This is a genomic window from Fibrobacter sp. UWH5 (assembly GCF_900142505.1).
Taxonomy (GTDB): domain Bacteria; phylum Fibrobacterota; class Fibrobacteria; order Fibrobacterales; family Fibrobacteraceae; genus Fibrobacter.
Map to the genome: position 1 here is coordinate 1 of NZ_FRBB01000002.1, position 230686 is coordinate 230686.

Genomic DNA, 230686 nt, shown 5'->3' on the forward strand with positions numbered 1-230686 from the left:
CGTCGTATGCGAGAACCGACTTTGTGACCTGTTTTGTCTCCATTTGCACTATACCTGCCTTTTTGTATAGTGTCAACTTTTTTCAGGATAAGACAAAAACTTGATGAGAAACACAATCGGTTCCATCCGTATACATAAATCACTTACAATTAATCGCAAATTAAACTTTTGAATTTATTTTAGTACAAAAAAAAGGTGTGCTATATGAAGATGTTTTCTATTCCCGCTCTCGCCTGCGCCATGACCCTGGGTTTTGGCCTGGCATCCGCTCAGACAATCACCCCCACCCGCGTGGGTCCCGTTAGTCAGTACGGCCAGCTCATCACCGGTAAGAATTCTGCTGGACAGGGCCGCATTTACGGATCCTGCGAAGGCGTCAAGGACGGTGCCGAAGTACAGGTTCGCGGCATGAGCCTTTACTGGAGTATGGTCGCGAAGTCTACCGAATTCTGGACTCCCGAAGGTATCGCCACTATGGTCAACGACATGAACGTCCAGATTGTCCGTGCCGCCATGGGTACAACCAACGAAGACTGGTGGGGATGTAAGGACGGAACGGAAAGTTGCGGCAACGACAAGTCCAAGCACATTACCGGCTATGCAACCGATGCCGAATTCCAGACCAATCTTATGAACACCGTGGTAGAAGCAGCCATCAAGAACGACATCTATGTCGTTATCGACTGGCATTCCCATCAGGCTCACGAAGAAGTGGACAACGCAACAAAATTCTTCACAGAAATGGCCCAGAAGTGGGGTCAGTATGACCACGTCATTTTCGAACTTTACAACGAGCCCAAGGAAACATCCTGGGGCGTGATCAAGGACTACGCAGACAAGGTCGTTTCCGCCATCCGTCAACATTCCGACAACCTGATTCTTGTGGGCAACAGAAAGTATGACCAAAACCCGCAGGAAGCCATCAATAACGAAGTAACCGGCGAAAACATCGCCTACACCTTCCACTATTACGCCAATTCCCATTGTTGGGAAGGTCAGACAAGCTGGGGTGACCCCTGCGAAGGCGCCAATGCCCAGCAGGCAATCAACGCCGGTCTGTCCGTATTCGTGTCTGAATGGGGAACCGCCGACGCAAACGGCGGCGGCAATCCCGATACCGGCCGCAACACCAGCTGGCAGAATTGGATGAATCAGAATAAACTTTCCTGGGCAAACTGGAGTGCCTCCAAGGTTGAAGAAGGTACCGCCGCATTCAGCAGCGGATCCAACAGGAACAGCCTGCAGTACACCACCTCCGGCCAAATGGTCAAGGAATATCTGTCAACCAATCCCACCACTTACACCAGGTGCGCCACCGCCCCCATTCCGGAACCCAATCCGGAAGAAGCAATCCATGGTTTGCACAGCGCAAACTTTGACGTAACCTTCTCGGGCAAGGCATTGAACGTTTCCGGTGCTACCGCCAACGTTGAAATCTTTACCGCAAAGGGTGACAAGCTGATGGACATCAACAACGTGCAGGGCGAACTTTCCCTTGCCGCATTCCCTGCAGGTAAGTACCTGGTTCGCGTAAAGTCTGGATCCGTTTCCAAGATGAAGGCAATCAGCATCAAGTAACTCAAATTTTCTATGAGAGAGAAGAGGTCGCCGGCCGTGGGTCAAACCATAACGCTGGCGGCCATTTTCGCATCCAGGAATGCATACAGATAAAAGAACGTAACCTGGAATCCGTTTAGTTGACGCGATCTAGTACTGCAAAGTACTCATCGTTATAAACGCAAGTCCACCGACCCGACTGAATCAAGGAATTAATCAGCTTTTCCCAACGGGCGTAATATCGCAAGGGAAGAACGGCCCTATCTATATTATGAATTTGCGCATGAGTTACAAACTCCTGGGGATTTTCGGCAAAGTTTAGATACTGCCGAAAAAAATCCGCTGACTTTAAAATAAAGCGTCCGTCGATGTACGTTGAATCCGCAGGATTTATAAAGGCTAGATACCCTCCAGCACGGTCATCATTAAACAATCTTCCCGAATGAGGATGCATCGACATCCACTGTGCCGCCAACACAGGCACACGCTGATACGAAATCATCGAGCAATCGTACGTTGTTAGAGAACGGCACCAAAGCCCTGCGACAAACATCAATGCCGCACACAGAATGCCCAATACGACTTGCCGCCCACGGGCGGTCATTCTCTTTATCCACAGATTCACTCCGGCAGTCACCACAACCACACTGTAGATGAACACGGGCAGGAACAGCACGAAATTCCGTTCAGCGGTCAAAGCGAGAACCGAAACCACAAGCAGGCAAAAGCGATACTTAAAAGAACTCCGTAGGCTAATCGCAATTCCCGCCAGCGACATCAAGATTACAAGTGCAGAAGTTCCCACAGATTCTCCGGCAAGAAGAATCTTGAAGGGTGACCTATTCTCGGCAATTTCACTTGCAAAAATAGAGGCGGATTCCGTAAGCCCTAAAAGCCGGTCAAGAAGTCCAAACGGATACAGGAAAAGCCGGAGTCCTTCAGCATGAAGAAGTGGCATCAAGAACATTGCTATTACAAAGGCAATCCATGGAGAACGCCACCAGCATTTAACCCTGGAAACAAGAACATAGAATGCAAAGAGAGGGCCGAGAATGTACAATCCCTGGCATTTGCACCATAGCCACTGTACCAAGAGAACCAGCAGCGACACCATCATTTTCTTTTTCAAGGCCCAGGCAGAATCAAAAACTTTTTCAAGGAGATTCCAATACAGTCCTAGAAATACAAGACTGAATACAACAGGACGGATTTCAAACTGATAACGGAAAACAAAAAGTAAAATGGCGAAGCACACCGTCACCAGCCAACTTAAGGTTTTATAGCAAGGGCGGAGGAAAAGCCAAAATACCAAGCCCCAAAGCAAGGACTTTGCAAATACAAGCAAGGGGGCTCCACCTAGACCATAGACAAAACCCGTAACGGCCTGAAAGTATTCATGTACATTTACGACAGGTTCACGAACAGGAGTCCACGTAACCACCCATTCTCGCGAACAGGCCAGGTGCCACCAGATATCAGTATCCGTTAACGGGAATAGTGCAACCAGAATTGCCGTCAAACAGATAAATGAAAGCATCCTAGGCAAGACTACTCCAAGGTCTTAAGCAAGGAATCAATACGGCTAGTAATCCGCATAGCCCCATAATAGCAGAGGTGGTCTGCATCAGAAGCCATGTCATCATCGTAGTCGTGGTTTCCCATCTTATTTTCATCCATCATCACGAAATTCGGGTACTTTTCGCTCAGCGCCTCAATCTTCTTGATAAGGCTCTTGGCCTTACTGCGACGCAAGCCGTAGCGTCCGTAAGCGCCTGTTTTCTTGTATGCCGGATTCTGCGGGAACAAAACGCCAACCACATAGATATCACGTTTCTTAGCTTCCTTGATAATGGAAACTAACGTATTAAAGCTACTGTCGAGCAATGCGGGATGATCATCTAAATATGTGGAGTCAAACAGGACCTCGGGATTCTTGCCCCAGGATTTGCATTTCGCCTTGCAGTAACGTCCATAATCCACCTTATAATCTGAACCGGACAACACACCAGGTCCGTCTTCAGTATATTCCGCAAGACCTTCAGGATATCCATCCTTCCAATAATCGTGATTTTCATCGTACACATAACCAGGATAGTTCTTGTAATAAGAGTCAAAGAAGTTATCACCGTCAGCACCATCGACCTTATGCCAGAAATCAATATCCAGCGACAGGACGATATATTTCATGTTCTTCACATGGTTGAACACATACTTGTGCAGCAAATCCCTAATGGTATAAATGGAGCTTGGCGTCTGCGCAATATTGATAGAAAAGAAATCATCTTTCATCTTGTTCGGAGACACACCATCCAAAGGTCTAGACGAGCCAACAATAACAACCTCGGCGGAATCCCTATATTTCCAGATCAGTTCCATCTTATAGCGCATCAGAAGCGCACTTTGACTGTCGCTAGGTTTCATATAGACACCCGCGCTATCGGGATCAAGGACAGATTCGTTTTCCAATTTTATCGGTTGCTGAATCCAGAAACTGGGATGCCACAACTCATCACTTTCGGCCACATCGATAACGCTACTGTCAGAAAGGTTTACCAGCACGATCTTAGGATGAGCATTGTTGGAATTGGTAACGGTAGCCACAATCAGGTTAGAACATTCATTAGGATTGCGATTCTGAACCCACTCGCTATGGTCAAAAGAAAATCCTTCGGGAGCCTTTACGGATTGAATGAGCTTGCCCGTACTATCGGCCACAAGAATACGTTCGTGGGTCTTGTAATCATCGCCAACAAATTCCTTGCCAGTCTTTCCACCGAAATCCAGGAACAAAGTCCTCTTGCAAACATCATGGGATAGCGACACGTTGCAGGCCTGTTCACCATTATACCAGACCGTATCCGCCCCACCCACACGAGCTCTAAGCAGGCGGGCCCCCGTCACAGCAAACTTATTGTTGTTGCTGACGCCCCCATGATAGGCTCCGTTAAAGAGTTTCTTCGGAGTTCCAAAACGGTTATTCGAGAAAGTTACCTGCCAAGTGCTTTTTTTCTCAAAGTCAGATTCGTTCTTATTATTACCAGCATCGGATACATAAACGATTACGGTATCTCCGTTATCCAGAACTCGCCATCTGGGAATTGCGGCATGATCGCTATCCAGCTTATAACGTTTATAAGTTTCAAGGTTTCTAACAAAAAGGTTAGACTTTCCACTTACGCCTTCCAATCCTGTACAATAGGCGACATATCGACCGTCAGGAGAAATTTCCGGATGATAGACCGAAACGGAATCATCAAACTCATAAGCATTCAAGAAGCCGTTAGAATAGTCCACATAGGCGAGATTTCCCGTCATATCGTCTCTAAAGGCAAGCTTTCCCTTATAACTTTTTGAAAGGCGGTATATGGTGTTATAGTCAATAACGGAACCTACGCGATTGCAACTAATGGTACCATCACTGCTCAACCATACCGCAGAAAGGAAGGGACCATAGACAAGTCGGAAGCCCACATAATCGGCCTTCGTTGAAGATGTTACGGTATAAACGTCACCCCTGCTGTAGACATGCATGGACTTGGGAGAATTCTGATAGCTCCCCCCCTTGATAATGCGTTCACCAAGAGAGCCGCCGTTCAGCGCCCCCACAAAGTTATACACTGTAGTATCGGCAAATTTTCCCAGCCAGTCGTTCACCCATTCCGCAACGTTACCGGCCAGATCACACACATTCAAATCATCGCCGGTAGTGCAGACTTCATGAACTTCATAATCAGAATTGTCGCTATTCCAGCTTTTCTTCGGGAGCCAATTTGTCTTTGCGGCAAAAGCCCATTCCGCTTCAGTGGGCAAACGGAAGCCCACATTTTCCATTTTATAGACGAAGCCTTCCAGGTTAGTGCAGTTTCCGTCGGAATCAAAAGTCATTCCCGTATAGGAATAAACCGTATCCAGCTTCTCTTGCTTACTCAAGGCATTCGCATATAGAACCGCATCATAGAAGGTCACGTTCGTCACAGGCAAATTTTCTTTTGAACAGGAAACGAACTTCCCCCACTTTTCGCCCTTGGCCAACTTCTTGTAATCGCCACAAGTAACCTCATGCTTATCCATGTAGAAACTGTAGTTGAAAAGGACCCGCATCTTGGTCTTTTCATTTTCCTTGGCATCTTCATCATCGGTTCCAAGGAAGTTGTCAAATTCTGCGGCAGGATCAAAATACACCATTCCCTTTGGCATATAGCCTTCTTCCGTAGAGCTGCTAGCAGAATCCGAACAGCCCCAGAAAAGCAAGACCATCATGCACAAGGCAAGGCTAAATACACGTTTCATTACTTAAGTCCTTTCAACACATCAACAAGGCGGGTTGTTATGTATTCGGCACCCACACTACTTAAATGGTCACGATTATAGGCCATTTCATCAGCGTAGTTATGGTAACCCATCTTGTATTCATCCATCAGGATAAAATGTTTCTTTCGCTTGGCCAAATCATTCAGCCACTGGATTTTTTCAACAGCGATACTGCGTTGTAGGCCATAAACACCAAAGCTACCGGTATTGGCATATTGGGGTGCCTGCGGGAAAATTATACCTATAAGATAAATGCCTTTTTCTGCAGCAATATCAGTCAGAGCTTCCACTTCCTGCAAGCAACTATCCAGGAATTCCAGCTGTTTATCGGTAAAGACAGAGTCAAACAGGACGTCAACCGGATCAGAATTCCAGCCGCGAGAAGCAGACCAAATATTTCCGCGTTCACTAAACTGTTCCACGAGTTCATCTTCTGCAGGATAGGCTTCACGAACCGCATCAACAAAGCCTTCGGGAATTCCATCTTCCCAATGATTGTGGTTTTCGTCATAAATATACCCAGGCACAAAATCTCTAATCAAAGCCCAGTGATCTTCGACACCACGCCAGTTATCCAAATCGACAGAGAATACAATAGCCTTCAAACGGTCTGCATGCTTCAAGGCGTAGTTTCGGATAAAATTCAAGTCTCGATGACCGTCAATACCCGACACAGCCACATTCAGCATATTCCATTCCGGATAGAGGTCGGGATTCAAGCCCATTTCACTGCGAGAACTTCCGACCATCAGGACTTCTGTACGGTCTAACTGTTCCCAAAACTTCTGAATCTTGATTCTATAGCGAGCCTGTTCAAGATTATGGCCATCTCCGAGGTAGACGCCAGCACTATCCCAATCAATCGTAGACTCTCCTCCTGCGTGACCGCTGTGCTTAATCCACAGACTAGGATGCCAAAGGTCATCACCTTCAATCAGTTCAACCACGCTACTGTCAGCAAGATTAATCAAGGCAATTCTAACATGAGAACCTTCCAAATCGGTAAGAGTAGCTACAGCAAAATTTTCCTTGTCGCTCCAATTGTTTCTTAGAGCCCATTCGCTATGATCAAAGGTATAGTTTTCGGGAGCGGCAACAGACTGTACCAGTTTGCCAGACTCATCGGCAATCAGCAGGCGCTGGTGAGTTCTGTATTTTTCGCCTACAAAGTCAGCACCAGTCTTTCCACCAAAATCAAGGAATAAGGTTCTTGCAGAGCCATCTTTAGACAAGGAAACGTTACAGGCCTGTTCACCATTGTACCATACTTCATCCTTTGCGGAAGAAGCCAGGGTTTCCCCCTTACGGGCAACTTTTGCACGGAGCAAACGAGCACCGGTTACAGCCAACTTTTCGTTAACACCGCCATGATAGGCTCCATCAAACAGTTTCTTGGGAGTACCGAACTTGCCGTTTGCAAAAGAAACCTGCCATGTAGAAGTTGCTTTAAAGGAATCATCATTTTTATTGTTGCCAGCATCCGTCACATATACAATCGTCGTATCCCCATCTTCGGTAACACGCCAGCGAGGTATAGCGGCACTTTCAACATCAAGTTTAACCAGACCGAAACCAGACACATCTAAATTACGCACATAAAGTTCAGAACGGCCGCTAACTCCTTCCGACTTGGTACAGAAGGCCACCTTGGAACCATCAGGGGAAATATCCGGATGATAAACCGACAGTGTATCATGGATTTCCCTAACGGTAGAACGGCCACTGGCATAATTCACAAAGCTCAAGTTTCCAGATACATTGTTTCGGAAAGCAAGCTTTGCAGAAAATGTTCCCACCAGGGACTGCATGGTAGACGAGCTAACTAGAGAAAGTACGCGGCTCCCGTTGGCGGAGCCATCAGAAGACAACCATGTTGCGTTGGCGATTTTACCATAAGCCAGCCTAAATCCCACATAGTCCGCCCTAGTCGAAGAAGTCACCGTATAGATATCGCCACGGGAATACACATTCAAGGATGTTAAATCATTACGATAGCTTCCACCCTTTACAACACGTTCACCAAGAGAGCCTCCATCAGGAGCTCCCGTATAATTTAAAATCGTAGTATCCTTGAAATAACCAAGCCAGTCATTCACCCACTCCATGGCATTACCTGCCATATCGCAAAGCATCAATTCTTCTTTAACGGCTTTCCTAGACAGGGTATTTCCTGTCTTTTTCACGGAACACACAGGATGCAGTACATAGTCAGAATTGCCGGCATTCCAAGACAAATCAGGATTCCAACCCGTAGAGGCCACCAGGACCCATTCCGCTTCCGTTGGCAAACGGTAGCCATCGGTTTCTGGCCTGAAGACAAAACCCTCTAAATCAGTGCAATGTCCTTCTGTGTCAAAAACAGCCTTCGTGTAGGAATAGGCTGTATCCCTATGATCCTTGACGCTTTTGCCATTGGCAAAGAGAACCGCATCATAGAAGGTAACATTGGTTGCAGGCAGACTATCGTTGTCGCAAGGAATCTGCAACAGTTTCAGTTCGTTAAATTCCTTACAGGTTACCTCATGTCGTCCCACAGAAAAATTGTAATCGAATTCCACCTTCATCACGGGGCGTTCATTGACCTTACCATATTCCGAGCCCAAGAAGGTTGAGTGCCCTGCGGCAAGAATCCGGAGCATACCTTCGACAGAATCCCTATCCATTACAGGCTGAAAATACTCCGGCATCACAATCTTCGCCTCCGGTTCAGAATCGGAGCACGAAAGAGAACAAAATACCATTCCCAAAGCAAAGAACGATGTCAAATATTTTTTGAGATGTTTAGGCATAAATAGTCCTGGTTAGACAACCAAATTTATAAAATTAAAGACTATTCTTTGCAACCTGCTGGTTTACCTTTATGCCTTCATAATCAGGAAAAAACTGTTCTGCAACCCGATACCAAATCAGAGCGTGATGTACATCATCTTTTAAATACAGATTGCCCATGTTAAAGGCGGCAAGCCCCATGAACTGGGAGGATGTCAACGGTTTAAATTCAAAACCCGTCCATGGTCCAGACTTGTATTTTTCACGGTATTCGTCATCCGTGTAGGAATACCCCTGGCGATTAGGTTCCAGGTTTACTGAGCCATAGCGTAAAAAAACATGCCCCGGCAAGAGAATTGCAGAAAGATTGATTTCACGAGCCTCAGCCACCATCATGGCAAGCCAGGCCAATCCCATACAACCCGAGGTTTTCGCATCAAGAACCTTCAACGGTAAAATGGAACCTTCCGATACCGCAGCCTCCCCCGCCCCGGCAAATTTTATATCCCAGAAATTCCAGAGCAATTTTTTTAGGGAACCTAAGGTATCACCCGAAGCTGCAAGGGAACTGTCGTAAAACGCAAGCCCCCTTCGCCAATCATCCGTAGAATCAGCGCAATCCACAGAGCGACCCTCAAAGCCACAAGCCATTTCCAAGTAGCTAGGATTTCCACCCTGACCACCCCAAAGCCAATACAACCCAATACCCCCCAGAACAAACAAAGTTCCAGGAACAAACAGCTTAAAGATGTATTTCGACTTTTTCATACGTTTTCACCCAACCGAAACGCATCGCCCGGAGCAAAACTAATCATCACCGAAGCGCGTCCCACTCCATGGGGGATTGCCAGAGGTCTCTTGCTGTCATCATGTAGACAACGAGTCTCTTGCTTTGCATATCCTTCTTCATCTTCATCATACGGCTGCGCACGCCAGGGCCACCGCCCCAACTGGTAAGCACCTGTACATCCAAACCTGTTGCATAAGCCAGCAAGGAACCCGGTCCACCACTCTTCTGATCCACACTTTCAAACACACCCGTAAAAGAATCCCCCATCAAAAGAATAGGAGCATTCTTACCACCCTTATAAGTTTCAGTTCCCTTATAAACCTTCATCACGTTCAAGGTATCCGCAGGATACTTTGCTTTTTCTGCATCCGGCAAATGAGCCACCAGATCACCTTCACGCAAGGTGGTCGTTTCCTGCAAATTCAGGGAACCAGGCTGAGCCCCCGTCTCTGCGTACCAGCTATACTGCGTCACGCGGCCGGCCAAAAGTTCCATGGCAGCAAGTTCACCCGGCAAGGCCCAGTGGGTATCGTAGCGCTGGTAGCTGAAATGAGGCGGTTCATCGCCTGCCTTTGCCGACATAAGTGCCGGATAAATATCCAGCACATCGATACCCGCTTCCAGAAGTTCCTGAGTAAAGGCTCGACCTTCAGGATTGACGCACAAGTCAGCAGCAGTCCCCGGCACAAGCTTTTCACCATAGATTTCTTCTTTCACCGGAACTGGAACAACCAACAATTGGATACCAAGAGAATCCAGATACTGCTTCAATTCTACCATTCGGGGCAGCGGATTATGGAGAGAATCCTGGGCACTAATCTTGTCAGCCAGCAGATAATTTGCATTGCGACGGAACCAGAGGAAACCTCCCTCCACCTTCTTGCCGTTAGCATCTACTTCGGCCCAGGCATTCTGTTCCTTGGGCAGTTTCGCCATCTGTTCTGCCAGAGCCTTGCGGAATGTTGCGGTAGCTTCGTTCGCCGGGCAGGAACCCTTCACTTCATTCAAAGTTTCAAGGCGGAATGCAGACGTTGTATCCAAGTGACGTTCCACCGGAATCACTTCGCCGGAATTGGCCAGAGAATCAGCCACCTGCTTAGCTCGAATCGCCTCATCACTCATACGGAACGCAGGAACTTCAAAGCCGATCCACATAGGCGTGCCCATTGGATTGCCACGCATCACGGCAAAGGGTTTACCATTTTCCCAGGGAGCACCTGCCGTATGCGGTTCCAAATCTGTATTCAAGGTCGGATACCAGTAAGAAGACAAAGTGCGAGCCCAGTTCATGGCATCATCCGCATTCATCTCACCAGTTAGATAGTAATTCAGGATTTCAGCAGCCTCTCCAGTAGACTTGTACTTCAGCTTACCATAGAAAACACTGCGACCCGTCCAGAAAGCTGGCATCACCTCGACCCACCATTCCACAGAACCGTCACTCATGGGAACACCCCACATGCGATTCACATTCTGGAAGGCACGGAACACTTCAGGTTCGTCCCACTTGACCGCTTCCACGGAATTCAAAATTACATTCAGGGAATCGTTACCCAACTGGGTATACATCAACTTGGCAAAAGGTTCCCAAGAAATGGGAGCACGTCCACCGACAACGGCCGGTTCATAAGCAGAAAGAGAATCCAGCATGGGGAACGGATAATCCTTCAGCTCGGCGGAAGCCATCTTACCAGTATAATTTTCAGGCTTTTCATCCTTACCGGCCCAACGGATAGGATTGTTAAAATAGGCGGCAAAATCAAGGGCAGCCATGGTGGGCTTTTCCACCACACGAATCTGCTTGTCTGCAGAAACCACTTTCATTTCGAAAACGGCAACCGGTGAAGAAGGAGGCGGCAGCGGAATGACAGGCGCAACCATTTCTGCAGAAGAATCAATTTCAGTCTTCTTATCGACCCCGGAATTACTTCCGGCACAAGACATCAAACCAAAAGAAAAAGCCGATGCAGCGAGAACGGCCCCGACCTTAAAACATTTAACGGTATAATTTTTCATATTCATTAGGGAATATAAAAAACTCCGCCCGACTTTATTTTTTTTGATTCTAAAAATTCATTTCCTCTGGGTAACACATCAAACATATCCAAGTGTTACAGGAAAGGAACAATTTCTATATTTAACTCGGTAAATAAAGGAATGCTTATGCCCGCACAAGGTGAACACAACAAGTGGATAGCTCTAGCCCTCTGTATCTTACTAGGCTATCTAGGACTGCACCGTTTTTACGAAGGAAAAATCTGGACGGGAATCCTCTGGCTTTGCACTGGAGGTCTTTGCGGCGTAGGTATCGTCGTCGACGCAATCCTCATCGTCCTTAAACCGGAACACTACTAATCTTCCCCATCAACCTTTAACCGAACCTCACCCATGAAAAGTCTTTTTGTTATCGCTACCGGCAGCGCAGGTAAAATTCGTGATTTCGCCCACATCCTGGGAACAGACCACTATGAATTCAAGACTCTCAAGGACATCGGTTTTGACGGGGATATCGTAGAAGACGGAAACTCCTTTGCCGCCAATGCCATCATCAAGTCTAGCGTTACCGCCCAGTGGCTCGCCGACCGCGGTATCGAAGCAACCGTTCTTGCCGACGATTCCGGTCTTGAAGTTTTTGCACTAAATGGCGAACCGGGAATTTACAGTGCTCGCTATGCCGGCGGTCACGGCGATGACAACGCCAACAATGACAAACTAATGGCAAAACTTGAGGGAATCAAAGATCGCGCCGCCCGCTATTTCTGCGCCCTCTCCTACCAGCAAGTCATCAAGGGCGAAGACGGAAAGTTCTCCGTGACCAAGCCTAAGATTTATGAAGGCGAATGCCGAGGCAACATCAATTATGCACCCGTAGGCGATATGGGTTTTGGATACGACCCTCTCTTCGTTCCCAATGGCGAAACCAGAACTTTCGCCCAGATGGAACTTGAAGAAAAGAAAGTCATCAGCCACCGCGGCAATGCCATCCGTGCCCTATATAAGGCACTCTCTTCCAAGTAAGACTTACTAGAACATTCCACATTAGGGTGTTTTCAGCAGAAAACACTTTTGTGCAATTATTTCAGCAAGACAATCCTCGCTCTGTTTAATTTTATAGTCAAACATGAGGATTGGTTTATGAATTTCAAAAAAGTATCGCAAGATTCCTGACTGTCGCTGCGTTCTCTACTATAGCAGCCCAAAGTGCTGTGGCAGCAACAGTTCACCAGAACCAGATTGGCTTCTTGACCAAGGGACTCAAGCAAATTGCAGTCGTTAGCGCAGAAGGCATGGAAGTTACCTTCAAGGACGCTTCCGGTTCAAAGGCTCTGTCCGTAAAGGTTCCTGCAGCGGCACCTTGGGCACCCGCAGGCGATACAGCAGCCTCCCTTGTAGATTTTTCCGAACTTTCCAAGGCTGGCACCTACCAGGCCTACATTGGCGATGAAGCCGTAGGCTACCCCATTATTGTCAGCGATAACGCCTATGAGGCAATCGGCAAGGCCGCCCTCAAGTTCTTCTACTTCCAGCGTTCATCCACCGAACTGACCGAAGAATTCGCCGGCAAGTACGCCCGCGCAGCAGGCCACCCGGACACAGCTGTTCGATACCACGAATCCACAGGAATCATCGACAACATCTCCACCTTTAATGGAGCCAAGGGATGGTATGACGCAGGTGACTACGGCAAATACATTGTCAACTCCGGCATCACAACCTACACCCTTCTTCAGCTTTACCGTCTGAACGAAGACTATTTCAAGTCCCTGAATTTGAACATTCCCGAAAGCAAGAACGACGTTCCCGACATTCTTGATGAAATCCGCTGGAACCTTGAATGGATGCTGACCATGCAGGATGTCGACGGCGGTATTTTCCACAAGTTGACCACCAAGAATTTCTGTGGTGAAATCATGCCCGAAAAAGACAAATCCGTCCGTTTCGCAATCGGCAAGAGCATCACCGCTACCTGGAACTTCGTAGCAGTCATGGCTCTCGCAGCAGACATCTACAAGCCTTATGACGAAGCTTTTGCAGAAAAGTGCGTTCGCGCCGCCGAAAAAGCTTACTACTGGGGTACACTGAATCCTAACGCAAAGTTTGTACAGCCCTCGGGCGTCGGCACCGGAACCTATTCCGACAACTCCGCTACAGACGAACGAATCTGGGCCGCCGCCGAACTTTTCCGAATCAGCAAGAACGAAACCATCAAGGCAAAGTTCCAGGAAGTCCCCCTGTTCCATTCCAGAACGTCTCTGCCCACCTGGTCTACCACCTTTATGCTGACTTCCTACACCGTATCCACCAACCCCACCATTTTTGACAAGGCAGATGTGGATTCTGCAAGAATTCAGGTTTTGGGTCTCGGAGACAAGATCGTTGACCTTTTGAATGATAACGGCTATGGCGTCGCCATGGACGGCAAGGATTTCAACTGGGGTTCCAATAGCTTCGCTGCCAACAAGGGCATGGCCCTGATCTACTCCTACATCCTGACCAAGGAACAGAAGTATCTGGATGCTGCAGTAGGTCTGTTGGATTACCTCATGGGAAGAAACCCCCTGGATATGTCTTACCTGACTGGCTATGGCGTGAACCAGGTTATGCACCCCCACCATCGTCCCAGCACAGCTGACACCGTTGAAGCCCCCGTCCCCGGCATGCTTTCTGGCGGTCCCAACCCCGCCGCCACCGACATCAAGTCCTGCGGCAACGTAGACTACCGCGATGAAAGCGCTCCCGCCAAATCCTTCTACGACAACAAGTGCAGCTACGCCAGTAACGAAGTGGCTATCAACTGGAATGCCCCCTTCGCCTTCCTGGCCAACGGTCTCCAGGCAATTTCCTCTACTGGCAAGGTATTCGACGTCGAAAAAGCCTCTGCCGCCAACTTTGAAGTGAGCAGTATCGCCAGGAAACGCGAAATTTCCCCGAAAAACACAGTTGGCAGCCAGCTGATTGTTCGCAAGGGAAGCATAAACATCAAAAAGACCGATGTTAACGGATCTACTCGCTACTTCAATCTCAAAGGACGTCAAATCCGTTAAAATCCACACCCCAGAAAAAATGTGATTAACACCACACATTTTTACAACGGAAAATGCGGCGGAACCATGCGTTCCGTCGTATTTTTATTTACCTTTTGCGGTATGAATAAGAAAATTTTTATCCCCGTCTTTTTTTCTCTTGCCGCATATATTTCCGCAGCAGAGCCTCTCTGCCTTTCTCCTGTAGAAGCCAGTGGCATTTCCGCCGAAACCCAGGCTAGTATTCCTTCCCTTTTCAAGAACTACGTTGACAGCCAGGGCAGCTACCAGATTGTTGCCGAAGGTTGCCAGAAGACAGCCTCCATCAACGTCAGCAAGTTGGGTCAGGCCACCATGGTCAGCGCCAAGATCCAGGATTCCGAAAACAAGCCTGTCTGGAATCACCAGGTCAAGATTCTCAAGGAAGAGAATATGGACAAGGCCCTTGCAAAACTGGCCGAAGTCATGAGTTCCGAAAATCAGGCTGCAGCACCTGCCGTTGAGCCCGCAGTTGAATCCGTCGCCAAGGCAGAACCTGCCGCCGAACCGGTTGCAGAGCCTGTCGCCGAGCCTACCCCCAAACCGGCAGCAGAACCAGTCGCAGCCGCTCCGGCTCCCATGCCCGTAGCAAAGGCCCCCGCAAAACAGCCCGCCGCACAGCCTGTTGCAGCACCGGCTCCCGCAGTTTATGAAGCAGCTCCGGCCGCAGAACCTGCACCCGCCAAAAAGCCTCGCATTCCCAATCTCTACTTCGGTGTCGGTCTCGGTCTGACCAAGTTCATCGGTGACGAAATCAACGCATTCACCGATTACGAACCCCTGACCTCCTACGATTTCTTCTTTGCGTACGATTCCAAGTACACAATCACCATGCTGACCCTCAACATCAGCCACAAGGTCAATACAGTCGACAGAAATAACAAGGTTAACAACGGCGATTACTACTACTATAATTACGATAAGTACGAAGACATCACTACAGACTATATCGCCTGGGGTTTCTCTTTCTACTACCCCATCCTCTCTGGTCCGATTGCCCCCTACATTGGCGTGGGTATGTCTGCAACAACCTTTGACATCGATTACGAATACAACAGCGATGAAATCCGCGACAACGGCCTCCAGGCTCACATTGGTGGCGGCATCCTACTGAATCGTAACAGACGTCTCAACACCTGGATTCATGGTGAATACTTCTTTAACACCTATGAACCCATTAACCACACTTTCCATGGTTTCAGCCTGCTCATGAGAGTTTCTCTGGGCGTCTAACCCACAAGGTCAAATTTTTATGGAAAAGGCTTGGCCCAGGGCCAGGCCTTTTTTTTGCGACAAGGAACTGCTCTTTTGAACAGTTTCCATTTCGTTTTTACTATATTGTCGACCGAAAAGTTCGCAGGGGCAGAACTATCTTGACACTAAAGTGTCAGCGAAAAAGTTTATCTTTGTGAAAAATTTTGAAATAGACATTTTGAAATAGACATTTTGAACTGATTTTTTAACCTTAAACGTTCTGATTTAAAGATTATGGCAGCAGCAAAGTATACAGACGACAGCATTAGAACACTGGAATGGAACGAACACATCCGCGAACGTCCGGGTATGTACATCGGCAAGCTGGGCGATGGCCAGAGCCCCGATGACGGTATCTACGTTCTCGTCAAGGAAATTATCGACAACTCCATCGACGAATTCGTCATGGGCGCCGGTAAAAAGATCATTATCGACATTGAAGATCACTCCGCCCACATCCGCGACTTCGGCCGCGGCATCCCCCTGGGCAAGGTCATCGACTGCGTCAGCAAGATCAATACCGGTGGTAAGTACGATTCCGACGCCTTCCAGAAGTCTGTAGGTATGAACGGCGTGGGTACCAAGGCTGTAAACGCCCTCTCTACCAAGTTCATCGTCAAGAGCTACCGCGATGGCCGCGTCAAGGAAGCAGAATTCAGCAAGGGTGTGCTTGTCCGCGAAGAAAAGGAAAAGGACACCACCGAAAAGAACGGTACCGAAATTTTCTTCGAACCGGACGCCAATATTTTCAAGAACTTCAGATTCCTTCCCGCCTACATGGAAGAAAAGGTCTGGAACTATGCCTACCTGAACAACGGTCTTTCCCTCATCATGAACGGCAAGACCTACGTCAGCCCCAACGGCCTCCTGGATTTGCTCCAGAAGCACGTAGACGATTCTATCCGTTATCCGGTGGCCCATTTCAAGCAGTCCGACATTGAGATCGCCTTTACCCATGGCAACCAGTATGGCGAACATTATTACAGTTTCGTGAACGGCCAGTATACCACCCAGGGCGGTACCCATCAGCAGGCTTTCCGCGAAGGTATCGTCAAGGGCGCCCGCGACTTCTTCAAGAAGGATCTGGATCCGTCTGACGTCCGCAACTGCATTATCGGCGCCATTTCTGTGCGTATCCAGGAACCGGTGTTCGAATCCCAGACCAAGACCAAACTGGGCAGCACCACCGTTTCTCCGGGAGGCGCTCAGCTCCGTACCTGGATCGTGGATTACGTTTCCAAGGAACTGGACAACTACCTCCATAAGAATCCCGAAACCGCAAAGGCCCTTCAGGATCGCATTACCCAGAACGAACGCGAACGCAAGGAAATTGCAGGTATCAAGAAATTGGCCAACGAACGCGCCAAGAAGGCAAGCCTGCACAACAAGAAGCTTCGCGACTGCAAGGTCCACCTGACCGACGTGAAGAACGCACTGAACAAGGAATCCATGATCTTTATCACCGAAGGTGACTCTGCATCCGGTTCCATCACCAAGGCTCGCAACGTGCAGACCCAGGCCGTGTTCAGTCTCCGCGGTAAGCCCTTGAACTGTTTCGGACTTACCAAGAAGGTGGTTTACGAAAACGAGGAATTCAACCTGCTCCAGAGCGCTCTGGATATCGAAAATGGCCTTGAAGACTTGCGTTACGACAAGGTGATTATCGCAACCGATGCCGATGTGGACGGTATGCATATCCGCCTGCTGCTCATGACCTTCTTCCTGCAGTTCTTCCCGGAACTGGTAGAACAGAAGCACCTGTTCATCTTGCAGACTCCGCTGTTCCGCGTGCGTAACAAGAACGTGACCAAGTACTGCTATGACGAAGCCGAACGCGACAAGGCCGCCAAGGAAATCGGCAAGACAGGTCTGGAAATCACCCGATTCAAAGGTCTGGGCGAAATCAGCCCCGAAGAATTCGGGCAGTTCATTGGCGACCAGATGCGTCTGGAAACCGTGATTCTCCCGCCGGACGCCAACTTCGGCAAGATGTTGGCCTATTACATGGGAAACAACACTCCCCAGCGCCAGGACCACATCGTGACGAACCTCCGTGCTGAAGCGGTTGACGAACTTTAACCTAGATCGTCAGACGAAACAGACCGCGAATTTAACGCAAGGAAGCCCGCTTCGGCGGGCTTCTTTTTTAGGTTTGCGGGACTCGATCTGCGTCCCCAAATCAAACAAAATCAAGTGACGCGGAAGGCCTGCGTACGGGGACCGGACTTGGGCTTGTTCTTGCCGGGCTGGATCATGAGAACCTTTTCCATGCGGTTGCCTTCCATCTTGAGCACACGGAAGGTGTAGCCCTTGATGACCACTTCGGCGCCAGGAGAGGGAATGATTCCGAGGGTTGCCTGGATCAGGCCGGAAAGGGTTTCCACATGGGAATTTTCCGGAGCTTCCAGTTCCACGCCCAGTTCGTATTCCAGGTCGGACAGGGTCATCAGCGGATCCAGGATGTAGCGGCCGTCCTTCAGTTTCTGGACGTCCTGTTCCTCATCCACGTCGTCTTCGTCGCGGATTTCGCCAACGATTTCTTCAAGGATGTCTTCCAGGGTTACAAGGCCCGCGGTTCCACCATATTCGTCGACCACAATGGCCAGCTGGTTACCGGTCTTTCGCAGGTCGGTCAGCATGTCGTCAATTTTCTTGTGGTAGGGCACGAATACCGGCGGCATCACCAACTTCATGATGTCGAAAGTTTCGGTTTCGTGATGTTCGGTGTACCACTGCAAAAAATCGCGGTTAGAAAGGATACCTACGATGTTGTCGACTGTTTCCTTATACACCGGCAAGCGGGAATGGCGTTCGGTGTTCAGCACCTTCACCAAATCTTCCAGGCTGGTATCGGCATCGATGGCGCACATGTCCACGCGGGGAGTCATGATTTCGCGAACCGGAGTTTCCACAAAGTCGAAGATGTTCAGAATCATCTGACGTTCTTCTTTTTCCAGACCTTCGCCATCGTCGCCCTGGACGTCAGACAAGTCGGCCTGAACAGCGTCGCGGCGTTCTTCGGGCAAGAAGCTGAGTTTGGAATCGTAACCCATGACCTTCAAGATCTTGACAAACATCCAGTGGCAGATTTTTGCGGGTACCGCAAAGGGCAGGCGGATCCACTTGAACAGAGGGATCAGCACAATGGCCAAGGTGTCGGGTTTCAGGTTTCCGAGAACGTTGGCGCAGAAAACCGTAAGGGTATAAATGCAGATGCAGGCCACCACCATATAGGCCAGGAACGCAAGAATCCAGAAGTCCTTTGCCCAGGGGAGCATCTCGAACAGATAGAATCCCAGGACACCGCTACCCACATTGCAGAAGATTCGGCCAATGGAAATGGTCTCGTTGAATCCGCCCAGTTCCACCAGGGCGGCCACCTTCTCTTCACGGCCTTCGCGGTCCTTGGCATCACGCTTGGCGTAAATGCCACTGAACACAGCCTTGATTAACGAGAAAGAGAAGGAAACAAAAAGGAAAAGGATTAAAAAAACAATCGCCCAACTTTCAGGAGATTCCATCAGTCCTTCTCCTTGTAGGGGTCAAGTCCAAGAAATTCGCACTCGCGGGCGCGCATCACCTTGCGGTCGGCAGCCTTGATGTGGTCGTAACCGGACAGGTGCAAAAGGCCGTGAACAATGACACGCTTCAGTTCGGCGTAGAAAGTGTTGCCGTACTCCGGAGCCTGTCTGCGGACCTGTTCCTGGGCGATGTAGATTTCACCCAGCATTTCGGGTTCACCGGGGAACTCGGCATGCCATTCAAAGGAGAGCACGTCGGTCACCTTGTCCAGACCGCGGTAATTCTTGTTCATTTCGCGGACGAATTCGTCGGAACACATGACGATATTGACGTCCTTCTCCTTGCCTTCTTCGGCCAGGAGTTTGCGAGCCATCTTTTCAAACTTGTCCTGATAAGGGAACTTCTCGATGTCGCCTTCGGTAAGAAAGTCGATGTTATAACTAGCAGGGTCCATTAGATGTTGTACCACTTCTTGAGAACTTCGATGATAGCTTCAGCCTGGGCCTTGCCGGTAATCTTGAACTTACCCTGGGCCTTGAAGTTTCCGTTCATCTTGCGATAACGACGGAGGCTAACCTTAGGTTCACCGAATTCACCGGTCTTGGGATCCTTTTCCTGATAGTGGAACATGACGGTCGGCCATGCGCCCTTGGAGAGGATCTCCTTGCCCAATTCCTTGATGACTTCTTCGCCAGAGTCTTCGTCGCTGAATGCAACGGTCAGTTCTTCAACTTCCATAGTGCTATCCTTTTATGAAATACTTCTATATATATAGCTTTTTTCGCCAAAAGAGCAAATCTCCAAGGGGTTTTAGTCCACGGAATACATCAAACTTTTATTTTTGATACAAAAAGGAATCTTCCCCTAAAGCTATATTTGCCCCAAAAGACATGAAGACCCCTTTGAACGAGAGGCAATATGTGTTCACGCTATTCTAGAGTTATCGCGATATTCCTGGCCCTTCTGGTAGCCAACTCCTTCGCCGCCAAGTCCGCCTCGGGCAAGGTCCGTTCCCGCATTGGCGAAGTAACGACCCAAAAGGAAGGCAAGGGAGACTGGAAAGACCTTAATGTTGGAAACAAGGTCAACCAGAGCGACTTGATCCGTACCCTGCTGGAATCCCAGGCAATCATCGCCCTCCCCGACGGAAGTAACTTTTCCATCGAAGAGAATTCCCTGGTGTCCATGACCGAAGTGATGACAGACGACGGGAAGAATTACATCACCGCCGAAATCAAGTCGGGCAAGATTAAGTTCGACGTCCAGAAACAGAATGGCGGAAGTCATTTCAAGTTCAAGACGGGCACTGCCACGGCAGCTATCCGAGGAACCTACGGTCTGACAGGACTTAGCGAACGCCAGACACCCATTGCAGCCCTGATTTTTGGTAAGATGGACATGTTCATGGGAACTCAGGCCGTATCCATCCACGAAAATCAAGCCATTGTCACCCACCGCGACAAGTTGGTCGTCATTGACCTGAGCGTAGGAGCCGACGCCGATTTCCTGGACAAGATTGACAGCCTGGCAGGCGACTCCACCATCACGGAAGAGGAACTGCTCAAGAAAGCCGGCGAACTGGACAAGCTCCGTGCAGAAGCCCTGAAAAAATTGAAGGATGGCGTGCGTTGCGAATTCGAGGCTCTGCCGGACACCATCCGCGAAAACTCCGTAAAAATCCAGGGCCAGTGCACCCAGGGCATCAAGGTCGGTATCGGCGGCGAAATGCAGAACTCCGACGAAGGCTCCGTCACCTTCACCCCGGAATGGTCTCCGAAACAGCAAGGTCCGAAGAAATTTACAGTCACCTGCCAAGTGGGAAAGACCAGCTTTGACTGCGGAAACTTGGCCACTTACTATGTCAGTTCCGCCCCCAGGGATTCTGTGGCAGGCCACGAGCCCTTGACTCTCATCACCAGTTCTCCCCTTACCGTTAGCGATCCGTCTGCGACCATCATCGAAGGAAGATTTGATCCGTCCGACCCCAATGCCACCCTTACGGTAACCCACGATGGCAAGGTTTCTGACAACCTGCTCCTGCGCAATCCCGATGGACACTTGCGTTACAACCTATCCATCAAGGACTCCTGGAAAAACTGGAACAGCGAACTGGTGGAAGTGGAATACAATTCTGAAAAATACGGAACCGAAAAGGCAACACTCAAGCTGGCCATCAAGAAGAACAGCAAGACCATCAATACAATTTCTCCAACCATCGGCATCACAAGGACCGATTCCCTCAAGTGCTTTATCAAGTTAAATATCAAGGATACTGAAGGTGACCAGGTCATACTGACCCCCTATGTAGATGGAGTCAAGGGCATCGACCAGATTTACGGAAACTCCGGTGAATACACCTTGAAGACCACCAAGGGCATCCACAACTACAGCTTTACTGCAGAAGACCTGGCAGGCAACACAAGCAAGGCTAGCAAGACCTTGGGATGTTTCCCCAAGACTAATGCCACCCTGGATGTCGAAGGACCGAAGAAGATCCGCCTCCGCGTTCCGCGCCCGCCCCAGAACCACACCAATCGTTTTTACCAGATGATCCGTTTCAAGGTTAACGGGCTGCCCGAAAACAATCCCCAGTTTATCAAGCGCATTGTCATTAGCCAGTCCGGCGAAAAGGATGACGTTCTCACCGAAACCGATTTTCATGGAACAGCTTTTGACAGGCAGGTAGGAATCATCCGAGGAAAGACTACCGAAATCAAGATCAAGGTATTCCTGAAGAGCGGAGAGACCTTGAACGCAACTAAGATTTACGAGGTTCGCTAATGAAACACGTTCTTATTACAGCAATCGCGTTAACAGCAAGCCTTTCCTCTGCACAAACTGAACTTCAGGCAGAAGCTCAAGCCGCAGCCCAGACAGAACAGACCCCAGCACAGAAGTCCCCCATTCTTCGGGGCACCGCCATTAGCGGAAACATCCGCGGTTTTCTGCGAGCAAGCGAATCCCCTTATCTTGTCACTGGAGACTTGCTTGTAGACAAGGCTTCGGCCCTGGTCATCGAACCCGGAGTCATCCTCCAGTTCACTCCCGGTTCCAAGCTGAAAGTCGAAGGTCAGATTGTGGCTGCAGGCATCAGCACCGAAGCAGTCGTTTTCAAATCCGCAGCCAGGACACCCAAGGCCGGCGATTGGAAGGGCATCACAATTTCTGGCGAAAACGGATCCGAGTTGCGTAACGCAGTCATTACCGATGCAGAAAACGGAGTCGTCATTGAAAACACAGGGCTGAACCTCCACGGAAGTTCTATCAAGAACAGTACAGGTCGCGGTCTTTATATCCGTAACGGCAAGGCAGAAATCACGGACTGCGAATTTACCGACAACCAGGGTGCAGCCCTCCATGTATCCAACTACGGCGAGGCCTCCCTGGACAACGTTGTCTTCAAGAAGAACACCGTAGCCATCTACAATTCCAATCTGGGATACATTGATGCTAGCGGAACCACCATCCAGGAAAACGGCTATGGTATTCTGGATATGGGCAACAGCCATCTGACCCTGAAAAATTCCGACATATCGAAAAATACCGTGGGAGCAAGCGCCGCTGACGTTCTCGACAATTCCGTTTCAGAAAGCATTTCCGGCAACGCCAACGATTTTACGGTAGATTCCAGAACTGTTGCAGGAGCCCTTTCCGAAGACCCCCAGATTTTCGGAATCAAGAAACGTATTACCGACCCCGACGAAAAGATCGGAAACCTGATCAAGTCCCGCGAAAAGGAATCCGCCCTGCAGGATTCTACCGCAAAGTCCTGGAACATCATCGGTAACGTCATGCTGGGCGGAAACTACCACCATGTCATCACCGGCAAGTCCTACGAAAATACATTCCAGGTTCCGGGATTCGGTGCTGAAGCCAGCGCCTACTTGCTGATGCAGTCTCCAGACGGTCGAACCATCGAATTTAACGCAGACCTCTCTGCAGACTCCTGGAGTCACTTCTCACCAAACCCGGTCACCCTCTCCTACACAGACCAAGTCAACCATTTAGTTCTAGGTGACTTCCAGAAAAGTCAGGGGGACATCTACATGTCAAACCTACCCATCTTCGGTGTAGGCTACACCATGTCGCTCCTCAGAAACAACGCAGACATGCCCCTCTTTGAACTGGGCGGTTTCTTTGGCGAAGCCCGCCGCCCTTACGCCTGGAATGACCGTCACCCCCTTATTTACAAAGAATACATTGAAGATGGAGAACTCCAGGCCCAGCGTCTTGCCTACGGAGCCTCCTTCAAGTGGGCGCCCGTACGCCGTTTCGACGCCACCGTGGGAATCATTTACGCCAACGACGAAATGGAAGACCCGCTGCTCCGCGACGGTTCCAGCAGAAGTACCGGCGAACCGATGCAGACTTCCTTCACCATGTACGCCGACGGAAACTGGCTATTCTATCCTGGAGACATTGAACTGAATGGCTCTGTGGCCGTAGGTCGCGCAGACACCGCCGACGTCGCCAAGGAACGCGCAGCAAACAAGGTATTTAGCGAAGCAGGACTGAACGTAAGTTCCATGGGAACTCTCCGTCAGCTTATGAACAACGAATCCCGAATTCGCACCCTCAGCGACCAGGAACTCTACAACATTTTCGGAGACAACACCACCCTCACCCGCAGCCAGATGCGCGACTCCTTGCGCACCCTCATTCGCGATGCGAAACTTGCCAAGCGTGAAGAAGACAGCGATATCGAAGACAGCCGCGTTATGGGCCTCAACTGGGGCAGTCAGAATTTCGCCATCGGCGCTTCTCTTGACTGGAGCATCTACAAGACAACTATCTCGGCTCACGTCAAGTATGTAGGCGAAGACTTCTACAGCGCAGGTTCCCCAGACCAGCTTTCCGACACCCGCGAATTCGGCGGCCGCATTGAACAGGAAATCCGAGATTACTGGACTCTTGGTTTCGCCTACCAGATTAACGTAGAGAACGCAGCCAACCACGGAAACACCAACCTATTCGGCCTTGGTGAAGGAACCCGTTGGGGATTCTTTGACGAGGCATCCGACAGTTGGCAGGAAGAACATGAACTGGATAACGACAGAACCAAGTACATCCAGAATTTCTCTCTAGAAAACACATTCAAGATCTCAAACAACATTTCTACAAGACTGAATTACAATCTTGAATACCGCACTCAATATCGTCCCTACCAGTTGCAGGTGAACCAGTTCTACAAGGACGGAGTTTTCCTAGACGATTGGTTTGCACCTCGCAAGGGAAAGAAAACTATTGAACTGACCGACAACGAAAATTCCACAACCGTAGACGCAGAACGTTGGGCTCAGTACACCGGCTATGCCATTGAAGACTACCTGGCCTCCAATTTCCAGGAAAGAATTTTCAGACATACCTGGGCAGCAGATGTATCCCTGAAACAGGGTAAATCCATTGTCAAGGTGGGTGGAGTCCTCTCTATCAGATCTGACTATTCCAAATTCTACAAGGATAGCCTTGCCAACTTGCTGGACCTCGCTGATTCTACCTGGGGCAAGATGGGTTATTACTTCGGCGGCGCCGATTATCTGGAACACACATATCCCCTTTCATGGACTCTGGAAACAGACCTTCTCCAGAACAGCCTAATTGTCCGCCCCCGCTTCAAGAACTATACTCGCGACGAAATGAAGGAATCCGAAATCAATGTCGACGAAGAAATGACGATTCCCCTCATGAACAAGTTCCTGACGCTTGGCATCAACGGAGAATTCCGCTACCTGCTTACCACCTGGGAAGACGATGGCGAACAGGATGAAACAGAAATGGATATTCTTGGTGGTCTGAACGTAAAGGTGAACCACACCAAGCACTGGAGCAGCGAATGGTTTGCCGGCACGGCCATGTATCTGCGTCCCGATAGCAAGCGCGATGAATACACCGACATCTACGGCGGTATCCGCGTGAACTACATTTTTTAATACGGTAAGCGTAAAAGTACCGCATACGGTAAAGAAAGAACATTGAGAGGCGAGGCTTATGCCCCGCCTTTTTCATACATTTTTAGTACGTTCACTTTTACCCTTTGGGAAGGTGTTAAAAATTTTTATCATTGGCGCCGAAAATTAATAGTTTGATTTCTGACGAAAAAAAAGAGGCGAAAAATGTTCACCCACAAGACGAAAATTGTATGCTCCATGGGCCCCACCACCAAGGATGACGAGGTTGTCTCCCGCCTGATTATCGCAGGCATGAACGTGGCCCGATTCAATTTCTCCCACGGCTCCCACGAATCCCACAAGGATGCCATGGACAGGGTGAAGCGCGTTTCTGCCAACCTCAAGCGACCCATCGCCTTGATGTTGGACACCAAGGGTCCCGAAATCCGCACCGGCAATACCGAGGGTGATGCCGTCATCCAGTTCAACAAGGGCGACAAAGTTTGGGTAACCGTCGACGACACCCTCACCAAGGGCGCCACAGAAAACGAACCGGCAAAGCTGAGCCTTTCCTGGAAGGAATTGCCCCAGAAGATTGAACCCGGCCACCGCATCCTTATTGCCGACGGCCTCCTGGAACTAGACGTAGAAGAAACGGACGGCTTTACCGTCAAGTGCGTCGCCAAGAATTCCGCAGCCATCGGAAGCAAGAAGAACGTGAACCTGATCGGTCTTCACGCCGGCCTTCCCATCATGAGCGAACAGGACAAGAACGACATCAAGTTCGGTGCCGAACAGGACGTAGACTTTATCGCCGCCTCTTTCGTAAGCTACGCCAGCGAAGTCCAGGAAATCCGTCGCTATCTGGATAGTCTCAATTCCAAGGCAAAGATTATCGCCAAGATTGAAAACGAAGAAGGTCTGAACAACATCCGCGAAATTGCCGCCACGGCTGACGGCATCATGATTGCCCGCGGTGACCTTGGCGTTCAGCTGCCCACCGAAAAAATTCCTCTGGCCCAGAAGCACATCATCCGCGTCTGCCGCCAGCTGGGCAAGCCCGTCATTACAGCCACCCAGATGCTGGACTCCATGATTCAGCACCCCCGCCCCACCCGTGCGGAATTGACCGACGTGGCTAACGCTATTTTCGACGGTACCGACGCCGTGATGCTCTCCGGCGAAACCGCCAACGGTCTCTACCCCATCGAAGCGGTAGAAACTCTGGTCCGCGTTGCAGTTACCGTAGAATATTCTCCCGAATACTACAAGAAGATGCGGGAATCCTTCGAAATGGATCTGCAGGGCGACATGAGCCGCATCGTTTCCCAGAACGCCTACCAGACCGCCCGCGAAGTGAACGCCGCTGCCCTCATCACGCCGACGCTTACCGGAAACACCGCCCGCATGATCAGCATGTTCCGTCCCAGTCAGCCGATCCTTGCTGTAACTCCCTTCGCACAGGTCAAGCGCCAGCTCCTCTTGAACTGGGGCGTATTCCCTCTGTTTGCCGAAGAAGTAAACGACTCCGATTCCATGGTGCAGAACGCTATCAAGAGCGCCTACGACGCAGGAGCCGTCCACATTTCCGACCGCATCGTCATGGCTTCCGGCTACCCCATTAGCGCACAAATTGTGAACACCATCCGAGTCCTCCACGTGGGTAACGAACTGGTGAAGGGCGAACAGGGCGGCTGCGCCTCTGCAGATATTGCCCGCGCCAACGGCCGTATCCTTCGCGCAAAGACCCCCACCGAAGCCTACATGCTTCTGCGTCGCGACAGCAACGAAATCTTGCTGTGCAACACTCTGACCGAAGAATACATTCCCGTACTCCGAGACGTTCGCGGCGTAATTGTAGACGGCGAAAGCAGAATTCCTGCAGAAACCTTGCCTCTGATCAACCCCCGCCTGGTATGGCTCGCCCTGGCCAAGGGTGCCTTCAACGCTCTGGAAAGCGGCATGGCCGTCACCATCGACGGAAAACGTCTTGTGGTTTACGAAGGTACGCTGTAAATTTCTACCTTTGGGTTGATGTATACCTACCGCTACAGAGAACTTTCCGTCGCCCTCGCCAAAAAGGGTGAGTACCGAGCCGCTTTGGCCCGGGAATTGCGAATCCATCCCGAAGAAATCTTCAATCTGGAAGTGGAACGTTTTTCTCTGGATAGCCGCCGTAAGGGAGACCCAAAGTGGTCTTACAATGTCATTTTTGAAGTAAAGCGCCAGTTGCGAGCCACGGGCAATCACGCCAAGGGTTTGGTGGCCGCCACACGAGAAACCGAATCCCTGGAAAATGATCCCCAACGCAACACCGTTCCCATGGCAGGCCATGTGGATGTGATCGGCGCAGGTCCCAGCGGATTGTGGGCAGCCCTACACTTGCTTCGCAAGGGTTTTTCTGTGGACCTCTACGAACAAGGCAAACTGGTAGAAGAACGTTTTAGGGATATCCGCCGTTTCTTTGTAGACCGAAAATTCAATGCATACAGCAACGTGCTCTATGGCGAAGGTGGCGCAGGTGCCTTCAGTGATGGAAAACTGAACACCCGCAGTCGCAACCTGTTTTCTGAAGCGGTACTAAAGGACATGGTATCCTTCGGCGTCGATGAATCCGTAGTCACCTTTGCAAAGCCCCACATCGGCACGGACCGACTGGTTTTGATGTTACGTCAGCTTCGCGCCGAAATCGCACGACTGGGCGGCAAGATTCATTACAGCACCACCCTGGAAGATATTGAAATCAAGGACGGACGGATTTGCAGCATCAAGCTGCGGGACGTGTCCCGCCGTAATTTGGGAGAAGTTCCTTCTGCAGACTTCGCAGAAATCTGCCCCAGCCATTGGCAGCCTTGCGAGGCACTGGTTCTCGCCGTAGGCCATTCTGCACGTCACATTTACGAGATGCTCCATGCTCGCGGAGTCTCTCTCGAAAGCAAGGCGTTCGCCATGGGCGTTCGCGTAGAACACCCGCAGATGCTTATCAACATGCGCCAGCTGGGTCGCGACATTGATACTAAACTTACCGGTTCCGCAGAATATTTTTTGGCAACGCCGACCTTGAACAAGACCAGTTCCGCCTACAGTTTCTGCATGTGCCCCGGTGGTGTCCTGGTGCCCTGCGCTTCAGAACCCGGCACTCTCGCCACCAACGGCATGAGCTACAGCCATCGAAACGGTCCTTTGGCCAACGGCGCCATCGCAGTTCCTATTACACCGGGTGCAGAAGGTTTCGATATCAAGACTGCCGGCACCCTCTTTGGCGGTCTTGACCTGCAGCGCAAAATTGAAGCCGACGCCTACGCAGTTGGCGGTAAGAACTACGCCGCTCCCGCCCAGACCATCAAGAACTTTTTGGCAAAACGCGTCGACAAGAATCTGCCCAAGACCACATACCCCTGCGGCCTGGTAAACAGCAATATGTGGGATTGGATGGACAAGACCATCTGCGCTTCCCTGGCAGAAGGCTTCCAGAATTTTGACAAGAAGATTCCAGGCTTTATTGAAGAAGGTTTGATTGTGGCGCCGGAAACTCGAACCAGTTCTCCCCTCCGCATCACCCGCAATAACGAAACTTTAGAAAGCGTCAACACCAAGGGTCTTTACGTTCTTGGTGAAGGTGCCGGCTACTCCGGTGGAATCGTCACCAGCGCCGCCGATGGCATCCGCCTAGCCCACTACGCAAAAAGAAGTAAACAGTAGACAGTGGTTAGTAGACAGTAGAAAGGAATTCACCATCCACTAATCACCAATCACTAACCACTAATCACTAACCACTAAAACATGATAACTCGCCAGATTGACCGCAACTTCGCAAATATGCGTCTCGACCGATTCCTCCGCAAGGCTTTCCCCGAGGAATCCCTCTCCGTATTCTTCTCCGTCATCCGCAAGAAGAAAGTCCGCGTCAATGGCGTGGTCGCCAAGGCAAACCAGATGCTCCAGGAAGGCGATCTGGTAAACATCTATGAAAACTTCAAGTCCGTTTCCGAAGAAGAAAAGGACATGAGCCGCGCCCAGTCCGCACAGATCAAGGCCGAAGTAGAAGCCGCCTACGAGGCAGGCGAATCCAACATCATTTCCTTCCCCGGTGCAGCGGGTTCCGCAGCAGGCGCAAACCGCGACAAATCTGCGGTCACAGGCTTCGCCAAGAACAAATCCACCTGGGGCAAGAACATGTCTGGCGCCGAGAAGCAGTCCAACTGGGGCGCTCAGGAACTGGACATCGTCATCCAGACCGAAGATTATCTGATCGTGAACAAGCCCTCGGGATTGGCAAGCCAGCCCGGTTCCGGCACCAAGCCCGGCGAAAGCCTGGTGGAATACCTGTGGGAATGGGGCCGCAAGGAAGATCTGGACTTCAAGCCCACCATCGCCCACCGACTGGACCAGGAAACTTCCGGCATGATCATGGTGGCCCTCCACGGCGACACCCTCCGCGAACTTACCCGCATGATCCGCGAACACGAAGTAGACAAGTATTACTTCGCCCTGGTCAAGGGCAACCTTTCCAAGGACCGCGGCACCATCAGCGAAAAACTGACCCGCACCGACGCCGCCAAGGGTAGCAAGATGAAAGTTGGCGAAGACTCCAAGGACGCCAAGGAGGCCGTCACCCATTACCGCGTCAAGCAGCATTACATCGGTTTCGACCTGGTTAAGATTAAATTGGAAACCGGTCGTATGCACCAGATTCGCGCCCATTTCGCAAGCATCGGTCACCCCCTGCTGGGCGACTCCCGCTACGGCGACTTCGCCCTGAATCGCGAAATCAAGAAGCAGCTGGGCCTGCACCGTCTATTCCTCCACAGTTGCCGTCTGGAATTCGACTGGCAGGGCGAAAAGAAAGTTTTCGATTGCCCCCTGCCCAAGGAACTGCAATCTGTTCTAGACCAGCTGAAGCGCAAGCCCTACGAACGCAAGGAAAACAACTTCCAGCAGAGCCGCCGCAGGTAATGTCAACCGCTCTTCTTCTGGTTCAATTAGGCTCCCCCGCCAATCTTGATGTCGATGACATCGAGACTTATCTCCATCAGTTTCTTGGAGACTGGCATACCATAGGCAAGAAGAGCTTATTTTGGAAGCTGCTATTAAAGTTCGTCATTTTGCCAAAGGGCAAATTTTCTAGTTACGACAAATACCTTCAGATGTTTAACAGCAACGATTTCAAGGAAATGCCGCTGGTAACGTACTCTGAAGAATTTCTGACGGCACTCCGCAGGAAATTCGTCGCATCGGACGCACTGGAACAGCACAAGGTTGAAGACTACGTCACAATCCGTCTCGCCTATCAATACGGCTGTACTCCATCCATTAGCGAAACCCTAAAGCAACTTGAAAAAGACGGTGTCGACACAGTTCACATGCTGCCTTTGTACCCGCAGCGATCTGGCGTTACCACACAGGCAGCCATCGACAACGTATTGGACTGTGCCAGGAAAATCAAGTTCAAGGGGAAGATTTTATCTGCCACAGGTTTCTGCCAAAACGAAGCCTGGGCCCGAGAAGTGGCAAAAACCATTAGCGAGCAAATCGAAGAGGAAGACACCCTTCTTGTGTCATTCCATTCGATCCAAAGTTGGCGTGTAGAAAACGCAAGCGACCCTTACCGCAGCGACTGCGAACAAAGTTTCAAGAGCATTTGCCAAAGCCTCGCAGAAATTGCAGGCGACAAATTCAGCGGAGAAGCCCACCTGGTTTATCAAAGTAAGTACAAGCCCGGCAAGCTCCCCTCTGGAAAGTGGTTGGGGCCATCACTGGCAGAGACTTTGCAGCAGCTGGGCGAACAAAACAAACCCGTCGTTGTGGTAAGCCCGGCCTTTACCGCCGACAACCTGGAAACCATCTACGAAATTGACGACGAGGCGTCTCAGATCTATTACAGTGCTGGCGGTCCTCGACTCAAGCGTATTCCTTGCCTAAATGCAAACCCCGACTGGATTACTGCATTCGTCGAAGAAATCCTGCCCGCATTAAAGTTCGCCTAGGTCCAGCCCCAAAGAGTCTCCAACGCTGTCAAAACGCATTTTAACACCCCGGTCCCAAGACCGAGGCTTTTATTATTTCTAAATTGTCCCGCGTAATTTATGGGCTGCACAAGAGCCTGCTGTCTTTAAAAAAGATTGCAGTACAGGATGCAGTTAAAAAAGGAATAAAAGATGAAAGTTTCTTTAAGTTGGCTGAAGCGTCACGTGGATCTGCCGGAATCTGTGGCAGAAATCGAAAAGGCATTGACTTCCATCGGTTTGGAAGTTGAAGGCATCGAAGAACCGGGTAAGGTTTACGACAAGCTGGTGGTGGCAAAGGTCCTCACCTGCGAAAACCATCCGGACAGCGATCACCTCCACATCACCACAGTCGACAACGGCAAGGAAGTTGTTCAGGTGGTTTGCGGCGCACCTAACGTTGCAGCAGGCCAGACCGTAGTTCTCGCTCCTATCGGTGCAGAACTTCCCATGAGCGACGGTTCCGTCCTCAAGATGAAGAAGTCCAAGATTCGCGGCGTAGAAAGCTTCGGCATGATTTGCGCTGAAGACGAAATCGGCCTTTCCGACGACCACGGTGGCATCATGGTTCTGGACGACTCCATCCCCGCCGGCACTCCTTTCGTAAGCCTGGGCATGTACGACGTCTGCTTCGAACTGAACGTCACCCCCAACCGCCCCGACGCACTTTGCCACCGCGGTGTCGCCCGCGAACTGGCAGCCAAGTTTAACCGCCCCCTGAAGCCCCTCTCCTACAACCTGGTAGAAGAAGCCGACGCAGCCTCCTCCGCTGTTTCCGTGGAAGTTATCCCCGGTTGCGGTTGCTCCCGCTATACCGCCCGCGTCATCAAGGGCGTTGAAGTCAAGCAGAGCCCCAGCTGGCTGGCTAAACTCCTCCACACCGTCGGCATGAACTCCATCAACAACGTTGTGGACGTTACCAACTTTATTCTCATGGACGTAGGTCAGCCCCTCCATAGCTTTGACATGGACCAGCTGAAGGGTTCCATGATCAAGGTCCGTCGCGCTGTGAAGGGCGAAAAGATCCAGACCATCGACCACACCGACCACGAACTGACCGAAGCTGAACTGGTCATTTGCGATGGCGACCGTCCCGTAGCCGTAGCCGGCACCATGGGCGGCGTAGAATCCGAAATTGTGGACACCACCAAGAACGTTCTCTTGGAAAGCGCCTACTTCAACCCCACCATCGTCCGTAAGCAGGCAAAGCGTCTGGGCATCGGCTCCGACTCCAGCTACCGCTTCGAACGTGGCATCGACACCACCACCCAGGACGAATACAGCAAGTACGCTTGCGCCATGATCCAGGAAGTGGCTGGCGGCAAGGTTCTGAAGGGTTGCGTGGAATACACCGGCGAAGACCACCAGAAGGAACTGACCAAGATCGACCTCCGTGTTTCCCGCGTTGCAAAGATCATCGGCATGGACATCGCTGCCGACGTGATCCGCAAGCACCTCACCAGCATCAACCTGAAGCTGGCTGCAGAGAACGGCGAAACCATGACCTTCGAAATTCCGGGTAACCGTCCGGACCTGGAACGCGAAGTTGACCTTATTGAAGAAGTGGCACGTCTCGTAGGCTTCGACAACATTCCTTACAGCCTGCCCAAGTTCACCATGCAGCCCAACGAACTGCCGGCTGTGGAACAGATGAACCGCAAGATCCGCAGAACTCTGAGTGCCATGGGTCTCCATGAATGCTTGAACTTGCGCTTTACCAGCAAGGCTCGTACCGAGGCTCTCTTCGGCACCGACGCTTCTGACCGTCGTGCAAACCCCGCAGCACTTCTGAACCCGCTGTCCGAAGAACTGGGCGTCGTTCCCACTTCTCTGTTGCCCAACCTGCTGAAGAACGTTGCAGAAAACGAAAAGAACCGTCCGGGCTCCGTTCGCTTATTCGAAGTGGCCAAGGGTCAGTTCAAGCGAGAACGTGCCGACGTCCGCGACAACGGCTTTGACGAATCCAACCTCATCGCCCTTACCGTTGCTGGTGCATTCGACGTGAACCCGCTGAACGACAAGCCCGCTCAGATTGACTTTGCCGCCTTCAAGGGTCTGGTCCAGTCTTTCTTCAAGCGCTGCGGTCTCGTTGTCGAATTCCGCGTTCCCGAAAAGTTGGAAGCCTTTATGCATCCGGGCAAGCAGACCGAAATCGTCTGCGGCAAGACCGTTCTCGGCACCATGGGCGCCCTGCATCCGTCTGTAGCCAAGTCCTTCGAAATCGGTTACGAAACCTATGTGATGGAAGCTAACCTGGACAAGATGATTGAAGAAAGCCACAAGAAGATTATCTTCCAGGCCTTCAGTCGTCAGGTTCCTTCTACCCGCGATATCTCCCTGGAAGTGGCAAAGAGCCTCACCCACGAAGAAATCGTCGCCCGCATCAAGGGTCTCAATCCCAAGAACCTTGCCAAGATTTCCCTCAAGAGTATCTACGAAGGTGAAAAGATTGAAGCCGGCAAGAAGAACATGGTCTATAGTCTGACCTACCAGACCATGGACCGCACCTTGACCGACGACGAAGTGAACAAGGCCCACAACAAGCTCCGCGACAAGCTGGTTGCTAACGGCGACATCGTTCTGAGATAGCGGAAAGCGAAAAGGTCAAAGCGTAAAGAGAAACTTTAACCTTTAGGCTTCAGGCTTCAAAAAAGATTGAACATCAAAAAATCCCCGCAGTCCAACTGCGAGGATTTTTCCTTTATACTTTAACCTTTAAACTATAAGCTCTAAGCTATCAAACTCCCAGGGCGTCCTTCACCTGGCCAATAAAGGCCTTTTCTTCGGGAGAAATGTTGCTTGCGTTTCCGTCTTCGTTAGAAGCTTCTGCCACGCGGATCATGGCGTTCAGCACAGCACGCTTAAATTCTTCGGACTCACCCTTGATGGCTGCCACACAGGCATCAATACGATCCTTGGCGTTGCGGAACTTGCCATAGGTGTTATTGAAATCGTCCCAACTTACGTTCGGAGTCAGTTCGTCATGAATCTTGTCCAGTTCATCGCTTTCGGCTTCAGTTGCAGAGGCGGAACCCGGCAAAAGTTTTTCGGTTTCAGTTTCATGAAAAAGGCAAGCCACCTGCCAGGAAAGGATCAAAAGAGCAAGATTCGGATTCATTAGTACCTCGTTTGTTTTTGCTAAAGATACAATAAAATAGTGAACAGCGAAGGGCGAACAGTGAATAGTGAAAAGGATTTATGAGATATGGCTTTGACGAGTGTTTGCGTTTGTCATTCCGAACTTGTTTCGGAATCTCATGAGTGCATAAGACCCTGAACGTCCTCAGGGTGACTCTAGGCGCCTCCGGCGCGATTATAATAACTCATAACTCGTATCTGATAACTCATATCTCACCCCTCACTTCTAGCACCTCATACCAGTTGTCTGAAACCTGGAGTCTGAAACCTAAAAAGCGAGCCCCGCGAGCGACCTAACAACCTCAAAGGAGCCGCAGGCTCCATCCTCCCCCCTTAATCTGTCCCCTTTAAACTTTACCCTTTAAACTATTTTACTATATTCCAGCCCATGGCATACGTAGCAATGGCCCGTAAGTGGCGTCCGCAATCTTTCTCCGACATGGTCGGTCAGGAACACATCGCAAAAACCCTTCAGAATGCAATTGAAGGGGGCCGTCTTCACCACGCCTTCCTGTTTACCGGAACCCGCGGCGTCGGTAAGACCACCAGTGCCCGTATCCTCGCCCGTACTCTGAACTGCACCGGCGGCGACCCGCTCCACCCCTGTGGCGAATGCCCCAGCTGTAAGGACTTTGCCGGCGGCAATCCCATGGATATTTTCGAAATCGACGCCGCTTCCAATACCGGTGTGGACAATATCCGCGACGTGATCGAACGTGTGCAGTACCCGCCTGTTATCGGCAAGTACAAGATTTTTATCATCGACGAAGTCCACATGCTTTCTACCGGTGCCTTCAACGCCTTGCTGAAGACTCTTGAAGAACCGCCTGAACATGTAATCTTTATCTTCGCCACCACCGAAGTCAACAAGGTGCCCCAGACTATTCTTAGCCGCGTGCAGCGTTTTGACTTCAAGCGCCTTTCTGTAGAACAGGTCCGCAGCCGTCTGCGCTACATTTGCGAACAGGAAAACATCAACGCCTCCGACGAAACTCTTGACGTGTTCGCCGAAAAGGCAGACGGTTCCATGCGTGACGGCCTCACCTATTTCGATCAGGCCTACGCCTTTACCGGCAGCGAAATGACCGCCGAAGCCGTACGCAGCGTTCTGGGCATTCCCCCTGTAGAACTGTTCTTCACGCTGATTAATGCCATCGAAAGCCACGACCTCAAGGCCTGCTTCCATATGGTCGATGACGCCTGCAAGCGCGGTATCGAATTTACTCCCCTGCTGGATGGTTTCGGCAAGTTCCTCCGTAACCTGCTGTACTCCCGTCTGGACGCCTTTACCGCCGACGCCCTGAACGTCTCCGACGAAATGTACTCCAAGTACAAGAGCGCCGTTCCCGGCCTTGGCAACGTAGACATCCTCCGCATTTCCAAGATGCTGATCGACCTCCAGGGTACACTGCGTTACAGCACCAACCCCCGCCTTCTGGTAGAAACAACATTCGCCCGAATGGCATGGCTCGACAGAATCGTCGACTTGAGGCGAGCTCTTGCCGCCATCAACGATCCCGCAAACGCCTCGGCCAGTGCTGACCAAGAGGCGCTAAAAAAAAAAGTAACTGATGTCCAGAATATGCTGGACGCCCAGGAAGAAGCCAAGGCACTCCAGCAAGCCGCAGAAAATCCCTTTGCCGCCATGGAAAGGGGCATCTCTGGAGGTTACTACGGCGACGTCTACAGCCGCTACGAAGTGGCTGCCGCCTGGGGTTCCATCAGAAACCGCATCAACGATGACGGAGACTTCGCCTTTTCTGTGGCCCTCAACGATTCCGTGCTTGAAACGGGCAACATCCAGGAAACCCCCTTCCCCATCGCCCTGACTTATGTAGGCGACGCCGGTAAAGACGCCTGGGGCCCCAAGCAGATGGAAGAACACCCGGAATACCTGGAACGTCTAAAGCAGATTCTGGAAAATTGCCTACAGACCCCGGTTGCACTCTCCGTGAAGACCCGTGCCCTCAACGCCCAGGAACTTCACCAACGAATGCAGGCCCAGATGTCCCCCTATGAACTGGATATCCAGAAGGAGCCGGGCCTCCAACGCCTCAAGGAACTTTTCAATGCGGAACTAATCTATTCCCGCAAGAGCAAGCGCCAGGTTACCGTGCAACAGACCGAAGAAGACCTCGAAATGGCGGAGCAGGACAACTAAAAAAAAACTATGTTTGCCCAAATTTTTCGTCTTTTTGTATAAAATCAGCATATTTTAACTGCGAACATTTATAAAAAAAAGAAAAAAGTCAATTTAGACACGCATTTTTGAACATAAGAAAGGAATAATACTATGGACATGAGCAAAATGTTGAGAGACCTTCAGAAGATGCAGAGCAAGATGATGAAGGCCCAGAGCGATCTTAAAGCCCAGAGTTTCGAAGCAGAAGCCGGTGGTGGTATGGTCAAGATCGCCATGAACGGTAAGGGCGTGGTCACCATGATCAAGATCAACCCGGATGCCGTAGACAAGGACGACGTGGAAGCCCTGGAAGACCTGCTCATGGCTGCCATCAACTCCGCTGTCAAGAAAAAAGATGAAGCCACCCAGTCCAGCATTTCCGACATTACAGGCGGCATGAAAATCCCCGGTTTGATGTAATTTTTCCATCTTTTTTACCTCATTTACAACCATTTTTGAGGAAAAAAGAGCCAAAAATATTTTACATTTTATGTAAAAGAACCCCCTAAAAAAGGGGGTTCTTTCATTTTTTTCTTCATTCATACGCCAAAATGGCCCGTTCATACAGACCCTAGGGAAAAAAGCCCTTGAATCACCCCCTCATTTTCCTAAATTTGGCACGTAAAAAAATTAAACAGGAGAATTATGTCTAAGCAACTTGCTATTTCGGCCACAATGGCTGTGACAATTGCCCTAAGCATGGCCGCTCAGACGTTCGCAGGACAGGTATATACCCGCGAAGAAGCTATCAAGGTGGCCCTTGAAAACTCATCCGATGTAAAATCTGCAGAAGAAAGCCTGAAAAAGACTCAGTCCGCAGTTAGCGAAGGCTACGGCAATGCATACCCCAGCATCGATCTCTCTGCCAAAGTGACCCGAATTTTCGGCCTGGATGACGTCAAGGCAAGTTCAGATATGTCCGATGCCATGAAGGGAATGGCACAAAACCCCGATTACGGCGCCCCCTCTGCCTATGATATGGCTGCCGCAGGCGGCATTGACGGACTTGTTTCCGCCATGAAAGCTCAAGGATACCGTTGGCAGTCCAGTTTGGGCATCACCGCCACCCAGATTCTTTACGCCGGCGGCAAGGTGGGTACCGGTATTGAAATTGCCAAGACAGCAAAGCTCGCCAGCGAAATCACCCTCGAAAAGACCAAGAATGACGTCCGCGCCCAGGTTGATGAAGCCTTCAACACCGTCATTTTCCTGGATAGTTCCGTTGCCGTCACCGAAGAGACCATGGAACTCCTCCAGAACGCCGTGGATTTGGCCACTCAGGCATACCAGAGCGGCCTCGGTACAGAACTGGACGTTGTCCGCGCCCAGCTGGAACTGGATGGCCTCAAGTCGGGTATCGAGGGCCTCAAGAAGACTCAGATCGTGGCACGCAACGGCATTCTCAACATCATGGGCCTCCCCTATGATCCCGAAGTAAAGTTCACTGGTGAATTCCGCGACCCCGAAAAGACCCCTATGCCGGACCTTTCCATGGAAGGTGTCAAGAAGCGCCGCAAGGAACTGGCTCAGCTTGCCGCCAAGGAAGAAATCGACACCAAGTTGGTTGACATCGAAGAAGGCAGTTTCAAGCCTACCGTTGTACTTGTGGGCGGTGTAGAATATTCAAACAAGCAGAATGAATTCTACAAGTGGGATGCACCTAACTGGGACAAGAACATCAACAAGTATATCGCTCTTGCCGTCACCATGAACCTCTTCAATGGTAAGCAGACCACCGAAAAGGTTGCCCAGGCAAAATCCGACTTGCGTTCCACCCAGATTCTCAAGGACCAGGCAGAACGCGGATTCCGCCTGCAGATTGAATCCTGCCTCAGCACCCTCGGAAACGCACGTCAGCAAATCGACATGAAGAAACGTTCCGTAGAGCTGGCACAAAAAAATTACGATCTAACCGACGCAGCTTTTAAAGTTGGCCGAGAAACCCAGATAAACCTGCTTACCGCATTGGTAAGCCTGCGTAAGGCAAAGCTGGAATACTTCGAAGCCCTCAAGAACTGGAACTCCGCATACGAAGCTCTGCTCCAGGCAACCGGTGAATATTAAGAGAAAAGAGGAAGAAAATGAACAAGACCGTTAAGACAATCGTAACTCTCATGGCAGCCTCCCTGCTTTTCGCCGGCTGCGACCTCAAAAAGGATGAAAAGGAAAACAAGCCCAAGGTTGCAACCATCGAAGAAATCCAGAAGCAGAATGGCAAGCCCGCTCGCGTCGTAAAGGCAACCAAGGCCAAGCTTACCGACGTGCGCAAGTTCAGTGGCACCATCGAAGGCATGCAGCAGACTTACGCCATTTCCAAGATGAACGATCCTCTCGCCGCAATCAACGTAAAGGTCGGCAGCAACGTCACAAAGGATCAGGTTCTCGCAGAATACGTACGTTCCGCAGACAACACCCAGTTGGAACAGACCAAGGAACAGATCGCCCTCCTGGAAAAGGCAACCGAACGTATGCGCGATCTCCACGCCAAGGGCGGCATCACTCAGCAGGATATGGATTCCCAGGAACTGCAGCTGAAGATCGCCAAGATGAACTTGGAAACTTTGGAACGTGCAAACAAGATTTTGGCACCTTCTTCCGGTGTCGTTACCGAAATGAAGTTCCAGGTGGGACAGGTTCCGGGACAGGGTACATTCTGCACCATCGCAAAGCTGGACCAGGTCATCCTGAAGCTGAACATTACCAGCCAGGACATCGGTCTTTTCAAGAAGGGCGCTGCAGCAACTGTCACCCTCGCCGACGGCAAGAAGGTGAAGGGTAAGGTGACCACTATTCCTCTGGCTGCCAATCCCCAGACCCGCTTCTTCCCTGTTGAAGTTACTTTCGATAACAAGAACAAGAAGCTCCTCCCCGGCATGTACATTACAGCGGACATGGACATGCAGCAGGTTAGCGGCGTAGTCGTTCCTGCCGAAGCAATCGTTTACCGCAACGGTCTTAACACAGTATGGACTGTTGATGGCGAAGGTAACGCCAAGCGCAAGATTGTGCAGGTTGGCGTTCAGGCAAACGGAGATGTCCAGATTGTAGATGGACTTAGCGATGGCGACGTCGTGATGGTCGAAGGTCAGTCCAAGATGAACGACGGCGACAAGGTTCTCATCGTAGAATAATCCCGGGAGACTTTTTGAATGATTAAGGCAAGTATTTACAAACCAATCACCATGCTCATGGTCATCTTGACCGTGGTGGTGTTCGGTATCTACACCTACCGTATGATGGTGGTGGACTTGATGCCGAAATTCGATATTCCCGTTGTAACCGCAGTGGTTGTCTACCCTGGTGCAAACCCGGAAGAAATCGAATCTACAATTATTAAGCCCGCCGAAGAACAGGTGGAACTGGTGGACGGTATCGACTACGTGCAGTCCATCTGTATGGAAAACTACGGCATTATCGTTGCCATGTTTAACATGGGCATCAACGTTGACGTGGCCGCAAACGACGTCCGCGCCAAGGTGGAACAGGCTGCAGCCGACTTCCCTGACGCAGCGGAAGCTCCGATCATTTCCAAGGTGGACATTAACGCTTCTGCAATTATGTCCATCTCCTTCACCGGTCCCGCAAACTCTACCGAACTCCGCCAGAAGGTGGAAGACGACATTCAGCCCCTCTTCACTTCCGTTCCCGGCGTTGCTAGCGTCGATATCTTCGGTGGTACCACCCGTCAGATTTCTGTGGAATTGGACAAGGACATGCTCAAGAACCGTGGCGTAGATATCGCTACCATGATGGGTATGTACGGAGCCTCTAACATCAACAACCCTGTGGGTGAAGTCATCGGTAAGCGCAAGAATACTTCTGTGCGTACTGCCGGTAAGTTCCGCAGCCTCGATGAAATCCGCAACCTGGACCTCCCCACCGCTTCTGGCGTTATCAAGCTGGGCGAAGTCGCAAAGGTGAAGGACACCGTCAAGACCATTACTTCTGCATCTCGTTTCAACGGCATCAACTCTGTTTCTCTGGATATCAAGAAGCGCTCTGACGCAAACGTGGTGGAAGTCGCCCAGGGTGTGATCAAGCGTCTGAATGAAGTCAACAAGACTCTGCCTCCTGGTTTCGAACTTCACCTGGTTTACGACAAGTCTGAAGCAGTTAGCGAATCTATCGACAACGTGATTCAGAACATTATCGTCGCAATTCTCTTGACCTCCGTCTTGTTGCTCCTGTTCCTGGGTAAGCTTTCAACCATGCTTATCGCAGCCCTGACCATGCCGATTTCCGTGGTGGGTTCCTTCACTCTCATGTACTTCGCCGGTTTCGGTATCAACATGATGAGTTTGATGGCACTTTCCTCTGCAGTGGGTCTGTTGGTGACCAACTCCATCGTGGTGCTTGAAAATATTAACGCCAAGTTGCAAGAAGGCCTTGATCCCAAGGAAGCTGCCTATAAGGGTACTTCTGAAATCATGGTGGCCATTATGGCTTCTACCCTCACCAACGTTTGCGTGTTCGTGCCTATCGCATTCATGAAGTCCATCGTGGGTATCTTCTTCAAGACCTACGGTATGACCATGGTGTTCGCAACGGTTGTGTCCCTCCTCATCACCTTCACTCTTACCCCGCTGATGGCAGCCTACCTGTTCAAGGGCAAGAAGCGTGACGAGAATGGCAACATCATTGAGGAAAAGCCGGGCATCATCGGCAGATTCTTTGGTGCCATCATGGGAATCTTCCCCGCCATCATGAACGGCGTACGCTTCATCTACCTCAAGACCCTTAGCTTTGCACTCTCCATTTTCGGTGTGATTTTCCAGGTTGGCGCCCTTGTCGCCATGGTGATGTTCGTGGGCTACATGGTAAAGAACCACATGACTGTGGAACTTTCTCCCCGTCAGGACCAGGGTATGATGGCAGTGACTTTGGAAATGCCTGTGGGTACCAATATCGAAACAACGGATAGCGTTACCAAGATCATTGAATCCCGCCTGAAGGGCATTCCCGAAATCAGCCAGTACAGTGTGACGGTGGGTGGCGAAAGCGGCTTTACCTCCGTAAACCAGGCCAAGATGCGTTACAAGATGATCAAGCGCTGGGAAGGCCGTACCCGCAGTACCGACGAAATCGTGGACTCCATCCGTCCTTACCTGGCCGACATTCCTGACGCTTACATTTCCGTCAAGAGCACCTCCGCTTCCGAAATGAGTAACAACTCCGCCGGTGACGTGGTGCTTGAAGTTAGCGGTCTTTACGCAGACTCCGTGATTAAGGCCGCCGACATTCTCAAGGCTGCCGTTGCCGAAAAGATTGAAGGTGTCGTTGAAATCAAGTCCAGCTACGAAGCTGGTAAGCCTGAAATCCGCATGATTCCGAATCGCCAGGCCATGGCAGACTATGGAACCACCGTCCAGCAGATGGCTACCTACAACTACATTGCAGTCAGCGGTTACGAAGCTGGTACCTACTCTGAAAACGGTGAAGAATACGACGTCTACTTCCGTATGCAGGAAAAGGACCGCGCAACTCACGCCGACATTGAAGATCTCCCCATGCTCACTCCGAAGGGCTACGTTTCTGCAAAGGAACTCTTCTTCATCGAAGACGGTGCAGGTCCTACCAAGATCGAACGTAAGCGTAAGCGCACCCGAATTGACGTTTCTATGAACTTGCTCCCGGGTCACACCACTGGTGAAATCATGGGTAAGGTTGGCGCTCTTGCTGCAGAAATGAAGGACCAGCTTCCTGATGGTGTTACCACGGGCTTCGGCGGTAACGCAGACATGCAGAACGACATGGTGGAAGAATTTATCGCAGCAATCATCATGGCTATCCTCATGACCTACATCTTGCTGGTGGCTTTGCTGGAAAGCTTCGCACAGCCCTTCATCATCATGACTACCATTCCTATGGGTGCAATCGGTGTGTTCCTGGGCCTCATCTTTACAGGCAAGGCTCTGTCCATGATTGCATTGATGGCTATCGTGATGCTTATCGGTGTGGTGGTGAACAACGCTATTCTATTGCTTGACGAAGCAAACCGACTGCTACGAAGCGGTGCCATGGGACGACGTTCCGCTGTGATGACCGCAGCAAAGTCCAAGTTCCAGGCCATCGTGCTTGCAACACTTGCTTCCGTTGTGGCTCAGCTTCCGCTGGCATTTGCAATGGGTGGTGATGTGGCAGCAATGACCCAGCCTATGGGTATCGCTTCTGTGGGTGGTTTGATTGTGTCTGCAATCCTTACCATGTACCTGATTCCTACCTTCTTCTGGTTGCCCAACGCCATCTTCGGCAAGGTCAAGAAGGGCGCCAAGGCTGTGGCAAACAAGGTAAAGCGCAACAAGAACGACTAACATTTTAGTACATTAGAGAGAGAAGGTCCCGCGAACTCGTTCGCGGGGCTTTTTATTTTGCAAACAATATGCGACACAAAACGTTATACTTTATTTGTATAATTCAGTAGATGAATAAGATAAGTGTCCAATGGTTAAGACGTATCGGAGTCTGCCCCATAGAAGGGGCGGTTGCCGTCCCCAACAAATACGATGAGTTCCTGCTAGAGAAACTCCGAAAGGAACTGAGTGTAAGCCACATAACGCCGCAGGAATTTTCGCCGGCTCAAATCCGCAGGATGATCAGCCAAAGTCCATACGCCAACCGCAACACCAGCCAGGAACTTACCGAAGATATTCTAAAGCAGTCCACCAACTCCTGGGAAGCGGAACCTATTATCAATCTCGTAGACAACTTGCTGGAGCAAGCCGTCGATTCAGGCGCCACAGACATCCACCTGGAACCATTAAAAGATGAACTGCGGATCCGTTTTCGCAGGGACGGACTTCTTGAAGATTTCAAGAGGTTGCCCCTCTGGACCGCCGACCCGATTCTTGTACGCCTGAAAATTCTTGCAGAAATCGACATTACCGACAGGCGGATTCCCCACGACGGGAGCTTTACCTACTGCGGGCTCCAGGGGACCGCAAATGTCCGAGTCAACACGCTCCCCGTTCAAGGTGGCGAAAAATGCGTTCTTCGCCTGCTGCCACAAAGGCAGGACCTAGGCGAGGCACCTCGGGGACTCGCCGCCCTTCATTTCTCTTTAAAAATTGAACGAACCCTCCAGCGGATATTCCAATCCCCTCAGGGGCTGTTCTTGGTTACGGGCCCAACGGGCAGCGGCAAGACCACAACGCTTCACGGAGGACTTCAGGAAATCATCCAAAGAAAAATCAACGTAGTCACTATCGAAGATCCGGTAGAATACACTCTGAACGGGGCCAATCAGGTTCAAGTCAACGAAAAATGCGGGCTTACCTTCGCCTCGGCACTACGGTCTATTTTACGTCAGGATCCCGACGTTATCCTTGTGGGAGAAATCCGCGATTCGGAAACAGCCAAGATTGCAATTCGCGCCGCCCAGACCGGGCACCTGGTCCTTTCTACCCTGCACACCAATAGCGCAAAGGCCGCTTTCACCCGATTGCAGGATTTGGGCATTCAGCGTAACCTCCTGGAAGAATCGCTTCTGGGCATTATGGCCCAGCGTCTTGTCAGATTGAAAAACGGAGGGCGACAGGCCATTGTAGAATTGCTCCTGCCCAACGGATCATTTGCCGACGGGGACCTGCAGGATTCAGCCCGTGGACTTGTGCAACAAGGGGCCGTAGACCAGGCCGAAGTCCATCGAGTCTTGGGAAATCTTTTCTATATTGGTAGCCATGAAGATTTCTGACCGCACATTGGGATACCTCAGCATAGTCGCACTGCTGTTGATATTCGTAGTTGTGGCCTACAGCATGTACAACGCCCACCACGAAGAAACCAAGACCGCCTTGGTGGACTTTCCTGAGTTGGGAACCCTGCAGCCCGAAGACCAGGTGGTTGTTCGTGGCTATACTGTCGGAACCATTGGCTCCGTCACCTGGCTTGGCGACCGCGCCCGCGTGCAAATCAAGTTTAACGAACCCATCATCCTCCGAGAAGGCTCCCAGTTCAACAACGTGAACTACGCCATCATGGGTCAGCGCCGTCTAGAAATTATTCCCTCCAAGACCGGAAATGTTCTTCCCGAAGATTATGTTCATACGGGAACATTCCAGCCGGGCATCGCCGAAGTCCTCCGTTACATTGAAAATGTGAACGAGCAGATGGATGTCATCCGCCACATGGTCCTTATGATTGTCGAAGGGGATTCCACCCACAAGTCCGCCATCCAGATGGTCGAAAACGCCATGACAACCATCGAGGGAATCGCCAAGAATGTGGAACGGCAGCTTTCAATCCTTCAGCCTGCACTCAAGGACGTATTCGCACAGATCGACAACGCCAGCGAAACTCTCATCGACGTAACCTTGCAGGCTGACACCGCCATTAAGGTAGCTGAGCAGACTGTCAACGAAAAAGTCCAGATGGCAGACAGCGCTATCAAGGTCATTTCTGAAGGGGTCGCCCACACCAACGAAATCATCCTCAGCATAGAACAGAACTCCCTGGCCAACCAGCTTATTACCTCCACCGAAACCGTGGATATGCTGAACGACTTGCTAGACAAGCTCAGCAGCCTGATCAAGGCTGTGGACACCAAGGGCATCAAGGTTCTTGACGATGACGGCAACCCGGTCAAGCTGTTTACCTGGAAGAATACCAACCTGATTGGAAAGACCGCCCGCGAAAAGGCTCGCGAACGCGCAGAAGAAGCCAAGAAGTCCAGCAAGTAAGGTGAGCCGATGGATTTGTCGCACCTTCCCAAGATGGGGCCTAAAAGTCTTGACGCGCTAAAGTCCGCAGGCATCAGCTCCCTTTCTGAATTTCTTTACAACATTCCCCGAACTTATCTGGACCAGACCAAGGTTTCTAAAATTGGCGACCTTCATGTAGGGGACCGAGTCGTGTTGATTGGAACCGTCACCAGGGCTGGTCTAATCCGCGGAAGGACTAGCCGCTTTGTGGCCACCCTTACCGACGGCACCGGCGAAATTTCGCTGACTTTTTTTCAAGGGGCTAGTTATCAGAGCAGGCGCGTACAGCCCGGCAGCCACTGGCTGGTAACAGGTGTTGTTGGCGAATACCGTGGGTTCCAGATGACCCACCCCGACATGCAGCCCTTCGATGCCGACGAGCAATTCAACGGCCAGATTTTACCAGTTTACCCCATGACCGAAGTCATGACCAAGAGTCGTATTACCCAGAAGGCCATGCGAAACTGGTACAGGTTTGTATTCAATTTTCCAAATCTAACCTTACCTAATGTCTGCCCCAAGGCGCTGACGGATTACCTCCATTACCGAACCGTGGTAGACAACCTGAAGGCACTGCACCTGCCCACAGATTTTAACGCCATTCGTCAGGCAAAGTTCCAGCTGAAAATTTTGGAACTGCTGCCCTTCTGCCTCCGTATGATCCGCCGTCGCGAAAATCAGAAATTGCGCGGGCACGAACGCCAGGTGGATTTGGGGCAGGTCATGAATGCGAAAACCAGGCTGCCCTTTAGCCTAACCGCCGGGCAGGATGCCGCCCTGAATACGATTGTCTCGGGGCTGAACGGCAAGAAGCAGTTCCATGCTTTGCTGCAAGGTGACGTGGGCTGCGGAAAGACTGTTGTGGCCATGTTGGCCATGCTGGCCGTATGCGGCGCTGGCGAACAGAGCGCCCTGATGGTCCCCACTGATATTCTGGCAAGACAGCACTACAAGCAGATGAAGCCTTTCTTTGAAGCCGCCGGCATGCGAGTGGAACTTCTGGTAGGCGCCACTCCTGCGGCAGAACGTAGGCAGATTCTGGGTGAACTGCGGATGGGACTTTGCCAGGCCGTCATCGGCACTCATGCGCTGTTTTCGAAGGACGTTGAATTTTCGAAGTTAGGTTTCGTCATCATCGACGAACAGCACCGCTTTGGCGTGGGGCAGCGCGAAGCGCTTCTCGCCAAGGGCGAGTATCCTGACCTGTTGGTCATGAGTGCCACGCCTATCCCCCGCAGTCTCGCCATGACTTTATACGGCGACCTGCAGGTCATCTCCATCAAGGAAAAGCCTGCAGGACGTAAGCCCATCAAGACCCGCCTGGTCTCCCCCGACAAGCGCAACGACATGAAGAAGTTCATCGTGAACGAAGCCAAGGGAGGCAATCTCTGCTACTGGATCGTCAGCCGCGTCAACGCCGACGACAACGGCAGTTCCGCCGGCGATAACGCAGCACCCGCCCGCAGCGTCGAGGATGTAGTCAACGAACTGCGCGCCTTCGACAAGACCGTCGTGATAGAGGGCATCCACGGCCAGATGGACGAATCCCAGCGGGATGAAATTCTCAAACGTTTCGCCGCAGGCGAAGTCCATGTGCTAGTTGCCACTACTGTCATCGAAGTGGGCGTCAACGTCCCTCAGGCAAACGTCATGGCCATCGATTCCCCCGAGCGTTTCGGACTGGCCCAGCTCCACCAGTTGCGAGGCCGCGTCGGTCGCGGAGACGTGCAAGCCTGGTGCTTCTTGATGATGCCCGAAGGTGCCGCCGCCGAAAACTCCGTCGAACGCCTCACCCAGTTCAGCCACACCGAAGACGGTTTCGAAATTGCGGAACTGGACCTGAATACCCGCGGTGCAGGTAACCTAGAAGGCAACGAACAGAGCGGCAGCTGGGTATTCCGCTGGTTCGACTGGATCCACGACCAGGAACTGATCAGTCAGACGTTACAGATGGCCGAAAACATATTGAAGGATGCCGCCTTCGACGAGGAAGCCCGTGAAAAAATCCAGACCTGGTACAGCGAGAAAAAGTCCGCCAACGAAGACGGAATCCATTAACAGTTCTCTTTATAGTTAGCGGAACCCTTTCTGCGGTCCCTATAATAAATTGGTCACCGTGCCCACCACTAGGGCACACAGTACCACATTCAAGAAAAAGAACGTCCGGCGCACCACGATATAAAAAAGCGGGAGCCACTGGAGCATATTGTCCACAGGCGCCACCAGTTCCTTGATTCCAAGAAAAACGCTGATCAGGCCAGTAATCACCATCATGAGGGCCCCAACAAAATAGCCTTCGCCCAAAAACAGGATGGTAAGCACCGCACCGAGAATCATGGCGATGACGCCGATAATGACCTCCACGCGTAAAACGATATTTTTCAGCTGTTTTCTATCAATCACACCCTAAATTTAGAAACCCAACCCAAATCGGACGTCCTCCGCATACAAAATTCAGCAGACGGAAATCACACTCTTTTCATTTTGTAATAAAAAAGTAATCTCTTCAGCACAATTTTTGATAATTAATGGTATATTTTGATAACAAAAGATTACCAAAGGACTTTTTATGGGAAAAACATGGGTTAAAACTGCAGCCGTTATTGGTCTGGCCACCTCTAGCCTGTTCGCAGGCGGCGCCACCACCAACAACAACCATTCCGCCGCCTTCCTCCGTAGCGTTGCCCGCAATGCCACTATCGAAAACGACGCTCCCTACTACAACCCGGCCGGAACCGCCTTCATGAAGGACGGCTTCCACCTGTCACTTTCCAACCAGACTTTCTGGCAGGGCCGTACCATTACCACCGAATCTCCCCTGTTCGAGGGTGGTAAAAAGGAATACGAAGGCAACACCTTTGCCCCCTCCATGCCCGGCTTCCACGCCACATGGCATCACGGCAACCTGGCCATTTCCTCTACCGTCGGCGTTATCGGTGGTGGTGGATCCCTGAACTTCAAGCACGGCATCCCCTCTTTCGACTCCCAGCTAGCCTCTCTCCCCATGGCACTCTCTATGGGTGGACTCTCAACTACCAAGTATGACGCCGACATCAAGCTGGAAGCATCGTCTTACCAGATCGGTATCGCCCTGGGTGCCGCCTACCAGTTCGCCAACATGTTCAGCATTTACGCCGGTGGCCGAGCAACCTACTCCTACAACAAGTACGAAGCGACCCTCTCCAACGTAAGAATCAATCCGGAAAACGAACAGTTGGGACTTGACGGCGAAATGGTCAACGCAGCCGCCACCTTCAGCCAGCTTTCCGAAACGTTTGACGAATACGCCACCGCCGCCAAGGAAGCTGCATCCCTCTTCGAAAAAATGGGCGACAAGGCCTCCGCAGCCGAATACGAGGCAACCGCCCAGCAGATGGCCGCACAGTCTGAAGCCATGGCCGGTTACGCACAGGAAGTCAGCGACAAGGGACTTGACGTAGAACAGGAAGGCTGGGGATTCGCCCCCATCTTCGGTGCCTCCTTCCAGTACAAGGGCCTTACCGTAGGCGTGAAGTACGAAATGAAGACCGACCTGGAAATGAAGAACAGCACCAAGAAGAACGAAGTGGGCATGTCCGACTTTGACGACGGCAAGACCGATCACGCCGACGTTCCCGCAGTTCTCGCCCTGGGCCTGTCTTACGCCATCCTCCCCAACACCCGAATTTCCTTCGGCTATAACCTGTGGTTCGATAGCGATGTCGACCTGACCGGAGACACCGAAAACTATCTGGAAAACAGCCAGGAATTCATGTACGGCGTAGAAATCGACCTGTCCAAGAGCTGGACGATCAGCGGCGGACTCGCCGTATTCCGCTGCGACCGCACCGACAACTACGTCAGCGACCTGAGCCAGCTGCTGAACACCTCAACCATCGGTCTTGGTTTCGCCTACCGTGTTACCGACTACCTCCGATTCGATGTGGGTTACTACCACACCATCTACAACAAGGATACGGATCAGGAAAAGTACGGTCTCAACACCTACGAACGCACCAGCCGCGGATTCGGTATCGGCATTGACCTGGATATTTAGTCGCATAAAAACAAAGCAGACTTAAAAAGAAGAAGGAGAAGCCCTCGACGCACCGTCGTGGGCTTTTTCCGTCTCCGCAACCGCCAGAGATTGCCAGCCTCCCGCCCTTGCAAGGCAAGGGCCTGGGTGTCCAGGGGGCAATGCCCCGCCAGAGATGGCCTGCCTCCCGCCCTTGCAAGGCAAGGACCTGGGGGTCCAGGGGGCAAAGCCCCGCCAGAGATGGCCTGCATCCCGCCCTTGCTAGGCAAGGGCCTGGGGGTCCAGGGGGCAAAGCCCCGTCAGAGATTGTCTGCATTCAGCCCTTGCTGGGCAAGGGCCTGGGGGTCCAGGGGGCAATGCCCCGCCAGAGATGGCCTGCATTCAACCCTTGCTGGGCAAGGGCCTGGGGGTCCAGGGGGCAATGCCCCGCCAGAGATGGCCTGCATCCCGCCCTTGCTGGGCAAGGGCCTGGGGGTCCAGGGGGCAATGCCCCGCCAGAGATGGCCTGCATCCAGCCCTTGCAAGGCAAGGGCCTGGGGGTCCAGGGGGCAAAGCCCCGTCAGAGATTGTCTGCATTCAGCCCTTGCTGGGCAAGAGCCTGGGGGTCCAGGGGGCAAAGCCCCGCCAAAGATTGCCTGCATTCAGCCCTTGCAAGGCAAGGGCCTGGGGGTCCAGGGGGGCAAAGCCCCGTCAGAGATGGCCTGCCTCCCGCCCTTGCAAGGCAAGGGCCTAGGGGTCCAGGGGGCAAAGCCCCGTCAGAGATGGCCTGCCTCCCGCCCTTGCAAGGCAAGGGCCTAGGGGTCCAGGGGGCAAAGCCCCGCCAGAGATGGCTTGCATCCAGCCCTTGCTGGGCAAGGGCCTGGGGGTCCAGGGGGCAAAGCCCCCTGCATCTAATAAGACCCCCGCCTTTAGGGCAGGGGTCTTCAAAATAAGGGGCAGTTATAAGCCGGGTTCTGTACCCCTTGCGGGGCGATGACCATCTCTCTGGACGAACTGTTACCAGCCGCCTCAAGCGACCTACCCGGATATCCAACAGGCACGAGCCGCACCTGGCCGGAGTTGCCTCCAGCGGATTCCTGCTTGGTCTTGCACCGGATGAGGTTTACATTGCCACCCCTGTCACCAGGAATGCGGTGAGCTCTTACCTCGCCATTTCACCCTTACCTACATTGCTGCAGGCGGTATAATTTCTGTTGCACTTTCTATCGCGTTTCCGCGCCTGGACGTTATCCAGCATCCTGCTCTGTGGTGCCCGGACTTTCCTCCAGTCTGAATTTCTTCTCGCCGGCGGCCATCCGCTGCCCCGCGCTTAATATAGAAAAACCTAGCATTTGTGGCGAGGCCATTCCGTAGGCATTTTTCGTCAACATCCATTTTTTTTATATTGTGGACAACCTAGGATTTTTATGAACCGATTCTTAAGCACAGCCCTCGTCACTTTTGCAACCCTTGTCACAGCCGCGTTTGCAGAGCAGGATTCCACATTCAAGGACGAAGGCGCTTTTAAAATCGATTCCATCCAATACCACATTGGCGATGCATTCGACGATTCCAAGGTCCACACCAAGTACGACAAGTGGGCCTACGATCTTCTAAACTGGATTCACATCGAAACCCGTGAATCCACCGTCGAAAAACTTCTGCTGTTTAATGAGGGCGACCAGGTAACGTCAATCCAGGTCCAGGAAGCCGAACGTTTCCTGCGTACCCAGAACTTCCTTTCTGACGCCCACATCAATATCGAAAATTCCGACGACAAAAACATCGCCCATGTCCACACCAGCGACAACTGGACTCTCACCGTTCCCATCGGTATCGGTTTCGGCGGCAAGGAATGGTCTTACGACAATCTGGTCTGGAGCATCGGCCTGCAAGAAAGCAACTTTCTCGGTCTAGGCCAGAAGTTGGGATTCTACTACGGACACAACGAATTCCGTGACATGCTTACGCTGGAATACAGCGCCCCCCATTTTCTGTTCCGCTACAACCACCTGGACTTGACCTACAGCTATAACACTGACGGTTATCTCGCCAGCGGCCAGATGTATATTCCCTTCCTGAGCCGTAGCCAGAATCAGTGGGCTTACACCATTGCAGGCCTCAAGAACAAGCGTTACGCCTACTTCTATGGCAGCGGAGATATGCCCGCCGGCGCAACCCATTACGACATGAACGTTCCCGCCGACTCCCTAGACAAATATCTGGGCGAACTCCAGCAATACAACGGCAACGAAACCGTCCAGCTGATGAAGGTCAAGGAATATGTAGACGACTCCCTCAGCTTCCGTGTCAGCAGGTCCTTCGGCGGAACCTTCCGCAAGCTCTATGTAGGCACCACCTACGACTACCGCCGCGAAACAGCCTCCCACGGCAAGTTGTACCGTTACCTGTTTACCGACGGCGAAGACGCCTACGCCATCGACTCCGCCAGCGCCTGGAACGAATGGCTTCCGGAACGCAAGGATTCAAGATTGGGTCTGTACCTGACTCTTTCCAACCTGCGCTACGAAAAAATCAAGAATTTCCACAACGTCAAGTGGACCGAAGATATCGAAAAGGGTTACAGCCTCAAGGCCCAGATTTCCAAGAACTACGAACAGTTGGGTTCCGCCAACAACGACATCCGTCTGGACCTGTGGGGTGAACTTTACCTGGGAACAGGTATGCATCACCTGACCCTGAAGTCCAACATGAACTTCTACCTGGATCACGGGGAACAGCGGGACTTCTACGGAAAACTGTGGGGCGAATACATTTTCCACCCAAGCAACAAGGTTTCTACTGCCATTACGGGACTTGCAGACTTTTATGAAGACGCCCGCTACGGCTATCAGGTTTGCCTAGGCGGCATCAACGGAGGCTTCGCAGGATTTCCCACAGGATTCTACACAGGTCAGGCCCGCGTATACGGCAACCTGGAACAGCGCTACTTCCCCGACTTCGAACTGGCCACTCTGCGCCCCGTTTTCGTCGCCTTCGGAAGCATCGGCGAAACCGCCTGGGATTTCAACGACATCAACCGCAAGGACCTGATCTACGTCGTAGGCTTCGGCGCCCGCTTTGTGCAGACCAAGTCCATCAGCCATCTGATCAACAAGATCGACGTCACCATCCCGGTCAACGGCATACGCAAGGGCGAGCCCCACTACTCCGTCACCACCTCCTACAGCCTGTAGTTAGGTTCCATACAGGGTCCCGTCGATACAGCTTTTCGCCAGGTCGGCCACCGCCGGGCATGCCGAATCCGTATGCAGGAATGGATCAGCCAGAACTCGCATCATCCATTCCTTGGCCAGCAACCACATCTTCCAATTCCTTTGAGATTTCCTCCCTTGATTCGGGAGTCAAATTTCGACCCTTGAAAGAATCCCTTTTTAGTTGAACCTTTAGACTATCAAAGAAAATACCCCGCCATTCATCATCGGCCTTACCCGACAGAATTTTTCCATAGACGTCTTTAACAAACCGAATGGCCTCGTCTAGGTTTTCTTCTTTCAACGGACCATAGATTGCTCTCTTCCCCATTCTGCGGCTTACGGCAAACATATCCCATCTCACGATTAATACGGAAACCATCCGGACACGCAAGGACATTCTTCATCACAGGGTAGAAATTCCTGTCTGAATACCAGAAAGATACCCGATTTTCGCCATTCTGAAGTAGGGTTCCCGTTGGCGGTAATCTCACGAGCCAGAAGTTCCCCCGCCTTGCGCTTGTCTCCAAGACCGCAAAATTCCAGGGAACGTCCCACCATACCCGCATTCTGTTTAGCATTCTGCGCCCCACTCTTCTTTATTCGGCCCATTTTACACCTCTCCTCCCATTATCGTATCCAAAATTCAGTTTGCAAAATTCGATAAAAATCACATTTTGAATATGTAACCACCCCACAAACCAAATAATTTCGTATTTTAAGGCACGAAAAGGAGTTTTATGAGAAAATCCGGTACGCTTTTACAAAATCTGTTTTGTTCTGTTGCATTGACCGTTGCCATTTCTGCAGGAGCCGCCTCCGCCCAGCTAGCCCTGGAACAGCCCAAGATGGCCGACGTCCAGCTCATGCAGGATAGCACCACCAACCAGCCCATGAAAATGGACTTTTCCAAGCCCCTGGCCGGCATCAGCGATCCTGGCATCCTCTTTAGCCATTTCTCTAACCGCCCCCTGCTGATCTACTACTTCAGCCCCAAGTGCCCCCACTGCCAGCGCCACATGCCCGAAATCCAGGACCTGATGAAGGAATATGAAAAGGACGGCCTGACCGGTATCGCCATCGGCCTCGGCGGCGGCATCAAGAAGAACGACATCCGCCTCTTTATCGACCAGTACAAGGTGGTCATCCCCGTCTTCCAGGACTCCGAGTACAAGTTCGCCCCGGCCTACGGCACCGGTTACATCCCCGTGGTCTACCTGGTGAACCCCGACGGGACATTCTACCGCTACGAGACGGTGAACGACGCCAACATGAACCACCTGCGAGCCACCCTGAACAAGATGCTCAAGAAATAGGCTGGACATCAGGTTCACACGCTCTAACTTTTAAAAAGGGACCTCTACGAGGTCTCTTCTTTTTTTTGCAGACCGACAATGCTGTATTCCCCGCACAAAAACAAGGAGAGCTAGACAAGAACAAGAAGTTCATCATTCTTGCTGCGGCAGGCATTCTCGCCGCATGCGGCGCAGCAGCTCTACAGTTTCAGCACCCCATTCGACAGAGAAACCTGCAATGTATCCGCCGACAAGTCCTCCGCCCAATGGGAAAGCCATATAGAAAGTGCAGAAGCAAAGTTCCCTCAGGAACCTGGACGGAAACGGGCTTTGTTGTTTATGATGGGATAATGGAAGAAGTTTTTGAAGATTACATCCCCCACGAAATAAACACCATTTCCATCACAGAAAACACAATCACCTTCAGTTCACCGCAAAACCCAGATTGAGACTTCTACAAGAACGAATTAGAGGCAGCATCAACGGAACCCAGTACTCCTTCACGGACGTCAATCTATACAGAGGAATGAGTTCGGATATAGCGACATTCACCCTTTCCGCAAACGGGAAGCAATGCCAGTACCGTTACATCTACGATCACAAGAAGGAAAACTGCACCTCAGAAAACATTCCCTATATGAACCTCGATGATTACGAAAGCGAAGGGGGATTCTACAAGTGCATCACCAACCTAACAAAATAACAGATCCAGTTGATGAAATAGAATATTTTTGCTATATTCCCGCCACACTTGAGAAAGTAGTATGGTCGAGTAGCTCAGTTGGATAGAGCATCTGCCTTCTAAGCAGAGGGTCGTGGGTTCGAATCCCGCCTCGACTATGAAAGAAGACCACCCCCTGTGGGTGGTCTTTTTTTCATATCCGAGACGTAGAAACTGCAGCAAGCCGCCAGGCTTGCTGCATCCCGCCTGTTCCAACGCAGACCTCATCCCTTTCAGCGATTCTACTAACCATTTCCCGATTTCCGTTACGTTTAGTACGTAGTTTATTACTTTGTTCGCCACAAAATTTGAGTTATAGTCTTATTTTGGGGGCTTTTTTAATAAAAATTTGCATTTTTCGTCCGACTCTCCCCTTTTTTCGGACACTTTTCGTTACTTTATCTTAAAAAATTACTAACTAAAGCACACCTAAGGTCCCCATTTAGTTAGTAAAAACGGCATTTTCACCATTTTGCCCTCAAAAAACATATAGCTTTTTTCTATTGCTAGCCATATAAAAAAAGTCTATTCTATTCCCCATCAATTTTTCCTATCTTACGCACCATGAAAATCGTTGATATTCTCAAGCAAGATAAGATGTCCCTGTCCTTCGAAGTGTTCCCGCCCAAGAAGGAAACCAGTTTTGAAAGCGTGAAAAACGCCACCGAATCTATCGCTGCCCTTGGCCCCGCCTTTATGAGCGTCACCTACGGCGCAGGCGGCGGCGTCAGCCAGTACACCCTGGAAATTGCCAAGAATCTGAAGTCCAAGTTCGGCGTGCCCATGCTGGCCCACCTGACTTGCGTGTCTAGCAGCAAGGAAACCGTGAAGCAGCGCATCGAAGACATGAAGGCTGCAGGTATCACTAACGTCATGGCCCTCCGCGGTGACCTCACTCCGGAACTGATCGCCAACGGCCGTACCGACTGCGACTACCACCACGCCGTGGAACTGGTCCGCGAACTGAAGGAAAGCGGCGCAGACTTCTGCATCGGAGCCGCCTGCTACCCCGAAAAGCACCCCGAAAGTGCCAACCAGCGCGAAGACATCAAGTATCTTAAGGAAAAGGTGGACGCCGGTGCCGACTTCCTGACTACCCAGATGATTTTCGACAACAACCTGTTTTTCAACTTCCTGTACAAGCTTCGTGAAGCAGGCGTTACCTGTCCGGTACTCCCCGGTATCATGCCCATTACCAACGCCAACCAGGTAGAACGAGCCATCAAGCTTTCCGGCTCCTTCATGCCCCAGCGTTTCAAATCCCTGGTAGACAAGTTCGGTAGCGACCCCGAGGCCATGAAGCAGGCTGGTATCATCTACGCCAGCGACCAGATTATCGACCTCTACGCCAACGGAATCACCAACGTCCACGTTTATTCCATGAACAAGCCCGACGTTGCCGAAGGAATCATGAGGAACGTTTCTGCCATCCTGGGCAAGAACTTTATCGCCTAAAATCACAAAAAAAAAGCATTTTTTGCGAAAATCCGCCTATATTCCAACTTGGGCGGATTTTTTTATTCCATTGTTAAAATAAAAGTTTGTTTTTTAAAAATTCAAATTATATATATTGTCTAGGAACCGCCCCTTCTGGGCGAAAAAGGATATATATGATCTCTTACAATGACGCTTACAAGATCGCCGCCGAAATTCACCAGGGACAAGTGGACAAGGCCGGTGGCCCCTACATCGATTTTCTGCAGAATGTTGTTGACAACCTTAAAGCCAAGGGCGAACCTGAAGAAGTGCAAGTCCTTGCCCTGCTTCAAGATACCACAACTGCATCTGCCAAGAAGACTGCTGCGGACCTGGTCCAGATGGGCGTACCCGCCGACCTGGTCGCAAAGATCGAGAAGATGACTTACCACAAGAACCAGAGCTGGATCGACGAATACAGCTGCAAGCTGATGGCCCAAGGCGTTCCCGCCGAAGAAGCCACTTACGAAGCCCGCGAAAAGGAATTCGTCAAGTTCGCCGAAAGCCTGAAGGAAGACCCCGTCATGGCCAAGGCCAAGGCTGCTATCCTTACCACGCTCCTGGAAGACAAGTATATCCGCCGTAACGAACGCCGCGAACTGAAGACCAAGTTCCGTCTGAAGAAATATCAGGCTGCAGTCGAAGCGCTGGGCGTGTAGTTAGGACGGGAAGCCCCCTCCAGACGAAAGTCTATAGACGAGAGTTTCTCTCGTCTTTTTTTGTTAAAACATGTAAAAAGAACTTTCCAAAATTCAAGCTTTTGCTAAATTTACCCGCGTCGAGACCATAAGGTTTCGCAAACATTTAAAAAGGAACATTATCATGGCTAATAAGGTCTATAACTTTAGCGCAGGCCCGTCTGTCCTGCCCGAACAAGCACTCAAGGAAGCTTCTGAAGCATGCATCGACTATGCAAACTCTGGCATCAGTATTCTCTCCATGAGTCACCGTTCAAAGCCCATCGAGAACATGTTCCTCGAAACTGAACAGCTTCTCCGCGACCTCATGGGTATCCCCGCCAACTACGACATCATTTTCCTCGGCGGTGGCTGCTCTCTCTTGTTCTGCATGATGCCGATGAACTTCCTCCCGGCCGACGGCGTTGCCGACTACACCGACACTGGTGTCTGGGCAAACAAGGCTCTCAAGGAAGCAAAGCAGTTCGGTAACGTTAACGTTGCTTGCTCCACCAAGGCTGATGTTTACAACCACATCGACAAGAACCTCCAGCTCAGCGACAACGCAACTTACCTCCACGTTACCGCCAACAACACCATTTACGGTACCGAATGGCACAACTTCCCCAAGCCCAAGTCCGGCTTCCTCATGGCTGACATGAGCTCCGACTTCCTCGCCCGCAAGGTGAACGTGGAAGACTTCGGCGTGATCTACGGCGGCGCACAGAAGAACATCTCCTGCGCAGGCGTTACCGTTTCCATCATCCGTAAGGACCTCCTGGGCAAGGTCGATCGTCAGATCCCCACCATGCTGAACTTCAAGACTCACCTGGACGAAAAGACCGGCGTGAACTCCATGTTCAATACTCCTCCGGTATTCGCAGTCTACACCATGAACCGCACCCTCAACTGGCTCAAGCAGATTGGCGGTGTTGACGCTATCGAAAAGATCAACCGCGAAAAGGCAGCTCTCCTTTACAGCGCCATCGACAACTCCAAGGTGTTCGTCGGTACCGCTGCTAAGGAAGACCGTTCTCTCATGAACGTTCCCTTCGTGTTCAACCGCGAAGTTGTTTCCGAAGAAAAGGATGCAGACATGGCTAAGGACTTCATCGAATTCGCAAAGTCCAAGGGTCTGGTCCAGATCAAGGGTCACCGTTCTGTTGGCGGCTTCCGCGCTTCCATCTACAACGCAATGCCCATCGAAGGCGTGCAGGCTCTCGTCGACTGCATGGGCGACTACGAAAAGAAGATCCTGGGCTAGTCCTAAGACAGCGTAAAGCTGAAAGTTTAAAGGTTAAAGGATTCGTCCTTTAACCTTTTTTTCTTTATCCTTTTCGCTTTATCCTTTATCCTAAAAAGGGTGCTTAGGCATCGGGATTTTTGTTTGCATAAATGATCTGTTGCTACTTTCACCCGAAGAATTTTTACTTTATAGTCATGAAGTTTATTAATGCCATTCTGCTTTCGTTGGTTTTGTCGTTTGGGCTAAATGGCTGTTCCAAAACAGACGTTGTTGTAGGAGGCTTAGTATTTGGAACCTACATGATACTTGATGCGGGCTCCCAAGACACTAAGAAAACGGATTCCACGGCGATTGTTTCAGACTCCTCAAAAACGGATTCTACAACTCAAACCACAAGTGCCGCAAAGAATGCACTTTCCTTTCTAGGATATACGATTGCGATAGGCCTCATCGTCGGACTTCCCGTCTTACTGGTTGTATTGATGGGGGCAAGTCCCGGCCTTGGGGGCTGACGACAGGATAAAAAAAGAACCCGAAGCATCGGGATTTTTTTATCTTTACTCTTATGAATTCTGCTTTTTACGTCTTTATGAAGTTGCTGCCCAAGAACGCAGCCAGCCGCGCCTTTGGCGCAATCACTCGTCTTCGTTTGCCGATTATCAGCAAGGTGGCTCGCAACATGTTCTGCAGCTACTACAAGTTGAATATGGACGAATCCGAGTACCCGCTGGAACATTACGCCAACATCGGCGAGCTGTTCATCCGCAGGTTAAAGCCGGGCATGCGTCCCATTGCAGACACCGAAATCGTAAGCCCTGTAGACGGCGTTCTTTCCCAGACAGCAACTTTCGACGAAAAGCAGGAACTGATTCAGGCCAAGGGCAAGACCTACACCCTGAAGGACCTGCTCCGCGACGACGAAATGGCCAAGCGTTTTGAAGGCGGAGCCTTCGCTACCATTTATCTGGCCCCGTTCAACTACCACCGCATCCATAGCCCCGTCAACGGTCAGGTGCTGGACGCCAGCTACTGCCCGGGTACTTTGTGGCCGGTGAACGTAGGCAGCGTGGAACGTGTGGAAGGCCTGTTCTGCATTAACGAACGCCTGACCAGCCACATCCGCCTGGAAGATGGATCCGAAATCCTGGTCGTGAAAGTGGGCGCCACCAACGTGGGCCGCATCGGTGTTGCCTACACCGACGAACTGCTGACCAACGCAGGCAAGCTCCCCCGTGACCAGAAGCGCTTCGACTGGATGCCCAAGGCCCCTATCGCCGTAGAAAAGGGTGGCGAACTGGGCCGTTTCGAAATGGGCAGCACCGTGATTCTCGTGGTGGACAAGAAGATCCGCGAACGCAATCCGGAACTGTTCAAGAACCGCGTAGGCCAGGCTGTAAAGGTGGGCGAAGCCCTCTAACCTAGAGCGTTCCGATCCCTCCGCAATGGCAGTTTCCATCGGCAAATTCATTCAAGACAATCCCGCGTTGTTCAAGGCGACAGCGGGATTTGTCGCTTTATTCAGGGACCTGCAGGATCCTGTCGTAGCCGTAACGCGGCACTGCAAAACTATCGAGGAAAAGGTGGGCTGGGTTTTACTGGGCACGGCATTATTCCAGAATTGCAGCTACCCGGAATTCGCAAACCTGATGCGAGCACTCCACGAGAGGTTCCCTGGAGACGCTCTATGGAAACTGCCTGTCCCCAAGGAAGAAGAAATCAACAACTGCGAGGAATCCGTCTTTCACACCCGCAGTTGGGAACTGTTTGATCATGCCGCAGGCATTTTCTGGAGCGTGGGCGCCTTTATGCGGAACCACGGCGCAGGCCCCGACCACAAGGGGAACAATAGCATCACCGATTACGTCGCCTCCCGCCCCCCCGAGGAACTCTGGCGAGACCTGGGCGAAATCTACTTCATGGGAAAATCCAACCCGAGGCCCAAGGCTTGCGCCGCCATCTACCGTCTGATTACAGAAGAACCGGTAGGCCTTGGACTCCGCTGCAAACCTACATCCAAGATGCCCCACCTGCCCCTGACCATGGGCGCCCGCCGTTACATTTCTATTCTCGGCCCTGCCAGCAGCGAAAATGGCGGAGACGGATTCGCCAACATGACCCCCAAGGAAAAACAGGTCATGGCCAACCAGCTATTTGTAGCCCTGGCCAAGGAAATCCAGGCGTCCCCCTACCTCTCGTCTCACAGTATGCAGTACTTCCTGGAGAATGGCAAGGATGGGTTCATTTGTAGACAAGTGACCGACCACTGCAAAAAATGCCCCCTCCATGAGTTCTGCAATTACGCCGAAAAAAAGTGACGAACCCCAAACAGAGAGCCTCACAAATACTAAATTCAAACTGTATGAAGTTCCACAAGAAAATGATGAAGGCAGGTCTTTTTGCCGCCCTGATGCAAGCGCTACTCCTTTGCGCCTGTCAGCAGGAAGAGGTTAAGCCCGTAAGCCTGGAAGAGCTGACTTACAAGTCGGTAAAGCCCATCATTGCCGCAGTGGATTCAAGTATGGTCGGCGACATTTCCGCTCTGCAGAAGCGCATCGAAATCCGCTACCCGATTCTGGAAGGCGACACTCTGGACGTAACCATTCTGGAATTCAAGAGCGACGTGTACGCCCTGGATTACTACATGAACAGCGGACGATTCCAAGGCAGCGCCCCCATCTTGCGCGGTAGTTTTTTGGAACAGAGTATCCGTGCCGACCACAGGATTTTCATTTTCAGGCACGACAGCTTTAGACGCTACGAACGAAGCGACCTGGAAAACTACGTACGTCGATTCCCCGGATTCCACGGCGGATTTCCCCAGGCTTTCTTAAGTCTGCCCTTCGAAAATCGCGAACAGGGCAAGACCTCCATCCAGACAAAGTACTTCATGGGAGTCAAGTCCACCTTCCCCGTGCTTGTACAGAGCTACCGCGATGGCAACCTCCGCTGGAACGTGGCCCGCAGCTGGGACCAGGAAGAAGCCGAAGCTTTCGAAAGCTGGATCCAGAACTTGAACATTGTTGAACCCAAGGGCATCTTCCCCAGCAGCGACTGCGTCTATTTTGCTGCAGGCGAAGGGGCAAACGGAATCGCAACCCAGTTGGCAGGTGGCCGCATCGCCGTCGTCTGGGGATTCCTCAGCTGGCCCGATCTGGAACGCAAATTCTTTACCGCCAGCGACCGCATTTACGAAGCTCGATATTAAGGTTTAACGTTCATCCAGGCAAAACAACCTAGGAATTTATAACTATATTAGAATTATGGCTATTGAAAAACTCGCAGAAACTCTTTTAGAAAAGCTCCGCTTTATCACCCAGGCAGAAACTGTAATCGGCAAGCCCATTGAATCCGGCGACACCATCATCGTTCCCGTCAGCCGCGTTTCTGTCGGTTTTGGTTTCGGCGGACATTCCAGCAAGGGCGACACCTCCGCTTCCGGCGGCGGCGCTTCCGTAGATCCGGTTGCATTCCTGGTGATCAAGGGCGACGACGTTCGAATCATGCCCATCAGCAAGGACAGTTCCATTATGAGCAAGGTCATGGACCTGGTTCCCGATGTAATGAACAAGTTCAGCAAGAAAAATAGTGAAGTCTAATAGACAACGCATACTATAAAACAAGATGTATAGAAACGGCCCGCTATCGCGGGCCATTTTTCGTGCGCTAAATTTCTGCGTCAGACTAATGAGCTTCCAGGGTATTGACGTCGGTGGTGAACATCTTCTGCAGTCGAGCTCCAAAGGGTTCCGCCCATTCCTTTTCCGGAGCGACACGGCTAGCAGTCGACGCGGTATATTCCGAATAGGTCAAGAAGACCAATTCCCCATAACGGGCATCCCAAAGGGTCCATAGGATCTTCCAGGTAAAGCCACCGGACTTGCCCAGATCAGGATCCATAAATACATCAAGACGCACCGGGATAGAAATATAGCGCAGACCATAGCGGCTAGCGGTATTGTTCAGCAAATTCTTGAGAGGTGTAGGCACCACACGGGTAAAGGGCTGCTCGATACCTTCGCGGTCCTGCCACGGGGTAAAATCTTCAAGAGGCAAATTATCGGCGAATTTGAAATTCAGGAAAGCGGCAGACAGCGTATCCAGGTAGCTGGAATCGGCGTCAGGCAGACGCATTCCCGGGAGCATCAGCTCGCGCTGCATCTTGGGGAAAGCCTTTACGAAGATGGAGTCTTCAACGCGAGCCAGATCAAAATCCAAGGCGTCGGCGCTGTAACTGTGGCAGAAGCGGCAGGTTTCGGGTCGCTTGGCATTTACCAAAAGCGAAGGGAACACGCCTACTACGGCATTGGAATCCAGGCGGTTATAGGCAGCCACATTCCATTCGCGGTAGAACTTTTCGTCGGTGATTTTCAGTTCGATATCGCCACGCTTACCGCACTCATCGCAGGGAGTATCCATCATGCCGGAATCACCGGCAGATTCGCCGGGAGCATCGTCACGCATACCCGCGCACGAAATCATAAAAGAAGACAAGAACAGGGCGAAAAAAAGTAAGACGACTTGAAATTTTATTTTGCGCACATTATCCTCGCAATGGGCGGTGAGTTATGAGGTATGAGGTATGAGGTGTGAGGTGTGAGGTGTGAGTTATATTCTCTACACTTTAACCTTTTCGCTTTAGGCCGTTCGCTCTAGGTAGCGGAGCTACCGACCTCGCACCTCTAGCGAGGCTTGCCGAGCGAACCTTTATTCCAGCATGATGGTGAACGGGCCGTCATTGACTAGACTTACTTGCATGTCGGCACCGAAGCGACCTGTTTCCACCTTGGCAATTTCCTTGCGGCATTGTTCAATGACGTATTCATACAGTTCATTGGCAAGGGTCGGATTTCCGGCACCATTGAAGGTGGGTCGATTCCCCTTGTTGCAGTTGGCGTACAAGGTGAACTGGGAAACCAGCAGCAACTCGCCGTTTACGTCCTTGATGCTCAAGTTGGTCTTGCCATTTTCGTCGGCAAAAATCCTAAGGTTCATCATCTTGCGGATCAGGCGGTCTGCCTCTTCGCGGGTATCGGTTTCGCCAACCCCTATTAAGACCATATAACCCTGGTTTATCTGTCCGACGGTCTCGCCGGCGATATCCACCTGGGCCTTTTTTACTCGCTGGATTAGAAATTTCATATGACAAAATATAGACATTCAGACGATATATTAGTGGCTATATTTACCCCTAACTTTACGAGGAATTTATGAAGCGTCTAATTTTGATTTCCATGATTGCAGCAGCCTGCCTTACCGCATGTGGCGAGGAAGCCAGCGAAACCGCCAGCAAGTACGCCAACAAGGCCAAAAAGGCAGCTACCGAAGCTGCAGATGTAGTCAAGGATAAAGCAAGCGATGCAGCAGATGCTGCTAAAGACAAGGCTAGCGACGTAGCAGATGCAGCCAAGGACAAAGCTAGTGATGCAGCCGACGCCGCTAAATCTACAGCCAAGGACGCCGCAAACGCCGCCCTAGACAAGGCCGAAGACGCTATCAAGGCCGCCAAGGAAAAACTGAATCAGTAATGTTCCTGCGAAAGTTACGCAACGAACCCGCAATCAGGCGTTTTCGAAAATTTTAGCCAGACGCGACGGATTTTTGGTCTGGGTCAAGGCCAGTCGCAAAAGAACTGCAGCCTTCTGAGGAGGCAGTTCACCGGCGCTGATTCTGGCCACACTTTCGGGTGCCAAAGCCAGATTCCTGTTCAGGGTAACCACACCGTGGTTAATTCGAGTAGCCACAACCACAGGGATGTCGACATTAGCCAATGCACGGGACCACGGAAGGCTAAATTCTCCACTGCCGGCCCCAGCAATCACGAGTCCGTCTGAAATGGCCGAGGCAAATTCCAGCAGGCGGGGGTTCGCGTCTACGGCGAAGTACACCACATGAACTCTAGGCAGTTCCGTCACGCCGGAAATATCAAAAAACGGGGATTCGCAGGCATTGTCAAAGTCAGCCGTCCCAGATCCAGGGAAATCGATTCCCATGGGCTGCAATTCGCTGGCGCTGCATTTCTGAACTCTGCGAGCATCAAACAGGTCGCCTCCGAAATAAACCCACACGTTATTTCCAACGGGTTCATCTTCTAGAGCAAAGCCAACAGCACTCTGTACGGCACCCAGCAAGTTAGCCGGGCCATCCGGTTCCTTGGCAGTGGCAGGGCGCATCGAGCCAGTCAGCACAACCGGCTTCTCGGTTCGCAAAGTCAGACTGAGGAAGTAGGCCGTTTCATCCATGGTATCGGTACCATGAGTTATGACGAACGCATCAACCAGTCCAGAGGCGGATCCATCCTCGGCAAGTTCGTCGATACGCTTGGCCAGCTTAAGCCACAGTTCGCCCGTCATGTCGTCAGAATTCACATTGCAGAACTGCTCCACCGTCACATCGGCGTAGTCTGCAATTTCAGGAACGGCAGCCACCAGGTCTACACCGGCAATCTGCCCCGATACATAGCCCGTATTGGCACCGGCTTCACCAACACCGGCAATAGTTCCACCAGTCGCAAGGATAACAACTTTCTTTTTCGCCATGGTCAGACCTCATTCAAAAGCTGTTGGGCAGTCACTCCATAAAATTTCTGCAGGGCTTCATCGGCGCTCATGGAGCTTAGGCTCTTGATAAAATCACGGAACCGTGTAAAGTCAGCATTCCTTTTCAGCATTCCCTCCACCATTTTCTGGGAATACCAGTAAAGCTTTACCGCCTCATCGGTACGGGTCTCTCCAACAAAGGGAGCCGACAGCACATCCAAGGAAGGTTCACTTCCGGCGGGTCTAGCCACGTCATTGCGGCTTGCATCTACAACCTGGGCAATACCTTCGTTGGCCCAGGTGGGAATTTTTACGCGGACCATGGCCCTAATAAAGGCGTGAGTCAATTCATGAAACAGCATGGGGCGATAGACTTCACGATACTGCATGACATTTACAGGAATACGAAGCTTTCCGTCAAATAGGGCTCCTGCCCAAGCAGGACGACCACCAACACCGCCATGATCTTCTGATTCATAAAGCACCACCTGCAACTTATTTTCGGGGCGGAAATCAAACAGGTGGCAAAGGGAATCGTAAGCGACTTCCAACACCGAGAGGGCTTCCAGCACATCGCTGCGAGAGGGGCGTCCATCAAATTCCAGTCGGAAATGGGCGGAACGTTCCAGGCCCAATGTTTCCATTTCTCGAATGAGCATCTTGGATTTTTCGGTTAGATATTCCAGATCCCCATTGCTGTAACCCAGTCCAGAAATGTAGGCGATGCAGTCTTCGTAGCGTTCCTGTTCCAGCAGCACACCCGCCATATGCAATTGCAAGTTGCGATCTTCGGGAGTTTCAGAAAGCAGCACTTTCAAATCCTTCTCGGCGCACTTCCAATCCCCGGATTCCAGACAGGCGTTGGTCTCTTCAACCAGGGCATTATGCTTTTCGATGGCGGCATTTTCTGCCAGGCGAACACGTAGCTGATGGCCTCCATATAAAAAGGCAACCACGACCACAACAATCAAGCACAAGCGTTTCATAGGCGGCAAGAACCCTCACCACCAGCCGCTTTAGCCTTTTTATACTTTTGCCCCTCCGGTGCCAAAGTAGGCGGCTCGGTCATGTCGGATTGCAAGCTATCCGCCGCGACTCTCGCCTTTTTATACTTTTGCCCCTCCGGTGCCAAAGTGGGCGGCTCGGTCATGTCGGATTGCAAGCAATCCGCCGCGACTCTCGCCTTTTTATACTTTTCTCTTATCAACTGAAGGTCGTGTTGGTAGGGGTTGCGGGTAAAGTCTTCGAAGGCCCAGGCTGTAGGGTGAAAAACGCCCTTGGCATAGGTCAGCAGCATATCCAGCCACACGCCCTTCCCGGCGTAAAGTTTAAAAGGTCCGCGCTTGTAGCTAGGCAACACCACCTTATCCAAATCCATATAGCCGATGTCGATATTCACATGGCGGTGATCTGGATTCTCGCTGTTGGCAGTAGTCAATTCCAGTGCGTTGCTCCGCTCCTTTTCATCGGCGATGGTCTCAGGCGAAATGCATTTCTCCAAAGAAACCACTCCACGGTAAAGACCATCCCCCATTTCAGGGGTATAATAATTGGTCCTGTCAAAGGCAAAAAGTTTTCCCTTATGCCGAATCGGCCCCCAAGTCTTTTCGAGAAGTTCAATCACAGAGGGATCCCATTCAGCACCCTTCTGCAAAACAAAGGCTATCAGCTGAGCCTGTTCACTAAATTGAGAAGCTTTCATAAAAACCTTAATGAGGGAAAATCATCAAACTGGAACGAATGATTTCCAGCTGTTCCTTCGAGAACTGGGAATACCTGACATCAGAAACAACAGGGTACATGAAGTTGTCTGCATCGGGACACTGCTCCAATGTGAAATTATAGTCAGCCTTCGCTTCGCGTCTCATCCTCATTCCAGGAATACGGAAGTCCACCTCACCTTCTGCAGATTCCTTCACTAAGCCACTGCGCTGAAGTTCCGGACAATAGGGTGTGTCCTCCAGACCGTCTTCGTAATTGGAGAAATCATAATAGGCACTCATATCCCTCATAGTAGAGGTCGTATGGCGAAGTCCAAAGAAGTGTCCGGTTTCGTGCAAGGCTGTTTCCACAATTTCATCCATAGTCAAAGGAACTGACGACCCGCGGCTTCGCGTATGCGTTCCAAGCAACACGGTGCTGCCTTCACCAGCTTCCATATTACCGCTAAAAAGATTCGAGAAGCCAACAACGCCATCACTATAGATTGAGTGAACCAGAATCAATTCCAGAGCCGATTCCATATCGGGCCAGCCAGTCAATTCGCAAAGCATGGTATCCCTTGAAGATCTTCCGGCAACCCACGGTTCATCAGCCGGATAATTCTTGCCCACCCAGGGGTGATCCTGGGCGTAGCTCACATACAGGGTATCGATGGTCACGCTGGAATAATACTTGCGGAACCTTTTCAGCAGTTCATCGGAAAATTCCTCAATGGTAAAACCATCCAAAGTCTCGGCCACATTTCCTACAGCCACCAAATTCAAGGACATGTGATCGGAGTAGGCTCCCTTTCCCTTAAATTCGACATTCCTTGTGGAGCCCTTATAAAATCCGCGGTTCATTTCCAGCGAGGTCGCCCATTGAGCCATATCATTTTCGTCGCAGGTAAACTTATACACAAAACGGCCATTACTTTCGGTAGCCGAAATCACGCGGACCTTGGAAGCATAATAGCTGTCCCCCTTTACATCAAGTCTAAAAAGTTGCAGCCTGGGAGCTTCGGTAGCCTCCCCCTTGTCAAAGGACAGTTCGTAGGTAGCCTTAGGATGAACAAGCAACCTGATACCGTGAGCCAACTGGGCATCCACAGAATCATTGTTGGCCTTGTCATTGGGGAACATCTGAAAGAACAATCCACTGTCGGGCAACAAGGTCACTTCGGTTTCCTCATCGGAATCGAAGATACAGCCCATCATGCCAAGGCAAACCGCCAGCATCCACAACAACAAGGATTTCTTCAACATATTTTTACAGAAATTTTTCATTTTCATAGGTTCCTAATTCCCCAAAGATACGTGTATAGAAAAAAGATAGAATTTTGGGAGAATTCAGCCGATGAAGCACTTTTCAACTAGTATAAAAAATGTTTTCTGCAATCTTCAAGACCTGTTAACAGGAATCCAGGGAAAACCGGCCCTATGGGGAGCCATGGTTTTCATCGTCACTTTGATCACCTTCGACGCCCCCGTCTATGGAATTCCCCTACTGATTCTTTGTCCCTTTTTGATCCACGTTGCCTCCCGCCACTTGCAAAAGGCCTCCCTTGCGGCCCTGATTCTAGCCCTAATCAGCCACTACGCATTGCATAGCCCCATAAACCCGATTAAGTCCCAAGACGTTCCTCAACAGGGTTGCGGCATCGTCGAGACGATTCAAAAAAAATCCAGCGGTCTAGCCGTCATCATCAACAGCGGTTCTAACAAAATAAGACTCACCGAAAAACGGGACCTCCCCATTATGCCCATGGCCGGAGATTCCATTTGTTACGAAGCCAGCTGGTACCCAGTCAATCCGCCAACCGTTCCAGGTGCGTTTGATACACGGCAATGGCTGCAATCACAAGGATTAACCGCCTACGGAAAATTCAAGCACTGGGATGTCTATAGCCACCGACTAGTTCCCGAACGATACTTCTATAAATTCCGACAATGGATAGCCCGCAGATTCGCCGACTACCTGGACCCAGCCGAAACAGGACTCTTGCTCGGGCTACTTGCCGGCGACAAGAGCGGAATACCCGACGCCCTCCGCAGCGACTTTCAGAGGACGGGGCTTGTGCATGTGCTAGCCATCAGCGGATTCCATGTGGTACTGCTGGCAGGAATGCTCATGATTCTTTTGAAAGCAACAGGCCTCCCCCATCACATAGTGCGTCTGTTGGCGGTATTACTGCTATTGCTCTACATCCCTGTAACCGGAGGTTCTCCTGCCGTGCGACGGGCCGTCATCATGTTCTCGGTCCCTCTAATAGGAGCCACCTTCCAAAAGCAGCCCAACCCATTAAACAGTCTGGGAATCGCCCTATTCATCATCATGTTCCCGGAACCTGAAGTCATCTGGAATCCAGGCTTTCAGCTATCCGTGGCGGCTACGGCGGGCATCATCATTAGCGGCCCTCTAAATCCACTACAGGGTCTCCCCAAGAAACTGACCAAGAACAAACTATGGGCGTTTTTTCAAGGAGCCATACTGGAACCTACCTACGTCACCTTTTGCGCCACCCTTTCTACAGCCCCCTTTCTCATCCATCATTTCAAGACTTTGTCGCCCGTTGCCTGGTTCGGAAACATCGTCGTTGTGCCAGCCATTTCCATGGGTATGCAGGCTGGCCTATTTGCCTTGCTATCGCCCCTCGATATTTTAAGGCAAAACTTCTGCTATGCCGCCAAATTCTTTTTGCGTCTGGCCACCCTGTTAACGCGATTACTGTCCGACTCTTCGGAAGCCTCCGCCACGGTGGGCCCCTTCGGCCCTGCGTTACTCCTTCTGCTGGGGCTGGTGATACTGCTGGCCCCTGCCGCAAAAAAGAACCGCCTTGTCCAGAAATTTTACCTGACGAGCCTTCTCGTATTTTGCGGAACATTCGCCTACGGAAATTTCATAAAGGCTAGCGTTCCCAATTGGCAATTAACCACCCTAGATATAGGCCAAGGCGACAGCCACCTGCTTACAACTCCATCCCAAAAACATTTCCTCATCGACGCCGGTGACGGAACCCAGAACACCATCGTCCCCTACCTGCACCACATCGGAGTTTCCCACCTCGACGCCTTTATCATCACCCACCCGGATCTGGACCATTACGGCGGAGCCCTTTCCCTGATTAAGACATTCCCTGTAAAAGAATTGTGGATTACGGATTGTGCCCGCATAGAAGACAAGTCTAACTGGCAAAAATTCATTCAGGAAGCATACAGCCGAGGCATAATCATTCGGGATATGGAACGTGGATTGCTATGGAAAGAACATCTTTTCCAGATTGAAATTCTTCATCCGGTTACCCGCCGGTGTGTCGACGTAAACACCCAGAGCATCACACTGCGGGCCAAGGGATTGGGACACTCCGCCCTACTTACAGGCGATCTGACTATTGCAGGAGAAAAGGAAATCATGAACACAGATATGTACATAAAAAGTGATGTCCTGAAATTAGGACATCACGGATCAAAAACGTCTAGCAGTCGAGTCTTTCTGCAAAAGGTGCAACCCCAGTTAGCTATTGTTTCTAGCGGGCGACACAACCGCTTTCGCCACCCCAGCAAGCAGGTCATCCAACGGCTGGATTCCCTTGGAATACCTTACGTGAATACCGCCGAAAAAGGGACCATCCACATTTTATTTTCAAGGGAAGGCGTGCAGACAAGCACCATGCTAGAATAAATTACAGCGAAGTCAAAACGTAGAGGGCAATGCTCTTCTGGTCGTTATTGGATTCCTGCAATACGCCGATATCGAATTCTACGCGGACTCTAGCACCACCTAGAGCCAACTCCATCTTGGGGATGATATCCAGCATGAAGTCATCCTTGAGGTAGCCCACGCTACCCGAGGAATTCACCTCGATCATCAAGAGGAAGGACTTTCCAAAATGCAAAGTGGGAATGGTTCCTACGGCGAATTTCACATAGCCGTCTTCGCCAGTTACACCCTTCAGAAAACCTGCACGGGCCTCATAACCATTGGAGAAATTCTTGGCGATGAAATATTCCTTGCCATAAGTCAGCACCAAGGCTCCACCGTTATCACGGTTCAAGCCGAAGTAACCGTCAATTTCAAAAAAGGCTCCGTTAAAACGGTAGCGGGTACCGAAGTCTACGGAAGTTTCCACATTGTCCAGCTGATTGTAAGTGTACACATCCAGCTTGGCACCGATATCCCAGTCCTTGGCCAGCTGACCCATGATGTTCACGGGGAACAGCACATTGCTGCCAAAATCAGAACGCAGGCCAACACCGGCGGCGAACTTGGGAGACGGTCTGAAATCAGGGCCATAAGTATAGCGCATGTTCCAGATACGGTCCAGGGCGAAACTGTTAGCTGCAAACATTGCAACCACAAAGGCGAAAATGGCAAGACGTAAATTTCTCATACTGCCCAAAGTTAGCTAAATTTTGTCCAGCCTTTTGTAGGCTCATTCAAAAGAGGATATTATGATCGATCCGCGTCCCGAACTTTCTAAGCTTTCTGACTACGTCCCTGGCAAGTCCATGGATGAAATTCGTGCCAAGTACGGCCTTACCGAAGTGGTAAAGCTGGCTTCCAACGAAAACCCCCTCGGCCCTTCCCCCAAGGCCAAGGAAGCCTACCTGAAGATCGTGGACACCTTGCATCTGTATCCTCGCGGAGACGCTCCCACCCTGATTAACGCCCTTGCCGAATTTTACGGTGTCAAGACCAGCCAGTTGGTGCTGGGTAACGGTTCCGACGAAATCATCGACATGGTAGGCAAGGCATTTATCCGTCAGGGCGACAACTGTGTGGGCATTACCCCCACCTTCAGCGTCTACAAGTTTACCACACTCTCCAACGGTGCCGATTTTATTGGCGTTGGGGTCGGCGAAGAAAAGACCGACTTGAATAAGTTGGCCGCTGCCATTAATGAAAAGACCCGCGTGGCCTTTATCTGCAGCCCCAATAACCCCACCGGCGTTTACTACACAGGCGCAGAACTTGAAGAATTTTTGAGCAAGGTTCCCTCCAACGTGATGGTGTTCCTGGACGAAGCCTACGCAGAATTCGCCACCGCTGAAGATTACCCTCGCATGTTCGAAATGATCGCGAAGTACCCCAACCTGCTTATCAACCGCACCTTCAGCAAGATCTACGGTCTGGCTGGCATCCGCCTGGGCTACGCCATTTCCAGCGAACAGGTCATCAAGGCCATGTGGAAGATCAAGCCGCCTTTCGACATTAACCTGGCCGCCCAGGCAGCCGCAATTGCCGCCCTCGGCGACAAGGAACACGTGGAACGTACCCGCCAGCTGAACGCCGACGGCATCAAGGTCCTGAAGCCCTTCTTCGAAGGTCTCGGTTTCAAGGTGCTGCCCACCCAAGGCAACTTCATCTGCGTCCACATCGGCCCTAAGGCAAAAGAAATGGTGCAGTTCCTGGAAGAAAACGGCATGATTATCCGCGGCCTCACCAGCTTCGGTTTGCCGGAACACGTCCGCATTACCTTGGGCAAGCCTGAAGAAAACCAGTTCTTGATGGATCTTGTTAAGAAGTGGACAAAACAGGTATGAGGGCGCAGCGGCGCTGCTTTGAGGTATGAGGGCGCGACTTCGTCGCTTTGAGGTGTCATCCTGAACGACCCTATATGTCATCCTGAACGAAGTGAAGGATCCAGAGAGGTTACAATGAGCGCAACAAAAGAAAATCTTGATTTGTTAAACATTGCCCTGAAGGCTGCCGAACTGGCTCAGGGTAACATCCTAAAGTATTTCCAGAACGATGTTGGCGTGGAATGGAAAGCAGACAAGACTCCTGTGACCATCGCCGACAAGAGCACCGAAGAACTTTGCCGCGAATTCTGGGCAAAGGAAACTCCGGGCTTCGGCGTCATTGGTGAAGAATTTGGAATCGAAAGTCCCGATGCAGAATACCAGTGGGTCATCGATCCCATCGACGGCACCAAGGCATTCATCCACGGCGTGCCTCTGTTCGGTACCTTGATTGCACTATACCGTCGCGGCGAAGCAATCGCCAGCCTTATCCGCATCCCGGCCATGAACACCGCTGTTTGGGCCGTGAAGGATGGCGGCGCATTCCTCGGTAGCAGCGCACAGGACTGCCGCGTCTCCAAGTGTTCCAAGGTGGAAAAACTTTCCGACGCCCTGGTTCTTTCCGGCACCGTCAACACCATGGAAACTGCAGGCTATGGCGAACAGTACGCAAACGTCCGTCGCGCAGCCCGTCTCCACCGCGGTTGGGGCGACTGCTACGGTTACTACCTGGTAGCCGCAGGCCGCGCCGAACTGATGATCGACCCCATCGTTTCCCTCTGGGACATCGCCCCGTATCCTCTGCTTTTCTCTGAGGCAGGTGGCAAGTTCAGCATGCTGGACGGCAGAACCGAACTGTTCGATGCCAACGGCAAGCCCGTCGCCCCCATTTACGAAGGCTACACCAGCTTCGCATCCAATGGACTCATCCACAACGAAGTTGCAGGGTATTTCAAGAAGTAATATCAAAGCCGTAGATTACGGCAAAACAGGTTAGAAGGAGACAACAAATGAAGTTCACAAAAATTACAACTGCAATTTTTACAGTTGCATTAACTGCTTTATCCTTAATCGCATGTGGCGACGACAGTTCCGGGACTGCAGCCTCAAACAATCCGTTTTCACCTACTGGCGGATATGTTTATCAGCTTTCCGTCGACGAAGCATCCAGAACACTTATTGTTTCCATGTCACGAGAAGTCGGCGACTGCGCCCTTGTAGATGGGGAACCACAATGGCTCAACGGAGGCTTAAAAGTTCATGCAGATACCAATACGTACGAAATCAAGGGAGATACTTTGATCCTCCACACCTTTAAGACCTATGATGACGAAGTTTACGATCGCAAAAACTTTCTTATTGGCAAAAACAATGGTCGCCTATATGGTACTTGGGAAGCGCTTCTTTGCGATGATGACGATGACGACGGAGTGCAAGAGTGCAGCCTCTCACCTTACGCCACAGAAACAATCACTTTCACCCAATCAACAGCCACTGTCAACTTTAGTTTAAGAGAAAATGCTGATTTCACAAAAACGGATCTAGCCTACTACATTGTACAGGCTCTCTACAATGGTTCCGGTTTCCACGAAATCTACGCCAGCGATTTTGACGATCAGGATCAGGGAGGCCCGGAGTTCGACGTTTTCCTGCAAGAAAACAACATTACGTATCAAAAAGTAAGCAACAAGCAAGCGAACTTCACCATTAACGGCCAAGTCTACACCTTTAGCCTCACCTCTGCAGAAGAATCAATGGAATCAAGGCTGGTAGAAGCAACCGTAACCACGCTTTCCTCCACTTGCTACCTAAAAGATTTAAAAGAACAGATTACCAGGGAAACCTGCAATAGTCGCGACATCTACGACATGAGCGGGTTCCACGAATGCGGCATTGAATACGAACCAGACAGCATTGTTTACAACCAACTCATTCACGAAAACCACCTTACGAACATCGATGAATTCCGTGAATGCATTCGTAGTATTGCTCAACAGCCAAGTTCAAACATTCCCCTTCTGTATAAAAGAGCAGCTAAGGAGTCAAGGCATTCCAAGAAAAATTCCTGGTTTGCAAAATTCTAATCTAGCCTGCAACAACACAACGCAATTTGTATAAAAAACAGCCTCGGAGAAATCCGGGGCTGTTCTTGTACCAGACTTTCGTCCAGCGCTTTGGGGTTAGGAGGAATTTTTTGCGGCGTTCCGCGACGCTTTACTTCACAGTAAACACGCCGTTTTCGTAGTCGATGACCACCGGCTTTGTTGCGCTTACGGTGCCAGCAAGGATTGCGTGACTCAGAGGGCGTTCTACATTGCGTTCAATGAAACGCTGAATAGGACGTGCACCGAATTCCGGCTGGTAAGCGCCATCCGCAATGGCATCCAAGGCTGCATCGGACAGAGTCAGTTCCAGGCCCTGGCGGGCGGCACGCTTTGCAAGGCCAGCGAACTTCAGCTTTACAATGTCGCGGATCTGAGGCTTGGTAAGACTCTGGAACACCAGGGTTTCATCCAGACGGTTCAGGAATTCCGGACGGAAGAAAGCATGAAGGTCGGCTTCAATGTCGGCAACCGTCACCGGCGCGACGTTCTCGCCCGAAGAGCCTGCGGCACTACCAGCGGCGCCAGAAGTTGCGCGGGCCAACCGTTCCCGGAACTTTTCAGAGCCCAAGTTAGAGGTCATCAAGATCAGTGTATTCTTGAAGTTCACCGTGCGGCCCTTACCGTCGGTCAAACGGCCATCGTCAAGAACCTGCAGCAAGGTGTTGAACACATCGGGGTGAGCCTTTTCGATTTCATCCAGCAAGATGACGCAATAAGGCTTGGTACGTACAGCTTCCGTCAGCTGGCCGCCTTCTTCGTAGCCCACGTATCCCGGAGGCGCACCGATCAAACGGCTTACCGTATGCTTTTCCATGTATTCGCTCATATCAATTCGGACCAGAGCGTTTTCATCATCGAAAAGTTCCACAGCCAAGGCCTTGGCCAGTTCTGTCTTGCCAACACCCGTGGGGCCTAGGAACAGGAAGCTGCCAATAGGAGCGTTTTCGCGACTCAACCCACTTCTATTTCTTAAAATAGCTTCGGACACCGCTTCCACAGCATCATCCTGACCAATAACGCGAGCATGCAGGCGTTCATCCAAATGGAGCAACTTGGACTTTTCGCCTTCGCAAAGCTTGGTTACGGGCACGCCAGTCCAGCGGCTTACCACCAGGGCGATGGTATCTTCCGTCACCTCTTCGGTAAGTTCGCCGTCACCTGCAGCCTTCGCAACAGCCGCAGTCTTTTCGGCGATTTCCTTTTCCAGGTTCACGATCTTATTGTACTTCAGTTCTGCGGCGCGGTTCAAGTCGTAGCGGGCTTCGGCCTGTTCCATTTCGTCCTTGGCCTGCTGCAAAGCTTTCTTCAAGTTCTGCAGCTCAGCACTCTGGGCGCGACGATCCTGCCAGCGTTCCTGCATAGCCTTCACGGCAGCAGCAGTCACAGCCAAATCTTCACGCAGTTCCTTCAAGCGCTTTACGGAATTGTCATCCGTTTCCTTCGCCAGAGCCTGCTCCTCGATCTTCATCTGCAGTTCCTTACGCTGCAAAGTATCCAGAGCTTCCGGCACCGTATCCATCTGAGTTTTCACCAAACTTGCGGCTTCGTCAATCAGGTCGATAGCCTTATCCGGCAAGAATCGGTCACTGATGTAACGGTTAGAAAGTTTCACTGCAGCCACCAAGGCATTATCATGCAGACGCACGCCGTGGTGAGCATCGAAACCATCCTTAATTCCACGGAGGATAGAGATTGCCTCTTCTTCCGTAGGTTCATCAACTTGCACCGGCTGGAAACGACGTTCCAAAGCGGAATCCTTCTCGATGTACTTACGGTATTCCTGGGTGGTGGTAGCGCCAATGCAGTGCAGTTCACCACGAGCCAGCTTGGGCTTCAGCATGTTACCCAAATCCATGGAGCCCTCGGTCTTGCCGGCACCCACAATGGTATGGATTTCGTCAATGAACAGAAGAGTATTTCCGTCTTCTTCAAGGGCGTCCAGAACAGATTTCAGACGTTCCTCGAAATCGCCGCGGTACTTTGCGCCAGCCATCAGGGCGGACAAATCCAGGGCGAAAAGTTTCTTGCCCTTCAATGCGTCAGGCACATCGCCGCGATAAATTCGCTCGGCGAGCCCTTCGACGATAGCGGTCTTACCCACGCCAGGTTCACCAACGAGGCAGGGGTTGTTTTTCGTCTTTCGGCTAAGGATCAAGATTACACGACGGATTTCCTCTTCACGGCCAATCACCGGCGAAAGCCTGCCATCGGCAGCCATTTCAACCAGCTCACGACCATACAACTTCAGCGGGGACTGTTCCTCGGCATTGGCTGCCCCGGCAAAGGGGTCAGAGAGCCAAGTCTCCACCACTTCCACGGAACCCAAGGCGTCTTCAAAAACCTTGGCAATGCCGCGGTCCCCCGCAAACTTCATCAAGGCCACCAGCATATCGCCAGGAGTCACCATACGGTTCACCTGACGGGCCGCCTGAACAGCCGCACGCAGCACACGGTTCAAGTCGCTATCCGGGCCCACATCCGGGTTTGCCCCTTCCACACGGGGCACCTTCTGCACAAAAGGCTCCAGACGACCGCGCAGGTCCTGAGTCTTCGCGTTCTTGGACTTATACAGCTTTTTCAGGGTCGCATCAGGGCCTTCTACCAGACCCACGGCCAAATGGGCACATCCCAGGTAAGAATGGGAATTACGGTCCATCAAACTCTGGGCCTTGGCCAAAACCTTTTCTGCATCATTATTAAAATCAGACATATTTGCCTCCGCCACAAGGGCGCTTTTCTTTATTAACGCCCCACTTAATGCAATTGTCGTGCCAAGACCGTCTTTTTATGGATTTACCGCAAAAAAAACACCGCAAACGGGAAAAAAAGGCTTTTTTTCATAAAAAAAGCCCCTATTTCGTTTAAAAAAGAACATTTTTCATCTCAAAAAGAACCGCCAGAACGTCCAAATTTGCGACATACACCCTCCAACACCCTCCCAAAAGGAGCGCTCCCATTGTAAAGTGTTGTAAAACCCAACAACGGCAAATCACCTTGGACTATTCCCACTTGGACCAAACAAATCTATCTTAAGGATACAAAACCAAACATCCCATACACCAACAACGGCGCTCCTTTGGGGGGGCGCCGCTTGTTTTTTTGGGGTCTAAAAAAAATTTGAGTTTATTGGTCTGCGCCCCCCCCCTTTTTGTATATTACCGCCCGTAATTTTTTACAACAAGGAGAACAAACATGCTCAAAAAAATCGCACTCACCGGAATTTTCGCAGCCTCGGCAACCTTCGCCTCCTGGGATCTGTTCCCGGTGCTCCCCAAAAATCAAGGCGAAGCTCATACAGGTCTCGCTTACAACGAAACAAATTACGCCAGCTGCCTCACCATGTTCGCTGGCGCACGATTTTCCGTCATTCAAAACTTGGAATTAGGGGTAATGGTTCCGTTCCGCTTCTACACAGAACTGCATGGAACCGAAATGGACGATGTCAATGGTTTAGGAAACATCGAAGCTTCGATTCGATACCAGTTCATCCCTAAAATGAACGCTTTCTTCGACGTAGCTATCCCCGTTGGCGATGATTCTTACAACGTTGAAGACGAATGGACTCTGAAAGGAGGCTTTCAATTCTCCTCAATCTTAACCCCCACGGTCAACTTCGGGTCGGAACTTGGCGTCCAGTATGAAACAGAAGGTGAGAAGAACTATTCGGAATTAGCCGCTAACATTTCAGCAGAACTGGATTTTACCGTTGTACCCCACTACACGCCCTATATCCGTTCTACAGTTTCCTTTATCATCGGAATCTATGACGATAGCGGTTTTGATTCCTTTCTTGGCAAAAACACCCCAGTCGGAACCTGGATTACCGTGGGTTCCAAGTTTGACATCACCGAATGGCTGAACCTAGACGCCTCCTACGGAGTTGGCATCGGCGACCACCTTTATGGTCCCAACCGTCCTAAAACTTATGGCCTAGGCTTAAACTTCCGTTTCTAAGTCACAAGGTTTAAAGCAAAGGCGCTCCTTTCGGGGCGCCTCTTTTATTTTCTAACAGAAGATAAAATCACCTTCCGCCAACCAGGATCTGGTCCACCTTGATGGACGGTTGACCGACGGTTACGGGGATATGGCCGGAACTTGCGCCGCAGACACCGGCAGCCAATTCCAAGTCAGAACCCACCATGCTGATCTTAGGCATAATTTCGTGCCCCTTGCCAATAAGGGCCGCGCCACGGACCGGTTCGCAAATCTTGCCATCGCGAATGATGTAGCCTTCGTCAACAGCGAAGTTGAATTCACCGGTGGCCGGGTTTACGGAACCGCCAGCCATACGGGCTGCATAAAGACCGTAATCCACGCTGGAAATCATATCGTCCAGGGAATCCTTGCCCGGGGCGATAAAGGTATTGCGCATACGGCTAACGGGAGCGTACTTGTAGCTTTCGCGGCGAGCACTTCCGGTAAGTCCGATGCCCACTTCCTTAGCACCCACACGGTCAGACATGTAGGTTTTGAGAATACCGTTTTCGATGAGGGTGGTGCGCTGTGCGGGAGTGCCTTCGTCGTCAATTTTCAGGCTACCCCAGACACCATCCAAGGTGCCGTCGTCAATGGCGGTAAGGCAAGGCTGACCAATAGCCGTTCCCAACTTTCCACAGAAGGGGCTGGCGTTGCGTCGTACCGATTCCGTTTCCAACGGATGGCCGCAAGCTTCGTGGAAGATTACACCGCCAAAGCCGTTGCCCATGACTACAGGCATCTGGCCGCCGGGAATGTAGCCGGCAGTCAACATGCGAAGCACTCGTTCGCCAGCGGAGTTGGCCATTTCTTCGGGAGAGTAATTGGCCAACAGTTCATAACCGCCAATGGCACCCGGACGCTCGGCAGAAGTCAAACGTTCAGAACCGTCAGCTGCAGTAACGCTTACGCTCAAGCGCAGGTGGCTGCGGTCCATTTCCACATTCAGACCTTCGCTGTTCAACAAATTAATGTGGGTGCAGTCATCAGTTACGCCAACGGTCACCTGAACAATCTTGTCGGAAATGCCGCGGGCAGTCTTGTCGGCACGGAACAGAAAATCCTGTTTGACAGCCTGGCCCAAAACTCGAGGATCCTGGAAGGCGGCGGCGTTGTAATCGCAGACGCGCTTTGCAGGAGCAAATTCAAAAGGCTTTGCAGCAGAACCTTCACCACCATTCATGGCGGCAATGCGACCAAAAGCCAAGGTCTTTACCAAGTTCACCAAGGCTTCTTCGGAATCGTCGCTGGTAAAACCATAGAGGACTTCGGTACCATACAGCAAACGGATGCCGATACCGTAATCTGTACCTGCCGTAGCCGTTTCAATCTTACTGTCCTTAAGTCCCAGGCTAGAGCTTCGAGTTTCTTCTTCAAAAATTTCTACAAAGTCTGCACCGGCGCTTCGGCCAGCCTCAAAAATCTTAACAGCTACAGACGGATTCATAAAACCTCAAAAAAAACGCGACAACCCCTAGAGGTGCCGCGTCAAAAATTACTTGTTGCGAACGGGAACGCCACCCTTGCGCATGGCATCCTTGATGCCCGGCACAGTGTAGTCGCCAAAATGAACCATGGAAGCCACCAAGGCGGCATCGGCGCTGGTCTTATTGAACAGGTCCACAATATGGTCGGGAGTACCGGCACCACCGCTGGCAATCACGGGAACCTGGACAGCCTTGGCCACCTGGTCGGTAATGTTCAGTTCGTAGCCCTGCTTGACACCGTCGGTATCAATAGCATTCAGGCAAATTTCGCCAACGCCCAGCTCTTCAGCCTTCTTGGCCCATTCTACGGCATCGAGACCCATAGGCTGACGGCCGCCACGAATGTACACTTCATAACCGCTGGGGAACTTTTCAGAAACACCCACAAACTTCGCATCCATACCCAGCACGATGCACTGGCGGCCAAAGGCCTTTGCACCTTCTGCAATGATTTCGGGATGGAGGACAGCCAAGCTGTTAACACTCACCTTTTCGGCACCGGCCAGCAATGCCTGATGCATGTCTTCCAGATTGCGGATACCGCCACCTACAGCAAAGGGGATAAATACGCGCTTTGCAATCTGACGGATCATTTCCATGTCGCAGGGGCGGTTTTCGGCGCTGGCGGTAATATCGTAGAACACCAGTTCATCGACGCCTTCGTCACTATAGCGGGCACCCATCTCCACCGGATCACCGATATCGATATTACCCTTGAACTTAACACCCTTCGTCACCTTACGGTCACGGACATCCAAACAGACAATCAAACGTTTTGTGAGCATGACGCAAATGTAGAAAAAGGTACGAGGAATGAGGCATGGGCAGTGAGCGGTGAGCAGCCAGTTGCGAGCTAAAGTCAGGCAACTCCGGCGCGATTGCATCCAGCGCTTTCGATAAAAAAAATCCACCCTTCAAAAAGGCGGATTTTTTGAAAATCTGTGTAAGAATCGCTATTAGAGGTTACGGTCGATAACAGCCTTGACGGTGTTCTTAGGCACTGCGCCAACAACGTTGCCCACTTCGACGCCGTTCTTGAACAGCTTCATGTTGGGGATGTTAGTAATGCCAAAACGAGCGCAAATGTCGTTCACGCCGGCATCATCTACGTTAATCTTTGCGATGATAGCCTTGCCGTCATATTCGGCAGCCAGTTCATCAACAATAGGGCCCATCATCATGCAGGGGCGGCACCAGGTAGCCCAAAAATCAACGAACACCAACTGACCAGAACTGATCACTTCATCAAAATTTTCTGCAGTAAGAGCTAAAGCAGCCATGACAATCTCCAATTTACATCTGTAAAGATAATAAAATCAGCCTAATTTGAGGATATATAACTAGAAAGTAAACCCAATTGTGTAATTTACATCAAAATCTACGCCCACAGAAGATACTTCTTCCAGGTCATCGCGGTACTTTTTGCTCAAATAAGTGTTGGTATAGGTGGCACCGATATCAAAGGAAGAGGTAAAATGGCCCCAAATGGTCTTATTACCCACATACATGGCAAGACCCAGGCTATTTCCGGTTTCCTTAACGTCCTTGCTCCTCTTGTCTTCGTAGTCGCGTTCCACCTTTGCGTATTCATAAATGGCATGAATAGCCGTGTACATTCCCAGATGGCCGCGGTTGAAGTAATAGCGGAAACCTTCAGAAATACCAAAGACATTCACATCAAAATCAACCTTCTTGCGATTTTCGTCTTCGCCATCCCAGCTCTTGGTTTTGAAGTAAGGGCGAGTGATAATGGATGCATTGGAATTGATGTTACCTTCCAAGGTTAGCATCAGTGGCAGATAATCCTTGAAGAGGGGGTAAAAAATCAGGGACACCGGATGCACAGAAATGGCAAAAATGGGTTCACTGCTAGCAACATGATTGATCGTCACATTAGGAGTCGCAGGAGCGGGAGCACCGGAAGTATACTTGGAGGGATCGTCCACTACCTGGGCAAAGCTTGCAGAAACAAGAGCACCCAACATAACCAAAGCCAAGAAAGTCTTTTTCATTTCGTCCTCTTAAAAACGTTAGTAATAATAGAAACGTATCTCGTCTACAACAAGTGTAGCTCCCACCTTTCCCTTGTAATAATTGCCGTTAGCGCTAGATGCCATGACCGCCCTGAGGTGGGTCACAGCCATATCGCCGTCATAGCCATTCAGATGGTTATCAATGCCGCTGGAATTTTCCAGGTCATCCTTAAAAGTGTTGGAATTATGGATAGGAGAATCTTCATAAGGTTCGCCATACTTAAACTTCAAGCGCAAGGTCTTAAAACCGTTTTCCTTTTCGACGATGGAAACCACATCGGGATTGGGGCGGCCAGAATTGTCATCTGAGGCAGAACGGTACCAGGCAGAAGCCACCAACGTATTTACATCGCTAGAGGTGCGGTACTGATTCTTTCCCTCATTTGCAGTGGCAGTACGATTTTCCAGGAAGAAGTAAATGTCGCAGCTGTCGCCCTTGCCTTCATAGGTAAAGTCTACTTCTACATACTGCGGACGACCTTCAAAAGGCCTACCGAAATCAATCAGTTCATTTCCGTCGGGATATTTGCTCAACATGCTCGTTGCGCCAACGCCCTTAGGATTAAAGTAGCCTGTAAAGATATTTCCGCTGGCAAACTGTCCAATGAGAATCTTCGCATCCATGGACTCCATCTTGGCAGCCTTTCCACCAGCCACATCCAAAGGAGAAGTCATGTTGAAGCCGGAGGTGTTTCCATTAGACCAGTCAGATGCAACATACTTGTTCCAGGAATCAAAAGAACTATTGGGGAACTGATAGCCAGCAACAATTCGGTATTCCTGTTCGGTCTTGCCGTTGGAGACTGTAGCAATCACCCCCTGGGCCAGGTTGTATTCGCCGTCATTTTCTACTCCAGAAATTTCGGCTCCTTCAGACAAGGTAATATCGCTAATTTTAACGCTAGACAATCCCGAGGCGTAGTCCAAATCATCATAGTGGATTCTGAAGGAGACCTTGCCGTCGCTGACGGAGCTATCAATGATCGCCTCGTTCCCGCCAATCTTCATAGACAGAATTCGCGGTGCATCCGGTTTCGATTCAGGGAATTCTTCGGCGGAGCCGAGATTTTCGCCAGAATCCTGAGCCTTGGAACTGCTGGACTTCACTTCATCCTGCTTGTCGTCAGACTTATCATCAGACTTGGCACTGCTGGAAGACTTGGCCGAACTAGAAGAAGATTTGCCCTTGTCATCAGTAACGGCTTCTACGCCAGGAATGGTAAAGCTAATCTGCCAAATGGAGGCGTCCCCATTTTCGGCCACCACAGCCACATAAACCACAAGGCTAGAGGGAATGCGGATTTTGTCGCCAGAGCGCAGACGTTCGCTGGAATAAGAAACTTCGTGAGCCAGAGAATCCAATCCGGCGGAATCCGACGGAAATTCCTTGAACTTGCTATTGACCAAGTGCAATGTCGCCATGGAACTGATATCCAGAACATCCACCGCCACGGAGTCCCAGGATTCACCTTCTTCGGGAGCGACAAGTTTCACCTTGATCTTATGTTCGTCGGCATAGACCGACACGGAACCATCTTGACCTTCAAAGGTCAGTTCGTTAAGAGTCTTGTAGCCCGATGTTCCAAAGGTATCGTAGTCGGCAGTGCAGGCTACAAAAGACATAAAAACGGTTAAGAACGCAAGGAGTGAAATCAGACCTTTCATGATACCACCTCTTAGTAATTCAGCTTAAAGTTATCGAGGATCAGCTTAGCTTCTTTTCCGCCACGCTGTTTTTTGCCAGTTCCTGCAGCACCGCCAGCCACCACATGGGCATAGGCAGAAGAAGCAAACATCACATGGATAGAAGCAACTTCTTCGGTTCCCTCGCCCAAAGTCAAACCTTCAGCCATGGCAAAACCACCCTGCAACAATCCATCGGGATCAGCGCCATAGGACAATTCGACAACGACGGTTTTATCGCTTACGGATTCGGAATCGGAATGCATACCGCAGGCCACAACCTTCTTGTCGGCGCTAACCAGCATCACATACATCAAGGACTTCTGAGGATATTCCGTACTTGTATTGGAAACATGTTCGTAGGAATATTTCACCTCAAAGGAAACCGGGCGTGCCGTAAACGGGCGACCAAATGTCATCCCCTGAGAAATATCCGATTCATAACCGGCATCCGGTGTTCCCGAAGTGTAATTCCACTGGTAAAGCTGGACGATATCATTGGCCTTAAAGGAGCCAGCAAAGTAGAACCCGCCTGCAATTTTCCAGGAGCCGGGAATGCTTAGAAATGAACCGACAATCTCGCGGGTGGTCAAGGTTGCACGACCACTGGCAAATTCAAGATTAGCCGAAGACTGGAACTTGATATCGCCGGCGGAAGTTGCTTCAGCCATGACATCGCTGGTAGTTCCCCAGAAAGAAGCGTCGTACTTGGTAAAATCGGAACCCGGGAGCTGCGGTTCTTCGGCACTACTAGACAGAATTTCTTCGGAGCTGGAAGAAATTTCTTCAGAGCTACTAGAAACTTCTTCGCTAGAACTGGATTCTGCATCCTTTACAGAACTGGAAGACTCGCTCTTGGCAGAACTACTGGATTTTACGCTACTGGAACTGCTAACCTTTTTAGAACTGCTGGATTTTACCTCGGGAGATTTGACCTTCCAGACGTCAACAACGCGGTTCTTTTCATCAAGGACTACAATATTTGCGAATTCACCTTCTCTTGTTATCAAGTATGCGCCTGACTTCAGCGGACTATCCCAATCTATTTCAGGATCCACCAGGTCCTGGTCCAAAGCCAGGTAGTATTTAGCGCCACCCAAAGAAGACAGAGACGAAACCTTCAGGGAATCCTTTGGGCAGGGAACATCAATTTCATGTTTCTTGACATTCAGGCTTGCATCCTTGCAGTTTGAAAAGAGAGGGCCTTCATCAACCTTTTCAACTTCGGCGGAAGTTCCCGATTCGCCACAGCCCCACAGGCACAAGGCCACAGCCGCGAACAAAAAAGCAGTCTTATTCATCCAGTTCATTGCAATCTCCTAGAAGAACATGACCAGAGAGAAGTCCAGGGCCAATAGGTTAATGGTAAAGTTCACTACATTGTACACAAGCTGACTTTTAGTTTCGCCATTTTCTTCAACTTCAATAACGCTGGAATTCAGGCCCAGCAAGCCCACAGAAGTTTCAAAGGCGAATCGGTTCAGCACCATGATGCAAATACCGGGATTGATACCTGCCGCAATAGACCAGGAACGGTTGCGGGATTTCTTCATGTCTTCCCCATCATCGGTCTGGGATATGCCGTAGGAATATTCAACCGAAATGGAGGTTTCATTGAAGAAGTAGACGTTTCTGGAATCAAGAATCTTCAGGTAGTTTTTCAATAGCGGCTGGATAAAGAATCCGTTGCTCACATACTTCCGATGTTCAGACAGATCCAAAACATCTTCTAGCAGGGCGAAGTCAATATCAAACCAGGTTCTGGAATAACCGGCACGCATACCGATGGCCATAGCGTCCTTGACGAAGTAGCCACCGAACGCTTCAACCGTAAAAGTGTAGCCATAAGCCTCGTATACATCGCCGATCATAATGTTCAGCACATCATCATCGGTATTGGCCTGGATCAATGAAAGGGATGTACCGCCATAAAAATTTCCTGCAGCAATGGCTTCACCTTTTTCTACAGGATACAAGCCTTCTAGGATTCCACCTTTCTTTTCTTCGGCGGAAGCAATGGCTACAAAAAGAGCCAAACATAACAAAAAACAAAATCTCATATTATCGCAAAGTTAAAAATTTGCGAAAATCAGGTCAAACCCCTAAACCCTACCAGCAAAGAAATTGGAAAAAAGCAACAAGCCCGAAACAAAAATTACCGCCCCGCCTACCATCGAAGTAAAGCAGTAAATGCTAGAGGCAAAGCGAGATGCCCTTGAAGTTTTGTCGATTCCCTTTCTAAAGGCTACTGCCCCAATACCAAAAAGAACATTGGTACAAGTCATGCCGATGCAAACGAGAACCGCACCAAGCAAGGCAAGCCCCACCATGGAATTCAGCAGGCAGAATAGAACAATCAGGGCCACAGCCGGGCAAGGCACAATTCCCGTTACTGCAGCAATGCCGATAATTTCTTTCCAGCGGGCGACAGGCGGCAACACATTTTCCTGGCCTTCACATTTACGGCGACGGCCCTTGACAAAATCCACAACGCCAAGCACAGCAAGCAGCAAGCCCGTAATCATGAGCAATGCATAGCTAGCCATTTCGATACCACCGCGACCATTTTCGAAAACAGGGAATACCGTGGCCTTGAAAATTGCATACAAAATAAAGAGTAGTACAACAGCGCTCAGCGTATGAGTAAAAGTAATACCCGCACCCAGAGCAACTCCCTGACGCCAACGTCCGCGACGAGCCAAGAAGAAACCGATGACAATAGACTTGCCATGGCCCGGGCCCAAGGCATGGAGCATGCCATAGACAAAGCACAGCAGAAGGAACTTCCAGATACAAGACCAGTCCCCAGATTTCATGGTCACAATTTTCGCCGTTACTTTTTCGCGCAGATCCTTCTGCACCTGAGCCAAAGCGGCATGAAAAGAGGCCCCCTGAGTGGGCGCAGATTTCAGAGGTTCCTCTGAAGTTGTATTGACCGCACTGTCAGGGACTGTTGAAGTATCTACCTGCGTCGCAACAGGTTTAGAAGAACCATCTTCACTAACATCAAAGCGTTTCTTCTTGACAGCGGCGGACGCCCCAATAGCCAAGGAGAGCACTAGCACCATTAAAACTTTCAGGAGATTCTGCACATTCACCCCGCAACAGTCTTTCGCTACTTTTTCTTATATCTCAGGTATAAGCCTTCTATACCCGAATGAAAAGCCTTGAACAAGGTCAAGTCGCTAACGCCGTCGTTAAAAAACTCCACGTCTATGGAATCAGGAGCCTCAACGTCGGCACTTTCCATATCTGTGGTCATCAAGATGTAATTGGTAACGTCGGCAACAACAACTACAAGCATGGAGTAATCATTGGTGGCAGGGCAACCAAAATACACGTCAAAGTCAAGGACCAGTCGGCGATTCTGCAAAGAAGCCTTGAAGTTCTTGACCTGCTTAGCCTTCAAGAAATCAGAACCGCGCTGAACGTAGTTGTAGTAGTTATTCCCTTCAAGAGGATCCAGGATAATACTCTTGAACCACTCATTTTCCTTGGGAGAAATTACACCATCGCCATCAACATCGCCAGACGACATCATGGCGGTACTATAAAGTTCATCGTACACCCAGCGGTTCCTGACCGAGGTAAATCCATCCTTGTCAAAAAGAACCTTGACTGTCGCATCCACAAAAACGTGGGGATGGCAAAAGCCTGGGACAACCCAGGCCATGCACAAAAAGAAAATCAACTTTAGAGTCTTCACACGAACCTAGAACGCGAGAATAATACCGGCTGTCAACAAACCAATACCGATAGCACCAAGACCGGCAGCAATACCGCCCTTGACGTCACCAGAACGATTCAGACTATGGTTGTCCTTGACCATCTGGCGGGTATCGTCACTATCAAATGCAGAGAGCTTGGTGTAAGCCTTCTTCTTGGCAGCAGCGTCGCTCCAGTCACGTTCGGCCAGGTACCACAAAACACCACCGGCAATAATGGGAGCGATGGAGCCCCACAGAAGGCCACGGCCAATGCGATGGTTGCTGCGAGCCTTGTCGTAGTTCTTCTGGCTTTCGATGAATTCCACATCCAGCACCGGAGTCATTTCCACGTTGACCAAGTTAGGCATAAAGGCCTTCACTTCGATGGTCACGGAAGTATCGCGGTAGCCCACCTTTCTCAGGTAAACCGTTGCGGAGGGTTGGGGCTTAATCTCGTTGACCACCACGTCGGTCACGTAATGAGGCATCACGTACTCGGTGGGCTGTTCGTTGATGTACACTTCCACCGCTTCCGGATCCGTGTTCAAGGTCAGGCGGGTCGTGGGGCGAAGCACAGGAATGCTCACCTTGTTCAGGCTATCCGCATTGATGCGCACCACGGTAGAGCCCCACCATTCCACGTCCTTCAGGACCTTCATGACAGAGATGGTGTACTTGCCCGGCTTGATATTCTTGATGGTATCGGGAGCCACCTGCTTCAGGGGGATTCCATTTACGAACAGGGAGCAGGCTTCCGGTTCAGACACCACAAGGAGGTTGGCCTTTCCGGGAGGATAAAGTTCAATCTTTTCTTCTTCGATAACAATTTCGGGCACCACGTAATCAGAAAGGGACAGGTCGATCATGACCTCATCTTCCAGGTTGTAGAGGCGCTTCAGTTCATAGCGGTAAATCTTGATAAAGGGATTCTTGGCTTCGGCTTCGATACTGTCCTGGATTTCGCGCTGGCGGATTTCTTCTTCCACCTTGGCGATTTCTTCCATTTTCTGGCGCTGATCTTCCTTGGCAAGTGCGGTTTCAAGGTCGTCACCTACACCATCGTCGGCGGGAACCTCTTCTGCAGGTTTCTCTTCGGCCTGGGCAGACATGGAGTCCTTCACCGCGTCGGTCATGATGATTTCGTTTTCCTTCTTGGGAATGACGACTTCTTCATCTTCTTCGATTTCTTCCACCTCCTGGCCATTGCTTTCCTGGAGGGCTACGGCGGCGGCATCATCCAATTTTTCGATGCGCTTCTGCTGTTTTTCGTTGGGCTTCTTCAGGTAGACCGTATCCTTTTCGATCTTCACGAAGATGGCGTCCAGTTCTGTAGAGTCACCATTGACCCAGTAGCGGACCGGGACTTCGCGAGTCTTCTTTACGGGAGCAACCGGAGCGGCAGGTGCAACAACCGCAGCGGGAACAGCCGCAGGAGCAGGAGCGGCAGATTCGGCAGACGCAGGAGCCTCGGCAGGAGTTTCTGCGGTCGTACCGGCTTCATCTGTAGACGTTTGACCTTGAGACTGAGAGGCAACCGCCTCCAAACCAGCCATGGCATCGGAAGCCTCCACACTGGGGGATTCCTGCCACACATCCTGAGAGGACATTTCATCCTGGGCAAAGGCCATTGTAGCCGCAGCCCAAACAACCAAAGAAGTTAAAATACGTTTCAACATGTAAAGAAAAATAAATAAAAAAGGGCCTTTGGCAAAAGCCAAAAACCCATAATTGTAAGAAAAAGGGAATATTCTAGATAAAAAAAGCAAACTTTAAAGAGACTTGACCAATTTAGCGCAGTAAATCGGGCCTCTTCCGTCTGATGTGTCGGGCAAAATATGCACACCGAACTCCGTACGGTCCGCGCCTGGCAAAACCTCTTCAATTTCTGCAGGCTGCATAGAAGGACGCTTCTTGAGGATCTTCTTGACCACGTCATCGTTTTCCATGGGAGAAAGGGCACAAGTGCCGTACACAATCGTTCCGCCCGGTCGCAGGGCATCTACCGCAGAAGCCAACAGAGCCCCCTGTTCTACAGACAAACGCTTAACACGCTTCGCCGACCAAACTTTCAAATGTTCCGGAGAGTTCAGCACATGCCTGTCAGAAGAACAAGGCGCATCCAGCAGAATCTTGTCGTAGGACTCCTTCTTGTGCAGGCCAAACTTCATTCCATCATAACCAGAAATCTTGATAATGGAACGCCAGGCCTCGGGCAAAGTCTGCTCCACCACGCGCTGCAAGCGAAGTCTACGATCCGGAGAGCGGTCGTTACTTTGTAAAGACCCCTCCCCCTTCAGCATAGATGCAATCACGAGAGTCTTGCCACCCGGAGCGGCACACATATCCAGCACGTCATCACCAGGCCGCACGTTAAGCGCACGTGCCGCATAGACAGAAGCCTCGTCTAGGTAGTACGGCTCAAGGCCATCGCCAAACCTAAGTTCCATAGCCCTGCCCTCGCCCTTCAAGGACTCCAGCAAAGCCGGCCAGCGATTCCCAAACAACTTCTCGTAATAGTCAAAAAATTCCATAGGACCAAAAATAAAAATTTTCAGTTCCTCTCCAAAACAAAAAATCCCTCGGCTATTCACCGAGGGATTTTTTCTAGAAAGATTCTAGGAAGGAGTCTAGAGGGAACCATGGGGTTCCCTTTGCTACTACTTATTCGGGAGCTTCACTTCCTTACCGAACTTGACGTTGGTCTTGTTCTTGAGGAGGAGAGCGCGAGTCTTCAGCGGGAGGCCGAAGCAACGGATGAAGCCAGTAGCGTCCTTCTGGTCGTACATTTCGACATCAGAGAAGCCACCGAGGTTCATGTCGTACAGGCTGTAGGGGCTCTTCATGCCAGCCGGAATGATGTTGCCCTTGTAAAGCTTGAGGGTAACTTCACCGGTAACAACCTTGTTGACTTCGTCATAGAAGGCGTCCATGCACTGGCGGAGCGGAGTGAACCACTGACCATTGTAAACCAGGTTTGCATAGGTCATAGACATCTTCTGAGCTTCGAACAAGGTTTCCTTGTCGAGAACCAGCTGCTGCAGGCATTCGTGTGCCTTGTACAGGAGGGTGCCACCCGGAGTTTCGTAAACGCCGCGGCTCTTGAGGCCGACGAGGCGGTTTTCAACGATGTCCAGGAGACCGCAAGCGTTTTCGCCACCGATCTTGTTCAGAGTTTCGAGGAGTTCAACTGCGTCCATCTTCTTGCCGTTGACGGAAACCGGAGTACCCTTGTCGAAGCCGATGGTCACGTGAGCCGGCTTGTTGGGAGCCTTTTCGTAGGTAGCGGTATGCTTGAGCATATCGTACTTGTGTTCCTTGTCCGGTTCTTCCAGGATGCCACCTTCGTGAGAGAGGTGCCACAGGTTGCCGTCTTCGGAGTAGATCTTCTTCTTGCTGATGCCGTTCAGAGGAATCTTGCGGGCGGCAGCGTAGTCAATAGCGTCTTCACGGCTGTGGATGTTCCACTTGGAGTCCTTCCACGGAGCGATGATTTCGAGGGTCGGATCGAGAGCGGCGTAGGTCAGTTCGAAACGGACCTGGTCGTTACCCTTACCGGTTGCACCATGGGAAACAGCGTATGCGCCTTCCTTCTGAGCGATCTTCACCTGATACTTGGCGATGAGGGGGCGAGCGAAAGAAGTACCCAGGAGGTAGGTGTTTTCGTACTTGGCACCAGCACGGACGGTGGGCCATACGTAGTCTTCGAGGAATTCCTTCTTGAGGTCCAGGACGTAGCACTTGGAAGCGCCAGTTGCGAGAGCCTTCTGTTCCAGAGCCTTAGCATCCGGGAAATCGTTCTGACCGAGGTCAGCAGCGAAAGCGATCACTTCGCAGTCATAGTTTTCCTTGAGCCAGGGGATGATGATAGAGGTATCGAGACCACCGCTATAGGCGAGGACGACCTTCTTCTTGGAATCTTTCTTAGCCATTTTATTGTCCTTTTAAGAAAAAAAATTTAGACGTTGAAAATATAGCACTTTTAATGATTTTTGAAAGCCTTCGCCTTAACCTTCTTTTCGGTTGCAGGCTGTGGTTGAGCCACAGGAGTCAACGGCTGCGCAGGAGGAGCCATCAACTGCCTCAGGGAATCCACAAGAACGCTATCCTTCTTGGGGAACATATTCTGATAGATAACAGCACGGCGCTTAGCCATGAACTGGCTCTCCCTCATATTGGGGTGATGCTTTGCCGGTGCCGCAAGCATGGCGGCCAGATTGATGGCCTGGTCTAGACTGATCTTGGAGCAGCTCTTCTTGTAATAGGAAAGACAAGCCTCCTGACAACCAAAGATATCCTTGCCCCACTGGGCGTAGTTCAGGTAAAGTTCCAGGATTCGGTCCTTACCCAGTTCATGTTCCATCAACAAGGCATAGGCCAATTCCTTGAACTTACGATCAAAAGAACGCTCACCGCTAAGGAACAGGTTCTTGGCCAGCTGCTGTGTAATGGTAGAACCGCCAAACTTAGTCTTCCCGGCCATCTGGTTTGCATCCAGGGCTTCCGCAATGGCGCGAATGTCAAAACCGGGATGGAAATAAAAGCCGGCATCTTCGCTGGCAATAACCGCCTTACGCAGATGGGTGCTTATAGAATCCAGCGGTACATAGGTATGTCTGATTTGAACATTTGGATTGGAATCCCTCAAGGCTTCCATGTACTTGGAATTCTCGGGTTGAGTAACCTTCAGTTCCTCAACACTTTCATAAATGTCATAGCCGTAGATGAAGACACGATAAATCAAGTAGCTAGCCGCCACCGTAAACGCGGTAGAATAAATAATGCAGATCAACAGGGCCTGTCGGAGGATAAAGTTGATCAGCCTATAAATCCACTTGATAATGAAGGCCAAGATCCGGATGACCAGTGTACCCGATAGCCACTTGAAAAAATCTCTAATCTTTCCAAAAAACTTCTTCATCACTTCTTTCCTCCAAACCAGTCATTAATGTCCTCGCCCTCTTTCATGGCCGTCGGCAAACCCTCCATGCCTTCACCAAGAATCACACTTCGAATACCAGCCTGAGTAAACAGGTTACCGATATATTCCATACCGCTTCTCCCAGCTTCGTCATGATCAAGACAGAGAACCACATTCTTGTTCTTAAAGTAGCTTAGCCATTCCACCTTAAAGGATCTTACTCCCGGAATACCTACAGCGTTTATCTTCTGCCCCAAAAAAGTCAGCGTGTCCACACAACCTTCACAAAGGTAGACCCAGCCGGGCTTTTCATCCAGCGCCGAAAAATTATAGGGGAAGGGAACCGTAGACCTCAAGTTCATTTCCTTGGGAACCACGGAACTGTCAATCGCGCGAGACTGGAAATAGAATGCCCTGCGCTCCTTATCCAGATAGGGGAAAATCAGGGGATGCTTGTAGTAACGCAGGTTGCCCTTGTCGTTAAACAGCCCCACATACTTCAAAACCTCGACACCAAAATCCGCTTTCAGGCTGTTGTTTACCGCTTCGTAATCCGTAATGGTTCGAAGGAGCATACGGTCCCACACCGGCTTATAGATTCGACGCTTGGCCAACCAACGGGCAGCGGGAGTATTGTCTACAGGACTGAGACGTTTCAAAAAAGAAAGGACAATACGCTTGCGATCTTCTTCGGGAACAAGTTCCTTGAGATCCGGTTCAGCAGGAGGTGCCGCAGGCACGCTTACCTGACGTCCATTGATTATGGTTCGCAAGCCGGGGCCATCGGAACGGGAAACAGGCTTTTGCGCATTGCCAGGCACCAGGAACGGATACTGTTCCATAAGCCAAGCCAGGGCCTCGGTAAAAGAACAATCCCGTACAATTTGCACAAGCGAAATCACATCGCCGCGAATATCATCGCAAACCCAGCAGCGGAAATACCCCCGTTCCTCAGAAACTGAAACAGAAGGAGTTCTATCTCCATGGACATGGCGCTGTGGACAAAAACAGCGGCATTTACCCCGCACCACATTCACCCCAAGGCTCTGGGCCACGGCAGTGATAGAAATGGAGGCCTTGAATTGTTTCAGTTCTTCGTTGGTCATTTAGATTATCAAAATTTAAACGTCTATAAGTATAACAAAATCACATTCAAAAAAATCAAATTTCATGCAATTCATAACCGATAACTATATTTGAGAAATGGTTATCTTAGAAAATGAACCCATGAGTAGGCACACCTCCTTCAAAGTCGGAGGAGAGGCCCGCTATTTTTTCAAGGTGGAATCCGTAGACGAAATCCTCGATGTGCGGAAACGACTGGCAGACCAGAACCTCCCCTTTTTCGTTCTTGGTAACGGAACAAACTTGTTGGTTTCCGACAAGGGTTTTGGCGGCGGAATCATCACCCTGGGGAAATCATTTTCTGAAGTTCAGGATCTTGGAAATGGCAAGTTCAAGGTTGGAGCAGGCGTATCCCTCGGCGCATTTGCGCGCAAATCCATTAAGATGGGTTACAGCGGGATACACAAGCTAGCCGGTATTCCAGGAACGTTAGGTGGAGCCATCTACATGAACGCAGGCGCATACGGTCAGGAAATCTGCCAGACTTGCGTAGAAGTAGAAAGCCTTGACGCCAATGGGACCGTACATACACGAACCGCAGCCCAGTGCGACTTTGGCTATAGGCACAGCGGTTTTCAGGTTTCCTCCGACGACCGTGCCAAAGGTCAAGCTGAAATTATCTTGTCCGCAACATTCCAGTTAGAACCTGCAGAGATGTCCGGCAAAGATAGCTACACTCTGGAAACCGAAATGCAGGAGTGCATGGCCAAGCGCAAGGCAAGCCAGCCCTTAAATATGCCCAACGCAGGTTCCACATTCAAACGCCTTGACGTTGGTGCCGAAGACATGCCTCAGCAAATCGCTCCAGGCTATTACATCGAGCAGGCAGGACTCAAGGGCCACCGCATTGGCGGAGCAGAAGTCAGCACGGTTCACGCCAACTTCATTGTCAACGCAGACAACGCCACCGCTTCAGACATCAAGGCTCTTAGCGAGTACGTTCAACAAAAAGTTTTCGAAAAATTCGGAATTCAACTGAAGAGAGAAATCATTTTACTTGGGGGGTAACAATGTTGCGGTCTCTTTTTCTTCTGGCACTGATTTTTATCTGTAGCTGCACAGACACCACCTCATCTGAATCCACATTCGTAGAGGATTCAGACATTGACGGTTTTATTTTAGTTCGGGCATCAGGGTCAGACGGATTTGTAGGAACAGACGACAATTCCGCAAAGGCCAATGAACGCCCCAAAATGAAGACCACTTTCTCTTACGACTTTTCTATGGGAAGGCATGAAGTCACCTGCGGCGAATTCCGAAAAGTCATGAAGGAAGAACTGGGATCGAAGTCCCCTGTCCAGAAATGCGAAAATGATTCTCTCCCCATCGTGAACGTCACCTATTTCGACGCCATCGTCTATGCCAACGCCCTAAGCAAAAAGGAAAAACGGGATACGGCTTACACCTACACCACCAAGACCTTCGATAGCGATGGACACTGCACAAGCATTATAAATTTGGCATTGAACACCGGCGCAAACGCTTACCGCCTCCCCACCGAAGCCGAATGGATTTTTGCAGCAAACACCAGCTGGGATTTAAACAAATCCTGGAACGCCGACAATTCCGACTACAAGACTCACAAGGTCTGCAAGAAAGCCTCTGGCAGCAAGGATTTCTGCGACATGGCAGGCAATGTCATGGAATGGGTAAACGACTGGCTCGATTACCCGCAAGACACGATCATGGACAACTACGTCGGGCCTTACGAAGGCAATTCCCTTGGAGAACGCATCGTAAAGGGTGGCAGTTTTCGCAATCCCAAAAGCGCAATCAGCTTGTTCAGCCGCGGTGATGTCTACACAGTCACCTCTTCGACAAAAGCCGACTACGTCGGTTTCCGCCTCGCCTTCGGAAAGATTCCTTCGCCTTCCTGGCTAAACGGCAGCGGTCTCATGACCGAAAGCAACATCAACATGATCTTAAGCCCAGACGCAATTAAAAAGCTAACGGGAACCTACAAAACAAAACTCGTATTCCGCAACGACATTACAGAAAGACTGGTCTATATCGACTACTCCTTGACCAAGACCAAGATTGTGGAATTTTACGATACCGTTTCTGCCTATCATCCGGATATTTCCCCCGATGGGAAATACGTCGCCTACTGTACCAAGCCCGAAGGCGTTCCCGGAAAGTCTTCGATTTACGTAAGAGAGCTGAATTCCAACAACCGTACCATCCACAAATTAGACGTAGAAGCCGCTGCAATCCCCCGCTGGCAAGTATCCTCTAACGGCGATACGATTATCGTTTACGTTACCAGCCAACAAAGCAACAAGGACGAGGCACAATTCAAGTCTAATTCCACTTGGCAAGTTTCCTTTAGAGACGAGACTTTCGGCACACCCAGGAAAATCATAGACGGAGCCTACCACGGAGGCGTTAGCGTAGACCGAAAAATCGCCGTCACAGGGGCCCAGCTTTTAAGAACGAAATTCGCCTACGGAAGAACTAGACTAACCAACTCTTCCAAGGATTCAATCTGGTACAACAAGGAACAGGCTTGCAACGTCAGCCTTTCTAAAGACAGCACCCGAAGAACCCTTTTCCTGGACTTCGCCTCGACCACCGGCAAAAAATTCGTTGGGAAGTCCTACCATACTCATGAAAGAATGTTCATCGCCGACAGCACCGGCAAACTGATAAAGAGCGTCGGAGCCCCCAGCAAGAAAACCTTTGATCACACCGAATGGGTTTCCAAGAATTTTGTAATTGCCTCCCTCACGAACGCAAACGAAGTACACGAAAAAATCGCCCTGGTCAATATCAAGGACAGCAGTACAACTGAACTTGTAGAAGGAGATGAACTTTGGCATCCCAGCATGTGGTTTGCTGCAAGACCAGTCCCAGATACTACAATTGACCAAGATAGCGCAGGAACCTACCTAGTAGCAAACGACGTCTGGTCCTCAGTCATCATGCGTTACAAAATGGAACTGCTCTGGAGGTACATCGACTCCATGGAAGTGGCCCTCATGGGATCATCACGTACCTTATATTCCTTAAGCCCATATCTGCTGAAAGACGATTTCTTCGCCGTAAACCTAGCCCACGCCCCCAATTCTATTTACGCCACCAAGGATTACCTCAATAAGTACATCTACAAGAATGCCAAGAAGCTAAAGTATATCGTACTTTCTATCGACATTGACTTCTGGTGGAAAACAGACGGAAAGGGCAGCGATAATTTCTTCGCCGTCAACGCTCCCAATTACCCCGGTTATGCGTACGATGCCAATCATGACTATTGGGCTAAAGGCATTCCCGCAGGTCTGTTAGACGCCACCGAAAACGGCCTCGGCGTAGAAGACGCTCACAAGTACACAACAGACAAGGGACGTCTTTTAGGAATCCCCTGTCAATCCTGGGGCGAAACCGCTGAAGTCGAAGCGGACTCCACGATTTTCGACAAGAATCCGGAGCTTCTGGAAAATTCGATGAAAGCCTTGAAGTCTATTCTCAAAACTGCCGCCAGCAAGAAAATCAAGGTCGTGGGAGTCATCTTCCCGCAGAATCCAAAGTACAAGAAGACAGGCGCTTTCGGAAGACACGGCATGAAAAGAAGCACTGCCAAGGAAGTCATCAGTCAAATCAAGAATCTGACCAAGGAATATCCGAACTTCGTCCTGCTTGACGAAAACAAGATGGGCGATCATGACTATTCCAACAGCCTGGCCTACGACAACGACCACCTCTGCAGCGAAGCCACCTACAAGATTACAGCCCGAGTGGATTCTGTACTGAAGACCCTAAAGTGATTCTTCGGAATCCGGAGATTCATCGGATTCCGTTTGGGGCAGCGGATCATAACGGTTCAGGATTTTCACAATCAGAACGTAGACGGAACCGCCAATAAGACCTCCAAGCGTATCTGCAATCAGATCCATGGCATCGCAGCTACGGCCTTCTACAAAACGCTGATGGTATTCATCGGTGCAACCGTAGGCAAGAGCCAGCAACATTACTATAACAACACGAAACCAGGATTTAGCCGTCCATTGGCCACGAGTCCACCACATACAAAAGCACCCTGCCAAGGTGGCATATTCACAAGTGTGAGCCAACTTGTCCCAAACATGAGGGAGCCCCTCCAGTTCCGCCGAGGTCATTGACGAAAGTTTAAAGATAATCGCCATGCAAAGGATTGCAGGAATCTTACGAAAGAAAGGGTATTTTTGAAACAGGGATTCAAACATAGGTCAGTCTTATATTGAAATAAAAATCATTTTTTATAGCGTCTGCGCCATTCATCCAAAGCTTCAGCACATCCTTCAGTCTTTTTCAGTAGGACTTCGTCAAGAGATGCGGCTTCCCTCCTGGGAATATAGACAATATAGTCAGCAGAGTGTTCTCCACAGAAAACAGAATCCTCTCCAAGAGCATCTACTTCTTTCTGAAGCCTGCTGCACAGGCTTTCCATATCACGGGTAGACACGCCACTAAATTCACCATCGTAAAAAAAGGCCGTCGGTCCTGTCGCAGACGTTCCACTATCGGAGCAACCACAAATAGCATGCAAGAACCCAGTCAGGACCATCAGCCCCACAATGTTTTTCCTATCCATTTAACAACTTCCAAATTTTCGCGACAAAGATACATTTTATTCAATTTCTATATTTTAAAGCATGAAAGCAATTACCTTGAAAGCCGGACGCGAAAAGTCAGCCCTCCGTTACCATCCCTGGATTTTTAGCGGAGCTATCGACGAAGTGACAGGCGATCCCCAGTTGGGCGACGTCGTAGAAGTCTACAGCTACCATAGCGATTTTTTGGGCCTTGCCGCCTATTCCCCCAAGTCCCAGATTCGTGGTCGTTTCTGGACCTTTGGCGAAAAGCAGAACATCGACCGAGACTTCTTCAGCGACATTCTGGATCGAGCCATTGCCGCACGCAAGAGCCGCGGCTTCGACATCGCCGACAAGGACGTGGCATTCCGTCTGATTAACGCCGAAAACGACGGCATTCCCGGTTGCATTATCGACAAGTACGCCGACATCTACTCCGTAGAAATTCTGGCAGCCGGCGCCGAAGTGAACCGCAAGATTATTTACGAGCTGTTGGCCGAAAAGACTGGCTGCCGCGGCATCTATGAACGCTGCGATTCCGACGTCCGCAAGAAGGAAGGTCTTCCCCTCCGCACTGGCGTGGTCTACGGCGAAGTTCCCGATGAACCTGTAGTCATTAACGAAAACGGAATTCTCTTCCCCATCGACGTGAAGAACGGCCACAAGACCGGATACTATCTGGATCAGCGTGACGCCCGCCGTCGTGTTGGCGAACTGGCCAAGGGAAAAAAGGTGCTGAACTGCTTCTGTTATACAGGAGGCTTCGGCCTTTACGCCCTTCGCGGTGGCTGCGAAAAGGTTTATCAGGTAGACGTTTCCAAGGACGCTCTGGCTCTGGCCAAGGAAGGCATCATGCGCAACAAGCTTTCTACCGCCCACGCTACCCACGTAGAAGCAGACGTATTCCAGTATCTGCGTAAGTGCCGTGACCGCGCCGAGACCTTTGACTTTATCGTGCTGGACCCGCCCAAGTTCGTGGAATCCAAGGACAACTTGCAAAAGGGTTGCCGCGGGTACAAGGACATCAACCTGTTGGCCATGAAGCTTCTGGCCGAAGGCGGTATGCTGGCAACCTTCAGTTGTTCCGGCCTTATGGAAATGGACCTGTTCCAGAAGATTATCGCCGATGCCGCAGCCGATGCCCACCGTCGCGTACAAATTATCGAACGTTTCGGCCAGCCCATGGACCATCCGGTAAATACAGCCTTCCCCGAAGGACAATACCTTAAAGGTCTGCTGGTCCAGGTGATTTAAAAAATCATATAAAAACAAGAAGTCCAAGGTTAAAAACCTTGGACTTTTTTTATTACTGTTTGCGGCCTCTCAAATCGAAAATTTTCGATTCCCCGGCTCCGTTTCCAAATTCCACGTAAAGCATTCCGTTCTTGCGGAAAATCCGGCTTCCATACGCGTTGCCAATTTCGCGACCTGCTACCCGAAGATTTCTAACGCCAATAGACAACGTGGAGTCCTGTTTCGTGGTATCCTGCGTTACTGTATCCTTGGCCGTTGTGTCGGCACCGGGAGCCACATATTCGCTAGGCTTCATGATGCGCCATTTCTGATTCCATTCCCAGCTATCGTTCCAGTCTTGCACCACGCGGGCACCGTCAGAGGTTGAACGCAGGTAATGATTGCTATGGAGCATCTTCAGACGGTACTGATTGCTGTACTGATTTTCAAAGACAACCTTCTGGTGATTCTTGCCGTTCCAGGCGTACACACCGGCAGTAACGCCAGGATCCGTAGTTTCGTTAGGCATTTCCAAAGTCATGTCACCAAAGTCCACACGGAAGGTATTGGCAGAACCCAGCGGCTTGATAATGGCCACAGACTTTTCATCGGCGCAGTCCCCTAGAACCAACTTCTTTTCGTCGCTAGGCTGCATGCAAGTCTTGAAGGCTTCATTGTAGAAAATCACCGTATCAGGCTTTGCCGGCTTAGCCTTCCACACACGAACCCAGTCCGCCTCAAAGTAGGCCGGATTATTCGCGGTCACCTCGATGTCGTTTCCGGCCCATCCGCCCACAGCCAGGTTCACAATAATGTACTGAGCCGACAACTGCTTGATTTCTGTGGGGCGGTTATAACTGGCAAACTTCTTGTCATCAAAGTAGAAGTTCAAGTTTGACTCATCCCATTCCACCGCATAGGTGTGGAAGTCTGCGGAACGGTCTACGTTATCATCCTTGTGTCCGCCAAAAGAAGCCTCGTGATCCCAGGCGGAACCATGGTCATTGTACCAGCTAGGGTTTGTATAATGCAAATAGTAATGATGCTGCTTTCGGGATGCAGGAATTTCAAGGATATCGATTTCGGGAGGCCAGCCGTCCTGCAAAGTCCAGAAGGCAGGCCAGGTTCCCTTGTGCTTGGGTGCCTTGAAGCGGCCTTCGATGTAGCCGTACTTCACCTCGAAATGGCCGCGGGTATCAATGGCCGCCGAAGTATAGTCTACGGGAATCTCCTTGCCATCAAACTTTGCGGATGCGGGAGCCTTGGGATGTTTTTTCGCCTCGGCCTTAAGCATCAGCTTGCCATCCTTGACGATAACGTTCGCCTCGTCACAATAGGCCCGGTGATTGTGAGTGTGTCCCCAGTTGTACGTGGGATTCCACTTGCTGGTGTCAAGAGTGTTGCCGTCAAAGTTGTCTTCGAAGACCAGTTCCCAACCGCTAAAATTTGCAGGGGGGTCAGCCACCGCTACAACAGTCATAGCACAGGCAACGCAAGCCAGCGCCTTCAAGTTCACTCCAGAATACTTCATACCCATCCTCGCCTGCGACACCCAAAACACCAATCCCGCAGGCACACCCCAAATATAATGTCAAACCGTCTACATTCAAAGCGAAAAGATTTTCACAAACGAAAAAGCCCCCGCAAAGCGGGGACTTTTCTATGGTCTAAACAACAAACTTAACGAACGCGGCGGGGCAATTCCTTGGCGTGCTTTTCCAGCCACACGGCATCTTCCAAGGCACGTTCGGCTTCGGTAGCCCAATCGGAATCCGGGAACTGCTGGACTACTTCACGGTAGCGGGTGACAGCGCTGTGGAAATCTCTGAGTTCGCGGTAGACATTGCCAAGCTGGAGCATAGTAAAGTAGCGTTCTTCAGGATTCTGTTCCGTTTCCAGCAAAGCCTTGTACATCTGCAGTGCCATTTCATAGCTGCCGGCGCCAAAGAGCAAGTTGGCATTGGCAATGGTCGGAACAGCAGAAGGTGCGGCAGCCACATCGGACTCTTCCGTTTCTTCAGCAGCCTTAGGGGCAGAAGCCTCGACAGCCTTTTCAGACTTGTCCATCCTTTCGGCCTTCACATCCTGCTTTACTGCTTCGGCAGTTGCAATCTTTTCTTCGGTCTTGGAAGCTTCAGCCTTTGCAGCCTTGATTTCAGCCAGACGTTCCTCGGCAGCCTTGCGGTACTTGCCGTTAGGAGCAGCCTTCTTCATGTAGTTAGCCAGGAACTTCACTTCTAGGTCAGACTTGTTCATCTTCTGATAGACACAAGCCAGGAAGTAATTGGCATCATTGCCTTCTTCCTTATATTCCAGACCCTTCTTCAAGTTGAATTCGGCCTTTTCGTATTCGCCCAGCTGGAAGCGGGTCAAGCCAGCGTAGAAATAAGCACCGGCGTGGCCAGGAGTCTTCTTCAGCACTTCGCGCCAAGCCTTGGCGGCATCGGCATAATTACCTTCGGCATACAGAGCCTTACCCTTTTCAAAAGGATCGGAAGGAAGTGCCTGAGCAGTTTCTTCCTTGGCAGGTTCAGCGGCAACCTTGACCGGTTCAGCCTTGGGTTCCACCTTGGTTTCAGGCTTAGGTTCAACCTTCGGTTCGGGCTTAGCTTCGGCCACCGGTTCTGCCTTGGGAGCTTCAACAGCGACAGGTGCCGGTTCGGCAACCTTGACCGGTTCAGCGGCAGGAGCGGGTTCAACAGGAGCGGCAACCTCTTCTGCAGGAGCGGGATTATTCTTGGGATCCTTGGCGCGTTCGGCTTCGGCCTTAGCCTTCTGACCCAACGATTCATAAACCTTGGCGGCACCTTCATAGGCGGCACTCATGGCGGGATCAAACTTGTAGGCCAGTCGATAGTTAGCCAAAGCACCGCTATAGTCCTTCATCTTAACACGGACTTCTGCTGCGGCAAAATAGGCTTCGGCGTTCTTGGGCTGTTCAGCCAAAATAGAACGGTATTCACCCAGAGCCATCTCGAAGTTTCCCTGGGCTTCAAAGCGGGCGCCCTGTTCCATTCGGGGATCAGCGGCAAAGGAAAATCCGACTAGGCAAGCAAGTGCAAATGCAGAAAATTTCATATTCATACTGTCAAAAATAACATTTTCAAAACATCTTAACTCATTGACAGTCAACAAGTTACGTGATTTTACAGGCATTTTACATTTTCCCAGTTAGACAATCCCTCCTGCGTTTACCCACCCCTAAAATTTTCCCAAAATTTACATTACCCCAGCCAAAATCATGTTAGTTTTATGAACGTGGAAAAATAGGAGAACACTTATGAGCAAGTTACTTTCTTACTTAATCCCGGGAATCGCCTTTGCGGCACTCCTGGTACTGGTCAACGAGACCTTGGTCCCGGCCACACTCCATAAGGCAGACTGGTTCAACAATTTGATGGCCATCCTGTGCCTGATCAGCCTCATTGTGCCCTGCGTCATCTACTTTGTAAAGACGCCCCCCGGACGAGGCGCCCAGCCCTAGGACTTTAATATTTGTGGGGTCCGCAAATTAACAATGCAGACTTAAAAAAGAAATAGGCGAACGCATAAGCGTCCGTCTTTTTTTATAGCGAAAGGAAGTACGTCTTTTCGGCACTTAGGTCCAGCCCGGGAATCCGTTTTTCAAGATCCTGGGCAATGTCCAGATGTTTCAATGCAAACGCCTTGTTCATGGAAGAAGCCGCATCGACGATTCTGTGATTGGCGGACTTCAAAAACTTTTCAACCCGCTTGACATTTTCCCGAACAGCCTCGTCAAAATACGTTTCCTGCAGGCGTTCAAAGATGTAATCTTCCGCCACCTCGGAAAGGTGGATCATGTCGGAATCGTAAAAGCGGTAGTCCCGCAATTCATCCAGCACAATCTCGTAACTGGGGAAATATTCAACCTGCGGATTCGCCTTCACCACCTGATCCACGGCCAGCAGCAAGGAGGACTTCGAAAGATTGTTCCCGTGAGCGCCATCCTTCAGGTGCCTCAAGGGGGATACGGTAAACACCTCCTTCACGTCGGGATTCAACCGTCTCAAATTACAGACAACAGAATTAAGCGCGTCAGCAGCCCGTTCTACAGAAATCAACTGACGGTCAAACAGATCTGCGTTTCGGCGATGGCAATTGGAAACCACGTTCCCGGTCTGCTTCAAGAAATACACAAAGGCGGTGCCTAAAGTTATAAACACCACGTCTGCAGACTTCAGGTACTCGCGGGCACCAAGAACAGCAGCATTCAACCCCTCGATACAGGAATTTTCATCCTTCGCAGAAAAGGAACCATGAAAGTCCCAGCAGTTCCAATTTTCACCATCCAGGAAAACATTCCCTTCCTGCACATCCCGGGCCGAATAGGTTTCGCCGTTGACAATGCGCTCCACCATATATTCGATGGAAAGGGGATTGTAGATGATCCCGAAGGGATTCACCAGAGTCCTGAATTTCAGACGGGTGAATTTTTCAGAAATGTTCTGGGCAAAACAAGAGCCTATGAAAGCAAGCTTCCTGGAGTAATCAATCCGTACCGTCGACGGAGGAATTTCTACCCGAGTTTGCAGTTCCATAGGCCCGTTACCATTAACGCTTCTTGATGGCGGCAAATACGCCAACAGCCACCAGCAGAATCAGGGCAGCAAGGCTAACCTTTACAGCGGCGTGGAAAGGAGTGCTTCGATATTCCATGCGGACTTCAGACTTGCCTGCAGGAATTTCTACAGCGCGGAGGGTTCCGAATGCCTTGTAGACCTTGGCTTCAGCACCGTTCACGTAAGCCTTCCAGTACGGATGGTAGTTACCAGCCACCACCATGAAGCCGGGGCGGTCAGCTTCTACGGAGAACACCTGGGTATCCATCTTGGGAGAAGCCACAACCTTTGCAGAACCCTGGATGGGGCCGCTAGCGGCGACGCTACCCTTATAGTCATTAGCAGGAGCTTCGGAAAGAATCACCTTTTCGCGATAGAAGAACTTACCAGATACATCGGCATACTTGGGAGCGGCAGTTTCCTGACGGGGCTCGGCAGCAAGAGCGGAATCCACGGCAGCGCTATCCGTAACAGAGCCTTCCATGGGAGCTGTTTCTGCAACAGGAGACACGGAAACTTCCGGCTGTCTGATTGCAGCCTGTTCCTGCAAAGTCTTAATGGCTGCCGCATCATCCATCACCACAGCTTCGCCAAAGATGTAGGCTTCGCCCATGGCCGTAGGAATAGGCATGTAAGTTGTACCCTGACGGCTGTCGAAAATAATGGCGCCCACATTCATCAAATCCAGGAAGGGGTGAGCAGCCTGAGGGTCGTTAACGTTCATCAGATAGTTAGCGTCCTGCTGACCGCCGCGGAATGCACGGTAGCTAGCCAGTTCGTTATCGTGAATACCATCGGCATTACGCATGTGGTACTGGGGGAACACATTTCCGCTGAGAGCCTTGTTACGGGAAAGAGAAAGAACGCGAGGCGTATTCAGGGAATCAGCCTTGAAGGGAGCCTTTACTGCAGCGATAACACCATTGTTGGGCTGCAGGTATTCAGAAGCGGGAACGTTCTGGATAAAGGCGGCATTGATCATGAACAGGTCCAGAGCGGCAGCCAGAGCCAGCACACCAGCCTTGGCGCCAACACTAGCCTTCCAGCGGGCCACAAACAGGGCAACGCCAATCACCACAAGGACCAGCACGAAACCAGGGATTACCTTGCCGGCGGTGGCATTCATGACGATTTCGTTCAGCGGCTTAAAATACGGAGCGGTAATAGGATCGTTCAACAGTTTCTGGCCGCTCATGAGCATCACACCCAGGAAAGCGAAACCGAAGAGGACACAAGCCTGCACACCGCGATGGGTTCCCGGCAGGCCAGCCTTAAAGGAGTCCACAAAATTGGCAATGCTAAAGGACTTCTTCTGATCATCCAGGCTCATGACACCGAGGCATGCCAGCGCAAAGAGGATCATCACCACAAGGCCTACAGGGCCAATGAAGGTGGTCCAGGCAAAACGGGCAACCACAGCCAGCACCAACAGGATCACATACATGGCCGTACCGTGAAGCAGGGCGCGGCGATCGTCTGCAGCGGCAGCCTGGTCTTCGGGAGTTTCGGCAGCAGAACCAGCAGTCAAGGCCTTAAGAACAGGGCCAGCCATCATCACCAGCAAGAGAGGCAACCAGAACAGTGCCATACCCGGAGCACGGAAGTTCTTTACACCCGGCAGAACGCTATACCACAACTTGAACAGCGGAGAATGGTCGCCCATACCGTAGCTCAGGGCCACAACGGCACCCATACCCCAGAAAGCGGCATAGCGGCGCTTACCCGGCAGGAACAGGCAGAGGAATCCAAGGAAGGTCAGCAAGGCACCGGCATTATTATGGTCCAGCTTAAATGCGTTATGACCCCAATAGAACGGAGAGCCTCCAGCCAGTTTGCGGTACTCGTCCATGGTAAAACCAATGAAGGAACTGCCTTCAATATCGCCAGTCTTTTCGTTCTGTTCGTAAACGTCAACACCAACAAAACCCGGCAACAGAATCTGGGCCATTTCTTCCTGATGCAAGGACCAGCTTACAGCGTGACCGTAATTGGTATGGCCTTCATCGCCACGGACAGACTGGGTGGTGGTATAGAGATAAGGGGGAACAATCTGGAAGCAGGAAATGGCAAGACCAAAAGCCAAACCGATAGCGGCAAGACCCAGACGCTTACCGCGAGTTTTCAGGGCATCACAATGGAAAGCCACTTCGTAAAGAGTATAAAGGCCTGCGCCCCACAGGAACAGGTAAGTCAACTGCAGGTGAGAACCAAGAATCATCCAGGCCACAGACAAGGCCAGCACAACCATATAGGGCAAGCTTCCGCAACGGACTACCTTACGAATTGCAAGCAAGGCCAGCGGGGCAATGGCAAACACCATCATCTTACCGTCATGACCGCCGTAGAGGTAAGTGAAGAATTCCGGAGAGAAGGCATAGAGGCCGCCCAGCAGAACACCCCACCACTTATTTTCGGTCAGGTGCCAGCCCAGGCCAAAGGCGCTCATAAAAGCCACCAGCAAAGTGAGGATGAACTTGAAGCCCACAGCCCTGGCCGGATCCATCAGGAACTGGAACCAGACCAGCGGATGGTAGACGTCGGCAAAAAGAGCGTCGATCGTGGGCACACCGCCCAGGCGGGAATCGTCCCATTCAGTCACGATGACATCGAAGGTACGCAGAATGCGGCTACCGATACCGTTCAGCTGGTCGCTATTCAGCATCAGCTGCGTCGAGTCAAACGCAAAATCGCGGAAAACGATCAATAGAATTGCAAAGAAGACAGCAGATGCTGCCAGGAAAAATACGGGCTTCTTCTGTAGGAAATTCATGGCTTACAATTTAGTAAGAAGCAAACCCATAAAAAAATCCCAGCTAGATCGCCGGGAACACATTTTAGATAAAAATGTTAAAAAAAATTAGTCGACAGTGTTTTCGTCGGTCGCAGTATTCTTGATCAGACAGTAAACACCAAATGCGGAAATGATGCAAGCAGCGGCGATTGCAGCCAACTTAATGAGCTTTGCCATAGTAACTCCTTCGAGAAAAGTTTTGACGATCGGACGTTCAATCCATTAACGTGTATAAGATACTTGTTTTTTTGAGAAAATCAAGTGGCATTGTCAAAAACAACCCCTAAAAAGTCCCATTACACCATTATGGCATCCTATATTTTTTTAGCTTAGGCCCGTATGATTCCGTCCCCCGTAAAAAATCACCCCAGAAAAAGGCTAAACCGACTGATCCTGAGCCTGCTCCTGATTTTTTTCGGCCATTCCGCAGCCAAGACAGAATACACTCTATCCCCCTCCATCGACATTTCACTATCTGTAACGGCACTCCTGGTCACAGGCGGGGGTACCTATCTATATAACCAGATGGAAATTCCCAACGAGCAAGACAAGGTCAATAGGGAAGATCTTTTACCCTGGGATCGCAAATTCGCCGGCAGGTACAGCAGTACCGCAGACCTTATGAGTGACGTTGGAAGTCTGCTAGCCGTTGCGCCATTCGCCATAGGGGGTTCCGCCTGGTATTCAGGCCACTCCAGCAGAGAGGAATTCCTCACTTTTTCAGTTATGTTCATCCAATCCGTATTATTCCAACATGGAATAAACCTGGCTTTCAGATCCCTGGAACTGTGGCCGCGGCCATACACTTTCGCTACCGAAGGTGAAGGGGCTGTAAAGGCAAAAACCGCCAAGGCCGAAGCCTACGGATCCTTCTTTTCGGGGCACGCTTCAGCCGCCTTTACGGTTGCCGTCTTTACCACGGAATGGTTTGACCAAACCTACGGGAACCCAGGCGCCACAAGGGTTGTTCGGGCATTGGCTTTTTCGGCGGCCGCATTCGAAAGCGTTCTTCGGGTAGCAGCAGGCAAGCATTACCCTACCGACATTCTAGTCGGTGCGCTGATCGGCACAGGCGTCAGTTACGGCATTCTCGAGATGCATAAAAAGGGCAGCAATTCCTATTCCTTATGGGTCGCTCCCGGAGCAGTAGGCATCTCTTATAGAATTTGAAAACTTTTTATAACAACCTGTTTAGTCCATCTTGGTATATATTTCAATCCCGTAGACGCAGGGCGGCAAATGTCCACCCACGAATGTGCGTTCTTAAGATTGTAAGGTAGGCTGTTATGCAGGGTTCTTTCTTCAAATTCACTGGTCGTGTTGTCACGACTTTGGCTATCACCGCAATGTTCGCGACCGCAGCATTTGCAGCCCCCATGGGCGCAGGCTCCGTCAAGAGCAAGATTGCAAAACCCGCCAAGGTCGGCATGGTCAAGAAGGCCAAGAAGATGGAAGCCCCTCAAGCTACCATGTCTGAAGAAGAAATCTTCCAGGCAGCTCTCCAAAGCAAGAATATTTCCGCAGACGGCAAGACTCTTACCGACAAGCGTGACGGAAAAAAGTATAGTGTCGAAATCCGTGGCGACAAGGCATGGATGAAGAACAATCTGGCCTTCAGCCTTTCTACTCCCCGTCAGTGCCTCATGGAAGAAGAATCCAACTGCAAGAAGTACGGCCGTTTCTACAGCCATACCGAAGCCAAGATGGCTTGCCCCGCCGGCTGGCACCTGCCCAACGACGGCGAATGGCGTGATTACCAGAAGGATCAGTCCAAGCTGGACTGGAACAACCTGGGCAAGGGCGGCTGCAAGAACTGGGACGGCTACTGCGAAAGTTCCTCCACCGGTCACTACTGGTCTGAATCCTCTGTGCAGAAGAACACCGGTCGTTCCTGGGAATTCCGCAGTGTAGCACACAGCATCAACCGCACCGACGAAAGCGCCAGCAAGGGCTTGTACGTCCGCTGTGTCGCCGACCTTCGCTAATATTTTCGACGTTCTTCAAAAACGATCAAAAGAACTTCCAATTTCCAAATCAAAACCAAGAAACACCGTCGAGCAATCGGCGGTGTTTTTTATTTCGGTTAGATGTTCTGATTACTTTTTCAAACCATCCAAAATCACGTTGACCGCAGCGCGGGCAATGGCATCGGTAGAAACGGATTCATCATCCGCAGCCTGCTTAGTCAGAATTCCCGTTTCCTTCTTGAATTCCAGAACCAGTCTTTCGATGCAGTAGGTGCTGTAATCCACCGACATGGAATATTTAGAGAAATCAAACTTTTCGTCTTCGTACTTTTCCTTAGAGAAGTCGTCGTAGGCGGCAGAGCAATCCGATTCATTATTGGCATAACGGATCGTAAAGGAAATGGGACAGTCGTCAGACTTGCTGTACTTCAGGGAAATCTGGCCAGAGGATTCCTTCAGATAATCCACCTTGATAATCACGTCACCATCAAACAGACTCAATTCATTGCAGGTCGGAGCCTTTACATCGTCACTAATCTGACGTTCCTTCGCGTTGCCATCCTTAGTGAATTTCTGGTAGAATTTAGTCAGGGCGTTATCAGCTTCGGCCATGGCTTCGTTATTTTCAAACAGGACCTTGTAATAGTTCTTCATGAAGCAACTGCCATTAAACTGGTAGACTTCCTTGAACTGCTTGCCATCGATACGGGTGGCATAACGGAATTTTTCGTTGGCAAGGCTACCTTCATAAAACAGGCCCTTGGGGAAATCCCTCCCTTCAAACCTATACTCGTACCAGCCTTTATCCCCATAATCACGAAGGCGGAGCGTTGTATTTTTCAGGCTAGCTTCAAGGGTATCCCTCTTATCGGCTTCTTGATTCCAGACCAGATAGCCCAGGGAGCTTTCCTTACATTCCGGCTTTTTCAGGATAAACAGGGAATCCTTGGATTTATAATCATAGTTGACTTTCGAAAGGATCACTTCGAAAGATTCGTCCATGGAAAAAGATCCTGTGCTGCTGCTATCGTCGCCACAGGCAACCAGAAATAGACCGGCGAGGCCCAGGGTTCCAATCATCGGGACTAAATTAAACTTTTTGAAATTCTTCATATAAATCCTTCTTAATTTATATTCAATGCTTGAAACTTATCGGATAAACGGGACATTCGTCTTTTGCGACGGGTCCTGCAACTGGAAATGGGTATGGGTACAGCAGCCACCATGAGCGTGGTCGTGGGAACCCAGCACACGGTGAGGAATTCCGTGAGCAATCAAGTCTACTTCGCATCCGTAGGTATCGGAAATCATCTGCTGAGTCAGGCCGGAACCTTCGTGATAATGGACGTTTCGGTTGACGCAGACAATGCTCTTCACCTTGTGAGACAGGGCCATCAAATCGTGGGTCACCACAACGATGGTCATCTTCTGGCTGAATTCGGCCAGCATGTTGTAAAGGTTTTCCTGGCCTGCGGCATCGATGTTATTGCTGGGTTCGTCAAGAAAGAGAATGCGGGGATTGCAAACCAGGGAACGGGCAATCAGCACACGCTGGCGTTCACCGCCACTCAGCTCTCCAAGACGTCGATCGAGGAATCCATCCAGATGAACCTTGGACAGGGCGGCCACGACTTCTTCTGAATTCGTCTTCAGTCCGATTTTTCCAAGGGCGACACACTCCCCCACGGTAATGGGGAATTCTACGTTGCGGTTGGTGTTCTGCGGGACATAGCCCACAGATAGCTTTTTCGTCGGGACCTTCTCGCCAAAAAGTTTGACTTCACCTTTTGACGGTTTTAAAAGACCCACAATCAACTTCATCAAGGTGGACTTTCCGCCCCCGTTAGGACCAATAATGGCAACGAAATCATTTTCCTCGATTTCCAGGTTCACATCTGTGAGAACCGGAGTCTTGCCGTAAGCGAAAGAAAGATTCTTGATTTCAATGGCGTTCATGGAATTCCCTGGGAGAGTTATTTTGCGGACTTTTCACGGATAGCATTCAGCAGGGCCCTGATGTTCTTTTCGTAGTCAAAGGCAAGAGGGTCTGTTTCCAGAATGGTAGCATCCAGTTCCTTGGCAATAGCCGTTGCGGCCCGCTTACTGAACTGGGGCTGGACAAATACGATGTGGACGTTGTTTTGTTTGCCGGTCTTAACAAGGTTTGCCAGATCCCTGGGTTTCGGTTCCTTGCCGTTCACCTCTACGGTAAGCTGTTTCATGCCGTAATCACGGGCGAAGTAACCATAAGCCGGATGGAACACGATAAAGGTTCGACCATCGGCAGGGAGTCCGTTAATGGATTGGCGAAGTTCCTGGTCTAACGTTTTCAGGCGGGCGACCAAATCGTTTGTACGCTTGCGGTAAAGGTCCTTATTGGAAGCGTCCAGATTCATTAGCGACTCGCAGAGGTTTTCTGCGATTTGCATCATCTGGACAGGAGATGTCCACAGATGAGGATCCAGCTCTTCCCCGCCGTCATCATGATGTTCGTCGTGATGGTCTTCAGCACCTTCATGATGGTGATGTTCATCCTCTTCCATCCAGGCGATTCCCTTGGAAAGGGAAACGACATTTACGTTTTTATTGACACCCTTGAAGCGGGGCAGCCAGGCGGCATCCATACCGGAACCGTCGCTGAAATAGACCGTGGCCTTGGCGAAGTCCTTGAGAGCCGCAGGCTTGGGTTCAAAGGTATGCGGATCTGCACCTGCGGGAACCATAGTCACCACATTCACCTGGTCGCCACCAATCTCATGAACCACGCTGGAGTAAGGCTGCAGAGACACGGCAACCGTCAGTTTGGCGGCAAAAGCAGGAATCGCCAACAAAAGGGCCAACAGAATTCTTCGCATTAAAGACGACCCTCGAAAAATGCGTCAAAGTCAATATCACTGACCATGTCCACAACCACTTCGGGCTTTACATCCAGTTTTTCCAGGTCGGCGAGTTTTGTTTCTCCACAGAGCGGCAGAACAAAACGGCAACCGCTACGCTTTGCCAATTCAAAGTCTGTGTAGAGACGGTCGCCCACAAAAAGAATTTCTTCGGGGGCATAAACCTTCAGAAGTTCAGACAGCATGGCCGGATTGGGCTTACCGAAACTGCGCTCCGGTTCCACACCGTAGGCGGTCTTAAGGAGAGCCATGAAGCTGCCGATATCTGGAACGGGGCCATTAGCGTCGGGACACACAAAATCCGTGTGGGTCACCCAGAAGGGTATCTTGCGCTGGACGCGGAAAGAAAGTTCACAAAGTTCCCTATAGTCGAAGGAATTGTGGTAGGCAATCAGAACCAGTTCCGTATCAGCCACGCTGGGGCGAAGATTTAAAGTCGGGTCCTGAGCCGCAAACCATTCGGTAACTTCGGGGTTCGCGAAGAAGAAAACGTTCTTGACGCCTTCTTCGTGAATGGCCTTGAGGGAAAGAGTCAATGCAGAAATAATGGCGTCATCGCGAAGGGGCAAGCCCATCACTTTTAAACGGTTCTCATAAAACACCGGAGACTTGCTGGTGTTATTACTCAGGTAATATACGGGAACATGCTTTGCCACATTGTTCACCGTCTTGACAGCCTTGGGATAGGGGCGGCCGCTCAGGTACAGCGTACCATCCAAATCAAATACAACAGCTTTAACCGGCTTACGAGTCATACTCCACAAATTAGAAAATGAGCAATGCTCAAGGAACAATGGGCAAAGATAATTGCTACTTTATGGCCATGAAAACTCCTGATAGCCGTTTTTACTGTCCGCTGATTACCGAAGGCACAATCACTCTTGACGAAAACGAAAGCACCCACGCAGTACGAGTCTGCCGTGCCGCCGTTGGCGATGTGCTGCAACTTTCCGATGGCCTAGGTCATTACGCCGATGGGACAATCACGAAAGCTGACGCCAAGGCTTGCGAAGTCCGCGTCGATGTAGTGGAAACGGCTAGCAGCAATCGTCCCAAGGTTTCCCTTGGCATTGCCTGCCTCAAGGACGACGCCCTGGAAGAGGTGGTGTTCCACGCCGCACAGACAGAAATTGACAGCATCGTATTTCTGCGGACAGACTACTCCCAGGAGCCAAAGAACTCTGACCTGAAAAAGACTGTACGACGCGCCGAACTGAAAAGCCTTGTCAGCCTGAAGCAGTCCAAGAAGCCATGGCTCACAAAAATTGAAGGTCCCATCGAATTCAAGGACTGGTTAAAAAGCTACTCGGGCGACCTGGTCCTGTGCGATATGGACGGCGAAAACGCTCCCGCCACCGAAAGTCTAGCCTCCCCCACCACACTGCTGGTCGGCCCCGAAGGCGGCTTCTCCCCTGCAGAAATCCAGGCCATCAAGGATTTTTCTAACGGAAAGGTCCACTTAATGAAGCTGGGCCCCACCAGACTTCGCGCAAGAACAGCCGCAATCATCGCCCTAGGCAAGATTGTCTGCTGACACTCGTAAAATTTTATTTATCTTGTTGGTATACGTAACAAATCGTTAAGATTTGTGTTTTTGAGGATTTATGGTTCATTATTATCTAATCGCCACGTTAATTTTGTCACTTGCGAACATTGCCATCCTGATGGCAATCAACTCCAAGCGCAACATTCCCTATTACACAGCCATGTTCCATGTGATGACTGTACAGATAGGCGGACATCTGTTCCTGGCTTATTCCACCAACGAACAAGAAGCCCTTCTCGCAAATAAGATTGCCTACGTAGGAGCCTCCTTTGTTCCGATGCTATTCTTTCTTGGAGAACTGGCACTCTGCAACATCAAGGTTTCCAAGAAATTGCACATTTTGCTGTTCAGCATTAGCGCCATCATCCTCTGCCTTGCACTGACAACTGGTCAGAGCGACATTTTTTACAAGAGCATTACCCTTGTTGAAAATTTCGGCGTTACCGATTTTGTAGCGGAATACGGTCCGGCACACAACCTCTATAACATCATAATGGGGCTGTACCTTATTTCGGGTCTAGTCATTTTCTTCACTTCCTTCTACAAAAAGAGAAACATTTCCTACAAGAACCTGTTCACCTTGGCCGTACTTGGCTTCATCATGATCGGTTCCTTCTTTGTTATGCGTGGACTCAACTGCGACATGGTATTGACACCCGCTGTATTCCTGCTGCTCCAGTATACCATATTGTTCATGATCCACCGCATTGGTAAATACGACATCCAGAGCACCATTCTTGACACGCTGGAATTCCAGAACGAAAGTGCATACATTTCGTTCTCCGAAGATTTGCGCTACATCGGCTGTAACGACATCGCCCTGCACCACTTCCCCACATTAAAGCAGTTCCGCGTAGACTTTAAAGTACAGGAAAGTGATGAACTGGGAAAAATTCTGCTAGACCAGATCAGCAAATTCAACCCCAACGATTTCTCTTACACCTCTAGTTTCCAATACGGCAAGATGCATTACAAGAGCACCTTGAAAAACCTGATGCACGGAAACAAGATTTGCGGTTATATGTTCCGCATCGAAGACGACACCAAGATCCAGCGTTACATCAAATTGTTGGACAACTACAACAACAACCTCGTTACCGATGTCCAGAACAGAGACAGCCAGATCCAGGCTATTCAGGAACAGATGATCCTGGGCATGGCCAACATGGTAGAAAGCCGTGACAATAACACTGGCGGCCACATCAAGCGAACCAGCGAAGCGGTAAAGATTATCGTCAACGAAATGCGTAAGGACGACACCTACAGACCCATGAACAACTTCTTTAGCGCTTTGATAAAGGCCGCCCCGATGCATGACCTTGGTAAAATCGCCGTGGACGACGCCATCCTGAGAAAGCCGGGCCGATTCACCGAAGAAGAATTCGAGATCATGAAGACCCACGCCGAAAAGGGAGCCGCAATCGTAGAGAATTTGCTCAAGGGCGTTGAGTCCGAGCAGTTTGTGGCCGTAGCCAGAAACGTTGCCCATTACCATCACGAACGTTTTGACGGAACCGGCTACCCCAACCGCCTCAAGGGCAAGGACATCCCCCTGGAAGCACGCATCATGGCCGTTGCAGACGTGTACGACGCACTTGTCAGCCAGCGCTGCTACAAGGAAAAGATGTCTTACGCAGAAGCATACGAAGTGATTGTAGAATCTATGGGAACCCACTTCGACCCGCAACTGAAGAAGTACTTCATCAACTGCCACAGAGAGCTGGAAGCTTACTACGACAGCATGAAGCGATAAAAGCAAATTAACGTATACAAGAAAAAGCACCGCAAATAAGTTGCGGTGCTTTTTCGTTAAAACGAAATTCGTTTATTAAAGGGAAACCTTCACCTTTTCTCTCATGGCCATAACAGTCTTGAGAGCTTCGTCCACAGATTCGCGACGGGCAAGAAGAACGCCCATACGGCGGTGGCCCTTCAGTTCCGGCTTACCGAACAGACGGATATTGGTATCCGGTTCAGCAAGGACTTCGGAAAGGCCGCTGAACTTCACCTGGGTGGAGTTGCCATCGCAAACGATTGCCTTACTTGCACTGGGGCCATGGAAAGCAATGTTGGGAATGGGCAGGCCGAGAATAGCACGAGCATGAAGTGCGAATTCAGAAAGGTCCTGGGAAATCAAGGTCACCATGCCGGTGTCATGAGGTCTGGGGCTCACTTCGCTGAATAGCACTTCGTCCTTGCAGACGAACAGTTCAACGCCGAAGATACCGCGGCCACCCAGAGCATCGGTCACCTTCTTGGCAATGACCTTAGCCTGTTCCAGAAGTTCAGGCTTCATGGGCTGGGGCTGCCAGGATTCCTGATAGTCGCCACCCACCTGATGATGTCCGATGGGTTCCAGGAATGCAGTACCTGCAACGTGACGGACGGTGAGCAAAGTAATTTCGTAGTCAAAGGGAACGAAGCCTTCGATGATCACGCGGCTAGCCTTGCCGGTGCGGCCTTCGTTCTGGGAAATGTTCCAGGAGTTTTCGATATCGGCTTCAGTCTTGATGACGCTCTGGCCATGGCCGGAGGAGCTCATCACGGGCTTGATGACGCAAGGAATACCGATTTCCTTGACGGCTGCCTTGAAGTCTTCGAAGTTGTCTGCAAACTTGTAGGGGCTGGTCTTGATACCAAGTTCTTCGGCAGCAAGGCGACGGATGCCTTCGCGGTTCATGGTCAGCTTGGTAGCCTTGGCGGTAGGAATCACGGTATAGCCTTCGGATTCCATCTGGACCAGAGTATCAGTAGCAATAGCTTCCACTTCCGGCACGATGTAATCGGGCTTTTCCAGCTCGATAACGCGGCGGAGTTCGGCACCGTCCAGCATGTTGATCACATGGGAACGGTGAGCCACCTGCATGCCCGGGGCGTTGGCATAACGGTCTACGGCAACCACTTCGACGCCGAGACGCATCATTTCGATGATAACTTCCTTACCCAGTTCTCCTGCACCGCAGAAGAGAACCTTAGTTGCACTAGAGCTTAGCGGGGTACCGATTTCAGACATAACTTACTCCTGTTAAAGGCCCTATAAAGATAGATAATAATGATGGATGGGCCAAGTACGAATTACGAATTATTAAGTACGAGAGCTAAAATCGCGGCTTCGCCGCCTTACTTATTCTCATAATTCATACTTCATAATTCATAATTAGAATCTGTAGTCCACGGGGTTGAAGATGAACTTCACTCCGGCACGGATCCAGCCATCGGCACCATCGTTTCCAACTTCGTGGGCCAGATTTTCGTAAATGCGGAAACCACCACCCAGGTAAAAGCCAAACCAGCTATTGTACTGCATGGAATAAAGTGCATCCACAACATACTGGGTTTCTACCCGATTAGAAGGAGCATACTCATCATGAATCGCTTCGTCATAGTCGGTGTACAATTCGTTATCGCCCTGCTGCAACCAGGCAAGGGTCGCCTTTACTGTATGACGCCCATATTTCCAGGACAGGTCCAGCCAAAGATCCAAGGCGTCAGAACCGCGACGGTAACCGATGGGATAATCCACAAAGAACATATCTGCAAAATCCGGATCATCCTGGTCACGGTAGTTACTACGATAAAGGCGACGGCTAGAATATTCAAGAAGCGGGAGACGGCCGTTGTTATGAAGAGGGTCTGTGCGGACAACATCGAAGCGGAAAAAGAAATCACCGTAGCGCTGTGTGGGAATTTCCTGAGAGTATCCAACCAGGTAGCTTAACATACTGCGGTTTGTCCCCTTATCACTATCTTCACCAACGGGACTATTGATGTCTTCCATGTTCAGCTGACCATAAAAACGAGCGCCAGAAATCGGCTTAAATCCAATTTCTGCCGTAGTCACAGCCTTGGTGTATCCACCAGCAAAGTTATTGTGCAGGAACATAAAGGGATTCATGGAACGGAATTCCAGATCCTTACCGCCCACCATACTTTCTTCAATGATGGAAATCCAGAAATGGTTCATCTCGATTCCGATGCGGTGGTAAACCAGATTCTTTACATTTTCATCATAAACGCGATCGCGCTGATTGCTAGCCTGCTTATTTTTTTCAGGACATTTCTGTTCGGCGGCCTCGGAACCTTCGGGAGGGCATCCTGTTGTCGGGTCAATTATATCATTGAACAGCCAGGCATTCAGGGAACTGACCATGAAGGCATAACGGAAAATACCCGGTTCGAATTTCCAAAGGAGACCGTCGTGGTAAGGCGTTCCACCAATGGTCAAATCGTTGGGAGAGACCTTCAGATCTTCAGGGTTAAAACGGCCCAACTGGACATAGCCCACGGGATTTTGCCAAAGGGCATAACCATTAATAGGGACAGCAATGTCCAACTCACTAGGCTTATAGGTAAAGTTCGTTTTCAGGTCTGAATCGTACCAGGCTTCAATATCCTTGCGAAGAGGAGCTTCCATCAAGAAATGGAAGTTTTTATAGCCCGCACGGAAACTAATCATGAAGAAAGGATCAATATGATCTTCGTAACTGCGAGCCGTTTCCAGGGGAACTCTCAGACCGCGCCAGTTTCCGCCATACCGTTCAACCGTATCTGCAGCAAATTCAGGATCGGTCGGTCCCCCATTCAATCCAAAATTGAAATCAGTTCCAATTTGAACATAGCCCTTGTAGGAACTATCTGAAGACCACTGGGGAATATCACCGGCATTCATACCGGCAAAAGAAATGGCGGACAGTAACCCAAGAGAAAAGAGTATGTTTCGGATTTTCATAATACCAAATGTAAAAAGAATCGCCCAGGCAGGGAGACCCAGGCGATTCCTTTGTGTTGTGTGAACGTGCACTCGCACGTTCTGTGTGTGTGTGTTCCTTGTGGCTAGGCAACACCCAGCAATCCTGTTACAGAAATCTGCAACAGTATCGCCTATAGGGAGCGCAAGCCTAATTTCGGTTCATCGAGAACACTCGACTTTGGGGACTAGAAATTCTCCATGTCGACGCCCATACGGAGATAGGCAGGCATATTGTAGTCCACACCGTCAGCCTTCATTGCACATTCGGCAACATCCTGACGGGATACAGTACGAGTTTTCACTGCAGGTTCAGCAGCAGGTTCCTGCTGACGCATGTAAGCGGGGACGCTGAAAGCACTGGTAGCACTACGAGAATCCAAGCCACGGTTGTAGACGTCTTCGTCGGAAACAGCTTCGATTTCAGAAGTTTCCGACTTAACGGTCATGGATTCTTCAGCAGGCTGCTGGGCATTAAAATCCATGGCGCCGAAACGACCGGCATCAATTGCCGGGAAAGACTGAGAATCAGAGAGGCTCGGAGTAGTCAACACAGGAGCAACCATTTCTACAGTTGCGGGAGCTGCGGGTGCAGCTGGCATCTGCTGAACAGGAGCCTGGTGAGCATACATTTCAGGAGCGGGCTGAGCGGCAGCTGCGGGCTGAGCCTGCTGTGCCATAGCGAAGAAATTCACGCTAGTGGGACGCGGAGTAGACTGCTGAACTGCGGGCTGGGCAGGAGCAGCAACAGGAGCCACCGGAGCTACAGCGGGCTGCTGGGAAACAGGCATCTGAGCGGCAGGCATCTGGACAGTCTGCTGATTTGCAAACGGATTAGCAAACACCTGAGTGGGGCGAGCGACAGCGGGCTGCTGAGCAGCCTGTGCGGTACCGCAACCAGTTGCAATAATGGTAATGGAAACCTTGTCACCCAGTTCCGGAATAGTGATGTCACCAATGATGATGTTGGGATCACCTTCTTCACCCACCTTTTCATAGATGTGTTCCATAGCTTCGCTATGTTCGAGGAGGGAATAGTTTTCACCGTGGGCAACGTTGATAAGAACGCCGGTAGCACCTTCGATGCTAATGTCTTCCAGAAGCGGAGAAGCCAGAGCCAGGTCAGCAGCGGCAATGCCACGCTTTTCACCCTGAGCACAGCCGGTACCCATGAGAGCGCTGCCACCGTTCTGCATCACCTTGCGGATATCAGCAAAGTCAACGTGAACAAGACCATGATGGAACATGATGCCGCAGATACTCTGAACAGCATTGCCCAAAATTTCGTCAGCCATCTTGAAAGCTTCATCCATGGTAGCCTTCTGATTAGAAGTCTGGAGCATGGCGAGGAGCTTCTTATTTTCAACAACGATGATGGTGTCAACAGCAGCACGAAGTTCTGCAATACCCTGCTGAGCAACGCGAGCACGAGCATTACCTTCAAAACGGAACGGCTTGGTCACAACACCAACAGTCAGGATGCCCATTTCGCGAGCAACTGCGGCCACGACCGGAGCCGCGCCAGTACCAGTGCCACCGCCCATACCGGCAGTAACGAACACCATGTCGGCACCCTTCATGGATTCACGCAGTTCTTCAATGTTTTCTTCAACAGCCTTACGGCCCTTTTCCGGATCCATACCGGCACCAAGATTCTTGGTGGACTTTTCACCAATGAGAATCTTGTGATCAGCCAAGCTCAAGTCAAGAGCCATAGAATCGGTATTGACAGCATAGTATTCAACACCTTCAATGCTCATCTGCTTCATACGGTTTACGGTGTTTCCACCGGCACCACCGACACCGAAGACCTTGACTTTTGCATTACGGCTGGAGAGGTCTTCACCCATAATACGGGACTGGGCCTCAAAGTACATATCATTCATTTCACTCATGTTTAATCTCCCTGATTTATTGAGTGTTTTGGTTTGTTGTTAGAAATACTTCTTGATGAAACCGACAACCTTTCTAAATCCGTCTCCAACGGAAACCTTCAGCTGTGCGCCGGTATCATTCTTCTTCTTGTTATTATGTTCCTTGTTGGCGTAATGCAAAAGGCCTACACCAGTTGCATAAGACGGTCTCTGGAAAGCATCCTGAATACCGCTCATCCCCTTGGGATGACCAATACGGACCGGTTTACCAAAGAATGCCTTGGACGCCACATTTTCAATGCCTTCCAATTCACAGCAGCCACCCGTAAGGACGATGCCGCCATTGATCAAAGATTCCAGCTGTTGCTTCTGCAAGTCCTTTGCCAGCAACTGGAAAATTTCACTGACACGGGCCGTAATGACCTTGGCCAGCAACTTTCGAGAGCAGGGAACATCACCGCGGTCACCAACAGCGGGAACCGGGAATGTTTCATCTTCAATCAGATTGCTAATAACGCAAGTTCCATACTTCTTCTTAATTTCTTCTGCCTTGGACAGCGAAATAGGAACATTCAGACACTTACTGATATCGCTAGTGATTACATTACCGGCCAGGTCCAGAGAATTGGTATAGCGAACGGAATCCTTCAGGAACACGGCAATATCTGCAGAACCGGCACCAATGTCAACAAGGGCAACACCAAGTTCCCTTTCATCATCGGTAAGGACTGCGCAGGCAGCAGCCAAAGGTTCCAGCACATAGCCAGCCACATTCAAGCCAGCACGGTTAATGCACTTGGTCAAATTCTGCAGGGCGTTCTGGCGAGAGGTCACCAGCTGCACATCCACTTCCAGGCGACGGCCTGTACGGCCCTTGGGATTGCGGATACCCTTTTCGTCATCCAGGGTATATTCACCCGGGAATGCGTGAATCAAGCTACCAGCGCCATTAGGCAAGGTGCTAGCCTGCTTCTTCACATTTTCAATATCTTGCTCACGAACTTCGCCTGTGGGGAGTGTGATAATACCCTTGTAGCTGAAAGAAAGCACATGCTTTCCGGCGATGCCTACATAGACATCACGCACATCCACACCAGCGGAACGTTCCAGCTGCTGAACAGCCTGTTGCAAGGTTTCGACGACGAGGTCATACTCGTCAGCGTTTGCCAGCGGAAAATCACCGCATTCGACAACGCGAACAGAGTCCCCTTCGGAAATGCCAACAAACAGATTTACCTTCGAGGCCCCAATATCGAGACCGAAGATATAATCTTCTTTCTTTATTGCCTGCTTATTATCATCCATTGACACACCTCTTGTCATAATTCCTTACGTATGCAAAGCCATGGAATCTCATGTCCACAACTCCGGCACACCGCAAATCCTTCGTGAATCCATTTCCTAAAGATTCGTACAACACAAAAACATCCTTTGTCCAATCCGATGCCGGAAAAATCGTACGGAACCCAACATCCTTGAAATAAACTTCAATCCCTCGATCTTCTTCTGACCATGAAACCTGAGACACCTTTTCATACAAGTCACTGTTCACATTTTTCATAGCATCAAGAAACTCCGCAACAATCTTGACATGCCCAACAGAGGCCGTTTCCAAAACAGGAAGTCGCATTGCCGTAGCCACAGAAAACGGAAGTGCAGCTCCTTTCTCCGAATAAATCGTTGCCTTACCGCCATCCAGCACAGAGAGCATCGGAGAAGCTTCCTGCAACTTGATGTACAAGGAAGAGGGGAACTTCTTCTCTACGGTCACCGAATGAATTAGGGGAATCTGTGAAAGAGCTTCAGCCACAGAGTCAGCGTCCAATTCAGACATCAGCATACCCGTTTCAATCTGGGCATTCTGCATGACATCTTCCCAGGACAGCATTCTATTCCCTTCGATGTCCACATACTGCAAATGGCGCAGTTCCAGGGGATTGAATCGCTGCAGATAGAAACGCTGGTTCCAGACAACCGCAGACAAGGCCACAACAGCAACCAGAATAATCCAGCCGCGATGCTTAAACCAGTGGAATGCACTGGCAACACCAGATTTCACTTTCTGGTTACGCGCGTCCTTCTGCTTGCGTTCGTTAAAGCCGATTCTACGGCCTGACCATGTCGTCTTATCTACAGCCAACTAAAACTCCTACAGACATTCCTTCAAAATGGTTTCGCCCAGCTTGTAGATGCTGCCAGCACCCATCAAGACAACCACATCACCTTCACGAAGTTCCTTCTTCAAGATGGGAAGCAAGTTCATCTGATCGCCAATAAAGCGGGCATCGCGATGGCCACGTGCAGTTGCACTTTCAGAAACAAGAGCACCGGTCACACCTTCGATGGGGCGTTCACGAGCGGGATAAATATCGGTGGCAAGCAGGACGTCGCAATTGGCAAAGGCGCTGCCAAAAGCTTCGTGCTGGTCGCGGGTACGGGTAAAGAGATGGGGTTGGAAAGCGACGATAATACGCTTATCCGGGAAGGCATCGCGGAAGCCCAGGAGGGTTGCGGTAGCTTCGGTGGGATGATGAGCATAGTCATCAAAGACCATCACGCCATTCTTTTCACCAATGAATTCAAAACGACGCTTTACGCCACCGAAGGCAGCAACAGCCTTACGGGCCACATCGGCATCAATACCTTCTTCAATAGCCAAGGCTACTGCAGCCGTTGCGTTCAGCACGTTGTGACGACCAGGAATCTGCAAGCGGAACTCACCCAGACTCTTACCATCATTCAAAATTTCAAATACAGGGAATCCCTTTTCAAAACGCAGATTGTCTACGCGATACTTAGCCTGACGAGTAAAACCATAAGTAATCACAGGCTTCTTCAGACGGGCCAGGATCTGCTGGGCATTGGGATCATCCAGGCAGAGAATAATCTGACCATAGAAAGGAATCTTGTTTGCAAACTGGACAAAGGCGTCCTTAATGTCTTCAATATCCTTGTAGGTATCCAGGTGGTCTGCATCAATGTTGGTAATGATAGCAGAAGAGGGCATCATAGAAAGGAAGCTACGGTCGAATTCATCAGATTCGGCAATCAGGTAGTTACCCTTACCCACCTTGGCGCCACTGCCATGGCCCTTCACCACACCGCCAACGATAATGGTGGGATCCAAACCAGCTTCTTCCCAAATCTGGCCTACGATGGAAGTAGTAGTGGTCTTGCCGTGAGTACCGGCAATAGACAGGGTGTACTTCATACGCATCAGTTCGCCCAGCATTTCTGCGCGCTTGATGACGGGAATTCGGCGGTTACGGGCTTCGACCAGTTCCGGATTATCATGGGGCACAGCGGAAGAATAGACAACCAGGTCGGCGTCTTCCACATTCTTGGCATCGTGCTTGGGATCAACGCGGATACCCAGGTTTCTGAGGTAATCCACCACAGCACTTTCACTCATATCGGAGCCGCTGACCGCAAAGCCATTGGCATGAAGGACTTCAGCAATACCGGACATGCCTGCACCGCCAATACCGACGAAATGAAGGCGACGTACGCGCTTACAGTCATTAATCTGCATTATGCATTCTCCTTTTCCAGGATAACCTTTGCAATCTGGTCTGCAGCATCGGGCATTCCGAGGCCCTTTGCGGCGGCAGCCATATTGGCCAGGCGGCTTTCATCAGCCAAAAGGGTTTCGACCTTTTCCCACAGGTGATTTTCTTCTGCATCCAGTTCAACAAGAGCAGCGCCAGCCTTTTCAACGACGCGGGCATTGTGTTCCTGATGATTTGCAGTTGCATGGGGGAACGGCAGCAAAATAGAGGGCTTACCAAAGGCGAGAATTTCAGCCAGGGCAGAAGCACCTGCGCGGCTAATAATCAGGTCAGCATGCTTCATATAGGCATAAATTCCATCCAGGAAGCCACGGACAGCCACGTTGGGCATTTCGCCAAGGCGATCATTAATCGTAGCCACGTTCTTTACGCCAACCTGCCAGACCACAGAAACATCGTCACGGGCAGTAATGCTCTTGATGCTTTCTTCAATCTTGTTATTGATGCCTACAGCACCCTGGGAACCGCCAACAATAAAGACGGCTTTCTTGCCTTCTGCAAATTCTGCAGGGCGAGCCAAAGAATCTTCAGTCGGCAATTCACGAACAGGATTACCAAAGACCATGCACTTTTCTGCAGGGAAACCCTTGGCGGCATCTTCAGAGGTTACGAAGATGGTCTTTGCATAGCGGGAGCCAACCTTATTGGCAACACCGGCCACAGCATTCTGTTCCTGCAAATACACGGGAATACCCATGGAACCTGCGGCCAGCACGATCGGCAAGGAAACATATCCACCAGTAGCCACAACGACATCAGGCTTCACCTTGCGAACGACGCTCTTGGCGCGTACCAGGGCCTTGGTCAAATTGAAAGGCAAGGCCAAATTCTTAAGGAACGGTCCACGATGCAGAGGTACTGCAGAAATGTATTCATAGGGCCAATTCTTAGCAACCAGGCGTTCTTCCATAGAATCCTTACGACCGGCAAAAGTAATGTCGGTAACGCCCATCTTCTTCAAACTATCTGCAATGGCAACGGCCGGGAAAATATGGCCACCGGTACCGCCACATACGAAAAGGAACTTTTTCATACGCCACTCCTTGTATAATCAAAATTTCTAAACGCGCTACTTTCAAGCGAAGAACCACTGGTATACGGTTCCTTGATATTCCTACCCGATGCCGGGCGAGAAATATTCAGCAAGATTCCAATAGCGATCGAGGTATAAAGCAAATTGGTTCCGCCAAAACTGAAGAACGGCAGCGGCTGACCCGTCATGGGGAATAGTCCGACACACACGCAGACGTGAACCACAAAATTGGAGAACAGGGAAAGAGTCAAACCCAAAGCCAGATACTTTCCAAAACGGGTAGCAGAGTTTCTTGCAATCTTAAAACCCTGGGCAAACAAAATTGCAAACAGGATCAAGATTACAAAAGTACCCACAAAGCCAAATTCTTCACCAATCACGGCGTACACCACATCCTTATGAGCTTCAGGAAGGTAACCCAACTTCTGGACACCCTGACCAAAACCAGTTCCAAAAAGTCCTCCGTTTCCAAGGGCCTGCAAGGCATGATCGCCCTGCCAGTTAGAAGCGGCCATTTCACCTTCATCGGCAAAGAAGGCCAGAATTCGAGCCCTGGAATGAGTAGAAGTCATCAGGCGAACCAATGCCAGCGGGATTCCCGCCAGGGCAACATACCCCAGATACTTGGCATTTACGCCAGCAGTGAGCATAATGCAGACCACAATGGCCGTCACCATAATCAGCATGGAGTAATTCGGTTGCAGCACAAGAATCAAGGCACACAGACAATAGGGAATTCCGGGTTGCACCAAAGTACAGGCAACGCTCTTGATATTGTCCCCCGCTTCAGAAAGTTTGGCACTTACCCAGATAATCAAGCCGAGCTTCATAAATTCAGAGGGCTGAATTCCAAAAATCCAACGGTTTGCGCCCTTGACGCTGCCGCCCTTTACCAGAGCAACTGCAGATAGAACGAAGAAAGCAATAAAGGCAATACGTCCAGCCCATTTCCAATGGCCATAATCCCAGAAACGGGCCAGGAACAACATCAGTACAACGCCACCAATAGCCTTGGGCAAGTGAGACATCATGTAAAATTCTGCCGGACGACCATTGGCCAGTGCATAGGGAGCGGATGCGGAATACACCACAGCCACGCCAAAGCAGATCAGCACCAAAACCACTGCTAGAAGCAGCTTATTCATGCCGGTCGTATTTTGAACAGAATTATCCATTGACTCTTACTATCCTTATGCCTTAACCTTGGTAAGCTTTAACATTGCTTCAACAACCTGTTCCATGTGCATGCCACGAGAGCCCTTCACCAGAAGCACATCCCCTTCGGCAACAACTTCAGACAGTTCCGCATTCAATTCCTGCACGGAATCGAAATGATAGGCGGACTTCATACCCTTGGACTTTGCGCCCTTCACATAGAGCTTAGCCTTTTCACCTACGGTGAACAGCATGTCAAAATTCATTTCGGGAACCATGGCACCCATTTCCAGATGGAGGGCGTCGGTCTTGTCACCCAGTTCCAGCATATCGCCGAGAACGGCAATGCGACGGGCAACCTTCATGTTTCCGATAGTCTGCAGGGCCATCTTGGTAGAAGACGGATTGGCATTGTAGCAGTCAGACACGATGGAGAAACCGTTGGCCTTCTTCAGTTCCATACGCATGTTGGTAGAATGGAAACCAGCCAGAGCCTTGGCGATGTCCGTCTTGGAGACTTTGAAAGCCTCGCCAATTGCAATGGCGGCCAGGGCATTATAAACGTTATGGATGCCCGGAACAGACAATTCAAACTTGGTGCGGCCGATGTAGAAGGTAGCACAGTTGTCTTCATTGTAAGACAGCTTTTCGGGCTTATAGATACCACGCTTGATACCGAAAGTCACTACCTTGTAGCTGGTGTTGGAACGCAACTTGCACAGACGTTCGTCATCGGCATTCACGATCAGGAGGCCGTTCTTCTTGAGGCCTGCAGTAATGGTACGCTTTTCGGCAAATACGCCGTCAAAGTCAATCAGCTTTTCCAGATGGCTGGCACCGATATTGGTAATCACAGCTACATCCGGTTCAGTAGCCATAGACAGCGGACGAATTTCATCGGGACCGCTGGTACCCATTTCAATCACAGCCGCTTCATGGGAATGCTTCAGCTGGAACAAGGTCATGGGAACGCCAATGTGGTTGTTGAAGTTACCGGCAGTAGCGTGGGTGTTGTACTTCATAGAAAGTACAGCCTTAGTCATTTCCTTGGTGGTAGTCTTGCCGTTAGATCCAGTAATGGCCACCTTCTTCACCTTGAAATTCTTCTGGTAGCCCTTGGCGAGCTTCAGCAAAGCCTTGGTGGTATCGTCCACGGGGGCATACATCTTGAAGTTTTCAATACCTTCAGCATCCTGGTTCACAACACTCATCAGAGCTCCATTCTTTTCCATTTCGGTAACAAACTTGTGGGCATCAAAACGTTCGCCCTTAATCGGCCAAAAAACCACACCCTTGGCAGGTTCACGAGAATCCATGCAAAGGTTCACCTTGCGATTCTGTGTACGGGCGTTAACGCCGAAAGCCTGGGTTTCCAGGATTTCAAGCATTTCCTTTATTTTCAGGTCCAGCTTAAACATTTTCCATCGCCTTCACCACTTCTTCGTGGTCGTCAAAATGATGCTTAGTCTTGCCAATGATCTGGTAATCTTCATGGCCCTTACCGGCAACCACAAGCCAGTCGCCATCCTTCAGTTCAGCGCAGGCGCGCTTGATGGCTTCGTCACGAAGTTCCACAACTTCGAACTTGTCAGTCTTCATTCCTGCCTTCACATCGTTAATGATGTCAGCCGGATTTTCGGTACGGGGATTGTCAGAAGTGAGCCAGGCCTTATCGGAGAGACGTTCTGCAATTTCGCCCATAATGGGACGCTTAGTCTTATCGCGATCGCCGCCGCAACCAAAGATGCAGCTGAGCTTACCGCGACACAGGCTACGGGCAGTCATCAGCACACGTTCAAGAGCATCGGGAGTGTGGGCGTAATCCACAATCACATGAATTCCGTTCTTGTTCCAGACCTTTTCGAAACGTCCCGGAACACGAACTTCGGCAAGAGCCTTATCCATAGCAGCCTTGGAAATTCCAACGGCATTGGCCCAGGACAGAACCAACATCACGTTGTCCACATTGAAATCGCCACAAAGGGCAGTTTCAAAATGAGCGTCAGAAGCAGCGCAACCAAAGCCATTCAAATCAAACTTTAAACCGTCTTCGGTATTGAGGACCGTACCGCAGGGCTTTACGTCAGCCTTTTCAGAACCCAGGCGCGAAACGCCAACGGTTTTTAGTCCAGTGGACTTGAGTTCATCACAAAGCAGGGCGCCATGAGCATCATCCACATTGATTACGGCAACACCATCAGAAGCCAGATACTTGGTAAACAGCAACTTCTTTGCATCGAAGTAGGCTTCCATAGTCTTGTGGTAATCCAGATGATCCTGGGTCAGGTTACTGAACAATCCGCTGCGATAGCTAATGCCAGCGACACGGCCCTGATGCAACGCATGAGAAGACGTTTCCATAACCAGGTCGGTACAGCCTGCATCAACAGCCTTTGCCGCAAAGGCAAACAAGTCCAACTGACCCGGAGTCGTCAGGTTTGCGGGAACAGAGGTATTACCCACCTTGTTCTTGATGGTTCCCAACAGGGCAACCTTCTTGCCCGCAGCAGTCAACATAGCATCCATCAAGAAAGCGCTTGTAGTCTTGCCGTTAGTACCAGTAACAGCATGGCAAGTCAACTTCGCAAACGGATCCTTGTAAAAAATCCTTGCCGCTTCCAGACGGGCAGCCTTCACGTTAGACACCTGGATCCACTTGGAAGTCAAACCTTCAGGGGCCACATTTTCACCAACGACAGCAACTGCACCGGCAGCCACCGCGTTACGTGCGAAAACTTCATAACCTTCAGTCGGCAGCGAGAAGAAAAGGTCGCCTGCCTTAACACGGCGGGAGTCGTCGCACAAACCACGAACATTCAAGTTCTTCATCAAAGTTTCAGAAAGCATTAGCTTCTCTCCTTCAACGTGAGTTTGCATACTTGCCCTTTACGTAACACTTCATCGGCCTTCGGGGATTGGGCAACTACGCGACCCTTGCCTGTATATTCAACATTCATGCGGAAGTTACCTGCAATTTCAAGAGCATCCTTCAAGGAGAGGCCTTTCAAATTGGGCATCTTGCCGCCATCCATATTTTCGAGAATCAGGGTGACTCCAACAGAATCATTCACATCGCGACGTTCAGACACAACGCGAAGCCCTTCACCTTCAAACTTGACATTGCAACCCTTGGAAGCAGCCAGGGACTTTGCCGCAGTAGCGAGCATTCCCACATAATCGTCGTTACACTTGGACTTCGCACTCACCAGTTCCAGACTGTGAGACGCAGGAGACAGTTCCGGATGATAGTAGATGCCTTCCATAATGCGGCGGAAAATCGGGCCAGCCGTGTTACCACCGTGATGCTGAGCCGTCTGAGGATCATCTACCAGAACCAGGCAGACATAACGGGCGTTTTCAACCGGAGCAAGTCCAATAAAGGAAGCAACCTGATGTTCTCTATCGTACTTACGGGTTTCCGGATTATACTTTTCTGCAGTACCCGTCTTGCCGCCAAAGACCACATCGGGAATCTTCTTGCTCATGACCTGCTTTGCGGTACCGTTATTCACCACGCGAGAAAGCATGGCGCGAATCATGGACGAAGTTTTTTCAGAAACAACTCGACGAAGTTCCGTAGGTTCGTTCTTTTCAACAAGCTTACCCTTGGAATCACGCCATTCCTTAACGAGCATAGGCTTCATCAGCTTGCCACCGTTTGCAATTGCAGCATAGGCCATCACCATCTGAATGGGAGTCACCAGCACAGAATGGCCAAAGCCCATAGACTTAAGGTCACTGCCGCTATTGCTGGCCAAGGTCACGTGATCCTTCAAGGCGCCAGATTCCTCGCCATAGAAATATTCAGAAGTCTTTTCGCCAAGGCCAAAATGCTTTGCGGTAATGTAAAGATTCTTAGCCCCCACTTCGGTGGCAATCTTCGCGAACACCACATTGGAAGACTGCACCATGGCTTCGGGCATATTCATATCGCCGTACACATGGGTGTCGCAAATGGGAGCAGACTTGGGATTCCATGTCCAGCAACGACCTTCGTTGGGGAACACCTGATTGGTATCCACAGCACCGCTTTCGAGAGCAGCAGCAGCGGTAATCAACTTGAAAGTAGAACCCGGTTCGTATGCCATAGCCACGATATCATTCTTGGCCATGCTGCCCACACCCTGATTCTTGGAATTGGGATCAAAGGTCGGATAGCTAGCCATGGCGAGAATTTCACCCGTATACGGGTCCACAACCACAGCGCTTGCGCTCTTGGCAATATAGCGGGACACGCCATCCTTCAATTCCTTTTCGACGAGTTCCTGCATATTGCGGTCAATAGTCAGCACCAGGTTCTTACCCGGTTCAGCCTCGGCCACATTTTCGGAACGTCCATAAATTTCACGTTTGCGAGCGTCCTGAATGCTCACGCGGAAACCTTCATTGCCGCGCAGGCGGGAATCGAACATACGTTCTACACCAAGGCTGCCTTCACCACTGCGGTTCACCTTCCCAACAATCTGGGAAGCCAGCTTGCCCTGCAAGAAAATGCGGCTATAATCTTCAGACTTACCGGTATCGCGAAGATTTTCGGCAAACACCACACCGTTACGATCCATAATCTGGCCACGTTCGGCATAGATGTTCTTGGTATGAGTCACCATGCTCTTGGTTTCAGCCTGGTAGATTTCTCGGTTCAGAACTTGAATATTGAAAGTCTGCCATGTCAAAACAAGGATAAAACCAAGAACCAGCATTTTCCAGATGGAAATTGCGTCCAGGTTAATCACCTTCAATGCTTCAAGATTCACAAACTTCACTTGGAACCCCCTACCACACGGACCTTGGTGGGAACCTGATTGAGGCCAAGTTCAGCTGTTTCAGCAAAGTCATTCAACTTTTCAAGAGAAGACAGTCTGTTGATTTCCAGTTCCTGCAGCAGAATCTCGCGGCGAAGCATATTCACCGTTTCAGAAAGTTCATGGGACTTCGCATAAAGACGAGTCATTCGATTCTGCATGTACAAGGGCAAAATCAGCAAGAGCCCTGCCACCAGCACAAGGCAGAGGAAACACCGCACAATAAAGCGGTTAGAGTAATTCACGAAATTTTTGGTTTCTTCGTTCATACCCTCTCGTACACTCTCAGCTTTGCAGAGCGAGCCCTACTGTTCTTTGCAATTTCATCATTGGAAGGAAGAATCGGCTTGCGATTTACCTTCTTCAGACGCTGGTGATTTCCGCCGCACATGCACACCGGCAAATGTTCCGGGCAAATGCAAGCCTTTTCAAATTCAGCACAAGTATCCTTCACGCAGCGGTCTTCTACAGAGTGGTAGCTCATGACCACCAGACGACCGCCCACCTTCAGGCAATCCACTGCAGAACGGATACTGGTTTCAATCTGGCGCAGTTCGCCATTCACTTCCATACGAACAGCCTGGAACACGCGAGCCAGCAGGCTGTTGGCGTCACGGCGCTTGTCCGGGAATACGGATTCCACAACGGACTTGATATCGCTAGGCAGGATATCGCGGCCCTCGCGACCAGTTTCTGTAGCAACTTCAATAATGCGAGTTGCCAGCTTAAAGGCGCGATCCATATCAGCGTTCTTACGCAGGGCTTCAGCCAAGTCATCGGCGCTTACACTACGCAACCATTCCTGGGCAGAAACTTCTTCACGACGATCCATACGCAGGTCTAACGGATTATTGCCAACGAAAGTAAAACCACGGGTAGAATCGTCTACCTGATGGCTACTAATTCCCAGATCATAGAGAACGCCGTCCAAGGAATCAGCCGGAATCTCTTCGCCCAGCATGGCAAAGGGAACCGGATGCACCACAAACTTGGGAAGACCTTCACCGTTGCTAACGGCAGAAAGGCGCTTAGTCGCAAACTTTACCGCATCATCATCGCGGTCAAAGGAATGCAAGGTTCCTTCGGCAGAAAGGCGGGTCGCAATAGCATAGGAGTGGCCGCCACCGCCCAAGGTACAGTCAGCAAAAGTTCCACCGGCTAGGATTTCAGCACCTTCAAGGCGGAGACCTTCAAGGCATTCCTTCAGCATTACAGGATCATGGTAGAACACGCCGCCTTCAACTCCGGCGACAGCTGCTTCAGAAATTTTGTTTGTACGTAGAGACTTTACCTGAGGGTCATTTTTGCTCATCAGATCCTCCCGCAAAATCTGCCATACAGAGTCTTTCGAACTCAGCCAGATCCTCTTCGGAATCCATAGCGAACTGAGCTTCATACTTTTCTGTATTCCACAATTCCAACGACTTACCGCCAACAGAGTCCACGAACATTACGCTGTTCGTAAGGCCTGCAAACAGGAGCTTATCCTTAGGGAGTAATATGCGATTCTGGCCGTCGAGCTCAACAGGGATGGCTCTTAGACGCAGACGGAATTTTTGGGCAGCATTGCGGTCGGACCAACGGTCAACCTCAGCTTTGAACTTATCATATTCGGCTCTTACAAACAAACGAAGTCTGTCCTTCATCCAGTTCGTGAGCACGAATTCAGAACCATCCTCAGGGGTCAGTTGACGACGGAATTCCCGAGGGAAGGCGCACCTACCCTTTCCGTCGATGGCCGATTTGGCCTGACCTATGAAATAGTTCTCTAAGCTCATTTTTTTATTCCATCACACAATTACACAACACATGGAATTATTAACACACATTTCAAATATAGCTTACTTCTCCCCACACTTCCCCATTTCAGTGGGAAAACACACCATTTACACCCCTGACTTCACCACACTTCCCCACGAGGTCCGGCTTCTCCATCTCAATCACTCTGATTTTATTACAGAAATCATACCGCCGCCGCAGGTCCGCCCAGAAACAAATGCACACAAGAGCACCACTTTTCTATATTTCCACCCACAAACCACCCCACTACACCCCACAAAAACGTTTTTCTTTCGGGAGTTTTCACAGGATATGCTGCTGCGCGTACCGTCTTTCTACAACAAGTTTTGCTGCCTTGCCGACAAATGCACCGACACCTGCTGCGTCGGCTGGGAAATCGACGTCGACGAAATCAGCCTTTCCAAGTACAGGGACCTCGCCGAAAACACATCCCCGAAATGCGAAAGGGACGAAAAGAAAATCGCCTTCGCCAAAATTTTGATGGAAAACATCCAGGACGGGCATTTCATCTTAAAGCCCGGCGACCGCTGTCCCTTCCTTATGAAAAACGGCCTTTGCGAAATGATCTGCAAACTGGGGTGCAACGGATCCGACTTAGATGAATCCGGCGAAAGCGTTCTCTGCGACATCTGCCGCGAGCACCCCCGCTTTGTGGAAGTTTACGGGGACATCATGGAAAAGGGCGTCGGCCTTTGCTGCGAAGAAGCCGTTAGACTATTACTCACCAGCGATTCACAAGACGACTCCACCATCTGTCATTCTGAGCTATACGAAACTAAGAACTTTAGTTCTCAAGTTGAGTTATGCCCTTTGGGTAGAAGCACGAAGTGCGAAGTCGAAGAATCTAGCAACGTTCTAAATCTCGTCAAAAGTGAAATTGACGAAGAACCCGACGAAATGCCCGAAGGCGCCGAAGAAGCCCGAGACGCCATCTTCGCAGAACGGGAACACATTTTTGAATTACTGGCAAATAAAAGCAAGCCTCTGAACCAGAGGCTCATAGAGATTTTGGATTACGTCGAAAATACAAACGCAAACGATAAAGAAAATTCCGATCTCTTAAGTGATGCCGCTACCAAGCAAACCTGGATCGAAATCCTTGGCGAAGGGGAAAGTTTCGGACCCGCCTGGGATAAAGCCTTTGAACGAATGATCCGCAAAGGCTGGGACCGGTCTCAAGATTTATTTTCTGAAGAAGACGGCGAAAAAATCGTAGCCTACCTGATTTTCCGCTATTACGCCAAGAGCCTCTTTGACGGTGACGCCATCACCAAGGTACAGTTCGCTATCTTCTTCTGGATTATCCTGCAACATTTCGGAATGGAACTTTCCGCCGAAGTTCCTGAAGGCGCCGCAGATCTTACCCGCAAAATCAATGCGGTAAAGCTTTTAAGCAAGCAGACAGAATACTCCGAAGAAATCATGGACATCCTGGCAGATAACTTCTACCAGAACGAGGCTTTCTGTACGGAACAGTTCCGCAGCATTCTATCCCCATGATCATTTCAGCCAGCATCCGCACGGATCTTCCCGCCTTTTACTCCAAATGGTTTCTGAATCGGATTCGAGAAGGTTTCGTCCTGGTACGCAACCCTTACAATCAGGATTACATTACCCGATACCAGCTGGACCCAAGTGTAGTTGACTGTATTTTCTTCTGCACCAAGAATCCAACCCCGCTCCTTCCCCATCTTGACGAAATCAAAGATTTCCGCTGGGCATGGCATATCACCCTCACCCCCTACGGCAAGGACATCGAGCCCAACGTTCCCGACAAGCGATTGATCGTGGAACAATTCAAGAAGTTGTCGGACTTGGTTAACACCCATAATGGCGGCCAGGATGCAGTACAGTGGCGTTATGACCCCATCTGCATTACAGAACGTTACACCGTGGAGCAGCACATCAAATCCTTCGAGGTGATGGCCGCTCTGCTAGAAGGCTACACCCACACCTGCATCATCAGCTTCGTGGACATTTTCAATTGCGTCACCAGGAACTTCCCTGACCTTAAAGAAGTTTCCTGGGAAGATCAAATTACCCTCACCAAAGCCTTTGTGGAAATCGGTCGCCTGCACGGCATAAACATAAAGACATGCGTGGAAAGTTCCGCCCTGGCAGAATTCGGAGCAGATTGCAGCGGATGTTCCACTCCAGATTTTTTTGAGAAAGCCTTAGGCCTTAAAGAAAAAGGTCTTACCTTCGTGCCGCCAAAGAAGAAATTTGCCCGCGAGGAATGTTCCGCCTGCGTGGTAGGCGGAGACATCGGCAATTACAGCAACTGCCCGCACCTTTGCAAATATTGTTACGCCAACTACGGCAAGGATCAAGTGCTAAGCAAGCACAACATGCACGATCCGAATTCACCGCTGATTATCGGTAACGTTAAGCCTGGCGAAATCGTCCACCCGGCAAAACAAATCAGCTGGATAAAGAAAAAGCCCGACATTCAGCCGGACTTGTTCGAAAACATCTAGAGTTCTAAAGAGCCATATAGGCTACTTAGCGCACATTAATCACCTTATGTGCAGTCCCTGACTTCAGCAAATAGCGACCAGATCGGGGCAGATCCAGCAGCATCACATTTCTGTCGGCGGTAACATTTCTGATAACCCTACCCTGCATATCGAAAACGGCAACAGAAGAACCGGGCTTCAAACCGCCAATCATAACAGATCGATCAACAACGGAAATCCGCAATGCATTTTGCAAATGACTTTTCACAACCGTCGTTTCGGAATCACCATTCCCAGAATCATCATCCTCGGGATCGTCCGCCGGGTCCTTCACAGGATCCTTTGCAGGAATTTCAGAAGACTCAACAGAAATGAGCACCGTCTCTAAAGACTGTACAAAGCTGTACACCCCATCCTTTTCAGAAAGAACCGGACAAGTCTTTCCATCTTCACACACCAAAGACACGGCAGCCTCGAAACCTTCATCACAGGTTACCGTAAATTCCGCGGCACCTCCATAGAAAAGCTTTGCAGACAGACCTTCCACAGAGCAGTGTTCATCGTTGTTTTTAGCCACGGCATATTCACGTTTCTTACGTTCAACGCTAACAGAAACAGGAACCGACGGCATCAAGAAAATTTCAGACCAGCAGCCATCATCATCACAACTCAATAGTTTGAGTTTCATCTCCTGATTTTCATCTCCATTTTTATAGCTGAACATAACTTCACCTATATCGGAGCCCACTTCCTCTCCTACATAAATTCGAACGGCGTCTCCAGGCAAAGCATAATCCGCATAAACGGAATCCCCGTCCATATCAGCATCTGGGTACACCACGAAAGAGGAACTAGTATCCTCCAGAATCACCGCATACTTTAACTGTCCCCCAGACAAAACCACATTAGAAGCAGGCATGGTAAAGCTATACTCACCGCCAGCAGAATCAACGGACGAAAGATCAGAAGACCCCTCTTCACCGACCACAGGCAATTCCGCTAAAGCATAACCGGCTTCGCACACGACATTAAACTTAACCTTATCGCCAGCATTGGCAGAATCAGGCAATCCCTTGGCCACGCAAATTCCATCAAGTTCATTGCCAACACCATAATTGACCAGACCACGAGTCACCTTAAATACAACAGGTGCCGCCGGCATCTTGAAAGTACCGCTAGTGCAATCCTTATTGGCAGAACAGGAAAGAAGTTTCAACTCACCCTTAACAGAGTCAGCGCCGTCATAATAACTATAACTGATAGACTTGATAACTTCCGAAGAAAGGTGTTTAGCCTTTATGGTATAATTAATTCCCGAGTCATAGAACCCTTCGTTGGAAGTATAATAATCCACATAGGATTCCCCCTCATCTTCAAATGTTACTTTATATTGAAGTTTACCCTTTACGACAGATGCGGAGTTGCCCTTCGTCATCGAATAAATGCCATTCTTATCTGCAGAAATATCCTTATAGCAGGATTTATCGTTTTTGTCTCCACATTCCTGATAAACCTTGCTCAAGAAATATCCTTCATCGCAATGAACGGTAAACTTCACACGGTCTGCAGATTCTGCCGTAGCCGGAAGACCACTGGTTTTGCAATGTTCGCCAAGATCTTCGCTAAGGGAGGTGTCGATTTTCTTAAACACGGCATCCACTTCATAGGCATGCCCCTGTCCATCATAACTAAATTCGGTAATTTCGTTAGCCTGATTAATTGATGTAGAATAAGGTTTCTTATTCCAGTTTCTCATATTTACAGACGACAGGTAGTAGCCTTCATCCGCATCCACCAAGAAAACGACATTGGCAGAAACATAATAGTTTTCACCTTTATAGGTATCTCGTACGGTATTCTTAATCGTTACAGAGCCGTTGCCCTCTACATAGACCTTAATGGTATAAAGCGGGAAAATGCTTAAACTTACATCAGCATTCCATTCACTCATGGTAAATTTATAACGCTTACCCTTCTCAATTTCAGTCATGCGACCGTTTATGTAGTACTTCGGCGTGTGATAGGCATTCACGGCAAGATAGGCGGCGTCAAGCATAAATACACCTTCATCATCTCGCTTAACGTCTACATCCACATAAAGAACCGTCCCCGGTTTCACCCTAGCGCTATCGGCGAGAATCGTACCATCCTCTGTAGACACCCTATAGGTTGCCCCACCGTTCTTGACTTTTCTCTGGACAAGCATCACGGTGCCATTTTCGTCGGTCCCATCCTTCTTTTCGCTATCTTCGGCATAGGCCATAGACACAATCATGAGCAAAACGAATACGATCCAAAATTTCATTCGCAACTTTTTCTACCTTTTACAAACTAATGAACTTCCGCATTCCCACAACAGTAGCGGCAACACAAACCGCTAACGAGAAACCAAGCGCCACCACAGGCATCATCATATCCCGCAAGAAAGTCTGATAACCGAGCTGCACCAAAAGCAAAAGCGGAATAATAAAGAACAGCGTCCCCTGAGTGGCTGCGCGAACAGTTTTCGCCTTAAGAGAAAGCAACAAGGAAAAGGCATTCACTAAAAGACAAGCTGACATAGAACCAAGAATCGCAGCAACCGCCACCTCACCGTTCACAACATCAGAGTGCGCGCCCCAATACACTAGCTGACAAATCAACGAAAACATCAACGGGAACGGCAGCACCGCCAAAAACTTACCCCAGAACAGGTGTGCAGGCTTCACTGGAGAAAGTTGCAACAGTTCCAGGGAATTTCTTTCACGTTCGCCAGCAAAGCTATCGGCAGCAAGAGGCGCACCCATAGGCGCCATGAGGCAACCAAGCAACAGCATCATGTAGCCGTCCATGCCCTGCATAATCTGTCCGCCATAGCGAGAAACGGCAATCCCCTGGGACGCCGCCAACAGCACCGGAGGAATCACAAAAGGAATCCAGAAGCGGGGCTCCCGGAAAACCAACCGCAGTTCATGCTTTAGAACGTGAAGAATCATGCAAATTGCTACGCAATTTAATTACGAATTATGAATTACAAAGTACGAAATACAACATTCCGCAACTTTCTCATAATTCATAACTCGTAAATCGTAATTCACGAAACAAGTTTCCAAAGGAAACTAGTTTCGTGTCAGAGTCTTGTACTTGATAGGCTTGGGGTTTTCCGCATCTTCGCCAAGACGCTTGCGGCGATCGGCTTCGTATTCGCTCCAGTTACCTTCGAACCAGACCACATTGGAATCACCTTCGTAAGCGAGAATGTGGGTAGCGATACGGTCCAGGAACCAGCGGTCATGGGAGATGATCACGGCGCAGCCTGCGAACTTGAGGATTGCCTGTTCCAGAGCCTGGAGGGTTTCGATATCCAAGTCGTTGGTCGGTTCGTCAAGGAACAACAGGTTACCCGGCTGCTGCAGGTTCTTGGCCATAAGCACGCGGTTACGTTCACCACCGGAAAGGGTGGAAAGCTTCTTCTGCTGGGCAGCGCCAGTGAAATTGAACAAACCACAGTAGGCACGGCCATTCATCTTGCGGTCGCCCACCATAATTTCGTCATTGCCGCCAGTAATGGTTTCCCACACAGTCTTGGAATCGTCCAGGGAATCGCGGCCCTGTTCCATACTGATGATCTGCACGGTCTCGCCAATCTTCAAGGTACCAGCATCCGGCTTTTCGGTTCCGGTGATCATCTTGAAGAGCGTGGTCTTACCAGCACCGTTGGGGCCGATAATGCCCACAATACCGGAGCGGGGCAGGCTGAAGTTCATATCGTCGAAAAGCACCTTTTCGCCAAAGGCCTTCTGCAAATGTTCGGCCTGAATAACGATGTCACCCAGACGGTTGCCGTTGGCAATGTGAATCTGAGCCACGTTGATCTTCTCTCTGGAATCTTCAGCCAGGAGTTCTTCGTAAGCCTTAAGACGAGCCTTGTTCTTGGCCTGGCGAGCCTTGGGACTCTGCTTGACCCATTCCTGTTCGCGAGCCAGGCGCTTCTGACGGTCAGATTCGCCCTTTTCTTCACCGCGCATACGTTCCAGCTTCTGGTCCAGCCACTGGGCGTAATTGCCTTCCCAAGGAATGCCGCGACCGCGGTCGATTTCAAGAATCCAGTTGGTCACGTTATCCAGGAAGTAACGGTCATGGGTCACGAGAATGACGGATCCCTTGTATTCACGTAGGTGACGTTCCAACCATGCAACAGTTTCTGCATCCAAGTGGTTGGTAGGTTCATCCAAGAGCAACAGGTCCGGTTCTTCCAAGAGCAGGCGGCACAGAGCCACGCGGCGCTTTTCACCACCGGAAAGGTTGGTCACCGGCCAGTCACCCGGCGGGCAACGGAGGGCGTCCATAGCAATTTCAATATTGCGGTCCAGGCTCCACAAATCCTGAGCGTCAATGATGTCCTGAAGCTTGGCCTGTTCGTCCAGGAGCTTGTTCATTTCATCATCTTCCATGGGTTCTGCAAACTTCATGGAGATTTCGTTGAAGCGGTCAAGAATAGCCTGTTTCTTGGCCACAGCCTGCATCACGTTTTCCTTGACGGTCAGGTTCGGATCCAGCTGAGGTTCCTGAGGCAGGTAGCCAGCGGTACGACCCGGTTCAATCCAAGCTTCGCCCTGGAATTCCTTATCGATACCAGCCATAATACGCAGAAGCGTAGACTTACCGGCACCATTCTGACCGATAATACCAATCTTAGCGCCATAGTAGAAGCTAAGGGAGATGTCCTTCAAGACTTCCTTGTTGGGGTAAGACTTGCACATCTTGTACATGTAGAATACAAACTTTTCTGCTTTATTTTCGGCCATAATGAGCTCGCTTCGCTTTGAGGTGTGAGGTCGGTCGCTACGCTCCCTTTGAGGTATGAGCGTTTTTATTTACTACTTAAATATAAAAAATTCATCTAGTCCATTACGCAGGGAATCGCTTCTTCTTCAACCCAGTTGCCGGCAGTACATGTGTAAAGCGTCCAATGGTCTTTATCATAGACCGTCCAGCCTTCCGTAGAACTAGCACACTGCATATTCAGGTTTTCAATATTGCTGATGGTAATCTGCGCACCACCTTCATAGCAATCTGTCGCAGGTTCAAAAATAGACTCCGAGCTCTCGCTAGAAGAAGACGGGCTTTCATCAATGACATCACTGGAGCTTTCTGCCAAAGCATCGGAACTCGAAGACGGCTCTGCAGAATCTTCACAAACAGAAGGCTGATAGTCGCTGAGATAAACCCAATCTTCCCCATCGCATTCCATCACATGATCCATTTCTACAAGATAAACATGGGCGCACTTGTACGATACACGACACTTGTATTCATTTGCCAGGGAATCCAGCGTCATTACCGTATCCGGCAACACCAGAGTGTCATTGCCCGGCACAGGATTTTCCTGATCCGTTCCAGAAGATTCACTAGGTGAACTGCTATCGTCTCCGCAGGCAACAAAATTCATTGCCGTGAAAAGCATTGCAATCAACATCCAAACTCTACGTTTCATATTCGCTCCAAATAAAAATACCGCAGGCAACCCCGCGGCATTAAGATAACTTTTAATCGGCGCCAAAACAAGTTCAGCCCGACTTGTGATGATCAATTATCTATTGTTCAAATAGTCCAGTACCTTATTGGTCAGGTCGTTTTCCTTCTTCCAGAAAAGCACGGCGCCGGTAGCACGATCCACCACCATGTCGTAACCTTCCTGCAAGGCAATTTCAGTGACGGCCTTACGGATCAGCTGAATAATGGGGCCGCTGATTTTTTCGTTTTCAGAAATCAGTTCTCCCTTACGGCCATAGACGCGGTCCATGAAGTTCTTCAGTTCCGTATCCTTCTTGGCGTATTCCGCTTCCAGTTCGCGCTTCTTTTCATCAGAAAGCATCAGAACCTGCTTGTCCAGTTTTTCCTTAATGGCAGAAAGTTCCTTCTGGAGCAGGTTACCCTGCTGTTCCCATTTTGCCACCTGGCGGTCATATTCTTCCTGAGCCTTCTTCGTGCCCTTATAACCGTCAAAAATCAGCTTGGAATCCACATGAGCAATACGCAGACCATCTTCGGCGAAACCGGAGGTCGCACCGAACAAGGCAATCATCAAAACGATCAGAAGTTTCTTAACCATAATTCCTCCTTAGAAGCCCTGGCCAATCACGAAGTTGAATTCCATGTCGCCAACAGCACTACGCTGGAAACCGCTGTAGGTTTCACCCACATCCAGAGGCCATGCGAAGTCGAAGCCGATAATACCAAGCATAGGCACAACAACGCGGAAACCAAAGCCGATATCCTTCTTCAAGCTAGTGGGATCCCATTCGCTAAGCGGGTTGTGGCTGGGCTTTTCAACCTTGGTCTTGGGATTATAACGCTCACCGAATACGTTACCGGCATCAAAGAAGAAGGGCAACAGGTAGAAGGTCTGAGGCACAAGGCCCAACTGAAGTTCCGCACCGACATACTGGTAGCTGCGGCCCAGACGGCGGTAGCCAAGAGAACCGGAACTATAACCGCGCATGCATCCTTCGTAGCCCATCACGCCACCCATGGAGTACAGAGTGCGATACTGCAACTGGTCACCGAAAATCACACCATACTGGTTCGTGAGAGCAATGCTCAAGCGATCGCGGAACAACGGGAACCACCACTTAATGGTCAACTCCGTCTTCACGAAGTCGAAGTCACTGAAGATAGCGCCATCAGCCCACTGCACATCCAGCACATAGCGAGAGCCGTCTGTGGGGAACTGCGGCAGGTTCTTGTCGTCGCGGAGCAGGCGGAAGTTGATTGCAGATTCAACACCGGAGTAAACCACATAGCTGTCATCGATATTTCGGCCCTGCTTGTTCATGAGCCAGCTATAACCAATCTGACCATAGAAGTAGTCATCGGGCCACTTCAGACGCTTACCCACATAGACGCTTCCGCCATAACGGGTAATGTCCGGGTCGTCATAATCTTCCATATTCCACCAGGAGTAGCTCAAGCTGGCACCCAGGGTAATGGGCTTATCAAGGAACCAAGGTTCCTGGAAGCTGATAGAAGCACTCTTCTTGTCGGCACCATATTCAACGCTGAAGCTAGCGGCCTGACCATCACCCATACAGCAGTTGGGAATAGACACGCTGGCAGTACCCACAAGACCATCGCTTTCGCTATAGGAAACACCCAGGCTGAACTGACCGGTACCCGCTTCCTTTTCCTGAACGGTAAAGTCAAGATCCACTTCCTGGTCGCCCACCACCTTAATGTCGGGCAGAACCATGTCGAAGTAGTTCAGCTGCATGATTTCACGGAAGGAACGTTCTAGCAGGGACTGGCGGTAAGTATCGCCCGGATACAGGCGAACTTCACGACGAATCACCTTTTCGTTAGTCTTGGTATTGCCATGGATGTGAACCTTGTGGATCTGGGCAGGCAGACCTTCGGTCATCTTGTAAGACAGGTTCACAATGGAATCGTTAGTGAAAGTACGTTCTTCTTCGTAAGTTGCAAACAGGTAGCCGTCTTCACGGTAGGCATCAAGCAGAGCCTTGCGGGAAGCGTCATACTTGTACTGGTCAAAGACTTCGCCACTATCAAGACGATAAGCATACTTCAGCATATTGTCGTTCAGCACTTCGTTACCGGAGAAGTGGAGGCCACCCATGTAGTAGCGACGACCTTCGATCATATGAATGTGAATGAGGATCGAGCTGGAAGTCTTGATGTTATCATACTTGTTCAAGGCAGAGAACATGTCTTCGATCATATAGCGCACCACAAGCTTCTGCTCGTAAGCACTCATCTTCTTGATCTTCAACAGGGAGTCAATCTTCGGGTTGTTCCACTTACGGCCCTTTACAATATCAAGCCATTCCTTGCGGGCATCTTCGTAGCGGATAATGTCGTTCAGGTACTTCCAGGCGTCTTCTTCAGACTTGACCTTGGGCATCGGTCTAGTCACCCAGGGCATCTCGCCCACGGCACGATGATTGCGGAACAGGTGAGTTACCTGCATAGTGGGCTTGCCAGCCATCTTGTAGAAAGCGGTGGCGGTATCACCGAGAGCCAGATTCAGCTGATTGTACAGCGGTTCCAGCTTGTCTCCCAGGGGAACCATACGTCCCAGATAGAACAGGCAGGAGGAGTCCGGCAGATATTCAGCGCTATATTCAGTCAGTTCAGCATCCAGGAAACCGAAATGGCGGATGGCGTTCAACACCGTATCGCGGTCGGCTTCGAACACGTTTTCCTTGAATTCGCCGCCGCCCCACCACTGGTCCTGCTTGGTCAGCATATGTTCCAGAATATCTTCGCGGGGCACATTGTCGTTACCCTGGATATCGAAATCACGAACCTTCACCTTGCCGCCTTCACGGACAATGAAGGTCACCAAATTCTTGTTCTCATCTACAGGAGTTTCACGATAGCCCACTTCGGCCAGCAAATAACCTTCGGAACGGTAGTATTCCAAAATAGCCTGGCGGTCACGTTCCAGCTGGCTCTTGCTATAAACCTGGCCCGGAATCAGACGGATCTTCAGGCGCAGATCTTCTTCGGAAACTTCATCACAGCCGTCCAGAACAGCGGTATCCAAGGCAGGAAGTTCCTTAATCTTGAAAATCAAGTCCACATCGGAACCATCACCCACATAGTCAATCCAGGCAGTCACATCGTCAAAAAGACCAGACTCGTACAGAGAAGTCACCGAGGACTGCACCTTTTCGGTAAGACCCGTAGGAGAATAACTCTGGCCATCACGAATACCAATTCGACTCAGCACGGAACGTTCGTCCATATGGACGGTACCTTCCACCTTCACCTTGTGGATCTTATTTTCCACCATATAGCTCTCGGACATTTCGGACATGTCCAACAGCTGGGCCTGAGCCAGACCCACAACAAACATCACTAAAAACAGCAAACGGGTACGCAGAATGAACCTACCTAAATAGAATTTTCAAATTTTTCCGTCCAAAAATACAAAACTTGGAGCTGGGGAGCCCACCCAAAAGACCATTTTTCACCCTATTTACACCACAAAAGAATCGTTAATTTATTTGTGTACGCAAAAAGGGCGGAAAAGTTCCGCCCTAAAACGCAAATTTTTAAAGAAAATTAGAATTTCGCCACTAAAACCGGCCAGTAATCAGAAGGTTTCTGATTCAGGTAAGTCATGTAAGTCCAGGAATTCTCACGATAACTCCCGCCAACGAAAACTTCGTCTATGGCACCGGCAAAACCGCCAATCCTAAAATCAGCAGCCTCGCCACGAACGCCATCCCAATCAGACAAGACCGGCTTTTCGACCTTTGAAGAATTCACAAACAGGCAGCTGTTTCCATTGCCCAACCCATCCATAGAAAGCTTGCTAAAAGCCACATAGACCCACGAAGCCGCCTTCAGCCCTTCGGAACCCGACGTCCAGCTCAATTTATAGCTGGCGGTATCCGCAACATCATCCGAAACCACCCCAGAGGCCAAGTGGTAAAAATTCACCACGAATCCCGAATCCGGAACGTAACGCAGTTCATATTCGCCAGCCTTTTCAAAAATCAGCTGTTCTTCGCCCAGATTATCCAATCGAATCCAGAGAGAGAAACTGAAGACATCTTCGGTACTGAACACCAGGTCCCCATGCAAAGAGGAATCCGCCTCTGCAGAATGATCCGCTACCAGGGCGCTTGTCGCTGACATCTTGACACCGCTACCCACAACCCCGTCCACCAAAGAAACCTCAAAGGCAGTACCGGGGAAGTTCTGCTTTTCTGCCCAGTCCGTTATGGGAGCGATACCATCATCAAAATGCCATACCATGTTATAGGCCCTATTGGTGGGGAACACATCCAGCGCAAAGCCGGAAGTCAGGGCATTATTAAAGACCAGTTCCAGGGAATCTTCCAGATTCAGGGAATCCACGTTCACCCAGAATACCGCCTCCTGGGCCAGGGAATCGAAATAGCCCGAGGTAATGGGCAGTTTCTTACTGGCCGCCCCACCTGCATTAATACGGCGAACTTCCCAGCGGCCATCCATTCCCGCAAGAGTATCAAAGTTGCAGTTTTCAGGAGTCAGGCGTAAGGCCAGCGGAATATCGCTGACAAAGCCCATCAGGGAATCCACACTCCCCTTAGGGGCCGCCAACGGGGCCACAAAACGCATCACCACGGTATCCACCGTAGCAACCGGCTCCGCATCAAAGCCCACCTTTGCTGTATCCTGGGGAGTAACCTTAAGGTTCTTATACAGTTCCACGTTCCCGCCCAGCGACAATCTCAAATCAAGTTCACCCGCCGGCAGGGAGTCCACAAGGATCATTCCACCAGAAACAGAAACTTCTCGATAAATCGTGGTTCCCACTGCGGTTATCACGCCCTCGGCCCCATCAGCCATTTCCGACTTCAGCATCGCATAGCCCGGAACCTTAAGGGTATCGTCCTGAATGACCACGGAATCATGATCCGAGACCACAACATCCTGGACCAGCAAACGTTCGCCAGACACCGCAACCGCTTCAAGGGAATAAGTACCAGCAGCAACTCCGGTCAAACGATAGGAGCCTCTTTCGTCGGTTTCGCCAAAGATACCGACTGAATCGTCAAACACATTGAAATCTTTAGGAACGATACTGACGCGGGCCATAGAAGCCACGCCCTCGCCCAGGTAAAGTCGGCCCTCGATAGAAGCCAACTCCGGCGAACCCGTTTCAGCGCTGTTTCCCGCCACAGAGGTATCGTTAGAACACCCCACCACTCCGGCCAGGAATCCAGCCAGCGCGACACCAAACGTCGCAAAATACGATCTTGCAAAACCCACACTCATCATCCGATATAAATATACCAATCTATTAGTATTGTCCATGACTTCCCGCGATAATCCAGCGGCAAAGTTCCTCGATACTGGCATAATCTGGCAAGGTTTTTACAAAATTCTGTGATTTACTCCGTTCAATGAACTTGCTCCAGGCGGTTTCGCTCTTGGCTTCAAGTCCTAAATGTTCTTCGATGGCACCGCGGGTCCACACCCAGATTCCCTGACTGCGAAGCTTGGCATGAATGCTGCGGATTGCCATTTCGGCCTCGGGCATGGCCGCCATCATGGCGTAAGCCTGAGCCGCCGTGGTATTGCTATGCTTGCTCACCGGCAAACCATTCACCAAGCGTAAATGGTGCTGGAAGGCCAGCTCTCGGAACAAGTTCTGACAATACTTGATATCAGGATCGTTGTAATCCAGGAAGCCATCATGGGTAGCCGTAGTAAAGGCGTAATCCAAGTCCACAATAGCGCGAACAGGCATATCCATGGCCCCGAGGACCTGCATACTCTTGCGGGTATTGCTAACTCCACCCTGACGAACCAGGGCGCACTTGATTAAGGCAAAGCTCTGCCCCGTAATACGTTCAAACAAGGCGGGCAGAACCCTCAGTTCTGTCTTACCTTCGGTTAGCAGTACATAGTCAGCGAACAAAAGTTCATTACTATTAGAAAGACTGAACAACATCTGCAGCTGGCTGGGCGCATCCTGAACCACCTGGTGTACCGCATCTTCCATGCGCTTACGCATAAAGGTGCCACGTTCCTTGTTCTTGCGAATCAAAAGGGACGTGCTTACATCTTCGCTGGTCACCATCTGGGCGCTGTGGGTGGCAAAAACCACCTGGTACCCCTCGTTAGAAAGATTCTTGAGGGCCACGCGGACAAGTTCCACCGCCTGAGGGTGCAGATACAATTCCGGAGAGTCAATCAGCAGTAAGGTACGACTCAGATAATGGTTGTTATGATGCTTCTTGATATCAGCCAGATAGCGGATCAGGGCCATCTGGATAGCGCGCTGGGACCCCGCCCCCATGCGGCTTATATCTCGCTCGAAACCGTCATCCTCATCCATGACCTTCAGGCTAGCCCTCTTCAGGAAGGTTTCCATGGTCGGCACAGGAATATCCAGTTCCACCTTCACGCTGGGGAACAACGGACGGAGCTTTTCATTGACATCGCGATCGAAAGCGCCGATTTCTTCGGCCCGATTCTCGCTATCGGGAGAAAGCAAGTCGTTAAACTTGTTCAGCAGCATGTTGATTTCGCCACCGAATCGACGTTCCAGCGGTCTAAAAATTTCGTGGAGCAACTTCACGAAGGCCTGGTTGCCTTCAAAATCCCAAATGGCGATGGATTCCGGGAACATACGGCTAAAGGCCGCCATAAAACTATCACTTACTCGGGTCCATTCCCGCTTATAGGCTCCATTCCGCTTGTTAGAAGGCACAAATGCGAAAAATTCCATGGATTCTGAATTGCCACCAGGAACCCGCTGCACCTTTTTTACCCGCAACTGTCCCATATTGGGGCCAGCATTCACCAGGAACGGCTTGATTTCCGCAGAAAGATCTTCACCAAGGCGGGCCAGCACCTGTTCAGAAATACCATCAAAGACACCCTCCACCTCTACAGGAATATTCGGGTCGTCAAAGTAAGAAATATCCAAAGAAAAATGGGCCAACAGCCAACGAATCCCCATCAGGATGTTGGTCTTACCCGCATTATTATAGCCAATCAGAGCCGTGAAACCACTAAGAGGAAACCTCTGCTTCTGGATAGAACGCAGATTAGAAATGGTAATCTCAGAAAGTCTTAAAGCCTGGGGTTGCATACTCGCAATGTATATAAAAATTCGGGATGTGGGGCAACATATACATTTTTATAAGATTTTATGAAAAAAGTCCAGTTTCCAAGGAAACTGAACTTTTGAAACGCATACTTTTAAAAGATTCGCAGAGCCCTAATGACAGTTATTTAGACTCTACGCAAGGAAAGGCAATCACTCTTTGCAGGATCTTTTTCCCAGCCATTCTTTCCGCCATTCAACCAGCCACTACCACGATCATCAACTCAATAAGTGTAAAACCTTGACGCATAATACATTCCTTCCTAGGATTCCACAAAAATAATAAAGAACGAAAAAGGGCTCCCCGCGAAATTGCGGAAAGCCCTTTTTAATTCAAACCAACAACTATTGGGCGCTGCACTTAGACAACAGCAACGGATTAGACCATTCACTGTAGTCAGAAACGCCATTCTTGTCAGTCCAAATCATACGCACCTGAACATAGAGGTCGTTCAGAGAGAAGTTTTCCGGATCAGCTTCAGGATCCAACGCCCCAATTGCATCAGCATAATCAATGGCCAGACGATTTTCAGGCATAGTATCCAGCAAAGTAGGGATATTTTTCTTTGCTGTATACCAGCGAACTTCGTACATCGTGGTAGCGGTAAATTCAGAATTCACGATATTTCTGTTGGCGAAGCTGTTGGAAACATAGACCTGAGCCTTGGTAATGAGGCAAGCCGAGTCAGGAACATCAATCACTGTAACGGCACCAGTTTCTTCATCCTTAACTTCTTCCACATGTGTTGTACCGGTGGGCAACTTCTTACCCGGAGACTGCAGAGCTACAGTGGGAGTGGTAAACTTCATATCTTCACGATATGCAGTAGCCACAGTCAGCTGAACAGCACTGGTAAATGCAGTCGTATCGGCATCATCATAAGCGGCCACATGGAAGTAATGTTCCACATTGTTGTCCTTACCGGAAGTGGCATTATTTGCATAATAGTACAGCACACCGGCATCAACAGTTTCGCTTTCTTCCGTCCATTCACCCTTGCCGTTTACAGAAGATTCAACAATGAATCCCTTTTCACGACGGTCAACTTCCCTTTCGTAGGTCCAGGACAGCAGCCATACACTGGGAGCGATACGTTCAGCCTTCAAGCCAGAAGGTGCCGGCAAGGAAAGATCGATAACGTAGCCCGGAACATAGGCGGCTTCAGACATTGCGGAATCATTACCGTTAATAGCAACCACGGCATAGTACTTCGGATCTCTAGGAGCATCCACAATCAAGGAAGTAACATTTGCAGCAATGCCAGACTTATAGAGAGACCAGCTTACACCATCAGCACTGGTGTCGATGGCAAAGGACTTTGCTTCGAGAGTGCCCTGAGTGTAAGACCACTTCAGTTCAAGAGTATTCTTGCCATTATCCTTAGCGCTAAAGCCAGTAGGAGCATTCAAGGTCACTTCACTTGCATCGTAAGCAACGAAGATGGATGCAGAGAATACCGTATCCTTATCAGCACCGGCATCATAGGCCCCCACGCGATAGTAGGAACCAGTCTTAGCAAGAGCCACCTTCATCGTGGTCACAGAAGAACCGCAGGAGCCGACATCCTTCCAAGTGACACCATTCATCACCTGCACCTTGAAATTCCTTGCAGGGCGCTTAGCATTGTCGGTGTAGTTCCAGGAAATTCGAGCAGAATCTTCTGCGGCCACCTGAACACCGGCAACATTTGCGGGAGCTGCCAGAACAGGCTTTTCTGTAGCGGGAATCAGATAAATTTCAGAATAGGAAGTATCCTTGCTGTCATAAGCGCCAACGCGATAGTAGCGCACAGAATCTAAGGAAGGAATCTGGAAAATACGGGACTTCTTGTCAACCATGTCAGAAGACAATTTGCTGCCCTGGCCATTCAGACGCTGAACCACGAAAGCTTCTACAGGACGATCGTTGGAGGCGCTGTAATCCCATGTCAAGGCCAGCTTGCCGTCGGTCATTTCGGTTACGCCCTTGATGGTCGGAGCCGGAAGCAAGTAAATGCTGGTGGCATTGGCAGGAATCGTCAAGTCTGCAGAAGGAACACGACCATTGGCGTCATAGGCAACCACGCGAACATAGCGGACGTTGTTAGACACAGAAAGCAGGAACTTATTTACAGAAGCTTCAACCGTACCGAGTTTCTTCCATTCATTCTTGGAAACATCAAGTTCCTGGATTTCAAAACCAGTAACCGGACGAGTTGCATTATCTGCATAAGACCAAGACAGAGTCAGCTTATCCTTAGAATAGTCTTCCACACCAGTAATGGAGGGAACACCCAAAGCCACACTTTCAGAAGTAGACGTGACCACGATATCTTCGGAGTAATTAGACTTTTCACCCTTCTTATCTACAGCCACAACACGATAATAGCTGATTTCTGCGGAAATGGATTCCAGCAGATAGCGGGTAATGCTAGCATCCACAGAATCAATCACCACCCACTTCTTCTGGGCCAGATCCTGATATTCCACAAAGAACCTGGAAGCCGGATGTTCCTCGTTGGGAGCATAAGTCCAACTCAGAACCTTGGAGCCAGCAACTTCGTTAACAGCCAGGTTTGCAGGAGCCGGGAAACCGCTTTCGGTAACCACGACTTCAGCGCAAAGTTCCGAAAGATTGCCAACAAGACCAGTGGTCGTACCGGTCTTCGTACCGATGGGGGAAGTCCAGTCGCTGAAATCTACAGCACCGTTCTTATCTCTCCATACGACACGGACCTGAGCAAAGGAGTTACATTCGTCTTCGATAGACTTAAACTTCTTGGAAACAGCCCCCTTATCCAGGGAGAAGTCCGTCGTATCCACATCATAGCTGGAGCCGTAGACAAATCGAGCTTCGTAATACACTTCGCCCGTCTTTTCACCCTTTTCCAAATTGTAAATGGAATTCAGGATAGCCTGAGACGGATAGTTACCGGTAACCACAATTTCAAGAACGCTGTCACGTTCAATATTGGCAACCAGAGACGGAACTGTGGGGAATTCAAGATCAGAGACATATTTAGCGCTGCTAGGAATCATGATCTTGTCGGAGTAAGCGGAACGTTCTTCGCCCTTCATGGCAGCCAAGCGGTAATAGAAGTCCGCATTGTTCTTACCATCAATAATAAAGTGAGTTGCGGTCGGATCCTTGAGGGTTCCCACGTCCTTCCATTCCGTTTCAGTCGGAGCAAGACGCTGCAAAACATAGGCCTCGATACCGCCAAGAGGTTCGGGACTAGCCCAATCCAGACGGAAAACGCTAGGAGCCAGTCGAGATACAGAAAGGCTTGTCGGTTTTTTAAGGGCAGAAGATTCAAGCAAATCTCCCTGATTCACATCATTGTCCAGTTTTTCGGACAAATCAACATCCTTAGAACCACTAGAGCCCTTGGTCTTGCTAGAAGAAGATGAATATTCGGTTTCCTCGTCTTCATCATCCCCATTAGAAGTCTTATTTGAATCACCGCATGCAACCAATGCAAAAGCGGTGGTCAAGGCGGTAAAACCCACCAAGGACCTTCCAAAGAACTTTTTAAAATCCATAACGGACCTCCGTATAGTAACAATCACTTTACAATATAGATATAAAAATTACAATTTTATTAACTTTCGCCTTTTTTATTGGTTTACGTCACAAAATCAAGGGGATATCGCTTATTTACAAAAATTTACACAATCTTTATCAAATGAGCCATTTTTTGGAAGAAATCCACGATGCGAAGAAGAATGGCGGTGATATCCACGAAATCATCGAGCGTTACCATAGGCTGTACAAGTACGTATACATCTATAACGACCTCTGCGCCAAGGAAATCCTGACCGGCGGAGGCAAGGACCTTTCCCTGGTGACGAACCTGGCCAACGCCGCCCTGCGCCTTACCGGAAGCGACTGCATCAGCAACCCTACGCTGGAGAACCCCGTAGTTTCGGGCGGGTATGTTTACAAGGATATCGAGGAGGACATCCTCATCAGCCGCCGGCGCCTCGACGAAAAGGACGAACCTGTGGTGGACCGCATCGGCCTGGAAATTCAGCACGTTGGTTATGATGCCTACAACAACCGTCTGCTCTTCTACGTAGCCCGTCACGTTGGCAATATGCTCAAGAAAGGCGATTTCTACGACAAGATGCAGAACGTCCACATCATCAGCTTTCAGATGTTCGACTATCTGCCCTGGAAGGTATCCAAGCGTTACGTCCACAATGTCCGCCTCCTGGATGACGAATACCACACGTTCAGCAACCAGCAGTCCCTCACCATCGTCGAGGTGAACAAGTTCCTCACGCATGCGGATACGGACTACGCCCAGGATGACAGTCGCCTTGCCCAGTGGCTACGGGCCATTGACGCGTTGAACAACAACGATGACTTTTCGACCTTCGTAAACGACAGGCATTTTCAGTGCTTGCAAAAGTACGCGGAAGTAAGTACATTTGCTCCAGAGCTTTTTGTCAAGGCAGGAGAACACATGAAAGACGATGTCGAAGTAGCCGCATATATCGCCCGCAAGGAAGGCCGCGAGATTGGCCGCGAGGAAGAACGCGCGAAGTACGAAGCCGAGAAGGAGGAAATGGCCGCGAAGTTTGAGGCTCGCATTCGTGAACTGGAAGCGCTGTTGGCGCAAAAAGGCTAACCGCAGTTTTCTGCTGTAATTGATGTACAGGAAGGTCCCGCAGATGCGGGACTTTTTTTCGCTACACCCTCGTCACCCCGAGGACAGTCATTCTGGAGCGAAGCGATAGAATCAGGGACAGCTGTTTTTGCTCTACGTCATGCAGACATTGAAACTTGTTCAAAGTGGGCTCCAGTCAGCATCGGCTTAGCAATCCTTATGTCATATCAAGAAAAGGCCCCCTCAGTAGAGGGGGCCTTTGAATAAATCAATCAGCAATTTACCATCTGTTAAGCCAGAATGAGCAAGAACCAGATCCCAGAGAGTTCGTCAACTCTACCGTAATTTGATGATTTCCACGCTCCAGCTGCTTTCCGGAAATAGTTCCTATTTCAGTGGCATCCCATGATTGTTGTATACTCTTGGATCCTGACAAGAATTGTTGCGTACCCAATTTAACAACATAGTTACACCCTGAAGCGCAATTTTGAACATTTTTCAAACGAATCTTCGTACCATCAACAGATGAAGACAACGTTCCATCGCTGACTTCTGCTTGACAAGCTGGATAATCACCAACATCAACATAGTCCTCACACAATTTCTCGCCCATTGAATACAAGGCAAAGGCGTGACGACCATTATCAAATTGAAGCCACTGATTACTATAGATGTAGTCGAACTTTCCATTGTCATCAGCCCATCCATCGCCTTGAGACTTTTTTTCTCCATCAACATAAACTTCATAACCAACATTTGCTTTCTTTGCATTTAGTACAGCAGAGAATGTATAATTAGCGCCTCCCGCAATAGACGTTTTTGGAGATACAGAACAAGATGATGCAGAAGCGGCGAGAACATTAACTTCTACGGAACAAACAAAATCACCATCGTCAGTCCTCAACGTATAACTATGACGGCCCCCCTCTGTAGGTTGGTCAAATTTTGCATCGTCCGATTTACAATAGTACTTATTACAGTTATTCACACTGACATATCCCAAAGAAGCCAACTTATCGCCACTATCATCATCAAACAAATCAATATAATACGTAGGATTATTGACAGTATACTCCTTTGAAACAAAGGTTAACTTATCGGGAGAATGACGACCATACATAGTTTTGGGGGTAATATCACACGTTGCAGAGTACTTGCTTGCACTACTAGAACTTGCAATACTACTGGAACTAGGAGGCTGCGGAGGTGGAGTACTACCAACAATTCCATTTGCAATACAACCTTCGGGATCCTTAGACAAAGGGGTAGCTCGATCACAACTTATACTGGTCACAACAGTACCAGAGGGAATATCTAGCAACCTTCCCGATGCAGGAATATTGATATCAGCAGAATTACTGCCAACAGCTGTTGCGCCAGTACCTTTACATGCAAATGTACTCCCATCAATAGTAATGTTTGTTCCTGTACAGTACAACCACCATTGTTTCGTAACACCGCAATTATGTTTAAACACGTATGTTCCAGATGGAATTGGACCTGTCACCTTGGGGTGGTTTGTACGAGAATCGACATCCTTTACCATACAGATTGTTTGATAATCAGCACTTGGTCCAGTAGCAGAACTTGAAGAAGCCACAGAAGAGGAACTTGCAGCAACGATATACTCCTCCGTACAACCGGTACTTCCATTATTCTCGTTGTTCAGAATCAAAACGATTCTATTGGATCCAACGGTGAAATCAACATTCTCCAAATCAAATGTTACATAGTCTTCCGTAGCCCCAGTTACAGCGCCCAACAAACCAAGTTCATGTCCTAACCCATCTGTAGCATAAAGCTTACCATCCCAACTACTACCTGTATAACTGATTGCAGCAGTAAACGCCTTTGTTCCTACATTGAAATGACAGTTTGAAGCGCTAGCAGTTTTGTTTTCAGAGGGCGCAACTACGGTAAATCCACATTCCTCATTTGTTTTCCCCTGTACATCAATAACGAAGTTATAATAGCCCGGGTCAAGTTTATAGCCTACGCTATTGAAGCCATCAAAATTTTGAGAACTTAAAGATCCATCGGAAACACCCGATACCATAGATCCTTCCAGAGATATTTTGTAAGAACAGCCTCCTTCCGGACAATTGGTAAAGGAATAGTTCAAGGTAGGAATACCTGCACCCTGCTCCACCTCATAACTAGAAAGGTGGCAGGCAATATCAATGGGTTCCAAATCATAAGGAATACATTCCTTTAGAACACTTTCCCCTGTAGTCGCATTGGTGGCTTCTAACTTAAACTGATAGGTGTTATCCGTTGCAGATGCATTTGCATATAGTCCCGGTTCAGGAATTCTAAACTGAGAAACACATGATCCATTCAGATCAGACACATCCGCCTGAGAATTATCAGGGACAATCACCTTACATTCGTCAGCATTTCTGACTTCAGCAGAAACAATCCAAGACGAGCCCGTGTACCTTGCAGTGCAGCTCTTAATACCTAATGCATAGGGGCATTCCGACTCCACATGCTGAATTTCGAAATCACATTCCGTACTTGTAAACCGGACTTCCTTAATACGTTGGGGATCAAAGCCATTAGCATCCAGATAGTCATCCATATCAAAGTAAGAGTCACTGTTGCTCGGGACAATAATATTTTCAGAGGCATTGCCCAAGGAATCCACCACATTTACATAAACGTTGCCTCGACATTCTCCACTATTCAATTTGTAGTAAACGCTTGCGTTTCTCAAATTTGCTGCAGGACGATCATTGCTCACGTCGTATTCAACAACGCAATTTGCCCCGGCATTACATTGAATAGCGGAAGAATAGGGCTGCATAAAGTCATAATTTTTTTCGCAAAGAACAATATCACCCACCAGGAACTGGCCGCAGCTCTGGCTAGCTGTCAAAGAAGACGGAGGTGTTACCGTGGCACTTTGGCAGTTCAACTTAACCTTAGCATCCTTTACGATACCCGTTCCGTTTTCATGGATATATCCATGTTGACCTTCCCTGTTAAAATTGTACACGCCCCCACTAACAGCAGCACCATCATCCCAGTACAGACCAAGATTATCCGGATTATTATTACAGCTATTTCTACTGAATAGATTTCCCCACAAATTATCCTTACTATAATCAGTCCAAATACCTGAAGTGGTAGTGTTGTCACAACCATTGTAATAATACTTTATAGAACATCCGATATTTTCATAGTCAGTTGCATCGAAACTAGACAAGACCACCCAAGGCTTGGCATTTTCTTCAAGAGGAATAATTGCACCAGGGTAGTTTGTTCTAAAGGAACATAGGATACGAGGAGTGGCCCAGCAATCACCAGCGTAGGTATCACTCTGCCAAGAAACGTCATACACCTTAAATCTCGGGTTAGACAGTTTCAATCCAACGTATTCGTTACCTTCCAGCGTTTCACCAAACTTGCTCAAATCAAACTTGATGTTCTTCTGGCCATCCTTCAAAACCAAACGATCAAGTGTAAAATCCAAGCTCAGCATTTTTCCAGAAACTTTCATGGTCATACCGAATTTTGTTCCGATAGTAATACCCAAACCCTGCATTAGTTCCTGTGTGATATCAGTGAGCAAATTGCCCGTCGTTTCCCAGGCAGCAATAGGCAGTTCCTGTGTTTCGCAACGAGTTCTACCGATAGATGCGGCAGTCTGTTCTCTCACAAGGCATAGATGAGCATAAATCTTATCGCTATATATACTACCTACATCCGCCAGACCAAAAACACTCAGGGAGAAATATTCTGTAGCATCCTTATTGGACCTAAAGATAAAACCAGAATTTTCAAAGTCATATCGAGACGGATGGATTTCACCACTAAAGAATCTACGCCAAGCAGACTCATCTGTCAAACTGGGGAAATCAAACTTCGTGCCAAGAATACCTGTAGTAAACAGGGACGTCATGGTACCATTAGTACCAGTCTGTTTAGTACTTAGAATGATAGATTGGGTTCCATTAATGTCATTTGCATTAGCTTCGGCATTACCCTTTGCGGCAATATAACCACCAGACACGTCAGGGTAAAGGACCTTTTCATTATAATTCTTCTGTGTATTTTCATAAAGGCGCTTTTCGCAACCGCTAGGAGAATACCTATCCCCTAAATGGACTCCGAGGAACCTAATTTCGGTCTTTTCGCAAACGGTCTGATCATACCTAACAGGCCTTTGAGAATTAACACTCTTAAGAGGCCTATTGTCATAGACCATAACCCATTCCGGTTTTGAGCCCTTATGAACAGATGCATCCAGGGCACAAGACTTGCCTATACCCATGGGTTTGTAGTCACAGGTGTCGATACATCTCTTGTCTGATCCGTCGCAGAATTTGGTGGGGAAGCCCACATTCTTTTTATCGTCATCAAAATCTTCATAGAAGCAGTGTTCATCTTCCTCGTTGAATCGAGCTGTGACGATATTTGTATCAGAAACGGAAATTCCGTAATTGTTGAATTTTCCGCCAGCAAAGGGACAGCTCTTTCCTTCACACTTCCAAGCAGCAAATTCGTCATCACCATTTTCTTTATAGTTAAAGAAATACTTGTACCCGTGATAAGCCGTTATAACGGTATCTTTATCACAAGTCGCAAGAACAACATCTCCCTGCGTAGCATTACTTGTTTTAGAATAGGACACACTTACTTCACTACCGCTCTTTGCTCCCGTAATCTTTAGATATAGCGGATAGGACTTTCGCGTGATTGAAGCGTATAAATCAATAGTCGTATCAACTCGGGCAGAATAAATTTCCTTAGGAGCAACGGTCACCTCACATTCAGTAGACATATTGTTCTTCATGCCCTGCAATTGAACATTAGGATCAATAAAGACACTGCAGCTCCACTTTTCATTCTGAATTTCAGGACTGCAACCAATACCATTGGCACGAACCCAGGCACTGCTTCCTACCTTGTCAGAGCAAGATTCCGCCTGCATGACCTTATAAAGTTTGCCACCCACTTTACAATCTTCATTGTTCTCATTTTCATCCAGAGCGCAGAATTCATCAACAGGTTTAATATTCACATTAAAGGATCCTCCTGCCACAATGGTAGTATGGTCATATTCATGGCCAATAATACAGCCATCGCAAGGGTCAATCATCTGGAAAGTCACTGCACTAGATTCACCATTAGAAGGCATTTCTACGGTAAAGACATTGAATGTTTTCACGTCGGTTGCATGAGGTGTTACAGTCACCGTATAGACCCTAGAGCCATCCGCATTTATAGTATGAGCAGAAGCGCCAGTCACAGTCCAATTTGAAGGTAGAGGACTCTGGTAAACGTCCACATTTACCGGCTGACCATTCGCAGATGGATTGACCTTTATAGCCACTCTCTTTATTTCATTCTTGTTTATTTCAATATTTTCATCTACAAACTGGACGGGTGGAGGATTACCTCTATCGCCAGCCACAACGATATAGAACGGCACTGCGCCAAAGGTGTTACCAGCATAGTTACATCTATAAGGTTTGCCATTATTGGCAGACAAATCACCATAGCTACTAAAAGAAGCCATGGTCGGCATTGACGATGGGCTACAAGTTACAGCAGCAGGATTTTTCTGCGCCGTAGCCCCGTTCAAATTTACAACGTCATAGTAATCTGCAAGGGTTCCATAAGGGTTTGCTGGCAAATAAAGAATTCTTGGCAAAACAATAATCGAAGGAGCCAAATCAACTCCATCATTTTCGACGTTTCTTACAGACAGTTCATTATTCCTATACTGTGATTCTGTACGGATATACAGCTGAGGTGCTGCGGCAATATAGTAGGAATCCTTATCACCATTCGTACTAGAGGATCCACCAGAACCAGAACCAGAACCGCTACCATCTGCAGAACATTTGTCCGTTTCATCATTATCACAAATGACATTAATTTCAGCAAGTGCCTGAGTCAAGCTGCTATTGGCGGTCGCTGCGACAGCTGCATTATGAGTCCCAGTATTTAATGCCGAACAGTTTGCCATGTAAATGGATCCCGTCATAGGATCATTTAAATTCATTTGAAAATCTTTTATGTCGCCATCACTATAAATGAAATAATTTTTCTTTCCAGTGCTAGAAGTCTTTAAAGTTATTGTATGATTCCAACCATCAGGGAAATAGATGAATACGTTGGAATTTTCTGTCATATCCGGCAAATCTATCTGATTTGTCGGGGAAGTTCCATTGATAATCAATATGAAATTGCCTTCCAGCAATGTGCTGGAATTTTTCCATTGTGGATTGCTAAATTCAGCAACAAGCCATTTATCCTTGTACAACTTAGATGCACCAAGTTCAGACGCATAACATTTATTCAGCTCGTCCACCCAATCACTAGGCCAAGAATTCCAAAGGGTTGCCCAAGTACAAGAACTTTTGTTAGTAGACGTAATCTTGTAAGAAGAACTGAGAACATCTTTATTAAACTGTAAGGGGTCCTTCACATGAAGATCTGTCTCGCAGCCCTTTTCCTTACCGCCAGGAATAATTTTTTGAGCAATTGCATCTAGAGAATCCGCTCTCCATTTTTTCAGCTCATTTTGGCTGGGTGCTCCCGATGCATAATAAGTACTATATACCTTAAAGAAACCACCATATTCAGGCTCAGCTTCGCCGCTTTTTACGCAATCAAGATCATTACAATAATACGTGGAAGGAATATTTTCATTTTCATATTTTGTATTTAACGGCGTCAAACCAGGAGCATACATCGCCGTCGCCGACAAAGGCGAGCCAAAGCTAACTCGTTCAATATCGTAATACTTGTGGTCTCCTTCAAGCCCATTTTTTATATACGAATTTCCTGTAACATCGAACTGAAATCCCCATTGATTTCCATTTCCATTTGTATTAAAAATAAGTTTGTCATCAACAGTCAAATTTTTTCCGACATGAACAACTGACTGGGAGTTATTTGTCGGCATATAGGACGCAGCTCCTAGAGTAAGATTACCCTTCACTTCAAGAATACCACCAATGGAGCCTCCACAACCACCCATCGCATTAGGGCCTCTAGTCGTAAGATCAAGGCCACCTCTTGCAAATAAATCACCATAAATGGTGTCGCCATTTCCGCCCATAGTTGCGTACCACTTGCCACCAACATAGGCATTGCCCATCACTTTTACGTTTGTACAGCGGCTAAAATCTTCTACCACATAGAGATTACCAACCTTGGAGTTGGAGTTGAATTCGGCAGATCCTGTAATAATCAGGTCTCCTTCAACCTCAACCGAACTAAACGCACTACCACCACCATTTGTTGCATCCGGGCTACCATTAATAGTCGCGGAATTCACCTTTAAGTTGCCCGCACTGGCCAAGGAACCATGGAAGGCATCATTAAAACCGCTAAAGCTTTGTTCTGCGGGAATCTGAACCTGGTAAAGACCAGAAATTTTAAGAACAGCAACCTCGCTATGTTTTGCGCCACCATTTCTTGCCTTACCCACAGAGACAAGCTTTACCGTATAGGGCAAGGTTTCAGTATTGGCATCGACAATCCATACATCAAAATCCTGCTGGTTGTTGCTATTGGCAACAGACTTCAAGACATTAGTCAAGCGAACAGGGACTCGGTCATCCGGCTCTGGGGTCAGGTACTGACGAATGGCTGCTCCAGTTTCGTTGCCATGGTAAGTCATCCAAGCACGAGCTGATGCGATACCCGCATAAGCTGCCTGCTGGGCTTCATTTTTATATAGGCGGGATGCGCTGGAAAACCCCGAAGAGGACAGCCATTTGTAGGTTGCGGTTGCAGCAATTGTTGCAATCATCATGAACAGCAACACTGCAACAAGGGAAACACCTTTTTTTGCATTCTTAAACATACTATACCTCTTAGTTTGCACCCACACCGTTACTGGGTACGGCAATAATGTGCGAGGAAAAACCTGTTTCACCATTTTTCTTAACAACTAGGGAATCCTTAAATGCGCGAACATTTACCTTATCTTCTAGTTCAGGAACATATCCAGGCGCAAAGGTAAAGTTGAGGTCTGCCACCTTAATCAATTTCAATTGGCTGATTGCAATGGATCCCGAAGAGAACAAAGGGGAATAGGGAGCAAAGGTAAAGGCTATGCAAGCCTCCACCGGACTGTTCACCTTAAAGAGAGCTGTTCTCGCAATGGAATTTGCCGAAGCAGCAGTTGTCGGGAAAAAGCTGAAGTCGCGAAGACCTTCAATTTTATTTCCCTCGGTTGTCCTAAAGCCTACAGACATATAGTCTACGCCAGGAATGAAAGTCTGTGAATTGTCGTTATTGCCTGTTCTCGGAAGCGTAAAGGAAAGTTCGTAGGTCGTATCCGGGTTCAAATTAACCTTCGTGCAAAGATCGCTCCATTCTCCTACATTGCCATTAGCCTCGCTCGCATATAGCTGGTTCGCCTTACGTTCAGTAGTATACAATTCATTTGTAGCATCATAATTCGAGGTAAATCCGGAAATGGTTACAGCAACGCCACCATTTTCAGGAGAAAGAATCGCTCTAAAAAAATCCGTACCATCAATACGAGACAAAAGTCTAAAGGAATCACCTCCTCCCGGTGGAAATAGCTGTGCAGCATCTGCATTCGCACTCAATACAGCAGGCCTTGCAGGTCGAATCTTAAAAGATTCAACGCCTTCTGCAATAACAACATCGTAAGGATCGCTCTTTGGGCATGCGTCATCGATAACAGCAGACGCTTCGTTCACAATAGTTTGACAGGACCTGACCAGCGATGTACCGTCAACATGCCAGGAAATTCCCTCAACAGCCTGATAGGATCCATCTTCGCTATAGCGCATTTTCTTGAAATAAAGGCTATCATTCTTTGAACCGGCTTTATACACGAAGGAGGAATAATCCTGCTTTGTTACATCTGTATTATAGGGATCAATAAAAACAGCATCGTGAGCTTCGTATCCAGAAGCACCCAGAAAACTTTTTGCTCCCATCTGCGAAACATCATCCCTGATCAGGACTCCAGCATTTTCAGCGATTTCATTGGCAGTAATCATCCCCTGGGTACGAATTCGCATCTTGGTGCTATCACTATAAACCTGGCCTGCGATCACCACCACAATGCCAACAATGGCCATATAGACCAAAAGTTCCATCAATGTAAAACCACGCTTATTCATCGAATAACCCCCGAAACATTAATGGACTGATTAGACCCCTTAAATGACCAGCTTACACGAACATTAACCTGTTTCGCATAAATGTGACTAGCATCTTCATAGTTCGAATGAGACGCAGCTTCGAAATCATCCGTCTTTGCAACAGTAATCTGACGAGCATATCTTATTGTGGCGTAACCCCCAAGGCCTCGTTCCCACCGACGTGTAATGGAATCCAGAGGGTAAGTTGTATCACCATCAGCCTTCGAAGCGATTGACGCAGCACCAACAGAATTAAGGGAATCAAGTACATTCTGTGCAAGTTCTACCGCCCCGTCTCTACCGCGGATTCTGAGGAACGTATCATGATTGCTAGTCTGCAGCTTATTTAAAGCCACGACCATAAAGCCGAGAACAGCGGCAGAAACGAGGACTTCGGCGATACCGAAGCCTCGTTTGGAATTCCTGCCGATAGGCAAACAAAGATTGCTCTTTTGTTGCTTAGGTTCCATAATATCTTATCCCAGGAAAGGAATAAAACACAAAAATGTGTATTCCTATTTTGGCATAATATATATAAATATTCCTTGCAGTGTAAATTGCGGTTTACCAGAAATGACCTAAAACACGTTGTTTTCGGGACATCGAATTTTACATGTTTGCAAAGGGAATTGGAATTAGTAAGGGTGATACGGTTGATACAGTGATATAAACAACACGAATCCTCCGCCAATTTTAATTGGCGAAGCTGTCAATTCATGGCTAAACGCGGTCAAAAAGGGTTGTTTGGCATAGTTTTTTCGAGTGGGCTATTTTCCGGTGGGAATACGTACGCGACGGTTGGCTCACCTTCAATGGTAAGGGGATCGTCAGGGGCCGAATCAGTCACTACCTCCACATTTCTGATTCCGATATGGAAGACACTCTCAAGTTGCTCTAAAGCATTGCTTTAGCGTTCTTGTTTTATGCCAGCAAATTATGGTAGAGGATCTTCCTGCCAATGTGTTTGATGTTAATGGAGAAAAGGAACTTGGACCAGGAACATGGGATTTGATCAGTTGTTACAGCGCAACCGGTTCTAAGACATTGCAATTTGCAACCGGTTCAAGCTCCGGTTGCTTGAATTGGATTAGTCCTAATCCAGGAAGTTGGTGCTGATAAAAGCGCAAAAACTTTCAGCGTTTTTAAACTGTTAGGCGTTTCTGAGGAGTTCATCAACAAAGCACACCAAATCGTCGATGCCGATGATTTGCACGATACCCAAAGCGGGTATAAGCCCTAAACAAGATTTCTTTCAAAACAATTACCTTATACGTAAAAAACTCCGCCTTTGAAGCGGAGTTTTTCTTTTTGCAACTGCCCGAGTGTACGCGCTCCTTTCCCAAGCGCAGCACCGATTACCGGAGGTTCTTAATCCGATGGACGATCGGTGCGGTCACCGTTCCGGTCTTAGTCAGCCAGGAACTTCTTGGCCTTGTCGGCGTAGTTGTTGTTGTCGCCGTAGACCACCAGGATACGTTCAGCAGTCTTCTTGGCCTTGTCGGCGGCACCCAGCTGCTGGTACACCAGAGTGAGCTTCCACATAGCATCTGCAACCATGGGGACTTCGTCCACAGGTTCATCCTTCTGGTAGCGGTCTTCCTTGTCACCGGTACGCTTTGCGTATTCGCCGATGTACTTTTCGAGCAGACCGGCAGCGGCAGAGTAGTCCCCCTTTTCGATCTTCACGGAAGCGAGACCGTGGAGGGCTGCGCTACGGACCAGGGCCACAGAACCGGCATTGTCCAGAGACTTCTGGAAGAGGGCTGCTGCAGCGTCGAAGTCACCGGCTTCGTACTTGATGTTTGCGGAATAGAGAGCAGCCTTGGCCAGAGCCACGCCGCTCAGTTTGCCACCATTGATCTTAGACTGGAATTCGGCAAAAGCATTTTCCTTTTCGCCAGCATAGAGCATTGCCATGCCCGGACCAAGCAGTTCGGCCTGTTCGGTTGCGGCAGCCTTCTGGTAGTCACGGAACTGGACCACACCCACCACAATCACGATGATTGCGACAACAACTGCGATCAGCTTGGAGCCGTGAGCAACAAAGAAATCCTTAACTTCAGAGCTATTAGTATTAGTTTCGTTAGCCATGTTTAATGTCCATGTTAAATTTTTTGTGAACCAATCATAGCAAAAAAAAGAGGGCTTGTCAGCCAGTCTTGACAAATTATAGGGCGATTACTACCTTTGCACCCGCTACGCCACTCTAGCTCAGCTGGTAGAGCAGCTGATTCGTAATCAGCAGGTCGGCAGTTCAAGTCTGCTGGGTGGCTCTTCGAAACGTCGGAAAGAATTTCTTTCCGGCGTTTCTTATTTTCCCCTTTCCCAGTTAGAGCTTCTTCTCCGGAGTTTTTAGTAAGTTTCAAAAACCTTGCCGTTCCCCCTGGTTTTTAGTATCTTTGGCGCCCTATGAATCCAAATGGCGCTATTATTGTTCAGAGTAACATGGAAATTATGGTGGAAGTCGACGCTCCCACCTACGAAGCAGCACGTGACGCAATCGCTCCTTTCACCGAACTGGTAAAGAGCCCGGAACACCTGCATACCTATAAGATCAGCCCCCTCAGTCTGTGGAACGCCGCAGCAACGGGCCTTCGCGCCAAGGAAGTTCTGGAACGCCTGGACAGCCAGAGCCGTTACCCCATTCCCCAGACCGTGATTTCCGAAGTGGAAGACTACATGGGCCGTTACGGCCTGCTCCGCATGAAGAAGGACGATGGCAACAACCTGATCGTGGAATCCGACGACAAGTTCATGTTCACGGAAATCTGCCAGCTGAAGGAAGTGGCTCCCTATATCCTGGAATTCATCGACGACTGCCACGCCATCGTAGACCCGGAACGCCGCGGTCACCTGAAGATGGCCCTGACCAACGCCGGCTTCCCGGTAGAAGACTTGGCAGGTTATACCGTTGGCGACCCGCTGCCCATCAAGCTCCGCGATACCATGCTCTGCGGCAAGGAATTCAAGCTTCGCGACTACCAGAAGGAAGCCGCCCAGGTGTTCTACGCCTCCGGCTCCGAAAAGGGTGGCTCCGGCGTGATCGTGCTGCCTTGCGGCTCCGGTAAGACAGTGATCGGCATCGCCACCATGGCACTCATCCAGACCAAGACCTTGATTCTTACCCCCAACATTTCCGCTTCCCGCCAGTGGATCCGCGAAATCTGCGACAAGACCGACCTTACTCCCGACATGGTGAAGGAATACTCCGGCGAAGTGAAGGAAATCGGCCCCGTTACCGTGGCCACCTACCAGATTCTAACCCAGCGCAAGCGCGCCAAGAAGTCTGACAAGGAAAATCCGGAACTGGCAGAAATCGACCTGGAAGAAGGAACCGAAGAAGAAGTCAAGAAGGAACTGGCAAACTTCCCGTTGTTTAGTCAGCAGAAGTGGGGCCTGATGATTTACGACGAAGTCCATCTGCTGCCCGCTCCCGTGTTCCGCCTGAGTACCGAAATGCAGGCCACCCGCCGTCTGGGCCTTACCGCAACCCTGGTCCGCGAAGACCACAAGGAAACGGAAGTGTTCAGCCTTATCGGTCCCAAGAAATACGACATCCCTTGGCGTATTCTCGAAGCCCAGGGCTGGATTGCCACCGCCGACTGTAACGAGATCCGCATTCCCATGGAAGCGGAATTGAAGATGAAGTACGCCCTGGCTCCGGTCCGCGAAAAGATCACCCTGGCCAGCACCAACCCCGAAAAGACGGATATCGTGCAGCGCCTGCTGAAGCACTACTCCGCTCCCGAAGACCGAGTTCTGATTATCGGCCAGTATATCGACCAGCTGGAAAACCTGTCCGCCACTCTGGACATTCCCCTGATTACCGGCAAGACTCCCAACAAGGACCGCGACCGCCTTTATGCCGCCTTCCGTGACGGAAGCCTCAAGAACCTGATGATTTCCAAGGTGGGTAACTTCGCCATCGACCTGCCCGATGCCAACGTGCTGATCCAGATTTCCGGTACCTTCGGTAGTCGCCAGGAAGAAGCACAGCGTCTGGGCCGCGTACTCCGTCCCAAGCAGGATGGCGGTGCAGCCCACTTCTACAGTATCGTGACCCAGGATTCCAAGGAACAGGAATTCGCCATGAACCGTCAGCTGTTCCTGACCGAACAGGGTTACGCCTACAAGATAATCAAGCGCGGTGACTGGGACATTCTGGCCAGAACCCCCGAAGAACTGGCCGCCCGCAAGTAAGGCCTTATTCAAGGGTATTTAAAGACCGCAGTTTATTGCTGCGGCCTTTTTTTATTTATTTTTCTTTTTGTAAAAGAAGAGGTTTTTTTGAGCCAGATTAAATTGAATGGAAAGTCGGAGACGCTTTGCATCTTCGGTAATCCTATTGGACATAGCAAATCGCCCCTGATGCACAATGCGCTTTTCGAAGCCCTGGGCATCAATGCGGCCTACGTGCCGTTCTCTCCGGAGCCCCAGAACCTGGCTGATGCCATTAAGGGTTTCAGGGCGCTAAAGATCCGCGGCGCCAACGTCACCATTCCTTACAAGACTCCTGTCATGGAACTTGTAGACGAACTTTCTGACATATCAAGATTTACCTGTAGCGTAAATACGCTTTACTGGAAAAATGGAATTGTCGGCGGCACCCTCTGTGGCACCACAACAGATCCCTACGGCTGCATCCGCAACCTGGAAGAATTCGGCGTGAACGTCAGCGGCAAGAAAGTCGCCTTGTTGGGTAACGGAGGAGCCGCCAAGGCCATCGCCTACACATTGGTAGAAAAAAAATGCGAATTGACCATCGTATGCCGTACCGCAGAAAAGGGACAGGCCCTGGCCAACATGCTGAACATGGCCTTTAACGATTCCGCTCCGCAGGTCATGATGGTCACCTTCGATGACTTCGCCGCCATTACCGACTCCATCGACATTATCATCAATGCAACTTCCGTGGGTATGACACCCAATGTAGACGATTCGCCCCTTCCCAGGGAGGAACTGAGACCCCATCAGGCCGTTTGCGACATCGTTTACACGCCCCTTTGCACCAAGCTTTTGCAGCTGGCCGATGAAGTGGGATGCAAGGTCGTTACCGGCGAAGGCATGCTGGTACACCAGGGAATCGAAAGCTTCCGCAAGTGGTTCCCTAAAGAAACTGAAAACAAGACTAACGACGAACTAGCCGCAATCATGCGCAAAGGAATGCAGGGTTAATTATGGGTAAGCATATTTTCTTTACGGGTTTTATGGCTAGCGGCAAGTCCCGCACCGGTCGCGCCCTGGCAGAACGACTGAACCGCCCCTATGTGGACACCGACGCCATCATCGTCGAACGTGCCGGCAAGACTATTAGCGAAATTTTCGAACAGGACGGCGAAGCCAAGTTCCGCGAAATGGAACGTGATGTTGTAGCAGAATTCGCCTCCAAGACGGAGCCCCACGTTATTTCTCTAGGTGGTGGTGCCCTGACCCAGGATGCCAACTTGAAGGTGATCCGCGAAAACGGTACCATCATCCGTCTGTGGGCTAAGCCCGAGGTTCTCTCGGAACGTATCGGTCGCAAGAACACCCGCCCCCTGCTGGCAAACCTGAGCGATGAAGAACGCCTGGCCAAGATCAAGCAGATGCTGAAGGATCGCGAGCCCAACTACGCCCATGCAGACTTTAGCGTAGAAAGTTCCAACGACTTTACCGAAGACCACGTTATCGAACGCATTCTTCACATCCTGAAGTTCTGGGAAAGCCACGCCCTGGACGTACGCCCCAGCAGCGGCGGACGCTACCCCATCTTCATCGGCAAGAACATTATTTCTGACGTTGGCGTCCTGCTGGAAAGTCTTAAGCTCTCACCCACCCACGACTTTTTGGTCTGCACCGACACCAACATCGCCAAGGCCCAGAGCAACACCCTGGGCGAATTGCGCTGCCAGGCCGGACGCTGCCCGGTATTCAAATTCCAGGCCGGCGAAAAGAACAAGACTTTGCACAACCTGAACCAGTTGTACAGTTTTATGCTGCACCGCGGTTACACCCGCAAGAGCTGCCTGCTGCAGTTTAGCGGTGGCGTCGTAGGCGACATGGCCGGTTTCGGCGCAGCCACCTACCAGCGCGGCATTCCCTTTATCCAGTTCCCCACCACCCTGCTCTCCATGGTAGACAGTTCCGTAGGCGGTAAGGTGGCCGTGAACCACCCCGAAGGCAAGAACATGATTGGTGCCTTCTACCAGCCCCACGCCGTGGTGGTAGACCTGGCCGTACTCAGCACCCTTCCCGAAAACGAATACCTGGCAGGCCTTGCCGAAATCGTGAAGTATGGTGTTATCTATGACGAGGAATTCTTCCGCTATATGGAAGAGAACGTAGATAAGATCAAGGCCCATGACCTGGATGTGCTGAAGCACCTGATCTACCGCAGCTGCGCCATCAAGGCTGAAGTGGTGGGCATCGACGAAAAGGAAGCCGGTCTCCGCGCCATCTTGAACTACGGTCACACCTTTGGCCACGCCATCGAGAACCTGACCCACTACGAACTGTACACCCACGGTATCGCCGTGTCCCTGGGCATGCGAGTGGCAGCCCGCGCCGCTGTTCTCCTGAACAAGATGTCTGCCGACGACGAAGCCCGTCAAAACAAGTTGCTGGACGATCTCGGATTCCCCAAGACTTACGACATCGACGTAGCCAAGGCCTGGGACGCCATGGCTGTTGACAAGAAGGCCGAAAAGGGTACCCGCGTATACATCTTGCCCACCAAGATTGGCGAGGTGAAGAAGGTGACCAACATCGACCAGAATGTGGTGGCAGAAGCCTGGAAAGCTATCAAGTTGTAATAAAAATTTGAGTAATAATTGAGTAATACGAATCAACTTTCTTGTATTTTTATTTATAGTTTGTAGATTGGTTTTACGAGGTTATATGAGCATTCTAGTTACAGGCGGTACAGGAGCATTAGGTTTTCACATTCTTTCCAGCTTGGCTGGAACAACCCATGACCTTTACAGTTTTAGTGACGAACAGCCTCAGCCGTGGCAAAAGGCCGACGGAGTTACTTACCTGAACGGCGACCTTCTGAATTTCAAGGATGTACTTGAAATGTTGCAGAAGGTTTCCCCCACCCACATTTACCATCTGGCCAGTCAGTCTTCCGTTGGCATCAGCTACATGAAGCCCAACGAAACCCTGAACATCAACTTGATGGGAACCCAGAACCTTCTGGAAGCGGTGCGTCAGGTCTGCCCCAAGGCTAAGGTAATGCTCCTAAGTTCCAGCGAAATTTATGGCCGTACCGAAAAAAACTTGACGTACCTCCATAAGGAAACCGACCTACCTAATCCCCTTACTCCTTATGCCACTTCCAAGGCCTGCATGGAACTTCTGGGAAACCAGTTCCGCAACGCCAACGGGCTCCATGTGGTATTCGTGCGCCCCTTCTACTTTACGGGTCCTCACCACAGCCGCCGTTTCGTGATTCCATCCATCGCCTATCAGCTGGTAAAGATCAAGTACTATGGCGCTGAACCCACCATCTATTCCGGAAGCCTTGACGTAAGCCGAGACATTGTGGACGTACGTGACGTGGCCCGCGGCATGATCCAGATCCTGAACCAGGCCGAATCCGGTGACATCTACAACATCTGCTGCGGAAAGTCCTACACCATCCGCGAAGTGGTGGAGATGATGGTGGATATTGCAGACGTAAGTGTCGATTTCCGCTTCGACCCCGGTTACGAACGACGTAACGAAATACCTCTACTCATCGGTGACCCCACCAAGATTATGGATATCGGCTGGAAACCCATGATCTGCATGGAAGACAGTTTGACCGACCTGTTCAACGAAATGGTTCAGCGCCGTCGAATCGAACTGAAGATGGGCATGGGCAAAGACCTGCGACTCTAAAAAATTTCTAAATTAGGACCTATGGTTAGGTCCTTTTTTTATACGCTCCTGATTTTATCGATTGGCGTTTTTGCCGCCGATGTTTCAGCCCCCAAGGGTAACGTCCGTAACGTTACCGTCAACGACTTTATGCCCCACCAGGCAACCACCAAGGAATTCAACGAAACCTGGAGCTACCAGTTTGTCTTCGACAACGGCACCCGAGCCTTCGTGAACTTTGGTCTGATGCACATCCCCGGCACCGGCCGCAAGAACACCACCGAAATGTCCTTCTGGAATTTCAAGGGAAAGTCCTACACTATCGGCCGCCAGTACCCCCCGGAACGACTCCAGCCCATAAAAGAAAAGAACACCATCAACATCAAGAACGAATACCTGATGGAAAACAAGCCGGGCAAGGGACACCGTGTACTGTTCACTGCCGACAAGAACGGCAAGTGGTTCCTGGACCTGACATTTGAATCCGCGGAACAGGGCAAAGTCTTGGGCGACGGTGTCTGGAAAGTGGGTAACGAAAAATTCGGACAATACATCCACATTCCCTATGGCCGCGTATCCGGCCGCATCGGCTATAACGAAGACACCCTGACGGTGAAGGGCTATGCCTACATGGATCAGACCTGGCAAACGGTTCAGGCCACGGACCTGGCCATCCGTTCCGTCAACTTCAGTACCAACAGCCGCAGCCCCCTTTATGCCGGCCGCATTTCCATGACCAAGGACGGAAAGCTACTGGGCTACGCCATTTACAATGGTGCCGAGGGAACGAAGGTTGTCACCCCCAAGGAAGTGAAGGAAGGCGATGCCGCCTATAACGGGAAGGACTTCCCGAAGGGTTCGTTAAACTTTTTATGGAACGAAGAGAACATTCCCCAATTGCAGTTTAATGCCGCCAAGCCTTTCCAGAAGGCTAGTATCCTGGACAAGGTGGACGGCTGGTTCGCCAAGAAGGCTTTCAAGATTGCCGCAGGCGGCGAGGTGTTCTTCTACCGCGGACGTAGCGACTTGAACAGCGGTAAAAAACTGGATTGGTGTATTACAGGAGCCAAGGACTAACCTGGCAAAGATGTTATGACAAAATTTCGCCCTTGTATAGACCTGCACGACGGCAAGGTCAAGCAGATTGTAGGAAGTTCCCTAAATGATTCGGGAGCGGGCCTCAAGACCAACTTTGAAACGGACCGTTCTTCTGCCTGGTTCGCCGAACTTTACAAGAAAGACGGCATCAAGGGTGGACATGTCATTATGCTGGGCAAGGGAAACGTTGAAGCCGCAAAGGCTGCCCTGGCCGCTTACCCCGGCGGACTGCAAGTAGGTGGAGGCATCTCTGCCGATAACGCCAAGGAATATCTGGATGCAGGTGCAAGTCATGTCATCGTCACCAGTTGGATATTCCCCGAAGGCAAACTGGACCGCGAACGCCTGGAAGCATTGGTCGCTGTAACCGGCAAGGAACATCTGGTTCTAGACCTGAGCTGCAAGCGCACCAACGAACCCGGCTCCGAACCCCAATGGAGCATTGCCACAAACCGCTGGCAAACCCTTATCGATATTCAAATTACGCCAGAAAACCTGCAGGACCTGGCCCGCTATTGCAATGAATTCCTGGTTCATGCCGCAGACGTCGAAGGCAAGCAGCAGGGCATGGACGACGACCTGATCCGGTTCCTGTCTAAGCATAGCCCCATCAAGGTCACCTACGCAGGTGGCGCCAAGTGCCTCGCCGACCTGGAACATTGCAAAGAAATTTCTGACGGAAAAATTGACCTCACCATCGGAAGCGCCCTGGACCTTTTCGGTGGCAAAGGAGTAAAGTATGACGAATGCGTCAAATTCAACCAAGCTCAAGGCTAACGAAAAGTTGGACAGCCGCCCGAATATTTTCGGACGCACCGTCACCAGTACTTTCCGCAAGGAATACGGCATCAAGCACAAGCCCCCTGGCAACATTCGCACTTGCTGGATTCCGCCCATCGTTTTCGGTTCCGCCCTGCTGAACCTGCCCAAGCTTCTGAAGCTTCGCTTTCACCTGAAGAAGGAACGCAAGGAACGTCTAAGCAAGAATCCAGACGACGTTAGCGTGCTGTACTACTCCGACAACCTGGATGAGACTAACGGCATCGCCAACAACCTGCGCAACGTGATTCCCTATATGCGTGCTCACGGTCTGAAAGCCTTCCTGGCAGGCAGCGCCTTTAATACCCGCCCCTGCGGCGTGGTCGAAAACAGCTACTGCATGTTGCTGCCCCGCATGTTCAGCATGGAACAGCTGGGATACGCCAACAGCGAACTGGCTATCCCCCGCGTAGGTCCGGTACTCCGCTTGATGAAGCGCTACCCTGTAGACATTATCGAGCTGGAAACTCCCAGCCCTGGAGCCTGGCTGATTGCCATTTGCGGTATCATTGCCGGCGTGAAGGTCATGAGCCATTACCGCACCGACGTTCCCCAGTACACCCGCACCTTGGTGAAGGCCAAGTGGATGCACGCCTACGTGCTCTGGCTGATGCAGGTATTCTACTGGATGGCCCGCCCCGTCATTAGCCCCTGCGACGACTATTCCGATGCCCTGGTAAATGAGCTGAAGGTTCCCCGCGACCAGGTGAAGCTGATGCCCCGCGGACTCCCCCTGGAACGATTCCAACCCGATATGCGCGGCAAGGGAACCTGGGAAAAGTTCGGCAGCACTCGCGAACAGCGTAAGGTTCGTTTCGCCTTTATCGGTCGAATCTCCAAGGAAAAGAATCTGGAATTCCTGAATAACGTGTGGAAGAAATTCGCTGCCCGCCACGACGACGTGGAACTGATGTACGTTGGCTACGGCTGGTATCTGGAAGAAATCAAGAAGTACTTTGAAGGGGACAAGTCTGTCAGCTTTGCAGGCGAGCAGGGTGGCGAAACCTTGTCAGGCCTGTATGCCGACGCTGACTTCTTCCTGTTCCCCAGTACCACGGACACCTTCGGAAATGTGGTGGTAGAAGCCATGTCTACGGGAACTCCGGCTGTGGTCAGCAACTATGGCGGCCCCCGCAATATCGTAGACAACGAAAAGTACGGCTGGATTCTCCCCATCGAAGAAGACAAGTGGCTTGACGCTCTCGAAAACTGCCGCACCCTGAAACTGGAACGCGAATCCGGCTACGAACAGATGCGCAAGGATTGCCATGAACGCAGCAAGCGTTACACCCTGGAAAATTCCAGCAAGTCCCAGTTCGAATTCTTCCGTCAGGTGGCAAAGAAGCACTACAAGCTGTAAGGTTCGAGGCACGAGGCCCCGGGTTTCAGGTACGAGGTATGAGGCGGAGCCTGCGGCTCCTTTGAGCTAGATAATCGCGCCGAAGGCGCCTAATCTTAACTCACCGCTCAAAACTCATTGCTTACAACTCTTCACGGTTCACTCTTTATGTTTTCTCGCGAATTAAAGAGACTGCGCGATTGGTTCATCAAGAATGCGGCGGAACTTCCGTGGCGTCCTTCCGATGTTTGCGATTTCCGTGATCCCTATGCCGTGTGGATTAGCGAGACCATGTTGCAGCAGACCCAGGTGTCTACAGTAAAGGATTACTTCACGCGATGGATGAAGAGATTCCCGAATGTGAAGACATTGGCCGCCGCCGAGGAAGAGGAAGTCTTTAAGTACTGGCAGGGACTCGGGTATTACAGCAGAGCCCGCAACATCCTGAAGACCGCAAGAATCGTAACCGAAAATTGCGCTGGAGTTATGCCCGCCACCCGCAAGGAACTGGAAGCATTACCAGGTATCGGCGCCTACACGGCAGGAGCAATTCTAAGCCTCGCCTACCACAAACCTGAAGCCATCCTGGATGGAAATCTAGTCCGCGTATTTTCGCGTCTATACCTGCTGGATTTTCTGCCGACGGATTCCCGCGACAGTAACGAAACTTATTGGAACTACGCCCGCGAAGTATCGGACCACCCCAAGGGATTTCTGCATAACGAAGCCCTGATGGAACTGGGCCGCACCACATGCAAGGTAAAATCCCCCGAATGTGAAAACTGCCCTCTACGCAGCGAATGCAAGGCCCACGCCGAAGGCCTCACACCATCATTTCCGCCATCCAAGAAGCACTTGCAAAAAGATTGGCACGGAACAGTCCTCGTAATCGAAAGCGCAGACAATAAGATTCTAACAGTTCACGGCGGGCAGAAATTCTTTAACAATCAGTTTGCGCTCCCCCACTACGAATCCCCGAGAAATGCGACGGTGGGTGTCCCTGCGGAAATGGCCTGCTATGGCATTACGGAATCTGCGGAACTTGTAGAGGATTGCGGTTCCTTTAAGCATAGCATTACCGTACATAAGATGGACTGCCAAGTCCTTTATATAAAGTTAGCGGGACCATCCTGCGAACCCCATATAAAAAACAAAATGGAAATCCGCTGGATTGAAAAAGCCAGCGCCACAGAGGCACTGGCCAATAGTTTCAGCCTTAAGGCATTGAAGCTGGCTAAGGTTATTCCCTAGAAAGTTTTCTTTGCGGAACAGATAAAGCGTAAGGAGTTGTTGCTTGCGTTGGGAGCTTCCATGGTTTCGCTAGCCAAGACGTGCATCAAGGTTCCCGTCAGGTAAATCCCCTGCTTGGGGAACTGCTGTTCGAAAGAGGCATCCCAATACCAGTCGCCCTTGACCTCCAGAGGATTGGCGAAGCGGAGGTTCCACTGGGCATCGCTGCGATAATGGATAGAATGGCTAACCTTGAAGGACTTTCGGATAAACCAGTCGGCGGCAAAGCCAACATAGTATTCAGCAGGGCTCACTTCGGCTTCGCCAAGGTCACCATCGATGCGTTCAAATCCGGCTGAGGCCTTGAAGTTGAAAATCTTTTCGTACCACATGCCAAGCCAGAGTTCTGCAGTGACACCCTTCAGCCAGGAGTTGATTCGACCTACATCGCCATAGCGGACTTTGAATTTATTGTCCTCGGCGTAACGTTCAACTTCAAAGGTTTCGGCACCGTATTCGGTCCACACACTGGCACGGCCACCTACAGCTACATTGCCCATGGTATCGACAAAGGCCATGTAAGCCTGCAGCAAATTCATCTGTCCATCTGCGGTCAGGTTGATTTCTTCCTTGCCGTAGATTTCCTTGGTATCGGCCAGAGGATTCAGGCGGGTGGCAGAAATATTCTTTACGCCAACCAGCGAACCCATATCCTTGGGCGTGGGAGCGTAAAACTGGATACTATCCTGCACCATCCAGTCACGTTCATTTATACCGAACATCACATCGGCAGTCAAACGTTTAACTGGTTGAATGCGCAGTTCCATGAAGGGCCAGAAAACTCGATCCTCTTCCAGTTCCGTGTATACGGCTCCAGAATCGTCAACGGCACGGAAGGCCAAGCCAGCAGAAATCTGGAACACTCCATCCTTGCAAGCCTTTCCGCATCGGTAATAAACGGATCCGTTCAGTTCCTTGCGGGTGCCGCGTTCCTCTTCCAGTTTGTTCTGATATTCAGCATCTTCGTATGCCACGGTGAGGCTAAGATTCATCACATCGACACGGCCTTCTACGCGGGGTTTGTTATGAACCGGAAGCCAGCGGGAAGTTTCAGAGAAAATCCAGTAGTATTCCTCACCAGCCAAAACGGAAGCGTCGATCAAGGAGTTGGCGTAACCGAGACCACCGTAGGCAGAACTGAAGAGAGGCCAGTTTTCACCAAAATGAGAATAACTATCATCCACCATTTTTCTTCGAGAAGGCATATACTTCTGAGAAAAATGGTCATCCTGGAAAAGTCGTGCCGTAGCCCAGAAGCCGTGGAAACTGGGAGTCCTGAAACCACCTTCCAGAATAGGAGTGTAGTTCGTGGGGCGATCCTTTTCTGAGGTAATGAAATCCTGATAGAGCATATCGCCCAGCTCGTTTCCCGTCTTCATCCAGATAGAGGGAGCCATGGGAGTCCAGGACATAATTCCTGTCATGCGATTGAAAAGCAGACGGTCGCGCAGCTTGGCAGGGCTCCACAATTCACTTTCGGAATGCATGCCGCCAGCGCCCAGGATTCGATCATAGATAAAAGTGGGGCCACCAATAAGGAACGTTCCGTCAGCGCGGAGTTCTGCTTCCATGCCTTCCATTTCTGCGGGGATAATGGAGGGAACCGTTTCAGTAGCAAAGGCAGCGACACTGGTCAGGAGAAAAGCTTTCAAAAGGTGTTTCATTACCAGAGACTCCTTTCAACATAAATACCGACAGTCAGAACGTCAGATCGACGAGGCAAGGTCCAAATTTCTTCGTAGATAACATTCAAACCGACATTGAACTTTTGGTATTTCCACAGCGGAACACTAAAGCGTCCGTACCAGCCGAATTCGGTTTCGTTATCCCCCAGGGTGCCACCCGGTTTTCTGTAAAGTTCATCCTTGTCCACACCATCATCCAGGTCAGCGCGAACCCAATTGCAGGCGAAACCCGCTCCCAGGACAATGGGGCGAATCTTGGACCACTTCCAATCCAAGCCCAGGCGACCTGTAAACTGATGAGCACCATCAAAGGAGATGTCATCGGGGCGAGGCTCGAAATAGGAATAGTTAAACATGACGATACCGTCTACGTTATCCCAGTAGGTATAGCGGAAACTGATTCCTGCATAATAGGTATTCTGTACAGCATCGGCCAAGGAACCCCAAGGGTAAACTTCACCACCTTCAATAGCCAGGTAGGCCTTGGAGAAAGCTACGTCTGTGGGGTTCTGAACCAAGTCTGCTGGGGTCTGGGACAAAGCCATAGACACCGCAAGAGCCAACAACAAGAAGATCTTTTTCATAAAACCTCGTTAGGTCTACGGGTTCTTTACAAGAGCCTGGGCAAAGAAACCGTCAAAGCGGGAATCCTTATTGGCAGGAAGCACAGGGTCTCCAACCTTCACAAATTCAGAATGAGCCTTCACGAAGCGATTCACCACCTGGGTGGTTTCCAGCGGATCGGGGCTACAGGTGGCGTACACCAGGCGACCGCCAACAGCAAGGCGGGTGGCAGCAGCTTCAAGAATGCTGTACTGCAGTTCAGCCAATTCCTTAAAGGATTGAGGGCTCAAACGGTATACCACTTCGGGGCGGCGGGCAAGAACGCCCATGTTGCTGCAGGGAACATCCAAAAGAATTCGATCATAGGCAGAAGCCAATCGGGTGGAACCGCCAATATTCTTTGTAGCCTCAGCAGACTTCAGAGAAAGAACATCGATACAGGATGTCTTAATGTTGGCAAGGCCCAGACGCTTTGCCAAATCCTGCATTTTCGCCATACGGTTTTCAGAAACATCGCTGGCGAGAATATCCAGACTGGGGTCCATTTCGGCCATGAGGGCGGACTTGCCACCGGGGGCGGCACAGGCATCCCAGACTTTTAAACCCGACTTAAGATCCAGCAGTTTAACCACTTCGTATGCGGAAGGATTCTGCAGACTGAATTCACCCTTGGCGAAAGAGTCCGATTCCAGAACCGCTTTCAGCTTCGCATTTTCGGGAACCTCGATAAAACGGTCATACAGGATAGAGGCGTTCTCGAAGCCAAGCTTCTGAGCCAACTTGGGAGCGTTAGTCTTCTGCAGGTTTACGCGAAGCCATTCTGCAGGGCGGGTCAAAGTAGTGCGGGCAATTTCTTCGGCGCGGTCGCCACCGTAAATATCAAACCAGCGACGTACCAACCATTCAGGCACAGAGTTTTCGATGGAAACCTTACGGACTCGCTGAGGAGGCAGTTCCGGCAAGCCGTTGCGACGGGCTCCGCGAAGAACTCCGTTTACAAGGCTGGCGGTTCCATCCCCAAGGCCAACAGCTTTTGCAAGGTCAGCACTTGTGGCAATGGCGGCGTAATCAGGGACGTTCATGTACAACATCTGCACAAGGCCCATTGCGATAATGGTACCCGCTTCTTCAGAAGGCATGCGCTTGGTCAAATGCTTGATGACGTACAGCAAGTACAAATACCTGCGGCACACGCCCAAGGCAAGTTCCATGGCAAAAGGAGAAAGTCCACCTTCCTTGATGAAAGCACCATCCCTCTGCCACTGCAAAAGAACGCGGTAGGCGTCCTTACGTTCCTTCAGGGGATCCACATATTTCTGGCCTTGTACCGCGTCCATCTTAGCCTCTAGCAAAAGGAAAGTCCATCATGATTCTGGATGCCACGCATAAAGTCAGCCACCGGCATAGGCTTCTTGCCTTCTGCCTGAATTTCAATCACTTCCAGAAGACCTTCACCGGTACCCACATAGAAACGTTTGTCCTTGAAGGCCACTGCGCCCGGAGTCAGGCTGGGGCCGTTTTCCGGAGTGTCGGTGACGCGGAGGTAAACCATGCGGCCACCCAGCTTGCCATATCCACCGGGCCACGGATTGAAAGCGCGAATGCGGTTGTGAATGACGCGAGCCGGCAGGTTGAAGTCAATGAGACCTTCTTCCTTCTTCAGCTTGGGAGCACCAGATGCCTGGGCGTGATCCTGGGTCAAATCCTTTTCGGTACCGGTAATGAGCTGGTTGATAGCATCGTCCAGAGCTTCGCAACCGGGAGCCACCATCTTTTCCAGCAAGGAGGCGGTAGTGTCCTGATGGTCGATAATGATTTCGCGCTGGGCAAGAATAGGACCGTGGTCCATCTTTTCGTCCAGGCGGAAAACGGTAACGCCAGTAGCAGGCAGGCCGTCGGCAATGGCGCGCTGCACAGGAGCGGCTCCACGATACTTAGGCAACATGCTGCCGTGAACGTTCACTGCGCCAAACTTTGCTACACCCAGGATGTTCTTGGGCAGGATGGAGTAAGCCACCACCACAAAAAGATCTGCACCAAAGGCGCGGAGTTCTTCTTCAAATTCCGGAGCCTTCAAGTCCACAGGCTGCAACACCGGCAGGCCATATTCCAAGGCCAGGCTCTTTACCGGCGGAGGGGTCAGAACGCGGCCACGACCAGCGGGGCGATCCGGCTGAGTTACAACACCAACTACATCAGCGAAGTCACTTTCTTTCAAGTGCTTCAAGAAACAAGCCGCAAATTCCGGCGTACCCATAAAAACGATTTTCATAGAAGACAATGTAGAAAAAGGTGTGAGGTCGCTTCGCTTTGAGGAGTGAGGTCGGGCGCATTTGCGCCCTTGGAGGTGTTCAGCAAAAAAAAGACACCCCAAAGTGAATGCCATAGGCATGAACGGCCCCATACCTCAGAGCATCCGAAGGATGCGACCTCATACCTCGCACCTCATTGCTATATTTGGCATCGCTATGAGAATACCTCTTCAAATTGCCGTAATTTTCGCCATTTGCCTGGCAGGCGAATTTCTGAACCGAGTGGTTGGCATCCCTATCCCGGGCAACATTCTCGGCATGGTTCTGCTCCTTATATTACTTTGTACTAAAATTCTTAAACCGGAGCAGATTTCCGGCGTTTCCAGTTTCTTCTTGAACCATCTGGCACTTTTCTTCTTGCCGCCAAGCATCGCCATTATGACCGTTGGCGACGACATTCTTAGCCAGTGGCCCACCCTACTCCTTCTTTGCATTGTGCTGACGCTCATCAGCTTGGCAGCCACCGGCCTTACCACGCAGTTTCTCATTGGCCGTCAAGAAAAGCGCCTAAACATCGAACAACTTGAAGATGAAGAGATGAAGCAAGCCACCAGGGGGAAGAAATGAACACCATCATAAACTCGCCCCTGTTCGGAATTTTCTTGACCTTGGCCGCCTTCGAAGTGGGCGTGGCTCTGAACAAGAAATTCAAGTACTCCATCTTGAACCCGCTGCTCATCGGCCTCATTCTCATTGTGGGATTCCTGATGATTACGGGAATCAGCTACGACAGCTACAAGGTAGGCGGCGACTACATTTCCATGATGCTTGGCCCCGCTACTGTGGTTTTGGCCGTTCCCTTGTACAGGCAGCTGGGCAACCTCAAAAAGCACTGGCTCCCGATTTTGGCAGGCATCGCCGTCGGTAGCCTCACTTCCATTTTCTGCGTGGTGGCCACTTCTAAATTGGTAGGCCTTAGCAGCACTTTAATGCTTTCATTGGTTCCCAAGTCCATTACCATTCCCATGGGCTCCGTGGTTTCCTTGCAGATTGGCGGCATTCCCAGCATTACCATTATTTCCATCGTGATTACGGGAATTACCGGCGCTGTCACCGCCTCTGTGGTTTGCAAGTTTTTCCACATTAAGCACAAGGTGGCCCAAGGTATCGCCATCGGTACTGCAAGCCATGCCCTAGGCACCACCCGCGCCATGGAAATCGGAGAAACCCAAGGCGCCATGAGTTCCCTAGCTATCGGCATCGCAGGAATTTTCACGGCCGTCGTGGCGCCACTGCTGCTGCAGTTAATCGGTTAACCGCCCGTTGATCAAATTATTCGCCCGTATAATTCTGGCTTTCTCGGCAGGCTTTTTCCGCCTGTTCAATGGAATATTTCGTATAAGTCTCGCGAGGGGGCCAAAGGCTATCACTCATTTTTTCCATAGCGTAGGCCTTAGGCACATTTGAAATATCCGCATTGCAGAAACTCATACTTCGACGCGTTTGTTTCTGAAAATCGTGGACAACAATGCCGGTGCAATATCCATCCAAAACGCTTACAGCAGTCCATTCACTTTCGTAAGCCATCATTGCTTCCCTCAGTCTCTTTGCTATGGAGGACTTCTCTTGATTAAGCAAAATCCAAGGAGTAACAATCTTTTCCAGAGGTTCCGTATATTCAGGATTCCAATCCTTGTTGTCTAAAACATAGGGACACAGGTCATACTTGACTTGATAGTAAACAGAATCAACTTTTCCTCTAATTTTCAGACTAATATCATCATAATAGGATCCTCGGCCAAGTCTAATTTCAAAATCAAATCCTTCCGATTGTTCCATTTCTTCCTTTGAAATCACAGACTCGGAATATGAGCCATACTCCTCAGCCAACAACGCCCAGCCAAAAACAACAACCAACGCAAAGGAAACAACGAATGATACGGGAAAAACAAGCCAATGGAGTTTTTTCTTTCGTTTAAACACTCGACCAAACGCACTTGTCGCCAAAAAGACCGGTACTATGGCAGCAAAGCAAATCACGGGAGTTATGTTCTTCCACAGATCAAAAACATCAATGTACTGGGCTCTAAAGACAGCCCAAGCAACAGTTCCCAAAACAAAGGCCGTCAATATTGACCAAAGAACAGCACCCAGTTTCTTAAAGCGGGTCTGGGAATTCATAAAGGAAAACAAGAATCCCAGCCACAGAGGAATGCTTATAACCAAAGCCAAGGCTAAATCAAAGCACACCAATTTGGCATCTTGAAATTCGTACAGAAAACAACCCAACATTTAAGTCTACTTCCCCACGAGAATTTCAGAGATGACGCTTTCGCCGTCCGGCAGGTTGCAGAGTTTTTTCAGGTCGTCTTCGTAGAAGAAATGAGGGCTGCGGACGGTCTTGTTCAGCACACGTCCAGACAGGCTCAAGGATTGCAGAATGTACCCCGCATTCATGTTCAGGTAGCGGTAGGCGCGCTCTCCCAGCAAGTTGCAGGCTTCCTTCAGGTCGGCAGTAAGCACCACGGCAAAGGCCGCATTTTCAACCTCTTCGGGAACAACATGACACTTGACGAATTTCTTTGCCGCCACCACTCCGCCCTGCATGTAAATAGACTTGCGTACAGGCACATAGCGGTACACGCCGGGGAACACGAACATCACGTCAAAAACCACAATCCAGATTTTTAACAGGCCTGCGCCAAACAAGTTGATTTTGCCCTGTTCCAGCCAGCGCAACATACTGGAAAATTCATCCAGGTCAAAGGAAGTTCGCTTAAAGGGAATTCGCCTCTGCGGAACCTTCCCAAGATCATTCACCACTTGACCATAAAGTTTGCTGTCATATCTTGCAGGAGTCAAGGGAAACTCATCCCCAGGCAGGGCTTGCGTAGCAAGGCGACGCACACGGATGCACTTGCTCAAATCTTCAATGCACTCTCCACGATTCTGGCGCATAAATCGGGACGGGTAACGGCTAGAGGCACTTACACAACCCGCATCAAAACTGGCACCAGGCTCCGCCGCCATCAACAAGGGATCCGCCTCGCTGCGATTGGAGTATGCCGACTCCCCAACACCATCGTCAATGGAATCGTAAGCCAGTTCGCTATACTCCGGAAACACCGCAAGGCCCGCCAGAGGCACTTCCGTAGAAGGGAGTTTCAGGGAAACAGCCACCTGGTCATCCACAAAACCGCCCAAGGGGAAAACCTTCGCCCCCTTGGCCTTGGCATGCAGCATCACGCTTCCCACACAGGCACCCACATCTTGCAGAATTCGAGAGTAAGCCCCTTCCTTGAAACGACACACAGATCGTTCCAAAATCCCAGTAAACAGATACAGAATCGGAGTGTCCAGCAAAAAATCCTTATGGGGGAACGCCTCGGCCAGACGTTTCATTTCATCTTTTCCGCCGATTTTTACCAGCTGTCCCGCCACATTGGGAGCACCGCTACGGCCATCAGCATCATAGGCATAAATGCCATCGGGGAAATTGCGCCCCCGAAGCACCACATATACGCCAACTTGTTCCATCCCATCAGACGAAACATAACCGAAAGAGGGAACCTCCCCTTCGTGAACATCAATACGATTGCAACCGGAATACCGACGGTCAGAAATCTTCTGACGTTCCCAATGTAACGCTGCAGCACCAGCCGCCTTTTTAGACGTCTTCTGTATGGACTGGTGATAATACTCTGTGTAAAACATTAGGAAACATAAAACAATATAAAAACATTAACTACAGTTTTGATTCTTTATTCTTTTTAAAAGGGCAAAAAAGCCCCCTCCAATTATATTTTTACATCGGAAATACAATGTCTAATTTCATCAAAAACTCTTTACGAGGATAAAATGAATCTTAAGCTGAAATCTCTGGCAACACTCTCTGCAGCAGCCACCTTCGCCCTCATGGCAACTGCTTGCGGTGACAGTTCTTCTTCCGGTGCCAATTCCGACGATCCTGCAGTTCTCCCTGCAGATACCACTAGCGGAACCGGCAACACCACGCCTGTAGACACTTTGCCGGCAGGGGAAACCCCCGTTGACACTACGACTGTTCCTGTTGTTCCGGGCGACACCACCGTCGTTCCCTCAGACACCACTGAAGAGTTCGTGTTGACCATTCCTGAAGAAGCCACCGAGATTACTCCGGCCATCAACATCCCCGCAGAAACCGGCATCGGCCTCCTGGTGGATGACTTCGAAGACGGTGACGGCGTGGCCCTGATTAACGAAGCAGGCTGGTACACCTATAGCGACAAGGACAACAAGGGCAATTCCACCATCCTTACCCCGGTAGACGATAACGGCTACCCCAAGGCACGTCGTTCCGACAACGGCACTGATTACGCCTTTGCAGTCTACTATAACCTGGACAAGGGTGATTACGAATATGATCCGTATGTAGGCTGGGGCGTCTATATCGCCAGCAACGACATGGATTTTACCAAATACGGCGGAGTTACCTACTGGTTCAAGGGTGACGCTCATGAAATCCATGTAGAAATCTCTGACGTTGAAGACTACGACGTACATCTTGCAACTGTCAAGGCATCCCGTGTGTGGAAGAAGGTGGAAGTCCGCTTCAAGGACCTGACTCAGGGTGGCTGGGGCGAAAAGGTTGAATTCAACGCAGCCCATATCGAAAAGATCAGCTTCCAGGCCAAGGGTAAGGCAAGAATGGACTCCGTTCTTATCGACAACCTGTACCTGCAGGACACCAGCGAAGTGGCTAAGGACGTGGCCGACATGACCATCAAGGATCCTGAATTCCCGGAAAACGTCATTGGCGACATCACCATCAGCAACCCGCTGCAGGCAAAGGCAATGCAGTTGCTGGACAAGGGCATCAACATTACCAACTGGCTCGAAGATGCAAATTACACCTTCAATGGCAAGTTCAAGTTTGACGAAAGCGACATCAAGCTGATGGCCGAAAATGGAATCAAGGCTCTGCGCCTCCCCATTGACCTGGATGCTTACGCCACCAACCGCGACGACGTCGTTGCCGGTAAGGCCGCCGCCCTGGAATTTGACGACAAGAACCTCTTCGCCGTTCTGGATTCCTTCGCCACCTGGACTGAAAAGGCAGGCATGTCCTTCGTTATCGACTACCATGAATACGACAACGGCTACAACAAGGAAACCGCAGCCGATCCCCAGTACGTAACCATGATGGCAAACGTCTGGAAGCATGTGGCCCAGCACTATGCAAGCAACAGCCGCGAAAGCATCTTCTTCGAACTTTTGAACGAACCGGATATGTCCAACGGCGCAGTCACTTCCGCCTCCTGGCGCAAGGCTGCACAGGAAATCATCGACTCCATCCGTACCGTCGACAAGAACCACATGTTGGTCTTCGGCGATGCAGAATGGTACTCCATCAGCAACCTTGCCAAGGGCGAACCGCTGAACGACGACAAGATCATCTACGCCGTTCACACTTACGATCCGTTTGAATTCACCCACCAGGGTGCAAGCTGGAGCGACACCAAGACCATCAAGAACCTGATGTTCCCCTACGACAAGGAAAAGTGGAGCGAATACTCTGCAGACTTCGGCGTAACCAAGTCCACCGTAAGCTATATCAAGTCCAACATCAAGAATTACTACAAGCGCGGCAGCAAGGAATTCATCATGAGCGTTGTCCTCCCCGCCAAGAATTGGGCTGTAAAGAACAACGTTCCGGTGATCATCAACGAATTCGGTGCACTGAATACCGGTGCCGACGCACAGTCCGTGCTGAACTACATGACCGCTCTCCGCGAAATCAGCGAAGAACTTGAAATTCCGCTGCAGCACTGGGGTTACACCGGTCAGTTCGCTCTCTTCGAATCCGCAGCAGGTTCTCAGCAGGGCACCAAGCTGATCGACGGCATGAAGGAAGCCTACTTCGGCAAGTAATTCGATCTAGAAATTCATTCTCCTCCTAAACACGAAAGACCGTCTCTTATGGGACGGTCTTTTGGTATTTACGACCCCTAATTTTTATAGATTTTAGAGGAATAGATAATTTGGATTTTTATTTTGAAAAAGCTGATAAAAAAACGCATACATAAAACGAGACTTGTGAAAAAGCTGGTAGGTTCCGTAGCCCTCTTTTCGGCGACGGTCATGGCCGCAGGTTTTTACGGCAACCAGAGCGATATCAAATGGAAGACTGCAGGAACACAGCACTTCCAATTCCATTATCCCGCAGAATACACCGATCACGCGGCCAAGGCATCGGCTTACGCCGAGGCTGTCTACGACAGCGTCGTCGGTCGTTACCACGACCTGCCCGGCCGCGTAAACGTCACACTGAACAACGCCCTCTACAGTAACGGCAGCGCCATCCCCAGCGAAAACGCACTGAACCTGTGGCTCACCAACTGGGACTTTAAGGTTCGCAGTTCCCATGGCTGGCTCACCGACGTGGTGACCCACGAATTCAGCCACCTGGTCAGTATCGAAAGCGGAAGCAAGTTTAACCCCCACGTATACGGCCTTCAGCTCAGCTACACCGACTATTACAACGAACGCACCACCAGCGATTTCGCCAGCCTGCTGCCCTTCACCCTGCAGCCCCTCTGGCTTGCCGAAGGTACGGCACAATATGAATCCAGCCGCATGGGCTTTGACGGATGGGACACCCACCGTGACATGCTCCTCCGCGTGGCCGCCCTGAACGACAGTCTGCTCAGCCTGGAATACATGCACGACTTTTCGGACAATTCCCTCTTTGCGGAATTGGGCCCCTACACTCAGGGATTCGCCCTGGTCCGCTACATCGACAAGCATTACGGTGAAGACGCAGTCCCAAAAATCTGGGAAAACCTTTCTAAATACCAGCGCATGACCCTGGATGGTGCCATCAGAAACGTTCTTGGCATTAGCGAGCAGGAACTTTACGACGCCTGGAAAAAGGAAATCACAGAAGCTTACACCGCGCAGAAAGACTCCCTGGGAAAACTGGTCGAAGGCACCAAGCTTACCGAAGACGCTTTCTGGAATGACTTTCCCATCGTAGCAGGCAAGCACCTCTACGGCGTTTCCAACTTTGGCGGCGCATGGTTTGATGGCGGCCTGTTCAAGATGCCTCTCGAAGAGGAAAAGGACCGCACCGAAGCAAACAAGGATAGTTCCGCCGTAGATACCGCCAACGTAAAAGTGGAAATTGGAGAAGTGGACATCGAAGGCGCAGACAGCACAATCGACATATCCGATTTCGCAAAGACAGGATTCAAACTGAAAAAGGCATGGCTGGATAAGGGCATCGACGTCTACGAAGATTCCGTCCGCGGACCTATGCTAGCCTACGTCACCTACCAGAACCGCGACAAGGATGGCCACGCCCATTTCGACATCGCCGTAGCCGACACCAACAAGAATGAAATCACGGTATCCTACCTGACAGATGCAGTATATCCTGCAATCGATCCTCAAGGTACAACCATCGCTTTTGTCCGTCGCGAACCCTACAGCACACGCTTCGTCCTGAGTAAGGTTTCCTTCCCCAAGGATCTTAAGGATTACGAAACGGAAGAACCAGTAGACTTGTACGTTCCTGATTCCAGCCTCCGGTACTATAACATCTATAGTCCGAAATTCAGCCCCGACGGAAAGAAGATTGCTTTCGGCTTCTTCGATAACGAAACCCGCGGCATCGCCCTGCTGGACTCCGACGGAAAGAACTTCAAGATTATCAGTAACACGAAATTTGACGAACGTGACGTAAACTGGCTGAACAACGAAAAGATTGTCTTCTCCAGCAACAGAAACGGAATCTTCAACCTTATAGAGAAGAACATCAATACCGGTGTAGAGCACGCCCTGACCAACGTAGTTGGTGGCGCATTCACTCCGACCCTGGCAGGGGATACACTGTACTATACCAACTACGACAAGGACGGATTCTCCCTGTATAAGTTGGCCTACAGCATTTTTGTTCCCGCATCTTCAGACACAACAGTTAGCGTTACCCAACGAGATTCCACCATCCAGATTGCAGATACAACCTGGAGCGTCTGCAACGCTGACACAACAAGTGGCGACACCGCCCTCACCGATTCTACCGTCGCAGACTCCGTGGCACCCTGCACACCGCAGCCCTCCATCGCCCTCCGCGACTCCATCATAAAAATCGCAGACACCACCAGAACCATTACCTCCCACGAAGGTTCCAAGGAAATTGTTCTCAAGGGAGCCCCCTTACAGCGCGTGGTCAAGGCAATTGATTTCCAGGAATTGGAATTTGCAGGCATCGAAGAAGACTATAAGCCAATTCCGTCAGTTCCCCTGTTTGTTCCCATGGTAGCCTTCTCGGAAAACGCTCCGGACCTAACAGTCTTTGGAGACGGCCAAGTCAAGGCCAAGGCCGGTCTGGCAGTACTTCTCACTGACCCCCTCAAGAAGAACACCATCCAGATGGGACTCTTGCTGGAAATAGGTTCCGGCTTTGACTACATCAACGGAAGCGGTCTAAACCCCAGGCAAGAAAAGGAATTCTTCATTTCCTGGGAAAACCGCAGCACACCCATTGATTTGAGTCTCGCCTACTCCTACGCCAACTACACCAGCATGGACACCATCCGCTACGAAGATCCTCGAGCCTATGGAGATTCAATCGGCACCACCCATTATGCAGTCCCCATGCAATCCGTTATGGGTGCCGCAGGCTACAGCATTTTCAAGACCATCGACACGTTGCAATTCGCCCTCAGTTACGACTGGGCCAACTTCAACCTTTACGAAGACAACTTTGACTGGACTTACCAAAAGCGCGTTACCGCCTTATTCGCCCTTGGCCTCTATGGCGACCATAGCGAAGGCGGCACCGGAATTGACGGACAAGGCAATGGTCTGTTCCTTTACTATCAGACGTCCAACTCGGATTTGTATCGTCCGGGAACATTCTCCGAAAGCTTTACCGTCGACGCCTCTGGCAAGATTACCCCCAAGTACAGGAACTTCACCCTGAACCAGGTGGGCATCGATCTCTACGGAAGTCTGCAGAGTCCCTGGACAGGAGCCCGCCTTGCAGCAGGCGGAAAAATCAACGGGATCTTCAAATGGCATACCGACACCAAGGAAGACACCCTGGACACCTACTATTATCTCCCGCTATTCCTGGAAGGTTACCCCTACCTCCGCAGTTCCGAAGACTATACCCTGGCAGGCACCAGAACCGCCATGGCCGAAGTCCACTACCTGTTCCCCATCTACAGCGACTGGCGCAAGTCTGCATGGATCTTCAGCACCCGCGATTTCTACTTCGACTTGTTCGCCCAGATTGGTGCAGCATGGAACGGCAGATGGTTCGATCCTCACAAAATGACCAAGGGCAAATTCTGGGATCGCGACGTAGGCCTGAGTTTCCGCTGGAGCAACAAGCTGTTCTATAGCATTCCCCTGGATATCAGCCTGACATTCGCCCGCGGCCTCAGTCGCATCGGTGAAGACGAAAATCTAGAGGGAGGCCGCAAGCTGAATCCTATCGACTTGCCCATCATTCCCGAATGCATCGCCCCCACCCGAATCAAGTTTGCGGTTGGCATGGGCTTCCTCAACACTTGGCAGTAGCCAATACCCACAATAGCAGAAAGACCTCCGCATCAGCGAAGGTCTTTTTAAATTACTTGTGAATTTGATTGGCCTCGTTAGGCAATAACTGTCCCGGACTTGTCCTTTGGGCATCCTCTCCCTTGAAGTTGGGATTAAAGGCCTTTAACTGAGCCTGTTTCAAATCAGCCTGAACATCCAACAAATGCATTTCCCACAGTCGCATGGCTTCATCCAGTTCCTGGCGGGCATTCAGCATAAATTCTTTCAGCTGATTCAGTTCCAGCATCTTTTCGCGTTTCATCATCCAGAGTTCTTCTTCCTCCGGCATGCGTTCAATATTGAACAGCAAGTTCAGATAGTCTTCTTCAGCCTTTCTATAGGCCTTATACATATCCACGTAAACCAGGTGGCGGTCGTCTACCATCGTCTGCTGAGGCGAGGGATGGCTAGCACAACCAGCCAACAAGGCCGCGACAAAAGCTGCAGGAACCAAGCGACGCATTACTCGTTACCCTCTTCGCCAGGCTTTATGGTATTGAACATACGTTCCACGGTAATATGGCTGGTGAAGGTCACCGTATCGCGAGTTTCCGGATTCACCATGGTATGGGTACCGACCTTGGTTTCATGAGAAAGGCAGGGGATACCGGTCTTGGGGTCAATCATGATTTCGTAGCGGGTCTGGTATTCAGCCTTAAGGCCCTTGTTATACTTCTTGAACTTTTCGTCTACGATCTTGGAATTGACATGCTGTTCCCATATGAAATAGGGGAAGCTTTCCGTTTCCTGCAAGTAAACCACATAATCCAGGCAGCGACGATGGTCGCGATTTTCAAAACCGCGGACAACCACAGAATCAACCTGGATCAAGGCGAAATTCAATCGGCCTTCATCCTTCAGCTTTTGCGTGATGTTTCCCTTGGCAGGAATTTCACCCACCAGCAGGTGATCCATTTCCCAGCGGTGCTTTTCGGCACGGGCCAGGTGAGGCTTAAATTCAGGATTCAGCAACTGTTCGTGCCACAGCTTGGGCATGGGCAGTTTCGTCACAATGCTATCGTAGCCTTCGTTCAGACCGTCAATGCTAACGACCTTGCGATCGATGGCAGCCAAGTCCACAGACTTTGCACGCCAGGCCAGAGCCGTCGGGTAATAGTTCTTCAGGTAGCCACTGGAATTGTCGATGACGTAATCCCTATGAACCTTGGTGGTATCGCCCGATGTAGAATACTGAATTTTCACATTGGTCAAGGTATGAGTACCAACGCGTTCGTCACCCTTTTCATCGAGAGTGGTGATATAGCTTTCGGCAATCATTTCCATTTTAACCGGTTCCGAAAGCGTATAGTTCATGGTCACGGGAAAATCACCGCAAGCCACCAGGGCTGCACTCAAGGCAATGGCGGAACCCGCCAGGATCAAATTACTCTTCTTCATAAAATTAGCGGGTCTTTACAAGTTGAATATCCTTGGTAGCAAGCACTCGGCCATCGGCGCTAAACTCGATCATGACTGAACCGGGTTTGCGATGCTTGCACATTTCGCGGGCCAGCATCATGCCACCATGTCTAGACTTACCCTGCAAGGTATACACACCCATCTTTTCGGTAACCTTTACATCGCGAGACCAGATTTCGGCACCCTTCTGAGCCGTAGAACCTTCGTAAAAGGCAACCTTCAAGTTGGTAAAGTCGAAGTTCTTGCCATACTTGAACTGCACTACCATCTGGTCGGCCAAATCAAATTCACTGGTCGTATCGGCAACAACCATGGAGCCGGCATTCCAGTCACGGCCACAGACAATGGAAGGTTCTTCGGTAGTGCATCCGGCAAAAATTGCAAGAGCGAAAGCCATCATGGCAAGGAACAACTTTTTCATAACACCTCTTTTCTTACTATAGGTAAAGTAGCAAAAATGGAACATCTAATTGTGTAATAAAAATTTTAGCGGGACAGTACAAACATCATTTCCATATGGGGAGTCTGTGGGTAGAAGGCAAAACCTTCCGCCTGCTTCAAGCTGAACCCTGCCACAGCAAACTTGGCATAATCACGGGCTAAGGTGACGGGGTCGCAGGAAACATAAATCAGACGGTTTACGGAACTGGCAATAATGGCCTCCAGCGCCTCCTTGGGAAGTCCTGTTCTAGGAGGGTCCACAATAAGCGTAGCAGGAACATCCACCACATGGTTGGCCAGCCAGTCTTCGGCGGGGGCAGAAACATTTTCGCAGTTGGCGGTACCCGCCAGATTCACCTTGGCATGCTTAAGGCAACCGTCTTCACGTTCCACCGTCGTCACGCGTTTAAACTTGTCCTGCAAAAGGGCGGCAAAGAAGCCTACGCCGCTGAACAGGTCAATCAGCCATTCATCGCTGGATTCTCCGGAGGCGATACCAGCCTCCACAGCCTTACGAACGCTTTCCACCAGTTCCGGCAACAATCCTAAATTACTCTGGAAAAACACCGACGCATCGGACTCGATTTTCTTGCCGCAAATATCCACCACGCTGACCGCATTCTTTTCAAAATCGGACTTGGGCATACCGCGATAGAAATAGCTGACTTCGCCCGCACCGTTATCAAAGATGTTCAGTTCGCGGGCATCGCGGTTAGCGGCACAAAGTTCCCGACCGGCACCGTTCAGGAATTCATTCAGGGCAGGTGTCAGTACAGGGCACTTCTTGAAAGGCACCACATCGTTGCTTTCCTGACCGCGGAAACCGAAAGCTCCTCTTTCGCCCTTGCCGCGGTCGCCGCAATAAACTACGCGGGCACGATTGCGATATTCCCAAGGTTTACCAAAGTGAATTCTAAAATCGGCAGGCAGTTCCGTATGAGCCAGGCGCTTAAAGTTTTCCCGTTCCACACGTTCCATATATTCAATCTGCCTTGATGCATCCAGGTGCTGCAGGCTACATCCGCCGCACTTGCCATAATGGGGGCAAAACGGCTTTACGCGATCTGGAGATTCCTCTATGATTTCGATAGCCTTTCCGCGGGTAAAATCTTTCTTGGAAAAGGTTAGCAGAACCTTGCACAATTCCCCAGGCAGGGCTCCCTGCACAAAGCAAATTCGGCCATCGGGCAAACGGGCCATGCCATCGCCACCCTGAACCATTTTTTCGATCCGCAGTTCATAAAAGCGGGTTTCGCGGGATTCTGTTTTTCTACGGAAATTAGCCATAAATCAAATTCTAGGTTCGCTTGATGGTAGGCACACTAGCCAGCAATTTTTTCGTATAATCATCCTGGGGATTGGTCAAGACAACGTCGGCGTCGCCACGTTCAACCACCTTGCCAAAGTACATGACCAGGACTTCGTCACTTAACGCACGGACCACCTGCATATCATGACTGATGAACACGATGGAAAGCCCCAGGTCATTTCGCAGGTCATTCAACAAATGCAGAATCTGCGCCTGCACAGAAACGTCAAGGGCGCTTGTCACTTCGTCGCAAAGCAAAATTTTAGGCTGCACCATCAGACTGCGGGCGATGCACAGGCGCTGTCGCTGGCCACCGGAAAATTCATGAGGGAACTTGTCCAGGGCTCCATTGGGAATCGACACGCGGTCTAACAGTTCACGAGCCCGCTTCTCGGCTTCTTCAAAGGATGCTCCCCGAGCCACCACCGGCGCGGTCAAAATTTCAGAAACGGTCTGCCTCGGATTGAGACTGCTAAAGGGATCCTGGAAAACCATCTGCATCACGTCCGAAATGCGGAGTCCCTTGCCACCTGCGGCACGGCCCCCTTCCTGGCCAAAGACCTTGAAACTTCCGGAAGCAATGGGATTCAGGCCCACAAGGGCCTTTACAAGGGTAGACTTTCCACAGCCCGACTCCCCCACAATAGAAAGGATCTTTCCCTGGGGTAAGGTAAAGCTGACATGATCCACAGCCGTAAAGTAGCTCTGGACCTTGCTCAGAACGCCCCCGCGAATGGGGAACTTTACAGTCAGGCCATCCACCTCCAGGGCGGGGATAGAAGACGGGATTCCATTAGCAGATTCAGACATCTGTTATTTTTCCACTTCGCCATCGAGGCTAGCCAAAGCCTCTTGTACATTTTGTTCGGTTTTCAGGAGAATCTGGCGGCACTTGCGCAACAGTTCTGTCGCTTCCTGAACCTGGCCAGCCAATTCGTCAATTTCCATTTCGGAATTGTCAATCCGTTCCAAAATGGACTCCAGACGATCCATGGCATTTTTGTACTCAAAATTTTCTTCACTCATAAACAGGAATATAGAAGATTTGCTAAAATGTTTTGTATGGGAAAACTACTTTTCGCCCTATTTAACGCAGGTGCCGCCATCCTCATGGGAGCACTTCTTGTCGCATGCCTAGACATTCCCGACGCCCCAAGCACCTCTTCGGTCATCACAGGCGCGTCTGTCGTCGTAGAACAATTCGGCAAGCAGGACTCCACCCTTCGAAAAATCAATTCCAATGAGTCCTCGGCTCTAATTGCAAAGGTTCGACCCAGCAAGTATAAAGATGATGTTTCCTACTACTGGTATAACGATCAGGAACTTATTGATAGTGGACGGACATTCCCCATATCCTCAAAAAATGCCCTAGCAGGGCAGACAAATCCTAACCGCATCCCGAACAAGGTCGTCATTCACGATCAAGACGGCAATTCCATCGAGAGGGAATTCACAGTTATTATCAATGCACCCCCTATGTTGAGCGAGACAACCATTCCCTCCGACGGAGACACTCTAATCGGGGATCGCCACACCGCCTTTCTTTTCAAGTGGAGCAGTAGCGACAACGACAGGAACCAGCTGCTGGAACATGTGATTACAATCGACCACACAAATTATGCAGTGGGTGAACTCAATGAAATCAGGCAATCGGGACTTGCAAAGGGCAAGCACTCTTTCCGAGTCATTGTGACCGATCCCCTGGGCGATAGCGATACCACTTCCATAAGGACGTTCTACGTTAAAGAATCTTCCGGAGGTAAACAGTGAAAATAGCCTCCCTCCTCACCGCCCTTATTGCAATCGCAATTGTCGCCTGCACCGATTCCGACAATTATATTTTTGACGAACGCGACCACCAGGAAGTCCGGGTAGACGCCTTCATCACACAGACCTTTGACGAAACTTCCGTTCGAATCAAGAACGACACTGTCGCCCCCAACGATTCCCTGATTTTTCTGTCTTCTGTATATCCATCTAAAGCCATTCGCAGCCAGGATATCTTCTGGACCCTTGACGGAACTCCCTTTGCCACAGAGTATAGTTTCAAGGCTTCAGTCAAGACACCCGGCCTGCATAAAGTCGCATTCGTCCTGGTAGACTTCTTTGGCGATACCATCAGCGACACAATCACCCTCTATGCAGCCATTCCTCCCACACTGAACTTGAAAAAAATCATTCCGGCAAACAGCACCCAGGAAATTCCACCCAACGAAGACATCAACTTTTCCTGGTACACCACAGAACAAGACCGATACTGGGATACATATTACCACTTCGTCTTAAAAGAAGCCGTCCCGACATCCCAAAAAGACAACGGCATCATTCTGGACACAATCCTAAGTTCATCGACTTTCAGCTACAACAAAGGCCTTGCTCCACTCACCAAATACACTTGGTCTGTATCGGCCTACAACGAACTGGATATGAAATCCTCGCAATCCATCGAGGGTGAGTTCTATACCGCCGGCCTTTCGAACGAAAGTGGAATTCTCGCTACGGTCATTCCCCCGTCTAAACAGATTCCCCAATCTATCCAAGTCACGATTATCAGCAATTCCGGCGACACTCTGTACAGGGCAAAGGAATTTCACGCCGATTCCGCAGGAAGATTCTACATCAAGCCAATCACCCCAGGCAAAATAACATTCATCGTATCTGCCAGCGACACTCCCGACTTACAGCCAATTATAAGGGAAATTTCCCTTAAGGGAAATCAGGTATACAGCCTTGATTCGCTGCAGTTCGCCGACATCACGCCCCCAACAATTTCTTCCATCGACAATAAAGATACCCTCCTCCTCCAGGACACTTTGAATTTCATCTTAAAGGATGGCGGAGGCAACGTCGTACTTTCCACAAGTTCTGCAAAGCTTGACGGAAACATCATCCTGGATTACAACATTAGTAGAGACACCCTTAAGGTGATAATGCCCATCTCCAGCACATGGACCTACCGAATTCTATCCATTGAAGTTTACGATCAGAGCGGAAACAAGAGCACTCGGTACTTTTATCTGTACTCCGACAAAACATACAGAGAGGATCCATAATGAGAAAGCTATCCTTCTTACCGCTTCTCGCCTGTATGCTGGTCGCATGTGGCAGCGACGCCCTTATCGGAGAACCAGAGAACGTTCTTAGCCAACAGGTGTACGTGCTACCATCGGGAGCAAGTTTATCGAACGACAACCGTTCCCACTACGTCATCGGCGACACCATCTATCTGGAAGCAAACCAGACCTACAAATTTTATGCAGGGTACACCCTCAACGACGAACCCGTCAACGAGGCTAGTTCTCTATACGCCAGTCTGCTTTGGGAACTTGACGGTCAGTTCTTCAACATAGAATCGTTCCAATACGCCTTCACTTCATCCGGAATAAAAAAAGGATTCCTTGAAACAGTAGACCTATACGGAGACACCGTTCGCACTCATTTTGAAGTTCTAGTCAACACACCCAATAGAATTCAGCTGGAATATCCCGCTAACGGTTATAACCAAGTAGAACGAAACAACGAAAAGGGCATTCCCCTCCGCTGGAAGACCGAGGGGCTGGATCCATGGGAAACAGCTTACTGCACCATTTACGCCAGCGATGAAAAGGATGACATCTGGGCCAGTTCCATAGGCACCACAGACTGCAACAACAATATCAGCCTCAAAGGCATCGTAAACGAAGACCTTCCAAGTAACACGGTCTACTGGGCCGTCAGCATGCTCGTCACAAACGATGCAGGCAAGGGCTATACGACAACTACAGATGTCTTTAGTTTTACCACTAAAACCGAAGAGCAATCCCTATTGACCATTCCGGTCATCTATAGGGGTTTCCCCTACGATCAGACGGTCAACACAGAAATCATCCTGACCAATGCTGCAGGCGACACCTTGCAAGTCGTTACGAATAGTGAATCTCACTCCGAAATTCAGGTTCCCGTGGAGGCCCAGACAGGTCTACACATTTACGCCCGCGACATTAGCAGACCGGAATACACAGCAAACAAGCAAGAAGTAGACATTCCCGAGAGTACAGCCATTACGGCAAGCACCATTTACTTTACGGATGATATTCCTCCGCAACTGGCACCAAACAAAACTAGCGCAGCCCATTCAGACACAATCTACTTCAACGTCATCGATATGGGTTCTGGAGTAAATCCCGCAAAGATTCGGGTCACATCAGGGTCAGACAATCTAACCTACAGTTTCCGGAATTCCCTACTCGCCATACCAAACCCCTGTAAATATTCCTGTTCCATTGTTATCGAAGGCGAAGACTACGCCAACAATCCGTTCCCAAATACATACTGGGTTCTAGAAAACATCAACGAACAGGTCGTCATTAGCGGGCCATTCCTTAGGGAGGGGTTCTAAGATGAAAACCATACTCTCGACCCTACTCGTCATTCTGGCATTGTTTACTGGAGCTCATGCTCAAAAGCTTTTGCATGTATCTACAATCCCCAGCAATGCAGATATCTATATCGGCACCTCCAGGCCAGACCTTGCAGATAAGCCCGACTATGTTTCATCAGCATTTGTCAGCGTATCCGAAGAACAAGCTCTCATGGGAGAAGTTTTATTGCACCTGTTCCGTCCGGAATTCACCGACACCACCATCCGAGTTACACTTTCTCCAAAAGACACTTCCTACCTGATCGTATCCCTGCACCCCACCTATGACGACAATCTGATCAAGGAACAAAACGACATTGTCGCCAAGAGGGGTCGTCGCAGTTTCGGATACAAGATGATGATCGGCTCGGCAATCCCCCTATTCGTTAGCGGAATTGCAGGTGCTGTCACCTATTACCAGATATCCCGCGCCGAAGATGCCAAGAAGACTCTAGAAAAAACTCGGATACATTCACAGTCCTATGAAAATGCAAAACAGGACTTCCGTGATTCCAGAGACAAGGCAAAAACCGCACGCAAGACAACTATCGCAGGCCTCGCAACAGGCGCCACTCTGCTCACCTTAGGATTCATCCTTTCGTTCTAGGCATTTCTATGAAAAAAATTCTTCTTCTATTATTGACTGCAGGCATCACGTTCCTGTTCGCTGCCGAGGATCACGGCGTTAGAGCCAAGGTCGACCTGGTTTCTGGCGTCACTCAATACGCCCAGTTTATCGGCATCCAACAGGATTCAGTCCTCCTTGGCGGAAACATCAAGGGACAGTTTACCATTATCAAGATTGCCAAGAACCGATTCAAGAGCATTGTTGACGAACAGGGCAATGACTTATTGAATCCCAAAGCCCAACAAGTCGCAGACACCACAGCCACCCAGGCAGATTCTTCCCAGGAAGCACTCCCGGAACAATCTACCGAGGCGTCCACCGAACAATCCGAAGAACAAAGACAGCCCACCTTCCTGGACTCCGTGGCAGGAAAGCACATCTTTGTAGCCCTAGAAAAAAGATCCATTGATTCAGCTCTCGATGCACAGCTTTCTCCAATATTACTCCAGCTGATCAAGGAATCAGGAACACCCCTTGTCGTCGCCAACAGGACTCAATTCGGTTACTGCAGAAGTTCCGCCTGCATCAAGGATTCGCTGGCACTCTACGGAGCAGCCTCCGTATACCAGGGGAGCATCTCTGCCGGCGCAAGCCAGGATTCCCTGACACTCTACATGACACATCTCGACTTGACCGATTCAACGGCAAAGCCCCTTACCGCAACCGTAAACCTCTCTGTTTTCAATGGCTTAGGCGACGCCATTACCGACAACAAACTTTCCAACTTCATCAAACAACTCAAGGGAGAACCGCTCCCCACCAAGAAAAGAAACGTCAGCTACGTCAAGTTGGAATCGGAACCGGAAGGTGCCACAATTACCATCCCCGGCAAGGACGACATCTGTAAGACACCCTGCACATTCGCCCTCCAGGACACCGAAAAAGTTGATATCTACGCCTACTGGAAAGTCAATAGCCAAATCTGGGGCGCAAAGAAGACCATCAAACCGATTCCCTATGACACCACAAAACTTTCTGTAAAGCTAAAGAAGGTCAAACCGGAACTTCGCGTATTCACCATTCCCGAAGGGGCCTACATTTACGCAGGATCCTCACCCATTTCCCCCACCTCACACGCCATTGGAAAATCCCCCAACAAATTCGACCTAAACGACATCGGCAGTTCATTTATTCAAATTCGTAAAGAGGGCTTCAAGGACACACTTGTTTCTTTCTATGCCAGTCCCACAGACCCGACCAGTGTAAATGTCACCCTGCAACCCATTACAACCCCCGTTGAAATGGAAATCCAGAATGCATGGGTCAAGGAACAGAAAAAGAACTTCATAGGCAAGGTCCTGATGGGTTCGTCCATCGCCCCCCTGCTGGCAGGAGCACTTCTATCCTATCTCGCCAACCAGGATTACGACGATGCCCGCCACATCAAAGACCAGTTAAACATTCCCTCGACGTTAAATGGCAGCCATTACCAGGCCCAGGTGAACAAGAACCATGACCTGGTCAAGAAGGGCGACCGCAAGTTAACTGTCGGCGGATCCCTAATTGGAACTGGGATATTAATGTTTGGAGTAGGTTTTTTACTCACTTTTTAGCCATTATCCTCAAAATCGCCCCACGACAACTGTAATAAAAAATTAGATTTACACTGATGCGTAAAATATTTGCAATTTTGTCTTTTATCGCTGCCGCCTCACAGGCCGCAGACTTTGAACGTTCCAACTGGCGTACCCAGCTCTATGTGCAGGGTGAGCCCGCTTTCCTGAACTTTAAGGGTGAAAACGGCATCCTAGACGAAGGTATCGATGCTGAAGTCATGACAGTGCCCATCTCTGCCGGTGCACTCTGGTCTCCCCTCATCACCCCCTTCTGGAAGGCAGACATTCCCTTTACTATCTGGCTGGGTGTGGAAGTCAACTCCATCCAGTTCGGTACCATCGAAGATAGTCCCGAATACACCGTTCCCGATGAAGTGAATGGTGGCAAGCGCAAGGGCGAACAGAACGACCGCGAACTGTCTTTCATGACTTACGCTCCGTCCTTCCTCGCCGGTTTCTCCGTAAACCTGGTCGGCGACCTGGACCTCCGCGTTCTCGGCGGCTTCGGCTTCCACTTCTTCTCGTTCTATGACGACTATCTGGGCAACACCGAAACCCACACCGAAATTCTCAATACGGCCTTTGTCTCTGGCGCTTTGGAATACCGCATCACCGAAGTGTTCAAGGACGTGGACCTGAAGATCGGCCTGAATGTCCGCAAGGAATTCATGCCCTACGAAGACATTACAGCCCGTACCAAGGATGCAAGTGCAAGCCCGTCTCCCTACTCCGACCTGACCATGACCAAGGTTGAGTACAAATGGCCTGTACGCGTCGGCCTGGAAATTTCTCTGGACTTCGGCCGCGAAAGCCGCCGTGACCGCCAGATGCGCTTCAAGCTCCATGACCGCGACGACGTACTCCGTCAGAACAGCGAAGTCAAGGACACCCTGTCTGACTGGGACTGCATGGCCATTGAACGCGACTACCGCTTCTACCTTGACGATGACGGCAACCTGCCCGACATGAGCGAAGCATTTACTCGTACTCAGTTCACCGACGTGCTCGAAAGCTACCTGGCCTTCTGCCACCCTGCAGACCTGGCCACCAAGGAACAGCTCTACGCCACCATGGACTCCAGCAAGGTTGAACTTAAGGAATACCAGGTACGCCAGGAAGACGGCCGTTTCGATCAGGTCATGGCTAGCAACGACCCCGAAATGCTGCAGATGTTCATCGAATACTATCCGGACTCTCCGCGCCGTGCAGAAGTTGAAGCCAAGCTTCGCTCTCTCAGCGAATACGACAAGTTCCGCGTCATCCAGGCACAGAACACCTTCAAGGCATTCCTCGCCTACTTGAATGACAATCCCAACGGAGCCTTCCGCGACGAAGCCGAAACCGGAATCTTCGAACTGGTTAAGGCAGGCAACCGCGTCAAGGACTACGAAATCTACCTGAAGCGTTTCCCCGACGGCAGATACGTCAACGAAGCAAAGGAAGCCATCAAGAGAGCTTCTGGCGAATCTTCTGTGATCGAATACCAGACTGGCGAAACCTACGACACCACACCTGAGGCCGAACCGGAACAGGAAGTTGTCGAACAGGAAGAAGAAGAAGAACCGGCACCGTCCAAGTCCAAGAAGAGTGGCAAGAAGGACAAGAAGGATAAGAAAGCCAAGAAAGACAAGAAAGCTTCCAAGAAAGCCAAGGGCAAGAAAAAGAAGTAATTAACTTGTTCTAAAAAATTTAAAAGCGCAGTCCTTATGGCTGCGCTTTTTCTTATTGTCATAATCTAGACAGTTTGCTTTTCTATATTTGCCTACCATGATTTACAACTTGATTATCGACTGGTACAACGCCCACCTGAACTACGGCACAATCACCCTCCTCATGGCCGTAGAAAGTTCTTTCATCCCGTTCCCGTCTGAATTGGTAGTTCCCCCTGCAGCCTATAAGGCTCTCCAGCCCGATTCCGGTCTGAACATCGTACTGATCGTGCTCTTCGCAAGCATCGGCGCCATGATCGGCGCATTCATCAACTATTATCTGGCAAAGTTCCTGGGCCGTCCCATTATCTACAAATTCGCAGACAGCCGCCTGGGCCACTTCCTGCTTCTGGACGTTCAGAAGGTTCAGAAAGCCGAAGATTATTTCCGTGAACACGGCGTCATTTCCACTTTTGTCGGCCGTCTCATCACCGTGATCCGTCAGCTGATTTCCATTCCCGCAGGCATCGCCGGCATGAAGGTTCTGCCCTTCGCCATTTTCACATTCCTGGGCGCAACCATCTGGAACTGCGTGCTGGCCTTCCTTGGCTACTTGGCTCACGGTCAGAAGGATATCATCGAAAAGTACAACTCCGAGTTGGGAATTGCACTTCTCGCCTTTGGCGTTCTATTTATCGGTTATATGGTCTGGAACGCTGTCAAGCCCAACAAGAAAAAGGGCGACAACAAGCAGGACTAGGCACCAGCCTGTTCCTCGATACTTCCATCCTTAGTACGTCGGGCACCAAGCCCAATGAACATCAACGATAGAATCAAGTAGACGTAGTTCAAAAATCCGCCGTTTTTGGCATACACTGTTTCATGGGCAGACGTAGGAACGTCAGAGATAAACAGCCTATCGTATCCCACATCCTTAAACGGTCTCCGATTGACCTCTCGGCCGTACTCGTCGCTGACAAGCGAAACGCCATCATAGGAAGTCACAACCAGATTCACACCGTGTTCCACCGCGCGAACCGCCAAGGATCTGTAATGAAAATCATTTATACCATCCCAAGCCCATGACGGAATAAAGAGTAACTGAACCTTGGGATCCAGGGGTCTAAGAAAATCCGAGAAATTGCCGTCGTAACAAATGGCAAAAGAAACAATATGGGCCTTCCCCCCTATTTCCAGAGGGACCGCAGGTAGCTTTTCACGCCCCACATCCAGATTAAAGGATTCTACCAGGGGAACAGGTTTATGCTTGTTATACTCGTATAAAATCTTTCCCTGGTTATTTATCAGTACAACCTTGTTCTGGAAGAGCCCTTCTCGGCTGTTATCCGTATCATAGACACCTAGGGACAGCAAGATGGGCATATTGAATTTACGGGCATACTCCGAGGCATTGGCAATAAAATCACCCTCACTCGAATCTGCAACGGCAAAGGCCTCCTCGCTAAAAACCAACATCTGCGCACGTTCACGGTAAGCCGATTCTGCAAGCGTGTTAAAGCTACGGAGATAACGTTCGTAACTCAAGGTTTCCCAGCTACCATCCTTGCGTTGATCGACTTTAGGCCCAATTGCCTGGGCAATTCGCACCGTATCAGACGATTCATCATGAGCCATCTGGAAAATGCCCCAGGCATGCATGGCCACCAAGGCTAGCAACATGCCAAGTCCTATACGTTTGGCACCATCACGGTTCCAATGCATAATCACGTATACGGCTACGGAACCCACAAAAGTTATAAGAAAGGTAAGTCCGAATTCCCCCACAACAGACAAAACCTGGAATATGGCCCTATTGTCGTACTGGGCATAGGATAAGTTGTTCAGGGGAATAAGATCGCAAGCCGAAAAAACAAGGTTCAAGGTACCGTATACCGTGGGGAAAACCAGCGTATTGACAAAGGGAGCCTCCTTAACACAATAGCGAACGTCCCATGCAAAAGGAACCCAAAAAAGACAAGCCTGCAAAGCCGTAAATACCAGGCACTCTTTTTCAAGCCCCACACCAAGAACCCCATAAAAACGGACACACAGGCCCACGGCCAAGAATATATAGAGAATGGCCTGGCTAAAGCGATGTTCACTCAGACGGCAATAGTACAGAAAGCAGAACGGCCAGATCCAGACACCCAGGACATACAAAACCTTAAAGTCCGGGAACATCGAGGGCAAGAACATAAACACGCAGCCCACCACCAGCAGCAGCAACGGTAGATTTGACTTGCCATATTCTCCAACGTATGACGTAAAACGTTTCAGGAAACTCTGGATAAACTTCATTTAAAACACCTCAACCCTTTACACATCCTCTAATATAACTACGAATGTAATAAAAAGTAAGAAAAATGTATTTTTAACGAAGTTTAGGATAACGCCTACAAACCATCCTTATTTACAGCTCGGACTTCAGGACAGCTGACAATAACATAATTCATATCGCTATCATATACGACAACCCTAGGCGCCACAGACTCCCCAACATAGGAGAAGTAATATAGAGCCAAGGGGCCCTTACTAGACAAATCGCCCCACTCATAGTGTTCTATAGAGGCGTCAGATTCACAACCGCTTACCGACCATGAGGCAGAGGGATTCGTCTCAAAATCCACCTCAGTGGCGGCAGCCTCGCATAGGCAACCTGTAATGCGGAACACCGAATGGGAACTAGACGAAACTGCAGCCGAGGATTCTATCGGGATTTCAATATTAGAACTACTGCTAGAAAATTCAGCGGAACTACTGGTTAAATTATCCTGCAGGCTGGAAGAAGAGCGGACAAAGACAAGTTCCGAAACGGAGCTGCTTAAAGGCTCCTCTTCAGATGAAGAACTTTCCGTCTGGCAGGAATATTCCTCAAACTCGTCCGCCTTAAGGGTCGTTTCAGAACAAGCCCCCAGCACCACGGAAACAGCCGCTATTCCATACCGCCACTTCATGCAACCCCTCACATCATCAAACTACACAAAGCAGGAGCACTCAGCCGAAGCGAAAGACTATAATCCCCCGTGGCTTTATCACAAGGCAAATCCACCGAATGAAAATACGAAACTTCGTATTCCTCGCCATCTACGACCATGATAGAATAGTCTCCGCCTTCGAAGCTACAGTAAAAATCGGCTCCAAAACTATCGGCACAACGTTCTTTCGGCGCCGTCATAAGCACGCTAAAATCTCCCGCCGGAAACTCCACCCTTTCATGTCCATCCATCTGATACTCAGCACCTTCAGTCACCTTCACGCCAGGACACAGTACTTCCATCTGGGTATTGTCGGAATTGTTGACCGTCAGCACGGGAGCATAACTAGCCCGAGGTTCATTAAAAGTCTTGGTATAGCTGACATCATCGCCAGCCGGCCTGCCATCCCAGGCATAAGTCAGGGAAGCCGCCTCGGTTCTGCAACCCGAAACAGACCAAGTCACTTCGGGAGTTTCTTGATAGTTCACCACTTTAGCATCAGAATTACATGAGCATCCAGAAATCGGCACACCGTTCACATGAACGGGACATGCTACAGTCTGCACCTTATCGCCGATAGAAACGATCACATGAATCTTATGATCTCCACCGGAACTAAAGAGGACCTTACTGCTAGTTCTTCCATTTTCGGAATCTTCGGAAATTTCAAAATCACCATAATCCCATTCGTAAGTCGCCGTAGTCAAAAGAGCCGGATCTTCAATCAGGGAACCGTCTGCCGTAAACTTGAAAGCAACAGAAGTTCCCTTACCAATGGTGGTACTGCCATCAACAGGGGCACAGACGCCCAAGGCAGGCTCACTCATTCCATTTAATACAACCCTAGAAGAAGAACTGATATCGTCGATAGACAATACAGACGAAGAAGATTCCTCCTTAGCCGAATTGGATGATTTGGCCTTGCTACTGGAAGACGCCTTGGAATCGCTAGACTTTTTCACAGCGACTTCATCGCCCTCATCGCCAACCCATTTTCCATCTTCACACTGGTACGAAAAGGAAACCTTGTCAGGATTACTCATGATAATGATTTCCCCCTCGTTCTTGGACGTACAAGAATGAGACGTCAGTTCATCCAGGGAACTGACAAAATTTTTCTGATAATTTCCGTCAGAAAGATCTTCCGTAAAATCAGAACATCCCCATACGGCCAATACAATCGGCAAAGCTACAAAACTTCTAGACATGGACCCTCCTGGTTTTAGTCAATTCTATACAGCGGGGTTTTCTACTTCTATAGTTAAAATATAATTACAAAAGCAATAGAAAACGTCTAACCGGATATAAAAAGACCGACTCCAGAGGAGCCGGTCTTTTTAAAACCAATTTATCTAAAATTAGTACATGCCCAACTTGCACTTAGCTGCAGAACCACCAGTAAAGTTTACGCAAACCATACTCGGAGCAGAATATTCCCCCTGAGTAAGAGCAGGTGTCATTTCCAAGGTCACGTTGCTTAAGGAGTATGAACCAGTCTTAGTTTCAGTTTCCGTGCCATAAGTTAAAGTCATGGAGCAACTAGCTTCAGCATTAACAATGTCGCAAAGCATCTTCAGCGGAGGATTATGTCCCTGATTCCAGGTTCCCTTCACAACAATGCAAGCCTCATTAGGAACAGTGATATCTTCCTTTTCAACAAAAGTATCGGTAAACACAAGTTCGTATTCAGCGCCCTTGGTAGTCTTCACTGCGGGGCAAGTCACTTCAACCAAGGAATTGTCGTCGCTCTTGACCACAAGCTTGGGAGCAAAACCCGGCTGAGCTTCAGCAAAAGTCTTGGCAAAGGTTGTAGTACCTTCAGCATCATCCCAGTAGTAGCTGAGGGTATGACCAGCAGAAATACAACCGCCTGCAGTCCAAGCCACTTCCGGAGAAACAGTATAGTCAACAGTTTTTTCTGGTGTGGTACATTCGCAACCAGTGATGGGGTCACCATTAATATGCAGCGGGCAAGGAATAGTTTCAGATTCTCCACCTGCATAAATGGTCACGGAAACGTCTGCGTCACCGGACTCGGTAAAGGTGATGTTATCACTAGTCTTCTTGCCGTCGCCGGAACCATCGGGAGTACCACTGTTATAGTGCCATTCATAAGTGGCGCTAACAATAGCCATAGGATCAGGCAGGGCAGCACCATTAGGAGTCACCTTGAATCGAACAGATTCACCCTTGGTAATGGAGGTCTTGCCAGTTGATTCGGCACAGGTACCCAGACCAGTTATAGTGCTACCACCACCAGAGGTAGAGCTGGCGACAGGATCAGTTCCGGTATTGATAGTGGCGGAAGATACAGGGTTGCCACCAATCACACGGGAAGAAGAGGAAACGTCTACCAGAGGCTGATTGCCATTATTGGGAACTTCGCTAGCGGAAGATGCGGGAGCAACAACTTCCTGACCGCTAAGGTAAGGCACATAGGCTGCAGCGCATTCCGGGTCTGCCTGGCACTTTTCCTTGGAGACCTTGATAAGGCCAGAAACAACCATCGAGTCGTTTTCGGCATCGGTCTTAGAGGGGCTAACAAAGGTTGCGGAAATAACCTGATCATCAGAATCAGCTTCATAGATATTACCGCTACCGCAAGCCCAGAAGGTACCTACTGCAGCAGCAGACATAAGTCCAGCAATAATCTTCTTGTTCATAAATAAACCTCTTTCCTCTAAAAATACATTATTCTAAGTCAAAACGTTACAGGTTAAAGGGTGTTTTTACCCCTGATGATCCTCTTCTACAGAGATTTTACGCTGTCCCGTAATAAATTGGTGCACATATGGGTTACTGGTGTTCTTTATTTCGTCTACCGTACCCACTTCAATGATACGTCCATTGTAAAGCATGGCGATTCGGTCAGCCACCTTGAAGGCGCTCACCATGTCATGGGTCACCACCACGGAGGTCACACCAAGCTTGCTCTGCATATCCAGGATCAAGTCGTTAATCACGTCGCTGGTAATGGGGTCCAGACCGGTTGTGGGTTCATCGTACAGCAAGATTTCGGGATTCAGGGCAATGGCGCGGGCCAGGGCAACACGCTTGCGCATACCGCCAGAAAGTTCAGAAGGCATCTTGGTTCGGAATTCCGGTACCAGGTTGATCATCTGAAGTTTTTCGGTCACCACATCCTGAATCTGTTTTTCAGACAGTTCCGGATGATGTTCGCGAAGAGCGAAGGCAATGTTCTCACCGGTATCCATGGAGTCGAACAAGGCGCCCATCTGGAACAGCATGCCCATCTTGCGACGAATGGTATGGGTATCAAAAAATTTAGGCGTACTGATAGTCACACCGTCCACAGTCACTTCACCACCATCGGGCTGCAACAGACCGATCATGTGCTTCAGAATCACAGACTTACCACCACCGGACTTACCGATGATCACCATGGTCTCGCCACGGCGGATATCCAGGTTCACATCGCAAAGCACGTCCTGAGGTCCGAAGGACTTCTTAAGGCCCTTCAGGCGGATAGCGATATCGTTCGGGTCAATCTTCACATTGGGCATAATCTACCTGCTCTAGAAGAATAGGAATGCATCCAGGACAAAGTCAGCAATCAAGATCATAAGGCAACTGGACACAACAACGCTCATGGTCGCAAGACCCACACCTCGGGCGCCGGCCTTGGCATTAACGCCATGGTAGTAACCCAACAAGAAGATGAGGGTTCCAAAAACAAAGGACTTCAACACACCAGACCAAAGATCCATAGGATCGAACAAGTACTGCATACCCGTCACATAGGTGTAAGTCGTAATATCCAGACCCAACACGCAAACAATCCAACCACCGATAATGGCCAGGGCATTAGAAATAATGGTCAGACAGGGAATCATGGTAAAGAAGGCCACAAAGCGAGGCAACGCCAGGTAACGGTACGGTTCCAGTCCGAGCACGGTGTACGCCGCCAGTTCTTCCTTTTCTTTCATGGAACCCAGTTCTGCGGCAATGGCGCTACCTACACGGCCAGAAAGCACAATAGCAGTAAGCAGGGGGCCCAGTTCGATAAGCACCATCTTACAGGCCGCAGTACCGACAAACTTATCGGCCACCAAATTGTGGAATTCGAACTTTGCACAAACCGTAGCCACCATGCCCGTAAATAGAGAGGTCACAAACAACAACGGAAGAGACGATACGCCAATGGAAATCATCTGCTTCGCAATAAGGTCAGGATTCTTGTGGATGTAACGGAGCTGCTTCAGCGTATTCAACAGAATGCAGACAACCTCACCGATATTGGAAATACCGGTTACGATGATTTCGCCAATCCAGGCAAAAGGACGAAGGAGCAGAGGCATCAGAAATTCTCCTTAAAAGTCCGCAAAGTCGGGAGCGCCGCCCCCCATATCGCCACCATCATCATAGACGTAGGCTCCACCATCACCACCTTCACCCATATCATCGGGTGCGGCATCGTAGAAGGTGGTATATTCGGGAATGAAAGTCATCCTGATATCCTTAACGGAACCGTTACGATGCTTGGCCACAATTAGTTCCGCCTTGTTGCGGTCATCTTCGGCATGAGTCTGGACAAACTTACGTTCCACGAACCAAACCATGTCGGCATCCTGTTCGATAGAGCCTGATTCACGAAGGTCGGACAACTGGGGGCGTTCGCGGCCCTTTTCTTCCACCTTACGGGAGAGCTGTGCCAAGGCAATAACCGGAATCTGCATTTCCTTGGCCAGGATTTTAAGACCACGGGAAATGGCGCCGATAGCCACGGCACGGTTTTCTTCCTTGCCGGTCTTCATCAACTGCAAGTAGTCGATAATCAAGAGATCCAGCTTGTTCTTGCGCTTGAGCTGGCGGGCCTTACTCATCAGTTCCATAATGCCAAGGTCAGCATTGTCGTCCACGTACAAAGGAGCCTGGCTAATGGGAGTCACAGCGGCAATAAGCTGGCGCTTTTCGTCGTTGGTCAAGTGGCCGTTACGAAGGCGGCTCTGGTCGATGCCAGCCTGGGAGCTCAGTAGACGCTGAGCCAACTGCACACCATCCATTTCTAGGCTGAAGAAGGCCACGTTCTGATTGAACTTGATGGCGGCGTTTGCGGCAATGGTCATGGCGAAAGAGGTCTTACCCACACCAGGACGGGCTGCCAGAATAATCAAGTCGGACTTCTGTAGACCGTTGGTCAGTTCATCCAGTTCAGTAATGCCGGTTCGAATGCCGGTAATGCCATCCTTACGGTTATTCAGACGTTCCAGGAGAGGCGTCATGAACTGGTTAATAGGCTTCAGGGAATCGCGGACCTGATCATCGGCGATGGCAAACATATCGCGTTCGGCATCTTGCAGCACCTCGTCGGGAGCGGCAGCCGGATCCATGGCATTCCTGATAATGGTGGAACTCATATCGATGAGTTTACGCAAAGAAGCCTTCTTGCGGAGCAGCTCCATATGCCAGGAAGCGTTTGCCGAAGACGCCACCGATTCCATCAAATCGAACAGATACTCACGACCGCCCACCAAAGACAGCTTGCCCATGGTTTCCAGTTCAGAAGCCAAGGTCACCAGGTCAATAGGGGTAACGTTACGATTTAACGTACACAAGGCGGTCCATATCAGCTGATGTTTTTCCAGGTAGAAGTACCCTTCATCTTTAATAATCATGATGGCTTCGCCCATCACTTCAGGATCGCGCAAGATGCTGCCCAGCAGGCAACGTTCCGCATCCAGGTCCATAGGGACCTGACGGCCTTCAAACTTTCCAGAATCGGAGCCACGCTTCTTCGGCGTATATTCCGGTTCGCTGTAGTTCGGTTCCGAATAGCCCTGATCGAATTCCGGCTCAGGGAAGTTCTGTTCGTTATCAAATTCTGACATAATAATTTTCCATTTTGAAATATAAAATTTGAAAAGGCTCCCATTTTCAGGGAGCCGTTATTCATCGTATCAAAACGGTGTTTTTTTGAAAGGATCGCAATGCAATTCCTAGACTTTTGCCTTGAACAAACCACTGCGGGGAATGTGAATTTTCCAGGTGAGCCATTTCATCTGCTTATCGTTCACCATGGCGTAGGGGTCCACCAGGCTTACGGTTCTTACCCCTTCGAAGTCCTGGGCGGTACCAGCCAATTCGTCAAAATTCTTGTTCTTGCCCATGACCTTGTAGAACAGGGGCTGACCAAAGGTGACCATGATTTCAGGCTTGATAAAGGAAACTTCCTTGGCCAACATTTTCTTGAGGGCCGCGTCCAATAGGGGGGCCAGGGGGCGATCCGTAGACTTGAAGAAGTACGTGATGCCGATATCCGCTACATCATAGCCTAGGCTAACAAAAAGGCGTCCAAGCATTTCACCCACAGGAGTGGTCAAGAAATTCTCAGTAGTTTCGCCCTGCTTGGCAGCCTGCAAAAGGAACAGCAACTTGGGATTGGCTGGTCCGGCATAACGCAAGACCTGCGGTTCCTTGGCGTACAAGGCCTCGGACTTGATAGCTTCGTAAAAGTCGTTCAGGCTCAGCACTGATTCGTAAGCGGAAGCGGCTCTCTTGACGGTGCGAGATGCCGGAGCGGGAACAGCAGCCTGTGCAGGGGCTGCAGGAATATCCCCAAAGAAACTGCCCGTAAGTCCGGTATTGTCGGGAATGGGCATATTTGGAATAGACAAGCCTTCCGAAGAGTCTTCCATGGATTCCTGAGAAGCGGGCCTTGCATTGGGGAATGTAGGCGGCAAGTTCCTGGGAACCGGACGGGGAGCCGCTGCGGGGGCTGGGGCGGCCTGGGGTCTGGGAATCGGCGGCAGGTTACGGCCTGCAGGACGGGCAACAGCCTTCTTCACGGGAGCCCAAGGTTCATCCATCAGCAAGTCCGCATCACCCAGGTCAATCTGGGCGGCCAGATAATTGCGTAGAGCGCTAAAATTGTATTCTTCAGACATGCTTACCCCTCAACTCGATTTTGGGTCAGACGGGACATACAGAAATTGACGATGGTCTCTGCCAGGGAAACCTTGCTGCCCATGGAAAGTTCCGGAATAGGCTTGTCGTGCTCCACCAGGGCAAAGCGCACGTTATCCTTTCCGAAGCCGCTATCCGAAGCCACAGGCGCATTCAGGAGGAGAGCATCGGCTCCGGACTTCTGGAATTTTTCGGCAGCATGTTCCTTGAAATGATCTGTTTCCAGGGCGAAACCGACAATCACCTGTCCCTGCTTTCGGGCAGCGGAACAGTCCCGCAAGATGTTGGGATTGGGAACCAGTTCGATAACCAGCTGACTGCGGCTATCCTTGATTTTTTCGTTAGCCGGATTGGCTGGGCGGTAATCAGCCACGGCCGCACAATGGACAAGGGCATCTACGTGGGGCTGGCGGGCAAGAACCGCGTCATGCATTTCACAAGCGCTCTTGACTCGGGTCACCTTGACGCCACCGGGGAATTCAGCTTCCATGGGACCGGCCACCACTTCTACGTCAAAACCATTTGCCAGGAACACCGCAGACAAGGCGACAGCAGTCTTTCCGCTGCTGCGATTAGAAATATAACGGACCGGATCGATAGCTTCTTCGGTTCGACCGGCAGTAATCAGAACTCGGCGAGTCGAGACTTCAGGCGACAGGTTACAGGCACCAGGTAAGTCAAGTTTGGCAGACTCCTCAAGGAACTTCTGAGCGTCAGAAACCTGCAGTTGGGCCACAGACTTTTCGCACTCCGTTCGACGTTCCTCTCTCGCCTCCAAAAAATCCACAATCTGCGCGGGTTCCAGAAGCCTTCCCTGCCCCACTTCGCCGCAGGCCAAAAAGCCAGCGGGACTTTCCAGCACACAGGTATTTTCAAAATGACGAAGTGTTTCCAGATTGCGCTTGACCGCCGGCGAATTATACATAGCCACATTCATGGCAGGCGCCACAAAACGTTCGCAAGTGCAACTCATAAAGCAAAGGCTTACAGGATCATCGGCAATGCCGTAGGCGAACTTACCGATTACATTGGCCGTGGCGGGGACCACCAGGTAGATGTCGGCCCATCGGGGGAAATCAATATGCTGGAAAGGACGAGCCTCCACCGCCCCGTTCTTCAAATACACGGGACACTTGGAAAGGCTAGCAAACGTCAGGGGCGCCACAAACTGAGTTGCAGCCTCCGTCATGCAGACGCGCACCTCGGCCCCCTTCTTTTGCAACAGTCGCAAAAGTTCGCAGGACTTGTAGGCGGCAATCCCGCCAGAAACACCAAGTAGAATTTTCTTTCCAGCTAAATCCATGTCCTAAATTGTAGAAAAATTAAAACTTAAATCCTGCAGAAAATCTAACAACATCAGGTCGAATTTAAATGCAAAAGGACCGTTTCGGGCATAAATGGGCTCCAAACCGAGCGATCATGTTTATTTGGAGTCCATAATTTAGAATAAATTAACGTAAAAAATCAATTATCCCCATTAATTTTTCTAACAGATGGGCTCCAAATTTCCCCAAATACGCTAAATGGAGTCCATATTGACCTTAATCGCACTCTCGCATATACAAACAACGTAAATAAATGGACTCCAAACCATAATTTTTCCCGCAATTGGAGTCCAAATTTTCACCAAATCAAAAAAAGAAACCCCGCGGCGTTAACCACGGGGTTCCTCAAGCTATGTGTTTTGAGAAATGGGGCATGAGTCTTGAGTCACCTCAAAGCAAGCCGAAGGCTTGCGACCTCATACCTCACAGCCCTTCGCTATTAAGCTTCCTTCTTAGCGGACTTCTTAGCCTTGGGAGCTGCGTCACCGATAGTGGTGCCGTTTTCGCCCGGCTTATGAGAGTCCATCCAAGCCTTCAGTTCAGCAGATTCACGGCTCTTGAAGTAGTCGACAACAGAGAGGTAAATCTTGCGGTTGTTCTGATCGATTTCAGTAACAACAGCCGGAACTTCGTCACCAACCTTGAATGCATCGGCAGGAACCTTGATGTATTCAGCAGTCAGCTTGGAAACGGGGATGAAGCCTTCGATGCCTTCGCCCAGTTCAACAACAACACCGCGGTCCAGCATGCGAACGATCTTGCCGTTCACTTCTGCGTTAACCGGATAAGAAGCATCGATGGAATCCCACGGATCTTCGGTGAGGTGCTTCATGGACAGAGAAATGCGGCGCTTTTCCTTATCGACAGCGAGAACGACGCATTCGACCTTGTCACCCTTCTTGACCATTTCGTTCGGATGGGTGATCTTCTTGGTCCAGGACATGTCAGAAACGTGGATGAGGCCATCAACACCTTCCTTGATTTCGACGAATGCGCCGAAGGAAGCGATGTTGCGGATTTCACCAACCACGCGTGCGCCCGGGGGAAGTTCGGTTTCGATGGTATCCCACGGATCGGATTCCAGCTGCTTCATGCCGAGAGAGATACGTTCTGCATCTTCTTCAACCTTGAGAACGACAGCTTCGACTTCCTGACCAACGGTGAGGATCTTGGACGGGTGCTTGACGTGCTGAGTCCAGGACATTTCAGAAACGTGGATGAGGCCTTCAACGCCGGAATCCAGTTCAATGAATGCACCGTAATCGGTGATGGAAACAACCTTACCCTTAACGATAGCGCCTTCGGGGTAACGTTCAGCGATATCCTTCCAGGGATGCGGCTTAAGCTGCTTCATGCCGAGAGAGATACGTTCCTTCTTGTCGTTGAAGTCGAGCACCATGACTTCCACTTCCTGGCCGAGCTGGACCATTTCGGTGGGGTGGTTGATGCGCTTGTAGCTCATGTCGGTGATGTGGAGGAGGCCATCTACGCCGCCGAGGTCAATGAATGCACCGAAGTCGGTGATGTTCTTGACGATACCCTTGCGAACCTGGTTCTTTTCGAGGGTTTCGAGAACGTCGCCACGCTGCTTGTTGCGTTCTTCTTCGAGAACAACACGGCGAGAAACGACGATGTTACGGCGAGCCTTGTTAACCTTGATAACCTTGAGGTCGAAGTCCTGACCGATGAGGGCATTGATGTCCGGAATCTGGCGGAGATCGATCTGGGAACCCGGGAGGAATGCATCGATACCGAAGAGGTCGACAACAACGCCGCCCTTGATGCGCTTGGTGAGGGTACCCTTGACCACTTCGTTGTTTTCGAATGCAGCATGGATGCGATCCCATACGCGAACGAAGTCAGCCTTCTGCTTGGAGAGGATGAGACGGCCGTCTTCATCTTCAAGCTTTTCTACGAAAACTTCAATTTCAGAACCGATTTCCAGGGAGTCAGAGTCCTTGAATTCACCGCGTTCGATAACGCCTTCGGACTTGTAGTTCACGTCGATGAGAACTTCCTGATCGTTGACCTGAGAGATCTTACCGGTAACGAGCTTGCCCTGTTCGAGGCAGTCCATACCAGCGTAGATGTCAGCGTTAGCCTTGCGGAAGTCAGCAGTGCAAGAAGCCTGTGCAGCAAGGATTTCGTCGAGGTCAGCCTGAGAACCGAATTTGATTGTGTTTGCCATATTAGTTTGTTTTTGGTTGCGGTTAAAAAAATTCAAGCTACGCCACTACACCTACGTAGTCGAGAATTTTTTGAACCTGTTGTTCAATTGAGGTTTGTGTAGTGTCAATTTCAATAGCGTCGTCGGCCTTCTTGAGAGGGGCCGTAGCTCTAGAGGAATCCAGACGGTCACGTTCGACCAGGTTCTCCAGAACTTCCTCATAGGTCACCTTTTCTCCGCGTTCAAGGAGTTCCTTGAGGCGTCGTTCGGCGCGAACCTTCACGTCGGTGACGAGGAAAAACTTGTACTTGGCATTGGGGAAAACCACGGTACCGATGTCGCGGCCATCCAGGATGCAACTGGAAACGGCACCGATCTCGCGCTGCTTGTCGGTCATGGCGCGGCGGACAGACGGCAGGGCGCAGTAGATGCTCACGTTAGAAGAAACGCGCATACCGCGGATGTCGGATTCGTAAGACACGCCGTCGATGAGGATGTGGTTTTCGGAGTCAAAGCTAAGCTTTAAATTCTTGAGGAGTTCATCCATGGCAGGACCTTCCTCGGCAGGAAGTCCCTTCTCGAGGGCGGCGAAAGTCACAGCGCGGTACATAGCCCCTGTATCCAGGTAGGTAATGCCCAGCTTCTTGGCAATCAGCTTTGCAGTGGTGCTCTTACCGGTACCGCTGCCACCATCAAGTGCAATAACAAAGTTTTCGGATGTACTCATGAGTGGCGCGTAATTTAGAAAAAATAAAAAGGGGCTTCAAGTAGAGCCCGCTAACCGATCTATAAAAAAAGGGAATAAAACGTCCTTTTAGTACGGCAAATCATAATAATAGAACGTGACATAGCCATCATCGCCCCAATATGCCATCAATTCCCCGCTCTTATAGACATCAAGGCGGTCTTCATCCTCATAAAAACTGTAATAACCGCCAAAGTCATCGTCGTAACCGCGGCCATATTCACTAGGCATATAATAGTAGTACGTCCCATCCAGATTCAAGGTTGCAAAATCATCGGAATCGATCCGGAGCCTCACCTTGAACGAAGGGCTGATGGATTCCAGGCGGCCGCAGTCATAGGCGCCAATGGCATCGTACCTGCAGGTCTCGGAATAGTAATAGTAAAAGCTCTTGTTGAACTGATATCCGTTTGCCGCCGGGTCCCCCGCAGTCAAGTCACCACACCCCACCAGGAGCAGGGTCAACAGCGCCAACGGGCAAACAAGTGTTTTAAACAGTTTGACTTTCATCATCCGATAAAATAGAAAGTTCATCAAACCACAGGCATACCCCACGCCTTTTTTACTAACCAAAACTCATTTTTTCGCGCATTTGGAAGGTAGTTCCATTACACCCTACGAACCAATCCATCCTAAAAAAGCCAAATGGTTAGTAAAAAATTAATTTATCCACACTCCCTTTTCCCCATTTCCAAGGATCTTTACTAACCCAAAGCCATCTTACTGTCCATTTGGTCAGTAGCGATACCACCTCCACTCCAAAGCACCCTGTGATTTTTCACATTTTTACTAACCAAATCGGCCTCCACCCCTATTTAGTTAGTAAACCCGCCATCTGCCACTCATAAAAAAAAGCGAGCCGAAGCCCGCTTCTTAAATTCGTTGCATTCCAATTACGGATTGTCGTAGTCGCCGTTGTAGATTTGTTCTTCAGCGGCCTGGGTATTCTCGTCAGAGAATTCCTCGGGAGCCTGCAGATCGCGGGTGCTACCGTACTTGCGTTTTTCTTCTTCAGTCAGCTTGTTGGAATAGACAATTTCTTCCTGTTCCTGATTAGCAGCTTCTTCTTCTTCCTGCATAATCTTCTGACCCTGTTCGAGGCGGCGCTTGATGCGTTCGTCTTCCATCTGCTTCAAGTTGGTACCGACCTTGGCCTGTTCTGCAGACATGACGTTACGTTCGTTGGCTTCGTCCATGGCATCCTTGATACCTACCAGACGACCCTTGGAGTCCACTTCCAGACCGGCGCGGCGGAGGGTGGAAAGGGGCAGACGACGTGCGGCGACCTTGTAGTCTTCCTTAAATTCGTAGCCGTCAGAGGTTGCGATAGCATCGGCTTCATCCGGAGTCACATACTCCAGAGCTTCCTGCCAACGGGAACCCTGCACACAAGAAGTAAATGCAACCAGTGCGTTATCCAAGGCTTCAGGATCGTCAGCCTTAGTTCCGCTACAGGCAGACAGAACCATAGCAGCCAAAGCTGCAAAGCACACCAGAATTTTTTTCATAGGACATTCCTCCGAAAAAATTTAAAAATCCCGCCTAAATATACACACTTTTACGAAATATTTGCAAATTTCAAAAAAATTTTTACGCATCTCTTTGCTACATTGGCATTCACCATGACAGAAAGCGCAGACATCTACCGTATAAACAAGGAAAACACCCAAGGCACCCCCAGGGAAATCATCCTTATCGGCACAGCCCACATTTCCCAAGCCTCCAAGGACCTCGTCCGCGAGACCATCGAGGCCGAAAAACCGGATACCGTCTGCGTTGAACTGGATGACGGCCGTCTCAAGTCTATCAAGGACCCCGACCGCTGGAAAACGATGGACCTGCGACAGGTCATCAAGAACAAGCAATTAGGCACCCTTATCGCCAACCTGGTGCTGGGCTCCTATCAGAAGCGCATGGGCGCACAGACTGGCGTCAAGCCCGGCTCCGAACTGAAAGAAGCCGTTGACGTGGCCGAAAACGCCGGACACGAGTTGGTCTTGGCAGACCGCGACATCAAGATTACCCTCCGCCGCACCTGGGCCTGCACCCCCTGGTATCGCAAGCTCAGCCTTTTGGGCGGTCTTTTCGCCAGCATTTTCGACAAGACCGAAGTCAGCGAAGAGGAACTGGCAAAGATCAAGGAACAGGACGCCCTGAACGGAATGATGCAGGAATTCGGCAAGTCCTTCCCCGAAGTGAAGCAGGTCCTCATCGACGAACGCGACCAGTTCCTGGCCAGCAAGATCAAGAACGCCCCCGGCAACAAGATTGTCGCTGTAGTCGGCGCAGGCCATATGCGCGGCATCGCAAGCATCATCGAAGAAGACAAGGAACTCCCCAGCGAAGAATCCATCAGTGTCATCCCCAAGAGCGCACCCATCTGGAAAATTATCGGCTGGGCCATTCCCATCGCCATCATTGCAAGCATTATCGCCGTGGGTATTCACGCCGGAGCCGCCAAGGCTGGAGAACTGAGCCTCCAGTGGGCCATGCTGACCGGCGGTGGAGCCATGCTGGGAACCATTATCGCCGGAGGTCACCCTCTGACCATTTTGGTGGCCCTGATAACAGCCCCCTTCACAGGCCTTACGCCCCTCATTGGCGTTGGATTCTTTACCGCCCTTACCCAGGTCTACATGCGTCCGCCCCGCGTGGCCGAAATGGAAACCCTTACCGACGACATCTGGCAGGTCAAGCGCTGGTGGAAGAACCGTGTGACCCGAGTGATCCTCTGCTTCCTGTGCCCGGGCCTCCCCGCTATCGTGGGCAAGATCCTGGCAATTTTCAATATTTACCAGGCTCTGTAAAAAAACAAATTCAGGCCGAATCTCATTTTTTAGAAGCCTCCGCAAGCACGGGGGCTTTTCTGTTATACAGGAACGTTCAAAAACACGATATTCAACAAATTTTGAGAACACAAAATTAAACTTTCAAAATATTTGTTTAAATTTTGTGTAAAATTTAAACAAATATTCACCATTCCCTATTGACACGCCTTAATTCCAGGATTAAATTATAAGAAAGATTTTGAGAACATTAAACTTTAAGTAAAAACGATTGTCTCAAAATCAAGGTGTTATAAAAAGGGATGTGGGTATGAATTCCAAAATTTTCACAGCAATGGCCTTTGGCCTCGCCACCGTCGCAACGGCAGTTACTTCTCCGGACTTTCCTATGACCGGTTTCGCCACCCAGAACGGCGGCACCACCGGCGGCAAGGGCTACGGCGAAGTTACCGTCAGCACCACCAGTGAATTGGCCAATTACGCCAAGGCGGGAAACAAGATTATCTATGTAAAGCCGGGTACTTACGCAGGCCCCATCAACGTGGGTAGCAACGTAACCATCTACGGTTACCAGGGCGCAGTCATCACCCAACCCACCACCGGCAGCGCCATGAAGCTTAGCGGATCCAAGAACGTCATTATCCGCAACCTGAAATTCCAGGGCATCGGCGCCCACGACGATGACGACGAAGATTGCCTCCAGGTGAATCACGAATCCAAGAACGTCTGGATTGACCACGTCGACATTTATGACGGTCACGACGGCAACCTGGACATCACCAACGCTTCTGACTACGTGACCATTTCCTGGACCAAGTTCAGCTATACTAACAAGAGTACAGGCCATCAGTTCAGCAACCTCATTGGCAACAGCAAGACAAAAACTTCAGACCGAGGCCATCTCAACGTCACCTTCCATCACACTTGGTGGGCAGACGGCGTTGTGGAACGCATGCCTCGCGTGCGCTTCGGCAAGGTCCACGTAGCCAACAACCTGTTCGATAGCAAGGACGCCAGCTACTGCGTTCGCGCCGCTGTTGAAGCCGACATCCGCATCGAAAACAACGTGTTCTTGAACGTACAGAAGGCTCTAGACTTGTACACCAGCGACGGCACCATCACAGCAGCCCAAATGATCAACAACTATGAAGAAAACGTGAAGAAGAAGCAAGCTGGCACCGGCACCGCATTCAAACCCAGCTATTCCATGGGCCTTACGGACGTAAGTACCCAAGCCAAAGCTTACGCCCTCCGCGATTCCATTAAACAGTATGCAGGCGCCACCTTGCCTAACCCAGGAAGCAGCGGAACCGTCACTCCGGCAAGTTCATCCTCCGAAGTTCAAATCAGTTCTTCAACCACCGCCACCAACTCTTCCAGCTCCCGCAATGACATCTCCAGCAGTTCCGTAGCCGTCTCTGGCGAAGCAAGCCTTACAAAACACGGCACAGGCAACTCCAGCCAGACCGTCGCCGCCGGCAGCGCCATCGATGAATTCTACTACACCATTGCAGGCGCCACCGGTGCAACCGTCACCGGATTGCCCGAGGGCGTCAGCGGAACATTGAAGGGTTCCGACTTCTACATTTCGGGAACCGTTTCTGCAAACGCAGCCGCAGGTAGTTACAAGTACACCATCACCACCACAGGCGGCAACTCCACCGCAACGAAGAGCGGAACAATCACCGTTACTGCAGGAACAGAAAGCGGCAAGACCGACGAAAACGGAAAAGACGAAAACAACAAGAATCCGGAAAGTTCCAGCAGCGTAACCAAAGAAGATTCATCCAGCAGCGAGCCCGTCAAAGATTTCTCCAGCAGCGAGCAGGATGCAGAACCGACTAGCAGTTCCGCAGAAAGTCAAACCCAGGCCATCGCAGCCACCACAAACTTCAAACACACCATCACTACAAATGGTCACGCCGTCACCATCGAAGGCGCCAAGGGCAAGTCATTCGCCATCTTCGATATGCAAGGCCGCCCACTAAAAGTCGGCATGATTAACAGCGAACGGATCGTAACCGACATTCCCAATTCTGGAAGATACATGGTCCGTATAAATCGCGTTAACCACATTATCTCCATTCGTTAGAATTCTTCCACCAATAAAAAAGCTCCGTTCAGAATCGAACGGAGTTTTTTCTTTTATGAGTTCAGCTTTTTTATATTTGAGTCAATGTCTACCGTCATCCTGTTCAACAAGCCTTTTGGCGTATTAAGCCAGTTCACGCCGGAGTCGGGTCACCCCGCTCTGGACACCTTCGGCTTTCCGCCCGGAGTGTACGCTGCTGGCCGCCTGGATCATGACAGCGAAGGCGCCTTGTTGCTGACCGATAACGGCAAGCTCATCAAGAAACTTCTGGACCCCAAGTTCGAACATCCTCGCACTTATCTCGCGCAAGTTGACGGACAAATTACCGAAGAAGCCGTGCGACGCCTCGCCGCCGGAGTAGACATCAAGGGGTATCATACCAAGCCCTGCAAGGCCCGCATCGTGCCAGCACCAGACTGGATCTGGGACCGCAATCCGCCGGTCCGTTTCCGCGCCAACATTCCCACTAGCTGGGTAGAGCTGACTCTCATTGAAGGAAAAAACCGTCAAGTCCGTCACATGACCGCCGCAGTGGGCTTCCCTACCCTACGTCTGGTCCGCGTAAAAATCGGAAACATTCCCCTGGCAGATTTGCAGCCCGGCGAATGGCGGGTTGTGACCGAGAAAGTGATTTAAGTTTGCCTTCTAAAAGATTGCCACGCCTTCGGCTCGCAATGACACTCTAAAAAAACACCCCGCCGGATTTTTCCGACGGGGTTGTTTTTATGCTAGGTCCCTCGACTTCGCTCGGGGTGACACCGCGCTTTCGCGCGTCGTCAATTACAGCAGACCCTTAAAGAAATCATTACCCTTATCGTCGACCAAGATAAAGGCGGGGAAGTCCTTAATGGTGATCTTGCGGATTGCTTCCATGCCCAGTTCCGGGAAGGCCACGATGTCGTTGGACAGGATGTTCTGTTCAGCAAGGATTGCAGCCGGACCACCGATGGAGCCCAGGTAGAAGCCACCGAACTTCTGGCAAGCGTCGGTAACGTCCTGAGAACGGTTACCCTTAGCCACCATGATCATGGAGTGGCCCTTGCTCTGGAAGCGCATGACGTACGGGTCCATACGGCCTGCAGTAGTAGGACCGAAGGAACCAGTGGGCATGCCTTCCGGAGTCTTAGCCGGACCGGCGTAGTAGATCGGGTGGTTGGAAACAACTTCCAGAACCTTCTTTTCGATGTCGGAAAGTTCCTGACCGGCTTCCTGCTTGTCCAGGATTTCTGCGATCTTGGCGTGAGCCATGTCGCGAGCCACGATCATGGTGCCCTTCAGGTTCAGGCGAGTTGCAACCGGGTACTTGGTCAGTTCAGCGCAGACATCCTTCATGGGACGATCAAGGTCGATTTCCACTGCAGCGGCGATCTTTGCTTCGCCCTTCGGCAGGTACTGTTCCGGATTGTGTTCCATCTTTTCGAGCCACAGACCGTTTTCGTCGATCTTAGCCTTGATGTTGCGGTCAGCAGAGCAGGAAACGCCGATGGAAACCGGGCAGCTTGCAGCATGACGGGGGCAACGGATCACGCGAACGTCGTGGACCAGGTACTTACCGCCGAACTGAGCGCCGATGCCAGTCTTCTGGCAGATGTGGAGAACCTTTTCTTCCATTTCCACGTCGCGGAACATACGGCCGCCTTCGGAACCGGTGGTCGGAAGATCATCATAGTAACCGCAGCTAGCCAGCTTAACGGTGTGGGTATTCATTTCGGCAGAGGTACCGCCGATAACGATGGCCAGATGGTACGGCGGGCAAGCAGCGGTACCGAGAGTCTTCACCTTTTCGGAGATGAACTTTTCAAGGTTCTTCGGGGTGAGGAGGGCCTTGGTCATGGGCCAGTAGTAAGTCTTGTTGGCAGAGCCACCGCCCTTGGCAACGAAGAGGAACTTCATGTCTGCGCCTTCTTCGGCATGGATGTCGATCTGGGCAGGCAGGTTGCAAGCGGTGTTCTTTTCTTCGTACATAGTCAGAGGAGCGATCTGGCTGTAGCGGAGATTCTTGGTGGTATAGGCATTGTAGATACCTTCGGAGATGGCTTCGAAATCATCGCAGCCAGTCCAGACCTGCTGACCCTTGTGGGCGACGCAGATAGCGGTACCAGTATCCTGGCAGAACGGGAGCACGCCCTTGGCAGCAACGCAGGCATTCTTCAGGAGGGTGAGAGCAACAAACTTGTCGTTGTCGGATGCCTCGGGATCCTGGAGGATCTTTGCCACCTTGGCGGTGTGAGCCGGACGGAGACGGAAACTGACTTCTTCGAAAGCAGCCTGGGCGATCTTGGTGAGGGCTTCCTTAGAAACCTTCAAAATCTTCTTGCCTTCGAATTCGGCGAGGTCAACGCCTTCCTTGCCCAAGTTGACGTATTCGGTAGTGTCACCGGTGTGCTGCACGGTAGCTTCGTACTTAAATGCCATAAATATGCCTCATGAATTCGGCAATTACAAATTACGAATTACGAATTACAAGATTTAACCAGGCAGCGCAGCTGCGATTATTCCTCTCATAATTCATACTTTATAATTCATAACTCGTAATTACCCGTAGGGTTAAAGTTACATGGGAAAAATTACATAATATTAGCGGAAAGCGGAAAGATTAAAGCGAAAAGAAACAGCTGTGAGGCGTGAGGTGTGAGGTACGAGGTACGAGGTACGAGCATTATTCTTTATACTTTAAACTTTAAACTATAAGCTATTCAGTTTGGGCATTGGGAGCGGGAGCGCTAACTATAGAATGGATAGTGAACAGTGAAGTGCCGCAGAGAAGTACGAGGTGCGAGGTACGAGGCGCGAGGTACGAGGTACGAGGTACGAGCATTATTCTTTATACTTTAAACTTTAAACTATAAGCTATTCAGTTTGGACATTGGGAGCGGGAGCGCTAACTATAGAGTGGATAGTGAACAGTGAAGTGCCGCAGAGAGGTACGAGGTGTGAGGCGCGAGGTACGAGGCGCGAGCATTATTCTTTATACTTTGAACTTTAAGCTATAAGCTATTCAGTTTGGACATTGGGAGCGGGAGCGCTAACTATAGAGTGGATAGTGAACAGTGAAGTGCCGCAGAGAGGTACGAGGTACGAGGTGTGAGGTACGAGGCGCAAGCATTATTCTTTATACTTTAAACTATAAGCTATTCAGTTCGGACATTGGGAGCGGGAGCGCTAACTATAGAGTGGATAGTGAACAGTGAAGTGCCGCAGAGAGGTACGAGGTACGAGGTGCGAGCATTATTCTTTATACTTTAAACTATAAGCTATTCAGTTCGGACATTGGGAGCGGGAGCGCTAACTATAGAGTGGATAGTGAACAGTGAAGTGCCGCAGAGAGGTACGAGGTGTGAGGTGCGAGGTACGAGGCGCGAGCATTATTCTTTATACTTTAAACTATAAGCTATTCATATCTGATCCCCCCCCTCAGCACATCACTCACCACTCATCACTCATCACTCACCGCTCATCACTTTTATCTGAACCGCCTCCGCCAGTCGCCGACAGCATCAAAATGCGGTTAGGCCGCTCTCCAAAGGTAAAATTTGATGGTCTGGTGACGTTTTTGAGGTATTTTTGTATCTTTTTTTTCATAAAACTCATCAAAACGGCTCAATATGAGTTATTTTTTGGAATGTTAAAGTTTTTAAATAAAGAGGAATCCTATGAAGATGAAGAATCTGATGCTGGCAACTATGTTTGCCTCTGCAATTGCATTCGCTGCTGAAGCTGCAGCACCCGCTGCCGCTGCTGCACCCGCCGCTGCACCGGCTCCCGCTGCCGAAGTAAAGGCTGAAGCCGCTCCTGCCGCTGAAGCACCGAAGGCTGAAGCTGCCGCTCCCGCTGCCGAAGCTGCTGCACCTGCTGCCGAAGCTCAGGCAAAGGCTGAAGCTGCTCCTGCCGCCGAAGCCGCTCCTGCTGAAGCTGCCGCCGCTCCTGCTGCCGAAGCCGCTCCCGCTGCTGAAGCTGCTCCTGCCGAAGCCGTAGCTGCAACTGATTCCGCTGCCGCACCTGCCGCTGAAGCAGCTCCTGCTGAAGCCGCACCGGTTGCTGAAGCCGCTCCTGCCGCTGACACTGCAAAGGCTGAAGTTCTCGAAACTAAGGCAGAACCCGCACCGGTTGATTCTGCTGCTCTCGCTAAGGCTGAAGCCGAAAAGAAGGCTGCCGAAGCTCAGGCAAAGGCTGAAGCTGAAGAACGCGCCAAGATGGAATCCGAATCCATGGGTTCTGCAAAGACCACCATCATGGAAAATCCCTGGGAATTCCTGATTGTCTCTGCAGCATTCGTTGCATCCGTCCTCGTCATCATCTTCACCGGCAAGGATTAATGACCGTTCGCATAAAACGTCTGGTCTAGTACCTGCGTCAATGCTCACTCTCATAAGAAATGACTCCGCTTATCACGGAGTCTTTTCTTATTCACGGTACAAGACAAAGGAGGGCTACGCCCCCCCCCCTTAAAATCTCCCCTGCTAAAAACCTGTCCCCAAAGGCAGGTTTTTGCGTTTTTGACCGTTCGCATAAAAAGACTGGTCTAGTGCCTGCGTCTTGGCCCAATCTCGCTAGATGAGACAAAGGAGGGCCACGATCCGCTAGGGAGGTGCTTTTTTTCGCCAATTCATTATGACGTTTATTTTATGAGCGTCAGGAAGCATTAACGAAACCTCCTGCATGACAGCGGTTTTCTTTATGCGGAAAAGGCCCGGTTTAACACCGGGCCCTTGTCCATAAGGTTTGCTTTACCTTTCCGCTTTCACCTATATACTAGTAAGTGACGTAGCAAAGTACGTTCATGGAAGCGCTAACCGTGATCTTGGTTCCGGCGGCAGAACCGTCGGTACAAGCAGCAGGAGTAAGGTTTGCAGAGTAGTCAATGGTGTATTCCTCGCCATCGATATTCAGAAGGATTCCATTTCCGCTACCACCGCAGACCAGGCCACAGTTAACAGCTTGAGGCGGATACTGGGCAACGATGGTTTCGCCACCCGGGAAGGCCTTGGAAGAGTCTGCCATGGAGTGAGCCATAACCACATCAACCTGATTGGGGTCAACCACGGTAACCGGGTCACAGCTATAGGTCTGCACGGTTTTGTCTTCGTTGGTGACGGACACAGAAACCTTAACAGACTTCTTATGCATTTCGCCAGTTGCGGTCATAGAAGCCGAGGCACCAGATCCAGAAATAGCACCATCATCGGAACTCCAGCTATAGCCGGTAATCTTGGATTCGGATTCAGCAACCACATTCCAGCTCATGGTTTCGCCAGCATTGACAGAAGCCTTTTCGGCGGAGCAGGATTTCACCACAATGGGCACGCCCTGAACCTGCAAGGAACCGCACTGCACTTCGCTACCATCGACATTCAGGGTCGCAGTATAGATGCCGGATTCGGTATAGGTGATGTTCACGGAATTCATGCCGTTACCGGAAACAGTCTTATTCAGTTCCGGGAACTTCCAGACGAAGGGAGACATGATCGCATCGAAGACATCGCCGGATTCACGATAGAAGGACCAAGTGGCAATTTCACCTTTTTGAATAACGTCTGTAGAAGGAGAGCAGGATCCGTTCACGACGCCAGAGGGTTCGTTAAGCACTTCGTCAGAGCTTGCGGTTTCGGATTTCTTGGCGGAAGAGGACCTTGCCTGCTGTTGCGCAGCGGAAGAGGCCGGACCAACGTCAGAACCGGAATCAGGGGTAGCGTCGGAATTGGAGCTGGTCACAACATCTACTCCGGCACTGGAGTAAACATTGGCTTCGTGAGAAGGTTCGTTAGCACTTGTAGCATCTTCGCCACATGCCGCCAAACCAAAGGCAAGACCGGCCGCCACTAAAGAAAAGTTTTTTGTAAGATTGCCAAACACAGTCATGCATGTAAATATAGATAAAAAACACGTTTTTTCACCTTTTAGTCTTTGTAATTTTTTTTCGGTGAAACAAGTCACGAAAAAAAGGCTATCTTGTTCCCGTGTTGATGGGATTTTTTCTAAAGGAGGCTTTATGCCGTTTTTTGTTGTACCCGTATTGTTGCTAGCGACAGCGTTGTTCGCTGTAGAACAGGAGCAACCGACCCCGTACGATCTGATTCGACCTATTTGGCCGATGACGTGGGATACCGCCGCTACTGATGAAGGCGGTACCGTACAGAGTTTTAGTAAGTACGTGCCCAACGCAAAGAAGCACAATACTGTGCCCGCAGTCGGTTCCATGCCTCAGGACTTCGTTCCCAACGGACTGATTCCTGACTCCCTGAACCAGGCATTCCGCGACGCGCAAAACCTCCGCATCGGTCGTATCCGTATTAACCAGGCAGGCTACCTGCCCGACGATCCGGAAATGCAGTTCTACTACGTTTCTGACGGAAACTGTACCGAAACCTATTCCGTCGTTGACCTGGATGGTAACGAAGTGGCCAAGGGTGGTACCTTCATGTCGTCTGGTCTGACAACGACCTCTTCCTGGAACATTAAGGCTGGTACCGACGCCGCAACAGCCAACCAGGGCCGCTATACATCCTCTGCCGACGCTCCCGAAGGCAAGGTCTGTATCGGTAACCTGACCCAGCTTGCCGGTGGCCTCGCCCAGGACACCCGCTACCGCGTGAAGGTCCTCAAGCAGTACTCATCAACATTCATCATCAGCCCCCGCGTTTACTCCATGGTTCGCGACGCCTTGCTGAAGTTCTACGGCGTCAACCGAAGCGGTAACTCTGAATCCTGGTTCCACAAGCCCAGCCATACCAAGGATGGTGGTGGCCCCGTGGTCAACAACATTACCGCTGGTGCAGCAGCAACCCCCATCTCCCCCAAGGAAGGCGACCTCCAAGGTGGCTGGTACGACTGCGGTGACCATCTTAAGGAATCTTACACCCAGGCTTATGCATTCATGGTTCTTGCCATTACCGCCGCCGGCAACCCGGATCGCGACGATGACAACTACGCCTACAACCACGCCGAAACAGTCAACACCGACGGTATTCCCGACATTCTCCGCGAAGCCAAGCATGGTGCAGACTACTTCCTGAGAGCTTACCGCGTAGCTGGCGGCATTGTAGACAATATGCCTGTTTCTGTGGGTAACTTCGGCGCTGACCACGGCTGGTGGGGCAGACCGGAAAACCAGGACGCCCTTCCCGCAACCTTGAAGGGTAGAGGAGGTCCTCATGAACGTGACGTCCGTCTGGGTGAACTGGGCGCCAACGTTTCTAGTGAAATTGCAGCAGGTCTCGCTATTCTCGGTAAGGAATACGCCTTCTACGACAAGGCTTTCGCCGACTCCTGTAAGATGGCAGCCGTAGCTATCTATGAATTCGCAAGAGCTCTCGCTCTGGACCAGCCGACCTACGGCAATGGTTTGAAGTTCAACAACAACAAGGAAAAGGGCGAATGGGGCACTCCCGCCTATAGCGGAAGCAACTCCTACATCGACGATATCAGTATCGCAGCAGTAGCCCTGCATTATGGAACCTACCCCGATTCCGGTATGAAGTACCTTAACGATGCCGTAGAAGACAAGACCATCGGTACCGATCAGGAACCTGGCGTAGGCTTCTTCCGCGGTGGCTGGATGGCAGCCAAGCGTGACGGTATGCGTAAGAGCAGTAACACCGACTGGGCAAACGTTCAGACCTACGCCCTGTACGGTTTCTACAAGCTCCTCCTCAAGAACGACAGTATTTCTACCCATTACGGAATCACTCACGACGAACGTCTCTGGTATGCAGAAAACGTCGCCTTCATGTTGGCTAACAACGTAGCAGCCCGTTCCGGCACAGGCTCCACCTCTATTCCTATTCCGAACCCCAGCGATGGAACCAAGAACGTTTCTGCAAGCGACCTCTGGTACCAGATGCAGACTCAGATGGCCTGGATTTACAACCGCTACCAGGCAGGCAACATCTTTGACGTGTTCGCATACGCAGACGTAACCAAGGACCTGGAAGGAGTTAGACTTCCCCAGAAGGGCGTTCAGAACTGGAATTCCGAAAAGATGAAGCAGCTCGGTATCAACCAGCTGAACTACCTCTTCGGTGTGAACCCCTGGGATATTTCCTTTATGATCGGCGTGGGCGACAAGAGCGACAACCACCCCCATCATCGTGCAGCAAACCCCGAAGGCAAGAACATGCCGGGTGCTGGTTATACCTATAAGCCCCCTGTAGGCGCCTTGTTCGGCGGTGTTCCTCCCGAAGGCGACAACGAATGGGATCCGTCTACCCTGAGCTGGGAAGACTACTACAAGTCTGAAACCTGTATCGACGCAACCGCAATGTTCCTTGCCGCAGCCTCTGCCGCCATCAAGGAAGAAGATCGCAACCGCGCACCTTCCGAAATCAATGTGGAAATTCGTTACGTCGGCTATAACAGCGCAATCATCAAGGTTGGCCAGGATGTCCGCGGCCCCGCAATGATTCTGTACAGCACCAACGAAACTGGTCCTTTCAATACTCCGGTCAAGGACACCATCAACAGTGTCACTCACGAATTCAACCTGACTGAACTCCAGAACGGAACCACTTACTACTTCAAGGTCATTTCCATTAACGCACGTAGTGAAGCCTACACCACCAAGTGGCTTGTAGACAGCACCAGCACCCCCTTCTCCTTCACGACGCTCGTAAGCCCTCCGGGCGATGCCGATATCCAGAACGTCAAGATCTGTAACCTGACTGCAGATACCGCCGAAGTCATGTGGTACACTCCTAACGGTCAGTACGAATCCAAGGTATACTGGGATACCGAAGTCAAACCCTACGACCAGATGATGTGCCCGGGTGCAGCAGCCCAAAGTTGCGACATCGTCGGCAACGCTGACGTTTCCGGCATTCCCACCAGTTTCCATTACGTCAAGTTCGGCGACCTGGAAGAACAGACTACCTATTATTACTGCGTCGAAAGTAACGGTTCCATCCGCTGCAACGACGACAAGGGTCAGCCCCTCAAGTTCACCACCCCCGTTACCCGCTACAACTTTGATGTCAGCGTCTATCAGTATGAATTCGGTGGAATGGACTTCCTGAACCTGAACCTTATCAATAATGAAGACCGTCAATTCGACAATATCGAACTGCGCCTCTACGTGACTGCAAAGCCCGAAGAAATCGAAGCTGTTCCTGGCGTGAACAACCAGCCGGGTACTTGCCCGCTGCTGATCGACTCCGATATCTGCCAGGCTTACGATGAAGCAGGCTTCAACAGACCTTGCGTAAATGCCGCAGGCGAAAACGTTGACGACTCTCTCCGCTATTACTTGCGTCATGCCGTTCCTGTCAAGCTGGAAGACACCTACAACCCGGCAACGGGAGAATACGACTGGTACATTCCTATCCCGCTGGGCGGAACTCTCATCAAGTCCTCTTCTCGTATGCGTGTTGACGTAGGCTTCTCTTCTGGTATCTATCAGAACAACATGTGCGAAACACTGCGTACTCCTGGCAAGAAGCGCTTCCTCATCCCCAATACCAAGGACTGGACCTGGACGGCCCACTCTCGTGAAGTTGACGGTGCCGACTACGCAGGTGTTCCTTCCTGGGAAAAGGACCAGGGCGATATTGAACAGGCTCCTGTGAACCCCTACATTGCAGTTTACCGCAAGGGCGAATTCATTTCTGGCTTTAGCCCCTCTTACGACGAAATGATTAACAAGCGCGCCAACTACGAAATCACGATGAGTTTTGACGCCCCCTTCAACGTATCTAACGGTTCCTACATCCAGATTGACTCTACCACCAGCACCATGCATGTCAAGGGTCAGGCATTCATCACCGAAAGCGGTTACGTGAATTCCATCTGGGTAAACGGTGTCGCGCTGACCAACGAACAGCTGGCCAAGGCAGCCATTTACGACAATTCTACCGGTCGTTATGCCCTGGATATTCCGGTCAAGCTGACCATCGGTACCAACAAGGTTGACATTACCGTATTTGCAGGCCCGGATCCGTCATGTTCCTACTGCGTAGAAAACGGTGGTTGCGCCTTTATCAACCGTTCCTACTACATCCAGTTCAGCAAGGGTGACCGCACTCAGAGTTCACTGTTGCTCATTGCCCAGGATGGAAATTCCGTCTCTAGTCCGGCTCCGATCGATGGTTCCAACAAGTTCCATATCGAACTCCGCGACAAGGACAACCGCAACAATTCAACGGTAACCGTTTCTGTGCATAATTCCCGCACAAAGGATTCCGCAATTGTAACCCTGAAGAGAACTGACGAAAATCTCGGTTACTTCAGCAGCGATATGCTCAACGCCTCTGCTAGCGAAGGAGGCCTCCCCCACATTCCGTTCTACGGCGGCGACACCATCATGGTGAAATACGTCGACGCAGAAGATGAAGATGACCGCGATTCTGCCTGGTTCTACGCTGAAGCCACCAAGCCGACCCCGAAGGAAGCAGTCGTGCAGAACAATGTCTGTACTTTGACTGGCGATGCCCTGACAAGTGCAACATTGACCGTAAGCTTCGACAACGCCTCCTTTGACGGCACCGACATCATCATGGATAGTATGATTGTGGTTATGGAATCTGAAGGCTCCTCCGAAGGCGATAGATTCACCCTAGTTCCCACAGCAACGGTTACAGGCAAGGAAATATCATTCTCCGTCGCAGACTCCCTGGTTGGTGCTAACCCCGTCGGCAAGGTGATTGTCTACATGCGAGAAAAGGGCACTGCAAGTTCTGCAGAAGTCGCTCTCACCGATCGCGTAAAGCCCAAGTTGACCAGCGTCTCTATCCTCGAAAACGAAGATCATGTGAATGCTCAGGATACCCTGAAGCTGGTATTCTCTGAACCGGTCAATATTGTTGATACCAAGAGCTGGCCTCTCTCCGTATACGAAAACCAGACTGCCGTGGATTTGAGTTCCATCAAGGTTGTCTCGGCAAAGACGGATGACAACGGCAAGAGCTGGCAGTACGTTATCGAAGGAAACGAAAACTTCGCAGTCAAGGCAGGTAAGCAGGCTGAAGTTCCCCAGGCCTTCAACATTACAGACCTGTTTGGCAATAAGCTCGCAACTTGCGCCCCCGTGACCATCATCGAAGCCGTTCGCCCCGTTCCCGTTCAGTACGCAAAGATTACTGACGTTACTGGCGATGGACAGCCCGATGAGATCTACGTGGAATTCGTAAGGGCTCTCCGCGACAAGGACATCCCGGACACCATCGATGTATACTGGGGTAACCCGGCAGTATACCAGGCATTCACTATGCCTGTTAACGGCTGGACCAGGGAGGAAATCAAAGCAGGAACCGTTACGATCTACGACACAAAGCTGGACTCCGCAAACGGTACCTGGATCAAGGGTAGCATTCAGAAGACCTGTGTTGAATTCAAGGATATCATTGTTGTAGAAACAGATACTACCTGGAACTACACTTATCCTGCCAATGATTCTACGCTCGCGCCCACCGACAGTACCGTATTGAAGGTCGATACCACTTCTACAATGACAAAGCAGACCTGCTCTACCTACGAAACCAAGCAGGATTCCACTTTCGTCCCGAAGATCGACACCCTGGGAACCAAGGATTCTATTCTCTACCACTCCATCATCCGTGTGGCTGTTGAGAAGGGCATCTACAAGAATATGACCTACGGTTCCAACAAGGATCCCAAGACCAACGAATACAAGGGTACCGTGCGTCCCCGTCTCGGCCCCATTGAAAGCCAGATTTCCGACAATACTGCAGACCTCCATGATAACTGCGCCCCGATTCTCCTTTCTGCTCAGTGGCGAGGCTTCGACATCGGTGACGAGGAAAGAGGTTCTCAGGATGAAGTCAATCTGACCTTCTCTGAACCGATTGACACCGTATATCAGCCCCGCGTGGTGGAAAGAAGCCGCGAAGGTGCCGCAGGCGTATTCTACAGCCCCATGAATACTCCGACCCTCGCAATGATTCTTTCTTCTGGATCTTCCTCGATCCGTCTGAGTTACATGCATAAGGAAGCAGCAGCCATCTGGATTGGCGACTCCCTCCGCATGGTTTCTGACATAAGCCTCGGCACTCTCAGAGATATGGCAGGAAACTTCCCGGGACAGGAAACTCCCTGGGTCCCCGTCACCGGATCTGTATCCAACGTGAAGTTCACAATTGTCTCTACCGAACCGGTTACCAAGTCCAGAAACAATTATGATGTTTACTACGGCGGCACACCTTTTGCAAAGGGCGAAAACTTCCGTCTGACCGCAAAGAACAAGGCTGGCGAGACCATCATCCTGGCTGCAGGCGACAACGTACTCAACAAGGTAGGTTCCGCTCCGATTCCTAACTACAAGAGCGCAGGCCCTGTATTCGAAATCGAAGTCGCACTGCCCTTCGGCAACACCCGTGAATACGGTTTGGGCTTTGACCTGAGCATCTTTACAAACATCGGTGCCTATGTCATTAACACCCATTATGCCGATTCCACCAAGTACCTCAAGGATTTCATCTCTGCAGGTAGCACAATCACCTTCTATCTGGAATGGTGCGCTCCTGAAGATTACCCCATGAGTGCCGACGGAAAGAAGATTGGTACTGGTCCTTACATCGCCAAGTTCAAGACCCATGCCTCTAGCACGGTCTTCCCGGAAGTTAAGGAAGCTGGCGACACCAGAGAAGACATCAGCGGTTCTGACACCTTCACCAAGACCTTCGGGTTTAGGCGAATCAAGCAGTAAGATGCAGGTGTTATAAAACTTATGATAGCGAGAGAATGTGGTCCAGAAAGACCACATTCTTTTGTGTTATTTGAAACGGGTAGGAGTTTTTTTTATGAGTAAAAGTTTCAAGAAACTAGTTGGAATTTTATTGTTTTTAGGCATGGCGGCATCCAGTGTAATTGCAGCCGACCTTCCAAACCTTGACAGGACCGACAAGGTCCATGACCGTCGCTACCAGGACTCAGTCAACGTTTACGGCCGACGTTCTATTCGTCTGAACCAAAGTGGTTTTAGACCGCAGGATTACAAATACGCCTATGTGGCCGACCCAAAGGCCACCAAGTTCTCTGTCGTTGACGCCAAGACGGGGGCAGAATCCTTTAGCGGATCATTAAGCCTAATCCGTTCTAACGCCATCAAGCCAAACATTTGGATTAACGGAGCTTTTAATTCTCTTGAAAGCGTTTATGAATTCGGCGATACGACGGAAACAACCAATACAGAAAGTCTCTATAGGGCAGACTTCACCAAGTTATCCCCTACCACACCTGGCGAATACTTTGTCGTGGTGGGAAATGATACTTCAGCGACCTTCCATATCCATCCGTCTATATACAACGCCATTCTTGAAAACTCTCTGAAGTTCTTCGGCATTCAACGTTGCGGAAATACGAAATCCCATTTCCATGGAGCATGCCATCTGCAGGACGGTTCCAGAGTAGGCCATGACTTGACAGGTGGCTGGCACGATTGCGGTGACCATTTCAAGGTTGCAGAAACCGTAGGCTATGCCTCATACGTTTTATCCATGGTCTACCTCACCTACCAGGACAAGGCCGAAGACCGTTACGGGAACTCCTATGCCGACACGGTGTTTACCGATGGCATTCCCGACGTTCTGTACGAGGCCAAAGTCGGAACCGATTACATCATGAAGCTCTATAACGCTTCTGTGGAAGATGGTCTCATTGAAAAAGGCGATATGTATCATACCGTGGGCATGAGTGACTTTGACCATGCCTTCTGGGATTTGCCCGAACGTCAGGACAAACAGTCTCAGGCAAAAGGTGGTCCTGATCGACTGGTTCTCAAGGACATCGGAACGAACGTTGCCGGCGTTTATGCAGCGGCCCTGGCCAACGTTGCCGCAGGCTATAAAGTCTACGACCCCGATTATTCGGATTCCCTCCTGGAAGCAGCCAAGACAAT

Annotated in this window: 175 protein-coding genes, 2 tRNA genes and 1 other RNA gene (1 of these 178 cut by a window edge); 78 read left to right on the plus strand and 100 right to left on the minus strand. The window is 50.2% G+C overall.

The features are described 5' to 3' along the window. Positions 1-204 precede the first annotated feature (204 nt). Positions 205-1578 (plus strand): glycoside hydrolase family 5 protein, encoded by a 1374-nt coding sequence (locus tag BUB38_RS02875; RefSeq protein ID WP_073156803.1) that lies wholly within the window; start codon positions 205-207, stop codon positions 1576-1578. A 115-nt stretch (positions 1579-1693) separates the two neighbouring features. On the opposite strand, the gene BUB38_RS02880 is transcribed toward BUB38_RS02875, so the two are convergent. The 5 genes from BUB38_RS02880 to BUB38_RS02900 form a co-directional block, all read right to left on the minus strand. After that, positions 1694-3094, minus strand: a complete 1401-nt coding sequence (locus BUB38_RS02880; protein WP_073157377.1) for a hypothetical protein — start codon at positions 3092-3094, stop codon at positions 1694-1696. A gap of 11 nt (positions 3095-3105) precedes the next feature. Next, on the minus strand, positions 3106-5847 hold the full coding sequence (locus BUB38_RS02885; protein ID WP_073156806.1) for a TIGR02171 family lipoprotein: 2742 nt from the start codon (positions 5845-5847) through the stop codon (positions 3106-3108). Further along, positions 5847-8609 carry a TIGR02171 family lipoprotein gene (locus BUB38_RS02890; protein WP_175547630.1) on the minus strand — a complete coding sequence of 921 codons (2763 nt, stop codon included), beginning with the start codon at positions 8607-8609 and terminating at the stop codon, positions 5847-5849. The genes BUB38_RS02885 and BUB38_RS02890 overlap by 1 nt, the downstream gene beginning before the upstream one ends. A gap of 82 nt (positions 8610-8691) precedes the next feature. Continuing rightward, entirely contained in the window at positions 8692-9405 is a 714-nt protein-coding gene (locus BUB38_RS02895) for a transglutaminase family protein (RefSeq protein WP_073156812.1), read from the minus strand. Between the two features lie 46 nt (positions 9406-9451). After that, entirely contained in the window at positions 9452-11443 is a 1992-nt protein-coding gene (locus BUB38_RS02900; RefSeq protein WP_249269301.1) for an alginate O-acetyltransferase AlgX-related protein, read from the minus strand. A gap of 147 nt (positions 11444-11590) precedes the next feature. Between BUB38_RS02900 and BUB38_RS02905 the strand changes: the two genes are divergently transcribed. The 5 genes from BUB38_RS02905 (at position 11591) to BUB38_RS02925 (ending at position 17823) form a co-directional block, all read left to right on the plus strand. Continuing rightward, positions 11591-11782, plus strand: coding sequence for a TM2 domain-containing protein (locus tag BUB38_RS02905; protein ID WP_073157379.1), 192 nt, complete (start codon positions 11591-11593; stop codon positions 11780-11782). 33 nt (positions 11783-11815) lie between these two features. Continuing rightward, positions 11816-12445: an RdgB/HAM1 family non-canonical purine NTP pyrophosphatase gene (gene rdgB / locus BUB38_RS02910; protein ID WP_073156814.1), complete on the plus strand. Its 630-nt coding sequence runs from the start codon at positions 11816-11818 to the stop codon at positions 12443-12445. Positions 12446-12555: 110 nt separating this feature from the next. Then, positions 12556-14472: a glycoside hydrolase family 9 protein gene (locus BUB38_RS02915; protein WP_083541868.1), complete on the plus strand. Its 1917-nt coding sequence runs from the start codon at positions 12556-12558 to the stop codon at positions 14470-14472. Positions 14473-14574: 102 nt separating this feature from the next. Then, positions 14575-15723 (plus strand): hypothetical protein, encoded by a 1149-nt coding sequence (locus BUB38_RS02920; RefSeq protein ID WP_139258187.1) that lies wholly within the window; start codon positions 14575-14577, stop codon positions 15721-15723. 255 nt (positions 15724-15978) lie between these two features. Then, complete coding sequence (locus tag BUB38_RS02925) at positions 15979-17823, plus strand: DNA topoisomerase IV subunit B (protein ID WP_073156822.1); 1845 nt, start codon at positions 15979-15981, stop codon at positions 17821-17823. A 110-nt stretch (positions 17824-17933) separates the two neighbouring features. Here BUB38_RS02925 and BUB38_RS02930 read toward each other — a convergent pair whose 3' ends face one another. Genes BUB38_RS02930 through BUB38_RS02940 form a run of 3 tightly spaced genes read right to left on the minus strand, consistent with a single transcriptional unit; the run spans position 17934 to position 20004 of the window. Then, on the minus strand, positions 17934-19265 hold the full coding sequence (locus BUB38_RS02930) for a hemolysin family protein (protein WP_073156823.1): 1332 nt from the start codon (positions 19263-19265) through the stop codon (positions 17934-17936). Then, positions 19265-19720 carry an rRNA maturation RNase YbeY gene (gene ybeY, locus BUB38_RS02935; protein WP_083538114.1) on the minus strand — a complete coding sequence of 152 codons (456 nt, stop codon included), beginning with the start codon at positions 19718-19720 and terminating at the stop codon, positions 19265-19267. The genes BUB38_RS02930 and ybeY overlap by 1 nt, the downstream gene beginning before the upstream one ends. Beyond that, a complete protein-coding gene (locus BUB38_RS02940) occupies positions 19720-20004 on the minus strand; it encodes a hypothetical protein (RefSeq protein ID WP_073156826.1) in 285 nt (94 codons plus the stop codon). Before BUB38_RS02940 ends, ybeY begins: the two co-directional genes overlap by 1 nt. Positions 20005-20184: 180 nt before the next feature. Here BUB38_RS02940 and BUB38_RS02945 point away from each other — a divergent pair, with 180 nt between their 5' ends. The 7 genes from BUB38_RS02945 (at position 20185) to pheT (ending at position 33748) form a co-directional block, all read left to right on the plus strand. Next, positions 20185-22047: a FecR family protein gene (locus BUB38_RS02945; RefSeq protein WP_073156828.1), complete on the plus strand. Its 1863-nt coding sequence runs from the start codon at positions 20185-20187 to the stop codon at positions 22045-22047. Then, the gene (locus BUB38_RS02950) at positions 22047-25196 is read left to right on the plus strand and encodes a right-handed parallel beta-helix repeat-containing protein (RefSeq protein ID WP_073156831.1); all 3150 of its coding nucleotides are present in this window, start codon (positions 22047-22049) and stop codon (positions 25194-25196) included. The genes BUB38_RS02945 and BUB38_RS02950 overlap by 1 nt, the downstream gene beginning before the upstream one ends. A 183-nt stretch (positions 25197-25379) precedes the next feature. Continuing rightward, a complete protein-coding gene (gene pyk / locus BUB38_RS02955) occupies positions 25380-27170 on the plus strand; it encodes a pyruvate kinase (protein ID WP_073156834.1) in 1791 nt (596 codons plus the stop codon). An 18-nt stretch (positions 27171-27188) separates the two neighbouring features. Beyond that, positions 27189-28856, plus strand: coding sequence for an NAD(P)/FAD-dependent oxidoreductase (locus tag BUB38_RS02960; RefSeq protein WP_073156837.1), 1668 nt, complete (start codon positions 27189-27191; stop codon positions 28854-28856). 81 nt (positions 28857-28937) lie between these two features. Next, positions 28938-30110, plus strand: coding sequence for an RluA family pseudouridine synthase (locus BUB38_RS02965; RefSeq protein WP_073156839.1), 1173 nt, complete (start codon positions 28938-28940; stop codon positions 30108-30110). Then, complete coding sequence (hemH, locus tag BUB38_RS02970; protein ID WP_073156841.1) at positions 30110-31141, plus strand: ferrochelatase; 1032 nt, start codon at positions 30110-30112, stop codon at positions 31139-31141. The genes BUB38_RS02965 and hemH overlap by 1 nt, the downstream gene beginning before the upstream one ends. 171 nt (positions 31142-31312) lie before the next feature. After that, on the plus strand, positions 31313-33748 hold the full coding sequence (pheT, locus tag BUB38_RS02975) for a phenylalanine--tRNA ligase subunit beta (RefSeq protein WP_073156844.1): 2436 nt from the start codon (positions 31313-31315) through the stop codon (positions 33746-33748). Positions 33749-33896: 148 nt separating this feature from the next. On the opposite strand, the gene BUB38_RS02980 is transcribed toward pheT, so the two are convergent. After that, positions 33897-34277 carry a hypothetical protein gene (locus BUB38_RS02980; protein ID WP_073156847.1) on the minus strand — a complete coding sequence of 127 codons (381 nt, stop codon included), beginning with the start codon at positions 34275-34277 and terminating at the stop codon, positions 33897-33899. Between the two features lie 408 nt (positions 34278-34685). Between BUB38_RS02980 and dnaX the strand changes: the two genes are divergently transcribed. The 8 genes from dnaX to BUB38_RS03020 all read left to right on the plus strand — a co-directional run bounded on the left by dnaX (position 34686) and on the right by BUB38_RS03020 (position 47233). Then, entirely contained in the window at positions 34686-36458 is a 1773-nt protein-coding gene (gene dnaX / locus BUB38_RS02985) for a DNA polymerase III subunit gamma/tau (protein WP_073156849.1), read from the plus strand. A gap of 132 nt (positions 36459-36590) precedes the next feature. Continuing rightward, entirely contained in the window at positions 36591-36899 is a 309-nt protein-coding gene (locus tag BUB38_RS02990; RefSeq protein ID WP_073156852.1) for a YbaB/EbfC family nucleoid-associated protein, read from the plus strand. Positions 36900-37124: 225 nt separating this feature from the next. Next, positions 37125-38543 carry a TolC family protein gene (locus BUB38_RS02995; protein ID WP_073156854.1) on the plus strand — a complete coding sequence of 473 codons (1419 nt, stop codon included), beginning with the start codon at positions 37125-37127 and terminating at the stop codon, positions 38541-38543. A gap of 17 nt (positions 38544-38560) precedes the next feature. Further along, complete coding sequence (locus BUB38_RS03000; protein WP_073156857.1) at positions 38561-39610, plus strand: efflux RND transporter periplasmic adaptor subunit; 1050 nt, start codon at positions 38561-38563, stop codon at positions 39608-39610. 18 nt (positions 39611-39628) lie between these two features. Then, positions 39629-42790: an efflux RND transporter permease subunit gene (locus BUB38_RS03005; protein ID WP_073156860.1), complete on the plus strand. Its 3162-nt coding sequence runs from the start codon at positions 39629-39631 to the stop codon at positions 42788-42790. Between the two features lie 110 nt (positions 42791-42900). After that, on the plus strand, positions 42901-44169 hold the full coding sequence (locus BUB38_RS03010; RefSeq protein WP_073156863.1) for a GspE/PulE family protein: 1269 nt from the start codon (positions 42901-42903) through the stop codon (positions 44167-44169). After that, positions 44156-45154: an MlaD family protein gene (locus BUB38_RS03015; RefSeq protein ID WP_073156866.1), complete on the plus strand. Its 999-nt coding sequence runs from the start codon at positions 44156-44158 to the stop codon at positions 45152-45154. The genes BUB38_RS03010 and BUB38_RS03015 overlap by 14 nt, the downstream gene beginning before the upstream one ends. 9 nt (positions 45155-45163) lie before the next feature. Further along, positions 45164-47233 carry an ATP-dependent DNA helicase RecG gene (locus BUB38_RS03020; protein WP_073156868.1) on the plus strand — a complete coding sequence of 690 codons (2070 nt, stop codon included), beginning with the start codon at positions 45164-45166 and terminating at the stop codon, positions 47231-47233. Positions 47234-47272: 39 nt separating this feature from the next. Here the strand turns inward: BUB38_RS03020 and BUB38_RS03025 are convergent, their stop codons facing one another. Further along, complete coding sequence (locus BUB38_RS03025) at positions 47273-47578, minus strand: hypothetical protein (protein WP_101479569.1); 306 nt, start codon at positions 47576-47578, stop codon at positions 47273-47275. 166 nt (positions 47579-47744) lie between these two features. Between BUB38_RS03025 and BUB38_RS03030 the strand changes: the two genes are divergently transcribed. After that, the gene (locus BUB38_RS03030; protein WP_073156873.1) at positions 47745-49211 is read left to right on the plus strand and encodes an OmpP1/FadL family transporter; all 1467 of its coding nucleotides are present in this window, start codon (positions 47745-47747) and stop codon (positions 49209-49211) included. Between the two features lie 905 nt (positions 49212-50116). Here the strand turns inward: BUB38_RS03030 and rnpB are convergent. After that, an RNA gene (rnpB, locus tag BUB38_RS03040) (RNase P RNA component class A) lies at positions 50117-50497 on the minus strand. A gap of 99 nt (positions 50498-50596) precedes the next feature. On the opposite strand from rnpB, the gene BUB38_RS03045 reads away from it, so the two are divergent. Beyond that, positions 50597-52366, plus strand: a complete 1770-nt coding sequence (locus BUB38_RS03045; protein WP_073156878.1) for a BamA/TamA family outer membrane protein — start codon at positions 50597-50599, stop codon at positions 52364-52366. A gap of 85 nt (positions 52367-52451) precedes the next feature. Here the strand turns inward: BUB38_RS03045 and BUB38_RS03050 are convergent, their stop codons facing one another. Both BUB38_RS03050 and BUB38_RS03055 read right to left on the minus strand, forming a co-directional pair. Beyond that, complete coding sequence (locus BUB38_RS03050; RefSeq protein ID WP_139258189.1) at positions 52452-52736, minus strand: hypothetical protein; 285 nt, start codon at positions 52734-52736, stop codon at positions 52452-52454. A gap of 14 nt (positions 52737-52750) precedes the next feature. Next, a complete protein-coding gene (locus BUB38_RS03055) occupies positions 52751-52996 on the minus strand; it encodes a hypothetical protein (RefSeq protein WP_073156883.1) in 246 nt (81 codons plus the stop codon). Between the two features lie 128 nt (positions 52997-53124). Here BUB38_RS03055 and BUB38_RS03060 point away from each other — a divergent pair, with 128 nt between their 5' ends. From BUB38_RS03060 to BUB38_RS03110, 12 genes are all read left to right on the plus strand, one after another. Further along, the gene (locus tag BUB38_RS03060; RefSeq protein ID WP_083538113.1) at positions 53125-53700 is read left to right on the plus strand and encodes a TlpA family protein disulfide reductase; all 576 of its coding nucleotides are present in this window, start codon (positions 53125-53127) and stop codon (positions 53698-53700) included. Positions 53701-53765: 65 nt separating this feature from the next. Then, a complete protein-coding gene (locus BUB38_RS03065) occupies positions 53766-54128 on the plus strand; it encodes a hypothetical protein (RefSeq protein ID WP_073156886.1) in 363 nt (120 codons plus the stop codon). 77 nt (positions 54129-54205) lie between these two features. Next, positions 54206-54382, plus strand: a complete 177-nt coding sequence (locus BUB38_RS16225; protein WP_158236674.1) for a hypothetical protein — start codon at positions 54206-54208, stop codon at positions 54380-54382. Between the two features lie 63 nt (positions 54383-54445). Then, a tRNA-Arg gene (locus BUB38_RS03070) sits at positions 54446-54519 on the plus strand. 445 nt (positions 54520-54964) lie between these two features. Next, a complete protein-coding gene (gene metF, locus BUB38_RS03075) occupies positions 54965-55855 on the plus strand; it encodes a methylenetetrahydrofolate reductase [NAD(P)H] (protein WP_073156888.1) in 891 nt (296 codons plus the stop codon). A 155-nt stretch (positions 55856-56010) separates the two neighbouring features. Further along, positions 56011-56535 (plus strand): hypothetical protein, encoded by a 525-nt coding sequence (locus BUB38_RS03080; protein ID WP_073156891.1) that lies wholly within the window; start codon positions 56011-56013, stop codon positions 56533-56535. A gap of 163 nt (positions 56536-56698) precedes the next feature. After that, positions 56699-57817 carry a 3-phosphoserine/phosphohydroxythreonine transaminase gene (serC, locus tag BUB38_RS03085; protein WP_073156892.1) on the plus strand — a complete coding sequence of 373 codons (1119 nt, stop codon included), beginning with the start codon at positions 56699-56701 and terminating at the stop codon, positions 57815-57817. A 176-nt stretch (positions 57818-57993) separates the two neighbouring features. Further along, a complete protein-coding gene (locus BUB38_RS03090; RefSeq protein WP_139258191.1) occupies positions 57994-58311 on the plus strand; it encodes a hypothetical protein in 318 nt (105 codons plus the stop codon). Between the two features lie 53 nt (positions 58312-58364). After that, entirely contained in the window at positions 58365-59216 is an 852-nt protein-coding gene (gene asd / locus BUB38_RS03095) for an archaetidylserine decarboxylase (protein WP_073156897.1), read from the plus strand. Between the two features lie 25 nt (positions 59217-59241). Beyond that, positions 59242-60114 carry a hypothetical protein gene (locus tag BUB38_RS03100; protein ID WP_073156900.1) on the plus strand — a complete coding sequence of 291 codons (873 nt, stop codon included), beginning with the start codon at positions 59242-59244 and terminating at the stop codon, positions 60112-60114. A 44-nt stretch (positions 60115-60158) separates the two neighbouring features. Continuing rightward, a complete protein-coding gene (locus tag BUB38_RS03105) occupies positions 60159-61004 on the plus strand; it encodes a hypothetical protein (RefSeq protein WP_073156903.1) in 846 nt (281 codons plus the stop codon). Between the two features lie 55 nt (positions 61005-61059). Beyond that, on the plus strand, positions 61060-61395 hold the full coding sequence (locus BUB38_RS03110; RefSeq protein WP_073156906.1) for a GerW family sporulation protein: 336 nt from the start codon (positions 61060-61062) through the stop codon (positions 61393-61395). Positions 61396-61480: 85 nt separating this feature from the next. On the opposite strand, the gene BUB38_RS03115 is transcribed toward BUB38_RS03110, so the two are convergent. Both BUB38_RS03115 and dtd read right to left on the minus strand, forming a co-directional pair. Continuing rightward, on the minus strand, positions 61481-62260 hold the full coding sequence (locus BUB38_RS03115; protein WP_254793674.1) for a hypothetical protein: 780 nt from the start codon (positions 62258-62260) through the stop codon (positions 61481-61483). Positions 62261-62503: 243 nt separating this feature from the next. Continuing rightward, entirely contained in the window at positions 62504-62938 is a 435-nt protein-coding gene (gene dtd, locus BUB38_RS03120; RefSeq protein WP_073156911.1) for a D-aminoacyl-tRNA deacylase, read from the minus strand. 68 nt (positions 62939-63006) lie between these two features. Here dtd and BUB38_RS03125 point away from each other — a divergent pair, with 68 nt between their 5' ends. Next, complete coding sequence (locus BUB38_RS03125) at positions 63007-63324, plus strand: hypothetical protein (protein ID WP_073156914.1); 318 nt, start codon at positions 63007-63009, stop codon at positions 63322-63324. Between the two features lie 33 nt (positions 63325-63357). Here BUB38_RS03125 and BUB38_RS03130 read toward each other — a convergent pair whose 3' ends face one another. Genes BUB38_RS03130 through BUB38_RS03145 form a run of 4 tightly spaced genes read right to left on the minus strand, consistent with a single transcriptional unit; the run spans position 63358 to position 67328 of the window. Then, entirely contained in the window at positions 63358-64335 is a 978-nt protein-coding gene (locus BUB38_RS03130) for an asparaginase (RefSeq protein ID WP_073156917.1), read from the minus strand. A gap of 2 nt (positions 64336-64337) precedes the next feature. Next, positions 64338-65321: a hypothetical protein gene (locus tag BUB38_RS03135; protein WP_073156920.1), complete on the minus strand. Its 984-nt coding sequence runs from the start codon at positions 65319-65321 to the stop codon at positions 64338-64340. Then, positions 65318-66037: a DUF4416 family protein gene (locus tag BUB38_RS03140; protein ID WP_254794863.1), complete on the minus strand. Its 720-nt coding sequence runs from the start codon at positions 66035-66037 to the stop codon at positions 65318-65320. The genes BUB38_RS03135 and BUB38_RS03140 overlap by 4 nt, the downstream gene beginning before the upstream one ends. A 7-nt stretch (positions 66038-66044) precedes the next feature. Further along, positions 66045-67328, minus strand: coding sequence for a hypothetical protein (locus BUB38_RS03145; RefSeq protein WP_139258193.1), 1284 nt, complete (start codon positions 67326-67328; stop codon positions 66045-66047). A 157-nt stretch (positions 67329-67485) separates the two neighbouring features. Between BUB38_RS03145 and BUB38_RS03150 the strand changes: the two genes are divergently transcribed. Beyond that, positions 67486-69717, plus strand: coding sequence for a DNA internalization-related competence protein ComEC/Rec2 (locus BUB38_RS03150; RefSeq protein WP_254794864.1), 2232 nt, complete (start codon positions 67486-67488; stop codon positions 69715-69717). A gap of 1 nt (position 69718) precedes the next feature. Here the strand turns inward: BUB38_RS03150 and BUB38_RS03155 are convergent, their stop codons facing one another. Next, positions 69719-70426, minus strand: coding sequence for a hypothetical protein (locus BUB38_RS03155; RefSeq protein WP_073156929.1), 708 nt, complete (start codon positions 70424-70426; stop codon positions 69719-69721). Positions 70427-70487: 61 nt separating this feature from the next. On the opposite strand from BUB38_RS03155, the gene hisC reads away from it, so the two are divergent. The 3 genes from hisC to BUB38_RS03170 all read left to right on the plus strand — a co-directional run bounded on the left by hisC (position 70488) and on the right by BUB38_RS03170 (position 73642). Next, complete coding sequence (gene hisC / locus BUB38_RS03160; protein WP_073156931.1) at positions 70488-71579, plus strand: histidinol-phosphate transaminase; 1092 nt, start codon at positions 70488-70490, stop codon at positions 71577-71579. Positions 71580-71693: 114 nt separating this feature from the next. Beyond that, a complete protein-coding gene (locus BUB38_RS03165; protein ID WP_073156934.1) occupies positions 71694-72521 on the plus strand; it encodes an inositol monophosphatase family protein in 828 nt (275 codons plus the stop codon). Positions 72522-72568: 47 nt separating this feature from the next. After that, positions 72569-73642: a hypothetical protein gene (locus tag BUB38_RS03170; RefSeq protein ID WP_073156937.1), complete on the plus strand. Its 1074-nt coding sequence runs from the start codon at positions 72569-72571 to the stop codon at positions 73640-73642. 130 nt (positions 73643-73772) lie between these two features. On the opposite strand, the gene BUB38_RS03175 is transcribed toward BUB38_RS03170, so the two are convergent. Beyond that, positions 73773-76373 (minus strand): ATP-dependent Clp protease ATP-binding subunit, encoded by a 2601-nt coding sequence (locus BUB38_RS03175; RefSeq protein ID WP_073156941.1) that lies wholly within the window; start codon positions 76371-76373, stop codon positions 73773-73775. 482 nt (positions 76374-76855) lie between these two features. Between BUB38_RS03175 and BUB38_RS03180 the strand changes: the two genes are divergently transcribed. After that, positions 76856-77617 carry a transporter gene (locus BUB38_RS03180; RefSeq protein ID WP_073156943.1) on the plus strand — a complete coding sequence of 254 codons (762 nt, stop codon included), beginning with the start codon at positions 76856-76858 and terminating at the stop codon, positions 77615-77617. Between the two features lie 67 nt (positions 77618-77684). Here BUB38_RS03180 and BUB38_RS03185 read toward each other — a convergent pair whose 3' ends face one another. The 14 genes from BUB38_RS03185 to BUB38_RS03250 form a co-directional block, all read right to left on the minus strand. After that, positions 77685-79085, minus strand: a complete 1401-nt coding sequence (locus BUB38_RS03185) for a TldD/PmbA family protein (RefSeq protein ID WP_073156945.1) — start codon at positions 79083-79085, stop codon at positions 77685-77687. A 48-nt stretch (positions 79086-79133) separates the two neighbouring features. Next, the gene (hisF, locus tag BUB38_RS03190; RefSeq protein ID WP_073157388.1) at positions 79134-79910 is read right to left on the minus strand and encodes an imidazole glycerol phosphate synthase subunit HisF; all 777 of its coding nucleotides are present in this window, start codon (positions 79908-79910) and stop codon (positions 79134-79136) included. Positions 79911-80081: 171 nt separating this feature from the next. Then, the gene (trxA, locus tag BUB38_RS03195) at positions 80082-80405 is read right to left on the minus strand and encodes a thioredoxin (protein WP_073156948.1); all 324 of its coding nucleotides are present in this window, start codon (positions 80403-80405) and stop codon (positions 80082-80084) included. A 60-nt stretch (positions 80406-80465) separates the two neighbouring features. After that, positions 80466-81137 carry a DUF3575 domain-containing protein gene (locus tag BUB38_RS03200; protein WP_073156951.1) on the minus strand — a complete coding sequence of 224 codons (672 nt, stop codon included), beginning with the start codon at positions 81135-81137 and terminating at the stop codon, positions 80466-80468. A gap of 18 nt (positions 81138-81155) precedes the next feature. After that, entirely contained in the window at positions 81156-82823 is a 1668-nt protein-coding gene (locus BUB38_RS03205) for a PCMD domain-containing protein (RefSeq protein WP_073156954.1), read from the minus strand. Between the two features lie 11 nt (positions 82824-82834). Next, positions 82835-84151, minus strand: a complete 1317-nt coding sequence (locus BUB38_RS03210) for a PCMD domain-containing protein (protein WP_073156957.1) — start codon at positions 84149-84151, stop codon at positions 82835-82837. A 9-nt stretch (positions 84152-84160) separates the two neighbouring features. Continuing rightward, a complete protein-coding gene (locus BUB38_RS03215) occupies positions 84161-84877 on the minus strand; it encodes a hypothetical protein (protein WP_073156960.1) in 717 nt (238 codons plus the stop codon). A gap of 66 nt (positions 84878-84943) precedes the next feature. Continuing rightward, positions 84944-85933 carry a nickel/cobalt transporter gene (locus BUB38_RS03220; protein ID WP_217650857.1) on the minus strand — a complete coding sequence of 330 codons (990 nt, stop codon included), beginning with the start codon at positions 85931-85933 and terminating at the stop codon, positions 84944-84946. A 23-nt stretch (positions 85934-85956) separates the two neighbouring features. Continuing rightward, positions 85957-86547 (minus strand): DUF1007 family protein, encoded by a 591-nt coding sequence (locus tag BUB38_RS03225; RefSeq protein WP_139258196.1) that lies wholly within the window; start codon positions 86545-86547, stop codon positions 85957-85959. A gap of 6 nt (positions 86548-86553) precedes the next feature. Beyond that, positions 86554-88176 carry a hypothetical protein gene (locus BUB38_RS16230; protein ID WP_175547631.1) on the minus strand — a complete coding sequence of 541 codons (1623 nt, stop codon included), beginning with the start codon at positions 88174-88176 and terminating at the stop codon, positions 86554-86556. Between the two features lie 141 nt (positions 88177-88317). Further along, a complete protein-coding gene (locus tag BUB38_RS03235) occupies positions 88318-89079 on the minus strand; it encodes an RsmB/NOP family class I SAM-dependent RNA methyltransferase (RefSeq protein WP_073156971.1) in 762 nt (253 codons plus the stop codon). Positions 89080-89205: 126 nt separating this feature from the next. Next, positions 89206-90477, minus strand: coding sequence for an argininosuccinate synthase (locus tag BUB38_RS03240; RefSeq protein ID WP_073156974.1), 1272 nt, complete (start codon positions 90475-90477; stop codon positions 89206-89208). A 50-nt stretch (positions 90478-90527) separates the two neighbouring features. Beyond that, on the minus strand, positions 90528-91466 hold the full coding sequence (gene mtgA / locus BUB38_RS03245; RefSeq protein ID WP_073156976.1) for a monofunctional biosynthetic peptidoglycan transglycosylase: 939 nt from the start codon (positions 91464-91466) through the stop codon (positions 90528-90530). After that, positions 91466-92572, minus strand: coding sequence for a CHC2 zinc finger domain-containing protein (locus BUB38_RS03250; RefSeq protein WP_073156979.1), 1107 nt, complete (start codon positions 92570-92572; stop codon positions 91466-91468). The genes mtgA and BUB38_RS03250 overlap by 1 nt, the downstream gene beginning before the upstream one ends. A 97-nt stretch (positions 92573-92669) precedes the next feature. On the opposite strand from BUB38_RS03250, the gene murB reads away from it, so the two are divergent. Together murB and BUB38_RS03260 are read left to right on the plus strand one after the other, a co-directional pair. Further along, positions 92670-93599 carry a UDP-N-acetylmuramate dehydrogenase gene (gene murB / locus BUB38_RS03255; RefSeq protein WP_073156983.1) on the plus strand — a complete coding sequence of 310 codons (930 nt, stop codon included), beginning with the start codon at positions 92670-92672 and terminating at the stop codon, positions 93597-93599. 2 nt (positions 93600-93601) lie between these two features. Continuing rightward, entirely contained in the window at positions 93602-96352 is a 2751-nt protein-coding gene (locus BUB38_RS03260) for a TIGR02171 family lipoprotein (protein ID WP_073156986.1), read from the plus strand. On the opposite strand, the gene BUB38_RS03265 is transcribed toward BUB38_RS03260, so the two are convergent. Both BUB38_RS03265 and BUB38_RS03270 read right to left on the minus strand, forming a co-directional pair. Beyond that, entirely contained in the window at positions 96344-96790 is a 447-nt protein-coding gene (locus BUB38_RS03265; protein WP_073156989.1) for a VanZ family protein, read from the minus strand. The genes BUB38_RS03260 and BUB38_RS03265 overlap by 9 nt on opposite strands. A 26-nt stretch (positions 96791-96816) precedes the next feature. Continuing rightward, the gene (locus tag BUB38_RS03270; protein ID WP_073156992.1) at positions 96817-97158 is read right to left on the minus strand and encodes a hypothetical protein; all 342 of its coding nucleotides are present in this window, start codon (positions 97156-97158) and stop codon (positions 96817-96819) included. Positions 97159-97219: 61 nt separating this feature from the next. Here BUB38_RS03270 and BUB38_RS03275 point away from each other — a divergent pair, with 61 nt between their 5' ends. Beyond that, positions 97220-98413, plus strand: a complete 1194-nt coding sequence (locus BUB38_RS03275; RefSeq protein WP_073156995.1) for a class I SAM-dependent rRNA methyltransferase — start codon at positions 97220-97222, stop codon at positions 98411-98413. 52 nt (positions 98414-98465) lie between these two features. On the opposite strand, the gene BUB38_RS03280 is transcribed toward BUB38_RS03275, so the two are convergent. Next, on the minus strand, positions 98466-99923 hold the full coding sequence (locus BUB38_RS03280) for a family 16 glycosylhydrolase (protein ID WP_083541881.1): 1458 nt from the start codon (positions 99921-99923) through the stop codon (positions 98466-98468). A 149-nt stretch (positions 99924-100072) separates the two neighbouring features. Further along, complete coding sequence (locus BUB38_RS03285) at positions 100073-101470, minus strand: tetratricopeptide repeat protein (RefSeq protein WP_254794865.1); 1398 nt, start codon at positions 101468-101470, stop codon at positions 100073-100075. Between the two features lie 202 nt (positions 101471-101672). Between BUB38_RS03285 and BUB38_RS03290 the strand changes: the two genes are divergently transcribed. Then, positions 101673-101876 (plus strand): hypothetical protein, encoded by a 204-nt coding sequence (locus BUB38_RS03290; RefSeq protein ID WP_073157004.1) that lies wholly within the window; start codon positions 101673-101675, stop codon positions 101874-101876. Positions 101877-101958: 82 nt separating this feature from the next. Here the strand turns inward: BUB38_RS03290 and BUB38_RS03295 are convergent, their stop codons facing one another. After that, positions 101959-102951, minus strand: coding sequence for a GSCFA domain-containing protein (locus tag BUB38_RS03295; protein WP_073157007.1), 993 nt, complete (start codon positions 102949-102951; stop codon positions 101959-101961). Positions 102952-102964: 13 nt separating this feature from the next. Continuing rightward, the gene (locus BUB38_RS03300; protein ID WP_254794866.1) at positions 102965-105742 is read right to left on the minus strand and encodes a glycosyltransferase family protein; all 2778 of its coding nucleotides are present in this window, start codon (positions 105740-105742) and stop codon (positions 102965-102967) included. Positions 105743-106102: 360 nt separating this feature from the next. Here BUB38_RS03300 and BUB38_RS03305 point away from each other — a divergent pair, with 360 nt between their 5' ends. Further along, on the plus strand, positions 106103-106933 hold the full coding sequence (locus tag BUB38_RS03305) for a phosphatase PAP2 family protein (protein ID WP_073157009.1): 831 nt from the start codon (positions 106103-106105) through the stop codon (positions 106931-106933). Between the two features lie 116 nt (positions 106934-107049). Then, positions 107050-107748, plus strand: a complete 699-nt coding sequence (locus BUB38_RS03310) for an FISUMP domain-containing protein (RefSeq protein WP_073157012.1) — start codon at positions 107050-107052, stop codon at positions 107746-107748. 111 nt (positions 107749-107859) lie between these two features. Here BUB38_RS03310 and BUB38_RS03315 read toward each other — a convergent pair whose 3' ends face one another. Genes BUB38_RS03315 through BUB38_RS03330 form a run of 4 tightly spaced genes read right to left on the minus strand, consistent with a single transcriptional unit; the run spans position 107860 to position 111382 of the window. Then, positions 107860-108843, minus strand: a complete 984-nt coding sequence (locus BUB38_RS03315) for a hypothetical protein (protein WP_073157015.1) — start codon at positions 108841-108843, stop codon at positions 107860-107862. A 36-nt stretch (positions 108844-108879) separates the two neighbouring features. Then, complete coding sequence (locus BUB38_RS03320; RefSeq protein ID WP_073157017.1) at positions 108880-109686, minus strand: metal ABC transporter ATP-binding protein; 807 nt, start codon at positions 109684-109686, stop codon at positions 108880-108882. A gap of 17 nt (positions 109687-109703) precedes the next feature. Beyond that, complete coding sequence (locus BUB38_RS03325) at positions 109704-110585, minus strand: metal ABC transporter solute-binding protein, Zn/Mn family (RefSeq protein ID WP_073157020.1); 882 nt, start codon at positions 110583-110585, stop codon at positions 109704-109706. Further along, positions 110585-111382 (minus strand): HAD-IIA family hydrolase, encoded by a 798-nt coding sequence (locus tag BUB38_RS03330; protein WP_073157023.1) that lies wholly within the window; start codon positions 111380-111382, stop codon positions 110585-110587. The genes BUB38_RS03325 and BUB38_RS03330 overlap by 1 nt, the downstream gene beginning before the upstream one ends. Positions 111383-111420: 38 nt before the next feature. On the opposite strand from BUB38_RS03330, the gene BUB38_RS03335 reads away from it, so the two are divergent. Both BUB38_RS03335 and BUB38_RS03340 read left to right on the plus strand, forming a co-directional pair. Continuing rightward, positions 111421-112161 (plus strand): RsmE family RNA methyltransferase, encoded by a 741-nt coding sequence (locus BUB38_RS03335; protein WP_249269296.1) that lies wholly within the window; start codon positions 111421-111423, stop codon positions 112159-112161. A 70-nt stretch (positions 112162-112231) separates the two neighbouring features. Further along, the gene (locus BUB38_RS03340; RefSeq protein WP_073157026.1) at positions 112232-113926 is read left to right on the plus strand and encodes an HD domain-containing phosphohydrolase; all 1695 of its coding nucleotides are present in this window, start codon (positions 112232-112234) and stop codon (positions 113924-113926) included. 75 nt (positions 113927-114001) lie between these two features. Here BUB38_RS03340 and purT read toward each other — a convergent pair whose 3' ends face one another. The 14 genes from purT to BUB38_RS03410 all read right to left on the minus strand — a co-directional run bounded on the left by purT (position 114002) and on the right by BUB38_RS03410 (position 131131). Continuing rightward, positions 114002-115186: a formate-dependent phosphoribosylglycinamide formyltransferase gene (gene purT / locus BUB38_RS03345; protein ID WP_073157029.1), complete on the minus strand. Its 1185-nt coding sequence runs from the start codon at positions 115184-115186 to the stop codon at positions 114002-114004. Positions 115187-115330: 144 nt separating this feature from the next. Next, complete coding sequence (locus tag BUB38_RS03350; RefSeq protein WP_254794867.1) at positions 115331-116902, minus strand: hypothetical protein; 1572 nt, start codon at positions 116900-116902, stop codon at positions 115331-115333. A 206-nt stretch (positions 116903-117108) separates the two neighbouring features. After that, the gene (ftsZ, locus tag BUB38_RS03355; protein WP_073157032.1) at positions 117109-118815 is read right to left on the minus strand and encodes a cell division protein FtsZ; all 1707 of its coding nucleotides are present in this window, start codon (positions 118813-118815) and stop codon (positions 117109-117111) included. A 39-nt stretch (positions 118816-118854) separates the two neighbouring features. Further along, positions 118855-120099, minus strand: a complete 1245-nt coding sequence (gene ftsA, locus BUB38_RS03360; protein ID WP_073157035.1) for a cell division protein FtsA — start codon at positions 120097-120099, stop codon at positions 118855-118857. Continuing rightward, positions 120092-120934 (minus strand): cell division protein FtsQ/DivIB, encoded by an 843-nt coding sequence (locus tag BUB38_RS03365; RefSeq protein ID WP_073157038.1) that lies wholly within the window; start codon positions 120932-120934, stop codon positions 120092-120094. Before BUB38_RS03365 ends, ftsA begins: the two co-directional genes overlap by 8 nt. A 9-nt stretch (positions 120935-120943) precedes the next feature. After that, positions 120944-122326 carry a UDP-N-acetylmuramate--L-alanine ligase gene (gene murC / locus BUB38_RS03370; RefSeq protein ID WP_073157041.1) on the minus strand — a complete coding sequence of 461 codons (1383 nt, stop codon included), beginning with the start codon at positions 122324-122326 and terminating at the stop codon, positions 120944-120946. Then, complete coding sequence (gene murG, locus BUB38_RS03375; protein ID WP_073157044.1) at positions 122326-123396, minus strand: undecaprenyldiphospho-muramoylpentapeptide beta-N-acetylglucosaminyltransferase; 1071 nt, start codon at positions 123394-123396, stop codon at positions 122326-122328. Before murG ends, murC begins: the two co-directional genes overlap by 1 nt. Then, positions 123393-124571: an FtsW/RodA/SpoVE family cell cycle protein gene (locus BUB38_RS03380; RefSeq protein WP_073157047.1), complete on the minus strand. Its 1179-nt coding sequence runs from the start codon at positions 124569-124571 to the stop codon at positions 123393-123395. Before BUB38_RS03380 ends, murG begins: the two co-directional genes overlap by 4 nt. Positions 124572-124586: 15 nt before the next feature. Further along, positions 124587-125969, minus strand: coding sequence for a UDP-N-acetylmuramoyl-tripeptide--D-alanyl-D-alanine ligase (murF, locus tag BUB38_RS03385; RefSeq protein ID WP_073157050.1), 1383 nt, complete (start codon positions 125967-125969; stop codon positions 124587-124589). Then, entirely contained in the window at positions 125962-127398 is a 1437-nt protein-coding gene (locus tag BUB38_RS03390; RefSeq protein WP_073157053.1) for a UDP-N-acetylmuramoyl-L-alanyl-D-glutamate--2,6-diaminopimelate ligase, read from the minus strand. Before BUB38_RS03390 ends, murF begins: the two co-directional genes overlap by 8 nt. After that, positions 127398-129314 carry a penicillin-binding protein gene (locus tag BUB38_RS03395; protein ID WP_249269294.1) on the minus strand — a complete coding sequence of 639 codons (1917 nt, stop codon included), beginning with the start codon at positions 129312-129314 and terminating at the stop codon, positions 127398-127400. The genes BUB38_RS03390 and BUB38_RS03395 overlap by 1 nt, the downstream gene beginning before the upstream one ends. Continuing rightward, the gene (locus BUB38_RS03400) at positions 129311-129622 is read right to left on the minus strand and encodes a hypothetical protein (RefSeq protein WP_073157055.1); all 312 of its coding nucleotides are present in this window, start codon (positions 129620-129622) and stop codon (positions 129311-129313) included. The genes BUB38_RS03395 and BUB38_RS03400 overlap by 4 nt, the downstream gene beginning before the upstream one ends. Then, positions 129619-130665, minus strand: coding sequence for a 16S rRNA (cytosine(1402)-N(4))-methyltransferase RsmH (gene rsmH, locus BUB38_RS03405; protein ID WP_073157058.1), 1047 nt, complete (start codon positions 130663-130665; stop codon positions 129619-129621). The genes BUB38_RS03400 and rsmH overlap by 4 nt, the downstream gene beginning before the upstream one ends. Then, positions 130652-131131 (minus strand): division/cell wall cluster transcriptional repressor MraZ, encoded by a 480-nt coding sequence (locus tag BUB38_RS03410; protein WP_073157061.1) that lies wholly within the window; start codon positions 131129-131131, stop codon positions 130652-130654. Before BUB38_RS03410 ends, rsmH begins: the two co-directional genes overlap by 14 nt. A 313-nt stretch (positions 131132-131444) precedes the next feature. On the opposite strand from BUB38_RS03410, the gene fliB reads away from it, so the two are divergent. Both fliB and BUB38_RS03420 read left to right on the plus strand, forming a co-directional pair. After that, the gene (gene fliB, locus BUB38_RS16235; protein WP_073157064.1) at positions 131445-132653 is read left to right on the plus strand and encodes a flagellin lysine-N-methylase; all 1209 of its coding nucleotides are present in this window, start codon (positions 131445-131447) and stop codon (positions 132651-132653) included. Further along, a complete protein-coding gene (locus BUB38_RS03420) occupies positions 132650-133630 on the plus strand; it encodes a DUF1848 domain-containing protein (RefSeq protein ID WP_073157067.1) in 981 nt (326 codons plus the stop codon). Before fliB ends, BUB38_RS03420 begins: the two co-directional genes overlap by 4 nt. Positions 133631-133655: 25 nt before the next feature. On the opposite strand, the gene BUB38_RS03425 is transcribed toward BUB38_RS03420, so the two are convergent. From BUB38_RS03425 to BUB38_RS03470, 10 genes are all read right to left on the minus strand, one after another. Next, positions 133656-135914, minus strand: a complete 2259-nt coding sequence (locus BUB38_RS03425) for a hypothetical protein (RefSeq protein ID WP_073157070.1) — start codon at positions 135912-135914, stop codon at positions 133656-133658. 19 nt (positions 135915-135933) lie between these two features. Further along, entirely contained in the window at positions 135934-136584 is a 651-nt protein-coding gene (locus BUB38_RS03430; RefSeq protein ID WP_256382239.1) for an ABC transporter permease, read from the minus strand. Between the two features lie 123 nt (positions 136585-136707). Then, entirely contained in the window at positions 136708-138396 is a 1689-nt protein-coding gene (gene ettA, locus BUB38_RS03435) for an energy-dependent translational throttle protein EttA (RefSeq protein ID WP_073157073.1), read from the minus strand. A 95-nt stretch (positions 138397-138491) separates the two neighbouring features. Further along, positions 138492-139085 carry a hypothetical protein gene (locus BUB38_RS03440; protein WP_139258198.1) on the minus strand — a complete coding sequence of 198 codons (594 nt, stop codon included), beginning with the start codon at positions 139083-139085 and terminating at the stop codon, positions 138492-138494. A 96-nt stretch (positions 139086-139181) separates the two neighbouring features. After that, complete coding sequence (locus BUB38_RS03445; protein WP_073157078.1) at positions 139182-139703, minus strand: OmpH/Skp family outer membrane protein; 522 nt, start codon at positions 139701-139703, stop codon at positions 139182-139184. 9 nt (positions 139704-139712) lie between these two features. After that, positions 139713-142466 carry a BamA/OMP85 family outer membrane protein gene (locus BUB38_RS03450; RefSeq protein WP_249269292.1) on the minus strand — a complete coding sequence of 918 codons (2754 nt, stop codon included), beginning with the start codon at positions 142464-142466 and terminating at the stop codon, positions 139713-139715. A gap of 209 nt (positions 142467-142675) precedes the next feature. Continuing rightward, on the minus strand, positions 142676-144373 hold the full coding sequence (locus tag BUB38_RS03455) for a LamG domain-containing protein (RefSeq protein WP_254794869.1): 1698 nt from the start codon (positions 144371-144373) through the stop codon (positions 142676-142678). A gap of 31 nt (positions 144374-144404) precedes the next feature. After that, entirely contained in the window at positions 144405-146204 is a 1800-nt protein-coding gene (locus BUB38_RS03460) for an ATP-dependent nuclease (protein ID WP_073157084.1), read from the minus strand. A 211-nt stretch (positions 146205-146415) separates the two neighbouring features. Continuing rightward, positions 146416-146469 carry a prepilin-type N-terminal cleavage/methylation domain-containing protein gene (locus BUB38_RS16945; protein WP_073157404.1) on the minus strand — a complete coding sequence of 18 codons (54 nt, stop codon included), beginning with the start codon at positions 146467-146469 and terminating at the stop codon, positions 146416-146418. 95 nt (positions 146470-146564) lie between these two features. Beyond that, on the minus strand, positions 146565-149741 hold the full coding sequence (locus tag BUB38_RS03470; protein ID WP_073157087.1) for a fibronectin type III domain-containing protein: 3177 nt from the start codon (positions 149739-149741) through the stop codon (positions 146565-146567). 155 nt (positions 149742-149896) lie between these two features. Between BUB38_RS03470 and BUB38_RS03475 the strand changes: the two genes are divergently transcribed. After that, positions 149897-150832 (plus strand): PD-(D/E)XK nuclease family transposase, encoded by a 936-nt coding sequence (locus BUB38_RS03475; RefSeq protein ID WP_175547632.1) that lies wholly within the window; start codon positions 149897-149899, stop codon positions 150830-150832. A gap of 259 nt (positions 150833-151091) precedes the next feature. On the opposite strand, the gene BUB38_RS03480 is transcribed toward BUB38_RS03475, so the two are convergent. From BUB38_RS03480 to BUB38_RS03495, 4 genes are all read right to left on the minus strand, one after another. Next, positions 151092-158636: a hypothetical protein gene (locus BUB38_RS03480; RefSeq protein ID WP_073157093.1), complete on the minus strand. Its 7545-nt coding sequence runs from the start codon at positions 158634-158636 to the stop codon at positions 151092-151094. Positions 158637-158646: 10 nt separating this feature from the next. Further along, positions 158647-159933, minus strand: coding sequence for a PulJ/GspJ family protein (locus tag BUB38_RS03485; RefSeq protein WP_073157095.1), 1287 nt, complete (start codon positions 159931-159933; stop codon positions 158647-158649). Beyond that, positions 159930-160424 carry a type IV pilus modification PilV family protein gene (locus BUB38_RS03490; RefSeq protein WP_073157098.1) on the minus strand — a complete coding sequence of 165 codons (495 nt, stop codon included), beginning with the start codon at positions 160422-160424 and terminating at the stop codon, positions 159930-159932. Before BUB38_RS03490 ends, BUB38_RS03485 begins: the two co-directional genes overlap by 4 nt. 937 nt (positions 160425-161361) lie before the next feature. Next, entirely contained in the window at positions 161362-162045 is a 684-nt protein-coding gene (locus tag BUB38_RS03495; RefSeq protein WP_073157101.1) for a tetratricopeptide repeat protein, read from the minus strand. A gap of 109 nt (positions 162046-162154) precedes the next feature. On the opposite strand from BUB38_RS03495, the gene BUB38_RS03500 reads away from it, so the two are divergent. The 9 genes from BUB38_RS03500 to BUB38_RS03540 all read left to right on the plus strand — a co-directional run bounded on the left by BUB38_RS03500 (position 162155) and on the right by BUB38_RS03540 (position 172300). Then, positions 162155-162227 (plus strand) — tRNA-Thr (locus BUB38_RS03500). A gap of 136 nt (positions 162228-162363) precedes the next feature. Beyond that, positions 162364-164154, plus strand: coding sequence for a helicase-associated domain-containing protein (locus BUB38_RS03505; RefSeq protein WP_073157104.1), 1791 nt, complete (start codon positions 162364-162366; stop codon positions 164152-164154). Positions 164155-164241: 87 nt separating this feature from the next. Continuing rightward, positions 164242-165129, plus strand: coding sequence for a shikimate dehydrogenase (gene aroE, locus BUB38_RS03510; protein ID WP_249269291.1), 888 nt, complete (start codon positions 164242-164244; stop codon positions 165127-165129). 2 nt (positions 165130-165131) lie between these two features. After that, the gene (gene aroB, locus BUB38_RS03515; protein ID WP_073157107.1) at positions 165132-166745 is read left to right on the plus strand and encodes a 3-dehydroquinate synthase; all 1614 of its coding nucleotides are present in this window, start codon (positions 165132-165134) and stop codon (positions 166743-166745) included. An 85-nt stretch (positions 166746-166830) separates the two neighbouring features. Beyond that, positions 166831-167814, plus strand: coding sequence for a GDP-mannose 4,6-dehydratase (locus BUB38_RS03520; RefSeq protein WP_073157110.1), 984 nt, complete (start codon positions 166831-166833; stop codon positions 167812-167814). A 21-nt stretch (positions 167815-167835) separates the two neighbouring features. Beyond that, positions 167836-168870 carry a hypothetical protein gene (locus BUB38_RS03525; protein WP_073157112.1) on the plus strand — a complete coding sequence of 345 codons (1035 nt, stop codon included), beginning with the start codon at positions 167836-167838 and terminating at the stop codon, positions 168868-168870. A gap of 15 nt (positions 168871-168885) precedes the next feature. Beyond that, positions 168886-169668 carry a phosphoribosylformimino-5-aminoimidazole carboxamide ribotide isomerase gene (hisA, locus tag BUB38_RS03530; RefSeq protein ID WP_073157114.1) on the plus strand — a complete coding sequence of 261 codons (783 nt, stop codon included), beginning with the start codon at positions 168886-168888 and terminating at the stop codon, positions 169666-169668. Beyond that, positions 169631-171070, plus strand: coding sequence for a glycosyltransferase (locus tag BUB38_RS03535; RefSeq protein ID WP_073157117.1), 1440 nt, complete (start codon positions 169631-169633; stop codon positions 171068-171070). The genes hisA and BUB38_RS03535 overlap by 38 nt, the downstream gene beginning before the upstream one ends. A gap of 147 nt (positions 171071-171217) precedes the next feature. Then, the gene (locus BUB38_RS03540) at positions 171218-172300 is read left to right on the plus strand and encodes an A/G-specific adenine glycosylase (RefSeq protein WP_073157120.1); all 1083 of its coding nucleotides are present in this window, start codon (positions 171218-171220) and stop codon (positions 172298-172300) included. Here the strand turns inward: BUB38_RS03540 and BUB38_RS03545 are convergent. From BUB38_RS03545 to fmt, 4 genes are read right to left on the minus strand one after another with little or no spacing between them, the layout of a single operon-like run. After that, complete coding sequence (locus BUB38_RS03545; protein WP_254794870.1) at positions 172297-173991, minus strand: hypothetical protein; 1695 nt, start codon at positions 173989-173991, stop codon at positions 172297-172299. The genes BUB38_RS03540 and BUB38_RS03545 overlap by 4 nt on opposite strands. A gap of 11 nt (positions 173992-174002) precedes the next feature. Continuing rightward, a complete protein-coding gene (locus BUB38_RS03550) occupies positions 174003-174608 on the minus strand; it encodes a hypothetical protein (protein WP_073157125.1) in 606 nt (201 codons plus the stop codon). Between the two features lie 15 nt (positions 174609-174623). After that, on the minus strand, positions 174624-175925 hold the full coding sequence (locus BUB38_RS03555) for a transcription antitermination factor NusB (RefSeq protein WP_073157128.1): 1302 nt from the start codon (positions 175923-175925) through the stop codon (positions 174624-174626). Between the two features lie 8 nt (positions 175926-175933). Beyond that, complete coding sequence (gene fmt, locus BUB38_RS03560; protein ID WP_073157131.1) at positions 175934-176860, minus strand: methionyl-tRNA formyltransferase; 927 nt, start codon at positions 176858-176860, stop codon at positions 175934-175936. Positions 176861-177056: 196 nt separating this feature from the next. Here fmt and BUB38_RS03565 point away from each other — a divergent pair, with 196 nt between their 5' ends. Together BUB38_RS03565 and BUB38_RS03570 are read left to right on the plus strand one after the other, a co-directional pair. Further along, the gene (locus BUB38_RS03565) at positions 177057-177467 is read left to right on the plus strand and encodes a CidA/LrgA family protein (protein WP_073157409.1); all 411 of its coding nucleotides are present in this window, start codon (positions 177057-177059) and stop codon (positions 177465-177467) included. Next, the gene (locus BUB38_RS03570; RefSeq protein WP_073157133.1) at positions 177464-178156 is read left to right on the plus strand and encodes an LrgB family protein; all 693 of its coding nucleotides are present in this window, start codon (positions 177464-177466) and stop codon (positions 178154-178156) included. The genes BUB38_RS03565 and BUB38_RS03570 overlap by 4 nt, the downstream gene beginning before the upstream one ends. 16 nt (positions 178157-178172) lie before the next feature. Here the strand turns inward: BUB38_RS03570 and BUB38_RS03575 are convergent, their stop codons facing one another. Together BUB38_RS03575 and BUB38_RS03580 are read right to left on the minus strand one after the other, a co-directional pair. Then, positions 178173-179132: a tripartite tricarboxylate transporter TctB family protein gene (locus BUB38_RS03575; protein ID WP_073157135.1), complete on the minus strand. Its 960-nt coding sequence runs from the start codon at positions 179130-179132 to the stop codon at positions 178173-178175. A 6-nt stretch (positions 179133-179138) separates the two neighbouring features. Next, complete coding sequence (locus tag BUB38_RS03580) at positions 179139-180554, minus strand: nitroreductase family protein (protein ID WP_073157137.1); 1416 nt, start codon at positions 180552-180554, stop codon at positions 179139-179141. Between the two features lie 144 nt (positions 180555-180698). Between BUB38_RS03580 and BUB38_RS03585 the strand changes: the two genes are divergently transcribed. Further along, entirely contained in the window at positions 180699-182750 is a 2052-nt protein-coding gene (locus BUB38_RS03585; RefSeq protein WP_073157140.1) for a cellulase family glycosylhydrolase, read from the plus strand. Between the two features lie 165 nt (positions 182751-182915). Beyond that, entirely contained in the window at positions 182916-186407 is a 3492-nt protein-coding gene (locus BUB38_RS03590; RefSeq protein WP_073157143.1) for a PD40 domain-containing protein, read from the plus strand. A 52-nt stretch (positions 186408-186459) separates the two neighbouring features. Here BUB38_RS03590 and BUB38_RS03595 read toward each other — a convergent pair whose 3' ends face one another. From BUB38_RS03595 to xseB, 6 genes are all read right to left on the minus strand, one after another. Then, positions 186460-186891, minus strand: coding sequence for a hypothetical protein (locus BUB38_RS03595; protein ID WP_073157146.1), 432 nt, complete (start codon positions 186889-186891; stop codon positions 186460-186462). Beyond that, entirely contained in the window at positions 186891-187826 is a 936-nt protein-coding gene (locus BUB38_RS03600; RefSeq protein WP_073157149.1) for a GIY-YIG nuclease family protein, read from the minus strand. The genes BUB38_RS03595 and BUB38_RS03600 overlap by 1 nt, the downstream gene beginning before the upstream one ends. A 4-nt stretch (positions 187827-187830) precedes the next feature. After that, complete coding sequence (locus BUB38_RS03605; protein ID WP_083539634.1) at positions 187831-188268, minus strand: hypothetical protein; 438 nt, start codon at positions 188266-188268, stop codon at positions 187831-187833. Positions 188269-188333: 65 nt separating this feature from the next. After that, on the minus strand, positions 188334-189575 hold the full coding sequence (locus tag BUB38_RS03610; RefSeq protein WP_073157154.1) for a class I SAM-dependent RNA methyltransferase: 1242 nt from the start codon (positions 189573-189575) through the stop codon (positions 188334-188336). Between the two features lie 10 nt (positions 189576-189585). Then, positions 189586-190407 carry an ABC transporter ATP-binding protein gene (locus BUB38_RS03615; RefSeq protein ID WP_073157157.1) on the minus strand — a complete coding sequence of 274 codons (822 nt, stop codon included), beginning with the start codon at positions 190405-190407 and terminating at the stop codon, positions 189586-189588. A gap of 3 nt (positions 190408-190410) precedes the next feature. Then, positions 190411-190623: an exodeoxyribonuclease VII small subunit gene (gene xseB / locus BUB38_RS03620; protein WP_073157160.1), complete on the minus strand. Its 213-nt coding sequence runs from the start codon at positions 190621-190623 to the stop codon at positions 190411-190413. 36 nt (positions 190624-190659) lie between these two features. Between xseB and BUB38_RS03625 the strand changes: the two genes are divergently transcribed. From BUB38_RS03625 to BUB38_RS03655, 7 genes are all read left to right on the plus strand, one after another. Then, complete coding sequence (locus tag BUB38_RS03625; protein ID WP_073157163.1) at positions 190660-191367, plus strand: hypothetical protein; 708 nt, start codon at positions 190660-190662, stop codon at positions 191365-191367. Beyond that, a complete protein-coding gene (locus BUB38_RS03630) occupies positions 191364-192650 on the plus strand; it encodes a hypothetical protein (protein WP_073157166.1) in 1287 nt (428 codons plus the stop codon). The genes BUB38_RS03625 and BUB38_RS03630 overlap by 4 nt, the downstream gene beginning before the upstream one ends. Continuing rightward, positions 192650-193975: a hypothetical protein gene (locus tag BUB38_RS03635; RefSeq protein ID WP_073157169.1), complete on the plus strand. Its 1326-nt coding sequence runs from the start codon at positions 192650-192652 to the stop codon at positions 193973-193975. Before BUB38_RS03630 ends, BUB38_RS03635 begins: the two co-directional genes overlap by 1 nt. 1 nt (position 193976) lies before the next feature. Beyond that, a complete protein-coding gene (locus tag BUB38_RS03640) occupies positions 193977-194603 on the plus strand; it encodes a hypothetical protein (RefSeq protein ID WP_073157171.1) in 627 nt (208 codons plus the stop codon). Positions 194604-194611: 8 nt separating this feature from the next. Further along, positions 194612-196177, plus strand: coding sequence for a peptidase associated/transthyretin-like domain-containing protein (locus tag BUB38_RS03645; protein WP_139258200.1), 1566 nt, complete (start codon positions 194612-194614; stop codon positions 196175-196177). Positions 196178-196233: 56 nt separating this feature from the next. Continuing rightward, positions 196234-197850, plus strand: a complete 1617-nt coding sequence (locus tag BUB38_RS03650; RefSeq protein ID WP_073157177.1) for a tetratricopeptide repeat protein — start codon at positions 196234-196236, stop codon at positions 197848-197850. Between the two features lie 97 nt (positions 197851-197947). After that, positions 197948-198589 carry a DedA family protein gene (locus tag BUB38_RS03655; RefSeq protein WP_073157180.1) on the plus strand — a complete coding sequence of 214 codons (642 nt, stop codon included), beginning with the start codon at positions 197948-197950 and terminating at the stop codon, positions 198587-198589. On the opposite strand, the gene BUB38_RS03660 is transcribed toward BUB38_RS03655, so the two are convergent. The 13 genes from BUB38_RS03660 to BUB38_RS03715 all read right to left on the minus strand — a co-directional run bounded on the left by BUB38_RS03660 (position 198586) and on the right by BUB38_RS03715 (position 213473). Then, positions 198586-200127 carry a nitrilase-related carbon-nitrogen hydrolase gene (locus BUB38_RS03660; RefSeq protein WP_073157183.1) on the minus strand — a complete coding sequence of 514 codons (1542 nt, stop codon included), beginning with the start codon at positions 200125-200127 and terminating at the stop codon, positions 198586-198588. The two genes, BUB38_RS03655 and BUB38_RS03660, sit on opposite strands and share 4 nt — an antisense overlap. Before the next feature lie 95 nt (positions 200128-200222). Further along, positions 200223-200783 carry a hypothetical protein gene (locus tag BUB38_RS15950; RefSeq protein WP_139258202.1) on the minus strand — a complete coding sequence of 187 codons (561 nt, stop codon included), beginning with the start codon at positions 200781-200783 and terminating at the stop codon, positions 200223-200225. 8 nt (positions 200784-200791) lie between these two features. Beyond that, positions 200792-202012, minus strand: a complete 1221-nt coding sequence (locus BUB38_RS03665) for a hypothetical protein (RefSeq protein ID WP_088665390.1) — start codon at positions 202010-202012, stop codon at positions 200792-200794. 150 nt (positions 202013-202162) lie between these two features. Next, a complete protein-coding gene (locus BUB38_RS03670) occupies positions 202163-203467 on the minus strand; it encodes a hypothetical protein (protein WP_073157188.1) in 1305 nt (434 codons plus the stop codon). A gap of 66 nt (positions 203468-203533) precedes the next feature. Further along, positions 203534-204328 (minus strand): ABC transporter ATP-binding protein, encoded by a 795-nt coding sequence (locus BUB38_RS03675; protein ID WP_073157190.1) that lies wholly within the window; start codon positions 204326-204328, stop codon positions 203534-203536. A 12-nt stretch (positions 204329-204340) separates the two neighbouring features. Further along, on the minus strand, positions 204341-205123 hold the full coding sequence (locus BUB38_RS03680) for an MlaE family ABC transporter permease (RefSeq protein ID WP_073157193.1): 783 nt from the start codon (positions 205121-205123) through the stop codon (positions 204341-204343). Between the two features lie 12 nt (positions 205124-205135). Beyond that, on the minus strand, positions 205136-206653 hold the full coding sequence (dnaB, locus tag BUB38_RS03685; protein ID WP_083541870.1) for a replicative DNA helicase: 1518 nt from the start codon (positions 206651-206653) through the stop codon (positions 205136-205138). 108 nt (positions 206654-206761) lie between these two features. Continuing rightward, positions 206762-207709: a uracil-DNA glycosylase family protein gene (locus BUB38_RS03690; protein WP_073157196.1), complete on the minus strand. Its 948-nt coding sequence runs from the start codon at positions 207707-207709 to the stop codon at positions 206762-206764. A 2-nt stretch (positions 207710-207711) separates the two neighbouring features. After that, entirely contained in the window at positions 207712-209031 is a 1320-nt protein-coding gene (locus BUB38_RS03695) for a bifunctional phosphopantothenoylcysteine decarboxylase/phosphopantothenate synthase (protein ID WP_073157198.1), read from the minus strand. Positions 209032-209492: 461 nt separating this feature from the next. Beyond that, positions 209493-211241 (minus strand): 30S ribosomal protein S1, encoded by a 1749-nt coding sequence (gene rpsA / locus BUB38_RS03700; RefSeq protein ID WP_073157201.1) that lies wholly within the window; start codon positions 211239-211241, stop codon positions 209493-209495. 37 nt (positions 211242-211278) lie between these two features. Further along, positions 211279-211947: a (d)CMP kinase gene (gene cmk / locus BUB38_RS03705; protein ID WP_073157203.1), complete on the minus strand. Its 669-nt coding sequence runs from the start codon at positions 211945-211947 to the stop codon at positions 211279-211281. An 87-nt stretch (positions 211948-212034) separates the two neighbouring features. Continuing rightward, positions 212035-212499 (minus strand): hypothetical protein, encoded by a 465-nt coding sequence (locus tag BUB38_RS03710; protein WP_139258204.1) that lies wholly within the window; start codon positions 212497-212499, stop codon positions 212035-212037. Between the two features lie 359 nt (positions 212500-212858). Beyond that, complete coding sequence (locus BUB38_RS03715) at positions 212859-213473, minus strand: hypothetical protein (protein ID WP_073157207.1); 615 nt, start codon at positions 213471-213473, stop codon at positions 212859-212861. Between the two features lie 114 nt (positions 213474-213587). Here BUB38_RS03715 and BUB38_RS03720 point away from each other — a divergent pair, with 114 nt between their 5' ends. The 3 genes from BUB38_RS03720 to BUB38_RS03730 all read left to right on the plus strand — a co-directional run bounded on the left by BUB38_RS03720 (position 213588) and on the right by BUB38_RS03730 (position 217479). Continuing rightward, complete coding sequence (locus BUB38_RS03720) at positions 213588-214772, plus strand: TraB/GumN family protein (RefSeq protein ID WP_073157417.1); 1185 nt, start codon at positions 213588-213590, stop codon at positions 214770-214772. A gap of 289 nt (positions 214773-215061) precedes the next feature. Beyond that, entirely contained in the window at positions 215062-216843 is a 1782-nt protein-coding gene (locus BUB38_RS03725; protein WP_073157209.1) for a pectate lyase family protein, read from the plus strand. 84 nt (positions 216844-216927) lie between these two features. After that, positions 216928-217479, plus strand: a complete 552-nt coding sequence (locus BUB38_RS03730) for a pseudouridine synthase (RefSeq protein WP_073157212.1) — start codon at positions 216928-216930, stop codon at positions 217477-217479. Between the two features lie 144 nt (positions 217480-217623). On the opposite strand, the gene BUB38_RS03735 is transcribed toward BUB38_RS03730, so the two are convergent. After that, the gene (locus BUB38_RS03735; protein ID WP_073157215.1) at positions 217624-219258 is read right to left on the minus strand and encodes a FumA C-terminus/TtdB family hydratase beta subunit; all 1635 of its coding nucleotides are present in this window, start codon (positions 219256-219258) and stop codon (positions 217624-217626) included. A gap of 1238 nt (positions 219259-220496) precedes the next feature. Between BUB38_RS03735 and BUB38_RS16570 the strand changes: the two genes are divergently transcribed. After that, positions 220497-221159: a hypothetical protein gene (locus tag BUB38_RS16570; protein WP_073157218.1), complete on the plus strand. Its 663-nt coding sequence runs from the start codon at positions 220497-220499 to the stop codon at positions 221157-221159. Between the two features lie 436 nt (positions 221160-221595). On the opposite strand, the gene BUB38_RS03745 is transcribed toward BUB38_RS16570, so the two are convergent. Next, the gene (locus BUB38_RS03745) at positions 221596-222696 is read right to left on the minus strand and encodes a hypothetical protein (RefSeq protein WP_175547633.1); all 1101 of its coding nucleotides are present in this window, start codon (positions 222694-222696) and stop codon (positions 221596-221598) included. Between the two features lie 136 nt (positions 222697-222832). Between BUB38_RS03745 and BUB38_RS03750 the strand changes: the two genes are divergently transcribed. Beyond that, positions 222833-229495, plus strand: a complete 6663-nt coding sequence (locus BUB38_RS03750) for a glycoside hydrolase family 9 protein (protein WP_175547634.1) — start codon at positions 222833-222835, stop codon at positions 229493-229495. Positions 229496-229589: 94 nt separating this feature from the next. After that, positions 229590-230686: the beginning of a glycoside hydrolase family 9 protein gene (locus BUB38_RS03755; RefSeq protein WP_073157228.1), read on the plus strand. The gene runs 4807 nt beyond the window's last position; the window shows 1097 of its 5904 coding nt (coding positions 1-1097); its start codon is at positions 229590-229592; its stop codon lies off the right edge, out of view.

Coding starts and splice junctions, on each gene's coding strand:
- BUB38_RS02875 (WP_073156803.1), top strand. CDS start 205: ATGAAGATGTTTTCTATTCCCGCTCTCGCCTGCGCCATGACCCTGGGT.
- BUB38_RS02880 (WP_073157377.1), bottom strand. CDS start 3,094: ATGCTTTCATTTATCTGTTTGACGGCAATTCTGGTTGCACTATTCCCG.
- BUB38_RS02885 (WP_073156806.1), bottom strand. CDS start 5,847: ATGAAACGTGTATTTAGCCTTGCCTTGTGCATGATGGTCTTGCTTTTC.
- BUB38_RS02890 (WP_175547630.1), bottom strand. CDS start 8,609: ATGGTATTTTGTTCTCTTTCGTGCTCCGATTCTGAACCGGAGGCGAAG.
- BUB38_RS02895 (WP_073156812.1), bottom strand. CDS start 9,405: ATGAAAAAGTCGAAATACATCTTTAAGCTGTTTGTTCCTGGAACTTTG.
- BUB38_RS02900 (WP_249269301.1), bottom strand. CDS start 11,443: ATGAAAAATTATACCGTTAAATGTTTTAAGGTCGGGGCCGTTCTCGCT.
- BUB38_RS02905 (WP_073157379.1), top strand. CDS start 11,591: ATGCCCGCACAAGGTGAACACAACAAGTGGATAGCTCTAGCCCTCTGT.
- rdgB (WP_073156814.1), top strand. CDS start 11,816: ATGAAAAGTCTTTTTGTTATCGCTACCGGCAGCGCAGGTAAAATTCGT.
- BUB38_RS02920 (WP_139258187.1), top strand. CDS start 14,575: ATGAATAAGAAAATTTTTATCCCCGTCTTTTTTTCTCTTGCCGCATAT.
- BUB38_RS02925 (WP_073156822.1), top strand. CDS start 15,979: ATGGCAGCAGCAAAGTATACAGACGACAGCATTAGAACACTGGAATGG.
- BUB38_RS02930 (WP_073156823.1), bottom strand. CDS start 19,265: ATGGAATCTCCTGAAAGTTGGGCGATTGTTTTTTTAATCCTTTTCCTT.
- ybeY (WP_083538114.1), bottom strand. CDS start 19,720: ATGGACCCTGCTAGTTATAACATCGACTTTCTTACCGAAGGCGACATC.
- BUB38_RS02940 (WP_073156826.1), bottom strand. CDS start 20,004: ATGGAAGTTGAAGAACTGACCGTTGCATTCAGCGACGAAGACTCTGGC.
- BUB38_RS02945 (WP_073156828.1), top strand. CDS start 20,185: ATGTGTTCACGCTATTCTAGAGTTATCGCGATATTCCTGGCCCTTCTG.
- BUB38_RS02950 (WP_073156831.1), top strand. CDS start 22,047: ATGAAACACGTTCTTATTACAGCAATCGCGTTAACAGCAAGCCTTTCC.
- pyk (WP_073156834.1), top strand. CDS start 25,380: ATGTTCACCCACAAGACGAAAATTGTATGCTCCATGGGCCCCACCACC.
- BUB38_RS02960 (WP_073156837.1), top strand. CDS start 27,189: ATGTATACCTACCGCTACAGAGAACTTTCCGTCGCCCTCGCCAAAAAG.
- BUB38_RS02965 (WP_073156839.1), top strand. CDS start 28,938: ATGATAACTCGCCAGATTGACCGCAACTTCGCAAATATGCGTCTCGAC.
- hemH (WP_073156841.1), top strand. CDS start 30,110: ATGTCAACCGCTCTTCTTCTGGTTCAATTAGGCTCCCCCGCCAATCTT.
- pheT (WP_073156844.1), top strand. CDS start 31,313: ATGAAAGTTTCTTTAAGTTGGCTGAAGCGTCACGTGGATCTGCCGGAA.
- BUB38_RS02980 (WP_073156847.1), bottom strand. CDS start 34,277: ATGAATCCGAATCTTGCTCTTTTGATCCTTTCCTGGCAGGTGGCTTGC.
- dnaX (WP_073156849.1), top strand. CDS start 34,686: ATGGCATACGTAGCAATGGCCCGTAAGTGGCGTCCGCAATCTTTCTCC.
- BUB38_RS02990 (WP_073156852.1), top strand. CDS start 36,591: ATGGACATGAGCAAAATGTTGAGAGACCTTCAGAAGATGCAGAGCAAG.
- BUB38_RS02995 (WP_073156854.1), top strand. CDS start 37,125: ATGTCTAAGCAACTTGCTATTTCGGCCACAATGGCTGTGACAATTGCC.
- BUB38_RS03000 (WP_073156857.1), top strand. CDS start 38,561: ATGAACAAGACCGTTAAGACAATCGTAACTCTCATGGCAGCCTCCCTG.
- BUB38_RS03005 (WP_073156860.1), top strand. CDS start 39,629: ATGATTAAGGCAAGTATTTACAAACCAATCACCATGCTCATGGTCATC.
- BUB38_RS03010 (WP_073156863.1), top strand. CDS start 42,901: ATGAATAAGATAAGTGTCCAATGGTTAAGACGTATCGGAGTCTGCCCC.
- BUB38_RS03015 (WP_073156866.1), top strand. CDS start 44,156: ATGAAGATTTCTGACCGCACATTGGGATACCTCAGCATAGTCGCACTG.
- BUB38_RS03020 (WP_073156868.1), top strand. CDS start 45,164: ATGGATTTGTCGCACCTTCCCAAGATGGGGCCTAAAAGTCTTGACGCG.
- BUB38_RS03030 (WP_073156873.1), top strand. CDS start 47,745: ATGGGAAAAACATGGGTTAAAACTGCAGCCGTTATTGGTCTGGCCACC.
- BUB38_RS03045 (WP_073156878.1), top strand. CDS start 50,597: ATGAACCGATTCTTAAGCACAGCCCTCGTCACTTTTGCAACCCTTGTC.
- BUB38_RS03050 (WP_139258189.1), bottom strand. CDS start 52,736: ATGTTTGCCGTAAGCCGCAGAATGGGGAAGAGAGCAATCTATGGTCCG.
- BUB38_RS03055 (WP_073156883.1), bottom strand. CDS start 52,996: ATGGGCCGAATAAAGAAGAGTGGGGCGCAGAATGCTAAACAGAATGCG.
- BUB38_RS03060 (WP_083538113.1), top strand. CDS start 53,125: ATGAGAAAATCCGGTACGCTTTTACAAAATCTGTTTTGTTCTGTTGCA.
- BUB38_RS16225 (WP_158236674.1), top strand. CDS start 54,206: ATGAGTTCGGATATAGCGACATTCACCCTTTCCGCAAACGGGAAGCAA.
- metF (WP_073156888.1), top strand. CDS start 54,965: ATGAAAATCGTTGATATTCTCAAGCAAGATAAGATGTCCCTGTCCTTC.
- BUB38_RS03080 (WP_073156891.1), top strand. CDS start 56,011: ATGATCTCTTACAATGACGCTTACAAGATCGCCGCCGAAATTCACCAG.
- serC (WP_073156892.1), top strand. CDS start 56,699: ATGGCTAATAAGGTCTATAACTTTAGCGCAGGCCCGTCTGTCCTGCCC.
- BUB38_RS03090 (WP_139258191.1), top strand. CDS start 57,994: ATGAAGTTTATTAATGCCATTCTGCTTTCGTTGGTTTTGTCGTTTGGG.
- asd (WP_073156897.1), top strand. CDS start 58,365: ATGAATTCTGCTTTTTACGTCTTTATGAAGTTGCTGCCCAAGAACGCA.
- BUB38_RS03100 (WP_073156900.1), top strand. CDS start 59,242: ATGGCAGTTTCCATCGGCAAATTCATTCAAGACAATCCCGCGTTGTTC.
- BUB38_RS03105 (WP_073156903.1), top strand. CDS start 60,159: ATGAAGTTCCACAAGAAAATGATGAAGGCAGGTCTTTTTGCCGCCCTG.
- BUB38_RS03110 (WP_073156906.1), top strand. CDS start 61,060: ATGGCTATTGAAAAACTCGCAGAAACTCTTTTAGAAAAGCTCCGCTTT.
- BUB38_RS03115 (WP_254793674.1), bottom strand. CDS start 62,260: ATGCGTGACGATGCTCCCGGCGAATCTGCCGGTGATTCCGGCATGATG.
- dtd (WP_073156911.1), bottom strand. CDS start 62,938: ATGAAATTTCTAATCCAGCGAGTAAAAAAGGCCCAGGTGGATATCGCC.
- BUB38_RS03125 (WP_073156914.1), top strand. CDS start 63,007: ATGAAGCGTCTAATTTTGATTTCCATGATTGCAGCAGCCTGCCTTACC.
- BUB38_RS03130 (WP_073156917.1), bottom strand. CDS start 64,335: ATGGCGAAAAAGAAAGTTGTTATCCTTGCGACTGGTGGAACTATTGCC.
- BUB38_RS03135 (WP_073156920.1), bottom strand. CDS start 65,321: ATGAAACGCTTGTGCTTGATTGTTGTGGTCGTGGTTGCCTTTTTATAT.
- BUB38_RS03140 (WP_254794863.1), bottom strand. CDS start 66,037: ATGAAAGCTTCTCAATTTAGTGAACAGGCTCAGCTGATAGCCTTTGTT.
- BUB38_RS03145 (WP_139258193.1), bottom strand. CDS start 67,328: ATGAAAATGAAAAATTTCTGTAAAAATATGTTGAAGAAATCCTTGTTG.
- BUB38_RS03150 (WP_254794864.1), top strand. CDS start 67,486: ATGGTTTTCATCGTCACTTTGATCACCTTCGACGCCCCCGTCTATGGA.
- BUB38_RS03155 (WP_073156929.1), bottom strand. CDS start 70,426: ATGAGAAATTTACGTCTTGCCATTTTCGCCTTTGTGGTTGCAATGTTT.
- hisC (WP_073156931.1), top strand. CDS start 70,488: ATGATCGATCCGCGTCCCGAACTTTCTAAGCTTTCTGACTACGTCCCT.
- BUB38_RS03165 (WP_073156934.1), top strand. CDS start 71,694: ATGAGCGCAACAAAAGAAAATCTTGATTTGTTAAACATTGCCCTGAAG.
- BUB38_RS03170 (WP_073156937.1), top strand. CDS start 72,569: ATGAAGTTCACAAAAATTACAACTGCAATTTTTACAGTTGCATTAACT.
- BUB38_RS03175 (WP_073156941.1), bottom strand. CDS start 76,373: ATGTCTGATTTTAATAATGATGCAGAAAAGGTTTTGGCCAAGGCCCAG.
- BUB38_RS03180 (WP_073156943.1), top strand. CDS start 76,856: ATGCTCAAAAAAATCGCACTCACCGGAATTTTCGCAGCCTCGGCAACC.
- BUB38_RS03185 (WP_073156945.1), bottom strand. CDS start 79,085: ATGAATCCGTCTGTAGCTGTTAAGATTTTTGAGGCTGGCCGAAGCGCC.
- hisF (WP_073157388.1), bottom strand. CDS start 79,910: ATGCTCACAAAACGTTTGATTGTCTGTTTGGATGTCCGTGACCGTAAG.
- trxA (WP_073156948.1), bottom strand. CDS start 80,405: ATGGCTGCTTTAGCTCTTACTGCAGAAAATTTTGATGAAGTGATCAGT.
- BUB38_RS03200 (WP_073156951.1), bottom strand. CDS start 81,137: ATGAAAAAGACTTTCTTGGCTTTGGTTATGTTGGGTGCTCTTGTTTCT.
- BUB38_RS03205 (WP_073156954.1), bottom strand. CDS start 82,823: ATGAAAGGTCTGATTTCACTCCTTGCGTTCTTAACCGTTTTTATGTCT.
- BUB38_RS03210 (WP_073156957.1), bottom strand. CDS start 84,151: ATGAACTGGATGAATAAGACTGCTTTTTTGTTCGCGGCTGTGGCCTTG.
- BUB38_RS16230 (WP_175547631.1), bottom strand. CDS start 88,176: ATGGCCTTTGCCCAGGATGAAATGTCCTCTCAGGATGTGTGGCAGGAA.
- BUB38_RS03235 (WP_073156971.1), bottom strand. CDS start 89,079: ATGGAATTTTTTGACTATTACGAGAAGTTGTTTGGGAATCGCTGGCCG.
- BUB38_RS03240 (WP_073156974.1), bottom strand. CDS start 90,477: ATGGCTAAGAAAGATTCCAAGAAGAAGGTCGTCCTCGCCTATAGCGGT.
- mtgA (WP_073156976.1), bottom strand. CDS start 91,466: ATGAAGAAGTTTTTTGGAAAGATTAGAGATTTTTTCAAGTGGCTATCG.
- BUB38_RS03250 (WP_073156979.1), bottom strand. CDS start 92,572: ATGACCAACGAAGAACTGAAACAATTCAAGGCCTCCATTTCTATCACT.
- murB (WP_073156983.1), top strand. CDS start 92,670: ATGGTTATCTTAGAAAATGAACCCATGAGTAGGCACACCTCCTTCAAA.
- BUB38_RS03260 (WP_073156986.1), top strand. CDS start 93,602: ATGTTGCGGTCTCTTTTTCTTCTGGCACTGATTTTTATCTGTAGCTGC.
- BUB38_RS03265 (WP_073156989.1), bottom strand. CDS start 96,790: ATGTTTGAATCCCTGTTTCAAAAATACCCTTTCTTTCGTAAGATTCCT.
- BUB38_RS03270 (WP_073156992.1), bottom strand. CDS start 97,158: ATGGATAGGAAAAACATTGTGGGGCTGATGGTCCTGACTGGGTTCTTG.
- BUB38_RS03275 (WP_073156995.1), top strand. CDS start 97,220: ATGAAAGCAATTACCTTGAAAGCCGGACGCGAAAAGTCAGCCCTCCGT.
- BUB38_RS03280 (WP_083541881.1), bottom strand. CDS start 99,923: ATGAAGTATTCTGGAGTGAACTTGAAGGCGCTGGCTTGCGTTGCCTGT.
- BUB38_RS03285 (WP_254794865.1), bottom strand. CDS start 101,470: ATGAAATTTTCTGCATTTGCACTTGCTTGCCTAGTCGGATTTTCCTTT.
- BUB38_RS03290 (WP_073157004.1), top strand. CDS start 101,673: ATGAGCAAGTTACTTTCTTACTTAATCCCGGGAATCGCCTTTGCGGCA.
- BUB38_RS03295 (WP_073157007.1), bottom strand. CDS start 102,951: ATGGAACTGCAAACTCGGGTAGAAATTCCTCCGTCGACGGTACGGATT.
- BUB38_RS03300 (WP_254794866.1), bottom strand. CDS start 105,742: ATGAATTTCCTACAGAAGAAGCCCGTATTTTTCCTGGCAGCATCTGCT.
- BUB38_RS03305 (WP_073157009.1), top strand. CDS start 106,103: ATGATTCCGTCCCCCGTAAAAAATCACCCCAGAAAAAGGCTAAACCGA.
- BUB38_RS03310 (WP_073157012.1), top strand. CDS start 107,050: ATGCAGGGTTCTTTCTTCAAATTCACTGGTCGTGTTGTCACGACTTTG.
- BUB38_RS03315 (WP_073157015.1), bottom strand. CDS start 108,843: ATGAAGAATTTCAAAAAGTTTAATTTAGTCCCGATGATTGGAACCCTG.
- BUB38_RS03320 (WP_073157017.1), bottom strand. CDS start 109,686: ATGAACGCCATTGAAATCAAGAATCTTTCTTTCGCTTACGGCAAGACT.
- BUB38_RS03325 (WP_073157020.1), bottom strand. CDS start 110,585: ATGCGAAGAATTCTGTTGGCCCTTTTGTTGGCGATTCCTGCTTTTGCC.
- BUB38_RS03330 (WP_073157023.1), bottom strand. CDS start 111,382: ATGACTCGTAAGCCGGTTAAAGCTGTTGTATTTGATTTGGATGGTACG.
- BUB38_RS03335 (WP_249269296.1), top strand. CDS start 111,421: ATGGGCAAAGATAATTGCTACTTTATGGCCATGAAAACTCCTGATAGC.
- BUB38_RS03340 (WP_073157026.1), top strand. CDS start 112,232: ATGGTTCATTATTATCTAATCGCCACGTTAATTTTGTCACTTGCGAAC.
- purT (WP_073157029.1), bottom strand. CDS start 115,186: ATGTCTGAAATCGGTACCCCGCTAAGCTCTAGTGCAACTAAGGTTCTC.
- BUB38_RS03350 (WP_254794867.1), bottom strand. CDS start 116,902: ATGAAAATCCGAAACATACTCTTTTCTCTTGGGTTACTGTCCGCCATT.
- ftsZ (WP_073157032.1), bottom strand. CDS start 118,815: ATGAGTGAAATGAATGATATGTACTTTGAGGCCCAGTCCCGTATTATG.
- ftsA (WP_073157035.1), bottom strand. CDS start 120,099: ATGGATGATAATAAGCAGGCAATAAAGAAAGAAGATTATATCTTCGGT.
- murC (WP_073157041.1), bottom strand. CDS start 122,326: ATGCAGATTAATGACTGTAAGCGCGTACGTCGCCTTCATTTCGTCGGT.
- murG (WP_073157044.1), bottom strand. CDS start 123,396: ATGAAAAAGTTCCTTTTCGTATGTGGCGGTACCGGTGGCCATATTTTC.
- BUB38_RS03380 (WP_073157047.1), bottom strand. CDS start 124,571: ATGGATAATTCTGTTCAAAATACGACCGGCATGAATAAGCTGCTTCTA.
- murF (WP_073157050.1), bottom strand. CDS start 125,969: ATGTTTAAGCTGGACCTGAAAATAAAGGAAATGCTTGAAATCCTGGAA.
- BUB38_RS03390 (WP_073157053.1), bottom strand. CDS start 127,398: ATGCTTTCTGAAACTTTGATGAAGAACTTGAATGTTCGTGGTTTGTGC.
- BUB38_RS03400 (WP_073157055.1), bottom strand. CDS start 129,622: ATGAACGAAGAAACCAAAAATTTCGTGAATTACTCTAACCGCTTTATT.
- rsmH (WP_073157058.1), bottom strand. CDS start 130,665: ATGAGCAAAAATGACCCTCAGGTAAAGTCTCTACGTACAAACAAAATT.
- BUB38_RS03410 (WP_073157061.1), bottom strand. CDS start 131,131: ATGAGCTTAGAGAACTATTTCATAGGTCAGGCCAAATCGGCCATCGAC.
- fliB (WP_073157064.1), top strand. CDS start 131,445: ATGCTGCTGCGCGTACCGTCTTTCTACAACAAGTTTTGCTGCCTTGCC.
- BUB38_RS03420 (WP_073157067.1), top strand. CDS start 132,650: ATGATCATTTCAGCCAGCATCCGCACGGATCTTCCCGCCTTTTACTCC.
- BUB38_RS03425 (WP_073157070.1), bottom strand. CDS start 135,914: ATGAAATTTTGGATCGTATTCGTTTTGCTCATGATTGTGTCTATGGCC.
- BUB38_RS03430 (WP_256382239.1), bottom strand. CDS start 136,584: ATGATTCTTCACGTTCTAAAGCATGAACTGCGGTTGGTTTTCCGGGAG.
- ettA (WP_073157073.1), bottom strand. CDS start 138,396: ATGGCCGAAAATAAAGCAGAAAAGTTTGTATTCTACATGTACAAGATG.
- BUB38_RS03440 (WP_139258198.1), bottom strand. CDS start 139,085: ATGAAACGTAGAGTTTGGATGTTGATTGCAATGCTTTTCACGGCAATG.
- BUB38_RS03445 (WP_073157078.1), bottom strand. CDS start 139,703: ATGGTTAAGAAACTTCTGATCGTTTTGATGATTGCCTTGTTCGGTGCG.
- BUB38_RS03450 (WP_249269292.1), bottom strand. CDS start 142,466: ATGTTTGTTGTGGGTCTGGCTCAGGCCCAGCTGTTGGACATGTCCGAA.
- BUB38_RS03460 (WP_073157084.1), bottom strand. CDS start 146,204: ATGCAACCCCAGGCTTTAAGACTTTCTGAGATTACCATTTCTAATCTG.
- BUB38_RS03470 (WP_073157087.1), bottom strand. CDS start 149,741: ATGGATTTTAAAAAGTTCTTTGGAAGGTCCTTGGTGGGTTTTACCGCC.
- BUB38_RS03480 (WP_073157093.1), bottom strand. CDS start 158,636: ATGTTTAAGAATGCAAAAAAAGGTGTTTCCCTTGTTGCAGTGTTGCTG.
- BUB38_RS03485 (WP_073157095.1), bottom strand. CDS start 159,933: ATGAATAAGCGTGGTTTTACATTGATGGAACTTTTGGTCTATATGGCC.
- BUB38_RS03490 (WP_073157098.1), bottom strand. CDS start 160,424: ATGGAACCTAAGCAACAAAAGAGCAATCTTTGTTTGCCTATCGGCAGG.
- BUB38_RS03495 (WP_073157101.1), bottom strand. CDS start 162,045: ATGGCTAACGAAACTAATACTAATAGCTCTGAAGTTAAGGATTTCTTT.
- BUB38_RS03505 (WP_073157104.1), top strand. CDS start 162,364: ATGAATCCAAATGGCGCTATTATTGTTCAGAGTAACATGGAAATTATG.
- aroB (WP_073157107.1), top strand. CDS start 165,132: ATGGGTAAGCATATTTTCTTTACGGGTTTTATGGCTAGCGGCAAGTCC.
- BUB38_RS03520 (WP_073157110.1), top strand. CDS start 166,831: ATGAGCATTCTAGTTACAGGCGGTACAGGAGCATTAGGTTTTCACATT.
- BUB38_RS03525 (WP_073157112.1), top strand. CDS start 167,836: ATGGTTAGGTCCTTTTTTTATACGCTCCTGATTTTATCGATTGGCGTT.
- hisA (WP_073157114.1), top strand. CDS start 168,886: ATGACAAAATTTCGCCCTTGTATAGACCTGCACGACGGCAAGGTCAAG.
- BUB38_RS03535 (WP_073157117.1), top strand. CDS start 169,631: ATGACGAATGCGTCAAATTCAACCAAGCTCAAGGCTAACGAAAAGTTG.
- BUB38_RS03540 (WP_073157120.1), top strand. CDS start 171,218: ATGTTTTCTCGCGAATTAAAGAGACTGCGCGATTGGTTCATCAAGAAT.
- BUB38_RS03550 (WP_073157125.1), bottom strand. CDS start 174,608: ATGAAAAAGATCTTCTTGTTGTTGGCTCTTGCGGTGTCTATGGCTTTG.
- BUB38_RS03555 (WP_073157128.1), bottom strand. CDS start 175,925: ATGGACGCGGTACAAGGCCAGAAATATGTGGATCCCCTGAAGGAACGT.
- fmt (WP_073157131.1), bottom strand. CDS start 176,860: ATGAAAATCGTTTTTATGGGTACGCCGGAATTTGCGGCTTGTTTCTTG.
- BUB38_RS03565 (WP_073157409.1), top strand. CDS start 177,057: ATGAGAATACCTCTTCAAATTGCCGTAATTTTCGCCATTTGCCTGGCA.
- BUB38_RS03570 (WP_073157133.1), top strand. CDS start 177,464: ATGAACACCATCATAAACTCGCCCCTGTTCGGAATTTTCTTGACCTTG.
- BUB38_RS03575 (WP_073157135.1), bottom strand. CDS start 179,132: ATGTTGGGTTGTTTTCTGTACGAATTTCAAGATGCCAAATTGGTGTGC.
- BUB38_RS03580 (WP_073157137.1), bottom strand. CDS start 180,554: ATGTTTTACACAGAGTATTATCACCAGTCCATACAGAAGACGTCTAAA.
- BUB38_RS03585 (WP_073157140.1), top strand. CDS start 180,699: ATGAATCTTAAGCTGAAATCTCTGGCAACACTCTCTGCAGCAGCCACC.
- BUB38_RS03595 (WP_073157146.1), bottom strand. CDS start 186,891: ATGCGTCGCTTGGTTCCTGCAGCTTTTGTCGCGGCCTTGTTGGCTGGT.
- BUB38_RS03600 (WP_073157149.1), bottom strand. CDS start 187,826: ATGAAGAAGAGTAATTTGATCCTGGCGGGTTCCGCCATTGCCTTGAGT.
- BUB38_RS03605 (WP_083539634.1), bottom strand. CDS start 188,268: ATGAAAAAGTTGTTCCTTGCCATGATGGCTTTCGCTCTTGCAATTTTT.
- BUB38_RS03610 (WP_073157154.1), bottom strand. CDS start 189,575: ATGGCTAATTTCCGTAGAAAAACAGAATCCCGCGAAACCCGCTTTTAT.
- BUB38_RS03615 (WP_073157157.1), bottom strand. CDS start 190,407: ATGTCTGAATCTGCTAATGGAATCCCGTCTTCTATCCCCGCCCTGGAG.
- xseB (WP_073157160.1), bottom strand. CDS start 190,623: ATGAGTGAAGAAAATTTTGAGTACAAAAATGCCATGGATCGTCTGGAG.
- BUB38_RS03625 (WP_073157163.1), top strand. CDS start 190,660: ATGGGAAAACTACTTTTCGCCCTATTTAACGCAGGTGCCGCCATCCTC.
- BUB38_RS03635 (WP_073157169.1), top strand. CDS start 192,650: ATGAGAAAGCTATCCTTCTTACCGCTTCTCGCCTGTATGCTGGTCGCA.
- BUB38_RS03640 (WP_073157171.1), top strand. CDS start 193,977: ATGAAAACCATACTCTCGACCCTACTCGTCATTCTGGCATTGTTTACT.
- BUB38_RS03645 (WP_139258200.1), top strand. CDS start 194,612: ATGAAAAAAATTCTTCTTCTATTATTGACTGCAGGCATCACGTTCCTG.
- BUB38_RS03650 (WP_073157177.1), top strand. CDS start 196,234: ATGCGTAAAATATTTGCAATTTTGTCTTTTATCGCTGCCGCCTCACAG.
- BUB38_RS03655 (WP_073157180.1), top strand. CDS start 197,948: ATGATTTACAACTTGATTATCGACTGGTACAACGCCCACCTGAACTAC.
- BUB38_RS03660 (WP_073157183.1), bottom strand. CDS start 200,127: ATGAAGTTTATCCAGAGTTTCCTGAAACGTTTTACGTCATACGTTGGA.
- BUB38_RS15950 (WP_139258202.1), bottom strand. CDS start 200,783: ATGAAGTGGCGGTATGGAATAGCGGCTGTTTCCGTGGTGCTGGGGGCT.
- BUB38_RS03665 (WP_088665390.1), bottom strand. CDS start 202,012: ATGTCTAGAAGTTTTGTAGCTTTGCCGATTGTATTGGCCGTATGGGGA.
- BUB38_RS03670 (WP_073157188.1), bottom strand. CDS start 203,467: ATGAACAAGAAGATTATTGCTGGACTTATGTCTGCTGCTGCAGTAGGT.
- BUB38_RS03675 (WP_073157190.1), bottom strand. CDS start 204,328: ATGCCCAATGTGAAGATTGACCCGAACGATATCGCTATCCGCCTGAAG.
- BUB38_RS03680 (WP_073157193.1), bottom strand. CDS start 205,123: ATGCCTCTGCTCCTTCGTCCTTTTGCCTGGATTGGCGAAATCATCGTA.
- dnaB (WP_083541870.1), bottom strand. CDS start 206,653: ATGTCAGAATTTGATAACGAACAGAACTTCCCTGAGCCGGAATTCGAT.
- BUB38_RS03690 (WP_073157196.1), bottom strand. CDS start 207,709: ATGTCTGAAGAATACAATTTTAGCGCTCTACGCAATTATCTGGCCGCC.
- BUB38_RS03695 (WP_073157198.1), bottom strand. CDS start 209,031: ATGGATTTAGCTGGAAAGAAAATTCTACTTGGTGTTTCTGGCGGGATT.
- rpsA (WP_073157201.1), bottom strand. CDS start 211,241: ATGGCAAACACAATCAAATTCGGTTCTCAGGCTGACCTCGACGAAATC.
- cmk (WP_073157203.1), bottom strand. CDS start 211,947: ATGAGTACATCCGAAAACTTTGTTATTGCACTTGATGGTGGCAGCGGT.
- BUB38_RS03710 (WP_139258204.1), bottom strand. CDS start 212,499: ATGAACTTTCTATTTTATCGGATGATGAAAGTCAAACTGTTTAAAACA.
- BUB38_RS03715 (WP_073157207.1), bottom strand. CDS start 213,473: ATGAAAAAAATTCTGGTGTGCTTTGCAGCTTTGGCTGCTATGGTTCTG.
- BUB38_RS03720 (WP_073157417.1), top strand. CDS start 213,588: ATGACAGAAAGCGCAGACATCTACCGTATAAACAAGGAAAACACCCAA.
- BUB38_RS03725 (WP_073157209.1), top strand. CDS start 215,062: ATGAATTCCAAAATTTTCACAGCAATGGCCTTTGGCCTCGCCACCGTC.
- BUB38_RS03730 (WP_073157212.1), top strand. CDS start 216,928: ATGTCTACCGTCATCCTGTTCAACAAGCCTTTTGGCGTATTAAGCCAG.
- BUB38_RS03735 (WP_073157215.1), bottom strand. CDS start 219,258: ATGGCATTTAAGTACGAAGCTACCGTGCAGCACACCGGTGACACTACC.
- BUB38_RS16570 (WP_073157218.1), top strand. CDS start 220,497: ATGAAGATGAAGAATCTGATGCTGGCAACTATGTTTGCCTCTGCAATT.
- BUB38_RS03750 (WP_175547634.1), top strand. CDS start 222,833: ATGCCGTTTTTTGTTGTACCCGTATTGTTGCTAGCGACAGCGTTGTTC.